The sequence below is a fragment of the Lacrimispora amygdalina genome (assembly GCF_900205965.1).
GTDB lineage: Bacteria > Bacillota > Clostridia > Lachnospirales > Lachnospiraceae > Lacrimispora > Lacrimispora amygdalina_A.
Map to the genome: position 1 here is coordinate 230,686 of NZ_OAOF01000002.1, position 203,803 is coordinate 434,488.

Consider the following 203,803-nt stretch of genomic DNA (forward strand, 5'->3'; position numbering starts at 1 on the left):
AAGCATGAGGAAATCCTGTATTTGAGGGACCATATTGAAACCCGTTTTCCGGAAACCGTCATCAACCGCAACAAACGGAAATCCCAGATATTATCCCGGCTTTCCCTTACCGGAAAAATCAGTTCCATCCCCTATTCTATCTACTATTTCTCAAGAAATCTGGAGCATGTGCTTCACAACAGCAGTAAAAATCTGACCAATGAAGAGAAAGTCAATTATGCAGACACCTTTGCAGACCGGTACTCCTTAGACCCTGCCTCTTTTCTCTCTTTCCTTTCCGGTAACGATTTTACGGTTCCCGGTGATTACAGGGATACCTGGGAGTTTATCAGCGAGGGGACGAATTCCTTAAACCGCTACAGTAATTTCCATCTTCTCTTTTCTTCTCTAACTGAAATCGGGTAGGAGGCGGTGACTAGCCGCCTTCTTCTCCAGGACCGTACGTACCAGTATCCTGGATTAAACTGATAAAATACGGTAAATCAATAAAATACCGACTCTTATCTCTCCTAAAATAGGCTTTATGATAAGAATCGGTGTTATATTATGCTCTAAAATTCTATTTTATCTACATACACTGAAGTCAACGGATATGCAAAAAACAAGTTAAGTTTTGGTGTGAAAGTTGTATTTTTATTATAATTAAAAATTATTTGCCAACTACTTTTAAGAGGAATATTCATTGAAACAAGAAACCGGCACTGTAACATCCCTTCCGCTCATATTTATGCTTCCTAAAGATACAGAACAACTTGCGACTGAATATGTGGGTCCGCCAATCAACATAATATAACTTGAGGAAGTTGATGTAATTCCCTTGATTTTAACATAATAATATCCATTTGATGAAGCGTTAAAAGGATATCCAATTGGAAATAATCGAGTTTTGGTATAAGAACCAGAAGATACCAAGTTAAGATCGGAACTATATATTTCATATTCAAATGGATTATCATTACAAGTAATATATTGTACACCAGCATTTAAGTAGACTTTATACCAATCTTCATCTGTTTTACTTGTATTCCCTTTCACTACATATTGATTTGTTCGATTTCCGCTAACAACCTGGGTTGGAGTTTCATAATTTGCTTGTATAAGTTGTGCAGTCTCCATGCTATTATTAGGTTCTGTTTCATTTACACTTTGTGCTTTAGAAATAAAACCATTTAACCACATCATACAAAACACCATAAAAACTGAAATTAATATTTTAAAGCCTTTACTTTTCCTTACCATATAACCACCCTCCACATTTTAATATAATAAGATATTTGCTTGTATTACTTAAAATAACTCACTATATAATATTATGCAGAAAAAGCCTTATATATTACCCGTTTTCATTATTACTTCTTTCTCTTTCATACTTGAGAATCCTGCTAATTCTGTTCGCCGGGTACACAAAAAACAGGCAGCAGACAGATTCATACTGTCTGCTGCCTGACTTATCACACAGCTATTTATTCTGTTACAGTCTCTTCTTTGACTGCCTTCGGCTCTTCTGCTTTTGGAGCTAAATCGCCTGGCTTCATGCTTAAGTTGATTCTGCCCATTTTGTCTACTTCCATAACTTTTACAGTAACCATATCTCCGATGTTCACTACATCTTCAACTTTAGCTACTCTCTTATCAGAAAGCTTTGAAATATGAATCATACCGTCTTTGTTTGGAGCAAGCTCTACAAAGGCACCAAAATTCATAATTCTTACTACCTTACCGGTAAAGATCTGTCCAGCTTCAATCTCAGTCACGATGCTCTTGATAATCTGAACAGCCCGGTCAATCATCTCCTGATCGGTTCCGCATACAGATACACTTCCGTCATCGGAGATATCAATCTTCACACCGGTCTCTTCGATAATCTTGTTGATTACCTTGCCCTGCTTGCCCACTACATCACCAATCTTCTGAGGATCAATGGAAATCTGGTCAATCTTAGGAGCATATTTTCCAACTTCCTTACGAGGCTCAGCAATGGCTTTTGCCATAACCTCATCAAGAATGTAAAGTCTTGCTTCTCTTGTAGTGCGGATCGCTTCTTCAATAATCGGTCTTGTTAAACCGTGAATCTTAATATCCATCTGTATCGCAGTGATTCCCTTATGGGTACCGCCTACCTTAAAGTCCATATCTCCGAAGAAATCTTCCAGACCCTGAATATCAGTTAAAACGATATAATCATCATCAGTATCTCCTGTTACCAGACCACAGGAAATACCAGCTACTGCCGACTTAATCGGCACACCTGCTGCCATTAATGACATAGAGGAGGAACAGATGCTGGCCTGAGAAGTGGAACCATTGGATTCCATGGTCTCGGAAACAGTACGGATTGCATATGGGAATTCCTCTGCTGACGGAAGAACCGGAACAAGGGCTCTTTCAGCCAGCGCACCATGACCGATCTCACGACGTCCCGGTCCTCTGGAAGGTCTTGTCTCTCCTACAGAGAAGGATGGGAAATTGTAGTGATGCATATATCTCTTGGAAGTTTCCATATCATCGATGCCGTCCAGTCTCTGGCTTTCAGATAAAGGTGCCAGAGTACAGATATTTAAAATCTGTGTCTGTCCGCGGGTGAACATAGCAGAACCATGTACTCTTGGTAGCATATCGATCTCTGCTGCCAGATGACGGATCTCGTTCATCGCACGGCCGTCCGGACGTTTATGATCCTTTAAAATCATCTTGCGGACCGTCTTTTTCTGATACTGGTAAATAGCTTCTCCAAGTACATCAAGCCACTCTTCCTTATCAGCAAAAGCTTCTTCCAGCTTCTGTGTAATATTACGGATATTCTCTTCTCTTACCTGCTTTTCGTCTGTAAAAACAGCAACTTCCATCTCTTGTGGAGTTACGATCTCTTTGATTGCTGCAAATAATTCTTCCGGAACTGCACAGCTGGTGTACCCATGCTTTGGTTTTCCGCACTCTGCAACGATGGTATCGATAAACTTAATTATCTCCTGGTTTACCTCATGTGCCTTAAAAATAGCCTCAATCATGATATCCTCAGGAACCTCATTGGCTCCGGCTTCTATCATGATTACCTTCTCTCTTGTGGAAGCAACGGTAAGAGCCATGTCTGAAACCTGCTTCTGCGCCTGAGTAGGATTAATCACCAGTTCTCCGTTAACAAGACCTGCCTGAGTGGACGCGCATGGTCCGTCAAAAGGAATATCAGAGATGCAGGTGGCAATAGCGGAACCTAACATCGCCGTTAATTCCGGACTGCAGTCCTGATCAACAGACATTACGATATTATCCAGAGTAACATCATTGCGGTAATCTTTTGGGAACAGAGGTCTCATCGGACGGTCAATCACTCGTGAGGTTAAAATCGCATTCTCAGATGCTTTTCCTTCTCTTTTGTTAAAGCCTCCCGGAATCTTGCCTACTGCGTATAATTTTTCTTCATATTCCACGCTGAGAGGGAAGAAATCAATTCCGTCTCTTGGTTTGTCGGATGCAGTTGCAGTTGCTAATACAACGGTATCTCCGTAGTGCATCAAAGCTGCACCATTCGCCTGCTTTGCCACTCTGCCCACTTCAACGGTCAGGGTTCTGCCTGCAAGCTCCATACTGAAACTCTTGTACATACTGGTATCTCCTTAAAAATTAAATTTATATTAAACAGTAGAAGATGCCGAAACTACTGATCTGCACGTAAATAAATTACGGTCCGGGCAGACAGCCGGAAACTTTCGTATCTTGCGTCTGATCCGACTACTTTACGTGTACATCAGCGGTCTCGGGGGATACTTCTACTTTTAACATCCTTTTCTTAATAGACAGATAGGGTGGAGAAGTTCTCCACCCTAAATGGTTTATTATTTTCTGATTCCTAACTTCTCGATTAAAGCACGATATCCATCCAGATCAGTTTTCTTTAAGTAATTAAGAAGTCCTCTTCTCTGTCCAACCATCATCAGAAGTCCTCTTCTGGAGTGATGATCTTTTGGATTCTGCTGAAGATGATCTGTTAATTCTGTAATTCTTTCTGTCAGAATTGCGATCTGTACTTCCGGTGAACCTGTATCGCCAGGCTTTCTGCCGTATTCAGAAATAATAGCTGCTTTCTTTTCCTTTGAAATCATGTTGATTTCCTCCTTAAATTTTAAATTCTCACCTTGTACCAAGCAATGGCTGGAGTGTCCGAAATACCGGGTACCGGCGTGTATTCATACGGATATAGTTTACCACAGGGGAAAATAGTTGTCAAATACTTCCGCGTACTTATATTGTTGCCGGATCATGAAATCTGATACCAGATACCTTAAATTTACACATCCAGTTCCCGGTTATTTTCCATATATTTTCCAAAATCCGTTTGTTTCATCTTATTGATAAGGGATCTTCGTATCTCTTCCATGTTGCTTTTTTTCAATTGTTTTCCCTCAACCAGACACTCTCCGGCTACATAAACAGCCTCTACATTGGACGGATTGGCGCTGTATACAAGTGCCGAATAAGGGTCATAAACAGGAAACATATTGGCAGAATCCGTCTCTATCAGCACCAGATCCGCCTGCTTTCCCGGTTCCAGTGAGCCTGTTATGGCGTCAAGTCCCAGAGCCTTCGCTCCCTGAATGGTTGCCATCTTAACAATGTCTCTGGCAGGAAATGCACTTCTGTCTTTCGTCTCATTTTTATGAAAATCCGCGCATAGTCTCATCTGAGTGAGAATATCTAATGTGTTTCCGCTTGCAGGGCCATCTGTGCCCAGTCCAACCGCAATTTCCCGCTTATTCATACCGCTTACAGGGGCCACCCCCTTAGCAGCTTTGGTATTGGATCCAATGCAGTGGGCAACCGCTGCACTTCGCTCTTTTAACAGATCTAAATCTTCTTCCGTCAGATGAATACAATGAGCTGCCAGTGTACCTTTCCCAAGAACCCCGATGCTGTCTAAATAGCCAACCGGAGTCAATTGTTTCTCTTTTTCCAGATATTCCATCTCATAGTCCATTTCTGCGGTATGAAGGGTGAATGGAACCTCATAGGAGGAATCAATGCGGTATGCCTCTTTTAGCACTTCACAAGAGCAGGTGGTCGTGCCGTGAGGTGCAATACAGGCTGTTATTCTGGGATGGTTTAAATATTTCTTAATAAGATCTTCCCCGTATGAAAGCGCCTCTTTCGGATCCTTAAAATCGCAGGCTCCTTCATCCATAACTGTCTGTCCGGCAATCGCACGCATCCCCATTTCATCCAAGGCTTTTGCAGCCTCTTCTTCAAAATAATACATGTCCATAGCTGTAGTGACTCCGGCCAGAAGCATTTCCCCTGCTGCATAGCGGGTGGAGAGATAAACCAGTTCCTGATCCATGGCTTTTTGCTCCATGGGAAATAGAAAGACACGCAGACGGTCCCTGCAGTCATCTCCAAGTCCCCGAAACGGAACCATTCCCATATGGGTATGAAGATTTACCATGCCCGGGATTAAAATTCCGTTTTTTCCGTCAATCAGTTTTGCATCCAGATGCCCCGCCTTCTCTTCTAAGTCCTTCATTTCACCCGCCATTGTGATCACATCATCTTCAAACATCACAAAACCGGGGCGATAGACATCCCCATTTTTATTCATGGTTACTACTGTAGCATTTACGATTACCGTTCTCACACTGATCAACCTTTTCCTTTTTCACACTCGTATTTTTCCACCAGGGGTATTCCCTGACGTTCCTTCGTATCAAACAATCCCTTGTCGCTGAGTTTCAACTCAGGAGAGACCAGAAGCGTTAAGGTTGAAACAGACATGATCACATTGCTGTTTTTATAGCCCATACCTTCCAGCTCCTTTCGTACTGCACCAAGATCTTCTGCCAGCTTATCCAGTCCCTCATCGGAGAGAATTCCGCCTGCCGCAAGATTAACAGAAGCAGTAATGGCACCCTCTCTTGCTGTTACATAGCCTCCCTGCATGTGAACGATACGGTTCTGCGCTAGAAGCATATCTTTTGGAGAATTTCCAAGAACCAGAAGATTATGGCTGTCATGGCTCCATGTAGTTGCTACTGCACCTGGCAGCTTTAATCCGTTTTCAACGAGACCGCTGGACACACTGCCATGTTTCCCATACCGTTCGTATACCACAGCAAGACACAAGCCTGCTTCCTGCCAGCAAAGGCAGTGGTCCTTGACTGGGATCCAGCGTTTCACGTGACGGATTGTGGTTCCGTACTCCTGTATCTGCATGACACAAACAAGAGCTTTGCCGTCTTTTATTTTACAGCGGTTCAGTTTGAAGTCAGATTCCAGGGCAAGACGGCATTTCACAGACTGGTAAAACTCATCAGGATATGCTGTTCTTTCTTCCCCTGTTCCATTCTCGTACCGTTTTCCGCTTTTATAAACTGCCATGGGATTAAAATGAACCAGATCCTTTAATATCACAAAATCAGCCTGCTTTCCAGGTGCAATCATCCCTCTGTCATGTAACCCCATTCTTCTGGCCCCTGTAAAGGTTGCACAATAAACCGCCTGCTCCGCAGCCATTCCCCGCTCCACTGCCAGCTTAAGAATCCGGTTTAAATGTCCGTTTACCAGATGATCCGGCATGACATCGTCAGTGACAAGTGCCACGTTCTCATAAAGCCTGTGAGTTACCACAGTATTTATGACATCGGGAGTCAGGGATTTCTCCTGAAGCTCCAGAAACATTCCCATGTCGGTTTTTTCCAGTACGGATTCCCGGGTCTGCTGGGTATGATCCGCGTCCACTCCGGCTCTGATAAAGGCAGCCAGATCCCTTCCTGTCAGGGATGGGCAATGTCCCTCTATCTTAATATCACGTCCTGCTGTCTGACACTGTTCAATGATGCGTTTTATTTTGGTATCCTGCAAAGAAATTAAATCCCGGTAGTTCATCACTTCTCCCAGGCAGATGACCCTCCCGTCTTCCAGAAGCTTAAGGACCTCTTCCTCTCCCATAACTCCGCCGGATGTCTCATAATCCGGGCCGGCCGCAGGAACACTGGAAGGAATGGCATAATAAATATCCAGATCTGTTTTTACGTCCATAAAACGCTTTATTCCAGTAATTCCAAATACATTGGCAATCTCGTGAGGATCAGCCACCACCGTTGTGACACCCCAGGGAAGAACTGCCCTGGAAAATTCTGCCGGTCCGATCATGGAGCTTTCTATATGCATATGAACATCAATCAGTCCCGGTATGATATATGTTTCCTTTGCATCTACCACAAGGTCTGCCTCATAACAGGAAGCAGGGGAAACGTCATAAAACTTTTCCCCCACTACTGCAATGTCTGCTTTTTCAAAACACTGCCTGTATGTCCGGTAGACCCATCCATTCTGAACAAGTAAGTCAACCTTCATATTCTCTTTCCTTAACTGTTAATAATACGGTTCCACTGGTCAATCCAATCACTTAAAAGAGGATTTACAAAAGAATAATCAAGAACCTTTGCATTCTCCGCAGTTTTTCCGTATGTCATACTTTTTGCATTTTCTTCTTCAACTTTAACCTGGTTGTTGGTTGGTGCTTCATTTAACGCCTTGCTGGTCTTATCCTGAAGCTCCTTACTTAAGCGGTAATTGATATAAGCATAAGCCAGATCTTTGTCCTTGCAGTTTTTGGTAATGCTTATTGTGTTAAAGTTTGCATAAGTTACATCAGGAGTTACATAAACCAGATCCGGATTTGCTTCTTTAATAGTAGGTACACCAAAATCTCCTACAATCGCAGCCTTGATCTCCCCAGAAGTAAACATATTAATTAAATCAGAAGATTTAGCATAGGTTTTAACCAGGTTTGGCTTTAATTCATCCAGTGCTTTAAAAGCGGCCTCTCCCTTGTCTGTAGTAACATCTACACCTGCGTGATCACTTGCCATGTAAACCATTGCAGGACCAAAGGTAGTTGTGATGTCTGGGATCGCTATGCTTCCCTCTAATTCTGCCTTCCAAAGATCGTCAAAGCTGGTAATTTCAAATCCAACTGCTTCAGGATCATACATAATGCCAATGCTGTTAATGGTATAGGCAACACCCTGCCCTGCATCTGCCATGGTTTTTGCTGCGCCGATTAAATCCTTGCTGTTTTCAATCTTAGATAAATCCAAAGTCTCAAACAGTCCCGCTTCTATACCTTTGGCAGTCATGGCCTGGGATAATTCGATTACATCGATGGTGCTCTGGGAATCCGCTGACAGCTTTGTATAACGCTCGTTGGTGCTTCCTGTCTCTGTTACAATCTTGCAGCCAAACTCATCTTCAAATGGTTTGTATACCTCTTCTTCCGAAATATCCTCGCTTAATCCATAAGTAGATAATACCAGTTTCTTTTCTCCGCCAGCTGTGCCCTTTTCTGCAGCAGTGGTGTCACCTGCACTTTTTGCCGTGCCGCAGCCTGACAGTAGAATGGCTGCACATAAAGATAATGCCAATACTTTTTTCATAATTAATTATCCTCTCTTTTTATCATTTGCCGGCTTTTGCAGCCGTTGTTACTTATTTACAAGAATGAGCTTCGACTCTGGAAGATACAGGCGGATCGTACTGCCCTCTTCATAGACCTCTTCTGCCGGTCTGCTTACCAGAAATTTGCCTTCCTCTGTCAGAACTTCATACTGATAGCTTTTTCCTAAGAATGTCCGTACTCCCACGGTTCCGGTAAGAACATTATGATCTTCCGTCTCTCCTGCGATCCGTATATCCTCCGGCCGGATTGTGCCGGCAAACAGATCACCATCTTTTTCGGCCTCTACCGTAAATACTGCACCGGCTTGCGTTTTATATACATTTCCCTCTACTACAATATATTTATGGTTAATATCCCTTACAGCCAGTAAGGAATTATCCATCTTGTTACTTAAGCTGTTATAATGATGGAGCAATAGGTATATCGGTTTCCTCCTTGGACTTTGCGTCCGTAATTAAGACTGATAACCAGCTCCTCATTTGCAGCGTTCGTTTTATGCAGGTTGAACTGCTGTCCTACAGTACGTTCGTGTCACACCACAGTAGATTGAATAGGTAATGAGTAAAACTGGTACTTATCCATTGCAATAATCTTTAGGAGTGACAAATTTATGAACATGAACGCAGTAGGTATCGATGTTTCCAAGGGCAAAAGCATGGTCGCTATTCTCCGCCCTTATGGCGAGATTGTTTCCCCGCCTTTTGAAATCAAACACACTTCCGGTAACATCCAATCTTTGATTAAACAGATTAAATCTATCGAAGGTGAATCCCGCATAGTTATGGAGCACACTGGTCGTTATTACGAACCATTGGCTCGTGAGCTTTCTCAGGCCGGCCTTTTTGTAACGGCCGTAAATCCTAAGCTCATTAAGGATTTCGGAGATAACTCTCTCCGAAAAGTCAAATCTGATAAAGCAGATTCTGTAAAAATTGCCCGTTATACGCTTGACAGTTGGACTAATTTGAAACAGTATAGTCTTATGGATGAAATACGCAATCAATTAAAAACTATGAACCGTCAGTTTGGGTTTTATATGAAACACAAAACAGCTATGAAGAACAACTTCATCGGGATCCTTGATCAGACCTACCCTGGTGTTAATACTTACTTTGACAGCCCTGCTCGTGATGATGGAAGCCAGAAATGGGTTGATTTTGCCACTACATACTGGCATGTGGACTGTGTTCGTAAAATGTCATTAAATGCTTTTATCAACCATTATCAGAAATGGTGTAAACGTAAGAAGTACAACTTCAGTAAAGCTAAAGCTGAAGAAATCTATGGAGCTGCAAAGGAGCTTGTTCCTGTACTTCCAAAAGATGATTTAACCAAGCTGATCCTGAGACAGGCCGCAGAACAATTAAATTCTGCATCTAAGATCGTGGAAGAACTCCGTACCTTGATGAACGAAACAGCAGCTAAACTCCCTGAATATCCTGTCGTTATGGAAATGAAAGGAGTTGGTCCATCTCTCGGGCCACAACTTATGGCTGAAATCGGAGATGTTACACGATTTACCCATAAAGGAGCTATCACCGCATTTGCCGGTGTTGATCCAGGTGTAAACGAATCTGGAACCCATGTCCAGAAGAGCGTTCCTGCTTCCAAAAGAGGCTCTTCGGTGCTACGTAAGTCATTGTTTCAAGTCATGGATGCTCTTATCAAAACAAAACCTCAGGATGATCCTGTATATATGTTTATGGATAAAAAACGTGCCCAAGGTAAACCTTACTATGTCTACATGACCGCTGGTGCTAATAAGTTTCTGCGTATCTACTACGGAAGAGTAAAAGAATATCTTATGTCCCTTCCAGAATAACCATAACCACATCCTTTCAGACCAGCGGATAACGGTGGTCTATTTGATTTACTTAAAAAATTAATCTTAAATATTTTCAATTTTCTCTTGACTTTTTATTTGCAGGCTTTATTTAATGTGAGGAAATTTTCAAATCCAATAAATCTGGCAACAAATTCCGTATCTGGTCTCTGGTAAATGTTTTCCGGAGTATCAAACTGCTCAATGACCCCCTGATTCATAACTGCTACCTTATCAGAGATGGAGAAACATTCCTCCTGATCATGGGTGACAAATAACGTGGTAATTCCCAGTTTTTTCTGAATGCGTTTGATCTCCATACGCATGTTAATCCGCAGCTTTGCATCTAAATTGCTAAGAGGCTCGTCAAGCAGCAAAAGCTTCGGCTCAATTACAAGAGCTCTGGCAAGAGCCACCCTCTGTCTCTGTCCGCCAGACATCTGCTGGGGGAAACGATGATCAAACTCCGCAAGACCGCAGACCTCTAAGATATTCCTGACTTTCCGGTCAATCTGTTCTTTATCAAGTTTTCTCATTTTTAAACCAAATGCAACATTGTCATAAACGTTCAGATGAGGAAACAGTGCATAACTCTGGAATACAATACCGAAATTTCTTTTGTGAACCGGAACCTTTGTCAAGTCTTCCCCGTCAATGGAAAACACACCGCACTCAGGCTCTATAAATCCGGCTACCACGCGGAGAGTTGTGGTTTTTCCGCACCCGCTGGGACCTAATAAAGATACCAGCTCCCCTTCCTTAACTTCCAGATTTAATCCTTTTAATACCTGCTTCTTCTTATCATAACGGACATCAATATCCTTCAGTGTCATATATGCCATTTCGCATTCCTCCTATTTTGCCAGGGCGGCTATTCCAAGCGTTTTGTCAACAATTACCATCATAAGAACTGTAACAGCCATTAACAATACGGATACTGCCGACACCGTAGGGTCATAATTATATTCAATGTAATTCATCAGAGTTGCCGGAAAGGTGGATACTCCCGGTCCGGACAAAAACATGGATACCGGTATGTTATTAAAGGAATTGATAAATGCCAGCATAAATGCGGCAGAAATTCCAGAAGTAATATTTGGAAGAACAACCCGGAAAAAAGCAGGAATCTTACCGCACCCCAGACTCCATGCCGCTTCTTCTGCGGAGAAATCAAACTGTTCCAGGCTGGACCCCACCACCCGGATCACATAAGGCAGTGTTACCATAAAATGACCTGCTAAAAGTCCCAGAAATACCGGCACTCGAAAGGACAGTACCAGAAACTGATAGAGCACAAAACCGATTACGATTCCTGGCACTATGGTAGGAGAAAGAAAAACTGATTTAATCAGACCTTTGCCTTTTAATCCTGATCTTGCCAGTGCATAGGCAGCCGGTATTCCCACCAGAAGTGCAATCACCGTAGCCAGCAGGGCAATCTCCAGACTGGTTAAGAATGAAATCCGGAATGATTTTATGGCAAATACATTTAAAAACCACTTAAATGAAAAAGATTCAATTGGAAAAGTTATGGCACTGCCTTTGCCGAAGGCGGTAACAGCAATAATGATCAGCGGCAGAATTAAAAATCCAAATACCAAAACAGCAAAAATGGTAAGCATCTTATTTTTACGCATGGTCTCCTCCTCTTTTATCAAGTCTCGCTGCCAGAGAATTAAACCCTTTAATAACAGCCATTGTTACAACAATCATAATCAGGGAAATAACAGCAGCTCCATTCCAGTCCCCTACGCTCATGGCTCTCTGATAAATAAAGGTGGAAAGGACCATATGCTTATTGCCGCCTAAGAGCTGTGGAGTTGTATAAGCGGTTAAAGTTCCGGTAAATACAAGGATTCCTCCCACAATAATTCCTGGCAGACTCATGGGGAAGATCACTTTCATGAAAGCCCGAATCCGGTCTGCACCAAGACTTAAGGCCGCTTCCATCATATCATCGCTTATATTCTCCATAACGCCTGCCACTGTCACGATCATAAGAGGCAGGAATAAATAAACCGAACCAATGATAATGGCAAAGTCTGTATACAGAAGTTTTACCGGTTTTTCCACAATACCAGCTGTTAAAAGCATCCGGTTGATCAGTCCGTTACTACCCAGAATATTAATCCATGCAAAGCTTCGGATCACCGAATTGGTCATCATGGGAAATATGGAAACGGACAGCAGGATCCCCCTCCATTTTTTGCTGCAACGGCTGATAAAATAAGCGGTGGGAACACCGAGTACCATGCAGGTCACGGTGGTCAGGCATGCAACTTTCACTGTTCTTACAAAAATCTTCCGGTAATATTCATCCTGGAAAAATTCAACATATGCGCTTAAAGGATACGCCCCTGTATGAAGGGTGGGTATCAATACTTTCAAAAGCGGAAGGAACAGACATACCGTCAGAATCACCAGCCCGGGAATTATCATTACAAAAGCACTTTGTTTCTTCATTTTAACCTCTCCATACTTTCTGCACTCCAAATGTGGCTGTTTCTTATAACTATTTATAAGTTCAACTAATTTATATCTATACATTTATTATAATTTATGATATACTGTACGTCAAATACATATAATCTATATTTTGTATGCAGTAAATCTATAATACTCATAGTAAGAAGGGAGAACGCCATGGATTTAAAAGAAGCCCGATACATTCTGGCCATCTACAGAAATAAAAGCATCAGCAAAGCTGCAGAAACACTTTTTATTTCCCAGCCATCGTTAAGCAAATATTTAAAAAATTTAGAACAGCAGCTGGGAACCCGGCTATTTGACCGGGTGGGAAGCGGTTATTTTCCCACTTATATCGGAGAACGTTATATTCATTATGCGGAAAAAATTGTGGAATACGGAATAGAATGGAATAATGAATTTGATGATATTATGCACCATAACCACGGCCGTTTAAACATTGCCCTCCCCATCATGCTGGGTAACAGTCTGATCGGTCCCACTCTGATGAAATTTCACAGTCTTTACCCTCACGTCACCGTGAATATGATGGAGGAAGTAAGTTTTGTGGCTGAGCATACCTTAACGGATCATACGGTTGACTTAACCTTTTATAATGTGCATGAATTTCCAACTGACCTAGATTATCAGATCATCGGAAAAGAGGAAATGGTTCTTGTGTTATCCGCAGACAATCCACTGTCAGAGAAAGCAATTAAAAAAGAAGGCTTTCAATATCCGTGGATAGATTTAAGCCTTCTGTCTGAGGAATCCTTTATTCTGCTTTATCCTGATCAGAACACGGGGGGAATCGCATTACGACTCTTTAAAGAATATGAGATGGAGCCAAAGATTCTTCTCCATACCCGTAACAGTGAGATGTCGATCCGCCTGGCCATGGAGGGTCTGGGCGCCGCTTTCGCACCGGAAAGCTACTATCACTATTTAAAAAGCAGAGAACCTTCCTCCTCTGTCTGCCTTTCTGTAGGAAAAACGCGAAACGATAATACTCTTATTGCTGCCTATCAGAAAAATCGGTATCTGCCCAAGTATGCCAAAGCATTTCTGGATATTCTCACAGAATATTATGAAACAGAGCACGCCGCCTGTTTTGTTAATTAAAATAAATCGCGTCCGGAGATCCGGACGCGATTTTATACGGTCATTAAAACAACACCAAATGTAATTAGTAAATCTAAAATTATGCATACAGCAGTAACACATATAGTAAAAGGAACCAGATTCTTTTTTTGTGGTGTAACAGATCTGCTGATAATAAGAGTGCTTGACAGCAGTCCAAGAAGCATTCCGATTAAACCACACAATGCATAGCCTCCTGCAATCAGAATTGCAGATAACAGATAAGACCACTTAGGTATATTTTCAAAAGGCACATAAGGTTTCTTTGAATTTAGATAGACCCCATCCACAGCCAGGTCAATTTTATTGCCAATTGCGGTAAGGTGGACTATAGTTCCATCCAGATTGATCGGAAAATCAAAAAGCCGGATAAACATGCTGTTGTTCTTCACTGGAGTTGAAACACCATCAACTACTGCCTTTCCCCTAAACACACCTGTTTTAAACGAAATCTCGTGATTAATTCCGTTTATCGTAACATTCCATTTGTTTCTCATACGTATTTTCTCCATCTGTTTATTGATTATATCAAAATAGCAGAATACTCTGCTACTTAATACCTGCCGCAATCAGCTGTAATTTCCCAGCCGTTTGTGGATCTAATTCTCCTGAATACTCAATTCCCTCCGGAGACTGGTCATAAAGAACCTTATATAAGACACACGCAGAAAGATACGTCCCTGCAGGCGATGGATGATTTCCATCTTCATCCCATAATTCAATCTCAGGAAACTGTGAAGAACACCGCATGAAAGCAATTCCTGCAGGAGCCAGCATGGCATCCAGTTCCTTTGCGATATTCATATAATGATCTGCAATTTCAGTCTGCATCTCGGCCCTTGTTTCTTTATATTTAAGACCTGGAAATAATTTTATGTTTATCCCTTCTTTAAAAGCCCATGTCATGAAAAATACCGATTCGCCCTGGGCCTGACGGACCATGGCGTCCAGGGTCCTTGCTGCGGGATACATCACATCTTCCCCCATTGTGGCAATTCCGCTTTGTTCCTGTAAAATCACATAATCCCAGGTGTAGTTCTCCAGTGCATCATACACCTGGCTTCCCACCTCGTCCTCACGATCTGCAAAATACTCCAGACGATAGGAACCTTCTGTCAGTTCATAGACTTCAGGCATATATCCCGCGCTCTGACTGAGTTGCGTAAACACAGAGGGAAGGTCATTATAATAAGTCAGACTGTTTCCCAAAAACAAGACAAAAGGCTGCTCTTTTACCGAATCTGGTTTCTTTAAATTCAGATCCTGCGTAAAATCCATAGGCTGTACTCTGTTTTTCTTAATCGCGCCGGATATCAGCAGATATCCCCCTAAAAGAATTGCTGCCAACACTCCTAAAATAACAATAACTATCTTTTTTACTGTAGATGATTTCATAATCCTACTCCTCTAATTTGTCTCTTATTTTTATCGGCATAAATGAGAAATAGAATAGCGATATTTATATTTTTGTTACTTTTTAGTAAATTTTCACAAATTTAAGTCATTTTATGTAACGTAACTTTTCTCGTAATTTACTGTTTTTTACTATTTATGAAACCAGTATAAATCACCCAGCCAACTAATGTCCCTAATGTATTCATGATCACATCATCCAATTCGCAGTTCCCTCTCTGGGTCATATACTGAACTGTTTCAATAAAAACACTTAACACACAGCCTGTTAAAATGCAAATCCGGCTGTTTCGGGCTTTCGGAAAGCATAAAGGTAATAATATCCCAAAAGGTATGAATAACATAAAATTTTCAATTACATAGACATGGGAACGCAGCGATATCCCCCAGGTACCCATCACTGCCATATTTACTTTATTCCTTGATAAGGAAGGTCTGCAAAAATAAACCGTTCTTGCAAGTACCACTAAGTATGCAACCCAGAGAAACAGACTAATGCTTTCCCTTTTATTCTTTTGTTTTTTTCCCAGACAGCACCTTATTCCTTTTAAAAAAAAATATGCCGCAATTGCTGCTCCAATCCCCGACATTAAATAAGAAAACGGCTGTTTCATATCCTCTAAAATATACGTAATCAATTATATAGGTCCTCTTTCTATAACAATTTATAGCTTCTTCCTGGCAATTCTTTCAATAGTGCCCTTAAAACGGCTGATTTTATGTTTTAATCCAACTCGTTTCCCATAGGATTTCAAAAGTTTGGCACTATACTTGGGATATCTTCTCCCCATTGCTTTTAAAGCCAGTATGGTTGTCCCCATTGTTGTGCGTCTTTCATACTGATACGACTGATAGAAAGGCAGTTCCTTTTCAAATTCAGGGTAATCCGATTTCGTCAGATATCCTGCTTTACATGCCATTAAAAATAAATCTTTTCCACTCCCGGTCCTGCAAAAGACAACATTTCTTCCCGCAGCTTCCGTAAATAACGGCTTGTTATCTTCTCCCAGATACCAGGCATCTCCGCAGCTGATATCCGCCATTTCTCCGATTCCATCAAGACAGAACCGGCACATTTTACGTATGTCCCGCCCCAGCGTATCCCTCCACGCACTTCTGTAATCCAATTGAAATGTCACACCATACCGGTCAATAGCTGTTGCGTAGCCAGGCCACCCATCGCCCCGGTACCTTAAATAAACACACCCCTCTTTCCCGCACCCCATCTTATTTAAAAGCTGGATATTGGCTTGTTCACTTGGTGCACCCGCACAAAAAAATGAAAACATATATTTGATATGATCACAGACTCTTTTATCTGTTTTTGCAAAATTGCGCAAAGCGGTCACATCGCAGGGCTTTCCTACAAATGCATATGTTTCATCTCCATTTAAATAATCATTGATATCCCCTAACGGAGCCGAAGCCGAATATCTTGAACCACAGCAAACCAGTAATTCTTCCCGCGTTCTGCTTAAGAATGTCTTCGTGCCGATTGGATTGTCCGGATCCATTTTCGTCTGTATAACTCCATCCACCATTTTATTATCCAGCAAAAATAAGCATAATGAAGTCAGAACACCTCCGCTGGAAGCCTCAAACCAGATACGTTCATCTGTTGAATGTGACAGATAGACACCGGTGCTGCGTCCCCATACACTTCCCTTTTCCAACTCCCTGCACTGCATTCCACCGGCTGGACAAACTTTATCACAAAATGTATGAAAGTCCTTATCATTGCCAACAGCGTATGAAAATCCTTTCTTATCTTTTTCCCATTGTGCTTTCTTTTGTGATATGCACAAACCACAGCCTGAACAGAATTCCCTGTACATCTCATTACTCCCGGTATAAACTGTATTTTCCTGTCTGATCAATTTCCTTCACCTCCATATAGCAGTGTCTCAAGATTATCTTTCAATAGATTTGTTTTTTCACAAGCCAGCCCATTGCACGCAATCACTTCATTTTTAAGTTCTGTATGCTTATCAATCCATTCCAGTGTTTTTTCTATTGCCGAATCAGTGTTATCCGAGCATCCATGTATGACCCTGCCATACCCCAGGCTGTCAAATAATCCTTCAAACTTTCGGCTGTAAGAAAATGGGACACAGGCTACGTTTGCAGAAAATGCCCCGATTGCTGCATGCATGCGTGCAGCAATAAAACCATCCATGCATGCAATATGAGACTTTACTTCCATAGGTGTGGTAAAATCATCGATCACCTCCAAAGCCGGAAATTCCTTTTTTAATGCATGTACTGCAATCAGATCATTATCCACATTTTGTGTTTGATAAGAAAGAACATGGGGAATTAGAAAAACCTTATATTTTTTCAGGAGACTCTTTATAACTTCCCTGCAGTATCTTTGATAATCAACGGTGAGTCCAAATTGATTGTCTCCGGTGTAACCTCCATTCCAAAGCAGACCGGAGGGATTGAATCCAATGCTTACAATATTATTGCTATGTTCCCTTTTTGTATAGGGCAGAGCAAATGCCACATCAGTAGTCAGGACCGGTTTTCTGCCGCTTATTTTAAATGTATAGTCTGCTGATAACTGGTCACGGGCATAGACCTCTTTGCAGCCACTAATGACCTTTACAGCCATATCCCTGACATCTTTATCCTTGAAAGGTCCGATTGTCTGGCTTCCAAGCACAAGTGGAATTCCCATATCAATGATTTTCTGTTTTAAAGCAGTGCGTACAAAAAAACGCCTGCGTCCATAGATATCTGTAAAACTGTCTCCCGCTGTAAAATCAAAAACAACATTGCATGTCTTTATTTCAGATGAAATCATATATTTTCCGCAAACCATTTTATAGAAACAAAATCCAATATTTAAATTCTTATAGGTATACTTTGGCAGAAATTCCCTCATACATATTTCGTAATTTCCTTTTGCTTTTAGAAATTTCTTTGCCGGAAACGTTGTTATTATTGTTATTTCTATTCTGTCTTTCTGCCTTTTTGCAATCTCATCAATTAGATTTAAAAAAGCATAGGAAAGAGCTTCACAGCCCTTATTGCCTGCATGAAACAGCAAACCTGTTATTCCAATTTTCATATGTACTACTCCCCGGCCTTTCGCTTATTTTTTTAACATCTTAACGATGTCTTTTCTTTTTATTACCATGATTACTGCAAGTGCTGCGATCAGACTGTAACGGATCATCGTGTATCTGTAAATTTCTGAGATAATTACGGAAATCAGAACCACAAAACAGGACAAACCTAAAATCCTCTTATTATCATAGACATGATGAAAACCTAAACGTCTGATACAGCAATAATGAAAAAATGCCAGCAGCCCATAGCATACCAGTGTTGTATATCCTGCAGCAAAAAATCCGAATTCTGGAATAAATATATAATTCAAAACTAAATTTAAAACTGCAACTGAGCATGTGGCTGCCATTACTGTTTTAGTTTTTTTCAAATACAATTCCAGCCTCATGTATAAAGAATAACAGGCTGTAAAAAATACTCCTGCTGCCACCGATGGAATTACATAAATTCCGCTGTGATAACTTTCAGGCGCTAAAATGCAGATAATTTCAGGTGCAAACAAAGTACATAATATGGTAAGTCCTGAAAAAAACAAAAGTACCTGATTGCCTCTGGCTTTTATTGACTGATAATTTTTCCGTTCCATCTGCTGATAGATCCATGGAGCATACGATGCATCTACCGCATTCCAGAAAATCAGCATGATACCTGCCACTGTATAAGCAACATTGTAAACTGCGGTTGCGCTTGTATTAATCAATTTGCTGATCATGATCCGGTCCGAGCTTGAAAGAACATACATGGACAAATAATGGGGGATCAGCGGAAGATTAAATTTCAATGCATATTTCCAATAAGCAAATTTTATCTTCCCCTTTGCTTTTATTATTATGGAAATGAAAAAGATAACTCCAATAACAATGGACACAGATTCAGCTGCCATTACTTTTGTTACGGCCTTATTCTGATCGGATGCCATCAGTACGCAAATGACTGATAAAACGAATGAAAGTAAGGATGCCACTATGGTAACAGCCGTAATTCCTTTATATTGATACTCAAACCGCTGTTTTCCCATCCAGTAATTATAAGCCGGGGTGAAAATAAAGTACAAAAGCATTAATGCCATAAGGCTGACAGGCATATCAAACAGAGGATTTAACCACCTGTAAAACAAAAAATAAACACCCATACATAGAAACGTACATAGATTAGCCAGGCACAGGATGGAATACGTAAACGATTCCCTGTCTTTTTTAAAGTCTATCATTCCATTATTAAAAACACCGCTGGCCATATTTAACGTTGCAATAATATAAAGCACGCTCTGCCAGGAAGTAAACGTTGAGATAATACCATATTCCGATGAGGACATGATTCTGGTAAAAACAGGTCCGCTGATCATGCTCAGGCCTTTTTGAAAAAATTTCGCAAATATCATTGCCATGGAAGATTTCGCAACCGGAGACATAGCATTCCATTTTTTTCTATATTTCATTAGATAATTCATCATTTACAGGTTCTCCTCGTTTTATAAGCTGACAATGGACAAAAAATAATGATAATATAAGAAACAACATCCGAAAATCATCTGATGCAGCAAAAGACAGACCGCTTATAAAGTAAACAAAAACTGTAGTCAATATCATGAAACCAAATGTACATTTCCCCCCTCTCCCAGTCAGGTCATTTTCCATGTTTCTCCACAGTTTTAAGATAATACTGATTAACATAAGTATATAACTGATTAAACCTGCCAAACCATACCGGTATAGATGTACCAGATATTGGTTTTCAATAGAAGTCTTAATCATGCGTTTCCCGGTTAAAGTCATGAAGGTATATTCGAACGGGCAATTCGGACCTAAACCAAATAAAATTTTGTCTTTCACTGCATCAAATATCCAGGTGTATAATAAAAACCTCTGCCCGATCCCATTTGCATTGGAACCAAAGGAATCGGAAATTTCATTCGCAGTTTCATAATCATACAATGCAACAAACATGGATATAAACTGATTTAAAAAATTATATATAACCGGGATATGAACCACCAGAAGTACAGCCGCTGCTGCTGTAATAACCTGCATAAAATGTTTTTTTATATATTGGACCATTCCTGATTTCAACAGCCAGACAAATTGCAGGAAGAATGTACATAAAATAATTGATCTGGTCAGCGTTGCAAGTATATTTAAGAATACTAATCCGTATATAACCCCATATCTTTTTTTGCGAACCTCTTCCTGCTGCATTTTCCACACAACAACAGGTAAACACAGCATCAGAAATGCACCATTATTTGTAAAATTTGTACTGGAACCATAGCTTCTGTATAATCCAAATCTGTATCTTTGATATCCGGCAGAATGCACCAGATCCCATATATTAAATCCTGTTAAACACTCAATAACTCCCAGAGCTGCGTATATCCCTAAAAAAGCCAGAAATACATTGATAAACCGATTGATATCCTGTTCTTTCTGCAATAAATTATATATAATAATCAAAACCAGGCACGTGTCAATGATATAACCAATGCCTGTAGAAAATTGCAGGTGTATAAACGAAATAATCCCGGTAATTACAAAGTAAATAATCATGGGAATGTCAATGATCGTATTGGATATGGATAGTTTGCCTTTTCTAAGTATGAGACAGAGAACTAAGACAAATAGAATAATGATCCGGTAACTAAATGCACCGAAAAAATATAACCGCCTCGGCAGAAACATTACTAAAAATGCAAATATATCGATGGTGAAATTTTTTAATAAAATTTTATTGCCCATTATAGCCATTACAATTTTCCTTTTCTTCATATGTAGTTAAAATCTTCAAATAGCTTTTCAGGGAATTGATACAATTTTTATACACAAACCCATTCTTTTTGTGGCTGCTTTTCTGTACTGAATCCGTGGCAGCATCTTCTTTGTGATATACAGTGATTTCAGGACAATAGATGGATTTCATATTATTTTTCATTAAATGCAGGAAAAGAATATCTTCTTCCATATATAGAAACGTGCTGGGATCCAGCCCCTCAAACCTTAAACTGTAATTTTCTGAAAAAACCATAAAGCAGCCGTGAATCCCCACATTTTCATGAGAAACCAGCCGTTCCTCCACAGAAAACTGCGGTATATGCTTATGGAATCTGGACATCAGCCACCGGTAGTGCTTATCAAGACCGAAGAAGTTTAACCGCAGCAGACGGTAATATCTCCGGACCGCCCGCCTGGCAGTCTGTGCCGACAGTATCTCCTTACGCAAAGGGGAAGAACAGATGCTGCCTTCACCCGTTATAATCATAGGTCCCAGAACGGCATAATCGGTTTCCTCATATTTCTTTTTTAACTTTTTATAGATCCATCTCTCAATTAGAAGAACATCATTATTCATTAAAACAAGAAATTCAGGATGGAAGTGTTGGTTTGCGTAAGAAAATCCTATATTGTTGCCCCGTGCAAATCCAACATTAACATCACTGTGAAGCAAAATAATATCAGTATCTTTTCCAAGAATCACATTTAATTCCCGAAAGGAATCGTCCGGGGAACAATTATCAACAATAATTATTTTATAATTCCCCGTATCAATATACCTGCGTATGGATGCCACACAGCTGATTGTCATATCGATTGCAGTATAGTGAAGAATCACAAAAACAATATCCATTAATTATCTCACCGCCTTAAAATCTCATGATATACCTGTTCAAATTTATCTATCTGCCGGTCTATATTATATATATCAATGGTCTGCAGTATGGAATTAAAATACTTTTTATAACGGCTGCGTTCTGCCATATGATCCATTAATCCTGCCAATTGAACGGCATTACCAGCTTCGTAAGTTTCTCCGCCATGTGTATTTTCTATAATCTCAGGCATTCCGCCGCATCGGCCCGCAATCACCGGCAAACCGTATTTATTTCCCTCTATCAGTACCCGGCCAAACGGCTCCGGCCATACAGATGGAACAATCAGGACATCGCTTTCTTTATATTTTTCCGCAAGCCTTTCATTGTCAAGCTTCCCGCAGAATACAATGCGGGGATTTTGAGCAGCACATTTTTTCACATATTCCTCCATTTCCCCATTTCCGCAGATAAAGAGCTCACAATCTTTGTACTGCATGCTTTCAAAAGCGCGGATCATATGTTCAATGCCTTTAAAATACACAAGACGTCCTGCATACATAAACTTAATGTGCGCTGATGTACGGTTTCGCTTTTCTTTCATAATTGCTTCTGTCTCATTGTGATTTATGGCCACACTGTTAAAAATGCATTTCTTTACTCCAGCACGTTTAAAACAGCCGGCTGCAAGAGAGGTATCAAGGGTATATCTGGAAGGAGCGGTAACACAGGAAACAAATTCTGTAAAGGTACGCATATAGATCCTGTGTATCAGCCGTATGAAAGGATTAGCTTTATGCCCGTACTGAACAGGAGATACAACTGCGATGTCCCTGATGGTATGAACAATGGGAATTTTATTTTCATATGCAGCTTTCCAGATCAGGTACGACATCCCATAAATGGTATTGGTATGAACAATATCCGGTTTAAATTCATTGCAGACAAATTCAAAATCTCTCCTGCACTTCACATTGCAATAGCAGAGTAACTTTTGATGAATTTTTTCAAATTTACCGACATTTTTTTTATCATAGCTAAACCGGTATAAATTAAAATCATTGGCTGTAAACCGGTATATTTTAACACCATGATGCATAGCTGTTTCAATATTCCCATCTCGTGAATCCACGCTGTAAATTCCAACCTCATGCCCTTTTTTTACAAGCCCCTCCGCCAGTAATTTAACGCTTTGCTCTGCCCCGCCCTGCATATTAGGATAATAAAATGTATTTACAATCAGAATCCTCATCGTACGTTCCTGTCCCTTCGTTTCTTTCGATACAAATGTATGAAAGGAGTCTTTCTTACAACCTTTTTGATCAGAAAAACCACTTTATATTTCATTCCATAATTTATATACTTCTTTATGATGGCTTCAAAACCAATCTGATCGTAATCGTTCCAGAATTCATCATAGAGCTGCGGTTTTTCTGTCTGCCTGCTGAGATTATGCTGGTATTTCCTGTAATCCTGGCTTTTCACCTCTTCCAATAACATTTCCTGGTTCGTACGAACCATATCTGATAAGCCCTTTACTAATTCCATCCCTTTTTCTGTATTGACCAATATAAGAGAAACGCCGTGTTTCCATGGTATTGCAGTGTTCATGGTTTCAATTCCCCAGAAATCCCCCAAAGTAATGTCACCTGGTCTGTCCATGTTAGAAAAAGGACAGGAAAAGCAGGCTTTAGCCGTGATATAACCGGTCATATGCAGACGGGAGAATACAGACAGTAAAGCCGTATTCTTTAATACCACCCCATTGTCAAAACATGCACGGGCCGGGTATGCCTTCCAGCCCTCCGGCTTATAACGAAAGGAATATTCTTTTAGTCCTGCATGAACCTTTTTTTCCATCCAGTCTTTATAATCGTCCCATACACGGGTTTTGGGTGTTCCATGACAAATCAAATCAACCGTAAAAAGCTGGTCTTTTGTAATTCCTTCCCTGTCAATATACTTTTTAAGCGCCGCAACCTGGCACGGAGTGCCGGAAAACAATACAAAACAGCCATTTTTCAATTGACTGGCAATCTCAGAGTAACAATTTTTACAGTCACTTTTCACATATTTAGAGCCTTGAAAAATACTGCATTCTTCTGCAGATGCAACACTCGTGTGCCGCACTTTCATACTGCCTGTCAGTTCAGCGCCGTAAATATATTTTTTACAGTTCTTATGTAATTCCTCAAACGCATGGCACAGCCCTATAAATGCACCGCCGGAAGTACTTCTCATCACTTGTGCATCTGTATTTTTAAATGCATATACCTGTTTTTTCATCAGTCACCACCAGCAATCATGCCATTCCTAACGCCTTTTTCAAATAATCTTTTGATTTCATTCTATTTTCCATGATAATATCGTCCACCATGTCCCAGTCTATGGCTCCCTTACTTAATATCTCTCTCACTGTCCCATTATCTTCAAGCATTCTTGATGATATATGAAGCATATTCTGCAAATCGGTTAACCGGTTCATCTGGTGTGCACCGATTTTTGGAAACAGATAAAATTTTCTGTGATACAGACAGCTGAAAATCATACAGTGGAATGAATCTGTAAATACAGCATCCGCATACCGGATCACACTGATAAAGTCAGAAGGGGACGCATCCCAGTATTTTATATCACCAAATTTTCTATCATATCGATTGATATGTTCATGATCCAGAAAAGGCATTGTTACTATTTTCAAATTGATAAAACGAGCATACATTTCGATTAATTTTCGCTGCTGCTTTGTTCCTCTTAATAAATAGACAAAAATATACCTCTCTTTAAAACGCCTGGGCGGACAGAGCTTATCCCAAACAGTGCGGTCCACCAGAAGCGTGGGATCTAAAACGGTTTCACAGTCTTTAGTTCCAAGAATGGAAGAGATCAAATTGCGTCCACTTTCCTCTCTGCAGGAGACTGCATGAAATGTATTTAAATTGTCTCTGATCATCTTTCTCTGTTCTTTTGTAACCTGGTCAATGCCGATGCTGGGTGCGTATGCAATTTTTAATTTTCCAGGCTTTACAAATGTCAGCCAGTAAATACTGTCTAAAGAAGTCAGTTCGGGATTCCAGATCTGGTCACTGCCGCAGATAAACCCATCGTAACTATCATTAGCCGAATCAATAGAATTCACCTTATACCGCTTATTGGATATCTTAAGCTTCTCATCCACAAACTTCTGTAATTCCCGGTTACGGTCCCTTAACCTTTTTGTACCAAATTTCCACACAATCCTGTGAATCGTTTTTTTGATACCAAAGTTCTTGATTTTATGGTAAAAATTATCGATAGAGGCGACTTTCCCGCTATACTGGTTCAGAATTTCATAATCAATATTGTCGAATTCATTCATTACATGTTGCAGAGCATATGCCTGCAGTACAGAACCATAGTTGTTCCTCCACCAAGTTAAACCTGCTATTTTCACGGCAACCTCCTTATGTTCCTGCATGTGAAATATCCAAATAGATATGAACTAATTGTCTTATATTTTCATTTAAATCATAGGATTTTTGTTTTAACGTCTGTATGCAAAGCTCACTATCTCTGCATCTGTTTTGTTCTCTGTTTTTTATATCCTCAATTGCATGGCACCAGGGTGACATGTTTCCTAACGGCAGATACTTAATTAATCCCATATCTGCTTCCTTTGGCACCGCATCTGAAGCAATGCATGGCAGTCCCCCGGCCTGTGCCTCTAAAAGCACCATTCCCAGCCCTTCCCACTTAGAAGGAAAAACAAAGCAGTCCATGGCATCTAACAGATTTTCCACATTCTTATGCTCGCCCAGCAGCATGACATGTTCCTCCAGTCCCAGATCTGAAATTAATTGTTCCAGATCTGGACGTAATGCTCCTTCTCCGATGCAAATCAGCTTACTATCCGGCGCATGGTCATGAAATTTCTTAAAAACTCTCACGAGGTACTCATGATTTTTCTGTTCATTAATCCGGCCTATATGCCCGATTATAAATTGATTTTCCAACCCCAGCTCTTTTCTGTATAGATTTCTTTTTAACTCATCAAAACAAAACACTTCCGTATCAATGGCATTATTTAAAACAGTATAAGATCTGCCTTTGTACAGCCAGTTCCCCGCTTCTTCACTGCAGGCAAGTCTGATTGTGCTTAATCTGTAAAACAACGGAAGCAGCAGACTGTTTAACAGAGGATTGCTGCAGGTTGTGTTATGACAATGCACAATCCGATTTTCAATCCCGCAGTTCTTTGCTAATACAAGTTCAGGCAGCATCATGGCACTGTTTCCATGAATATGAACGCAGTCAAAATGGCCGTTTTTTAAAAGCAGCTTCAATTGTTTAAAATATATCCTGGAATCAGCCCTTCTGCTGGCCAGCCTGTAATAAACAAGACCGGCTTGTTTCATTTCTTCCTCCAGTTCGGGATGAAGATCAAATACCGCATATTGGATTTCCAGCCCCGGACTGTTGATCCGAAAGCAATAATTTCGAATCACACAGGCAATACCCTGATAGGTAAATGGCGTTGTATTAATAACTAAAACCCGCAAACAGAGCCCTCCTTCTACTTTACACTTTTCAGCATTTGAACAAGCTTTCCAGGCAGAAGTGCTTTCAGTCTTTCCTTCATGCAGATTCCCACCTTTAGATTTTCAATAAATTTTTCGTCCTGGATTCTCTCATAAAAATTATCCCTTCCTGCAGGTCTGACTGTGGGATGCTTAAGGTTCCCCTGCTTTGGAAGAATTACTTCCAGATCGATATCTATTACACTTGCCTGTCCTATCACCTGCTCAAATAATTGATTCCCCTGCATAGAATTGATTAAAACGGCCGAAACACCTGCTGCCGAAGCAAAACCGGGATTACTTTTTTCCACTCCCCAGAAATCCCCCACAGTAATATCACCGACCCGGTCTATACTGGCATAGCTGCATTCATAGCAGCACTCCCTGTAACAATCTCCATTTATAAAGTGCTTTCCATATTTATCGAGAGTAAGGAGGTTTGTCTTAGTTTTGCTCTTTGTCTTTAATAGATACTGGGTACCCCATCCCCGTTTTTCTTTTGATCGGAAATTATAATACTCCAGATTCTCTCCCAGCCTTTTCTCCTGATACTTAAAATACTTTCTTAAAAATTCCGGGGAAGGGACCCCATGGCAGATCAGATCCAGAGTAAACAGATTCTCATAGGATCTGCCTCCCAGATACTGATACAACCCGGCAATCTGACAGGGCGTACCTGTAAACAGAATTAATCTTCCCTGATCCAGATCAAGCTTTGCTGATTGATAGCAGTCATTTACATCTGACTGGACATATTTTGATGACTGTAAACGATATAATTCCTCTTCCTTATCCACTTTTATGTGCCTTACTTCCAGTTGTTCCGTATAAGCACATCCATAGACACTGCCTCCCGCACCAATGACAAAACGGGCAAATAAGTCTGAAGCACCCCCGGAAGCGGATTGTAACAAATGCTTTTTATCTTTATTCTTAAGTCCTGATACCCGGATCGGTCTGCGCCCCTGAGGCTTAAAATCAAAAACCGGACATCTCCTTAAGCACAGATTGCATCCCGTGCATCGCGTCTCATCTACGCACGGATATAAAAACCCTTCCTGATCCGGCCTGAAACGTATACATGTCTGAGGGCAGGACTGTTCACAGCTTCTGCAGCCAACACACGCCTTCCCGATTTTCATTATATTATCCATGCCTGTCCTCACCATAGCAGCCGGTCTGCTTTTTCAGATAATCCAGGGTTTTCAACCGCTCCTCATTTATAATCCTATCCACTGCTGTATAATCAATTGCTTTTTCCAAAACTGTCTCAATCTCATTGGCAGCATTTGCCACCCGGTCAGAAAGTCCGGTCCTCTCAAGCAGATCACTTAGCTTTTCCTCATTTCCGTAAGAATTACCTTTACTCTTACAGATAATCGTTACAAATTTTCGTTTTGTAATCATGGAGAATATGGTTCCATGAAAGGTATCTGTAATAACAGCTTCCGCATTCTGAAAATATGCCAGCACCTCAAACGGGGAACAATCGATGAAATGATCCGCACATCTGTGTATTCCGCCAATGGAATAAACACGCAGCCCTTTCTTTTTTGCATAAGCCAAAATCCAGTCATTGATTTCTCCTGAGATTCTACCGGAATATGCGTAAAGAATCAGGTACCGTTCCTTTGTCTTTATCTGGGGAATCAGCCTGCACTCCCCTATGTAGTCGTATGCCAGAACAGGATCCAGATGATATTCCGGTTTTAAACCCGATAATTCACTTACAATCATGCCTGAGTTTTTGTCACGAACCGATATCCCATCAAACCTCTTTAAAAACCAGCCGATTTCCTGATCCTTGTGGTACTGTTTTAATTTTTCCATTGTTGTATTTCCAAAAGATGCTGCATAGGTCAATAATTTTTTTGCCCTATGGTTTTTTCCAAACAATTCTAAAGAATAACCAACATTGGGATTGGACTGAATACAATTAAAAACCTCATCACTGCCAATCACCAGTGCATCTAATTCCGGCAGGTAATTCATAACCGGTGTAATTCCAAGAATAGGAAGATACTTTCCGGCAAACTTCTTTTTATATAAAACAAACTGAATCCGATGCTTCCATGATGCATCATACTGAAATGCTTTCAACACTTTTTGGATTTTAAAAAATAAACCCGGCTTTTGAAATTGTGATTTGGCAATTAACGGTTTTTCTATGTGATAATCCACAAACTCCACGTTATGCCCCGATTTTTCCAGAAGCATCTTTAACCCGTAAGCCTGTAAAAAAGAGCCGTAATTAACAATTCTCTGCATGGATAAAATTCCTACTTTTGCCATCGTTTGGTCTCCTGGTCTTTTCGAAGCAATTCCTTAACAAGCAGTTCCATCTGTTTATTGAATGCTCCGTTATTACTCATAATACCTGCCGGTATACTGGAAATTATACTGTCATATCTTACCATCACATCTGCAAGTTCTGAGATATCATATACAGGAATGATGTTTCCGTATCTCTCCTTTACCGCTTTTGTAAACTCGACCTGATGATTGTTTACATGCTCATGGAATTCATATTGCCTCGGCACTACCACCGGAATCTTGCCGATCTGAAGCGGCATAATAAAACTGGCCGGGCCGCCATGGGTGATTACGATTCGTGCACGTTCAACATTCTTCACCATATCGTCATAAGGAAGCAGTTTATGCCATTCACAATACCGGGGTTCATAGGTGCTGTAACCTGTCTGAATGATTACATCTTCCAGAATGATCCCAATTTCTTTTAATCTGTCAATTTCTTTCAGCAGCCGGTTAAATGGCTGTTCATGTGTTCCAACCGTCGCAAAAATCATTCTTCTTCCCCCTGTAACTATTTAAAATATACTCCCCAGGTTAATTGCCTTTTTATATATTTTTTTCATCTCCTCCCACTGGACAATAAATTTATCCGTGATAGGATATACCAGTTTACCAGTTATCGTAGACTTATCAATCCGGTCATAAACCTCAATATAAATCAGCCTTGCCCCGAACAGCTTGCCTATATAGAAAAACGGAACTGCTACAGCTGCTCCCGAAGAGATGATGATATCCGGCTTTTCTTTCCGGATGGTCTGAAAGGCAAGCCGCGTATTAATGAGCAATGCTTTTAAGCTGCGGTTTGTAGGATAATAACAGGATATTATCTTTTCATCCTTTAACAGACTTTTTGCATCGTCTTTATTAAAGGTAACCCAAAACCGCTCTTTGTCCTGCCAAAATGATTTCAGCATATATAGATGAGTCAGATGACCGCCTGATGATCCCACAAGACATATTTTCATAGTTTCGTTTCTCATTTTCCCGCCTCCCGTCTGACATCAGTCTCTTCTATATAAATCTCTTGTATAAACCTTTTCCACTACATCATCCAATACAGAATCATAGCGGTTTGCAATGACTGCATTGCTCATCTTCTTAAATTTGGCCAGGTCATTTACTACCATGCTGCCAAAGAAGATGCTGCCATCTTCAAGCGTCGGCTCGTAAATCACCACTACCGCTCCTTTTGCCCGGATGCGCTTCATGACTCCCTGAATACTGCTTTGACGGAAATTATCAGAATCAGCCTTCATTGTTAACCGGAATACTCCAATCACAACCCGCCTCTCTTTCCCTGCATCAAATCCGGTATTATCTGAGTATGTATAATATCCTGCTTTCAAAAGAACCCTGTCTGCAATAAAGTCTTTCCTCGTTTTGTTTGCTTCCACAATTGCACTCATGAGATTTTGGGGTACGGAGTAGTAATTAGCCAGCAGCTGTTTCGTATCCTTGGGCAGGCAATAACCGCCGTAACCAAAGGAGGGATTATTATAGTAATTGCCGATTCTCGGATCCAGTCCTACTCCCTCTATGATGTCCCGGGTATTCAGTCCCCTCATCTCGGCATAGGTATCTAATTCATTGAAGTAACTGACTCTGAGGGCCAGATATGTATTGGCAAACAGCTTCACGGCTTCCGCTTCCGTCAAATCAGTTAAAAGTATGGGGATGTTGTCTTTGACTGCTCCCTCTGCCAGCAATCCGGCAAAGGATTCTGCCGCTTTCTTAAGTCTTTTGTCACCTTTTGGCGCACCCACAATAATCCGGGAAGGATACAGATTGTCGTAGAGTGCCCGTCCTTCTCTTAAAAACTCAGGACTGAAAATTATATTCTCACAGTTATATTTTTCTCTTATCGATTTTGTATACCCCACAGGAACTGTGGATTTAATCACCATAATTGCATCCGGATTTGTCTTTATGACCAGCTCCACTACTGATTCCACTGAACTGGTATCAAAGTAATTCTTTACCGGATCATAATTGGTGGGAGTGGAGATAATAACGAAATCAGCATCCCTGTATGCAGCAGCTGGGTCTGTTGTCGCTGTTAAATTTAAATTTCCTGCAGCCAGATATTCCTCAATCTCTTTATCTATAATCGGGGATATCCTGTTATTAATGAAAGCAACCTTTTCTTCTAAAATATCTACCGCTTTTACTTCATTGTTCTGAGCCAGTAAAATTGCATTGGATAACCCCACATACCCTGTACCGGCAACTGCTATTTTATACATCTTGTGCACCTCCATTTATCTGGTTTATTTAACTGGATAAATTTCCACCAGCCCGGTTATTCCAGAACCACCTCATTGTTTGATACAGATCTGCACTGTACTGACCTTCCTCTATCAGACGAGAGATCTGATTTCTCACCTCTTCTTTATCTTCCTGGTAGGTAACACCAAACCATTTGTCATTGGTTTTTAAAACCGCCACCTTCGCCTTTCCCCGTTTTATCAGGTCATCCATAAGTACTGGAAGTAAATACTCTTTCTTTTTTTCACCATCATTCATGCTTTTTAGGAAATCAACAAATCCCGCTTCCAGATCTGTAAAAACTCCGGGAGTCACCCCCCACATATTCATAGATACCAGATTATCAACAGATAAAATCATCTGTTTCCCGCTTTCATCCTCACCTTTGACCGTTCCGTCTGCCTGCTTCTTAATATGAAATGTTTCAGTCACAGACGACAGATTTCCTCCTTCATCCACTGTGCAGACACCTCTCGTCACCTCACCGTTGGGACTTAACGTATTGCCCAGCATGAAACCTGCCATACAAAAGCTTAAGGGTATTGACTCTTCATGGGTGACCAGATAATCGTGTATTTTAATAAAAGCCTCTTTACCGTAATAATCATCCGCATTAATTATTACAAACGGCTCCTTCAAGATTCCTTTGCACACCAATACTGCCTGTCCTGTCCCCCATGGTTTTTCTCTTCCTTCCGGCAGGAAAAACCCCTCCGGCAAATCGTCAAGTTCCTGAAAAACATATTCTACAGGTGCCAGTTTCTCAATTCTTTTGCCAATTACCTCCTTAAATTCTTTTTCAATATTTTTCCGGATAATAAAAACAATTTTATTAAAGCCGGCTTCCAAAGCATCAAAAATGGAATAATCCATAATGATTTCTCCGTTTGGTCCAACGGTTTCCAGCTGCTTGATTCCGTTTCCATACCTGCTTCCGATTCCTGCTGCCATAATTACAACTGCTGTATCTCTCATTTTTTCCCTTCTTTCCATTTATTCAGCTCCCTTGTGAAGCAAAACTACGATTACTGTCTGACAAAGTATCCGTAAATCTGACCAGATGGACCAGTTGTCAATATAGTTTAAATCCAGGCTTACTACCTCTTCAAAATCCTGAATATTGCTTCTGCCGGTCACCTGCCACAAGCCGGTAATTCCCGGTTTCAGGCTCAGCCTGCGTTTATGGTGTTCCTCATACTTCACAAATTCATCTATAGTGGGCGGTCTGGTCCCGACCAGGCTCATATCCCCTTTCAGAACGTTAAAAAACTGGGGAAACTCATCAATGCTGGTTTTTCTGATAAACTTACCTACCTTTGTAATTCTTGGGTCATCTTTTAGTTTGAACATGAGACCATTCATCTGGTTTTTGCTCATCAGTTCCTTTTTTCTTTCTTCTGCATCCATATACATGGACCGGAACTTATAAATTGAGAAGAGCCTTCCGTTTCTCCCTACCCTGGTCTGCTTAAATATGACCGGTCCAGGCGATTCCATATAGATAGCAGGCACAACGAAAATCCCCAAAATTATTGTAAAAAATATTCCGGCCGCACCGCCCAGGATATCCACAAAACGTTTCAGAAACAATTCCGTTGGTTCAAATACCCTGGCACAATAGGTAAGGACCCGTTCTCCTCCAAAATAATTAATTACCTTTTCTCTTTCACTCAGACCAAATGTATTTACAGTTACATGCGCAACAATTCCAAGTGTTTCAAGGCGGCAGATTAAATTGTTTAAGTACATCCTGCTGTTCTCCGGTATACTAATCAAAGCCTCATCCACTACCTGCTTTTTTAAAAACTCTGCAACACTATCCGGACTGATATCCATATAATTTCCATTCTCATCCTTTTTCACCAGATAGAGCTTTGTCTTTGGTTCTTCTTTAGTGTTCTGGTCCGCCTCCACAATAACTAAAGCCACAACATCGCAGTCATATGGCATTGAATTTACATACTGATTCATCACCTTTAACTCATTGCTTCTATTTGCATAAATCAGCAGCTTTTTTCGGTTTTCCGGCTTATGGTAATGGGAAATCAGTAAATATCTGCAGTAAAGTCTTCCAAGAACCATGCAAAAATAATTGAAGAAGAAAAATAACAGGTAAAAAGCCCTTGAAGACCGCCCCCCCAGCTTTGAAAGATACAAGATGAACGCCAGTACAAGGGCTATGTACATATTGATCAGAAAAATATTTTTCAGTTCATTCCACAGGGAACGTTCCATAAGAGGCTTACCGGACTGGTAAAACATGACCACAGTTAAATATGCAAAAGTTACATAAACTGCGCCATACCAGCGCCCGATTATAAATTCTGCTGACTGCAGGGAAGCAAATTTTGCAAGCATTGCCAGAACGTAGGAACATACAATGGCTGCAAAATCTATCAATACATAAAATATCCGGTTTTTACTCAGCATGTGTCCACCGTCCCATCTTCCTGGTTCCGTTCACCGACTTTCCTTTCCCCCACAAAAGCAGCAGCGCATAACTTCCAATGATAAGAAGAACTTCACATGCAAGAATATCCCAGTGGTACTCAGACTGAACCAATATCTGCTGAGGCTTTATTTTGCTGTAAATCTGAAATGCTGACCAGGCCATTACACCTATAACCACAGCTACTATGATCCAGTATCTGATCTTTCTGCCCATAAGCTCACCCTCCTTAATCAATCGTGTTATTATTCATTCTCCTGGTGTTCATCCTCGTATTTTCCGTACTTTTTGTATTTACCATAGTACCTGCCGCTCTCCATATCCACATTATTCAAAATCACTCCAAGAATACGGCATCCGCTTTTCTCCAGCTGTTTTTTTATCTTCTGTTCCACGCGGTAGCTGACTTTTCCGCTTTCAATAACAAGTACTGCACCGTCACAGTGGTTGGCGATGATGGCTCCGTCAATTAAATTCAGCATGGGAGGTGTGTCAATGATAATATAGTCATATTCTGCTCTTGCTGCCTCAATCAGCAGAGAAAACACAGGTTCCTCCAAAAGCTCTGCCGGATTAGGAGAATAAGGTCCGGAAAATATAATATTTAAGTTTTTCAAATTTGTTTCATATATAATCTCTTCTTTATTTTTCTGTCCGCTGAGAAATTGGGATAATCCATTCACCTCCTTATCTAGCTGATATCTGGAAACCATAACCGATTTTCTGATATCTGCATCAATTAAAAGAACATTCTTACCAATTTGAGCCAGAGAAGATGCCAGGGAAAAAGTCATACTGGATTTCCCTTCATTTGGAAATGCACTTTCCAGCATAATGACCTTTATATTACTGCCGCAAAATTGGATGTTGGTTCTTAAAGTCTTAATCGCTTCCTCAAAGTTATAATTTCCTTTCTTTAGATTTGCCAGGTTTACTGAATTTCTCATGTTTACTTATCCCCTTCTTCCAGAATTTTTTAGTTTTTTTGTCAGCAGAACCTTCCCGGTTAGGAACAACAGCAAGTACTGTCAGCCCCAGATAACGTTCCGCATCCTCTTCGGTACGAATGGTATCATCTATGAGTACTCCTGCTGTCAGCAACGCTAAAACAAAAAACATACCGGCTGCAGCCCCAATCATGGCATTTTTTTTGTTATCAGGTCCTGTCTTGACCGATGGTACTTCTCCTTCTTCAAAAATTTTTGGCTGCACCATTTCCATCATGTCACCAATATAATCTGATGCAGCCATTGCAATCTCATCTACGATTTTTTTTGCCTGTTCTGGATCTGTATCCTGGACTGCCAGTGTCAGTATGCGGGTGTCTGTCGGATTGGTTACACTGATTTTTTTCTTTAAATCTTTATAAGACATGTCAAGTCCCAGTGAATTTACTACCTTTTCCATTACCGGACGGCTGGTTATCATGATTTTATAGTCCTTTGTCAGCTGTGTACCAACCTGTAAATCAGCCAGTGAAGTCATTGAAGATTCCTTTGAAAGGACATAGAGCATAGCCGTAGATGTATATTGGGGCGTTAAAACATATCTGCTGTAAGCTCCTGCACCAACGCCTGATATGAAGGTTATAAGAAGAATCAGCCACAGCTTCCCCTTTAATTTGTAAAACAATTCCAATAAATCAATTTGAATTTCCTGGTTATCATCCATGTTATTTGTTCTCATTTTTACTCCTGTTATTATTCTTTTTTTTCAGTATATTCAGGGCGTAATTACCTGTCAGATTTTGATACATTTCCAGACTGCAGCTTTTTTTAATCCATACCAATGCTTTCTCTATCTCAGGTGTCCTTTCATTCATGTGATGCATATCGGTTCCCAGCATATGTATATTCCCATACCGTATCTGAAGCCTGCACCAGCGGACCTGTCTGTTAAAACGGCTTCCGGCAATGCTGCAATAATTCATCTGCATGATACATCCGGAATTGATCAGTTCTTTCACCCTTCCTTTCTCGCGCAGACAAGTGTAACGCTCCATATGGGCAAGTATGGGAATATAACGGGCTAATATTATTTTCCGAAGACTCTGGAACATTCTGGAGTAGGGAACCAAAGGCGGAAACTCGATCAACACATAATGACTCCCGCACATGGTAAGCGCCCTTCTTTCTTTCAGATCCTGCAGAATATCTTCACAATACAGAATTTCCTGTCCCAGATATACATTGAAACATTTATGTATTTTACGGGCTTCTCCCTGCAGTTTTCTGCTTAATTCCATAATCTGTTTCGGATCCTGTCCCCTTCTATAATGAGGAGTAACTATAATCTTTCGAATCCCCTGGCTATAAGCCATCTGCAGCATGGCCTTCGCCTCTTCCATATCGGCAGCCCCATCATCCAATCCGGGAAGGACATGCGCATGAATATCAATGATTTCCTGCATCTCATCACTCCTTACTGTTACAATTAATAATCAGCGCTGGTGTTAGTTACAAAAAAACTCTGTTTAAGTAACATAATGTAAATTATGTTACTTAAACAGAGTGAATTTTTTCATATTGGTAGAAAATGGTATGTTTTTAGGTAAATAAAAAAGCATGAATTTAGATTTTCATGCCTTGGCTAATACCATACCTGGTTTTATTACGATTATATACCACATATTACCAATTTTTATAAAAATTTCTAAGTTCTGTCTTGTAATTTATCAGAATATGTATTATATTATGAATGTAGTGATAATTTAATTCGGTATTACTTCACTATTGTAAACATAATTTACATTATGATCTCTAATTTTACTGTAATCATATACCAATCCCAGCTTCGATATAAGCCTCTGATGTTCCTCCCCGGTTGTTGCCGTATAAATGCGGGTGGTTTCAATGCTGGAATGGCCTAAAACTTCCGCCAGACGTAATAAATTCTTTTCCAGACGATAAAAAACAAAGGCAAATAAGTGACGCAGATTGTGAGGAAATACTTTTTTCTCATCTACATTTGCCTTACGACAGAGACCTTTCATTTTTTTCCAGATAATTGTCCGATTAATGGGAGAATTGGTTTTAGAAACAAATATTGGGCCAGCTTCTATTTTCTGTGAAACGCAATATGATTTTAATAATTTAATAAGCTGCTTCGGTATAAATATAACCCTTACTTTACCTTTATTATTGATCTGAGCATATCCGGTTTTCAGTGACTGCACAGTAATAAACTGCAGTTCACTGACTCTTATTCCAGTGCTGCATATGGTCTGCATCAAAAGACTCAGCTGAATATCCCCTGTTTCTCTTGCAGCTAGGATCAGATTCTCATATTCTTTTTTCGTCAGAAAAGTTTCTTTTTTACAAAATAATGTCTTTTGGATTTTAAACTGACGAACTTTACACTCAAACCATCCGGCATATTCCAAAAAACGATTTAAAGCAACTATCATAGAATTCGCACTTGATACCTGATAATTATTCTTTAAGAATTCCTTATATTCGATTACCTTTCTTTTCTCAATCACTTTATCTCCTGATAAGAAATTATAGAACTTCTTTAGATCCCTTTTGTATTTTTCTATTGTTAATTTTGCCTTTTCTTCCTCATATAAATAATCTTCATACTGTTTCATAAGTTCTAGTGTCAATTTTCTCTCCATGTCTTCTCCTTAGGTTGTATTAAAATTATTTTAATCTATACTATATAAACGAATCAGACAGAAATTGATAACACTTTTCCCTATAAACATTTCATAAACTCACCATTAATAAAATATAAATAATTTCTATTCTTTAGCAATTACCATAGAAAAAGCTCCCTTCTGAAAATGAATTATTTATCTAATTCAATCCCAAAAAGAAGCCTTTATTGCACTACCCAAAAACCATTATTTATTTCGCATAATTTTCAAAGTAACCGGATACTGTCTCACCAACTCCATTCCGATATACCGTAGCAGTAATAGTCAGACGATAAGTATAACCTCTTAACACGTAATATCTGCCATCAAAGATCAGTCTGTTGCCTGCTACGTTTAAGTTTTTCCACGTCTTTACAGTGGTGTAGGATCCGTTAGAATTTTTTCTGGACAATACCGCAGTACCAGTTATATTCTTCACGTCTGACCAGCCTTGTACACAGGCGCCGCAAATAGCCTTGCTTCCAGCAAAAGAAAGGTTGATATCAATAGAAGAAGTGCTGGCCCACTGAACTGACGGCTGACCGAAAGTGTTATCCGGCACATTGGAAGAGTTTGTTGAGGCAAACGCATCCCTTCCCATCAGGAAACAGGACATGACGAGACACATAATAAAGGTACTTTTTTTCAATTTTACAAACATATTTTTCCTCCTTTTTTTTATAAAATAATAACCTCTATTATATAAACGTCATAATTAAAAAATGATAACACTTTTTTGAAAAATAATTCAATTATTTTTCCATACTCCTGCCCATTCGGATTAATTCATCAGTATTTATTTTAGATGTCAATTCAAAAACAACATCCCTTGATTTCCATAGAAGTACATTGTAATTGTCATCCTTTACTGTTTTAAATAAAAATGCTGTATTACCAGAAATATCAACTTCTGTATAATTTGTATTTTCATTATCAATCAATGCCGTTCCTTCTTCCGCTTTTCTCTGCTTTAATACAATCTCTGTATCTGATTCATCGGAATATACCAGCAAAGCAGAATTTCCATAAAGTTCCTCAGATATTTTTTTATAGCCTTCCGGCAAATATGTCGGCCTGAAAATATCCATTTGCTGTTCGTCATCTGTAGAATCCTCATACTGGATTTGTGTATAATTTCCAAACTGATTAACAAAAGCATTCAGTATTACATTTCTGGTTGCTTCAACACTGAGCAGTGTGGCAGACGACAGAACAATGATTACAATAAAGCATGCTGCTGTTTTATAGTTACTTTTAATGAAAGACCTTATTTTAGTTTTGATCTTGTGTTTAGAAATTAACTTTTCAATCCGTTTGTCCATCTCCACGGACGTTGGAAATTCTTCATTTAATTCTTTATTGGAGGGCAATGCATCCATTTCATCTTTCAGTGCATCAGATATAGCTGCTTTCAGCAGCGAATCAAACAATTCTTTATTTCTATTTTCACTGGTCACTGTAAACTCCCTCCTTTTCCAATTCCTTCTTCAGAGCTTTACGTGCCCTGCTAAGGCGCATTTTAGCATTCTCCGTACTGATACCCAGTATTTTGCCTATTTCATCAAAAGAACAATCAAATTCTATTTTCAGATATAAAATATCCGAATAACTTTTTTTAAGATTACTAATACAGCATTTTATTTTATCACAGGCTTCCTTAACTGAAAAGTTATCAAAAGCCGGTTCTTCATAACTTAATCCATAATCATCTTCTTCCAATGGTACTATTTGTTTCTTCTTTCGTTTACGGAGCATATCAATCGCAACGTTTCTCACTATAATAACGACGAACCCCCTGGTTTGGTAACAGTCTACTATATTTATTTTTTCCAGATTATCAATTATTTTTATAAATGCTTCTGATACTGCATCTTCCGCAAGATGTACTTCATTTAAAATCGTGTTGGCTATGTAAAGCATTGTTCCGCTGTAAAGTTCATAAATTTCGGTTACTTTATCCCGATCCCGTTCATTTTCAAGCGTCATTATAAAAGCAAGCAACGTTTTTTCCTCCTTGGCATGTAACCATGTATTAGATCTGATATATGAAGTAAATTATACTATACTTTTTATTTTCCAGCCATACCCAAAATCAAACCGGCCCTGGGCTGAACTTCTGCTTCTTTATGGATTAGTTATTATCAAAAAAAGAGCCGATACCCGCATTCATACTTATGCGGGTTATCGTACTCTTTCAGTACTTAAATATTTATTTCAATCTATTTCATTTCATCAACAGCAGTTTTACCGGCAATCCGTCCGAAGGTAAAGATATCCGTTAATGCGTTACCGCCAAGACGGTTACCTGCATGAATACCTCCAGCTACTTCTCCGGCAGCATAAAGATGCTTAATTGGCTGGCCATTTTCGTCTAATACACGGGCGTTTGTATCGATCTTGAGTCCGCCCATGGTATGATGAACGGCTGGCTTCCTGGGGGTTGCATAGAAAGGAGCTTTCTCCACTTTCAGGCTGAATGTATCTTTATGAAACTCCGGATCAAATCCAGCATCTACATAGGAATTATACTTATTAATGGTATCAATAAGTACGGCTGGCTCCATACCGACTTTTACTGCCAGTTCTTCTAAGGTATCGGCTCTGAACAAAGTACCGGCTTCCACCTGACGGTCTAACTTTTCCTGACTTGTATTGGCCGCAGTTTTCTTAATCTCATCATCTGCAATCAGATAGAATAAACCACCCTGGTCAATAGCAGCTTTTGTTAAGACATCACGTCCTGAGAACTCATTTACAAAGCGTCTGCCTTCTTTATTAACAATTACAAAGTTTTCCGGTGGTACCTGGACTCCACTGAACAGCTCTCCCGTGTCCGGATCGGCAACAGGCATCATCTGAGTGAATCCCATACCAGTCAGCGCTGCACCTACTGTTTTACCAAGCTGGATTCCATCTCCTGTCATGGCGAAGGAATTGGTGGTTCTGATATTATCGTCAATATAACTCCAATAGGTGTTATATTCCTTTAACATCTTTGTATTAGCACCAAACCCGCCGCTTGCTAAAACAACTGCTTTGGCACGAACCGTGATCTTCTGGCCATTGACACCAGTTGCTATGACTCCTGCAATCTCACCATCCTCGATGATAAATTCCTTTACAGGACTGTCAGTAATAATCTTTCCTGAGTGCTCCTCAACATATTTTGTAAGGGCAAGAATAAATGCGGTACCATAGCTTTTAACCGGCTTATGGCCACGGCGCCAAAGTGCACCAACCGGGGCAAAGACGATGTTTTTATCATACTCAACACCAATCTCTTCCAGCCATTTTACACTTTCTAAGGCTCTGTCAGTCAGGATCTTCACCAGATCGTACTGTCCGTATATAGAATTGCCATTTAAGTCAGTTCGTTTTCCACCAAAATAAGTCTGCATTCTGTGAAGAAGGGGAGAATCAAATAAATGACCTTTTCCAGTTCCGAATTTTTCCTGGTAATCAGAAAACTCTTTTTTAAGTGCACGGAAATCATCTAAATATTCCGGATGGATCTGGCTCTCATCAGTATCCAGCAGTGACTCAATGGTATGTCTTTCTCCCGGATTTTCATCAAACTTACTCTGCCACTCAGGATCTGCCGCATTAACAGGACCGCCGGAACGTATGGTATTTCCACCTACTGCCGGATATTTTTCAAGTACAATAACACTGGAACCGTTCTGTAATGCAGTTGCAGCCGCACTGAGTCCGGCTCCGCCTCCGCCTACAACTACTACATCACAGGTATATTCTTCATCCTGTCTGTTTCTGCTGCTGGCAGGTTTTGGACGTCTCTTAAGAATATCAGGGTTAACTCCCGCAAGCTTTACTGCTTTGGCAACACCATCGATCACGCCATTGCTGGTTTCTGATGCACCAGAAAGCGCATCTACGTTCAGCGTCTGTCCTTCAATAATTTTATCCGGGATTCTTACAAATACAACATCTGCAATTCCTTCCGTTTCGCCCTTTGTGTCTATATTAATGCTTTCGATACGTTTTTCACTGAAGGATACCTTCATAGGAAGATTTCCGCTGTGACCGATTGCATTTACTTCATATTCACCTGGTGTAAAGCTGAATTCCTCTTCCTCGTTAAGCTGATTTGCAATTTTAGCAAAACGCATAAAGCGTAAGAAGCAGATTTCCAGGAAATCAATGGTTCCCTCATTACTTAAGTTCCCCGCATCATCAAATGCCTTGCTTGCATTTCCCAGTAAAAACTCATATCCTGGCATGACATTGGCATCCACTCCCGGTGCATCCAGAATCTGGCGAAGATGAAGCTGTGCACGGGAGGAACCCTGGGTTCCTAAAGATGCACCAACGATCATTACCGGTTTGCCTGCAAGGGGATGAAGATCAAAGCTCAGCCATTCAATCAGGCTTTTCAGTCCGGATGGAATGGAATGATTATATTCAGGTGTTGCCATAATAACACCGTCACACTCTGTAATCTTATCATTAAACATCTGTAGCACTGCACCGTAGGACTGATTATCTGACTGGTTAAACATGGGAACATCTGTAATCTCAAGTATTTCAATGTCTGCTTTTGATTCAAAATGTTTTTTCATAAACTGAAGGAGTTTACGATTATAAGATTTTTTTGCATTGGTTCCAACAATTGCTATAAATTTCATTGTTAATAATCCTCCTACTCTTGCCAGGTGTATTTTTTTTCTTTTTTACTAAGAGTTTTCTTTTCCAGAAGTTTCACTGTGATCTCTGTAAACAGAACAAATTCCCTGAAAATTTCATCAAGTTCTGAAAGCTTGTCTGCATAAACGAGATTACCTGCAGCATCGAATGCTCCCTGTGATTTTCCTAATAGGAACTCACTGCTTGGCATAATTCTTGCAGCAAGCTCAGGGGAATCAAGGATCTGGCGAAGATGTGCCTGTGCTCTGGAAGAACCAAGGGTACCATGAGATGCTCCTACGATTAAAACAGGCTTATCCGTAAGTGCCTGGGTTGTGTAACTAATCCATTCAAGAGCGCTCTTTAAAACAGCTGGTATGGCATGATCATACTCTGGGGTTGCGATAATTACTCCATCCGCTTTCAATATTTTATCAGATAACTCTGCTACCTTTTCCGGAACATCTGAATCCTCAGTTTCCATAAAAGCGGGTAAATCCTTAATTTCATATAGTTCTATTTCCGCTTCTCCAGCAAAATGCTTTTGCATAAACTGAAGCAGCATACGATTAGTTGACACATCAGAATTCGTGCCTACGATTGCTAAATATTTCATAGTAATCTCCTTCCTGTACATTAAGCTTTCACAGTTAAATTATGTGTTTGATATAACTTTAACATATTATGCACACATTATCTAATAGTAATTTATTGAAGTTTAATAACAAATTTGTTATAATCAAAAACAGACCTTAAAGTTTATCATTCAAAGGAAGGAACGAAATGTCAAAAATCGGCTCTCAGGAGATTCTGTATTATATAGATGCCATATTAAAATACAGCAATTATGGCAAGGCTGCTAAATCCCTTTATATCTCGCAACCATATTTAACCCAGGTCATTAAACGGGTGGAAAGCCAGTTAAACTGTGAACTGATCACCCGCAGCAAGCTGCCATACCGGTTAACCGAGCAGGGAAAGATCTATTATCAATATTTAACTTCATTGGAAAATAACTATGCAAAGCTGCTTCGGGATATATCAGATGTATCAGATATCGACCGGACAGTCATAAAGATAGGCGTTCTGCCCAGCCTGGGCACCTACCTTTTACCTCTTTTTTTACCAGATTTTCTGGACAAGCATCCAAACTGCAGAATCGAACTTACAGAAGTTTTACCTGAAAAATGTGAGAGACTCACTCAAAATAATGAATTGGATTTTTGGATTGGACAAAATTCCAGGAATATTTCACCAAATTTAAACTCAGTGAGCTGGGGCAGACACAGATACCGGGCAGTGATCCCCCGGTGCTGCGATCTTTATCAGAATGATACAGCCATTATAGAGGAAGGCTCCATTGATATAAGTAAAATATTATGTCAAAAGCTGGTTTTGACTTCCAAGGGCTCTGCTATCAGAAAACAAATCGACCAATTATTAAACGTGTATAAGGTGGAACCCAATATCATAATGGAAAGCACAGAGATAAATACCATACTAAAACTTGCCACCAGCAATATGGGACTGACCATTATACCAGAAAGTGTCTATGTGAAAGAATGCCCCTCTGAGTACAATATATATCCAATCCCCATCGATGAGTTGAGCTTAGATTATTTTATCGCATATCACAGTGAACGGACACTGACTGATATTGATAACGACTTATTAGATGCTTTCCTAACCCATGCAGAAAATGTTACAGGAGACTGAAATGACTGAAAGTACGAAAATTATATATCTGATGGGAACAAAGATCTCCCTCTATTTAAAGGCAAAAGGCGCTGATCTGCTGGTAAGCAATGCAGAAGACATGCTGATTCGCTATAATGAAATTTTTAGTGCCAATAGTGAACATTCTCAGCTTGCCTTATTAAAAAAAGCGGCTGCATTTGCTCCGCAAAAGGTGGATGAAGAGCTGTATGAACTGATAAAAATAGGAAAAGCCCATAGTCTATGCAAAAATTCATATTTAAATATCGCAATAGGTCCCTTAATCAAGTTATGGAGAATCGGTTTTGCTGAGGCACATATACCGGATAAAGAAGCAATCGGGAACGTTCTTGAGCTTTTAAAACCTGAAAATATACAGCTGGACGACGATAATAAAACTGTCTATTTCTTAAAAAAGGGCATGGAGATCGATCTTGGAGCCATAGCAAAGGGATATTTTGCTGATAAAGTGATGGAATTCTTTAAGAAAAGCGGAGCTGTCTCTGCAATGGTGGATATGGGTGGCAACGTTCTGGTTTATGGGGAATCCCCCTCCGAAGGCGGTGACTGGAAGGTCGGGATACAAAATCCGTTTTTGCCCAGAGGCAACGTGGCAGCACTTGTGAGCATAAGAGACCAATCCGTTGTAACATCAGGAATCTATGAGCGAGTGCTTGAAAAAGAAGGCAGCAGATACCACCATATCTTTAACAGCCAGACAGGCTTACCAATCGAAAATAATATTGCTTCTTTAACGATTATAGCTGACCGGTCGCTGGACTGCGATATCTATACGACTAAATTTTTTGGATTAGATGCAGCGTCAATTATCCGTAGAGTTAACACAATGAATGATCTGGGTGCCGTTGTCATCACTGTGGATGGAAAACTGGCCTGCACAGATAATCTTATAGAAAAACTTCATCCATTCAGCACATAATCAGTATAGTAAGAATGCGCGGCAATTAAGCCGCGCACTCCTTATCTGATTCCATTATTCAATTCCCACATCCATACTTCCAGACCGGAAGCCTTCTAAATCCAGAGTAATATAGGAAAATCCAAGTTTTTTTAAGTAAGATATTACAGCATCCCTGTCTTTTATAACGCATTCAAACGAAGCCTGGTCGACTTCAATCCGTACAATATCCTTGTGAAGACGAAGCCTTACATTACCGCTGAAACGATTACGGAGGAATTCTTCCCCGTCACCGATTCGTTCCAGAATATCATAATCAATTTCCGTATTATACGGCAGCCGGGTCGCCATGCAGGGAGCGGACGGTCTCTGTGCAACAGAGATTCCATATTCTCCAGCCAGGGCCTTCACCTGCGCTTTCGTAATATGAAGCTCTGCCAGAAGACTGATAATTCCCAGTTCTTTTAATGCCCTGATCCCGGGGCGGTATACATGCATATCATCCTCATTGGTCCCATCCATAATAACTGGAATTTCTCTTTCTCCCGCAAACTCCCTCAGACTCTGAAATAGCTTTTTCTTACATAAATAGCATCTGTTTACCGGATTGAAACGGATTTCCTCCTGCTCCAGTTCATCTACAGTAATTATTTTGTGAATGCCCCCCAGTTCTTTTGCTACTTTGGAAGCGATATCCAGATCACAGGAGGGATGCAGTCTGCTGTCAAAAGTAACTGCATATACTTTTTTCCCTGTCTTTTTCACCGCTTCTGCTGCCGCCTTTAACAACAGACTGGAATCAACCCCGCCGGAAAACGCAAGACAGATATCCTCCCTGGCAAATTCCGCCATCGCCAGCTCAAGTTTTGCTTTGAGATTCTGCAAATTTACATCCATGTGATCTTATCCCTCCTTTTGAAGAATACGGTAAACAGTCTGGTAATCCAGTCCGCTCTTTTTAGAGAGGTTTTTCACGCTTTCATATTCTGGATAGCTGAATTCCCTGTCTTTATATTGACAGACTTTCACCTCTGCTTCTCCCCACTGAGTCATAACCGTTCTTTTTTCACGAGGTAGAACCGTTCTCTCAGCGCGATATCTTCTGATGCCTATGGTCGTCGTCTGAATAAACAGGATTTCTTCCACGGTATCTATCTGGCTTTTTTTGCAGATAACCGAAAGCATATAGGCCGGCCGGTTCTTTTTCATATAAATGGGAGTATACCACACATCTGCAGCGCCTGCATCAAGCAGAGACTCCATAGCAAACCCAAGCGCTTCACCGGTGCTGTCATCAATATTGGATTCCAGAACCCACATCTCATCTCCTGCTGATGCTTCTTCTTCAGAAAGTATCATGGCACGCAGGACATTGGCCTGTTTAAATTCCTTTTTCCCTGCTCCCATGCCAGTCTTTAAAATCCGGCAGGATGACGGAAGTTCATCATTTGTCTTTAATGCCGCAGCAATCGCCGCTCCAGTGGGAGTAACCATCTCTCCTTCATTGTCCGTCATTCGCAGTTTTAAACCGTGTGCAGATGCGATATTGACTGTAGCGGGAACAGGAACAGGAATGACTCCATGCTGACACCGGATGCTTCCGGATCCCTCTGCCAGAGGGGAGACTATAATTTTATCCACTCCCAGATTATCTACGCAGACAGCTGTGCTGATAATATCAATAATCGAGTCAATCGCTCCAACCTCATGGAAATGTACCTCTTCCAAAGGAATACCATGTGCTTTTGCCTCCGCCTCTGCTACAATATCGAACATCTGTCTTGCCATCGATTTAACCCGTTCACCGGCATCCAGCCGGTCTATAATCTCATAGATGTCTGCAATATTTCGATGTTCGTGACTATGCTCATGATCGTGACTGTGCTTATGTTCGTGACTATGCTCATGTTCGTGAATGTGCTCATGTTCGTGACTGTGCTCATGTTCGTGAATGTGCTCATGTTCATGGCTGTGCTCATGTTCATGGCTGTGCTCATGCACCGCCTCTGTTTCCAGATGAACATCAAAATCATAAGCATCCAGTCCGCACTTTTTAGTTCTGCCAAAATGAAGATGGTATCCGCTTAACCTAAGACTCTCCAGCGTCTTTACCAGGACCTCTTTATCAGCTCCCAGGTCCAGAAGAGCTCCCACCGTCATATCACCGCTGATTCCTGAATTACATTCCAAATATAATATTTTTTTCATTTATCTTACCGCCAGTCGATTAATCTGAGTTGCAATGTATCCCGCTCCATAACCATTATCAATATTTACTACAGAAATACCATTAGCACAGGAATTGAGCATGGTTAATAATGCTGACAAACCGTGAAAGCTGGCTCCATATCCTATGGATGTAGGCACCGCAATCACCGGACAGTCCGCCATTCCTGCAATTACCGTTCCAAGTGCACCTTCCATTCCTGCTACTGCTATAATGCAGCTGGCCTGTCCAATCCGTTCCCGGTTAGATATCAGACGGTGAATACCTGCCACACCAACATCATAAATCCGGTCCACAAACGAGCCGAAGTACTCTGCAGTCTGGGCTGCTTCTTCCGCAACGGGTATGTCTGCAGTTCCTCCCGTGCAGACTGCGACACATCCCTTCCTTATCTTATCCTTTTTCTCCACCTTCAGAATCCTTGAAATGGGATCATAGGTAACTTCCGGTACAACAGCCTTTACCAGTTCAAACTGCTCTTTCGTAGCCCTGGTTCCAAATACCTCCCCATCCCGCAGAAAAAATTTTCTATATATTTCCACCAGATATTCATCTGGTTTTCCCTGGCAGAAAACAGTTTCCCCAAAGCCCGAGCGAAGTGCCCGGTGATGATCCAGTTTGGCATATCCTAAATCTTCATAAGGAAGGTCCTTTAAAATCTTTTGTGCCTCATCTACCCCCATCTCACCGGTTTTAACCAGGTTAAGCATTTCTTTTATGTCCATCCCTCTCACCTTTCCTCTGCTGCACCCAATAAACGCTTAAAACAGCTTTTTTAGTAGTATATCCCGTATATAGCCCCCGTATTTTTCCTTTGTTAAAACCACTTCATATCCCTGTCTGATTATATTGTTTTTGCTGTAGTAATTGTCCGGATGTACTGTACACATCAGATATCTGTAGCCCATTTTTCGTAAATCAGCTTCTCCCCGCTGCATCAGGGCATACTGCAGCCCATTTCCTCTGTATGCAGGAAGAATTGCAACCGATTCCATATGCGCCACTTTTTCCAACTCTGCTCCGGAAAGTTGGATATCCCTGCCTAAATTCTCTTCCTTCATTCCAGGAAAAGAGACAATGAAAATTCCAGCAGCCGTTTTATGATCCATTTCTATTGCTTTATAGCCCAGACCATGATTTGCGCATAAAATACGGGTTGTATATTCTATGTCATCCGCCACAAACCACTGCTTATCATCGATATCGTTCCAGACTCTTTCAATGATATCTGCCATAACAGCAGCATCCGTTTCATTTGCCCGCTCAATCTTGAATTCCATTCGTTCCCTTTCTGTCAGGGAAGATGTACGAAAGGAGCACCCATCCCCACCCTGACAATTTTGACCCTCCCAAGAGGAATTTCCATAGCGCCATATCCCTGTATGTAACTGTAAATTCCAGCACAAAGCAAGATCAAAATAATACAAAGCGCGATCAGCATGACCTTATTATACGTTTTTTTATCATCCATACTGCTCCTCCTACCCATTCTTTGTAAACCGGCACCGGGGATAATTGGTGCAGCCGTAAAATACACCAAACCGGCCATTCCGTTTCTTTAATAACCCACCGCACTGGGGACATGTATAAACCTCTTCCGTTCCAGTCAGCTTTCCCATCTGTTCATAACACTGCTGATTCATCCTGCAGTCATTAAGTGCCCGGTGGGCTCCCTCCGTTGAAATGTTAAAATGTGCAGAGATATCTGTAAGCCGGTGCCGGTACAACTGCGGAAGGCGTTCTCTTGCCATAAATAAGGTATCTATATAATCATTTGGTAATGAAACTCCCATCAGTTCCCCAGCTGTCCGGTATAAAAAAAGAAGATCAAACGACTGAATATTATGTCCCACCAGAACTTCTTTGCCGATAAAGGAAAGAAAATCAGGAAGAACCTCAGAAAGAAACGGCGCCTCTTTCACCATCTCATCCGTAATTCCGTTAATTTTTGTTGCTCCTGCCGGAATATGTGTGCCTGGATTAATTAACTGGTTAAACTCTTCTGTAATTACATGATGTTTCACTTTCACTGCAGATATCTCTATGATGGAGTCTTCCTGAGTATCCACTCCCGTTGTCTCCAAATCAAATACTACGTAATCTTCTATGTATTGGTTCAAACGTCTGCCTGTCAGCTCTGTTGCAGCCATAGTTTCCTCCATTTCTGTATGTTACAGGACTTTAATCCTTATATCCTTATATCCTTTGTATCATTTCTATTATATCGTCTTACGTTACGTTCATCAAGTCAAAAAAACAGCACTCCTGTTAAAAGGAATGCTGATCCGTTACATTTGTTATGAAATTAATTGTCATCCCTTTACAGCTCCAGCCATCATTCCCTGAATAAAATATTTCTGAAATGCGACAAAAAGCAGAAAAATCGGAATAACAGAAAAAACTGAGCCTACGATAAGAAGGCTGTAATTATCCCCATAAGGATTAATCAGTGTATTCAGACCCAAAGTAAGAGGATACTTCTGTGAAGACCTGATTACAAGAAGCGGCCACAAATAGTTGTTCCAGGCGTTCATTCCGTTTAATATGGCCATAGCTGAAAAGGCCGGTTTCATCAGCGGGATAATTAATCTGTAAAAAATTCCATACTCCGTGGCTCCGTCAATTCTACCTGCTTCTTTAAAGAGCCAGGGATACTGAGCAGATACTGTCGAAAAAAAAATATGGTTGAAGCATGAGCCAGGAACGGAAGGACGATGGCAGCATAATTGTCCATCAGCTTCCATGAGGATATCTGCTTATACAAAGGCAGCATAACCACTTCCAGAGGGATAGATAAGATTAAAAGCACCAGGATGAACAGGAACTTTTTCCCCTTAAAATCATAGGCAGCAAAGCCATACCCTACAAAAGAGCTGATCAGCAGGGTTCCGGATACTGTGAGTACCGTTAAAATAATGCTGTTAAAAAACCACCGCCAGTATTCATGCTGACCAAAAAACAAAAGAGTATAGTTATTAAGATTCATACCCGAAAGGTGAATCTCTAAATTCAGGCCATATTGAAGAAGATCTTCTCCAGGTTTAAAGCTGGCTATAAAAAGAACCCAGACCGGAAGAAAAATCCCTGCAGCAAGAAGGGTGAAAAACAGATAAAAAACAAATGTAACAGTGCGGTTTGTCGTATTTTTTTTCATATCAGTCCCTCCCCTCTTCAAATGTACCGGTTACCTTAAGCTGGATTAAATTAACCGCCATAACCACAAGAAGGAGAATAAAGCCTACCGCACACGCATATCCCAAGGCCCGTTTTTCCACTCCTTGTCTGTAAAGATACCCTACGATAGTCAGCCCAATGTTATTAGGTGAATTATTTCCTTTAAACAGCATATTACTCTCCAGAAACATGGAAAGACCGGCATAAATGCTGATTGTCAGCACATAGACCGTTGTGGGTTTCACAAGAGGAACTGAAATTTTAATAAACTGCTGCCAGCCGGAAGCACCATCAATGGAAGCGGCCTCATATAAATCAGAGGGTATGCTCTGCAAACCTGCCAGAAAATAAAGAATATTTACTCCGGTCCATCTCCAGCATGCCAGCAAAAGCAGAGCAAAGAAGCTGGTTCCTGCACCCTTGAGCCATTTTACCGGGCTCAATCCGAAAAATCCCAATACCTGGTTAAAAAGAGAGGTTGTGGATTCTCCAAACATCAGCCGGAAAATGGTACCTGCAACCACTACAGAGGTAAGTGCCGGTATAAAATATACTGATTTGAAAAATTCAGTTTTCTTTATCCATCTGCTGTTTAGCATGGCTGCAAAAAGCATGGGGAATGGAATCAGCAAAATCAGGGTCCCTGTCATGTATTTAAAACTGTTCCATATTGCTTTTCTGAAAATCTTATCTGTCACTAGTCTGGAATAATTATCAAACCCCACCCATTTGTTTTTTAATACATCCTCAAAGCTCAAAATCAACCCGTTGCAGACAGGAAGCATCCAGAAAATCAGCACTGTAATTACAAAAGGGCAGATGAACACATAAGGAGCTATTTTTTTTGAATAGAAGAATTTCTTCATTTTGTCCCCCTTCCGGTCATGTCACTGATACAGCGGCCGCAGGGCTGTCATTCCCTGCGGCATTGCTTTTCTTTATTTTTTAAATTCATTGTTTAAGGTTTCCTGGGAAGACTCAAGAACTTGTTTCACATCCATACCATCTTCAAAAATACTGTTCAGGGTAACCGTACATAATTCATTGTTGATGGAAGGATATTTTTCATCAGTATAAGCCCTTAAAAGTCCAATGCTGTCCTTTTTCTCTAACAGAGTATCAAAAGGATAATTGGTAAAATACTGGATAAATTTGTTATCCGGATTCTGGGTCAGAGACTTATCTGTCCATACAGCGGTATTAACGGGATCAAATCCAAGTACATTCCATACCTCACGGTTGGATTCTTCGGAAAGCTTGATGTAAGCCATAACCTCTGCAGCCAGCTGGGCATTCTTACCAGATTTAACGATCGCTGTGCCGGTTCCGCCTCCGCCAATCGTTGCTGTTTCTTTATCATCTGTATTCCATACAGGTACAGGTGCAATGGCAACCTGCTTATTTAAATCCTTCATGTAATTTATAAATCGCGACGTCTGCCAGAATGGCATGATCTGTACTGCATATTCTCCGGAATTATAAGAGGGATAAGCTTCCTCATTATCAGGCTGTCCGCCAGGAACCGGTCATATCTTCTGCGATTACACCGATGCTTCTGGTTTTCTGCATCTTCAAATTTTTTGCTACAATATTAGGCGTATAATTTAACTGTTCTGCCATTTCCAATACCAGCTTCCTGGTTTTTTCACTTGCGCCAGGTTTGTTATTTAATATATTGGAAACGGTAGCCACTGATACACCGCAGCACTTTGCAAGCTCCTTAATTGTTGCCATTATTTCCTCCAGTGATCTTTTGTATTATTAACTCAAATTTTTATTTATTTGTCAACCTATAAATGTTAAACGTTTTACAAAACCGTTTTTTCTACAATTTGGTTTCATTCATTCTTAGATATTGACATTTTTTGTATTTTTGTTACCATATTTTAGTATAGACTTAGGAGAAGGAGTTTATAAAACGATGAAAAAATTAATATATTCCTTAAGCAGCAGAGTACTAGTGTTTTTTGCAGCAGGTATGATTCTCATATTGTTCTCTTTCTCTGGTTTTATCACATCTTTTCTCCCTCCTGTCACCTTCGAAGATCTTTTAGAAGGGAAAGAAATTAAAACCGGGAGCCACATAAAAGGGGATGTGATCTATGCGCTTGACTATTTTGCATCCGATAATACTTACGAGAAAAACAGCGAAGGATTCATCATTCCCAGGAAAAATTCAGGAAATTATTATATCATTCCATTCAACAGCGGATATCTGGGGTTGAAAACTGACAGAAGCCACATTATGGCATTTGACAAGCTGACAGAGGAAACTTATTCATTTCTCAAAGGTGGTCCAAAGCCAAATTTAAAAATATTTATTGACGGTGAAATCATCCCTATGGATCGGAATCTTATTCCCTATTTTCATAGCTATTTATCTGAGGCAGGATATAGTGAAGAGGAGATAAACGCAATGGGGTCTCCTTTTCTAATACGTCCCAGAGCCTTTTTCATTAGCCGTATTTTATTCACATCAGGCATTATACTTCTTTTATTCTCAGCCGTAATCTTCAGGAAGATTTACAGACGTTTCTGCATATTAGAAGAATTTTCCAAAGATATGCCGGTAGTATGAATAAAAAGAAGATGCAGACAACGGAATCGGCTGAATTTCCGCTGCCTGCATAAAGACTTTCGTAAGATAGGTTTTAATTTAGATAAGAACTGCCGAGGAAGAATCCACAAATAAATTTGTATCACTTCTGTTACATTAACAATAGCATCTGCAGCCAGCCCTGACAATGGGGTGTGCGTCTTTTTCCATTTTCATTGCGTTTTTCGTTCTATTTACACCAGCCGGTTATAAAATTCCAAAAATAGCCTGTATTCTTTTTGAAACATCTTCTTTCTGTTATGGCTGACATACAGAATATCTCCATTGATTATTTCCACCTTTTCATCATTTACAGATCTGACATGATGCATATTTATGATATTATGACGGCTGATCCGGACAAACCACTCTTTTGGAAGTTTTCTTTCTTCTTCATTCAATCTCGCTTTTATTCGTATTCTTCCTTCTTTTAATACGAGACTTGCTTTCCTGTCATAGGATTCCAGATAATAAATCTCCCTGATCGTAAGAGCAAAAAATTTTCCATTAAAAATAGCAGAATATTTCATCTTTTCCAGATTCACCATACTCCTGATTTTCGGATATAATACGATCAAATCCGTCTTATCATCAATCAAAAAGGCTATACTCATAATTTTCCCCCCTGTAAATCTGCTTATGACAAATTGCCATTAATATATTTATAACTCAAAAGGGAACTGAAAGAAACCATGAATATTTCCAACAGAATTCTCCACACTAAAACAATGAGATTCCTAACTGCACTGAAAGGAGATAAAATATGAAATCTGAAAAAAATGAAAAAACCACAAAGTCTTCCGACCGTATCACTGCAAAAAATAATTATGATATTGATATTCAAGCCTGTTCCTCTACCGATTTAACCGGACTGATTCCTGCAGAACCGGTATCAGAAGAAGAACTGGAATCTTATCAGGATCTCTACCCTTATCTGCCAAAAGCAAAGGTAAAAGATAAAAAACAGTAATCTCACAGAAAAACCCAGACAGTTCCAAAAGATATCTGTCTGGGTTTTCCTTTTTATCTGCCTGTTTCAATAATGGCATCCACAATATCCATATAATCACTGCAGTATCGCTGATACATCGGCTTTACCGCATCCTGAAATTTCTGTTTCTCTTCCGGCGATAACTCTATTATCTGACAACCCTCTGACCGGACCTTTTTCTCTGATTCCTTCTCCCGTTCAGACCACAGCCTTCTTTCATATTCCGCTGACTCCAATGCACATTCCTTGATGATCTTCCGGTCAAATTCAGACAGCTTGTCCCAGGTCGGCTGAGAACAGAGCTGCATTTCCGGTACGCGGTTATGTTCGTCAAGCGTGTAATATTTTGCCACCTCATAGTGACTGGTAGATTCATAGGAAGGCCAGTTATTCTCTGCGCCGTCAATAGTGCCTGTCTGCAGCGCAGAATATACTTCTGCATAAGGCATGGGTGCAGGACTTGCACCCAGAGCTTCCACCATTCCAATCATCATTTCCGACTCCTGAACGCGGATCTTAAGCCCCCTTATGTCCTCCAGCTTTCTGATTGGACGTACCGAACTGTAAAAATTTCTGGCGCCTGCATCATACCAGGACAGAGGAACCAGATCAGAGCCTTCAAAGGAATTCATGAAGTCCTTTCCAATCGTCCCATCAAGCACCTGCCACATATGGTCTGCATCCCGGTAAAGATAGGGCAGCTGAAGTACATTCAGTTTCGGAACAAACTCGGACAGAGGGGAGAGAGAGATCCGCATAAAATCAATTCCCCCAAACTGCAGCTGCTCACATACAGACTTCTCATCCCCCAATATTCCACCTGCCTGGACATTAATTAAGATCCTTCCATTGGTTTTCTGACTGATCAGTTCCGCAAATTTATAAGCCCCCTGGGTGGTAGGATAATCTTCCGCCTGATTTTCTGCATAGGTAAATACAAATTCCGGGCTTTCCCACATCCCTTTTCCTGCTCCCTCCACCGCTGCTGTCCTGTCACTGGATGAACTTCCATTCTCAGCAGTCTGGTCTGGTTTTTTACAGCCGGAAAGAACTACCGCCATACCAGCAGCAAGCAACAAACCTAGTAGTTCTCTTCTCATATAGCCCCTTCCTCCTAACTTATTTCCTGTTAAAAATGCTCATACGGTATTCCGTGGGACTGATACCTGTTACCCGTTTAAATACCTTGGCAAAATAATTGGAATCATTATAACCTACAGCCTCTCCCACATCCTTTATATTCACCATAGGTTCTTTTAAAAGCTTTTTCGCAGCTTCCACTCTGCATTCTGTTAAGTATGTTGTAAAATTTTTATCAAAACACTGTTTAAATAATTTACAAAAATAGGCCTCTGAATAATTCATTACTCTGGCAACCTCCTGCATGGACAGCTCCCTGACATAATTCTCTTCCATGTAGGTTCGTATGGCTTCTGCTACCTTATGGAGTCTCACCTGTCCATCGCCTGTATTCAACTCAGCAGCAGGTTTAAAAAGAACGGGTTCTGCCGTCTCCGTCACTTCCTCTTCCTTCTCTTCCAGCTCTGCCTTATCAGCAAGACGCATTGCCTCATCCAGAACACTGATCAGTTCCTCTTTCTTACAGGGTTTTAACAGATAGTCAAGAACCCGGATTCCAATGGCTTTCTTTGCATAAGAGAAATCATCAAAAGCGGTCAGGAAAATGATACTGCACTGTTTTTTCCGGCGCCGCATCTCCTGTGCCGCTTCAATGCCGTTAATTCCCGGCATCTCTATATCAAGCACCGCAATCTGTATATCGTGTTCATCAAACAGTTCCAATGCCTCCCGGCCATTTTCCGCCTGCCAGATGTCACACTGGTCACCCAGTTCCTTTGTCAGTGTTTTATACAGTACTTTTCTTTCTATTAATTCATCATCTGCAATCAATACCCGATACATATAAGCTCCCTCTTTACAGTCTGACCGGTATGGTAAGAAGGACTGCTGTTCCATGCCCCAGTCTGCTGTATATTTGAAAATCACCATCATCGTACATACGATGAATTCTCTGGTAGATATTACCTGCTCCGATTCCTACCCTGGAAGTGGAATGAACAGCCAGTGCCTCTCTCAGTTCTTTTAAGCTCTCCTCACTCATACCTACCCCGGTATCTGCAACCGATATTATCAATTTCTGGTCCTTTTCCCATATCCTTATGCGTATGCTTCCCCCAACTTCCTTCTTTGAAATGCCGTGTACTACCGCATTCTCTACCAAAGGCTGAAGCGTAAAGGTAGGTACCATAATCCTGCTGCTGTCTGCCAGACACTGAATATCATAATGCAGTCTGCTGCCAAACCGCATCTGCTGCAGATACATATAATCACTCACGACCTGAAGCTCTTTCTTTAACAGCACCTCCGATTCAGGAGTCTTTAAGTTGTACCGGAACAAATTGCCAAGACACTCAATCATACGTTCAGTTGTACCTGCATCCTCCAGCTTCGCCATACAGGAAATCATATTCAAGGTGTTAAACAAAAAATGAGGATTAATCTGGTTTTTTAACAGCTCCAGCTTAGTGGCATCAAGCCTTTTTTCTATCTCCATTTTTTCTATCTCCTCTTTATGCAGGAGATCCGCCATTTCATTTTTCTCTTTCAGAGTGGTAATATACTGACTGGTGGCATGTTTCATCATATTGAACGCTCGGACGAGTTCTCCGATCTCATCCTGGTTGTCCACTATCACATCCTCATTGCTGAAATCATTCCCTGCTATTTTCCTTGATATACACGCCAGGCGAACCACAGGAACCACCATGTCACGGTGCATCATGCGGCTGACGTAATAGGTAGCGCTGATACTCAATACAGCCAGAATCAGGATTATTACCGGAAAACGGTACAAAATCGGAACCTTGGCATGATAAGCGTCTGTTCCTTCCCTTAACGTGCTCTGAACCAGACGCTTTCCGTAGTCCGACAGATAATCCTGCATCCGGTAAATCCGATACAGTTCATTGATATACTGGGTAATGGAAAATCCGTTTTCATCTTTACCCACAAGAAATAAATCCCGCCACTTGCTGTAGTTCTCATAACCATTCCGTATTGACCAGGTTATGGAATACCGCTCTTTTCCCACCCTGTCATAGTCAAAAGGCAGCTCAGATACACTTCGTTTCGTCCTGTTGCATGCAGATTCATACAAGGTCCTGCTCTCGTCGGAACGGTCTCTCACATAATTTTTAAACGCGGTGGCTTCCTCCTCCATAGCTGCCTGATAATCATGGCACATGGAATTATCCTCCAGAATCTGATTGAATCCATTTAACGCAAAATCCAGTATTACAATATTAAATATAATGGAAAGTGCCACGATCAGAATGACCATGGCTGCGATTGTCTTAATCTTCTGCTTTAACGTAAAAGAAAGCCACTTCTCATGCAGCCTTTTTGTCCCCCATAGTCCCACGTTCACCGCATTCCCCTCTCTTATTATACTTCCAAGCAATCCTGGGAAGTAACCAGCTTTTTTTATTATAGCAGATTTTATATATTTATGCACCTGTAGATTATCATCTTATCGGAACCCTGTTCAAAGTAAAAGAGACTGTCGTACTAATTACTTAGCATGACAGCCCCCTATTTATTGTTTGAAATTCTGTTACTTTTTAGTGAAGGCGGAACTTACTCATTAATTCCCGTAAATTCTCTGCCTGGCCAGAAAGTTCTTCACTGGCTGCAGCACTTTCCTCTGCTGTGGCAGAGTTGCTTTGAACTACGGAAGAGATCTGCTCGATTCCCACGGTTACCTGTGTCACCTTATCACTCTGCTTTTGCAGCTCATCAGCAGACTTTTCAATGGCAGTAACCATACTTCTTGTCTCCATAAGAATACCATTTAATGATTCTCCTGTGGAAGAAGCCACTCCGGTACCCTTCTCGACTGCTGAAATGGTATCAGCAACCAGGCTTGAAGTATCTTTTGCAGCATTAGCACTCTTGCCTGCCAGGTTACGCACCTCATCGGCTACCACTGCAAAACCTTTTCCTGCTTCTCCTGCCCTTGCTGCCTCAACTGCTGCATTCAGTGCAAGAATATTGGTCTGGAAGGCAATATCTTCTATCAGTTTATTAACCTTCTCAATCTCTTTGGATTTCTGACTGATCTGACCCATGGACTGCATCATAACCTGCATCTGTGCATTGCCGTCTTCCATGGCCTTACCAACCCTGCCGGCCTGAGTATTAATTCCTTCTACTGTCTTAGCTGTACTTAAAAGACTATTTGAAATTTCATTAACAGATGAGGATAATTCCTCAACAGAAGCAGCCTGTTCCACTGCACCCTGGCTTAAATTCTGCGCTCCCTGGGATACCTGGGCACTGCCCTTTGCAACCTCATCTGCAGATATATTAATTGTCTCCATGGTTTTTGAAAGCATGTCTTCTGCCTTACGTATTGCATCCTGAATCACAACATAATCGCCGTTGAAATCCATAGATTCAGTGGGACTGAAATCACCGGATGCAATCTTGTCCATAGATGCTGCAATGGTGTTGTTATACTTTCTGACGCTGGTTACATAATTGCCGATTTCCTCTGCCAGCTGACCAATCTCATCTTTTCGTTTGACAACCGGTACATCACTGGTTAAATCACCGTTTGACAGAAGCTTCATTCTGTCTGCAATTGCAGAAACCGGACCAGCAATGGACCCGGCAAACCAAAATGCCAGGAAGCAGCCTACAGCGATGGATATTATAAGAAGAATTACCATAAAAAATATTACTGTATAAATTGATTTAGTGGTCTCATTAATAGGAGCAACCACTCCAAGTGACCAGCCGTCACTGCCGTTTACCGGACTATAATAGCAGTATCTGCTTACACCCTTATATTCATATTTATCAACATCTGTTCCGCCGGAGATGATTTTCTTAAACATCTTTCCAATGGAAGAATAAGAAGCATCACTCTTTGCCTTCTCGATCATGTTATTTCGCTGCTGTACAAGATCTGCATTATTACCGGCGATTACAGTACCGGTACTGTCTAAAAGAAATGCATTGCCGGTCTTTCCAATTGAGAAATCTTTAATCAGATTGCTTAAAACAGCACCGTCATAGGTTCCAACCAGTATTCCAAAATCATAAGGTGTTGCCACTCTGATTACCAGTTCATTATTGCTGTTGTATTCTGTCGTTGAAATAGTGGTCTGTCCGTTTAATGCTTTTGTTATGTAATCCACACCTGCAAAACTGTCACCGATGTGTTCTCCGCTGGCGGTACGCGTAACAACGCCTTCCTTACTGATTACTGCCAGGTCCTTATAACCATAGAGAGTACACTGATTGTTTAAGTATTCTGTTACTACCCTGGAATTAATTGACTTCAAGCTTCCCCCCTGGGCACTTGCCTCAATACTTACTTTCATCTGGTCTATGTTCTGCACTACTAAATTGTTTACCAGCTTTCCGGTAGATTCCAGATCACTTTTTACGACATCTGTAATACCGATAAAACTTACTGAAATACTGACAATCATATTGGTCACAGATAACCCAAGAATGATTGCTATAATAAACATCAGCATCTTCATCTTCAGCGATTTCACGGACAACTTTGCCTTAATTGATGCTCCCACATTCTTTGTCTTTCCCTGACCAGTCCTTTTTGTCTTTTGGGTTTTCCGATTCCACTTCTTATCCCCCGGTGTCTTCATAGTCTTATGCTCCTTGTCTCATCAATGGTAATATAAACCATGACATTTTGTAAATGGTTTATTATATTATACGATATTTTGTAACTATTTGTCAATGTATGCATAAATTAACATTTGATTTTTAATTATCTTTATATTGACATATGTCTATATTCTTACAAAAAAAAATATCCTTCTCCTTTTTTCACGAAAGGATAAGAATATCTCTTTACAATTTAAGTTCCATAACTAACAAAAAAGAGTCTGAATCAATACCATGTAAAACACTGTCCCCGCTCCAATACTAAGCAGTGAATTTCCCTTCCATACGTGCAATAATGCAATGACACCAATGGAAAGAAGCTCCGGCAGGCCATAAGGACGGGCTATAAATGAAATCCCTCTCAAACAGTAAACCACCAGCAGGCCTATAGCTGCATATGGCAGAGTATTGCTCAGATAAGTAACATATTTTGGCGTCTTTTTCCCTGACGGAAAAAAAAGAAAAGGCAGAAACCGGGTGAATAATGTGGCAACAATCATAGCCAGAGTGATCAAAACGTAATTTATGTAATTTTGTTTCAAATCGGAACCTCCTTATCTTTTGTTTTCTGATAGCCGATTGTAATAACAGATAGAATCATAACCATGGCAGGTATAATAAAAACATCCTTACCAAAAATCAAAACACATACAACAGAAGAAAAAACACCAGTCAATGCCGCCCTTCGGTTCTTTCGGGCTTTCCACTGATCAATAAAAATCACCGTAAAAAGAGCAGTCAGTGCGAAATCCATTCCGGCAGTATCAAACCGGAGCATGGATCCTGCAGCTGCACCCAAAAGAGTCCCTGCAACCCAGTAGAGCTGGTCCAGTAAAGAAATAAAAAAATAAACCCAGTCTTCCGGAAGATGATCTGGAACCTCTTCATTGCAAAGAACCGAGAATGTCTCATCTGTTAAAGAAAATATCAGATAAGGTTTGAACCTCCCGGCTCCTTTTAACCGATCCAGCATGGATAATCCGTAAAACAAATGCCTTGCATTGAGCATTACAGACATGAATAACGCGTACCATGGATTAACCGCAGCAGTAAAAAATGAAATTCCAAGATACTGCAGGCTCCCCGCATATACGAAAATGCTCCATAAGAGCGCCCACATGATGCCAAAGCCATTCACTCTCATTAAGATTCCAAATGCTGCGCCTAGAACCAGATACCCGGCCATTACCGGCACTGTTTTCGGAAAGGCATATTGTAATGCCTCCATACGTTTATATTGTTTTTTCATTATCACATTCCTGCCATTTTTATTTGCCTTTTTCCAGCATATTTTTTATTATATTAAAGTACTAAAATCTATTTGTCAATAACAGGAGTAACTCTTATGAAATATGATTATCTATATGACCAATGCAGTCTCTGCCCCAGAAACTGTAAAGTTGACCGTCATAAGACTGTTGGATACTGTGGCTGTACCGATTCAGTCAAAGCTGCCCGGGCTGCCCTCCATCACTGGGAGGAACCCTGCATCAGCGGAAGCCGCGGAAGCGGAACCGTCTTTTTTTCCGGTTGTACCCTGCGCTGCTGTTTTTGCCAGAACCATTCCATCAGTCAGGAGAATACAGGCAGAGAGCTTAGCCCCAGTCAGCTGTCCCGCATATTTTTAAGGCTGCAGGATGAAGGAGCACATAACATTAATCTGGTAACTGCCACACAGTATGTTCCATCTGTAATCAAGGCCCTGGATATGGCAAAACCAAAGCTTGACATCCCTGTGGTCTATAACTGCGGCGGGTACGAATCCTTAGAAACGATCAAGGCCCTTTACGGATATGTGGATATCTGGCTTCCTGATCTGAAATACAAAAGCAGTGCGCTTTCAGCACGTTACAGCAGCGCACCAGATTATTTTGAACATGCCTCAGAAGCCATAAAACAGATGATTTCTCAAACCGGAGCTCCCAGTTTTGATTCTGACGGAAAATTAATGATAAAAGGTGTCATAATCCGTCATATGGTTCTGCCCGGAGCAAAGGAGGATTCCATGGCTCTTCTTGACTGGATGAAAAAGGAGCTGCCTGAAGGAATGTTTTATATCAGTCTGTTAAGCCAGTATACTCCTTTTTACAAAAGTTCTCTGTATCCGGAGATTAACAGAAGAATTACAACCTATGAATACAATAAGGTCCTGGACAAAGCAATTGAACTAGATCTTTTACAGGGATTTATGCAGGAAAAAAGCAGTGCAAGAGAAGAATATACACCTCCCTTTGATTTGGAAGGACTTGATGACTGATTCACAAATAGATAGGGATATCGATTGACTAATGCTCATCGATATCCCTATCTATTTATCTCGTCCATTGGAATTGATACCTCTTTTCCGTCATGTTTCCTTACAAGTAACTTATGTACCAACATGATCTATATAAATTTTTTTACGCTCTCCGTTGCTGCAAACCAGCTTCTATAATATATCTTTTATTTATTCATCTGAAGACGAATTACTCTATTCGTATCCACTGGTTATTCACATCGGTAGATTGTGGGGGCCTTTGTTTCATTTTTTCAAATGAAACGAGTCTGCTCTTTCTGGTGGACCGTACCTCCTTTCGTTTATTTTTCCTCTTCTTTGTAACTCTGGTTTCCCTTTGTTATGTCATTATTATAGCGTAACGCCCCTTATTTGTCAATATATTTTATTTATTTTTATAATTAAATTGATAATTGTCGAATTGTATGATTTTATTTAGATTTAATATATATTATTGCATTTGAAAACAGAATATATTTTTAACTCGATTAAAACAATAATTGTTATTTTCTGTCGAAAAAGAGAAAACGCAGAGCAATAGTAACTCCATCGCTCTGCGTTTTTCCACTATTCTTTTCTTAAACGGAACCGTTCCACTAATTCACGCATTAACTGGGCTTGTCTGGATAACTCCTGACTGGATACTGCACTTTCTTCTGCTGTTGCAGAATTATTACGAACAGCCAGTGATATCCGGTCAAGCTCCTTGGTTATCTCCTCCACAGCTTTGGCTTCTTTTCCTGCTGCAGCAGAGATCGAATCCACCGCTTCCACCGCCATTGCTGAGTCCTCTAATACCCTCATCATGGACTGAACCGTTTCATCAAGAAGACTGTTTCCATTCTCAACTGCCGTCATGGAGCTCTGAATGAGATCGGTTGTATTCTTTGCTGCCTCCGTACTTTTGGCTGCCAGATTCCTCACTTCACCTGCTACCACTGCAAAACCTTTTCCAAACTCTCCTGCTCTTGCTGCTTCAATAGCGGCATTTAAGGCCAGTATATTGGTCTGGAAAGCAATATCTTCTATCACTTTAATGATTTTTTCAATCTCTCCAGAGGATATACGGATTTCATCCATGGCCTTTGATAAGTTCTGCATGGACATATCACAATTTACCACTTCCGTTCCGGTCTGTTGAACCTGATAAGAAACTTCTCCTGCTTTTTCAGCCAGTTTCTTAATATTCCCGGAAACATGGTTGACGGATCCGGACAGCAGCTCTATGGTTTTTTCCTGAGTGTCTGCTCCATCAGCCAAAACCTTAGACCCTTCTGCTACCTGACCGGAGCTTGCTGCTACCTGTCCCGCCGACTGGTTTACCTCATACATAACCGCGTTTAAATTCAAAGTGATTTTTTTAACAGCTTCTTCCAGCTTAAAGAAATCTCCGGAAAGTCCCATATCCACATCTAAATCCAAATGGTTTTCTGCAATTTCATGAAGTGCAAGGGAAATCCGGTCAATAATGGTTTTTAAGTTGGAAGACATCCGTTCAAAAGATTGGGCTGTCTGACCGATCTCATCTCCCGATTTCACACCAGAAAAACCGCTTAAGTTTCCATCTGCAATCTGTTCCGCTGCTTCAGATAATTTATGTAAGGGTTTTAACTGCTTTGTTATAACAACAGTAATCATAAACAGAATCATGATCATCGCTGCCGCAGATATGACAGCCATCAGGGTAGCCATGCGCTCCGCCTCACGGTTCATATCCCTGGCATTGACGGCTGTAACGGAATACCAGATGGCGCCATTTAACTGAATCGGTTCAAAAAAGTAATACACTTCCCCTTTTTTGTTCCCGTCAATTACATGGAAGGCTTCTCCTGCTGCTGCACCTGCTTTTATCCCGTCTTTACATGACTGGGTGGTTACAAAATCAGAAACGTTGGTCCCGGCAAGTCCTTTTCCCGTACTTTCCGATATGATGGTTCCGGTTTCATTCAAAATAAAGGTATACATGCTCGGATAAGAAGCGGCTGTTTTCGCCTGGCTAAACCGGTCCAGTCCCACATCAACGGAAACCACACAGAGCGTCCTGCTATTGACAATTACCGGTACCGCCATGGTAATGATCATCTCACCGTTTGACTCATAAGGCTCTGTAATGACTCTTTGTCCCGTCTCAAGAGCCTTTTGATAATAGTCTTTTACGGAATAATCTTCGTAGTTACCGCTGCTGGTCACATTCCCATCCTTATCGGCATAAATACCATAGCTTCTGGCTGCTGAACTTAACCCATACTGCTCGAACAGAATACTGATTCCCTTAATATCCTCGGAATACATAATGGAAGACCGAATGGTGGAAACCATATAATCTTCAATTCTCATACCATTGGTATCCAGTGTTACTTTGTCAGATACGCGGCTTTTATAAAATGGTTCTGCCGTATTACCCGCCTTGATCCTTAAATCCAGCATCAGCTTTCGGTTGTCAGATGAATTCTCCAGATAATAAGTAATCCGGTTGGAAACCTGCTGTGCTGTATCAAAGATCTGTTGAATATCCTTTCCATTTTCTGAAGCAAGCGTTTTTAGTTCTCCGAAAGCTGACTGCTGCATTGCCCGTTTTGTCATTCTGGATGTAATACCTATTAAAATACCAAATACCACCACCAGCATGATTCCCGCCATGCATGCAATCCTGGTTGAGAGATGGGTAAACTTCACCCTGTTTTTTACCCGTATTTTTTTCTTCTTACCTAACCGTTTCCACATCTTACGTAGTCCCCCTTCCGCAGCATGTCTTTATCTCAACCAGATTATACCACATTTACACAATAATTGTAATGTTTTTTTGATATTTTTCATAACAATTAACCAATTGTGTTATTCGCTTTGGTTCTGACTGGGGTTATAACTTTTGAAATACGGTTTCATAAGGGGCAAGCGAAACCATGATACACTCCGAATCGGTCTCTACAGAAACTGTCTGGGGGCTTTTGCTGTTATTGATAATTACCAGTGTCCGGCTGTCCGGATACCATGCACTTTCCGTTTCCGGATTATCCGTTAAATATTTCTGTTTCAGGTTCATCTTCCTGCCATAGAGCATGAGATTGAGCAGCAATCTTGTATTAGAATTTGAAAACTGGAAGCTGCTTAAATAAATTCCTGCTCCATTTCCATAAGCATGATATGTGATGGTCGGCTCCGTTTCTTCTTCCCCCAGGACAATGGTTTCCTGATCCGTTAAGTACAATCCTTTTTTGCTTTTGACCTGTGCATGATCCGGTATCAGTCCAGGAACACGTTCCACCTCATATTCCATTCGTCCATGGCACACCCTCGCGCCGGTATCCTGATCCAGTCCCAATACGTTCGCCATCCGGAAAAAGGTATGGTGACCGTCACAGGCAGAAGGCTCATTGACTCCTATAAAAACACCTCCTGCGTGAACAAAACGGAGTATTTCCTCTAAGATACCATCTTCTTCCCAGGCGGATCCTCCGCTCCATGCTGTGCCGGACGCTCCTGCATTAATAAGAACATCCACATTATTAAGAGCACCATTTTTTACATCTTCAAAACTGATGAATTCCACCTGCACCGGAAGCCCGGATAAAGCCTCATTTATATGAATCAGATCGTGCATATATGTTTCATGAAAATGTCCGGATAACGTCCATGACCTTAATTTGCCCCACGCATGAACAACCGCAGCTTTTATGGTCAGAGTGTAAACCGCTCCTTTTTCATGCAATTCTTTCAACAAACGGAATTCATCAGCAATTTTTTCAATACAGCTGCAAAAATCCGGATATTCAGCTACCAGATGGAGATAACCGCCAAGACCAATCCGGTCAATCTTCTGGCGGAGAATTGCACGCCGGACTCTGTTCCAGTATTCCAGCGCATCCTTTGTGGGATTTCCTCCCGGTGCAAATGTGGGAGTTCCTTTCAGCCCCACCGGAAACAGATAAGGGTGAAGTCTTAATTCATGGGTTTCTGCCGGTACACCTGCACAAAGCCGGGCCTCATAGCCGGAAAATACGCATTTGATAATTCCATCAAAGCCAAACTCCTTAAAGCTGCTTTGATACGGCTCAAGACCAATCCAGCTGTCATCGTAAAATACACTGGCCTTTTTTCCATAGCTGTGAACCAGCTCCACCAGCTTTTTTCCATAATCCACCACAAAACGGTTTATAAACGCCATATAATCAAGCTGGCGTCTGCCGGGCGGCATGTGGGTTACATGAAACTTCCCCTGATTAATAAAATCCTCAGAAACGAGGCAGTAGCCATATTCCTCTTCAAACTCTTTAAGCGCTGCCGGGCTTACAGTAAAATCATAAGCTCCCCAGTCACTGTACAGATACCGTCTTCGTTCTCTGCTTCCCCATATCCATGTAAAATTATAAAAAAGAGAAGTAAAACGAACCACAGTTGTAAAAGGATGCTCTTCGCACCACGTCTTAAGCCAGCTGTATAAATAGTCCCTCGTTTCCTGATGCCTGGGATCCAGAGGCATCAGGTGCTCCTTTTCCCAGTGATTGGTTACATGATTGTACATGGAGATCTCTTCCCATATCCGGTATGCCAGAAAATTTACCGTATACTCATGAAAGGGTCTGGTCTCACTGATTATTACTGACTGGGTTTTGGCATCATAGTTCCAGGAAGTACGGGATATCTCCTGATTCGCCGTGCGGTCATAAACCTGCCAGTATTTTATGGATTCGGGGCTTTCATTGACCCGAAACTGGTCTTTATAAAAATCTGCCAGCAAAGGCACCGTTAAGCCTCCCTCTGTCCCTGATACAGGCTCTGTAACAAGGAAGGTCTGCTGAAGCTGCTCCGGATGGGCGTTTGCCCATTCATTGTGGTCTCTGATCAGGCAGATGGTGGAATAAATTCCGTATCCCGCGTTTGTCAGCTCATCAGACAGTACCGTTCCGTCACTGTCACGTATCATATCTGCTCCCCAACGTTTTGCAAGCCGAAGAGTGAGTTCCTCATAGCCGGATTCTCCCGGAAGAGTAAAGCTTCCTTTTTCTGTCTCTCTCATAAATGTTCTCCTTTAACTATTGATAACCGGTCATTTTCTTTTGGAGGCTCCCATACAGGCGCCTCCTTCCCTTCCGGTGGTATCACACCGGCATGGGCCAGCCCTTTCCATATAAAGTAAGCCATCTTCCATGCACCATAATCATTGGTATGTGTATAATCGGTTGGATAAAACCAGCGCCCGGAGTCCTTAAGGCCATGCTCTTTTATAAACTCCATACTGGATTCATGCAGATCCAGAACAACAACCCCCATGCTCTGTGAAATTTTTATAACCTCCCACGCATATTCTTTTAAAAGATCATTATATATTTTACCATTCTCCAGCCAGCTGTTTCTGGCCAGCGGTGTCACCAATACGGGAACGGCTCCTTTTTCCCGTATTTCTAAAATATACCGAATCAGGTTGTTCCGGTATCCCCCCTCTGCTTTTAAGTCATCAACTTTCTGGTCATTATGGCCGAACTGAAACAAACAGACATCGCCTTCACTGATTTGTTCCATGAGAATTTCGTAATGCCCCTCTGACCGGAAGCTTTCTGTGGTCAGACCGGAATGGGCATGATTGGAAACTGCATAATTACCGTTTAAAAAGACGGGAAGCATCTGACCCCAGCCTCCGTAACTCTCTACTGGATTATATGGATACTGGGCATTTTGATCTGTCACGGTAGAATCCCCGGCAAGATACAAGGTTTTTCCTTTCCATTTTTCAATATCCAGTGTTTTTAAACGGACTGAGCGGCTGATTACTGTTACTTTAACAGCCTCATCAGGGAAACGCCGGGTCTCTCCTCTTGGTATAAAATCGCTGATGAAAACAGGAAAAGATCCACTCCATTCTTCCTGTGCCTTTAAACTCCCCCGCCAGACCAGCTGTCTTCTTCCAACAAATAAAAGGACCTCTTTCTCTTCTTCCTTTGCAAAAAGGGTAATGGTCATAAGGTAATTTCCCTGGTCCCCTATATCCGCCTGAAAAGATAAGGGAATTAACATGGACTTAGTATCCACATAACAGCCATACTCATCTTGCCTTACTGTTATTTCCTGTTGAAAACCCGGGCTGGGAATGAATCCGGTATTCAGTTCCGGCAGACTGCATGAATGGGACGACTTAAGAGACTTTTCCGTAAAAAAGCCAAAACCTCCGCCGGATTTATAATACCGGGATGGTTTAACATTGATTTCCTTTCCCTTCACAGTCTCTGTCTGATAAAAAACATATTGTGTCATGAGAAGCTCCCCCTGATTTTAGAAAGGGCTGATGCCAGATCTGCAACAGCCCCATGTTCTTATTGAGCAATAAAATCTCCGGAATCGATCAGCTTCTGTTTTTCATCCAGAATTTCCTGATATCCGTTGTCTGAATATTCTTTGCAATACGCTTCATACTTTGCATCCAGTTCCTCCGGTTTGCAAGTAATCATATCCACATAAAATTCCTGCCACATGGCAGTTAAATCTGCCGCATATTCACCTGTTGATGTAACACTCTTGGTGAAAATTGGACTGATCAGTCCATACTGTTCCACTTCCTTGGCATAATCATAGGATTGTTTCACCAGATCTTCATATCCAGCGGGAGCTAACATCCTGGTATTGGCTTTCAGATTTTTCGCATCATCGCCATAATCAGTCATTTCAGTAACCAGACACCAGTAATCCTTGTTATTATTGTTAGACAGCTTGGATTCTCCTTTGAAATCCTTGACAGGTACTGCAATTTTGTCGGTATCCAATGTATAATTGGCACCTTCCACACCGTTTTGTAAATAGAAGAGATTCTCAGGCTGGGACATCCAGTTTAAAAACATCCAGACTGCTGCTCTTTGCTCTTCATCTGTTTTAGAGTTGATTCCCATTATCATTCCGTATGGAGGATATTTATAATAATACGGGTGGCTGTCTTTGGGTGACAGGGCTGCAGGACTTAAAACGGAAACTTCAGCCCCTGGATTGTTTGCCTTTAAACTGTTTATCACATCTGTGTTTGCAGAAATATAGAAGGAATAGGTACCTACATTTCCAGCAACAAAGTCAGCTTTCCATGCGGCATCATCCGCATTTAAGTAGAACTCGGGATCAAGAATTCCATCATTAAATTCCTGATTCATGGTTTTTAAGTATGCTTTCGTCGCACTCCAGGTAAGAGGTGCAACATTCAGATCCAAATAAAGATTCAATTCATTTTTGTCCGGTGAAGTGCTGATAAATGGATACTCATAGGTATAACTCTTATTCACGATCTGGGCTCCCAGCTTGCCAAGCCCGGCTTCCTTCCACGCTTTGGCTGCCTCTTGTAATTCCTCTCTGGTGGCAGGTTTCTGTTTTCCTACTTTATCCAGCCAGTCCTGTCGGATGAGTGTCACCCAGTTATAATAAATTGGATTGCGCTGTGCGAAGAAGAATGTATTTTTCCCATCCAGCTTTCCGTATTGATTGATTATTTTTTCTGCATTCTTATAATAGTCAGGTGCATAGTACTTTATTTCATCAAGGTCCAGTTCCTGCATAGCACCCTCAGAATTGTAGTTCACCGCCTGGGGCATGTCGTAATGGAAAATGATATCAGGCGCATTGCCTGCAGCAATCATCTGCATGTAATCAGCAATCTCATTCTGCCTGTTAATTGCCACATACTGGACCGTCACATTGTATTTATCTCCAAATTCTTTTTGGATCCAGCGGGTGTAATAATTATTCACCGGGTCCCAGCCTTCAAAGCCCCTGTCATAAACTGGAATCTTGATAGTTACGTTTTCCGGAAAGCCCTTGGAGTAATCCGTGTAACTTTCCCCCTCCGCTTTTGTTCCGGTTTCTGCTGCCTGACTGGTTTCTTTCTTGTTACTTTCTCCAGCAGGAGCCGATGCCTCCTTCTTTGCGCTGCATCCGGACGCCAGCCCTGCTGCCATTGCAAAAGCAGTCCCCCAGGCAGCAGCCCTTTTCCAACTCACCCTTTTCCTCATGAATATCCTCCTTCTCTTATCATTCTAATATCATCAGCCTTTCACTGCACCTATCATGGTTCCCTGTACAAAGTATCTTTGAATGAAGGGATAGACGCAGATAATGGGCAATGTTGCAAAAATAATACAGGAAGCCTTTAAGACCTCCGGATTCGTAATCTGTCCGGCTGCAATTCCCCCTTCTGCCTTAAAGGATTCGCTGGCAGCAACTACCAGATAATAAAGTTTCAGCTGAAGCGGCCGTAAATCCGCCCGCTGCTTGATATAAAACAGCGCATCGGAGTAGGCATTCCATCGTCCGACAGCATAAAACAATGAAATTGTTGCTATGATGGGTTTGGAAAGCGGTACCACGATATAACTTAATATCTTAAAATGACTGGCACCGTCTATTAAAGCGGACTCAATGAGGCTGTCTGGTATGGAAGCCTTAAAATTATTTTTCATAATCAGGAAATTATAGGCTGCAAAAGACAACGGAAGGATCATACACCACCAGGTATCCAGCATATGAAGATTGTTCATCAGTAAATAATCCGGTATGGTCCCTGCTGTAAAATACATGGTAAACATGATTAAAAAAGTCATTATCTTTCTCCCCCTAAGCTGGACCCGGCTTAAAGCATAGGCAGCACTTATGGTGAGAAATGTCCCGATTGCTGTAAACGAAACAGTTACAATTATGGAAACATATAAAGATCTTACAATGGATGAATCCTGTAAAACTTTCCTGTACGCATTAAAGTTAATATCTATTGGCACCAGAAAGACCTTATTTGCAATTACATATGCTTCCCTGCTGATGGACTTGGCAAATATATGAATAAAGGGAAGCAGACATGTCATGGATATCACAAAGATCAGGATATGAAAAAATACATCAACAACAAAATCCTTTTTTCTCGTCCTGCTCCATGACCATGGCTTTTTATACTGATTTCGGCTCATTTCCTTTCCCTCCTTAAATAAGACCATCTTCACCCAGCCGTTTTGCTATAAGATCAGCCGCTACCACAAGTGCCAGACCAATGACAGACTGGAACAGTCCCAGCGCAGTTGCTTCACTGAATTTTCCGCTCTCAATTCCCCATCGGTATACCAAAACCGGAATTGTTGTGGTATATTCAGTCGCCTTGGCATTGGCCAGAGCGTAAATTCGTTCAAAAGAGCCTCCCATCAGTTTTCCAAGATTCATGATCAGCAGTGTGACAATGGTACTTCGTATACAGGGGAGTGTTACATGAATACACTGTTTTAATCTTCCGGCACCATCCACTCTTGCCGCCTCATAAAGCTCGGAATTCACACCTGTAATTGCCGCCAGGTAAATAATGGTTCCCCAGCCCATGGACTGCCAGACTCCGATGAGTACATAGCTGATTAACCACCAGGTATTCTCCTGAAGAAACGGCACCGGACTGTGTCCTGCATTCCTGATCAGAACATTCACTACACCGCTGCTGACGGAAAACAGGGAGTATCCGATTCCTCCGACAATAACCCAGGATAGAAAATGAGGCAGATATAGCAATGTCTGCATGATACTTTTAAAATACCTGTTTTTGATTTCATTAAGAATCAGAGCTAAAATAACCGGCATGGGAAAACCAAATACCAGGTCCAGGATATTTAACAGAAGGGTATTACTAAACGCCTGACCAAAATCTCTTTTACCAAAAACCTTCCGGAAGATGGAAAGTCCTGCCCAGGAACTCCCGGCATACCCCTTAGCTACCTTATAATCCTTAAATGCAATAGTAAGCCCCTGGTATGGCAGGAATTTAAATACCAGGATAAACAGCATGGGAAGAACCATGAGCACATAAAGCTGCCAGTCCCGCTGCAAATAACGAAGGAACTGGTTCCTGTTTTTCTGTTTTCTTTGACAGCAATCTGTCCTTATATCAGATTTAACCATAATCTTCTCCATCTCCCCGATTTTCAATAACTATATTATAAAAAATGCACAATTCAGTTTCCAATCAAATCAACCTGTAAACTATGCAGTTTCAATCATTTATTATTACGGAGCATGGAAAAGTTACAGCATTTCTCCCTCATCTTTCAAGCAATCCTGCAAATTTTATTATTTTAAGGCTCTCTTTTAAATCATCTTTACAATTATTGAATTATTATTGATTGAAATAAGAATTAGTTATCATGTATAATTATAGAAGTGAAACCAGGAGGTATCAGGGATATATGCCTAAAAAGAAAAAAACTGTTATTGAATTCAGAGATTATGATTTACCCGCTCACTTTCCCGTTCTTCTACTGACTGGAGATCATTGGAGAATCTCCGATGTTCCATCCGGGCGTCTCCATATCCATAACTGCCTGGAGATCGGTGTATGCGAAACGGACTTCGGAACCATTAAATTTGAAGATACCACTTTCCCCTTTTATGCCGGAGATGTCACTGCCATATCCTGTGATATTCCCCACACCACATACAGCGCACCTGGAACCAACAGCAAATGGTCTTATTTATTTGTGGATATGGGCGAGCTTCTCCACCCATTCTTTTCTGGTACAGATCTTCATAATGTTGAACTCTTCTCCTTTTTGGAACATCATTTAAGCATGATTATGGGAAAAACAAAATATCCGGTCATTTACTCCATTGTCTCCGAAATAATAGAAGAGCTGAAAAAGCAGGAACCTGGTTATGAGCTTGCTGTCCGGGGGCTATTTCTGGCACTGGGGGCCAATCTTATGAGAACCGCTTCCTTAAAACATAAGAAAAAAGACCAGACGCCTGAAAATGCGCTGGTCATTGCACCGGCCCTGGAATTTATCCGGTATCATTATATGGAAGACTTCCCCATGGAACAGCTTGCTGCCTTATGCAGCTTAAGCCCTGCCCATTTCAGAAGGCTTTTTTCTTCTATCATGGGTAACAGCCCCTTAGAATACCTAAATACCACCCGCATCAGAAAAGCAGCGGATCTGCTCCGCATGACGGAAGAATCCGTTTTAAATATTTCCGAGCGGGTGGGATTCCACTCCATCTCAAGCTTTAACCGGCATTTCCTTTCCACCATGGGAGAAACTCCCAAAGACTGGAGAAAACAGATGTCTATTCTGAAGGATCAGTCGCTGTTTAAATACAATGGCTGGATGTATGCGGAGGTTTTGAAGAAGAAATAGCCGCCTGCTCATTATGCTTACTTTGTATCTATTACTTCCTTTGCCATAGCCTTCAGAGAATTTAATTCAACATTTTCATATGTAAACAGAAGATAATCAATTCCATTCTCGGACCAGCTTACTGATTTAAACAGCTTGCGTTCTTCCTGATCGGATCCATAGCTGATCATCAGTTTTCCTTCTTCTTCCAGTTTCTTATCTTCTTCGGAAGGCTCCTGCCCCTCCGGCAGGAATACGTACTGTGTTTCAGCAGAATTCAGTTCAACGCCCTGATAGACCTCTTTCTGGCCTGGCTGATCTCCTTCGGAAATCTCAGCCAGGTGCGCATGGCTGGACAGCGTAACCTGTGGATTTTCCCCATATTCCGCGTATGCTTCTGAATAGGTGATAACCTGATTATTATTTTCATCGACTCCCTTTACCTGTGAAATATCACCTTTTACAAATGCCATGCCATTGTTGAAATTGTCAGGTATTTTGGGAGAAACTTTCATCTGAATTTTTGATAATTCACGTAATTCCGTTATAGAATTTACAACTTTACCGCTTCCACTGACTAAACCAGTGATTTTACCTGCTGCAACTGCTGTAACTGTTCCTAAAACGGTAATAACTACAATTGCTGTAAATGCTGCTGCTAATTTATTTTTACGAAATTTCATAAGATTACTCCTTTTATTTAATTTTTTATGGATTTCTATAAGCCGCCGTTCATCGTCCATATGCGGAGTTATGGAATCCAGTTCTTTCTTTATGTAACGTTTTAAATTCTCCTCCGAGGTCCTAGCCATGGCAAATCCCCCTCTCCTTTTCCCCTTCCGAGATGTTTTCAGTTTCCAGAAGACTCTTTAACAGTTTCCTTGCCTTAAACAGTCGGGATTTCACTGTGCCTTCCATCGTTCCGGTTACCCTGGCGATTTCCTTTGTACTTAACTCATTGTAGTAATACAGAAGAATCACCGTACGGTATTTTACATCAAGCATTTTGAGCGCATCACGGATCTGTGCGGCAGTTTCAGCCTCTAAAACCGCTCCCAACGGTCCTTTCTCCCTTTCATCTTTCTCAATCCACTCTGCTTTGATGTGATCTTCCTCCTGATCCAGAATACCTTCAAAAGAAAGTTCAGACCTGCTCTTCTTCCTTTTCTCAGCCCGCCAGGCAGTTCTCACCAGAATCTGATAGAGCCACGGTTCAAATCGTTCCGGTTCTCTTAATTTATCTCTGTGAAGAAAGCATTTTACAAAGGTCTCCTGCAGGATGTCCTCACTGTCAGACCGGTTGCCAGTAATAAAATACGCCATACGGTATAGCTTTCCGGAACAGGAACGGTATAACTCGTCAAATGCAGCTTCGCTTCCGCCAAGCATGCGTTCCACCAAAGCCTTCTTTTCTTCGTTCATAACCTGTTTCCTTTCCTTTTTTAGATGCATCTATATATTAAGAGTCATTAATACCCTTAACGGTTCATTTTTTCATTATTAAATTATACTTCGGCTTGTAACTGCCCGTCAAAAGAAATATAATAGGGCTTAATAGTATAAAAAACGAAAAATCGGAGGATAGACGAATGCCGCGTATATTTTTAGTTGAAGACGATAAGGCAATTGCTAAAAACCTTATGCTTTTGCTGAAATCGGAAGGCTTTACAGTCACCCACGCATCTGCACAGGGAGAGGCTCTCGCTGCGCTTGGCAGTAATAAATTTGACCTGGCGCTCATTGATATTTCTCTGCCTGATGGAAATGGCTTTATTGTTTGCTCTGAAATTAAAGAAACCCAGGATATTCCGGTTATCTTTCTGACGGCTTCCGGAGATGAGGCCAGTGTGGTTACCGGTCTGAACATGGGTGCGGATGATTACATTACCAAACCGTTTCGTCCCCGCGAGCTGGTCGCCCGAATAGGGACCGCCCTTCGAAAAAGCGGCCGTTCCAATTCGGATTTTATAATTCAGGGACTGCATGTTGACACAGCCTCAGGCATTGTGAAAAAAAACAGCATAGAGATATTCCTTTCCGCCTTAGAATACCGCCTGCTTCTGGTGTTTATCAACAACCCGAAAAATATTATAACCAGGGGAATGCTGCTTGACGAATTGTGGGATGCTGCGGGTGAATTTGTCAATGACAATACACTGACCGTGTATATCAAACGTCTGCGCATGAAGATCGAGGATAATCCTGCAGATCCCCAGATTATTCTGACTGTCCGCGGGACAGGCTATCGGTTAGGAGGCGGATATGCTGCGGAATAGAGAGTTTCGGCAGTTTGCTGTATTGTTCTTTTTCATAGCGGCTGCTTCCATTATTATTGGATTTATAATCAACTGGAGGGCAGGAATCCTCGCCGCATGCACTGCTGCTGCATTTGGTGCAGCGTTTTATGCATTTACCAACACCCGTTATGACAACATTGCCCGGATTTCAGCTCAGATCGATCTTGTACTTCACAATGCGGATCTGCTCTATATAGGCGAATCGGACGAAGGTGAGCTTTCCATACTGCACAGCGAGATAGCAAAGATGACGCGGCGCATACGGGAACAAAACGAAGCGTTAAAAAAAGAAAAAAAGCTTCTTGCCGATTTGCTGGCGGACATCGCCCACCAGCTTCGAACCCCACTCACTTCTTTGAATCTTATTCTGTCATTGCTGGCAAATAATCCTGACGAAAACCAGAGGAAGGAATTTCTTCGGGAAATGGACGGATTGCTCCTCCGTATGGACTGGCTCATTACCACCCTGTTAAAATTATCCCGCTTAGACGCAGGCATTGTGGAATTCCAACGTGAGCAGCTGAATTTCAACGACTTAATTCATGCTGCACTCCGCCCATTTCTGATTCAAATGGAACTACACAATATTAATTATCAAATCCATGCACCAAAGGAGATTACGATACAGGGTGATATAAGCTGGCTTTCTGAAGCAGTTCAGAACATCCTCAAAAACTGCATAGAAAATACCGGAGAGAATGGGAAGCTTGAAATAAACGGTACGGATAATCCCCTCTTTACCCAACTTTCCATTCATGACAACGGTACCGGTTTTAAGCAAGAAGATTTACCCTGTCTGTTTGACAGGTTCTACCGCGGCACAGAAAATAAAACATCCGGATACGGGATCGGCCTTTCTCTCAGCAAGAAGATTATAACCGGGCATGGAGGTACAATTACTGCAAAAAACCACCCACAGGGGGGAGCCGTATTTACTATTCGTTTCCCAAAGTGACAGATCTCTCACCAAAAAGTCACACAGATGTAAGTTCAAAGTTCTATTATATGGGTAAACCATGAGAAAGGAGACTCACATAATGGAGTTCTTAAAAATTGATAATCTCTGTAAGGTCTATGGCAAGGGTGAAAACCAGGTTACCGCACTGGACCATGTATCCCTCACAATCGAAAAAGGAGGTTTCACTGCTATCATCGGTTCCTCCGGTTCCGGCAAATCCACACTGCTTCACATGATCGGGGGGGTGGACGTACCCACAAGCGGAAAGGTATTTTTAGAGGGACAGGATGTATATGCACAGAGCAATGAAAAACTGGCCATCTTCCGCAGACGTCAGGTAGGACTGATTTACCAGTTTCATAACCTCATACCGACACTGAATGTGGTGGAAAACATCACACTTCCTATCCTGATGGATAAACGGTCGGTCAATGAGGAGCGGCTGAATGAACTGCTTGTCATGCTTGGACTGCAGGACCGCAGATCTCATTTACCCAATCAGCTGTCGGGCGGCCAGCAGCAGCGTGTTTCCATAGGCCGTGCCTTGATGAACGCTCCGGCTGTCATGCTTGCCGATGAACCCACCGGCAGTCTGGACAGCCATAATGGGCATGAAATCATCAAGCTTCTGAAAGAAAGCAATAAAAAATACGGGCAGACTCTTCTGCTCGTCACCCACGACGAAAACATAGCTCTGCAGGCAGACCGCATTATCGGCATATCAGACGGTAAAGTGACGCGGGATGAGAGGCTGGTGCGGCCATGAACATATTCCATAAAGTCACCCTGCAGAGCATGAAAAAAAACCGCACACGGACAGTTGTCACAATTATAGGAGTGATACTGTCCGCAGCCATGATAACTGCAGTAGCATCCTTTGGCACCTCACTATTAAATTATCTTGTTAACAGTTCTATCGCAAAATATGGGGGGTGGCACATTGCTTTTACAGATGTGGATTCCTCTTTCGTGCAGGATCGAAGCCGCGACAAAGAGGTTAAGAATGCCGCAGCGTTTGAAAATATCGGCTATGCATCGCTTAAAGGGGCAAAAAGCCCTGATAAACCCTATCTTTTTATAGCCGGATTCAATGAGAATACCTTTCAGACACTTCCCGTAAACCTGATTTCCGGAAGGCTGCCTGAAAACAGCAGTGAGATTATTGTTCCTGCCCACGTAGCAGCAAAAGGCGGTGTTAGGTTCAAGGTGGGGGATACACTTACACTTTTGGTCGGTAACCGCATGGAGGAAAATAAAAATCTGGGTCAGCACGATCCCTATCAATCAAAAAAAGAGTCCCTTGTTCCAGAATCAGAGAGAACCTACAAGGTAGTTGGAACATGTGAAAGACCCGGATTTGAGGAACACTCCGCACCTGGATATACATTGATAACGAAAGCCGATGCCACATACCAGACGGACAGCTTCAGCCTGTTTGTCACTCTGAAAAATCCGCGCAAGGTCAGTGCTTACGCAAAAGGCATAGCCGGAACGCCAGCTTATATTCTGAATGATTATGTGCTGCGCTTTATGGGCATTTCCAACGATAAACTGTTTAACACACTTTTGTACACAGTTGGAGGAATTTTGATTGCAATCATCATGACTGGATCAATTTTTCTGATTTATAATTCATTTAACATATCGCTGAACGAACGCACACGCCAGTTCGGTATACTCTCATCAGTAGGGGCTACCGCAAAACAGCTGCGAAATTCAGTCTTGTTTGAGGGACTTATTATTGGAGCAGCCGGCATACCAATTGGTGTTGTAGCAGGTATCGGCAGTATCTGGCTTATTCTTCCTATTGTTGCCGGAAAATTAAAGAACATCCTCTACAGCACAATACCTTTAAATTTATCGGTGTCATTGTCTGCAATTGTGGGAGCGGCTGTGGTCAGCTTAATTACCATTTTAATTTCGGCCTATATTCCAGCCAGAAAAGCGGCAAACACACCTGTAATGGAAAGTATACGCCAGACCAATGAAGTCAAAACCGAAGCGAAAGCTGTAAAAACATCAAAATTCGCACAGCGTATTTACGGTTTGGAAGGGACTCTTGCATTAAAAAATTTTAAGAGAAACAAGAAGCGCTACCGCAGCATTGTTCTTTCTCTGGTTTTAAGCGTGGTTTTGTTTCTATCCGGAAGCACCTTTGGTCTGACTCTGAAACGGCTCTCTAAACAGTACATCGTGGATATTGACTATGATATTCTCTTTTCAGCCGAGGACATGGACGATAGTGAAATGTTTCCTCTTTACGACAAATTGAAATCAGCTGACGGAGTTTACGAAAGCTCATACCAGGAGGTTTTCCCGTATTCGTGCGCAGTTAATGTAAGAGATTTCTCAGACCGCTTCCGTACATTCGCTGGTTATACAGCATCTGATGAAACAGTGAATCTTCCCATGGACCTCCAGTTTATTCCAGACAGTGAATATCTTGATTTTATCAAGGAATCAGGATTGTCACCCGAAGAATATACCGGACCGGACGGAAAAATGATTGTTGTTGCCAAACAGAGGGTGAATACTAAAGATGGACCAGACGAAGTATTTGATATGTTTGCAAACCGTACCATGAATTTTAAAGCCCCATCCGCAACCAATAACAGCCTGACTATTACTTTTGTTGATACGTATCCGGTGGATCCTCCTCCAAAACAAGCTTCTAAATTGAAACAGAATCCTTACGTCTTTATGATGGTTGCGCCCTTTTCAGTAAAAGAGAGGTTTGAGACCCAGAATAGCCATGCGAATATAGGTCTGTCCTTCCGGTCAAAGAATCCCTCCCAATCAACAGCGGAAATGGAATCAATGATTCAGGCTATGGGGATTACATCAGAATATACGCTGCACAATGTATATGAGATACTGGAACAATACCATAGTATGTCCTTTGTAATTGATGTTTTTACCTATATATTTGTCATCATGATCTCGCTGATTGCTGTGGCCAATGTGTTCAATACAATTTCCACCAATATCAGGCTGCGAAGACGGGAACTGGCCATGCTCCGCTCAGTGGGTATGTCAGACCGTTCGTTCCATAAGATGATGAATTTTGAGTGCATTTTTTATGGTATGAGAACTCTGCTGATCGGACTTCCAATTGCCGGAATCCTCTCCTGGCTGATTTACGATGGGCTGGCTTCTGCAGAAAAGATGGATCATTTTGAATTTGTATTTCCCTGGGGCAGTATGGTGGTCAGTATCTTCAGTGTGCTCTTTATCGTATTCATTACCATGCTGTATGCCACACACAAGATTAAAAAAGAAGATATCATTGATGCACTTCGTGATGATATGACATAAAAAAATATCCTGATAGTTAAGCACAGCCTGTTTTTTAAGTGTCTAACTATCAGGATACCGTTTTTATTATACTGCCGATTCTTCATAATCAGGTACAGCTAACTTAATGTTTCTATGACGCTTCTATAGAGGGAGCCCTCTTCTACCTCCTCTAAAGTAAATACCTGCTCTTCCATGTTATTCTTTAAATACTCGGCTGCAGCCGTATATTTTGCATGATCAATGCAATAAGTCTGCAGACCATCTCTATAGTCCATCGTTGTCGGATCTATATCATTGTGTGATAAAACAATAAATACTTTTTCAATTCCATGCTTATACAAATGTGCTAACTGCAATTTTAAATTATCCACATCTATAGAAGGATTAACACACATCAAGGCGATATCTATATTTGCTGCTGAAAAATAAGCATCAGCAAGCTTACCAAAGTTGTATGTATTCAGACTGTTAACCTGGCCGATTGCCCCACCAATGTTTATAAGCCATGCATCTATGCCTTTATTCATCTCAGCGAGATACATATATCTATTTATAGAATAAACGATATCAGGAAATTTTAACTCTTTGGGGAAATTAAAAACATTTGTGCCGCAGAGTATCCCAATTGGATTATTGGAAACCGATTCAATCTCCAGCCCATCCTGTCTTAAGCTTTTTAATAAAGAAAATTGAATATCCGATTTGTTTAATCCACTGCACAAACTTGTGACAGCGATTACAGGTGCTTTTAATACAGATATCTCAGAAGCCTTAAACTCATTATAGTCATATAAATATTGATTATAATCCATATTTATAAAATTTCCTATGCAGATTACCTGATAATTTATGTATTTTTCTTTTATGGTTTCTGGAACTTCCAAATCAATATATGAAGAGTTTAATATTATGATTACATCAAAATCATTTTTAGGCAGACCATCTTTAAAGCTAATAAATTCACATTTTTTATGATCATAATATGCTACAATGTTTTTATGCATAAGATCTTTATTCACAAGTTCCAGTAAATTTGATGGGAACAGAACAACTCCCACCCGATTATTTAATAAGATTTCCTGGATCCCGCACTGTCTTAATTCATCACTATCATTCATATCATCGTTACCACAAAGCTTAATATTGTATTTGCGGGATAATATTTTGAATTTATCATTTAACGGCATACTACCCAGATCGTCACAAAGATAGCCGCATAATCTGGCACACGCCAGGCTAGACGAACTGAAGTCAAATTCGGTATCTTTTTCCCTGATTATAAAATCTTTCATTGGAATTGAAACAGTGGTATGATCCACCGTTTTAATTTTTTCTGTTTGCTGCTGGTCTACTTTTACGCATATTACATTGTTAAAGTCTGCAGGAAATGATATGGTGTTATTGTGTGATGCAGCTGATACCATAACAATATTATTTTGCATGGCTTTTTCACACACGTCATATAATTCCTGAGAATATGCGGTTAAACCTAAACTAATATTAATTATATCAACCTTTTCCTCAATTGATTTTTTAATACCGGAGATGATTGAAACTACCTGAATGTCACCAGACTCGTCCAATATATTTATATCAAGAATCTGTATTTGATTACTATTTGTGTTTGATACAATTTCTTTGAAACATTCTGTACCGTGGACATCACCGGGGTCCTTATACTCTTCTACTATTTTTTGTTTTACTAATGAAAAATGTCTTACCTCACATCTGTTATTGATTTCATTTTTAGATATTCCCGTATCAATCAATGCAATCTTCATTGTTATTCTCCTTATTAAGCTCAGAGCTCCAATTTAAATTAAAGAGATATTTGCCACATAATTCACCAAACCTCTGTCAGTATTTACATGATCAAGATAATAACCCAATTCTCTCTCAACATCTTTTCTGGACTTTTCACAAAATTCATTATTTATATTCAAGATATCCTTAAAGCAAATTTTGCAGAACTTGGCAGCCCAACAATATTTACATTTATCCATACTTTCTAATGTCTTATCCACAAGCCGTCTGATTTTATTAATATCGATTCCGTTGTAAACATCTCCGATTTCGAATACTTCCTGGTTCTCATCTACCTTTTCACATACAATGATTCTGCCATCAGTGGTTACGAAATTTTTTCTTACACCAGGAACACAGAATCCTCCAGGTAAAATAGTGCTGCTGCAAGCCACTCCACTAAATGAATTATAATATTTTTTCATGCCCTTCAGCATATTTTTATAGGCGAAATCATAAGTCCTTATATCAATTTTCTCGCCTTTCTTAATGTCATCATCTTTATCCCTTAAATTCATAAAATATTCAGTTGGAAAAAGATCTATCATGTTCACATTTGATTTCCATAAATTATCAACAGATTCATAAAGCTCATTGCTGGCTCCATTAAACATAACCACATTATATGTAACATTTTCTCTGAAAAATTTAGGATCCTTTTGATAGAATGCCTGAATATTATGATACACCTTCTCATAGCTTCCATTACCATTGCAGTCAACTCTGTATTTATTTTGCTGCTCTTTCGGTCCATCCAGACTAATATTAATTTTAATATCATTTTTAATGATAAAATCTGTAACTTTATCATCTAGTAAAACGGCATTTGTTGTTATATTATAAGAAGGCTTTCGAAATGGATACTTATTACTAATATAATTGATACATTCCGTTATCAGATCCAGCTTAAGTAATGGCTCGCCTCCATAAAAGCTAAGATTACACAGCTCACTTTCATGTGAATTCATCATTAGAATATCGATTGCCTTAAATGCAACTTCTTTTGACATTTCTTTCAACGAGTGATTATCATCCATATATTTAGGCATATACCCACAGTATTTACATCTTAAATTACACTGCTCTGTAAGAGCTAATGTCATATTTTTGATCCTGCTGCTATACATATTGTTTAATTCATCTTCACTATATGAATATTTTACATCGAACTTGCAGGGTTTCTTTATATCTCTGAACTCGTTATTTATCAGAAAATCAGCATACTTCTCATCATCTAAAAAATCTTCCTCAGAATTAATTGTAGCAAAGCTATTATTGAGGGCATCATAAATATACATATTGCTGCCTGAATTAATTATTTTAGATAAATACATTCTTATCATCCTCTCTCATTGGAGTTATTGACCATTTATACAGCCTACTACTAAAACAATGTGCTAATTATTATTTTGTTCTATGTAACTGTTACCGGATTACTAATAACTGTAAAAAAAGTTTACAGATACTGTCCTAAATAACCATCGCCAACTGCTGACCAAGGTTTTCCCTGACAACCACAATGGCATGCCAATGTTCTAACTGTAGAATTATTTGTTTTGTTGATCTTCTTCAAACTAACTTTCTTATTCTTCATAATATCCACAACCTTTCTTTTTTTTAGTAGTAGGCCTTATAAATAGTCAATAGCTCATTTTATCATTATTCATATTCAGCAGTTATAGAGTAGCTGTCTGCCTGAATTTTATACATATTATAAAATTCCTTCTTCAGCTTAATTAATTCCTCAAAGCTTCCTTCTTCAATAAGCATTCCCTTGTCCAATAAAATTATTTTATCTGCTAACTTAGTAATATACATCCTGTGCGATACGATAATAGAAGATTTAAGTTCACTTATTATTTTAAATGTATCAAACATTTTTACCTCTGACTTCGGATCAAGAGCTGCTGTCGGCTCATCTAAAACCAATACTGATGCATCCGAGAAAACAGCTCTGGTAATGGCTATTTTTTGCCATTGGCCTCCTGAAGGCTCTATCGCATCATTAAAAAACATCTTTCTTAAGTTTGTCTCGTATTTGTTGTCATAGTTTTCAATGAACTTATTAGCTCCAGTAATTTCTGCCGCTTTTTCGATTCCGTTTATATCTTGAATCCGGTTAATATTTCCAAATCCTATGCAATTACGAACGCTATCAGAGAATTTGACGTAATCCTGAAATAAAACACCGAAATATGACCTTAATTCATTTATGTCATATTCATTTAAATCAGTATCATCCAGTAATATTCGTCCTTCTGTCGGATTATATATTTTGAGAAGTAGTTTTGTAAAAGTTGATTTTCCGCTTCCATTCTCTCCGACCAGGCAGACGGTGTCTTTCGTGCTAAAATTCACGTTTATATCTTTAAGCGCATAGTTGTCAGAACCTGTATATTTAAAACTAACATGTTCAAACCGTATATTATGTACCGGAATGTCTTTAATTTTCAGCTTTTTATTATCCAGAACAGCTGACTCCTGCATATATTCAAATATATAGTTTATAAACATCATGCTTTTGCTATTTGATGCTATCTGATTTGATAATGCTATTAATTTTGTAACAATAGTTATAATAGCAGTTATAAACAGATAAAATTCTGAAACAGATACAGAACCCCTGATTGCATCTTTTACAAGCCAGACTCCAACCAGAATAGCACCTATCATTGAAATAAAACTAGTAAATAATGATACTATAATTTCTTTTGCCGCTATTTTGCTGTTGCCTTTCATAAAATCATCAAATAACTCTTTTCTTCTGCTTCTAAAATAGTCATATAACCGAAAGACTCTAACCTCATTTGCATACATCGGATCTGTAATCAACGACAGATAATACCATATACGCCTTGTCTGCATTGTTCTTTCACTAAAAAACCGAAACAGCATTCCCTGATATTTTCTCTTATAAAATATGATAGGCAAAATAAATATCATAATAATCAGTAAGGCCAGGAAATTAAATTTTATTATAATAACCGCATATCCAATGAGGCTGATAAAGCTTGCAACCATGCCAAACAGGCCTTCCATCAGATTCAATGGTTCAGATCCGCATTTTGTTAAAGTGTTTGAATGCAGATCCAAAAATTCAGGGTTATCTATTCTTTCTTGTTTTATGCTCTGAAATTTATCTGCCACCAGGTTCTCTATATTGTGGGATAATTTTAATCCTGTAATGGAGCAGATAATAGTTTTTACACTTTCTGTAGCAAATGAGATCACTATAAAAGCGAGCATTGAGAATAAAATAACCAATATTCTCAAATAAACAGCCGTGGATCCGTTTCCCAGATTCTGACCCAATTCGTCTAATAGTTTAGCTGTCAGATATATCGTAACTACCGGGCTGATACCGGATATAACCATAGATCCAATTGAGAGAAAAAATACACCTGATCCAGCTTTGAAAATTTCTTTAAATATAAAACCCAATTTTAAAATATAGTCTTTTATCGATTTCATCTGCTCACCTACAATGTTAAATTACAAGATATACTGTACTAAAAGTTTGATTCTCAAACGCGCCATAATTGTAACTATCATCATAGGACGGTTCCGACATGCGATGTTATTTGCTACAATATATGGCGCTGTAGAAAATCTGTGATTTACCGTTTGAAATCTTTGATACCTTCCGGAGCCTTCGGCTGATAAGACCAGTACATGCAACGGCCATTATTGGCTTTGATTATTGCATGTTCTGCCATTCTGGAAACTAATTTAAGCATTGTATCCTTTTTCATTTTCTCACCTCATTTCTTTTTCTTTTTAAAACAGAGAGCAACATCAGAAAAAATACTATGAATATGCCCCATGAGATTGAAAACGCAATTTCCGTTTCATGTAATACTACTGCTATAATAAATCCAGTAACTGCAATGGTTAACAGCACAATAATTTTCATCCGAAATTTTCTGCGCTCATCATTACTGATTGGACCATTGCCATAATCCACAGGGGATAAAATAAGTATTACCGGAAATGCGATTGCAATTAAAATTAAGGAAACTATGAATCTGTAATTTGATAAAAACTGATTTAAAAACAGCATGGATATATATAAGACCATTGTTGTAAGATAGCATTTTTTATATGTTTCGCAATGATAGCCTCCTGCGTAACTACGGATCGGACAATAGGTTAGAGCATATGCGATACTAATAATGATTTTCCCTGATAAAATGCTGATTATGGCAATTGATAAAAAAATCATGATATCATTTAGTATCAGTTCTATTCCATATGTATAATATTTCATTTTACCAATTGAAATATGCCTGTTTGCAACCAGCCTGAGACTAATCTCTTCTGCAATAAAGCTTAACACGCTTGCACCTTCTTTCCATATAACTTACATAAGTACTATACCCCCCTCCCATTCTTAAATCAATAAATGTCTACTGAATGGTAGCTATAGTCAACCGAATGGTTTAACTATTAAAAAGACAGGAAAGACATGTCTGTCTTTCCTGCCATATTGATTTAAATATTTATTTCTATGGGCAGCATCACAACCACACAAAAAATATTATTTTTTAAATAAACGTTAAATGAACCGCCATATTTTTCAGCAGATGACCGTATTGATGTTAATCCGTATCCGTGATGCAGCTTATCCTGCTTATGTGTTTCTATTCTGTTATTTACTATTCTTATACCAGATTCATAAGGATTCCTGACAACTATAGATAAATAATTTTTATAACAAAATATTTTTCCGGTAATATAGCGTTTTTCCCCTTCTATCAATTCAAGTGCTTCAATCGCATTATCGAGTATATTAGCCAGAATTGCATTTAAATCTATGGGACTGACAGATAAATGCGGAACATGATCGACATTTATATTAATATCAATGTTGTGACGTTTACAAACAGCAATTTTATAATTTAATATAGCGTCAATAATATCATTTCCACAATTAATAACGGATTTCGTTCCCTCCAGAGCTTCTGTTATTGCATTTATATAAGTAACTGTTTCATGAATATTATTCTGTTTTAATAAGCATGAAATATTAATAAGATTATTGTTGATATCATGCCTGATTTTAGTTAAATCTGATGTCGCTGACTCATAGTAAGAAAGCTGCTGTTCTAATAAATGGTTTCGTGCATTTAATTCATAATTTTTTTTCTCTTTTTCATGGTAAAAGCAAATCTCTGTTAAGAAAAATATATTTAATCCACTTATAATTATTAAACCAAGAGAAATTCCCAGAATGTATAAAGAATAGTTATTTGAGTCCTTTTGAAGAATTGGACTGATGTGCATCATAAACTGTAAAGTAACAATAAACAGAAATACAATTATATCCATGATAACCAGATATTTTTGCGGGATTTTAAATTTAATATTTTTAAAATTATAGATACATACAATATTAAAAACTATATTTAATGATTTTGCTAAAACAGAAAATGATAATGAAGATGGTGATGCCGAAACGTATAATATATTCTGAATGCTGATTCTGATAAAATAGGACGAAAAATTTCCCGCTATAATGTCACTGACAAGAAAGATATAATTAGCTACCAGAATGAGAAAGGCTTTAATTGATATTTTTCCCTTGTAAATTATTTGAGAGAGTAACAATGAAAAACAAAAATAAACAAAAAACTTATCATTAATAGATAAATCCGACATAATATGAATCACTATTGTATTTGCAATTACAGCTGCAATAATCATACATATTTTTTTCAATCCGGAAAATCTGCAAATCATAGTACTTTCTAATAACCAAAAAATCAAAGTAGATTCAGTTAATGTAAATATATAATCTAGTATACTGTTCATACTATATCATCTCCAGCAACCAACTCAGAAAATTTATCAAATATATTCTGTCTCTTTCTCCGGCTTAATGGCAATCTGATCCCATTATCCAAACGGATTTCCGTTTCATCAATAGAAAATATGTATTTTATATTTACTATACAGGTTCTATGAATATCTACAAAACTCAAGGGGATAAATTTCTTAACAATTCCAGAAAATTGACAATGATGAAGGATAAATGTTTCCCGCTTGGTAAATAGATACACCTGCCGGTTGATACATTCAAAATACATAATATCATCAAGTGGAACTTTAATTTCCATAAAACCTTCATCATATACGCTTTTATTGACCTTAAAGATTTGCATTCGGGGATTGTCCTCGTTTATCCGGTCAATGATTTGTTTAATAACTTGTGGTAAACGTGTTTCAAGCAATGTCTTTGGAAGAAAACCAATTACATCGTATTGAAATGTATTTAAAACTTCACGGGTATATGCTGTAACAAATACTAATTTAAATTTCTTATCAAGTATACGTAATTGTCTTGCAATCTCCTTTCCATCTTTTTGAGGCATATCAATATCCAGAAATATCACATCATAATAAGGCTGATATTTTGAAAAAGCTGCAATTAAATCGTCTCCTTTTTCAAACGTATAACTTTTGACTTCTACCTTTAAACGCCTGAATATATTTTCTATCTTAGGCGTAATATTGGATAAAAAAGCTTTGTCATCATCACAAAAGGCTAAATTAAGCTGCATAAAATCCCCCTATAACGAATTATACTCTTTAATCTGATTGATTTGTTGCATATTTGTTATATTATACCTTATTTTCATATATATATCAAAGTATTTGATGTCTGACTATTTTTCTCCATGGCATAAAAAAAGAATCAGAGGTGTTATCGTCTCTGATTCTTTTATAAATAGAATTATCCCTTTGCCGCTTCTTTCTTAAATATCTCCATGAATTCCTCACCCGTAATTGTCTCACGTTCCAGCAAATACTCTGCGATTTCATGCAGCTTATGAATATTGTCCTTCAGGATCCCATAAGCCTTCTTATGCTGCTGCCGTACTATGTCTATCACGGCTTCATCTATCCGTTTTGCGGTATCAGGAGAGCAGGCCAGGGTCGTATCTCCGCCCAGGTACTGGTTTGTCACTGTTTCAAGGGCGACCATGTCAAATTCATCGGTCATACCATAACGGGTAACCATTGCCCTTGCGATTCTTGTGGCCTGTTCAATGTCGTTTGATGCACCGCTTGTAACTGTCTGAAATATCAGTTCCTCTGCTGCCCTTCCTCCGGTAAAAGTAGCAATCTTATTTAATGCCGCTTCCTTTGTCAGCAGATGGCGTTCTTCTTCATCCACCTGCATGGTATATCCAAGGGCACCTGAGGTTCTGGGTATAATGGTGATTTTATGAACCGGGGCAGAGTGGGTCTGGGAAGCAGCCACCAGAGCATGCCCTACTTCGTGGTATGCAATAATTTTCTTTTCTTCCACGTTGACGGCGGAATCCTTTTTCTGATAACCGGCAAGGACCACTTCCACGCTTTCCTCCAGATCCGTCTGAGTGACTGTTTTTCTTCCCATGCGGACAGCTCTTAAGGCAGCCTCATTGATCATATTGGCCAGCTCAGCTCCGCTTGCTCCTGATGTTGCAAGTGCAATTCCATGAAAATCCACATCATCAGATAATTTTACATTCTTTCCATGTACTTTTAAAATGGCCTCACGCCCGTTTAAGTCCGGAAGTTCCACAGGAATCCGGCGGTCGAACCGGCCGGGACGCAGAAGCGCTTTGTCTAAGGAATCGGGACGGTTGGTTGCCGCCAGGATTACAACTCCTTTTTTTCCGTCAAATCCATCCATCTCAGCCAGAAGCTGATTCAGCGTCTGTTCCCGCTCATCATTTCCGGAAAATCCGGCGCCGTCCCGCTTTTTACCAATGGTATCAATCTCATCTATAAATACGATACAGGGAGCTTTATCATTAGCCTGTTTAAACAGGTCCCGGACCTTTGCAGCACCCATACCTACAAACATCTCTACAAACTCCGAACCGGAGATAGAAAAGAAGGGCACATGCGCTTCTCCTGCCACTGCTTTTGCCAGAAGGGTTTTACCTGTACCGGGAGGTCCCACAAGTAATGCTCCCTTGGGAAGAATTGCTCCGATAGAGACATATTTGTTGGGATTATGAAGAAAATCCACGATCTCCCTTAATGCGTCCTTTGCCTCTTCCTGACCAGCTACATCCCGAAACGTTTTTCCCGTTTCAGATTCCGCATATATTTTCGGATTAGATTTACCAAATGACATAGCATTTCCGCCCATACGCTTTTGCATCTGGCCGGATAAAAAGTTACCCAGAAATACAAAAATCAGAATGGGGACAATCCAGGTTAAAAGAATGGAAAGTAACGGCGACATCTCCTTTACAATGGTCTTTTCAAACTGTACATTGTGGCTGATCAGTCTTTCCATCAGCGTATCATCCGGCCAGTTTCCTGTTTTGTATACATTGTAAACCGGCTTTCCCTCCAAGTCCGTTTTTCCAGACTCGGTTTTAAACTGAATCTCCGTTTCTGTTTTGGCAACCGCCTGAACCTTTCCCTGATCCACCATCTCTAAAAAGGTGCTGTATGGAACCTCCGTCACTGTCTTTGCCTGGAGCCACGGCACTGCCATTGCATTGAATATAATCATCAATATCAATACAATCATATAATAATAAATGAATGGTTTTTTATGGTTCTTTCCTGAATTTCCATCATCTTTTAATCCCATCTGACTCCTCCTTTTTCCTTCGGATCCGGTATAGTACCGATTCTGTAAATTCGCATGCCTGGTCTAAATCTTCTTTATTGGGATGGAGCATGGCATCCTCATAGGCTGATATCATCTCCCGTATCTGAGGTGTATCAAGCTGCGCCTGCATCTGTCTGCATTTTTCCAGCACCTTTGGTCCCATCTTTCCTCCGCATAAATAACACCCCAGGTATTCATTATCTTCCGGCAGAAAAGCTGAGACCTGTTTTTCCACCTGTTTTAAATACTCTTTATTTTCAAATATCCCGCAGGTTCCGAACAAAGCAATCTTTTTGCCATGAAGATCGGAGAGGAAATCTATGACTTCTGTTGTACAGATTCCTCTGTTATTCCAGAATCCTACAAAATACGTATCAGCTTCTTCTCCATAATATTCTTCCAGATTAATAATATCCTTTGATTTTCCCGGAAGCGCTTCAAAAATCTTCATGGCTACTTTCTGAGTATTTCCGGTTTTACTTGTATACACAACTAAATAGTCCATCTATTTCGCCTCCTCTATCAATAAAATATACCAAATCAAAGCATTTATCAATAGATTCCGGTAAATGTTAATACAATTTATGGTTCTTTTAGAATTTATACCTCTTCTTTTATAACAATAAAAAAAGAGGATGAAACTGATTGTAACATCCCCATTTCATATCTGATTATAATTTAGCTGCAGCTTCCTTCATTATTCTCTTTGTCTCATCCAAATCTTCCTGGGTATGAGCAACTGATAAGAACAGAATCTCAAACTGGGAGGGCGCTGTGTAGATCCCATGCTCCAGGAGGTAATGGAAATACCGGGAATACATCTTTGTATCCGACTTGAGTGCTGACTCATAATCTACCACCGGCTGGGGGGCAAAGAATACACTGAATAAAGAGCCCGCCTGATTTACCTGTGCCTTTGGCAGAACTTCTTTTAATGTATTTACCAGGTAATCTGCTTTTTTCTCCAGACAGGAATAGAGATCAGGCTGATTCATCAGTGCTTTTATGGTCGCAGCTCCTGCCGCTGTTGCAATGGGATTGCCGGACAGAGTCCCGGCCTGATACACCCTGCCTAGGGGTGATACAACCTCCATGATCTCCTTTCGCCCGCCGTAAACACCCATGGGCATGCCTCCTCCTGCTATCTTGCCAAGAGTGGTCAGATCAGGTTTCACCTGATAATATTCCTGGGCTCCGCCAAGAGCCATGCGAAAACCTGTTATTACCTCGTCAAAAATCAGGAGAGCACCATATCTGGTTGTGATATCTCTTAAAAATTCAAGGAAGCCTGGTTTTGGTGCCACCAGCCCCATATTCGCTGCCACTGGTTCCACCACTATCGCTGCAATCTCCCCGGGATACTGTTTAAATAATTCTTCTACGGTATCTTCCTGATTGTATCCGGCTAACAGTGTATGTTTCGTGTAAGAAGCAGGCACACCGGCGCTGTCTGGCGCACTGCCTGTCAGGGCTCCTGACCCTGCCTTTACTAAAAGTCCGTCGGAATGTCCATGATAGCATCCCTTAAATTTAATGATTTTATCTCGCCCTGTAAATCCTCTTGCTGCACGAATCGCGCTCATTACCGCTTCTGTACCTGAGCTGACCATTCTCATCATCTCCATGGACGGGATACATTCTGTAATCAGTTTTCCAAGCTCCAGCTCTCTTCTGGTTGGAGCACCATACGACAATCCAGAAAGGCAGGCTTCTCTGACCGCTTCTACCACCGGTTCATATGCATGTCCCAGTATACAGGGCCCCCAGGAGTTCACATAATCAATATATTTATTACCATCCTCATCATAGATATGGGAACCTTTTGCTTTTTTTATAAAAACGGGAACTCCGCCAACGGAACCAAAGGCTCTCACCGGGCTGTTGACCCCTCCGGGGAAATGGTTTGCGGACTCTTCAAATAGTTTTTTTGACTCTTCTGTGTTCATATACATTACTCCTTTTCCCTGCACCAGTCTTTGCAGATGACTTCTGTCAGCCCTGAAATACTGTAAACCGGTGCAATTAAATCCGCTTCTCTGCCATAACGGGAGAGAGCCTTTGCGGTTATATCACCGATGCAGACTACTTTTAGATAGGCAGGTAAGGCCAGGGCCCTTTCTCTCTGAAAGAATGCATCCACACCCGAAGCGCTGGCAAAAGTTAAATAGTCAAGGTGAGCCAGGCTTTTTACTATTTGCTCCTGTTCCTTCTCTTTGAGTGCCACCTCATAAAGCACCCTGTCATCGTAGCATACCCCTGCTTCATCAAGAGCCAGATTAAGCTCCGGTGATCCGCCTGCTGACCGGGGAATGAGAAGCCGGTCCTCTTTTGTCAGCCGGGATATAAGTCCTTTTGCAAGATCCTTTACCTGATAGCGTTCCGGAATATAATCAGCATGAAAACCAAGTTTAAGCAGCTCGCTTTCCGTCCCTTTTCCTATCACTGCAAACTTTATCCTCCCCAGTGACCGCAAATCATATCCGCCCTCCAAAAGTCCGGCAAAAAATTCCCGGACTGCGTTGGCACTGGTTAAAATCAGCCAGGAATAGGTATTAAGATCTTTGTACGCTTCTATCATATCCTCACCCAAACGGCGGGATTTGATAGACAACGCCAATACACTGTCTGTTATTGCCCCGAGGGATAAAAGATCCTGGTTAAACCTGGCCGTAAAGGAATCGGTTCCGGTTATACCAATCCGGCACCCCTTAAGGGGAAGATTTATTGTAGAAGAAAAATCCAGGGCAGCCACATCTCCAGCGACAATAATAGCAGGACTTTTAATTTCCGCCTGTTTTACCTGTTCTTCAATATCTGCCAGTGTTCCACGGACCGTTCTCTGTTCCGGAAGCGTACCATTTTCAATCACTGCTGCGGGTGTGTTTTCTGGCTTTCCGTTGTTAATAAGCCCATTTACAATCAGAGAAAGATTGGAGAGACCCATTAAAAATATAAGCGTTCCGGATAACTTTGCAAAGGAACCAAAATCAGGCGGAAGCGTTCCGTTTTCAGAAAGGGTATGTCCTGTCATGACATGAAAGCTGCGGCTGACAGCCCTGTGCGTCACCGGAATTCCCGCCATGGAAAGTGCTGCCACGGCTGAGGTTACACCGGGCACCACCTCAAAGGGAATTCCCTCCTTTGAAAGTGCTGATATCTCCTCTCCCCCACGTCCAAATACAAAAGGATCTCCACCCTTTAAACGAACCACGTTTAAGCCTTCCTGTGCCAGTTTCACTAAGAGGCGGTTAATTTCCTCCTGCTTCATGGAATGGGCGCCGGCCCGCTTGCCTGCATAAATCTTTCTGCAGTGATCCGGCACCTCATCAAGGAAACAATCCGAAGCAAGAGAGTCATAAACAAGAGCATCACAGCTTTCAAGCCGTTTTAATCCTTTTTGGGTAATCAGGCCGGGATCACCGGGTCCCGCGCCTACTAAGTATACCACTCCGTTTTTCTTCATGATTTTCTCCGTTCTCTGTTAAAGTCCTTTTGCAGCCAGTTCTGCCAGACTGTCCAGTTCCTCTGTTTTCCCCTGAAGATGAATCCTTTTTATCTGGTCTTCTCTCCTGATGATTCCAAAGACTTCAATCTGTCCTTCCCTGATAATACGGGAATAAACTCCCACCGGTTCATGACAGCCTGCATTTAAAAGCTTTAATATCCTGCGTTCCAGTGTCAGACAGAGCCTCGCCTGCTTATTTTCAATTGCCCATATCTGCGGCCAGGTCTCCATCCCGATTCTGCCTTCTACAGCCAGGATTCCCTGTCCGCCGGCAGGAATCATGGTCTCGCAGTCAAAATACTGATAGGAAAAAGCTGGGTCTGCCTGAATACCCAGACGGTTTAATCCTGCTGCTGCAAGAATGATACCATCATAATCACCTTCCAAAAGCCGTTTTAAACGTGTCTGAACATTACCTCTTAAATTCTCACACCGGACCGGTATTCCCTTCCATAAGGAAGTTCCGATTTCTTCGATCTGAATTCTTCTTCTTAAGCTGGAAGTTCCGATTACAATCTCCTCTTTCCCGGTAAAATCACTGCCTTTTAAGGTAATGAGCACATCTCTTGGATCCTCACGTTCCGGAACCGCCACAATTGCTAAGCCTTCCTTTAAATCCATGGGAAGATCCTTTGCGCTGTGAACAGCCAGATCAATATCCCCCTGAAGGAGAGCATCTTCAAACTCTGTTACAAACACTCCCTTTCCGCCAAATTCCAGAAGGGGCTTGTTAAGAATCCTGTCCCCTTCTGTCTGCTTTTTCACCAGCTGCGCCGTCATACCAGGAAAGACCCTGGTCAAAGCATCTGCTACCAGCTGGGTCTGCGCCACGGCGAGTGCACTTTTTCTGGTTCCTATGCGGATTGTATCACTGTTCATGTTCCCCAAGCTTCCTTTCTATCAGTTCTATGGCCTGCTCTCTGGTAAATATTCCACCCTGACGGATTCCCTCTTTCACCATGGTCTTAAAAATCTCAGTCCTGACCGGAAGAGATGAAACCTTTTCTTTTACCAGCTCCCGATAGGAGCCAAGCTGGACAGCCAGCATACCAAATCCTGAGGGAATGGCCTGTCGGAAGCGTTTTTTTAAATACTGGGCAATGGTGGGGGAACTTCCTCCCGTGGATATTCCCACAACAATCTCTTCTTCCTTAATCAGAGCCGGAAAAATAAAACTGCATTCCTCCTGTACATCCACCACATTCACAGGAATCTTCTGCTGTCTGCAGGATACTGATATGTGCCGGTTCAGTTCTTCATCTGAAGTTGCAGCAATCACAAAATCCGCATCCTGTATGTCTGTATCCTCAAATCCCCGCTTCAATAAAGTCATGGATCCGTTACATTGTGCGGCGAGCTGTTCCATTTCAGGTATCATCTCCTTGGCAACTACGGTGATCTCTGGTCCAAAATCCTTTAGCACCAGTGCCTTTCTGTAAGCTACCATTCCACCGCCTGTAATCAGGCACTTTTTATCTGTAAGCTCTACGAAAAACGGAAAATAAGCCATTGTCACTCCTCTCTTAACCAGTCCTTTAAACCATCTATCGTACGCAGTACCACTTTTAAATCGTCGCTGGTAACATGATCCCGTATGCGGTATAAAAGGGTATCAAGGCGTTTCCCTGACAGCGCTTCCTTTAATTCATCCATCTGGGAAATATAAGGATGAAACAAAACTTCCTTTAACGCCCCATCCAGTTCTTCTTCCATAATCACTTTTGCAGAGTCCAGTTCTTTCAGTTTAATCTCCGTATTATTTTTTGATAATGTTTCAAAATAATCAATGTCATATAACGTAAGTCCGGAAAATTTCCCGATCTCCGGATCCATATCAACCGGAACCGCAACATCAATAAAAAGCCGCTTTTTCTCTGCACTCATACAGCCGGTCAGTTCTTCTCTGGTCACAGTATAGTGAGGTCCTGAAGTTGCACTTATTACCACATCCATCTCATTCATATAATTATATCGTTCTTTATAATCCACTTCTCTGATCCGGCTGCTGTCTGCCTTCAGCAGAAGATCGGAGGAATGGGTCCGCATTGTGCCGGTCACACGGATTCCCGGTTTGCTTAACAGATTCTTTGTTATGGTGCCTCCCATCTTTCCGGTCATGCCAATCACCATAACATTCTTGTATTCTCCATCTTTGCTGAAATGAAATACTTCATTTGCCACAAGGGTTGCGATGGAAAGAGGCGTCCTGGACAGTCTGGTGTCTGTTTTTATCCGTTTTGCCGCTGCCATCGCTTTTTGAAACAGCACATTCAGCTCATAATCCGCTGCTGCTGATTCTTTTGAAAACTGATAAGCCTCCCTTACCTGCCCCAGTATCTCATCTTCCCCTAATACCATGGAGTCGAATCCGCAGGTAACCTTAAACAGATGCCGTATGGCATTCTCATCGTTATAAACATTAAGGTATTTGATCAGCTCTCCCAGACGGACTCCTTTTAAATCAGCAGCCTCCCGCTGAAGCTCGCCAATGGCATATCTGGATCCTGAAACATAAATCTCACTGCGGTTACAGGTACAAAGAACCACAACCCCGGTTATGCAATCCTTTTTCATCAGACGGTATATTAGTTCTGTCTTTTCCTTCGTAGTAAAGGCAAATTTTTCTCTGATACTCACTGGAGCCTTCTTATGGCTCACACTCATACAATACATGTTCGTTCCAGCTTTCTTATCTTAACATCGTAATTAAAACCATGTTCCTATTCTACCACAACCCTATACACAGGGCAATGGAGTGTTAAAACTCCAATTGCATTTTTTCAAATGCGATGTATAATAAGTAAAAATAAATTTGAGAAGGAGAACTTGCTTATGAGAATCAGAACTGTCAGACCAGAAGACTCGGATCAACTTATAAGAATGCTGAAACAGCTGGATACAGAAACAAGCTTTATGATGTATGAACCTGGAGAACGTACTTCTACTGCAGATGAAATGAAACATAGAATTAAACATTGGGAAAGCTCTGGTTCGCTTTTTCTTCTTTTGGAACATGAGGGAGATTTAGCTGGTTTTCTTTCTGCCTCCAGGGATGCGCCTAAAAGAGTCCGTCACTGCGCCTATCTTGTCATTGGAATATTAAAGGGCTACAGAGGAATGGGATACGGAACAAAGCTTTTTGAGGAGATGGAAAAGTGGGCAAGGGAAAATGCAGTAACAAGGCTGGAACTGACCGTCGTGACTGAAAACGAACAGGCACGTCATCTGTATGAAAAGATGGGATTTGTAATTGAGGGAAAAAAAGAACGTTCCATGATTGTTGACGGAACAGCTGTTGATGAATATTGTATGGCAAAGCTGTTATAGATATTGAGGCAGAAATTCCCCTGATTCGAAAACGCTAAAAAGAAGCGCTTATCAAAATCAGGGGAATGCTTTTTTATTTAAAGCACCTTACTTAAGAACAATTTCAGCCTGTCATTCTTCGGATTCGCAAAAAATTCTCCAGGCTCATTCTCCTCCAGAAAATAACCACCATCCATAAACATAACTCTGGTAGCCACCTCTCTGGCAAATCCCATCTCATGTGTAACCACAACCATGGTCATCTTCTCATCAGCCAGTTCCCGCATAACGGTCAGAACTTCTCCTACCATCTCCGGATCCAGAGCTGAAGTCGGCTCATCAAAAAGCATCACATCCGGATTCATGCACAGAGCGCGGACTATGGCAATTCTCTGCTTCTGGCCGCCGGAGAGCTGATTGGGATAGGAATCCGCCCGGTCAGCAAGCCCTACTTTCTGAAGAAGCTTTAAGGCCTGTTCTCTGGCCTCTTTTTCACTTTTTCCCTGAAGCTTTACAGGGCCAAGCGTTAAGTTCTTTAAAATCGTCATGTGAGGGAATAAGTTGAACTGCTGGAAAACCATCCCCATTTTCTGACGGTGCTTGTCAATATTGGTTTTTTTATCTACGATATCAGTGCCTTCAAAAAGAATATGACCGCCGCTGGGTTCTTCCAGCCGGTTTAAGCAGCGAAGGAATGTGCTTTTACCAGAACCAGAGGGACCGATGACACAAACCACATCACCTTTGTATATATCAACGGAAATATCCTTAAGGACTTCCATTTCACCAAACTTCTTTCCCAGATTCTGTACCTGAATCAGAGGTTTTTCCATATTATTAATGCTCACTTCTCTGCAGCCTCCTCTCCAGTACTTTTACCAGCTGTGAAAACAGCATAACCATAACCAGATAAATGACAGCCACTGCTAACAGAGGCATGAACGCAGAATAAGTGCGGCTCTTAATGATATCTCCGCCTTTGGTTAAATCCTGCAGTCCTATGTAACCTGCAACTGAGGTTTCCTTTAAAAGCACAATAAACTCATTGGCAAGAGTAGGAACTACATTCTTAAACGCCTGGGGCATGATGATAAACCACATGGTCTGGGCATAATTAAAGCCCAGACTTCTTCCTGCTTCAAACTGTCCCTTTTCAATGCTGCTGATACCGCTTCGGAAGATTTCAGCCACGTAGGCACCGGAGTTGATGCCGAATGCTACAACCGCAGTAAATACCTGTCCCGGATCATGAAAGGAAAAGATCACAAAATACATGATCATGAGCTGAACCACGACTGGCGTTCCGCGAATTACCGTCAGATAGACGCCGCAGATCCAGTTGAGTACTTTCAGCTTATGCGTATTTTCATAGGTTGACCGTATCACTGCCACCAAAAATCCCAGCAGTATTCCGATTAATACTGCAAAAAACGTAATTTTCAGCGTATTCTGCAATCCGTCGGTAATGTATTTCCAACGGTCGTCTACGATAAAATTCTGATAGAAATCATCTCTTAGCTTTTCCCACATGGCACTCTTCCTTTTTTCTTATTCTGCTGTGATGTATTTATCCACAATCTTCTGAAGCTCACCGGAATCTTTTAATTCCTTGATTGCAGCGTTCATCTTATCTAAAAGTTCCGTATTGCCTTTCTTAACAGCAATTGCATATTCTTCTTCTGTAAAAGCTTCGTCAAGAATCTTTAAACCTGCGTTCTCTTTTACAAATACTTTCGCTGGTTCACGGTCAATTACCACAGCATCTATTTTTCCCTGGGTAAGAGCCATAACTGCTTCCATTCCCTTGTTATAACGATTGATTTCCGCATCTTTAATGTCACCTGCATAAATATCTCCGGTTGTTCCGGTCTGAACGCCGATCTTCTTTCCGTCTAAATCTGCAGGAGTCTTAATCTCGCTGCCTTCTTTTACAATAATAACCTGGGCTGCCTGTGCATAAGTATCAGTAAAGTCCACGTTTTTCTTACGGTCTTCATTTACAGTCATACCAGCTGCTGTAAAATCTGCCTTGCCGGACTGAACAGCAGGAATCAGGGAATCAAATGCCATATCCTGAATCTCCAGCTCCATGCCCATCTTATCTGCAATAGCTTTTGCTATGTCAGCATCAATTCCTACGATATCGTTATTCTCATGATATTCGTAAGGAGGGAACTCTGCGTTGGTTACCATAACCAGCTTGCCGCCTGCAGCTGAGCTTTCTGCTTCTGCTTCTGCTTCTGCTTCTGCTTTTGTTGTTTCTGTTCCTGCTTTTGTTGTTTCTGCTTCTGCTGCTTTTGTAGTCTCTGTTTTTGCAGGTGTGCCGCATGCAGTTAATACAGCTGCCATGCATAGTGCCACTGCAATTGCAATTTTATTTTTCTTCATAATAATTCCTCCTCTTATACACAAATCTGCATAATTATAAAATCAGTATCAGTTATACATTATATAGCATTTTCGGAATTAATCAAGTACTTCGGCGGAAGATTGTTCAATTGCCTTGCATGTTTTTTCCCTATCTATTATAATATAGCTGATTGTTAATCAGGGAAGAAAGGGAACCGATATGAAGGATATCCTTGTAAAAACGGCATGGCCCATGACACCGCCTGCCCCCTACTCGCTTTTTCATCTGTTTTTTGTCTCTGCAGGACTTTTTTGGGTAGTTTTACTGTCCTATTACACCACAAGAAAATTTAAAAATGACCGGATACCCCGACTTTTGTTCTTCTGCGGTATTGTACTGGCTGCCTCAGAATGCTACAAACAATTATTCTTATATTATGTGGTAAATGACCAGACATACAACTGGTGGTATTTTCCATTTCAGCTGTGTAGTCTGCCCATGTATTTCTGTCTGGTGCTGCCATTCGTGTCCGCCCCCGGCAAAAAGACGGTGCTCTACACTTTTATGCAGGACTTTAACCTTTTAGGCGGAATTATGGCTCTGGCAGAGCCCTCGGGGCTGTTTCATCCTTACTGGGTCCTGACCATCCATGGACTGATCTGGCATCTGCTGCTGATTTATATTGGTCTGGTAATTGCCTTTTCCCGCTGTTCCGATACCACTTTACGGGGATTTGCCCGCACACTTCCTTTGTTTTTTATCTGCTGTATTGTGGCTTCCGTCATCAACCGGACAGCAAAACCTTTGGGGCAGGCAGATATGTTCTACATATCTCCTTATTATCCGTCCGCCCAGATTGTCTTTCATGATATTGCGGTAAACTATGGGATTTCCATGGGGAACGCCTTCTATCTGGCAGCCACCTGCCTGGGAGGTTTTGTGTTTCATGTGATATTTGAAAAATTTCATCTTTATTCTTCCCGGCAGAATTCGTGACCGGGTATATAATTTTACATCATCAGGAGGAATGACACATGTCAGATTTAACTAGTGACAGAGCTGAGGAAGCTCTTAAAAAACACGCCAGCGGTTATAATTGTGCGCAGGCTGTTTCCTGCGTTTTCTGTGACATAACCGGTGTGGATGAAGAGACCATGTTCCGTTTTACAGAAGGCATGGGACTTGGGATGGGAGGAATGGAAGGCACATGCGGTGCCATAGGTGCTGCTGCCGTCTTATCCGGATTAAAAAACAGTACGGCCAAACTTGACAAGCCGGACTCCAAAAGAGTGTCTTATGAGGCTTCCAGATCTTGTCTTACAAGCTTTAAAGAACAGAATGGTAGTGTTGTGTGTAAGGATTTAAAAGGAATTGAGACCGGTAAAGTACTGCGTTCCTGCAATGACTGCATCACAGATGCGGTAAAAATTATTGAACAGAAACTATTTTCAGAAGAATCGGAATAAAATCCGATTCTTCTATTCTTTGATCACTCCGGTTGTAATGGAAGAAGCTTTTGCCATACATTTCACCAGTTTACCGGACAAACGGAGTGTATAAGGAAGATCAGTGCTGTAATTGTTTAAAACAATAACTGCAATGGAGCGGTCCGGATTTTCCCAGGCAGTTACATCAAGCCGGGACGTATAAGTGGTCGTAGCAATTCTGACAGCTCCCGGCTTTATAAAATGAGTAAAATGCCAATAGTATCGAAGAACATACCGTTCTTCCAGTTCTTTTGTTTCTTCGTTATAAAGGAAAGGAGCGTCACAGTAATTTCCGGTATGATTGGGACCTCCTTTTTCGTCAAGAAGAACGTTCCAGTCATAGAATCCGCTCATACCATGATTTAAATTGCCGATCATGTCATGGGCCAGCCTTCCGGCATTGACGGACTGGTCGTCCTTTCCGAATTTGGAAAACTCCAGACAGCTTTCTGATAAGATCAGCTTTTTATCCGGAAATTTCTCCTGTATCAGAGACAGGGCATCAAAATGATCTCCGCTGTACCAGTGAAACGCCACACCTGAGACCAGTTTCTCCGTCCGATCGCTCATCACCTCACAGGCACGCTCAAATGCCCGTTCCTTATTGTGATCCCATATAAGCAGCTCTATCTGGTCTAATTGGTTCTTCTTCATCTCCGGCACCAGATAATCTCTGATAAAAGTCTGTTCTTCCCCTGCTGTGTAAACACAGGAATCCCATGGCTGTACCGCTTTTGGCTCATTTTGTATGGAAAGCCTCTGTATGTGATAACCTCTGTCTGTATATTCTTTAATATACCGGCATAGATATCTTGCCCAATGGCTGTAATATTCCTTCTTTAAAGCCCCTCCCTCTTTCCGGCTATGATTTGTTTTCATATAAGCGGGAGGCGACCATGGCGAAAGCATAACCGGCAGTTTCCGTTTGCAGTAAGCTTCTGCTCTGTCTAAAAGAGGAAGCAGATACCGCTCCACATCCTGAAAACTGAAATCATGAAATTCCAGGTCTTCTTTATCATCATCTGCCGCATACATATGAGTGGAAAAATCACAGCTGTCCACAGGAATCCTGACCATATGGTAATTCATATACTCAGGGGAAAAATACTGCTCAAGAAGCATATTCTGCTGCTCCCTGCTCATTTTTGAAAAAACATAACCGGCTGCATCGGTAAATGCACCTCCAAACCCTTCCATCGTCTGATAACGCATATGGGGATAAAGATTTATCACCTCATTTTCTGTTCCGTCGTCGGGAAGAAAACGATCTTCCATTTCTTCCCTGATAAGCTTTGATGCTTTATAAGTCAGATACTGATGTATGTTCAACGGGAAACCTCCTTTTCCTACCCCTTAACTGCTCCAAGTGCCACTCCTTTTGTGATGTGACTATTTAAAATAATGTAGATGATTAAAGCCGGGGCTGCGGACAATGCCATTACTGCAAACTGAACAGCATAGTTTGAAGAATACTGCCCGGTGAACTCCAGGATGCAAAAGGGAAGCGTCTTCCATTTTTTACTGCTTAAATAGGTAATTGCCAGCATAAATTCATTCCAGTTATTTAAATAAGTCATGATTGATACCGTGACAATGGAAGATTTCATCAATGGAAAAATAATAATAGCCAAAATGCGGTATATACCACAGCCATCAATCAACGCAGCCTCTTCTAATTCCTTTGGAATAGAGCTCATAAAACTGGTAGTAAGGAAAAAGCCCTGAGGCAGTGAGAATGCCACATAAGGTATCAGCAGCGCCCATATGGTATCTGTTAAACCCAGCTTGTCATAGATCACGTAATTGGGAAGCAGAGTTGCATGGACAGGAATCATCATACCCATGACCATAAGAATCGATGCCACATGTTTCAGCTTCGCATCATATGCCAGCCGTTTGATATGGCAGCACTGTTGTAAATGCTGTAGTACTGATCTCCTATTTTCACATCACGGTAGAAGGCTTCCTTCTCTCCAAAGCAGCTGATATACGGTTCCTCCAGCAATTCTCCGGTAAGCGATCTGGAACTTGCTGCCAGAATCCGTCCTTCCTCATTAACTAAAAACACATTTCCTGTCTGGGATAAATCGATATCGGAAATTATGTCATATAAGCTTTTCTCATTCACATCAAGTGCAACATAGCCAAGAGAATCTTTATACGGAAAACCATACAGTTTTTTCATCAGGACAATATGTCCCTTACTTACTTCCCAGTACTGGTTTTCGCTCCGGATATATTCCCTGATATCCAGAGGTGGACTGATGCGTATTTTGGTATACGTATACTCTCTCCCTGAATCAGAGCGTATGCTGATCGCATTGATTTCCTGTCTGAGCAGGGCGTAGGAGGAAAGGATTTCCCTGATATTGCTGTGGAGACGGTAATAAGCCAGCCTGTCATCTGAAAGCTCCTGCTCGGATTTTAAGGAAGTTTGTATGGTATCATTACCATTGATATAGAAAGCAACATTCTCAATGTCAGTGACTGTACTGTCAATTTTAGAAAGTGTGACTGATGCAAGATTTTTTAAGTAATCATTGGTTTTAACCGCCAAAATTCTTCTTGCATAGGAAAACTCCATTATAGAAAGGAAAATAACAGGAATCAGAATCAGAGTAAGAAAAAGAAACATCAGCTTACTGTGAAAATTTTGTCTGGGATACCATTTTTTCATAACTGAGTTGTCTCCGTAAACTTTTGAAAGGGATTGACTGCCTGACTGCCTGATTTCCGGTATTCATAGGGTGTCATCCCATAGTTCTTTTTAAAAATCTGTCCGAAATACCGTTCATCTGAGATACCGATTCTGCTGCAGATCTCCCCGTTTTTCATCTTTGTTTCCGTAAGGTATTTTGCAGCGTAATACATTCGCACAGATGTAAGAATCTCAAGAAAAGTATATCCTGTCTCTTTTTTTATATAATGGCTCATGTAAACGGTTGTAAAATGAAACTCTTCAGAAAGAACCGATAAGCTTAACTCTCTGTCATAATTTTCATAAATATATTTTATGATTTTACCGATCCGCCCCTCTTCCGCCTCCAAAATCTCTTTTGCAGGCTTAACAAGAGCCGAATACCCCTGGATTTTAGATTCCAGTTCCTCCAGCTTTTGTTTGGTCTTTGCTTCCTGGTCATACTTCTCACATGCATTCTTTACACATGCAATAATTTCGCCGGGTGTGGAGGGCTTTAAGATATAGTCAAATACCCCCAGGGAAATAGCTTCTTTTGCATATTCGAATTCCCCGTATCCTGTCAGAAGAATTACTTTTGCCTCCGGATAGTTTTGCAGCGTACGTTTTGCAGCTCTATCCCGGATAACCCTGGCATACGGATGTCTGTCAGAAGAATATCGATCTCCTGGCTGTCAATCCATTCCTCTGCCTGGATTCCGTCTTTTAAAATCCCCACAACCTCAATCTCATTTTCCTTCCAGGGCAGCATGCCGAGTCCCTGTCTGATAACGGCTTCATCATCAACAATTAATAATCGGTACATCGCAATCCCCCATTGCCTGTAGTTTTACTCCTTATTATCCCCTGTTCTTTCCGTCTTTACATCTTTCAGGAACTGCTTCCATGCGTCCTCATGTGCTACAAAATATCTGGGACAATCCTTCCCAGTAGCATCATAATGCCGGATTACGTCCTTTTCTGTCAGTTTCAGTTCTCTGCACAGCCAGGCTGTCAGCTTCACTAAAGAATCATAGGTCTGGTCATTAAACTTACCGGTTTCATCCGGGTGGCAGCATTCTATGGAAATCGTATCTTTATTTTTTTCCCTGTTGGTGGCATAAGCTACCTCGTAGACCGGTATTTCCTGAAGAATCTCTCCTTGCAGTCCGATGATAAAATGACTGCTTGCAGAAATCTTTTTCTCTCCTGTCTGGTCCTTTAAGCTGGCAAAGTAATCCCTGTTCTGCTTCGCAGTCGTCCCGGGATTGGCAACATAGTGAACTACAATGCCATTAATCCGTTTCATGGTGGTTCCGGGTCTTGAATAGGGATTGACTTCAATGAAATCCTGCTCTACATAATCCGGCATGGTGATTGACTGTATATCCACATAGTTTCTGCCAAACAGAGTAATTAATACCCATATCAAGCAGGATAGCACTCCTGCCCACAGCAAAAACCGGAGACATATGTATAAGTATGCCCTTCTTTTCTTCTTTTTCTTTTGTTTATACCGGCGAAGTCTTGATCTGCGCCGGCGTTCCAGTTCATCCATTCCATCTTTTGTCTGATTATTCATGGTGAAAACTCCTGATCTGTCTTTTCTAACAGTTTACGTCTTTACACCGGAAAAAGTCAAATTATTTTCAGGATTCTATCTGGGTTCTTTCTTCCATCTTAACTGTCTCACACACGTCCTGCAAAACCACATGAAGCTTTCCCTGGGCAGATTCATCACAGAGAATGACGATCTTGTCACCTGCAAGAAATTTGGTTTCACCTCTGGGAACAAATTCAGCTTCTCCCCTGAACAGAGAGATCAGGAGACATGTTCTCGGCCACTGGATTTCAGAAACCTTTCGTCCTTCTGCAATACTTCCATGAAATATCATTCCCTCCACCAGCACTTTTTCTCCGGTAAGGGACGTATCCCTGTTGGGATTCAATCTTTTTAACAGCCGGTGGAGAAGCTGATCATAAACAGGAGCACACCGGACCATATCAGGTATCACATAGGCAATCAGAGAAACAAGGGACAGGGAAAGTAAGTGGCTAAAGCTGCCTGTCATTTCACTGATCAGAATAATACCGGTAATAGGGGCTCGGACAATCGCAGAGAAATACCCGGCCATACCCAGTATGATAAAATTGCCCAGAAGCCCATTAAGGGAATTGGTCATGAGTTCCATTCCGCTGAAGTATATGCTGCCGATGACTGCGCCAAGCACAAGAAGAGGCAGAAAAATACCGCCCGGAGCACCGGATCCAAAGCTTAGAATGGAAAATGAAAATTTCAACAGGAACAGAAGACACATTGCCCCAAATAACATCTCGCCTGAGGTCAGCACCTCTACCAGCGGATGACCACCGCCCAGTACCTGGGGATAATAAAGACCAAACACTCCCGCCAGTATAAAGGGAATCATCAACCGAAAAAACTGACTTGGAATTTTCTGATAAAGATCCTGGGTTTTTGAAAGGGAAGTATTATACAGCACACCCATCGCACCAATAATCACGCCAAATAATATTACATATCCATAACATTTAAGAGGAATCATTTCTGTAATATTAAGATTGAAAATCGGCTTTAAACCAAATACATTACGGGAAACGAAATCTGCAGTGATGGATGATGCCATTGTGGATAAGAGAATTTCCGGTGAAAAATGTTTATGTACCTCTTCCAGGGAAAACAATACACCGGCGATCGGCGCATTAAAAGCTGCAGAAAGACCTGCACTTGCACCACATGTGATTAACAGCTTTTCTTCTGTCTTAGACCTTTTTGAAATGCGGGAAAGTCCTTTTCCTGCCATGGCACCCAGCTGAATACTTGGGCCCTCCCGTCCCAGGGAAAGTCCGAAGCCAAGTGATACCAGTCCGCCTAAAAGCTTTGCAAGAAGGGTTTTCCACCAGCAGGGATCCAGTTCACCTATCATCTCCCCTTCTACCTGTGGAATTCCGCTTCCTGAAATTAAAGACTCCCATTTAAGCATAATTGTAACAAAGAGAGCACCTGCAGTGAGTACAAGAAACCAGATGACACTCATAAGCGGATTCCCCTTCACAGCATTCAACACCCATTTAAGGAGCTCATCTCCATGGCTGAGTAAGTACCGAAAGAACACAACCACTAAACCGGCTAAGGCGCCCGTTACAATTCCTTCCAATATCAATTCATAACGAAAACTTCGGTAACGGTTTATCGTTTTCTGTACCGTATGACCTTCCGTTTGCATAACGCTTTTTCCTCCTGTAAATCATTATTTTATGGTCGACTTGCACACAATATAAAATTATAGCTCCTGAATGTGCCGATTGCAAGGCAAAATCCGGAATACTTCCAAAATAAACCGGCTGCATCTTGTACTTCTGACAGGAAAAAGCCGGTTTATTTCTTTTTTGATTATTCTGTTTATGCTGCGTAGTCCACTAACTGCTCCGGTGAAAATGTTTCATTATAGCAGATGATTTCCACCTGTTTTCCGATTCCGATAATCATAACTCCCATCAGTGATTTTCCGTCGATCACCAACTGGTTGCATCTGACTTTTATTTCAAAACTGCACCGCTCCGCCTTAACTACAAATGCCACCAGTTCTTCCACAGTGGAAAATGTGTGCTTGATCTTTCTCACTCCAGACACCATCTTTCTTTTCATCGTCTCGTTCATGATTTTCACTAAATAAACCTTGTTTTTTTTCTCAATCATGTGCACATTAACTATTTATTCCTATTATTTCCACCAGGTGAGCGGTTATACCGGAAAAGTGTATTTTTTTTAAGGAAAAGACTACCCAAATTTTGAATTATCGTGTATAATTGTGTCGTTGTGTTTTCAAATGGAAGCGTATCGAAGTGGTCATAACGAGCCGCACTCGAAATGCGGTTGTCCGTAAGGGCACGTGGGTTCGAATCCCACCGCTTCCGCTATAACATCAGGACAAAATAAAGGGCAATTTTGAAGCGGCTGTGTTCTTCGTAACTGAAAAACACAGCCGCTTTAACCATAGTTTCGATAAATCCATCCTTTTGCAAACCTTCATATTATTTTAGTTTTTATCTGTACGCAGCTTCCTTAAAATTTCCAGTAGCACGGCAACAAAATATGCTTTCACCGTATTGCCAAGGATTTCTTCAATTACTCTGGGAATCCATATAACTGCAAACGGCAGTACCTTCCATGCGGTAAAGATTGTTTCACGAAGGACGATGGTATTAAGGGTGGTAACAATCAAGCCGGAACCAATCATAGCGATAAGCAGTTGGGGGATCTGCCCCTTGCTTGTATCATGATTAAGCCTTTTCGTTATGAAAAAATCAGCGGCTAACAACAGGATACCGAGAGCCGCGCATACAATCATTGCGGTCGTGACCCAAGTAATGTAGGTTTTAAGATTCCCCGATGGATCTTTTACATCAATGGTTCTTTCAATCAGCATTTTGCTGATAAGGTGCATGTTGTCTGTATTGATGTTTTCTTTTTGTACCTGATTGTAGAATTCACTATTAACGCCATCGGCAGCCAGAAACGCATGATCGAAAATACCTGCTGATAACATGAGTGCGGAAAAAATTAAAACTGCAATTCTCATTTTCTTGCTGTCTTTGTTGCGAAGGGCAGACCATAATGCGCCCCGGATAAAACCACCGGCAGCTACGACCAGTGTCATGAGAGGGATATAGGTTCCAACAGGTTTCAAAAGGTAACCCAAAAAGTCAGACAGCCCGGACACAACAGAGCCATACACAGGTCCAAATAAAAGGGATGGCATAATGGAAAAAATGCCGGAGATGCCAACGCTCATACCATTTTGTCCAAACACGGGTATGTAGAAAGAAAATGCTGTTTTCAAAACGAGTGAAATACTCAGGAATACCGCAGAGATTGTGATGCGGCGCACATATAAAGATGATTCTTTCAATTTAAACTTCTCCCTTCTTAAATAGAACATGAAATTTACACTGCTCATGATTAAAATGTTCTTTGAATGGTATTAACTCATTCAGAAAATAAAAAAGGCCCACTAATCCAAGCATCATGCCCAGACGGTCGGCTTCAAAAACGCTGTACTCCCTGTGGTTATTCCACTTCCGTCAGTTATACAGCGTATTCATGCTATCACTACTTCTTAAGATTGTCAACTCATCAAGGTTGGCTCGAATACAGCGGTATTAAAATGGATGTAGTATCGGCTGATATTTATATCACCATGCAGGATTTAACGGGGAATCGCATCGACAGCACAACCGGATTGAATAATAACTACTCCATCAATCACCCCTTTGGCGGCTCTGCATCCTGTTACTTTTCCGTTGAAAGAAGCAGAATAGTCGATTTTGAAGAGAGAATGGAGGAATCGCTGAATTGATTTTTCTCAAAACTGACATACTACCTTTGATAATAAGAAATGGAGGTCACTATGTCAGAAGCAGTTTTAGAAAAACCAAAGGATCGTGTCAGTTATCACGATTCCGTAGAAGAAATGCTGGTACGAATCAGAGATGATGGTTTATCCAGCGTATTCTCAAGATTTGACGAGCAGGAAAAGATACGGTGCAAATTTTGTCTCCAGGGCCTTAGCTGTCAGCTGTGCACTAATGGTCCCTGCCGGATTAATGAACAGAAAGGTCCTGAAAAAGGCGCCTGCGGAATCGGTCCGGATGCCATGGCTATGAGAAATCTCCTTATGAGAAATATCATGGGAGCTGCTACTTATGCACATCATGCCTATGAAGCATTTCGGACGCTGAAAGAAACAGGAAAAGGAAATACCACATTTCAGATCACTGATACGGAAAAACTGAAGTGGATGTGTGAAAAGACGGGAATTGACACCAGTCAGTCCGTCAATGAGATGGCAACCTGCCTTGCTGAGTTATTGGATCGGGAAATGAAAGTGAATCCCGATCAGCACAGTATTATGGTGGAGGCATTTGCGCCAAAAAAGAGGAAAAAAGTATGGCATGATCTAAATATTTATCCTTCCGGAATTGAACATGAGGTGCAAAACAGCATTGCCAGCTGTCTGACCAATGTGGATGGAGACTATGTCTCTCTTGCAAAAAAAGCATTGCGGCTTGGTCTGTCCACCATCTACACCGCTCAAATCGGTCTTGAAATGACCCAGGACATTTTGTTCGGCACTCCGATGCCCCATGAAGTAGATGTGGATTTAGGCATTATGGACCCGGATTATGTAAACATTGCATTTAACGGTCATCAGCCATGGATTGGTGCTGCTGCCCTTATGAAAGCCAGAACAAAAGAATTTCAGGAGCTGGCAAAGCAATGCGGTGCAAAGGGAATTCACATCGTAGGCTCGATTGAAACAGGACAGGAACTTCTCCAGAGATTTGAAATGGATGATGTTTTTGTTGGACTGATGGGCAACTGGCTGGCCATTGAACCTTTCTTAGCTACAGGAACAGTGGACGCATTTGTCATGGAGGAAAACTGCTCTCCGCCTGCCATTGATCAGTATGCAGAAAAATATCAGGTTGCCCTTGTCAGCGTCAGCACCATCATTGGTGTTCCCGGAACGGAACACGAAATGCCTTACTATCCTCAAAAAGCGGAAGAAATGGCTGAGAAATGTATTCACATTGCAATTGAGAACTTCAAAAAAAGACATGATAAAATTAAACCCATGGTACCTGGTCATGTTCAGAAAGCAATTGCCGGCTTCTCAACGGAGGCCGTACTGAATGCAATCGGAAATGACTTACAAAATCTTGTAGATGTTATTGCAAAAGGACAGCTCAAAGGAATTGTTGCTCTGGCTAACTGTTCCACCTTAAGAAACGGCCCTCAGGACTGGAATACTGTAAACCTGGCAAAACAGCTGATTAAAAGAGATATCCTGGTAGTAGCCGGGGGGTGCGGAAACCATGGTCTTGAGGTTGCAGGCATGTGTAATCTGGATGCAATTAACGAAGCCGGAAGCGGCTTAAAGGCAGTCTGCAGCGCACTGAAGATTCCTCCGGTATTAAGCTTTGGTACCTGCACTGATACAGGAAGAATCTCCATGCTGGTAACAGCTCTGGCTGACTATCTTGATGTGGATATCTCTGATCTACCCATCGCAGTCACCGCACCGGAATGGATGGAGCAGAAAGCTACCATAGACGGAGTATTTGCTGTTGCTTACGGTGCCTTCACTCATCTTTCCCCTACCCCGTTTATCACTGGCGCACCTAAGCTTGTGAAACTGCTCACAGAGGATGTGGAAAGTTTAACTGGAGGTAAAGTGGCTCTGGGAGATGATCCTGTGGAAGTGGCGGAAAAAATAGAGAGCCATATCATGAAAAAACGAAAAGGAATGGGTCTGTAATAAAAGTATATGCAACTAAGAAGGAGGGACCGTATATTTCCTCCTTCTTAGTTCACAATTGCAATAATTTTTAAAATATTAGAATTTATAGCGTTAATCTGTATCATAATCTGCTGTATTAAATATCAAAAGAACCATAGTCATTAGTAAGATCTGGAATTGGAACATACATATAATGATTGAAGCAGACGCACTTATGATATATAATAGCACGGAAGTATAATTACTACCCTTTCTACTACTGGAGAAACCTTATGAAACAGTTCCTTATATTTATTCAGAAAGAACCCGTTCTGACTGCTGCTTCCATTCTTGCTATCATTTCTGTATTCTTTGTTCCGCCGGATTCAACCTACCTAAAGTACATAGATTATAAAACCTTACTCTGTCTGTTCTGTCTTATGGCTGCAATTAAGGGAATTGAGCGGGAAGGGCTTTTAAACACAGTGTCGCTGAAGCTTTCAGCCGGTATGAAAAACAGAAAGTCTTTTATTTTTCTGCTTGTCTTTACCTGTTTTTTTGCTTCCATGTTTATGACCAATGACGTAGCGCTGATCGCCCTGGTCCCCATAACCCTGACTGCGCTCTCCCTGTGCGGGCAGGAACGTCATACCGCTCTGGTTGTGGTTTTGCAGACCATCGCCGCTAATATCGGTTCCAGCCTGACACCGATCGGAAATCCCCAGAACCTCTATCTGTTTACCAGATATGGATTTCAACTGCCTTCCTTTCTCAAAGTAACGCTCCCACTGGTATTGTTTGGGGGGCTGCTGCTTGCACTGGTGTGTTTTTTAATCCCGGCATGTCCGATCAGTCAGGTATTAACCACTGCACCGCTGATACGGAAAAAAACTGTTATCCTCTATGGCGCCATGTTCTTTCTGGCTGTTGCGGCCGTCTTAAGACTGATTCCTTAAACAGCCAAAGGCTTCTGGCTCTGCCTCTGGCTGTTATCCTATCAATCCAACTGGGATAGAAAATATGCTGCTTTTTCCTGGTCTTTCTTATAAACAAAAAGTCTGTAAAAATTCTTTACATTACCGGTTCTTCCTAAAATCGGATTTCTGCCGTTTAAGTTATTCATTGATAACCGCAAACTATTATTGGTTGTTTCTGTCATATAATAAATATCATTTTCCCGCAATTTATTTTTTACCCGGTACAGTTTTTCAAGATCCTGCGTACTGTAAATTTCTACCAGCTTTTTTTTAAACAGCATATTCTCTACCTTCCCGCTCCAATTCTATCCTGGAACTGTATACCCTTTCTTTCTATTATAACAAAAACAGCTGTCTGTTACAAGCAGGCAGCTATTCTTTAAATTTATTCTGTTTTTTTAACCGGATAGCAGATCTCTGTTACCATCTCATCCGGATTCTGTGTCTGAGCCGGGCTGACGTGATAGATACAGAACATGGGACCGTTATATACATAATTATTGTCCTTAACCCAGTTTGCAACTGCAAGATTTACATCTGTAATCTGCTCATAGCTTCCTTTGTATACCGCAGATGCAATTTCCACCTCTGGCACTGTTTTAAATATTACATGTTCTGTGTTGTCATAGGAACCCTTTACGGATATCTGAATTTCCACATCAACATCCCCCTCCTTATACCCCTGGTCATGAAATACTGCCAGAGAATACATGGGGTCGGCCATTTGCAGATTCATATTCCCGGTCTCTTCCCCAAGCCGCTTCCATAGCAGCCCTTCCTGGTCATAAGCCGGAATAATCTCCCTTACACTGGCTACATACCTTTGAGGCATTGTTTTTAAAACTACATTATAATTCATTGCCCTATCATCCTTTCTCAGCCTTTTTATGGCTGCATCAAGGAGTAATAGCCGTTGCCCGCTTTCCTCTATTTCTTCCTGTACTTCCAATCTTCTTGTTTCTAAGAACTTTGCCAGTTCCCTGGGATCATCATATTTGATTAATATCTCCCCAATCACTGCAAGACTAAACCCCATTTCCTTTAAGGCATTAATTCTGACAGCTTTCGTGAGCTGTTCCTCACTGTAATAGCGGTATCCGGTAAAGCGGTCTATACTCCTTGGTCTCAGCAGTCCGATTTCGTCGTAATGACGGAGCATACGGATACTGATTCTTGACAATTTCGAAAAATCTCCTATTTTCAGCATGCTGTTTTCCTCACATATATGTTTGTTGAGCTCATGTTTAGTATAGAGTATACCATAGTGTGAGAGTCAATTAAAATTTATTTATACATATTTTTAATTCTTTATGTCAAAACTGATTTCTATAAGAAAGGAGAGTGAATCTCAATGCTGTTAGTTACTACAGACTATATTCCAGGAAAAGAACTGACACTTTTAGGCATGGTAAAAGGAAGTACCATACAATCTAAGAATTTAGGAAGAGACATAACTCAGGGACTAAAAACGTTAGTTGGAGGGGAATTAAAGGCATATACCGAAATGATGGATGAGGCCAGAGAACTGGCAACCAGACGTATGGTGCAGGAAGGGGAGGCGATGAATGCGGAAGCCATAGTGAATATTCGTTACTCTGCTTCTTCCATTATGCAGGGTGCAGCGGAGGTTCTGGTTTACGGCACTGCTGCTGTATTTAAGTAACTGTTACTGTCAGATTAATTGGGGGATTGATATGAAAAAATTTGCAAAGAATCTGTTATTTATCTTAGGACTTATCATCCTGTTTCTTTTCTTTATCCTAATAACCTATGAATATTGTCTGCTTAAAACCAGACTTTTTCTCGTTCCGGATGTGTTTATCGCCAGCTTCCTGCTTTCCGGCATTCTGCTATTCATTCCCGGAATATTTTGTATCGCTGCTTCTTATATGCTGAAAAGAAACGAACTCAAATAAAAAACATCGTTTCCTAGAAGGAAGCGATGTTTTTCATTATAAAGGCTGATAAAGCAGGCCATCCTTTGTACTGTACCAGATCAGCAATCCATGTCCCTGCCTGGGTATCCTGACATGGAAATCCCATTCCGGATATTGTTTGATTACCTGGATACGGTCTCCTGATGCAAAGGCAAGAAATGAGATATAAACTTCTTTATTCATAGGATGTTTGCTGGAAATAAACCAGTCATCTTCTACCAACTGTACGGTAAGTTTTTCTCCTTCCTCTGCTTTTTTCAGCTCCAGCGCGGAAAGCTTTCTTTTGCAGCAGGATACTTCTGCATCTCCCGTGGAGAATGTAATACTTCCGCAGGCAGGGCAGACATAGTATTTTATCTGTTTCATATTTCCTCCTGTTATGTCATTGGGAGTCAAATCACCCTTCAGTAAATTCTGTATGTCAATTCCAAAGAGCCTGGAAAGCTCAGATATTAAAGATATATCCGGTAACCCCTTGCCTCTCTCCCATTTGGAAACGGTTTTATCACTGATATGCAGTTCTTCTGCAAGCTCTTTCTGTGTCATGCTATGCTCACTCCGAAGCTGGCGGATTAAGTCTCCTACATTACCGGCTGTCATCGGCAGCCCTCCCTTTTGTATTATGATTTAGTTTAGTATTTCCTTATCTCTGTAATTATAACTGCCTCAGGCATTTTTTTCAATCTACGCTGCGTTGAGTCAAAAAACAGCCCGGAATTAATTACCGGACTGCCTTTCTTTTCCTATCTGAAATATTGGGGAAACTGCTTTACAATGCCCTGAGCCATCATATCAGCCATTTCTAATGCACCGATCTCTGTATCTGCAAATGTGTTGATGCTGTCTTCAAAGTTCTGGGACATAGTCGAAGCAATCTGATCTTTTGTTAAATTCATGTAATCATTAAACATATTCTGCAGGTCAGAAGCAGACCAGTTAGGATTTATGGATGCCAGGAACGCAACCATCTGGCCGGCACTGTTATTCATTCTGTTTTCTGCATCGGATGCACCCTGGGTATTACCATCTCTGACCGCCACAGCGTAATCATTAATACTTGTAAGATAATTTGTTAAGAGATCTGCAAATTTCCTGGCATTCTCATCGCCATAGAATGTTTTTAAAGCCATCTGGAAATCTCCAGGATTATTCATCAGGCGGTTCCTTACATCCTCTGCATCTGATAAGTTCCAAAGTTCACTCTGAACAGCCATTCTCTGCCAGTAAACCTGCTGAAGCCACAAAAACCTGAGGTAATTATCCAGATTCTGCTCCGCTTTGCTGACCCACATATACGTAGGAGGCATTGGTTGCGGTGGCTGCTGTGGCTGGGGTTGGGGCTGAGGACGGTTTCTTGGAATGCATATTACCTGACCGACAAATAAGCTGGTAGGATTTACACCTGGATTTGCAGCCATGATTGCTTCTACCGTGGTGTTAAAACGCTGGGATAAGAGCCAGAGCGTATCTCCTGCTTCAATTGTGTAGGAGCGGGTTCCCTGCGGACAGATTGGCTGCATATTTATAGGACTGTTTTGTAAAGGCGGATCCATAGACTGAGCCCATGGCGGAAGATTCCGGAACTTAAATCCTGCAGGGATCCAGATTACCTGCCCAATCATTAAATTTCCAGGCTTGATCCCAGGGTTTAAAGCCATTATAGCCTCAACATTCGTACAATATTTTTTGGCAAGCAGCCATAGGGTATCCCCTTTCTGAATGGTATAAGCACGCAGACCTACCGGACAGCGCTTTGTACTGTCAGATACTGCCTCACTCTTTAACTTGGTTATTGACATTTGAGTGGTATTGGTTGGCGGTGTCTGGGGTTGAGTTGGCTGCATGGGCTGCATCTGCGGCTGATTTGGCTGGTTTGGCTGCATCTGCGGCCGGGATGGCTGCATGGGCTGCGTCGGCTGCATCGTCGGCTGCGTTGGCTGCATCCTTGGTTGCGCAGGCTGTGTCGGCTGCATGCTTGGCTGCGTTGGCTGCATGGGCTGCGTCGGCTGCATCTGCGGCCGCGTTGGCTGCATCTGCGGCTGCGTTGGCTGCATCTGCGGCTGCGTTGGCTGCATCTGCGGCTGCGTTGGCTGCATCTGCGGCTGTGTTGGCTGCATCTGCGGCTGCGTTGGCTGCATCTGCGGCTGCGTTGGCTGCATCGCCGGCTGCGTTGGCTGCATCTGCGGCTGCGTTGGCTGCATCTGCGGCTGCGTTGGCTGCATGCCTGGCTGCGTCTGTGTTGTTCTGTTTCCGGCTGGAATACAGATCATCTGACCAACCTGGAGATTGCCGGGATTGATACCAGGATTTGCTGCCATAATTGCTTCAACAGTGGTGTAGTGACGTCTGGATATCATCCAAAGTGTATCACCGGATTGAATCGTATAGGAAAACAATCCTTCAGAGCAAGAAGTCATCATAATACTGCCTTTCAATTAAACAATTTGTCTTATTTTATGATGAAAAAACGAAAAAAGTACCTGTCAACCTAATAAAATTTATTTTTTTTAGTCCTCTCTTTCTTTTTTCACACTTGACTTCTTCTGGCAATATAATATTGTACATGCATATTGATTCAATTACTTTGCATTGCATTTGCAATAAACTTCTGTTATTATTTTATTACAAATATTTACCATTTTTGACAATATTTTCATAGGGCAAAGGGGGTCCCACTATGACTAATGAACCTATCGATCAGGCTTTCCTGCAGCTGCCGTTGGGCTATGCCCGCTACACTATAATAGTTGACGATATTTCTAATGCAAAGGATTACATTCTTGCAGAAGCAAATGAAGCATTTTTGCGTTATCTGAATCTGAAAAAAGAGGAAGCGCTGCATAAGAGTATCTTCCTGATTCTTCAATCTGCCTCTGACCAGCGTGCCTGGTATCATCTATATAAAAATCCGGATCTTTAGACTCAGGAGCATAATTCCATCCTGACATCTGGTAATCACTCTTATAAAGTTACAGTAAGCTATCCTGATTCTAACACTCTGGTCACAATCTTTGACGAAGTAACCACTGTCATGAATGAATTTCATGCTGTCAATGAAGCAAATGAAAAGCTTGTGCGTGATATCGATATCTTTTTCAACAGCACACAGGATGGTCTGTTTCTTGTCGCATATAGAAATGGGGAATTCCGCTATATAAAGAACAATGCTGTTCACCAGCATCTGACCGGAATCACAAGCCCGCTGTTGGGTAAGACACCATTTGAATTGCTTGGCGAAAAAGTGGGGGCTGCTCTGAAAGAGGGATATGAGAAGTGCATTCTTTCCGGAGAAGCCATGATATATGAAGAGACCGTCGATTTTCCCGAAGGCACCAGAGACTGGCTTGTACGCCTTACTCCTGTAAAGGAAAATGGAACAATAGACTATATTATCGGTTCCCGACTGGATATTACCGAACTGAAGCGACTCAAAAAAGAACGAGAACAGCTGCTGGCAAATTTCAATTCCATGTTCACGGAGCATTCAGCCATAATGCTGATTATTGACGCTGCTTCCGGAAAAATACTGGATGCCAATCCTCAGGCCTGCTCTTTTTATGGTTATAGTAAAGAAGAGATTCTTCAATTAAGTATTGATGATATCAATACCATATCAAGCAGTACCGTCAAACAGCTTCGCAATCAGGCTCTTAACCAGGAGCAGCAGTATTTTCTGTTTCCCCACCGCCTAAAAAGCGGTGAGATAAAAATGGTAGATGTGTACTCCAGCCCTGTCACCTATGGAAATGATACCAGACTTTACTCCATCATTTTTGATGTTTCAGACAGGGAACAGTACAGAGATGATCTGTTCCGGGAAAAAGAGATGCTCAGCGTTACCTTAAATTCCATTGGCGATGGGGTTGTGACCACTGATCTGGAGGGAAAAGTTACCTATCTAAATCATGCAGCGGAAGAAATCACCGGATGGCGTTCTGAGGAGGCATCTGAAAAAACATTCATGGAGATTTTTGATCTGCGTAATGAAACCACAGGTAAAATCGTACCTAACCCCATCAGCGCAGTGCTGGAAACAGGTATGATAGTAGGTCTTGCAAACCATACGGTTCTGTTAAACAAAAACGGGAATTTAATTCCTATTGCAGACAGCGCAGCACCCATACGAGATGAAAACGGTCATGTATATGGAGTGGTCATGGTTTTTCGTGATGTCAGTCAGGATAAACGGCAGCAGGAGCGCATTCTCTATTTAAGCTACCATGATCCTTTGACTCAGATATTTAACCGCAGATATATGGAAGAAGAAATAAATCGTATGGATCAGACTTCCCAGCTTCCCATTGCCGTCATCATGGGAGATGTGAATGGTTTAAAAGTCATAAATGATGTGTTCGGACACAGAACCGGAGATCTGTTGCTCAAAGAGGTCGCCAAAACACTTCAGTACGCATTAAAGAACATCGGCATTGCCGGCCGTTGGGGCGGAGATGAGTTCCTGATTCTGCTGCCTCATACCGATCATAAAAAAGCCCAGGACATTATCAGCCGGCTGGAAGATGCCTTTCGAAAAAGTGACCGGCTTCCACTGGAGGTCAGTGTTGCATTGGGCTTCGACGTAAAAGAAGAAATGTCCCATTCGCTTAACCAGTCACTTCAAAAAGCGGAAGAAAAAATGTACCATAAAAAGCTTCTGGAGGGAAAAAGTTACCGAAACAGTATTATTACCACACTTCTTGCTACACTTTATGAAAAAAGTATGGAAACGGAGGAACACGCAGTACGCCTGGAAACTTACTGTATGGCAATTGCCGATAAGCTGAATCTCTCAGCCGAGGATAAAAATGAGCTGTCTCTTCTTGCCATACTTCATGATATTGGAAAAGTGGGCGTCAATATTGATACCCTGAACAAACCCGGACCTCTCAATGACGAAGAATGGAAAGAAATGATGCGCCACCCGGAAATCGGTTACCGCATTGCCCAGAACACTCCAGAACTTTCCACTGTATCGGAGTACATTCTCTCTCACCATGAACGCTGGGATGGTTCAGGATATCCCAGAGGTCTGAAAGGAACAGACATTCCCCTGCTCTGCCGGATTCTGGCAGTTGCCGATGCCTATGACGCCATGACCAATAACCGCTCTTACCGCAAAGCAATGGATTCCAAGACTGCTATGAGTGAGATTGACCGCTGCTCCGGTACCCAGTTTGATCCGTTTATCGTTCATATATTTTTAAACCTCAATCAGGTTTTTTAAGCATTATAAAAAGACGCCGATGATCACACAGCAATGATGGTCATTGATGCGTCTTTTATTTTTTAATAAAACCTGTTGACTTTTTATGTTTAATTGTATAAAATTAAATTTAGTAAAATATATAATACCAAAAGTGAGGTAGCCAGTATGAATTTATATGATATCACAGTCAGAGGCAGAAACGGAGATCTGATTTCTTTGTCCCAGTACAAAGAAAAAACACTGCTGATCGTTAATACCGCAACAGGATGTGGATTTACTCCCCAATATGAAGGATTAGAAACATTATACCGGAAATATAAGAATCAGGGTTTCGAGATCCTTGACTTCCCGTGCAACCAGTTTGGTCATCAGGCGCCTGGAACAGAGGAAGAGATCCACGAATTCTGTACCATGAACTATGAAGTTTCCTTCCCACAGTTTGCAAAGATTGAGGTGAATGGTTCAGGGGAATCCCCTTTATATTCTTATTTAAAATCACAAAAATCAGGTTTCCTTGGTTCTAAAATCAAATGGAATTTTACTAAATTCCTGGTTGACAAAGAAGGGACTGTAGTAAACAGATATGCACCTACCGACAAACCGGAGCAACTGGAAAAAGATATTCTGGCTCTTCTGGAAGGATTCACTAATCTGGCAGCAAAAAGATCTTAAAGCTTTAGAAAATCCCCCTTCGGCACCAAATGCCTCCCTTCTTAATACCATGGTAGTAAGAAAGGAGGCAAACAGTATGAGCACCTGCAGTTTTGACGGTCTGACCGGCCGTGTGGTAACTCCAGATGATCCTTTCTATCATGAGGCCAGACAAGTCTACAACCGGGCTGTCAACCGGTTTCCTCTGGCCATTGTTTACTGCCGGAACAGTTCCGACGTCAGCAATGCCGTGTTATGGGCCAGAAAACGAGGTATCTGTCTTCGGATACGAAGCGGAGGCCACAATTATGAAGGATTTTCTACAGGCAACAATGTACTTGACATTGATCTAAGTGAGTTGAATCAACTGTCTATTGATGAAGAAGGCCGCTCTTTTACAGCAGAGGGAGGCGCAAATAACAAGCAGATCTATGAATTTTTATCTTCCAGGGGATATCCCTTCCCAGGTGGGACCTGCCCTTTTGTTGGAGTAAGCGGTTATGTCATGGGGGGTGGCTGGGGGCTTTCCTGCCGTTATCTGGGACTGGGCTGCGACAGCCTTTTACGTTTCTTAATGGTTAATTCAGAAGGAAGCCTGATCACCGCAAGTCCGGAAGAAAATTCAGACTTATTCTGGGCATGCCGGGGCGGAGGCGGGGGCAACTTTGGAATCATCGTTTCCATGACATTTGCCCTTCCCAGAAAAATAGATAAAATCACTCTGGTTGAAATTATGTATCCCAGGGCGGATCAGGAAAAACAGACTTACTTTCTTTTATCCTGGCAGGATTGGCTGGAACACGCAGATCCCAGAATTACCCTTATTGCAAGGATTTATAATTCCCAGGAAGAAGGTCGTTCTATCCTTTCCAGAGGCTTTTTCTATGGTCCACCGGAAGCAGCTCTTGGAAGCATTGCCCCGCTGTTAGAACTTGGCGGGGTGAAATACCGTCTGAAATATGTAACATTTCTGGAAGCAGTTACGATAATCGGAAGCTTTTATCCTCCTTATGAAGCGTTTATATCTGCCAGCGGCTTTGTAAGCAGGGAGCTGTCCGAATGTGAATGCTTCAAGTTGACTGAGCTTATTGGCAATCGCCCTGCCGGATCCATCTACACCGGACTTTCTCTCTACGCTCTGGGGGGCAGGGTATCGGAAGTACCCGTAGATTCCACTGCTTTTTATTATAGAGATGCCAGATATATTGTCTGGCTTAACACCATTTTCCAGAACAGCAAAGGGGAGAATGCCCTGTGGCTGGCAGAACGGTTTAATTATCTGTCGTCTGTAACAACCGGCTCCTATGTCAATTTCCCATATGAGGGCCTTCCATGTTATCTGGAGGAATACTATGGCAGACATGTCTGCAGATTAAAGAAGATTAAGAAAGAATACGATCCCTGCGGTATTTTTACCTATCCGCAGGCAATCGGCGGATCCTGTAATTGTTCAAATTTATAAAAAACTCAGGAAGGACTTCACGCCTTCCTGAGTTTTTCATTTAATCCAGATGCTGTCTTGTATTACCAAGAATTTTATAGAGGAGATGATATAACTCCTTGCCTTCTTCCTGATTAATTGGAACACACTGGGTAATCTTCTCCGGTATTAAGACAGCCTTCTCTTTCAGCTGATCTCCCTTCTCAGTTAGCTCCACAATGACACTCCGCTCGTCTTTCTTATCCCTGCTCCTGGTCAAAAGACCCGCAGCCTCCATCTTCTTCAGCAGGGGAGTCAGCGTACCGCTGTCCAGATAAAGGATCTCCCCTAATTGCTTAACCGTCACTTTCTTCCTGTCCCAAAGAACCATCATAGCAATATACTGTGTATACGTTAAGTCAATCTCATCAAGAAATGGCTTATACAACCTGACAATCTCCCTGGCACATGCATAAAGCGGAAAGCATATCTGGTTCTCTATTTTTAATCTGTCATAATTCATCACGTTTCTCCGTTCTCCTGCTGAATCGAATATTTTACAGCAATTCTTTTATACTTTCTTCCACCAGCTTCATATCAGCAGTTGGCTCGAATCTTCTCACTACTTTCCCGTCCCGGTCAACCAGGAATTTTGTAAAATTCCACTTGATATCCGGTTCATTCTTATAATTGGGATTTGATTCCTGAAATTTCCCTTCCAAAACGCTGGTGAGCTTATGCTCCGGATCAAACCCTTCAAATCCTTTTTCCTTAACCAGATAATGGTACAGAGGAATCGCATTCTCACCATTCACCTCAATCTTTGAAAACTGGGGAAATGTTACACCAAATCGTCCGGTACAGAATGTATGAATCTCTTCATCATTCCCAGGGGCCTGATTGCCAAACTGGTTGCATGGAAAATCAAGGATTTCCAGTCCTTTGTCCTTATATTCTGAATAAATTGCCTGAAGATCAGTATAATGAGGAGTAAATCCGCATTCAGTTGCAGTGTTCACTATCAGAAGTACCTTTCCTTTATAATCAGATAAATTTTTATCTGCTCCGGACCTGGTTTTTACAGTAAAATCATAAACAGACATTATAATACCTCCTATATTAATTACAAATAATATCATTTTCAAGTTGCCTTCATTATAAAATAGTTCTTTTATTCTGTCAATAGTTTTGCAACATTTAATTGTTATAAATTAATTTGTTCTATTTGAATTTAGGATTGACAGGAATACATGCAAGTGCTATCATTTGTATGTACAAACAAGAGAGGTGATGTTTTGAAAAAAAATGACACACCAGAGGAACAGACCTGTTCCCTGAACAGCTGCCTGTTTTTTACGACAGTAAAGCTTTCCAGAGTTTTTGGCAAAGTTGCAGAAGATGCATTTTCTAAAACCGGACTCTCTCCCAGTCACGCTCTTTTGCTGTATCTGGTTAACCAGAAGGAAGAAATTCTGCAAAAGGAACTGGGAGAAACGTTGCTTCTGACCCCATCCACCGTTACCCGGCTGATCGAAAAGCTAGAGCGCAAAAAGCTTGTTTCCAAACGTTGTGAGGGAAAATCTGTAATTTTAAGCACCACTCCGGAAGGTATTGCACTTCAGAAAACCGTTATGGAATCCTGGAATTCGCTCCACAAAAAATACCAGGGAATTTTAACACAGGAAGAGACAGCTCTCTTTCTAAACCTCAGCAAAAAATTACTGGGGAAACTAGAAAACAATTAGGAGGATTTTTTATGCAGGAGATTTTTAACAGACGGAGTATCCGCAAATTTACCACTGATGCCGTAGAACAAGAAAAAATTGACAAGCTTCTTCGTGCCGCCATGCAGGCACCGTCAGCAGCAAACCAGCAGCCATGGGAATTTATTGTAATACAGGATAAAGAGAATTTAAAAAAGCTTTCTGAAGTATCCCCCTACGCAAAACCTGTAGCAGGATCGGCTGTCACTATTGCTCTTTTCGGGAATGAAAAGGAATTTAAAGTACCAAAGGGCTGGGAAGAAGATATGGGAGCTGCCTCACAGAATATTCTGTTAGAAGCTGTTCACTTAGGCCTTGGAGCCGTCTGGCTGGGTGTAGCTACATCGAATGAAGTTACTGATCATGTACGCAGTTTCTTTCAGCTTCCGGACCATATTAAACCATTTGGTCTGATTGCCATCGGTTATCCGGATGGACAGAAAAACGAATTTACAGAACGTTACAAAGAAGAACGTGTTCATTACGAGAAATGGTCATAGATAAAGGAGAATAAATGATTAAAGTTGTTGCTAAAAATTATATCAAAGAAGATAAAATCAATACATTCATTGAAACTGCCGTGGAACTTGTGAAAGAGACCAGAGCAAAGGATGCGGGCTGTATCCGTTATGAACTGGTTCAGGATGTAAAAGATCCCCGCATTTTAACCATGCTTGAAGAATGGGAGGATCAATCCAGCCTTGCAGCTCACGGAGGTTCTGTACATTTTAAAAAAGCCATGGAGGCCATGAAAGATCTGGTAGAAAAACCCGGAGACAGCAATTTTTATAAAACTCTTATATAGAAGAAAGGATTGATTTTATGAAACCTGTTTTTCCCGTGGAAAAAACCATCAGAGAGCGCAGCAGTGTCAGATCCTATGACCCCCGCGCGCTCTCAACAAAGGAAAAAGATCTGTTCTATGATTTTATTAAAACTTTAGATAATCCATTCTCTGTTGATGTAAACTTCCGGCTTCTGGAAAACAATGACGCATTGAAAGGAGAAAAGCTGGGTACCTATGGAGTCATTAAAGGTGCCAGAAATTTTATTGGGGCCTCTGTTCCTGATACCGATCTTGCGTTGGAGGCGCTGGGCTATTCCATGGAGCACTTAATTCTTTATGCCGTAGCCCTGGGATATGGTACGTGCTGGCTGGGCGGCACCTTTGACCGGAGCGCATTTTCTCACGCCATGCACTTAAAAGAGGGAGATTTGTTTCCGGTTATTGCCCCTCTCGGATATCCTGCTGAAAAGAAACGGCTTATGGAGTCTCTGATGCGGTGGGGCGCTAAATCAGATCAGAGAAAGGATTGGAATGAGCTTTTTTTCAAGGATAACTTCTCTGCTCCACTCTCAAAAACCGATGCAGATGATTTTGCATTTGCCCTGGAGATGACGAGACTGGCACCGTCTGCTGTGAATAAACAGCCGTGGAGAGTGGTAAAACATCAGAATGCCTACCATTTCTATGAAGCGAAGACATTAAAGGAAGGGAAGCACTCTTTTGATATCCAGAGAGTTGATGTAGGAATCGCAGCCTGCCATTTTGGTCTGGCCGCTGCAGAAAGGAAACTGCAAGGAGGGTTTAAGAAGCTGTCTGTTCCAGATATCAGCTCTCCTGCAGAAATGATATACTTATTTTCCTGGGACCTTAATTCATAAAAAATGGAGGTAAATTCATTGAACATATTAGTAGTTACTGGAAGTCCTCGAAAGAACGGGAATACGGAAATCATGGCTTCTGCTTTTGCAATTTCAGCAAAAGAGGCCGGTCATGAAGTTACAGTAAAAAACTTAAGTATTTTAAAGGTTGAACCCTGTCTGGCATGTACATACTGCTTTTCTCATGACGGTGTATGCATCCAGAATGATGACATGAACAGCATTTTAACGGATTTAGACCAGGCTGATATGCTGGTACTGGCATCCCCTGTCTACTGGTTTGATGTTTCAGCCCAGACAAAGTGCTTTATTGACCGGATGTATGCTTTCGGAAAAAAAGGGTTTCATATTAAATCCATAGCTATGCTCTTAAATTCCGCTTCTGACGGAGTTTACGATGCGGCAACTGCTCAGCTGAATTCCATTTGCGCTTATTTAAAGTGGGAAAACAAAGGAGTGCTCACAATTTCCGGTATGAATGAAAAAGGGAGCATGCTCTCATCCGAAGGGCTTAATAATGTCCGCAATTTTGCCATGAACTTGTAAACGCTTCTGCTGGTGTCACGTTTTGTGACTCTGTCACAGACATTTTTCCTTTGAGGTCCTATACTGAGAGTGTCAAAAACATAACAAACTTATTATTATTTTTATATATCAGGAGGCAGACCATGAAGAAAACTGTTATAATCGGCGGAGTCGCAGGCGGAGCCAGCTGTGCGGCCAGACTTAGAAGATTGGATGAAGAGGCTCAGATCATTATCCTGGAGCGTGGCGAATATATCTCCTATGCAAACTGCGGTCTTCCCTACCATGTGGGCGATGTAATCAAATCCAGAGATGCTCTGCTTTTACAGACTCCAGAAGCCATGAAAAAAAAGTATGGGATTGATGTCAGAGTAAAGAATGAAGTATCTGCTATTGACAGAGAGAACAAAAAAATTACAGTCCGCAAACTTGAAACAGGGGAGACCTATGAGGAATCTTACGATACTCTGGTAATTTCCACCGGCTCCTCTCCTGTCCGCCCGCCAATTAAGGGAATTGAATCCTCCCGCATTCAGACTCTTTGGACCGTTCCTGATACTGACCGGATCCGCGATATGATTAAAGAAAAAGGAATCAAAAGCGCCGCTGTGATCGGGGGAGGCTTTATCGGACTTGAGATGGCCGAAAACCTTCGTCATGCAGGTCTTTCGGTTTCTTTGATTGAAATGCAGGATCAGGTCATGGCTCCTGTAGATTATGAGATGGCACAGCTGCTTCACGAAAACATTGTTCAGAATGAGGTTTCTCTTTATCTGGGAGACGGAGTCTCCTCATTTACAGATGAAGACGATTCTGTCTCTATCACACTAAAAAGCGGTAAGATTTTAAAGGCAGAACTGGTGATACTCTCTATCGGTGTCCGCCCAAACAGTGAACTGGCTAAATCCTGCGGGCTTGCAGTCAATGAACGGGGAGGAATCATTGTTGATGATACCTTAAAAACCTCTGATCCTGATATCTATGCTGTAGGTGATGTTATTCAGGTTAATGACTTCACCTTTGATGATGCAGCCATGGTTCCTCTTGCAGGTCCTGCCAATAAGCAGGGACGCATTGCTGCAAATAACATTGCAGGCGGAACAGAAACCTATAGAAAGACTCAGGGAACCTCTGTTGCAAAAGTATTTGACTTAACTGCTGCTTCAACAGGAGCCAATGAAAAAGTCCTGATTAAGAGAGGCTTAAAAAAAGGAACTGATTATGAAAGCATCATTATTACCCAGAACTCTCATGCAGGTTATTATCCGGGTGCTGTTCCGCTTACGTTAAAGCTTCTGTTTTCTCTGGATGGGAAAACTATATACGGTGCACAGATCGTGGGCAGAGACGGTGTAGATAAGCGGATCGATACGATTGCCGTCTCCATTCGCCTTGGAGCTTCGGTAGAAGATTTAAAACATCTGGAATTTGCTTATGCTCCCCCCTTCTCTTCTGCCAAGGATCCTGTTAATATGGCAGGATTTACAGCCGAGAACCTGTTAAAAGGAAGAGCTTGCTTTGCTGCCTGGGACGTGACAGAAACGAATAAGAATGCTCAGTTTCTTGATGTCAGAGAAGATGCGGAACTGATGGCTTTCGCCCTTCCAGAAGCCGTGCATATTCCTCTTGGACAGCTGCGGAAACGGTTAAAAGAACTGGATCCCTCCAAAGAAGTGATTACCTTCTGTGCCATTGGAGTCCGTGCCTATAATGCAGCAAGAATCCTGATGCAAAATGGATTTTCCAATGTTAAGATCTACCCGGGCGGTGTCAGATTCTACCAGTCTACTCATTACCAGTATGACACCACTCCAAAAATAACCGCACCAGCCTCTTTTTCGGATAACGGACAAATGGATACCAAAGATATACCAACCTCAGCCATGCGTCTGGACTGCAGCGGTATGCAGTGTCCGGGTCCTATTATGAAAGTTTTTGAAACCATGAAGGAAATGAAGGAAGGTTCAGTCATGGAAGTCTCTGCCTCTGACCCCGGATTTGCAAGAGACATCGGAGCATGGTGCCGCCGCACAGGACACACCCTCTTATCCAATGAACGGAGAGGTGATGATTATGTAGCACTGGTTAAAAAAAGCTCCAAAGCTTCTGCTGCCCCTGTGAAAGAAGCTGCAGATGGAAAAACACTGATTGTTTTTTCCGGCGATTTGGATAAGGTTCTTGCCAGTTTCATCATTGCAAACGGAGCTGCTGCCATGGGCAGACCTGTCACCATGTTTTTCACATTCTGGGGTCTGACTGCATTAAGAAAAGAAGAAAAACAGCCAGTTAAAAAGACCATGATGGAATCTATGTTCGGAGCCATGCTCCCGAGAGGAAGCAAACGGCTGAAATTGTCTAAAATGAATATGGGCGGAATGGGTACAGCCATGATGAAAAAAATTATGAACGACAAAAACGTGGACTCTCTGGAAACGCTGATAAAAAAAGCCATGAAGGCCGGAGTTCGTATTGTTGCCTGTACCATGAGCATGGATGTAATGGGAATTCATAGGGAAGAGCTGATTGACGGAGTAGAGCTGGGCGGCGTCGGCGCTTACCTGGGAGATGCGGAAGAATCCAATGTAAACTTATTTATCTGATTCCCTTTTTTGTTGTAACGTGCTCCTGCTTTGCAGTATGATTGACATTTCTGTCAAGTAAAGATATACTAACCTTATTTGAAATGAGGTGACAGATAAAATGGCCAGACCTGTAAAACAGCGCCGTGTATGCGAATTGCCTGGAACAATGGAATTTGCCCCCTGCAGTAATGAAAATTATAATATCGTGAAGATGACCGTAGACGAATATGAGGTGATCCGCTTAATTGACCACCTTAATCTAACCCAGAGTGATTGCGCCCAGCAGATGGATGTGGCAAGAACCACCGTACAGGCGATATATGACAACGCCAGGAGTAAGATTGCAGACACCATCGTAAATGGTAAAAAACTGGTAATCCAGGGAGGCACCTATACACTGTGCTCCCAATCTGGTTCCTGCTGCGGTAAGAACTGCTCCCTCCGCCGGGGCCTGCTTGGACATTGCAGGGACCAGAGCCGGGCGGATATCTGCTGCGGTAAGAACCGTTTTTGCAGCAAATTGCTCTGAGTTTAAGCAGGCATAAAACCGGAACCAGCTGGTTCCGGTTTTATATTTGATCTTTTCCTTCACCTTTATAAAAGGCGAACCCTTTTTTATCATTCTGCTTTATGTAATACATGGCTTTATCTGCAGCACTGTATAATTCTGCATAGCTGCTTCCATCTTTAGGTGCAACCGCAATACCAATGCTTGCTGAAACCTGCATCACAATATAATCTTCCTCCATTGTGCGGTCCATCAGCTTCATAATTGACTCCGCCATATCCACAATCCGCTGGTTTTCCCAGCTGTCTGGGATAAAAATAACAAACTCATCTCCGCCTACTCTCGCAACGATTCCATCTCTGCCCACCAGTTTATCAAATGCTTTTGCCACTCTGGCCAGAACCTGGTCGCCTGCAGCATGTCCGCAGGAATCATTGATTTCCTTAAAATTATCCAGATCGATCATGAAGAATACGCCGCTGCAATGGAGTAACAATTTTCCGTCAATGATTTCTTCTCCAGACCGGTTATATACTCCTGTCAGAGGATCTTTATTGGCACGGTTAAGCAGCATCTCCTCTCTTCCCAGTTGAACGGTAATATCCTCCAGCTTGCCTACCATCCGGGGTTTGCGGTTTGCTGAACCAGGTAGAATCTTGTATTGGCAGCTAAACCATCGGTATTCCCCTGACTGACCTTTTAACCGGATTCTGCAATACCGCACCTCATCCGGCTTACTGCCCAGCAGTGCCCACCTCAGCCTGTCCCCATTCTGCCAATCTTCCGGATGCATCAAATATACGCCTCTGTTCAGCCTCACAATCCCTCTCGTCTTTAACTGCTCTAAAAACAGCTTTCTTCTGGCGTTTGATGTAAATTCTATGGTGTCGGTTTCATAATCGTATTCATAAAGAAGCGTGTCTGTAAACTGGGAGAGAACCGAATAACGTTCTGATTCCAGCTGCAGCTTCTTTTTCTGTATGTAGAACAATAAGAATATCCAAAAACAGCCAGCTATTGTCAGCAGAATCAACAAAAATGCCGTACCAAAAAACATCCCGAAAACATATTCGGAATGCAGCATGATATCAGGAGAACAAACATAGTTAACAAGACTCCAGTCATTTACTCCTACTTTCATCACTGAGATATAGTATTTTTTCCGGTATCCGGAAAGTAAGGCAGTGAAAGAATCTTCTTTTTCAATCCGTGTTTTTATGGCAGCCCCATACTGATTTACAATACCATTCATTATGTCGGAGGTAAACAGATTCCCGGTACCCTTGATGTGATTATTGCTGGAGTAAACAATACTGCCATCCGGCTCAATGATGAACGAATGAATCCTTTTGAAAGGTGTATGACCGCCCGCTTCCTCACCTAACTTCTTCATCTGATATGCCGAAAATAAAACACCTTTCACAGTACCATTCTTTTGCAGGGGCTGAGCTGCTGAAAATATGTAACCGGTTCCGTCTTCCGGTGAGTCCTGTATATCCAGTATAAGCATTTTCCCATCTAATACTTGTTTGTAAATCTCCCTTTTTTCTTCTCCGGATATTGTTTCTTTCCAATTGCTGCATGAGACATAATCCAAGTGATAATCCGGATTATCCCGCTCCAACTCTGCCAGATAGTGATTCATCCATTGACCCTCCGGTGACAGGCCCGCCGCATCCATCATAAATTCCAGGCTTATCCCCAAATTTTTCGCATCACCGGCCATCTCTAAGATCTGATCTTTCTGCACATCTGTATAGGATGTAAGGCTTGAATCAATCAACTGATTGAATTCCTGATTCAGCTTTTTCTGCTGACTGGACAAGAAAATAAAAGCAAGGATCATCAAAATAAGAACACTGAACATGCCCACGATCACTGATGCAATCCTGGAGTCTCTTCTGTCGTTCATATAAGTGATCTCCGTTCCAAAAACATTTTCCGAAAAAAGCCAGTGGAATTAATCCAGCTGGCTTTTCTCAATTCTATATTCATTATATCTCTGCATGAACGGTTTTACAATATCTTTCAGACTTCAATTCCTCTTAATTTTATATAATCCTTAATAAGTCTGGCTGTCTGCTCCAGATCAATCCGGCTGGTATTAATTATAAGATCATAGTTGTTCCAGTCTTCCCAGTTTTCCCCGGTATAGTAACGGTAATATTCTTTCCGCTCTTTGTTAATCTTTTTTACCCTTTTTGCAGCTTCTTTCTCATCTATCTTATCCACTTCCATGGTTCTCTGGATCAGTGTGGGCGTATCAGCATAGACAAAGATTTTCACAAGTCCCGGTACCTTTTCCTCATCCCGGTCTAATATATAATTCGCACATCTTCCGGCGATGATACAGGATTCTTCATTTGCAAGTTCTTTTATGACCTGAGACTGAAACCGGAATAAATTCTCTGGTTTTACAATATCGGCGTCGGTAGAGGGCTTACCCAGCTGAGGCTTTAATCCGCTGACAATCCGGTATAGCAGATTATTGCCGGCCTTTTCATCTGCAAGGCGGAAAAAAACTTCTCCAACCGCACTCTGCTCCGATGTGATTGTCAGAATCTCCTCATCATAAAAATGAATTCCCAGTTCCTCTGCAAGAGCTTTTCCTACAATACGTCCGCCGCTGCCGTACTGCCTTCCTATGGTGATGACCAGATTGCTTTTTTCTTTCATATGCCTGCCTCCTTTTCCCCTGTATTTATATAAGGGATTCCTTACATCTATTGTACTCTATTATAGCAGGATTTACAATTATTATTGCTTCGCAACTGTATTAAAACAGATGGAACCGTAAGGTCTGATGCTCATGCGGTAAGCATTGCCTTCTCCCAACGCATCTTCCATATAGGTGATGAATTCATCTGTAATCTCATTGGGAAGCACTGCCATGATAACGCCGGCAAATCCACCACCATGAACTCTGCATGCGCCCTGCTTTTTCCTGGCAATAAACAGTTCCGTAAGTGCCAGAGCAACCGTAATTCCCTGCTCCTGATAGCTGGTATTGGTAAAGCAGTTCTGCAGCCATTTCCAGGAAGAATTCCCGGAAGCTGTAATATTAGAAAGGAATTCATCAAATCTTCCTTCCTTTAACGCAGCTACTTCAGCGTCCACCCGCTTATTTTCCTCAAAGAAATGAAGTGCACGAAGTACCGAACGGTCTCCTGCAAACTCCCGCACCTCATTTAACTGTCCGATCACATCTTCTTCGGATATATCCGCACAGACTTCTTTTCCAAAAAACTCTGCCACCTTTTTCATCTCAGCAGGTACTGAAGAATAATCCGCACTTAAATCCGCATGTCCCTTTCCTGTATTTACGATAATCAGGCTGTGATTCTGGGATGCGAAATCAAAATCAATCTGTTCTACAACCGGCTGGGAAGGATTCTTAAAATCAATGGTGATCAGACCGCCCACCGCACATGCCATCTGGTCAAGCAGACCGGAAGCCTTGTCCCAATAGACATTTTCTGCAAATCTTCCAATATGGGCATAAGCCACTGTATCCATTCGGCTATCATTAAAAAATGTATTCAATATGGAACAGAGCAGCATCTCAAATGACGCAGATGAGCTGACACCTGCGGCACTGATTACATTGCTTGTGATATAGGCATTAAACCCGCCGATCTCATACCCATTTTCAACAAAGCCCTGTAAAAGCCCTTTCACTAAATCAATGGTGCCGGCCTTTTTATCGCTGGGGGATAAATCAGTCAGATCAATGGTAAAGCTCTGGTTGTAAGTCACACTGACAATATTTACGATACTGCTGTTGTTCTTTGCAGCCACGCCCACGCAATCTAAATTAATACTCCCTGCCAGGACTTTGCCGTGGTTGTGGTCGGTATGATTACCGCTGATTTCCGTCCGCCCCGGTGAAGTGAACAAAAGCACGTCCTCTTCCGGAAAATGCTTTTTAAAGTCGTTTATCAGATTCTGATACCGGATTACATTCTCTCCTGCGGCCTTCCTGCCATATAGAGCAGTCATCAGCTTTCCTGCCTTTTCGGATTCCAAAAAACGGATTGTTTCATCTGTTCTCATGCTGCAAATTCTCCTTTTCCCCATTCATTGGCAACAAACGCCATTGTCTCGAGTATAACATAAGTGCTAAAGTTTTCACAATATAATATTTTACGAAAACCTATAAAATAATTTGACTTCCCTCTCCCCCTCTTCTATAATGGTACAATCAAAACATTGGAGGTCCATATGCTCTGGAATGACAAGCCTTATCACTCTCTGGATTACGAACTGAAAATGCAATATGGGCAGAAAGTATATAAGCTTGCCCTTGATGGAGGCATGACGTGCCCCAACCGGGATGGAACACTTGGGAATCGTGGCTGTATCTTCTGCAGCAGCGGCGGCTCCGGGGAATTTGCAGAGTCCAGAACACTTCATTCTTCTGTTGCAGAACAGATTCAGTCAGCCAAAAAAAGGATTGCTTCTAAGATGAATACAAAAGGCGGACTTTATATCGCTTATTTTCAATCCTATACTAATACTTACGCCCCTGCCGCGTATTTACGGGAACTGTTTACGCAGGCTGTTTCTGAACCTGATATTGTTGTCCTTTCCATTGCCACCAGACCGGACTGCCTTCCTCCTGATATCCTCCTCCTGTTAAAGGAGTTAAACCAGATAAAACCGGTCTGGGTGGAACTGGGACTTCAGACCATTCATGAATCAACAGCATCATTTATACGGAGAGGTTACAGCCTGTCCACATTTCACCAGGCTTACCAATGTTTAAAAGAAGCGGGAATTACGGTAATTGCCCATGTGATTTTAGGGCTTCCGGGAGAATCAAAAGATATGATTTTAGAAACAGTACGCTACCTGGGACATCTGGGAGATCATGGCGTAGACGGCATTAAGCTGCAGCTTCTTCACATTCTGGAAGGAACAGACCTGGCAGATCTTTATAAGAAAGGCGCTGTACCGGTATTCACTCTAGGTGAATATACGGATCTGGTCATTGACTGCATCGCTTCACTGCCTCCTGGCGTTGTCATACACCGTTTGAGCGGAGACGGTCCCAAAAAGCTCCTTCTTGCCCCCTTATGGAGCGCAAACAAACGGCTGGTACTGAATACACTGTCAAAGCGATTGAAAGAACGAGGCATCTGCCAGGGTGACAGATACCTCGTCTGAATTAATTACTGTTATTATGTATCACACCATTGTCATCGACGGTGATACCAAATGAGAGATTCTGATAATACCGATAAAAATCGGCGGCTTCCTCCGGTTTTGCCAGTGTTCTTGTAAAACCGGCACTGGAGGTACCCGGAACCAGGGAAAGCGTTGTGGTCTTGTCATCAAAATTCACCTCTGCTCTCATAAGTGCCGTTTTGGGAATACTGCTTCCGAATATAAAATTACCAAGACTGTAACAGATTGGTTTTCCTTTATAATACTCCACTCCCTGGAGAACATGAGGGTGGCTTCCCACCACCAGGTCTGCACCTGCATCAATGATCTGCTGCCCCAGCTGCCGCTGATAATTCTTTGGTTTCTCTTCCCGTTCTACGCCCCAGTGTACATAGACTACCAGATAATCACACAAATCTCTGGCTTCTTTGATCTCCTTAAGAAGGACAGCGGGATCGTAGCCGCTTACCATACCGGGCTTTTTGCTGTTCGCCACCCAGTCCGGATCAGGATAAACTCTCGAAGCTGCGAGAAAACCAAAGGTCCTTCCATTCACCTCTATTGTTTCCAGCTTTTTTGCCCGGTTCATGTCCGGTCCTGCACCCACATAGCGTATTCCAGCTCCATCTAACGCTGTGCAGGTATCAAGCAGCGCATCCGTACCATAATCCAGTGTATGATTGTTGGCAATCGTTACAATATCAACTCCGATCTCATTCATCATGGATACCCGGTCAGGATCTAAGCGGAATGTAAACTGCTTGTCCGGTGCCGCCGTTCCCCTGCTGCTGAATGGAAATTCCTGATTGGCCATAAAGATATCTGCCTTGCTGATTTCCCTCCGCATCCCTTCATCAAGCACTCCATTAATACCGCCGTTTTTATCATATGCTGTCGTAACATGAGTAGATAGTAATATATCCCCTGCAAAAATCAGATGAACCACTGGATCCGGTTCCCTGGCTGTGGTTGATTCTTTGGTTTCTTCCGTCACAGTCAAAATCTCCTGGCTGCTGCTTTCTTCCACAGAGGACTTTGCCGGCTCCCCGTTCAAAGAAGCCAGACTATCCCCGCTTACTGCCTCTTCGCCTTTCTGATTCTCTTTCCATTCCGTTCCTCCGATCCACCCTGCCAGCAATACAAACAGCAATATGGGAAGGATGATCAGAAATTTCATATAAGCATTTGTCTTCTTCATTCTATCCTCCTAATTGTTAATAATTTACACATATATTTGACCGAATCATAACTTTTTCCACAATTACTGATGTTTTTTCCCCATATATGACTCAGCATCTCACTTTTCCACCGTTTATCTGTGGATATTTCATAACATTTCTCTTATATATTTTCTGGTAATAATTCCCGTTTTTACATCTTACACTGGTTCCAGGATTTTGTCAAATAAAGTGGGAGCTGTAAAATACGTCAGAAGACAGCAAAAAAGCCTGGTCCGCAGAGTGAAAACTAACTTCCTGTTCCCTGCAAAACCGGCTTTTCCTTCCTGTATATGCCTTTAACATAACTGACTTAAAGAGTCATGATAATCCCGCCGTCATTGGCATAAACCGTTGCCACACCTGCTGTTTCCGTTATGATAACGTCCTTAAATATTCCTCTTTTCAGCATCTCCTGCTTTACAAACTCCGCTCTGTCCGGATTGTTGCAGTGAGCGATGGCCAATACCTTGTTCCTGGTGTCCCCAGCTTCCTTCATGGCAAGGTCCGTCATACGCACCAGTGCTTTATTAATTCCTCTGGCCTGGTCCAGCTTGATAATCACTCCGGATTGAGCTCCCATGACTGGCTTAATATTTAAAGCTGTAGCAAAGAAGGCCTGCAGACCGGTAAGACGTCCGTTCTTTCTTAATGTATCAAGACTTTCCAGAACAAAGTAGGTCTTCATATCCTTAATGAAGGCTCTCACCTTATCTTCAATCTCTTCAAACGGCAGCGAGGCCTGGCAGAGGGACTGAACAAAAAGAGCGATATTAAGCTGGCCGGATGATGCAGAATCAGAGCCAAGTACCGCAATCTTCTTACTGTCTTTTCCATGTTCCTCTTCATACAGCTTCTTACCTAACACGGCACTGTTATAGCTTCCGCTTAAATGCTCCGATAAAGTGATAACAAAAATCTCCTCTTCCTCACATTCAAATGCCTCTTTATATAATTCAGGAGACGGACATGCTGTTTTCGGAGATTCACTGCTGCTTTTTACCAGTTCCAGAAAACGCTTCTGGTCAAATGTCTCATCATCAATAATCTGTGTATTACCAACCTGTAAAATTAACGGAATGATCTGAAAGTGGGGATCTTTTTTCAGATCCGGCGTCAGGTCTGTACAGCTGTCCCCAATAATTTTATAGCTCATATCTAAATTTCCTCCTGGTACGAAACTTATCATGTAGTATTCATTACTATATATTATAGAGAAACAGAGTTCGTCTGTCAATAGAATTCCCATGAAAAAAGATGGATGCCAAAAACAGCCGCCTTCTTTTTGAAGACCTGCTGTTTTTGGCATCCGTCTTTTTATCTGCTGTATAAATTTTATTCTTCTGCCATGATTAACATCAGCTCATTGCTTCTTGCTATAAAGCCTGTCATGCGTTCCGGTGTCAGAGAACCATGGCTTAATGCCGCAAGGTCATAAAGCTGCTCACAAATAGCATTGGTATGAGCACCATCTTTATGGTTTAACACATACTGAACCAGCTTGTTGTTATAATTAAGTACCAGTGTTTCTCCACCTGCACCAAACATGGAAGCATCCATTCCTGGCATGGTATACATCTTCATCATTTCCTGCATACGGCGTGATTCTTCAGAAACTGTAATCATGGAAGATACCGCATCGTTCTTTAACTTCTCAACCTTTACCTCTAAATTTTCTTTATTTAATGCTTTACGGAAAAGCTCTGTCAATGCTTCCACATCAGACTTCATGGCTTCCTTGCCTTCTTCCGTAACTTCTTCTTTAAAGATATCGGATAAGTCGGAGTTAATGCACAAAAACTTAACATTTTCATTCTTCTGCTCTAAATATCCCACAAATGGATTATCGATATTCTCCGTTAAATAAACTGCATCCAGACCAGCTTCTTTAAACAGGTTGATATACTGGCTCTGTTCTTTTTCATTGGTAATGTAAAATACCCGGTTTTCATGCTTTTCCTTGTTCTCTTCCAGACAGTCAGCCAGTGTTAAAAACTTGCCTTCCAGGTTCTTAAAGAGAATGGAATCATTGATCTTCTCTGCAAATTTTTCATCTTTTAAACAGCCGAATTTAATGAATGGATGAATGTCTGACCAGTATTTTTCATAATTCTCACGATCTGTCTTAAACATACCGGTCAGCTTATCCGCTACTTTTTTCGTGATATAATCTGAGATTTTCTTAACAAATCCGTCATTCTGCAGTGCACTTCTTGATACGTTTAAAGGAAGATCAGGACAGTCAATCACACCCTTTAAGAGCATTAAGAATTCCGGTATCACTTCCTTGATGTTATCTGCAATAAATACCTGATTGTTATACAGCTTAATCGTTCCATCCAGACTGTCATAGTTTAAATTCAGTTTTGGGAAATAGAGAATTCCCTTTAAATTAAACGGATAATCCATGTTTAAATGAATCCAGAATAAAGGCTCTTTATAATCATGGAATACCTTACGGTAAAAGTCCTTGTAATCTTCTTCTGAACATTCATTGGGGTGTTTATTCCAGAGAGGATTGGTGTCATTCACTGTCACCGGTCGTTTTTTAATCTTATATTTTTCTTTGGCAGGAGATACTTCCACGGTTTCTTTTTCACCGTTCTCCTTCTCTACTTCTTCTGTCTTTGCTTCCTCAACGATGGTCTCTACCACAGTATCTTTATCAGTCAGTTCTTCCTTTTCGATAGTCTCAAACTGAGGTTCTGCAGTTAAGTTGGTTAAATAAATCGCAACCGGCATAAAGGAGCAATACTTCTCTAAAACTTCCCTTGCTCTGTATTCATTGCAAAATTCCAGGCAGTCTTCATTGAGATAAAGCTTAATGGTGGTACCAAATCCCTCTTTCTCTCCTTCTGCCATCTCATACTCTGTACCGCCGTCAGACTCCCAGTGTACCGGTACGGATCCTTCTTTGTAGGACCGGGTATCAATTGTCACCTTATCTGCAACCATGAAGGCAGAATAAAAGCCAAGTCCGAAATGTCCTATAATCTGATCCTCATTGGTCTTGTCCTTATACTTTTCAAGAAAATCCTTTGCTCCGGAGAACGCGATCTGGTTAATGTATTCATCAACTTCTTCCATGGTCATACCAATACCGTTATCGATAAAAGTGATAGTCTTTTCATTGGAATCGGTGATTACTTCAATCTTAAACTCCAGATCATCCGGTTTCTGCCATTCTCCCATAACATCCAGCTTTTTCAGCTTTGTGATGGCATCGCAGCCGTTGGATACCAGCTCACGGTAGAAAATATCATGATCTGAGTACAACCATTTTTTTATAATCGGAAAAATGTTTTCGCTGTTAATCGTTAAGCTTCCTGTTTTTGCCATATCAGAACACTCCTTCATCTCTTTTTCTATTTATATTCCATTCTCATCCTGGAATTTTCACAAATCATTCCTCAAAGAGTATTTTAATACGGAGAAATGGAAATGTCAATAGAAAATCAGCACTCAAACGGTTTGAGTGCTGATAATGTTATTCCTCCAGATAAACAATCTGGTTTTGTTTTAAAAACGCTTTTACTTCCTGGTCCCATTCCTGATCCAGTGTCTTATCCATGGTAAAAACAGAGACAGAACTTCCAGTCACACAGGTCAGCCTGTCGTCTTCATATCTGATATTCATATAGAGCCCCTTTACCTCACTGGTGTGAAGGGAGATCTGCCTTTCTGAAAGAAATCGCTCCGTATCCTCTTTTGGCAGCTGCATGACTATCTTAAAACTTTTTGGCAGCCGTTTCCCTTTTATTAAAGAGAAACAGAAGGGCTTCATCATGGCCCAGGTGGATAACTCTCCTAAGTTCAGCGCTTCCTTCTCATCCTCCGTATAATAGCCAGACCGTATGGCTCCGTCGATGGTAAATGTATTAAAAGTTGTAATGGAAGCTTCTTTTATAAGAAAGCGGTCAAAGACTTCCCCTACAAACAGCTTGGACGTAAAGGGCTTCATCTCTTCTATATTCAATGCAATCATGGTCTCATTCTCCCCATCCGTTTATTCTCCGTTAACTATACAACGGAAACTCTTCCCATGTCAACGCAGATTTCAGACTCCCTCCGGTATTCCAAACCACCGCCTTCTATGTTATAATAGTTCCATGGGTTTCTGACAGGAACCAACAGGAAATGAGAAAAGAGGATAATGATATGAATGATTTCAAACAGCTGGAAGAACTGATTGCCGCATCCGTTTCTCCCTATCACTGTATTCTGGCGGCTGCCGGCCGGCTTAGTGCAGGCGGATTTAAAGAACTTCCTTTAGCAGAGCCCTGGGAATTAAAACAGGGCGGCTCCTACTATATAAACGCATTTGACTCCACCTTAATTGCTTTTACAGTAGGAAGTTCACTGACAGACGTCCCACAACTGAAGCTGGCAGCGTCTCATACCGACTGGCCCTGCTTGAAGGTTAAGCCCTCTCCGGAAGTAACCTCTCTGGGATACGGTAAATTAAACGTTGAGGTCTATGGGGGACCTCTTTTAAATACCTGGCTGGACCGTCCTTTATCCATGGCTGGCAAGGTCAGCGTAACAGGTGATTCCCTTATGAAGCCCCGGACTATCTACATCGATTTTTCCCGTCCGGTTCTAACGGTTCCCAATCTTGCCATTCACATGAACCGCAATGCCAATGAAGGATTCCCCATAAATGCCCAGGTGGATATGCTGCCACTGATTACACGCATCACTGATGAACTGAACAAAGAAAGCTTTTTCATCGATGCACTGGCAAAAGAAGCAGGCGTTAAGAAAGAAGACATCCTGGATTACGAAATCTACATATACAATTATGAATCAGGAACCACCCTTGGCCTTGAAAATGAATTTTACTCCGCACCCAGACTTGATAACATCACTTCCGTTTCTGCATGCTTAAGCGGCATTCTTTCAGATACACACAGCCAGGGAATCCATGCCATTGCCCTGTATGATAATGAAGAGATCGGAAGCCGTACAAAGCAGGGAGCAGCCTCTGCATTAACGGAACATATTCTGGAAAAGGTTTACGCAGCCCTTGGATATACCAGAACCGATTTTTTAAATGCTTTGTTAAGCGGATTTCTTCTCTCCATGGATGTGGCTCATGCCATTCACCCAAACCACGGAGAAAAATGTGATATTAAAAACCAGATTATGATGGGAGACGGTGTGGCAATTAAGCTGGCGGCAAGCCAGGCCTATGCAACCGATGCATACTGCACCGGCGTGATCGAAGGCATCTGCCGTGCAGCCGACATTCCTTACAAGAAGTTTTCAAACCGTTCCGACGTAAAGGGAGGGTCTACATTAGGCAGCATCTCTTCTGCCCTGCTGACCATGCGCACAGTCGATGTGGGTGTCCCCATGCTTGCCATGCATTCAGCCAGAGAGCTTATGGGTGTGAAAGACCAGGAAGCACTGGTAAGACTGGCAGAAGCATTCTTTAAAGCTTAAAAGTTTATGAAACACTTTAACCCCCAGATTTCCATTCTCTATGACAGAAATCTGGGGGTTAAAAATTTTCTATTAATCCTGAGTCATGCTGTAGCTCATAGTTTGCCGGCTATTTTGCTTTTTGCCAGTTCGTAATCATCTTTTGAAACATAGACGATATATTGATCAGCACTACCAACAAATAAATTACCAAACATGCCACGTCGACTCCCAGTACTTCCCCATTGATTATTATGGTTGAATACTTTGGATTCGTACTTTATTTTGTACGAATCCAATATATTTAGTACTTTTCTTAACATATCCATATCCAGGCATACGATAAGTTCTTGTTTTTTTAACAAATTTTATCACCTTCCCAATAACAATCTCCTTTTTACGGAAGCTGCCCCATAGTCTCCGGCAGTACCTCTCTGCTGGATTCCAATGTTTCAGGAGAAGTTCTGCTTCCCTGAACGTACCGGTAACCAAACCATCCTCCTGCAGTCAGAACAACCAAAAGGAGAAAGAAAAATAAAAACATGGTTGCCCTCATAAATAATTCCTGTCCGCCATTTCCCCTCCGCCTGCGGCTGCGCTTATTCCTCCCACTGCGAATCTCTTCCTGCTTCATTGGTGGCTTACTCTTCCTTCCTTATCTCTCAATCTGGAAAATGTTTTTTATAGATTTCAAAAAAATCTGTGGTTTTTGAATTATCATCTTTGGAGAATTTAAGATCTTTCCAGAGGTCATTGCTGAATGTAACAGGATTGTCCTTTTTAAACTGAGCATAGATCTGGTCAAATGCTTCTTTTTTCCGGCTTGTATACAAACCAGCCTTCCGCTCCTGAGTGGCGGCCGCATCATAGTCATTGACACACCTTATAATATAGTATTTACCCTCATTTTCTACTAGCGGGCTTATTTCACCAGCAGCAAGACCAAATGCTGCATCCTCCAATGCCCCAGGCGTTTCTCCTCTTCCGATTTTACGCTCTATGGCAGCATCTTCTGAATATTCTTTGGCTAACGCCGAAAAATGAGCTCCCTGCTCTTTGGTTTTTAACAGAACTTCTTCCGCCGTGGTTTTATCTGACATCACAATCTCTTCCACCTCAATTACCTTAGCTTCACTATCGCTGATCTCAAGATTCATATCCATGGTAAGTTCCACAACTACTTTATTGGACAGACAGTACTCTTCATACATGGTTCTCACATCAGACTGATTCACTCCCATATAAGCGATATCATCGGGAGTCAGAGAAGCATAATACTCCTCGGCCGCTTTGCGTATCTCTTCCTTCTCAGCACTTGTCAGAGTCACACCTTTCCTTTGTGCAAGAAGATTCATCATCTTCATTTCCTGAAGAAACTCCCTCACCTGGTCCATAAGATAAGCTTCAAAGGTCTGGCCGCCAGGAATACTAACGCCCCAGATCTGGCTGGTATAAAGCTGTTGATATTTGTTTCTCTCTGTAGTCAGTATAATCATGGACTGGGGCAGAGAGTATAGCTTGGTATCCTTGATTTCCGAAACAAGGGGAATCTCCGTCTTACATCCGGTAAGTATGGCGGAAACTGCCGCCGCGATTAAAAGGAGTCTTCCCCAGTATCTGCGCAGGTTGTTCATACGCACCCCTCTTTCCTATATAAGCAGTTTCAATATCTTTAATACGCCCTGATTTAAATTGGTATCCGTCTGAAAGCGGGCCGCTTGTTTTACTTCTTTTCTGGCATTACCCACAGCGAAGCTGTAGTATGCCTGGTTCAACATCTCAATATCATTCAGCTGGTCGCCAAACGCCATGGTTTCCTCCGGTTTAATAGAAAGACTTTCCTGAAGGATCTTTACTGCCTCACCTTTATTGACACCAGGTCTCATACAGTCCATCCACATATCTCCGGAAATAGTAATCTTAAGCCTCTCCGCGTACTTCTCTCTTAACTGTCTGGTATAAACTTCCACATCTGTTTTCCGGTACACACTGATCTTGATAAATTCTGACTGAACCTTTGTTAAATCCTCCACCGTTTCAACACGGAATTTGTAGTCGTTAACCATCCAGTCAAGGAATTCTCTGTCTTTCGTCTCTAAGTATACCACATCAGGACCACTGAGCATAACTTCAAGCCCTTCCATAGTCCTTACATCTTCCACCATCTCCATGACAGTGTTGCGTTCAATTGGATTTAAAAACAGATTTCTGCCGTGACAGCCTATGTAAGCGCCGTTATCAGAAAGATAGAATATTTTTTCTTTTACCGGATCAAAAATGGATTCAATACTGGCCCACTGCCTTCCGCTTGCAGCAGCGAACTGAATTCCCTTTGCCCTTAATTTCCGTATCACCTCATGAAGCTCATCCGGTACGTCATAACCACCGTCCGTCACCAGAGTTCCGTCAATATCCGATGCAATCAGTTTTATCATGCTTTCCCCTCCTGCTCACACATCTGCTTAAGTTCCTGATAAACACGCCCTACAGGCAATCCTACTACATTATTGTAATCTCCGTCAATCCCTTTGATAAAAGCAGCAAACCGCCCCTGAATGCCATAAGCACCTGCTTTATCCATGGGTTCCTCACTCTCCGCATAGAAACGGATCTCTTCCTGTGTCATCGGATATACATGAACATCTGTCTGTTCTGCGAAAGACCGGGTGATGTTTTCCTTCTCTTTGCAAAAAATCAGAGTTACTCCTGTAAATACCTGATGGGTTTTCCCCTGAAAAGACTGGATCATCTCAAAGGCTTCTTCATGGCTGCCCGGTTTTCCTAAAATCTTACCGTCTGCCGCAACGACCGTATCAGCTCCGATGACAATGGTACCCGGAAGCTGTTTTATTGCCACATCCTCTGCTTTCTGCCGGGACAGTTCAATTACTGCCTCCCGGGGAATGGTGGTTGTTATCTTCTCATCAATTCCGCTGGGCTCTATCACTGGCCTCAATCCAACCTGGTTTAAAAGTTCTTTTCTCCTGGGTGATGCCGAAGCAAGCACAAGTTTTCTGTCACTTAACATTGGTACCCTCTCTTCTTTAAAACTACTGCTGTTTGAAATTGCAAACAGGCGGGACCCATAACGAATCCCGCCATTCTTTAATATACTTTCAGCCGTCCCACTAAGGACGTTTCATCTTCTTCACAATCCGCTTTCAGCTGCATTCTCATGGTATATACAAAATCAGTTGCATAAAATATTAAGAGAAACAGACCTGTAAAACGTTGAAAATTTTCAGGAATCAAACCTGCCGCCTGATTCACAAAGCCATTTAGAAAACGGAAATAAAAAATTCCCAGAAATCCCCATGCAATGCTGCTCTCCAGACATATAATACCCTTGTAGTTAAACCGCTTCCTGCTGTAATCCCACCAGAATGATCCAAACAGCTTAATCATCATATAAGCCGTGACCAGCTCCATGAAAGTTGCCATCACCATCGAGGCGAAATACAGACGTAGCGGACTGTCAATAAAAGGGCTGAGTAACATCGTAGCTCCCACAGAGCCGAATCCATATATGATACAGAACGGTCCGTGTCCAAATCCCCGATTAAAGACCGGTCTTTTATTTTCATAACTAAGAACTGCGCATTCAAGAAGATAACCCAGAAAGCTGAATAGGAAAAAACAGTTTATCCTATGATAAATTGACATATCCAATTTGCCTCCAAAATTAACAATTTTTTAACTTGTTAAAGTATAATATGGATATCTAAAGAAATCAAGGGTTATTTTCTTACGATTCCCCGAAATTTTTCTTTGTTATTAATAATATTGTGCCAGGAATACCGCAAGTAAGATACCAAGTATGGCTCCTGCTGCTACCTGCAGTGGTGTATGTCCCACATATTCTTTTAATTTTTCCTGTAAAATCTCACCATTCAGCTTCAGAGGATTTTCTAACAATATGCTGTTTAGCAGCTTTGCCTGCTTTCCTGTTTCTCTCCTTACTCCCATGGCATCATACATCACAATCATGGAAAGTACAAAACTGATAGCAAACTCAAAAGAACCGACGCCATAACGGTAACTGGCGGCGGTCGTTAATGCACAAACCGTAGAGGAATGGGAGCTTGGCATGCCGCCAGATCCCACAAGCCTCTCCGGGTTAAAATTCTTACTAAGAGCCAGGTCAATCAGAGTCTTTAATACCTGTGCCACCAGCCAGCCGGTAACAGCAGTCACTAAAACCTGATTTTCCAGAATCACTTCCCAAAATTTCATGGTTTCCTCCATCTTATGCCGCACTTTTTCTGCCAAAACCGTATAATACCCAACGTTTTATCCTTGCGGTGGTTTCCACGAAACCACATAATTTATCCGCATAAATAATCACCATTCCGCCTTTCGTTCTGGGTGGAACAGGTGTAAGCGGCCACATATGCCGCAGAATCATGTTCTTCTCATTCTCCGTTAAATCGAAATGCTTTTCTGCATTCTTTAATGCAATTCTCGGGTGAGTAAAACCATGGAAACGTTCCCCGGTTTCTCTGGCACGCGTGTGCCAGTCATATAGAAAGAAATCATGAAGAAGACCTGCTCTGGCAGCTTCTCTGTATTCCCAGCCTAATTTTCTGCATATGCTATAGCTTAAATAGGAAACCTTAATACAATGAGCCTTGCAGGTAGTGTCTCCATGCTGCATATAGTTATCCATGGACTGGAACAGCTCGTGGTCTAAGATATCCTTGACACAGGCAATATATTCCGAATCCATATTATAATCTTTCCGCTCTACCCATGAGGAATCCTCTGCCCACTTAAGAGCTTCCTTCTCCTCCTCAGGGGTTAAATACATATTTTTCATGGTTATTTAGTCGCTTCCTTCTTAATAATGTACACCAGCTTAACAGCCAGTCAGCCAGTCATAAAGCTCCTGATACTTCATCGCTGAAGTTTTCCAGGAGTAATCCTTAGACATAGCCCGGTCGATGATCTTGTTCCACTCACGTCTCTTATCATAATATATGCGCTGTGCATATCGGACAGTGCCAAGCATCTCATGAGCATTATAGTTGGAGAAGGAAAAACCCGTCCCCTTACTCTCATACTCATTATAGGGCTCTACCGTATCTTTTAAACCTCCGGTCTCCCTTACAATGGGAACTGTGCCATATCTTAAGGCCATCAGCTGGCTTAAACCGCAGGGTTCAAACAAAGATGGCATCAAAAACGCATCACAGGCGGCATAAATCTTATGAGACATTGCTTCCGAATAATAAATATTTGCTGATACCTTATCCGGATACTTCCATGCATAATGGCGGAACATATTCTCATACCGTTCTTCACCGGTACCAAGAATAACCAGCTGGATATCATCCTGACACAACTCATCCATCACACACTGGACTAAGTCCAGTCCCTTCTGGTCAGTCAGTCTGGAAACGATTCCAATCATAAACTTCCCTGCATCCTGAATCAGGGAAAGCTCTTTTTGCAGAGCAGTTTTATTCTTTTCCTTTTCCTTGCGGAAATTCCGTAAATTATAATTCTCTACAATATACGAATCTGTCTCAGGGTCAAATTCGTCATAATCAATTCCGTTTACAATCCCTCTTAAGCTGCATTCCCTTGCCCGCATCAGTCCGTCAAGACCTTCTCCATAGAAAGGCATCTTTATCTCCTGTGCATAGGTCTCGCTGACTGTAGTAATGGCATCTGCATATACGATACCGCCTTTTAACAGATTTCCATCCTTATAGGCTTCCAGCTTATCCGGAGTGAAATAGTAATCAGGCAGGCAGGTCAGCGCCTGTATGGTTTTTACATCCCAGACTCCCTGAAATTTTAAATTGTGAATGGTAATCACCGATTTCATACTGCGAAAGAATTCTCCTTCACGAAACCGGTCTTTTAACAGAACAGGAATCAGGCCGGTCTGCCAGTCATGGCAGTGTACTACATCCGGCTGAAATCCGATTACGGGAAGAGAAGATAAGGCGGCCCGTGAAAAAAAGCAGAACTTTTCCAGATCCTGATACCATTCCCCATAAGGCTTTGCACCCTGGTAATAACCTTCGTTATCGATAAAATAGAAGGTAATACCGTCCCAGACACACTGAAGAATCCCCACATATCTGCTTTGTCCCAGATAATCCATATAAAAATGATCCACATACGTCATCTGGTTTCTTAATTCTTCGTTAATACAAAGATATTTGGGTATCATAACTCTCACATCATAATATTCCTGATCAAAGCACTTGGGAAGGGATCCCACTACATCTGCAAGACCTCCGGTTTTTACAAAAGGTACTGCCTCCGATGCAACGAACAAAATCTTCTTCATCCAAAAACCTCCCTTATCTTTTCCCTTCCGGGCATTGTCTGTTATGCTATAGTATACTGCATTTTCAGAAAATAAGGAAGTATCTTTCCCTAAAGATTTATGAAAGTTTTTTGTAATCCAGCCTTATTTTATCAGCAATGAGTGCAATAAACTCAGAATTTGTAGGTTTTCCTTTTCCTGTGCTCACGGTATATCCGAACAGATCATTGATGGTATCCATCTTTCCTCTGCTCCATGCCACTTCTATGGCATGACGGATAGCCCGTTCCACACGGCTTGGTGTCGTCTGATGTTTCTTTGCAATGGAAGGGTAAAGGATCTTCGTGACAGAAGTAAGCATCTCCTGATCCTGTACCGATATAACGATTGCATCCCTTAAATACTGATATCCTTTAATATGTGCAGGAATTCCGATTTCATGAAGCATTTGTGTAACATCATTTTCTAAATTCTGCTCCATGTACTCCGTTTTATTGACATAAGGCTTCACCTTTTTCATGCCCTGAAGACTTGGTACTTTCGTCTTTCTCTGCCCCACTCTTCGTACCTTATCGACGATAATTTCCTTATTGAACGGCTTCATTATGTAATAATTCGCCCCCATCCGGAATGCATCTTCTGTAATATTTTCACTTCCTGCGGCGGTTACCATAATAAATGAGGGAATCTTAGACACAGCACCGTTTCCTCTTACCCGCTCCATAACTGTTATTCCGTCCATTCTCGGCATAATCACATCCAATAAGACAACATCCGGATTTGTTTTGAGGATCATGTTATAGGCGTCTTCGCCGTTATCCGCTCTTCCTACTACATGAAAATCCTCCTCTCCTTCCAGTATATCATTCAGCAGATTTAAGGTCTGCAGGTTATCATCTGCAATAGCGATACTGATTTCTGACATATTGATACTCTCCTCCTGATTCTTCAAAATAAATGAAAACTAGTGTATAGCCATTATAATCTTGCCCCAGCTCATGCCGCAACGTGATTCTATCGCATAATTCGACAAGAAAAACGTTTAATTTATCGAATATGGGATTCTGGTCCTACAGTCCCACTGTCGAATGAAGAAAAGGTCTTATACGGTCTGAATTCATGTTTTCCCCCCTTTTTTTACCGGTGTTGAAAATTGAAACTACTTGTCGTCAAAAAAACGTTAAACACGCCGTAACTAACTCTTATACTACCACATTACAAATAGGTTGAAAAGCCTTTCATAAGGATTTGACCTATTTTAAATACGTTCTTTTTAAGCATTTTGTTAAGAAAAAAAATATTATACTTTTTTTTATAATAAAAAATCCACAATTACTCTTGCTCCTTTTAAAATAAATGATTATAATTGTTACTGAATAAAAAAAATCAGGGGGAAATACATATGAAAGAACAAAACGATTTTAAGCCTTATGTACCGGCTGAAAAAATCACTCCGGAATTTACAGTAACCTCTATTGCTCTGGGCATCATACTGGCCGTGGTCTTCGGTGCCGCCAATGCTTATCTGGGTCTCCGGGTTGGTATGACCATCTCTGCTTCTATCCCCGCCGCCGTCATCTCCATGGGTGTGATCCGGGTAATTTTGAAGAAAAACTCGATTCTGGAAAGCAACATCGTTCAAACCGTTGGTTCTGCAGGCGAATCCCTGGCTGCAGGGGCTATCTTCACGCTTCCTGCTCTTTTTTTATGGGCTGCTGAAGGAAAAATGGAAACACCTGGTATTCTTGAAATCACCCTTATCGCTCTGATCGGCGGTATTCTGGGTATCCTTTTCATGGTACCTTTAAGAAACGCGCTGATTGTAAAAGAACACGGAGTTCTTCCTTATCCGGAAGGGACTGCCTGCGCAGAAGTTCTCCTTGCAGGTGAAGAGGGCGGTGCCAATGCCTCTACGGTGTTTGCAGGAATGGGATTTGCCGCTGTCTTTAAATTCATCATTGATGGACTGAAACTGGTTCCAGGAGAAGTGTCCTTCCGCGTGAAAGGCTATGCGGGTGAGCTGGGAACACAGATCTATCCTGCAGTTATGAGTGTTGGATATATCTGCGGTCCGAGAATCTCCTCTTACATGTTTGCCGGAGGTGTTATCAGCTGGCTGGTGTTTATCCCGGCAATCGTCCTCTTCGGAGCAGATTTAACCCTTTATCCCGGTACTGTTCCCATTGGTGAGATGTTCGCAAACGGAGGAGCAGGCGCCATCTGGGGAACCTACATCCGTTATATTGGTGCCGGTGCCCTTGCTGCCGGTGGAATTATAAGCCTGGTAAAATCTCTGCCGTTAATTATCCGCACCTTCGCAGATGCCATGAAAGGACTTGGCCAGAGCGGTTCGGGCAGCGGTCTTCGTACACAGCAGGACTTAAGCTTTAAGATAATTCTGGGCGGAGTTGGACTTCTCACTATCCTCGTCTGGCTGATCCCGACCATTCCGGTAAGCCTGATCGGTGCTATTATCGTAGTTATTTTTGGATTCTTCTTTGCTACCGTGTCCTCGAGAATGGTAGGATTGGTAGGAAGCAGCAATAACCCTGTTTCCGGTATGGCGATTGCAACGCTTCTGATCGCTACCATCGTATTAAAAGCTACCGGTGACGGCGGAATACATGGAATGAAGGGTGCAATTGCCATTGGCTCCATTATCTGTATCGTGGCTGCCATAGCTGGTGATACGTCACAGGATTTAAAAACCGGCTATCTGTTAGGAGCAACTCCGAAAAAACAGCAGATCGGTGAATTAATCGGAGTTGTCGCTGCTGCATTTGCAATCGGTGGGGTTTTATATCTGTTAAACGCAGCATTGGGCTTTGGATCTGAACAGCTGGGTGCACCACAGGCCATGCTGATGAAGATGATTATTGAAGGTGTTATGGATAATAATCTTCCATGGGCATTGGTATTTATGGGTGTTTTCTTAGCCGTTGCAGTGGAAATCCTGGGAATTCCGGTTCTCCCCTTTGCAATTGGTGTATATCTTCCTGTCCAGTTAAATGCATGCATTATGGTGGGTGGTCTGGTACGCCTTTATTTTGACAGAATGAAAAAAGAAAAAAAGGAAAAAGAACAGCTGATCAGCGATGGAATGCTTTACTGTTCCGGAATGATTGCAGGAGAAGGTCTGGTAGGTATTCTGCTTGCACTTTTGGCAGTTTTCGGTCTGGACAAGGCCCTGAATTTATCCGCAAAACTGAGTCTTCCTTCCCCTGTCCTGGATTTTAGCAGCCTTATTCTGTTTGCTCTGATTATCATAAGTCTTCTTAAATTTACGATTTGGAAGAAAGTGAAAAAATGAGTCATCTAAACAAAAAAAGCGGAAATTATCTGGACCAGATTCCAGTACGTGCAGAACAGGTACTATGGTCTGTAGAGGAAAACGGTCTGGTTACTCTGGATGTAGAAAACAAAGGATTCTTTCACAGGATTGCGCAGAAATTTTTTCACAAACCGAAAATCAGCCATATTCATCTGGATCCAATGGGAAGCTTTGTCTGGTGCCTGATAGATGGAGAACGTGATATATTCAGTCTCTCCGCTTCTGTTAAGGAACGGTTTGGAGAGGAAGCCTCTCCTTTATATGAACGCCTTTCCAAGTACTTCCAGGTCCTGCACAGTTATGGTTTCATCCTATTTAAAAATGAAATATAATTAAATACAGAGAAAAGAAAAGGACGGCACCGTAAGGTTACTTACGATTCTGTCCTTTTCTTTCCCGGCATTCTCTGTCAATGATTAACCATGTTTTCGATAAAGATACCATAGCCTCTTGTAGAATCCTGAATAAATACATGGGTAACGGCTCCTATCAGCTTTCCATCCTGAATAATAGGACTTCCCGACATACCCTGAACAATTCCCCCCGTTAATGCCAGAAGATCGGGGTCCGTAACTTTTATTACCATACCCTTGCTTTTGTGGGTTGTGGAGTAATCAACCCGTTGGATCTCTATTTCATAATCACGCACTTTTCCGGAAACATCACTTCGGATATACGCTTTCCCCTTCTCTACATCCTGTCTGTAACCGATGGGAAGCGCATCCTGGGATATACTTTGTTTAAACCGTTCATTTACTGTACCAAAAATTCCTTCTTCCGTATTGGCTTTAATCGTTCCTAAGTTGGATCCCGGACCGTAATAGATAATTCCGCTCATTACACCGGGTTTTCCAAAAGTACCCTTTTCAATACCCAAAATTGCAGTTTCATACAAAGACCCTTCCGTGATCTGAACAACATTTCCCGTATCACTGTCACTGATTCCATGGCCCAGTGCTCCGAACTGTCCGTTCATATCCACGTAGGTCATGGTGCCGATACCCTGGGTATCGTCACGAACCCAGACTCCCAGCTTATAAGATCCATCCTCCGTTTCTATGGGGTTCATCTTAACATCAATGTTCTCATTACCTCTTCTTACTTTTAGTACAGCTTCAGAACCGCCTGTTTTGTTGAGTTCATTCATCAGTGTTTCTTTGTCACTCAGAGGAATGCCATTGATTGCTTCCAGATAATCTCCGGATTGTAAAACGCCAAAAGCTGGTTCTACAACCATTCCATCTTTTTTTGTTACATCACCAGTACCAATTACCATGACTCCGTTTGATTTGAGATAAATTCCCACCGGAGTTCCACAAGGAATGGCATATTTGGTATCTACTACATTTACCTGAATATCTTTTAACTGTATCCAGCCAAACAGCTTTAAACCCAGCTTATAGCTTCCCAGATTCTTAGAATAGAGGGAAAACGGCTGATTCACCTGTAAGTGGATTTTATCCGAAGGAATATTGGAACCGTTTCCAAGAACCACTTCCTCGCTGTCGGAATGCAGCGTCACATCAAAAGGCATGGAGAAATGAAACTGTTCTTCTTCTGCTGCAACGATGTTCAATTTGTCCGGAATGACCCGTTTCATATAAAACCACGTAAATCCGATACAAAAGATCAGGCTGATCCAGAACGCCCTTACAATTAGCTTATGAATTTTCTTTTTTGCCATCTCACATACCTCCTTAGAAGAATAAAGGAGACAATTTTTTGACTCCTTTCATAGTATGTGAGAATTCGTTAAAAACACTCTGTCATATTTTAGTTGAATTCATTTAATTCTGGTGTTGGAACCAGTGATCAGTTTTTCAACTTTTTTTTTGCAGCAAGACGCTTCATCTCTCTGGCGTTTTCTTTTACAGCATCTGTAATCTCCGCTCCTCCAAGCAGTCTTGCAAGTTCTTCCACCATTTCCTCCTCTTGCAATGCCCGGATTCCAGTGGTTGTTTTTCCAGCATCTGCCGATTTTTTAATTTCATAATGAGCATCTGCCATTGCAGCAATCTGAGGCAGATGAGTAATACAGATTACCTGATGACTTCCTGCAATATAAGAAAGCTTTTCTGAAACCTTCTGTGCCGTTCTGCCGCTGATACCAGTATCAATTTCATCAAAAATCAGGGTTGGTATCTCATCGGAATCAGCAAGAACGGTTTTCACCGCCAGCATAATTCTTGACATCTCACCGCCGGATGCTACGGATTTTAAGGGTTTCAAGGCCTCTCCGGGATTAGCGGAAATCATAAATTCTGCTTCATCAAACCCATTTGCCGTATAATGATCCATTCGTTCAAACTCCATGTCAAAATTTACATCAATAAAATTTAAATCATGTAAGCCTTCTTTTATTTTAGCAGTCAGTTCCTTGGCTGTTTCTTTTCTCATATAGGATAATTGTCCGCATAAACCTTCCAGTTTATCCTCGGTTTTAAGGATCTCTTTTTCGGTCTGCTGTTTTAAACGATCATAATCTTCCAGTTCACCCAGTCTTTTTTTCTTTTCTTCCAGATTTTTGAAAATCAGATCTGCACCTTTTCCATATTTTGCTTCCAGATTATGGATTAAATCAAGACGGGACTCTATGGTCTGGTAATCCTCCTCATCAAATGATAATTCCTCCAGATAAGATGAAATTTCATGATTGATATCGCTTAAGATGGAATCCACATCAAAAAGCTGGTCTCTGATGGAAAGCAGCCGTTCGTCATAAACTGCCGCTGATTCCACCTCTTTTAATGCCCGCCCTGTCACATCGGAATTCACCGCATCATAAGCCAGAGAAAGGCTTTCTATAATTTTTTTCCCATGAAGAAACAGACGGTACTTAGAAGAAAGTGCCTCCTCTTCTCCGTCTATTAAACCGGCATTCTCGATCTCTTCTATCTCATAGCGGATAAAGTCCATCTCCCGGAGTCTGGTATCCTCATCAAGCTGAAACGACGCCAGCCGTTCCTTCAGCCGGACATATTCCCGGTAAGTCTCTGCAATATTCATTTTTAGCTCATGGGACTTTTTATCCTGGTAACGATCCAGGATCTCAAGATGTGCTGATTTGTAGAGTAAAGACTGATGTTCATGCTGTCCATGAATATCGATCAGAAGGCCGGTGATTTCCCGCAGTTTTCCTGAAGTAACCGTTTCGTCGTTAATTTTGCTTAAGCTCTTTGATGGCATGATCTTCTTGGAAATAATAACGATACCATCCTGATCCGGATACACATCCTTTTCTTTTAACAGCTGAATCTTTCTGGGATCACTGACGGTAAAAATCAGCTCTATGTAGGCATATTCCGCACCGTTTCTGATCATATCCTTTGGAACCTTGCCTCCCAGGGCAATAGTTACCGAGCCGATAATAATGGATTTTCCGGCACCTGTCTCACCTGTTAATACATTCAGTCCCTCTTTAAACTCCACATCGGCTTTTTCAATTAAAGCTAAATTCTTTACGTGTAATTCTGAAAGCATGGTTTGCCTCCTTTATCCCGTAACAAGTTTTTTCAGTTTATCCATCATCAATATGGTATCATCAACAGTCCTGATGGCGCACATAATGGTATCGTCTCCTGCGATGCAGCCTACCATTTCACTGAAATGAAGGGCATCAAGCGCTGCGGCAACTGCCATTGCCATTCCTGATACGGTCTTAATCACCAGTATATTCTGTGCCATATCCATGGATAAATACCCATCCCTTAAGATCCGGATGTATTTATCACTGAATGATCCCTGGTTTTGAAGCACCATATAGCGCTGCTTGCCGGATTCCGACTGCACCTTTGTCAGTTTTAACTCACGGATATCTCTGGATACGGTTGCCTGTGTTACTGCAAATCCTGCCTGATTCAAATAATCCGCCAGTTCCTCCTGGGTTTCGATCTCATATTTTCCGATCAATTCTACAATCTTACTGTGTCTCTCCAGTTTCATCGTGTCACCTCCTTAGATACCTGCCATTTTGTTCCGAAGATTATCCAAAAATGATAAGTTCTTTAATTTAACTAAAATAGTTTTTATTTCAGCACGTTTTAATTCTATTATGTCCCCCGGCAAGAGCCGCACCGCTGAATCTCCGTCGAACACCGCCGCCTGGCTTATGCCTTCCGGACCCATAATGTCAATTCTGATCCTGTCTTCGGCTGACAGCACAATGCTCCTGGCATTTAAGGCATGGGAACAGATGGGCGTAAGTACGAGCATCTGGGAATCGGGCGCGATAATCGGACCGCCTGCAGATAAATTGTAGGCAGTAGAACCTGTGGGGGTTGCTGCAATAAGCCCGTCTGCTCTGTACTCCGTTAAGAATTCTCCGTTTACAAACACCTTAAACTGAAGCATCTTTAAGTATTCGCCTCTTGTTATGACAATTTCATTCAGAGCGATATCCCGGTAAATCTCTTTCCCGTTGCGGAATGCATTTCCGCTTAACATCATGCGCTCTTCCAGTTTATAGTCATCGTTATAAAGGGCCAGAAGGGCCGATTCCATATCTTCGGTCCTGGATACCTGGGTCAGATATCCCAAAGTCCCCCTGTTGATCCCCAGAATGGGCAGATTGCGTCCGGACAAGTCTCTGGCCGCCTGTATCAGTGTTCCATCTCCCCCCAGAGTAATCACGCATTCCGTAGCTTCCGGCACCATGGCTGAATCGGTATAATGCTTCTCTGACTTCCATTCAACCTTTTCTCCACCGCCAATCAGACAGACTGCTCCCCTGGAAGTAAGAAATTCACGGACTTGCTCTGCGGTCTCCCTGGCTCCCTTTTTATCCGGATTCATGATTACATAAAAATATTTCATACTAAGACTCCTTATTTGCCTTCGCTTAAGTCTTTGTGCGCCTCTTCCACCACTTTTTCAGGATCTACACTGGTATCCGGAAAGCGTTCCCCTTCCGGATGATTCTTTAGATGGAGCAGATATTCAATATTCCCTTCCGGTCCCTTGATGGGAGAGAACTCCAGATGCAGGATTTCAAACCCAATACTGATTCCGTAGCCGATCACGGACCGGATCACTTCCAGATGAACGGACTTTTCCCTTACCACACCTTTTTTCCCCACCTTTTCTCGGCCGGCTTCAAACTGAGGCTTAATCAGGCAGACGATTTCCCCGTCTTTGGTGAGAAGATTCTTTACTGGTAAAAGCACCTTGGTTAGAGAAATAAACGATACATCAATGGAGGAAAATTCGATGCGGTCCTCTATATCCTCAGACGTTACATATCGGATATTCGTCTTTTCCATACAAACTACCCGGTCATCGTTACGAAGCTTCCATGCAAGCTGCCCGTGGCCAACATCCACCGCATATACCTTCACCGCACCGTTTTGAAGCATACAGTCCGTAAATCCTCCGGTAGAGGATCCTACATCCATGCAGATCTTCCCTTCCAGTGTGACATCGAAGTGAGTCATGGCTTTTTCCAGCTTCAGCCCGCCCCTGCTTACATATCTTAGTGTACTGCCTCTCACTTCAATCAGCGCAGCCTCATCAAACATGGAACCTGCCTTGTCCTCTTTATCCCCGTCCACGTATACAATTCCGGACATGATAATGGCTTTCGCCTTTTCCCTGGACTGGGCATGTCCATGTTTTACTAATAGCACATCCAAACGTTCTTTCATTTCACTTCATCTTATCCTTCCATTCCCTGTTCTGGCGTTCCACATCCAGATAATCCTTCTTCATACGCCAGATTATGGAGTCACTGTCAATTCCCAGTCCCTTCCGCAGCAGAGAAACGTTACCATGCTCCACATACGCATCCGGCAGCGCGATGTTTAACACCTTAACGGCTGGATAGTGTTCGTGAATGTACCCGTTAATCAGGCTGCCGTACCCGCCCTGGAGCACATTCTCTTCCATGGTCACAATCAGCCAGTGGTCCGCTGCCAGGCGATCAATCAGTTTTTTATCGAAGGGCTTGATAAAACGTCCGTTTGCAAGGGTGCAGTTCCAGCCTTCCGCCTTCAGCTTCTGCCTTACATGCTCGCCTGTGCTTACCATACTACCGACTGCCAGAAGTGCGATATCTGTTTCCTCATAGATCATCTCGCCTTTTCCATATTCAATGGGTGCTTTAAAATCTCCCAGCCCCTGATAGGCTTCTCCTCTTGGATAACGCACCGCGATGGGACTGTCAAGGGAAAAGGCAAATTCCAGCCCTTTCTCCAGCTCCCAGTCATTCTTTGGGGCAAAAATGCTCATGTTGGGAATAGCACTTAAAAAAGAAAGATCAAAGATTCCCTGATGGGTCTCTCCGTCACTTCCTACCAGTCCCGCCCGGTCAACTGCAAATACCACCGGAAGGTTCTGAATGCATACATCATGAAGCACCTGGTCAAACCCTCTCTGCAAAAAAGAGGAATAAACAGCCACTACCGGCTTTAAGCCGCCTGCTGCCATTCCTGCCGCTGAAGTCACCGCATGCTCTTCTGCAATCCCAACATCGAAAAAGCGGTCCGGATACAGGCTGGAAAACCGTTTTAATCCGGTTCCATCCGGCATCGCAGCAGTAACCGCCACTATTTTCTTATCGTCTTTTGCCAGACTGCAGATGGTCTTTGAAAATACATCTGTATAGTTTAAATTTTTCTTATCTTTCTTCGGTTTTCCGGTAAGAATATCAAAGGGCTCCACGCCATGAAACTTAGATGGGTACTTTTCTGCCGGGGCATATCCCTTTCCCTTTTTGGTAATCACATGAACCAGTACCGTGTGATCCAGATTCTTGGCTTCTTTTAAGGTTCTCGTTAAAGCCTTGACATCATGACCGTCAACCGGTCCTAAATAGGTGATTCCCATATTTTCAAACAGCATACCCGGAATCAAAAGCTGTTTGATTCCGTTTTTTGTCCTGCTGATCTTATCAATGAGCTGCTCACCGATAACCGGAATTCTGGACAGCGTATTGGTAACGTGCTTTTTTAAATCCAGATAACCGTTCCCAGTCCGTATGCTGTTTAAATAGGTGGACATACCACCTACATTCTCGGATATGGACATATTGTTATCATTCAGGATAATGACAAAGTTTTTCTTCATCTGAGCCGCATTATTTAACGCCTCATATGCCATCCCTCCTGTAAGGGAACCGTCTCCGATGACAGAAACCACAAAATGCTCTTTCCCCAGTACGTCTCTTGCCTGGGCAAGTCCCAGTCCTGCTGAAATAGAAGTGGAACTGTGACCGGTATCAAAGGCATCACAGGGACTTTCCTTACGCTTTGGAAAACCGCTCATGCCGCCGTACTGGCGCAGCTCGTCAAAATCCATTCTTCTTCCGCTTAAAATCTTATGGGTATAGGACTGATGCCCTACATCCCAGACGATCTTGTCCATGGGAAGATCAAAAGCCAGATAAATGGCCATGGTAAGTTCCACCACTCCCAGATTAGAGGCCAGATGACCGCCTGTAGTACTTATTTTTTCTATTAGAAAATCACGGATTTCCTGACTTAAAAGCGTCAGCTCCTGTGGGGAGAATTTCTTAATATCGTCAGGTCCGTTAATCAATTCCAGTATCATAGTTTTTCAGATCCTTTATTTTTCCCGGTAAACCAGCATCCGGATCAGTTCTTCCAGAAAGCCGTTCTCTCCCGGCAGCTTTTGAAGGCAGGCAACTGCTTCTTCTGAAATCCTCTCCACAGCCTTCTTCGCCTGTTCCATACCCTCCAATGTTACATAGGTGGTCTTGTGATTTTTTTCATCACTGAATACCGGTTTTCCTAAAACCTGGGCATTGCTGGTGACATCTAATATATCATCCTGTATCTGAAATGCCATACCAATTTTTGATGCCATCTCTTCCACTTCTTTTAAATCGTCTTCCCCGGCTCCAGCCAGCATCGCACCAATCATCATGGAGGCTTCTAAAAGCGCACCTGTTTTTAACCGGTAAATGAAATCCAGTTTATCACACGGAATCGGCTTTCCAGACAGCTCCACGTCAACGGTCTGGCCGCCTATCATTCCGAAAATCCCTGTTTTTTGGGCAAGAATTCCCATAGCCCTGGCTACCCTGTCCGGCCTGTCCGAACATTGAAGTGCTTTTGCTGCTGTCTCCATAGAGTAGATTAAAAGTCCGTCACCTGCAAGCACTGCCATATCATATCCAAATTTTACCCATGCAGTGGGAAGTCCTCTGCGAAGGGTGTCGTTATCCATACAGGGTAAATCGTCATGGATCAGGGAAGAGGTATGGATCATCTCTATGGCTGCCATAAAGGGTTCAATCTCTTTTCCTGTTCCTCCAAAAAGGCGGTACGTCTCCTGCATCAGCATGGGACGCAGTCTTTTCCCTCCTGCACGCATACTATAGTCCATCGCCTCGAGAACGGTACTCTGATGCCCTTCTACAGCTGGAAGGTAGCATTCCACAATCTTCCAGACATCTTTCGTGCGTATGGACAGTTCATCATGAAAGTTCATGTTCTTCACCGTTTTCCTCCAGCACAATTATCTTTTTTTCAACTTTATCTATTTTATCATTGCAGGACTTGACAAGCTTCATACCTGTCTCATAATACTCAAAAGATTCCTCTAAGGAGCTTTCCTGGCTTTCCAGCTTTTTAACCAGCTCCTCTAAATCCTTTAATGTCTCTTCAATGGTTCTTTCTTTTTTTACTGCCATAAGCCTGTTTCTCCTTATTTATCTGCCTCTGACACTTCCTTTGGTTCCACTGCTGTTACTTCGGCTTCTATCGTTCCGTCCATCAGTGTGAGATGAAGAAGATCTCCGTTCTCTGCCTGCATAACAGAATCGATCCGGCGGTTTTGTGAATCCGTAATAAAAGCATATCCGCCGCCTATTTTTGTAAGCGGTGAACAGGCATGAAGACGTCCTGCCAGTAATTCCAGCCTGTGCCTGTCTCTTAACCTCTGCTTTTCCATAAGCTGGCTCATAACAAGAGCCGATTCGTCTAAGTGTCTTCTCTCCGATTCAATCCGGCGATGAATCAGGCTGTTTAATTTCTCCTCCAGATCATGAAGACGCTGTCTCCGCTCACGAATTCCCCGCCTGGGATCAAAATACTTTAACTTTAAGCTATACTGGTCAGCATAAAAGCGGCAGCGTTCCAGCTTCCGCTCCAACATGGTTCTTAAGGTATACCGGATGCTGTCCGTCTGTTCTTTAAACTGTTTATAATCGAATACTGCAAGTTCTGCCGCCGCGGATGGGGTGGGCGCCCGCATGTCCGCGACATAATCTGCTATGGTCACGTCAGTTTCATGACCAACCGCTGAAATTACAGGTACCGAGCAGTTAAATATCGCTCTGGCAACCACTTCTTCATTAAATGCCCACAGATCCTCGATCGATCCGCCGCCTCTTCCCACAATGAGAACATCAAGTCCCATCTGGTCCAGAGCTTCAATACCTTTTACAATGCTTTCTGCAGCACCTTTGCCCTGTACAAGTGCCGGATAAAGATACAGCTGTACAAAGGGGTTCCGCCTGGCAGATATATTCATAATATCCCGGATTGCTGCGCCTGTGGGGGCAGTCACTACTCCCACGCGGTCTGCATATCTGGGGATTTCTTTTTTATATTCCGGGGAAAACATCCCCATTTCCTCCAGTTCCGTACGAAGCTTCAGAAAACGTTCAAATAAATCTCCCATTCCCTCTTTCGTAATCTCCTGGGCATAAAGCTGATATCTTCCGTCCCTTTCATAGACTTCAACGCTCCCCTTTGCGACAATCTGCTGTCCCTCTTCCAGATGAAAGGAAAGACCTTTCCTGGATCCGGCAAACATGACTGCCGAAATAGAAGAGGCTTTATCTTTTAAGGTAAAATATATATGACCGGAAGTATGATATTTGCAGTTGGACACTTCCCCTTTGATGGAAATCCGGTTCAGTGCAAAATCCTGGGCAAACATATTTTTAATATAAGCATTGATCTGGGTTACGGAATAAGCACCTGCCATAATTACACCAGCTTTGCCAGAACTCCGTTAATAAAAGCCGGAGCTTCGTTGCCGCCGTATTTCTTAGCCAGTTCCACCGCCTCGTTGATGGCTACCTTTTCTGGCACATCCTGATCAAATAATATCTCATAAAGAGCCAGACGAAGAATGGTAAGCTCTGCTCTTCCCATACGTCTTGTCTTCCAGCCTTCTGCCACTTCATTTATTTTTTCATCCAGTTCCGGAATTTTATCCATGACTGCCTCTGTCTTTTCTTTTAAATAAGCAGAATTCTCTTCACTCATTTCCACGTCATGGACAATCTCTTCTATCCCTTCCGTATTGAAATCATCCTCTTTTGGTTCCTCAAAATATTGATTAAGCTGCCAAAGCTTCTCCTCTGCGGGGTGAAAATCAGCGCAGAAAAGCATCTTGAAGCAGTGTTCACGCATTTTACTTCTGGTCATTTACCATGGTCCTCCTATTGGTGATTTTGCTGGACGTTTGGAATTATTATACCTTAACAGGGTTTTTTATACAATAGAAACTTTTATGTGCCTGTATGGGATGTTTAATTATAGACAGCAAACTGGTTCTTCCCTTTTCCTTTCGCCTGGTATAGTGCCTGGTCCGCTCGTTTTAAGATCGCATCGTAATCGGATTCATCCTCTTCAATCAAAGTGATTCCAATGCTGGCATGGACCTTTCCTGATAAACGGAAGGCATTGATGATACGCTGTGCAATGGCTTCCGGTTGTTTCCTGCCTCTCATTCCATACAGCCAGATGCAGAATTCGTCTCCTCCGAAGCGGACGATTACATCCTCTTGTCTTGTGCAGGAATTTAAAATCTGGCCTGCCTGTACAAGAACCAGATCACCTTTATGATGACCGAAGGTATCGTTTATTTTCTTAAAATCATCGATGTCAAGGAACATACATGCATAAAAGCGGTTTTTTCCCCCGGCTTTCAGTCCATGCTCCACAAGTTTTTTTGCTGTTTCTCTTGTGTAAACACCGGTAAGATAATCCTTCTGGAGACGCTTTTCTTCTTTTTTCCTGATATGAAGTATCCCCAGAACCAGTAATAACCCGCAAACTAAAAGGAAGGTCGATCCTACAATAAATTTTGCAGAAAGTTCCTTGATCTGATGAAAGGTATTCTCATATCCCTCTGTCTCAACAAAGGTAGCCATAAACCAGTCATTGATTCCCATCGGCTGATAGTAAAGAAGGCGCCTGTAATCATTCTCATAATAAGTAATATAACCGGACTGATGGCTGTTAATTCCATTTTTCATCTCTTCAAGAGTCTGGCCCGGTCCAAATTCTCTGGTTTCAAGCATTTCAAAAAGAGAAATCTGATTCTCACACGCATCACATGTGATCAGAATCTCTCCGTCTTTCTGAAATATCATATTGGCTCCGTAACGGCTTAACTGCGTATCGCTTAAATATTTCTTCAGTTTATCGGCAGACACTTCCAGGCATGCTGCGCCCTTCACTGCACCGTCCCTGATTATGGGAACAGAAAGAACGATACTGTCCCGGCCGTTAAAGCTTCCTTTCAACAGACCGGATACATTCTTTTCACCATCCAGCGCTTTTTTTAAATAGTCACGAGAGGAAATATCCTGAGTTTCATAGTTCCCAAAATAAAGAGTTCCCGACGCATCAGCAACCCCGAACCTGGAATCTTCTTTTTCGTATTCCTGCACCTGCTCCCACCACTGCTCTCTGCCTGTTCCATCCGGCAGCTCGCAATAACTCGCAAACAATTCCAGCCATTCGAATTTGGTCTGCATCATGGTTTCAATATAATTCAGTGCTTTATCATTCTCCTGCTTTAAATCTCTATGGGTCTGCAGAAACAGACTCCGTTCCACTTCATGAAAATAATAGAAATTTAAAACGCAGATGCCGATAATCACTGTCATTACAAGACTTACCAGGATCAGCAAATTCGTCGGATAGTTCCCCCCGTTTCTACGTTTTATCATATAAAAAAACACCTGTCCTTAAGAATCTCCCGATTCACAATATGGTCCATTATAAATCCTGTCCTGATTCATTACAAGGATAATTTTATTTTTCGGCAAAAAAACAGCGGGGAGAACCGGACCTCTGTCCGGTTCTCCCCGCTGTTAACGTAAACTTTATTTGTTTTCTTCCAGTGCTACTCCGGCAATACGGATATTCACATCAAGAACAGAAAGACCAGTCATATTCTCTATGGCATTCTGCACCTTTTCCTGTACTTTTTCACTGACAGAAGGTATACTGTAACCATATTTGATGTTTAAGGACAAATCTACGGAAACGTGTTCCTCCGTCAGTTCCACCTTAACACCTTTGGATAAATTTTTCATGCCAAGCTTCGCCACCAGTTCGTTGGTGATGTTGCCTGCCATGGAATCTACTCCGTCCACTTCTGTCGCAGCAAGACCTGCGATGATCGCCACAACGTCATCTGCAATCTGTACTTCACCGATTTTATCTTTTTCATATACTTTATGAGTATTTCTGTTCTCCAATTCAGCCACTTCGATTCCCTCCTTATCGTATTTCTGGGTTCTGGAATCATTATAGCAAAATTGTCAGCTGTTTGCAAAGGCTTTTTACTCCTCCAGTTTCATCAGAGTAATGACAATACTCTCTGCTCCAACCTCTGTTTTTCTCTTCACGATATCTTCAATCTGGGCACGCTGTGGATCTGTAATGCTGGCTGCATTAACGACTACATCCACTTTTCCGTTTGAAATGCTGACTACCGGATCAGCAAACCCTTTTGCGAGCAGAAGCGTCTCTGCTGCATTCTCTTTTTCAGCAATTGCGGTCATGTCAATCATTTCCTGAATTGCCTGCTGTTTTGCAGCCTCTTCAATATTCGGATTGTTGATTAAATTCATCAGTGTTTCTTTGTTTCTTGCTCTTACCTGTTCTCTGTTTAACTGCACGTTTGATATGTAATCTGCTACGTTCATGCCGCTGGTTAAAACAGCCTCTCCAGGATTGTCAAGACCTGTATCTGCTGCCTGGGTTTCTCCCTCTGCAAGACTGGCTGCTGTCTCATTCTCTGCAGCTACCTGTGTGCTATCGGCTGTTTCATTCTCTGCGCTGCCTGCAGATTCTGCTGCTGCCAGTTTGTCAATATCTTCGGCATCCTGATCCAGACTGGCGATATCCTTACTGGAATCGCTGCCATTTAATGCCTGGTTCTCCGCCAAAATGTCTTCTTCGGAAATATCAGTCATACCAGCTTCATAAGCATCGGTTTGGGAGGCTGCTTCCTGCTTTCCGGCATAATTTAAATATCCGGCGGCAGCAATCATGACTGCCAGAGTTGTAATGATAATCTGGTTTCTTCGAAACAGTTTCTTCATATCCATTTTCTTTGGGGTTTTCGGGACTTTGGGTTCATTGCTTGTTTTCCAACTTTTCATACCTGACACTCCTTTTTATTCCACCCTCTTTAATACTTTTATTTTATGTGGGGGCAGGTTAAATAATGCTTCCATGGCACTGGAAATTTCAGCTTTTACCGTAGGACTGCCTCCGCCCTGGGCACTGATGATAATTCCTTCTATTTCCGGACGTATTTCTTTCTCCACAATGGGAGCCGTATTTTCTCCCTGACCGGTAAGAATGGTACTCTCCTTTAATTCCGCACTTGTAATCTTTCTGGTTCCTCCGGATGTATCATTTTCTTCCGTAGAGGAACTGGAATTGTCTTTATCCACTCTTAAGACCTTTTCCTCTGAAGATTTTAATACAATCATCACTTCCACCTGACCGACACCGTCCACGGTTTTTAGAATTTTCTTCACCCTGGCTTCCAGCTCTTCTTCATAGGTCCGCTGAGCGGAAACGGAAACGGCAGCATCTCCGTCTGCAGGCTGTGTCACAATTCCCTGCTGTAAAGTGGTCTGCTGCTTATTTTCTTTTTGTGCAGTCTTTTCCACTTTCTTTGCAATTCCCGGACCTGACGGAAATGTAAGGATCAGGATTATCATTCCAACCGCCAGCAGGATCAGCCATTTATCCTTACCCATCTTCCATTTGAATTTCAATATCCTGTTCCTCCAAACCATAATATTCCGCAATCCTCCTTCTAAGACCAGAAAGACTGGAATTTTCTTTCTGCTCTTCATTTTTTTCGTCTTTTATACTTTTTTCGTTACTTTGATCCGATTCTTTTACTGTTATTTTAATATTTTTTACATCCTCTATTTTCTTAACCGGATCCAGATTGCTGCCAACAGAAGCTGCCTCCTCTGCCTCCATTTCTTGCTTACCGGAGGTAACCACAAGGGAAACCTTCACCACATGGCCGAAACGATCACTGGACTGATCACTGTTGATTTCTGCACTGGTCTCTACGCAGGAAAACCCAGCTGTTTCAGCCATCGTCTCCAGATCTGTTCCCACCGCTTTCTCGTAACCGGAAATCATGCGCTTCAGCCTGGTTTCCTCCATTTTAGAAACTTTCCCTGACAATTCACCGGCTTCCTTTTTCAGACTGATGGCTTCGAACGAATAGGCCAGTTTGTCATCCAGTCTTAATCCTCCTGTAACTGGCTTTAACACAAGAAGAATGAGCACCATTCCGGCAAAGAATTTTATATATTTTTCATATTTTTTATTTGGCAGCAGATTTTCTGCCACAGTAATAAAAATCAGATAATAAGTAATGTTTCTGATCCATTCATATAATTGTTCCATGCCGCTCACCCTGTATAATAGGTAACATTGGTTGAGGCACACACAAGTGCTATGGTAACGATAAATAAAATCATTCCTGATACAGCAACAGACAACAGCATCTTGTGTCCCTTTGCCATATCAGAGATACAGGAAATGATCCGCTTGTCGCATACCGGCTGCAAAAGGGCTGCCACACATTGATAAAACAACATTAAGATAACAAGCTTTAAGATGGGAACAATGGTAAGAACAAGCAGAATCAGGATACCGGCTGCTCCGATGGTATTCTTAATCAGTACGCCGGAACCCAGCACCATCTGGGCCACCGAGCTGACGCCCTGTCCAATACCTGGAATTGCACCCACCAGCTTTTGAAAAACACCAGTCTTTAAGGAATCTATATAAGGAAGTACCATGGACTGAATCAGATGAAAGCCCAGCACCACTCCAATCAGGGTTTTTAAGCTCCAGGAAACTACCTGTTCCAGCAGCTCCGTCAGCTTGGAAAGCATGTCTTCCTTTGCGATATGTCCTGCCATGACCAAAAGGGCATACACCCGGATCAGTGCCAGCAGTACAGAACCTAAGAGCCACTGTGCTGCAGATAAAACCACCAGGGTAAACTCATAGGATGCCACTGCCGTTGCACTGCTTCCCGCAAATGCTGCCGCCAGAAAATACGCAGGCATCAGCACCTTCATAAATCCCAGTATCTGCCCCACCACATCACTGACTATGGTAATGCTGGTAAAGAAGCTGGCTGCCAGATATGTAAACAATAATAAATAGGTAACAAAAAATCCGGTTTCTGAAATCTGGCTGCCGGTAAATACGCTGGAAAAGTTAGAAAAAACCGCCCCAATGATGCCCAGCACAAGAATCTGTCCCATCATATGCCCACTGGTTTCAATCTCGCCTATCAGCATTTCTTTTAAAGCACTTCCGGTCTGGCTTAAAACTTCATTCAGTTTTCCATCCATGAGACTTTTCATCAAATCCTGAAAGGAAAGATTCAGCCCCTGATTTCCATTTCTCTTATCCAGAAATTTCTGGATATCACTTAAATCATACTGGTCCAGATCAAGTTCCTGGGTAACCTCTGTCTCCTTATCTTTGGTCTGAGGCTCTGCCCCCCAGGTAAGGCTGCAGGGAAGAAGAAAACACAAAAGAAACACAAGAAACAGAAACCTCCTTTTCATGGTTCTTCCTCCTGTCATGATAAAAATACCTGCAATGTCTCAATCAGTGCCAGAAGAATTGGCATACTGACTGCCAGTACGGAGAGCTTTCCAAAAACTTCAATCTGGGTCCCTACCGCGCCGTATCCCGCATCTTTACAGATTCCGGAAGCAAACTCCGCTATGTAGGTAATCCCGATCATCTTTACCAGAGTGGCCAGATAGACGCTGTTGATTTTTATATAGGACTGGATTTCTTTCATGGTATCAAGGATTGTGGTAAGCTTCCCAACCCCATAAAAAAAGATAAAAAACCCTGCCGCAAGGACCAGAAAGGTTCCGTATTCCCCCTTCATTCCTTTTAAGGAAACTGCCAGCAGTACTGACACAATCCCCACAACAGCTATGGATACAACCGTCATATTCTCACCTACAATGCAAATAAATTTTTTATGGATTCAAACAGCTGATAGATGTAAGGTACCAGCCAGAACAGCACAAGAATGAGCCCTGCCAGGCTTGTTAAGAATGCCTGTTCTTCCCGCCCGCTGTGTTTTAATACCTGACAGATGACGGAAACCAGGATTCCCACTGCTGCAATTTTAAATATCAAACTGACTCCCATGCTATCCTCCTTAATACATGACTATGGTCAGGAATAAACCGCCCATAATGCCAAGACTTGTATATAACCGGCTTTTTTCCTGCTTATGATTTCTTAAATATCCGATTGTCAGATCCAGTTGCTCCAGATAAAGGAGGATTGTCCTTTCCTGCATTCCGGTATCTAAATATCCCAGATGCTCACCCAGACCCTTTAAATTCTGCTTATCCTCGCCGGAAAGGCACACCGCTTTGGGAAGCCCGTCAATCTCCTCCTGCCAGATTCCGTAAAAGCTTTCACCTCTCTGCCCCATTAACCGTTCTGAAACCTTTAAAAACAAGTCTCCCATCTGCCCCCCTGCCTTCCTGCCTGTCCGCTCAAAAGCTTCGGCAAGGGGAGAATTGGCATAGACGATCTCTCCTTTTAAAAGAAAAACCATTTTTCTTAAATGCTCCACTGTCTTTAAATGCTCATTCCACTGAGCCGCCATATAAAAACCAAGACCGGAGCAGGATATAATTACAAGGGCTGCCCCTGTCAGTCTCAACCATGTATTAACCATATGCCCTGCTCTCCTGCTTATCCGGCCGGTATCCGGTCTGGTATATATTTGCCTTATAAAGCTGTGTTCCCCTGGAATCAAAGATCTGGTCAATATTTCCAATTCTTCCTAAATTGTTTAAAACGATATACCGTTCAAAAATCTGTTCTTCCAAAAGGGTTCTTAGCACCGGCTTCTGCTTTAAATCCTCTATGGAACTGCCGTGTACGGTTGCAATCAGCTTGCATCCGCAGTTCATCACATACTCTATGGCGTCTAAATCCTCCCTGCTTCCCACTTCATCCACTGCAATCACTCTGGGAGACATGGTGCGGATTAACATCATCATCCCCTTTGCCTTGGGGCAGCAGTCTAAAATATCGGTGCGGATTCCCAGATCATTCTGTGGTGCCCCCTGATAACAGGCTCCTATCTCAGACCGTTCATCTACCACCCCCACGTTCATTCCTTCAAACTCCCCGGAGCCATCTGATATCTGACGGATCAGATCTCGAAGCAGCGTGGTCTTTCCGCACCTGGGAGGGGAGATAATAAGCGTATGGCATACTTCCCTGTGATTTTTATAAATGAAAGGCAGTATGGGTGAAGCACAGCCTTTCACCTGATGGGACAGACGGATATTCATAAAAGATATGTATTTCATGGTTTTTATGCCAGACTCATCAAGGATTGTCTTGCCAGCAATACCAATCCTGTGTCCCCCCTGTACCGTAAGGAAGCCCTGCTTTAGTTCCTCTTCAAATGCATACAAAGAGTAATTGCTCATGTATTCCATGGTTTCCTTCAATTCGTTTTTTGAGATTATATATGCATCTTCCAGCCTCTTACTGATCTCCCCTGATCTGGTTAAATAGGACTCCTCGTTTTTGTATACCATTATAAGAGGGGCCGCCACGCGGAGCCTTATTTCCTGGACTTCGTCAAAGCTTAAGACCACCTTATTTAAGATTTCTCTTATGTTTTTCGAAAACAGATTGATCAGCTCGTCTTTTCTCTCCACTCTCATCCCTCCTCTTACCTCAATATATGAAAAGTGGGACAAATTATGACTTAAAAAAAGTCCGCTCTTTGCGGCGAAATACTGACGCAAAAAACGGACTTCTTATGAAATTTGTAATTCTAAATGTTTTCTCTCAGTTTAAATGCCTCCACTGCCTGTTTGAGTGACTGGGCCAAAGAATCCAGTTCTTCACTGGATGCAGAGCTTTCCTCGGAGGTGGCCGCGTTATTCTGCACTACTGTGGATACCTGGGATAATCCCTGATTTATTTCCTCCATTGCCTGCACCTGCTCCTTTGATGCCACAGCAATTTCCTGAATAATTTCATCTACCAGACCTGCTTTTTCTTCCACTACTTTTAAAATATGGGCAGACTGGTCTGCCAGCTTTCCTCCCTCTGCTACCGTAGTTACAGAATGACCGATTAAGTCCGCCGTCTGCTTTGCTGCCTCCGCGGATTTTGCCGCTAAATTACGTACTTCATCCGCAACTACCGCAAACCCTTTTCCTGCCTCTCCTGCCCGGGCCGATTCCACGGCAGCGTTTAAAGCCAGGATGTTGGTTTGAAATGCAATGTCCTCGATTACTTTTGTAATGTTTTTAATCTTCTCTGATGCCGCACCGATTTCTATCATGGAGCAGTCCAGTTTATCCATATATTCATTTCCTTCCCTGACTCCTGATACAGCTTCCTTTACAAATCTGGCTGCATTTTCAACCCGTTTTTCATTTTCCTCTGCCTGACTGGATACCGTTGAGACAGAAGCGTTTAATTCCTCCACCGTAGCAGCCTGTTCCGTTGCACCGGTAGCAAGGGACTGGGAAGCGCCGGATATCTGCTTTGCCCCTTCTGCTACCTGATCGGAAGACACACGGATGTTTCCTAAAACAGAATTCAGATTTAAAATAATTCCTCTTAAGGAATCCTTTATCTGCACAAAATCTCCTTTGTAATCCTGGTTTACGCTGACCGTGCAGTCCCCTTTTTCCAGACTGGAGAGTATGACTGCAATTTCATTGATATAATTGTTTAAAATTGATATTGTACCTGTAAATGATCTGGAAAGCGTCTCCAGTTCATTGCCTGTATTGATCTGGGGAACGGGCGAATGAAGATCTCCTTCTTCCAGAAGGCGGATTCTGTTAACCAGAGTTAAAATAGGCTCAACAATAGGTTTTGCAATACGGAAGGCAATAACAAATGACAGGAGGATCATAATCAGAGTGATGATCATGGTGCTAAAGATGGAGGTGCGAAAGCTTGACATCATCTCCGATTCCTTTGTCACCACACCAATGGACCAGCCATCCGTGCCCTTTATGGGAGTATAACCAGTGGTCATATTTACCCCTTTGAAATTAACGGTCTGGATTCCTGTCTTTCCTTCTATCATATCCTTCATCTCATCGGATGTTCCCTGATAGTTCTTATCTGTTTTTGCTATTTCGATGTAGTTTGTCTGATCATTCACCCGGTCTCTGTTTTTATGGGCGATAATCTTTCCCTCTTTATCAATAATAAATCCATAGCCGGACTCCCCAACCGCTACACCATCAATCATAGTGCTGAAGGTATCGGAATCCAGAGTTGCGATGACGATTCCGTTATAATTTTTGCTCTTTGCCTTTGCAGATACAATCAGTACGGTTTTACCGGTTACTTTGCTCACAATTGTGGAGGAAATATATGTATTGCCTGCAATAGACTGCTTAAAATACTCCCGTTCACTGACCTCCCCTCCATCGCTGGTTTTCCCGTCAGCACCTGCGATGGAAAGTGTTGCAAAACCGTTGTCTTTTGCAATCTGAGAAAGTAACTGGGTTCTCTGATCCGTACTTAAGGATGGATCTGTAATCTCCGCATTCTGTGCAATAAATTCAATCCTGGTTCTGTAGACATCAATGGAATTCTCCACTGACTGGCTATAGGCAGTGGCACATTCCGTCAGACGAAGCTCAATATTTTTCTTGGCATCCCGGTAAAACATCAGGCCGTTAATCACCCCGTAGACTGCTGATATGGAAACTGCCATACCGATAATCCCAAAAAGAAGCCTCCTGTTAATTGACTTGTTCTTGTTTGTAATTTTTCCGCCGATTGAGTTCTTTTGTTTCAATGTTTTTTTGTTTTCTTTTTCCATCATATTGCCCCTTCTTATTTATTCTTTTGAGTAATCACCATCCCGCCAGCCAATCAGTACATTGATCAAAGTGGGAATTATGAGTGTAAATAAATTAATATAGGATACCAGTGTAAGCCCTTTGGAAACAAGGCTGGTAAGCCCTACCTGAGAAACGCCCCAGGTCATTATAATATAGAACAAAGTGAGCAAAGCGCCTCTTTTGTTTCTCTTTGCTGCTGCAGTCTCCGGATTTTCTCCTGTCTTTTTCTGATACCAGTTGAGCACACGGTCGTTAAAGCCCTGAGCATAATTGATGGCCGTGGAGATTGTGGCAAAAAAGATGGAGATGGTAATGAGCGTCAGTAAAACCGCCTTAATCCGCTCTCCCCCAAAGCCGTTTTGCACCACCAGAATGGTATATACCGCCTTTCCAGATTTCCAGCCTTCTAACACCTCAGAATAATTGGAAGCTAAATTAGCCACTGTCATCTCAAGAAAGATCCAGTTCAATATAACAGAAAGGACCACTGCCCAGCGCAAAGTGCTTTTGTTTTTAAAAATCTGTGCGTGGTTCACATAGGCCCCGAAGCCGCCAAGATTCTGTCCGGAAAATATGTAGGCCCAGCAAAGGGCAGTCAGAAGGTAGCTCAAAAAGCTTCCGGCTCCTGATGCAATTCCCTTATTCAAGGAATCTCCCATTACTCCCAGCTCGCTTGCCAGCCTGCCGCAGGTGATATTATAAAACAGGTTGGGAACATGGATTGCCAGTAAAGTGACAAAAATTACTGCGCTCATAAAAACCGCATTTTTTCTTACCAGCCCAGCTCCCTTCATGCAGAGAACAAACATGATGATGCCAACGGCAAAGGTGGTAAGCAGATAAGGCATACCCGTCAACTCTGCCAGCGCTGATCCGGAGGAGGAGTAGGCAAGAGCCATACAAACAATCAAAAGCCAGTTAAAGTTAAATTCGTACACAATCTGCATGGGTTTTGCAAGCTTGCCTCCCATAAAACGGGAACCGTATTTTTTCAGAAACACCCCATAGTCAAAGGTCTTGAAATCCATGGCAAATTTCATAAAAAAATAAATAATAAAGCAGTTGATTGCCGCTACCACAAGCGGCATGAACAGGCAGAAATAAGACTGTGTTACTTTTGGGAGCATTCCGTAAAATCCCGTATTCAAGAAAAAATAGGACCAGGGTGTGGAGCCAGCGGCAAATCCTCCTCCACATTGGGAACTCAATGCGATGGAGACAAATATAATTACCGTTTTCCAGTCTACCGCACTGGTTTGATTTCTGTTACCTGCTCTTCCGGTGCTCATGATGCCATCCTCCTTCTCATTATGACGAACCAGCCTCTCTTAAAACCGCAAGTCGAACTGTGTCGTTTTTTTAACAATATAGTCATATTATAAGTCATGCATGAAATAACATCCAATCGATCCATCCTATATGTAACTGCCGATTGATAGTTTTTAACCATATATTTATTTACTGCTTGTATCCTGCCGGAAAAGTATGATATATTGCAGAAAGTACTAAAATGCTTTCATATTTTAAGAAGGAGGAAGACCAAATGCGGGAAGAAATTATGGAAGGAATCAGGCGTCACATCCTCCCTTTAAGCGGAGTAGAGAATGCCAATCTTTTAGAAGTCTGGCCCGGACACTCAAAGATTTCCTTAGATATTACAGACAGTGCCCTGAATTTGTATGGAAATCTCCATGGAGGCTTTATCTTTACACTTTGTGATATTACAGCGGGAATGGCTGCTTATGCTTACGAATACGCCAATGTCACACAGCATGGGAACATCGATTTTTTAAAGGGGATCAGCTCCGGTCAGATATTCGTAGAGGCAAATGCCATTCACAAAGGAAGCCGTTCCGTGGTAAACAGAGTGGAAGTCACATCTTCAGAAGGTACGCTTCTGGCAGCCGGTACCTTTACCATGTACTTACTTTCGGCTCTTTAGGCATAAAAAAAACGTATGAGGTTCTATCCTCAATACGTTTTCTTTCTATTGGTTTAAAATTCTCCGCACCGACTGAACCGGTTGGAAATCCACATTGGTTATTTTGATCCCATCTTCAGGACCGCTGGCATGAATTAAGATCCCTGTAAATAAGACTGCAATCAATGTTTTCTTATGCATGGTTTCTCCTCCTGTAAATTTTAGAGTCCCATATCTTTCACGTCTTCTGACAGAAATCTGTGGTATGTTCCATGATTATCGTGGAATTTAATGAAATAACGGTAAGAATCCCTGGCCGCATCTTCGAAATACAAAATATAATCGCATTCTTCCCCGTCACAGCTTTGGCAGATATATCTGCCGTCTGAATATTTTGAAAATACATTTTTAATATCTTTCAGCTGTACACCAGGTTTTTCGATAATCTCAATAAATTCTCTTAAAAACCCACTCTTCTCTTCCTGTTCCCAGACGTAGCGTGCCCCTTCAGGTGGAATGAGAAAACAGAACCGCTCCTGACTTTTGGTGATTTTTATTTCTCCCAGCCGGTCTTTTACATAAGCTTTGAATTCTTTCAGTGCTGTTTTTATTTCATCATTCGAATCTCCTGCTTTCAGGATATTCAACAATGCTTTTTCAGGATAATAAAACCGGATTACTTCGTTTTCATATCCCAGTTTCATCTGTACTTCCATGATTGAATTAATGAGCATACGCTCCAGAGCAGCATACTGCATGTCCGCTCTCCTTTCCATTCTTTACGGCACATTATTCGTGAAGCCGCCGTATGATTTTAAAAATAATCCCCCCCTCAGTAACGAATGGCTGGGAATGGGAAAAGAATACAATTCCTTCTGTAGGTGCAAGAATCTGGCTTATAATCTCTCCCTCATAAGGATCCAGGATATCTGCCAGAATCTCCCCCCTGCTCACTTCCCTGCCAGGCTTTACGTGAGGGCGGTAAATTCCGGCACAGTCTGTCCTGACACTTGATAAATCGCTTTCTTGAAGTACGGTTGCAATATAGCCGCTGTGACTGGTGTAACGCACCATCCCCATACGGGTTAAAAACCGCAGCACAGAAGCCACTGCTATACGGGCAGAGGGTTCATCAATCTGATCCGTTCCGCTGGTATAGATGGAGAATGCGCTGGTATTCTTTAACTGCCAGTTGTAATTCAGTGTAGCCTTATCAAATGGCTTGGCATCCCGAACCACCACATAGGGAAGTCCGAAGAGATTTGCAAGGCTTGGATTCTGAAATCCGGTATCCATCATACGCACATGGGGGACGAAATTGCCGGGTATATAAAAACTGGTAAACTGGATTCCATAGCTGTATTCTTTCACTGCGTCAAAAATGCCTGACGCAATCCTCTTTGTGGTTTCTCCGCTTCCGTCTCCCGGATACATGCGGTTGATGTCCGAATCGTCAGTCGGCCAGAACCGTTTTCCAACATTGAGGGAAGCTGTATTTACAGTAGGGATGACCATGATCTCATTGCCTTTAATAATGGCTCCCCGCTCTTCTAATTCCTTTAGCTGTCTGATCAGCTGGGAACAGATATAGAGCTGCTGCACCTCATTGCCTCTGCATGCGCCAACAATACATGCCGACTTTTCCCCTTTGCCGAAATGATATCCGTATAAATTCATATCGTCCCTGTAAAGATTCTTCAGGGTAAAAATGGTCTCTTTCCTCATACCTGCTCACCTCCCAGCACCCGCGCCAGCAGAGATCCTGCCGATACCACCGGATATTCCCTGAGGGTAAATACCAGTCCGTCTATGGGGGAAACCACTTCTTCCAGAATCGTTCCGGACAGGGGATTTAAGATCTGTCCGATTGGCTGGCTTTCTTTCACTGTACCAAGATGCTCCACCAGAGGCATAAATATACCCGGGCTTTCCGCATGTAAAAGCCCCAGTTTCCGGTTAAAGGAAATCATGGGTTCTTTGGGAATAATGGTTTCTCCAGTCCAGATTCCCAGTTCCTTCATCAGGCAGAGAATTCCTTGCGCAAGCTGCTTTCCATAGCGTTTCGTGATCCGCATCCCCACTCCCATTTCAACAACAAAGGTAGGGACTCCTATGCTGTTTAACCCATGAGACAGGGTGGAATCCAGCACTACCGCATTCTTATAAATCCAGACCAGATCCACATTCATCAGCTTTGCATAACCAATCAGCTGGTCCGCATAGGCTTCACTCATACGGATCTGGGGAATCTCTCTCAGAAAGATATTGCTGGCATGTAAATCCACACAGAAATCAGATCCGGAGATGTCATCCATGATCTGGGAGGCAATATGTTCCGATACAGCCCCCTCTTCATCTCCTGGAAAAATCCGGTTCATATCTATATCATACCCGGGCAGACCTCTTGTAATCGAATCAATTCCAAGAGGATTGAGTGCCGGGTAAATATCCACAATCCCTGTTAAATGTTCTCTGTTTTCCCTGATAATACGGTTAATCTCATAACATACAAACTGGCCCTCCAGCTCGTCCCCATGAACTCCGGTGACAATACTGAGCCGCTTCTCTTTACCGGTTACTGTCTCTGGCTCTAATCTGTTCTTATATATGTTCCAGCTTTCTCCTACAGGCAGACCTACGGATGCAACTGTTTTAATCATACTTCTCATCACCCTTGTTCTTATACTTTATTACATTATAAGAATAAATCAGCATGGTTCAAACGTCAAGCAATTCCTGCCTGATGGCTTCCTCCTTTTTTATCTGAATCAACATTCCATCCACGATTTTTGCCCCTGGCAAAAGAACCTCCTGTCCGGATGTTACCAACCCGCTGTCAAACCATTTTTTAATCCGGCTCCTGGAAACAGAAAGCTCACCAGCAAGCAGGGCATCTGCCCTCAGCTTCAGTCCCGATGGATTTTTTATCTGTATCTCCATATACGCGGTCTCATTAACCGGTGTTACGGTTTCCGTCTCAATGATATGATATCCGGCTTTTATTTCCGCGATTTCCGCTTTGTTTTTTATAAACAGTTCCCTGTCACTTCCATAGCTGGCCGCCAGTGCCGGACTGTTGCTTAAAAATCCTTCATATTCCGCTTTATTTATGATCTCTGGATTTGTTCGTTCTACAATAGTCATATTCCAGGAAGTGTCACAATGACTGCAGCGGTAGATCAGCCATACATCAAGCAGTTTTCCATTGGCGTTTACCCTGAATTTCCCGCTGTTTTCAAATTGCCTTTTTCCTTTGCATTTGGGGCATCTTCTTAAGACAGCTGGCAGCTGATCGGGGACAATCAGCCACAGTTTCCGTAAATTACGTTTCATATCTTCCTCCATATTATTGTCTTTACGGATAACTCTACTATGAACTGCGCCGTCTTCCCACCTCACTTTCATTTATGAAACAAAAAAAAGACAGCGCATCATTATTCATGACACACCGCCTGTATTCTTTTCTTTTCCTGGAGTATAATTCTTTGTATACTTTTCTCTGACAGATAATAACGCTCCGCCAGAATCTTTACACAAAATCCGGAAACATAATCTTTATAAATGGAACGGTCCCGGCGTTTCCGCTCTTCTCTGGCTCCGGTTCCTTCTCCCCAGGTTCTTTTATTTTCCTGTTTTCTGGGGATGTAGACATATTCCCCGTCAATATAATTCTGAATCAGTTCCACCAGCTCTTCTGGCAGAATTTCATTGGCTCTCTGATAGCGCATCGCTGCCTCCTAAACATTTTTCTGTCCGGATTAGCAAAGGCTATACAATTACTTATCATTTCACTGCATAACCCGTGCTATGCAGTCTTTGAGGGTTCCATCATAAAATAACCCGCCTCCTTTTCAACACTCGTTTACCCGCTGTATCACCAGTATTCTACCACAGAATTGCGTAAAATGTCACCTCATACTTAATACTGAATTAAAAATGATCCCACGTTAACTTTTTACAACTATGCCTAAATATTTCGCCAGTTCCGCAGCCTGATACAAATCCACCACCGCACCCTTAAGTTCCCTGCATTCATCAGACAGCACCAGACTATGTATGGTGCTGCTGGTAAAATCCATTCCCTTCAGCATGGTTTTAAAAAAACTGGCATTGTTTAAATTCACCTGGTTCCATACAATATCCTTCGTGCGGCACTGGGTAAGAAAGCTCCCCTCCAGTTCGGAGGCGGAAAATTGAATATGCTCCATTTTGGAGCCGTCAAAATTAGCATAGCGGAAATTACAGTCGGAAATTCTGGTATGAAGCATGGTGCTGCCGCTAAACCGGGTCCCCACTCCCTTGGAAGATTTAAATTCCGTCCGGTTCAAGTAACAGTCTTCCAGACCGCAGTTGGAAAAATCGCAGGAACGGAAAATAACATCTGTAAATTCCCCTTTTTCAAAGGAACAGTCCTGAAACAGGCAGTTTTCAAAAATAACTGCGGAAAACTGCATCCGGGAGATATCCTCCCCAGTCATACGGATGTTCTGTATCAATGCATCCCGGACCTCTTCTTCCTTTTCTATTTTACTGTATAATTCCCTGGTATCTGTAAGTATCAGTTCTTCTTCCCCGGAAAGAATCGGCGCAAGCAGCTTCTCTTTCATTCATCCATGCTCCTTTTTACTATTCTTCCTTTTATTATGCCACACAGCTTCTGTCCGGACAACCAGAATAAACCAAAGTTTAAAATTTATACATAGGCACTGGCTATCAATGAATGAAAAAAAGCCGAACAGAGCCGATTGGATTTTTACAGATACAGCGCTTATAATAAAAACAGCAAGATTGTTAAAAAAATATTTATTTAATACCAGGAGGAAGGTACTATGAGTAAATTATCCAAAGAAGAATTTCAGTCCTATTTAATGCAGATCCGAAAGCTGGCGGAAGGACCGTTAGAAGAGATCCAAAAGGAAGTAGAGGTCACCAATAAATTCCCAAAAGAATTTTATGATCTGTCAATTAAAAATGATTTATACCGCTGCGCACTTCCGGTTGAATACGGCGGCTACGGTCTGTCCGAACTTGAGATCTTACAGGTCCAGGAAGAATTCTCCAGAGGACCGGGCGGAATGAGAATGCATCTTCATTATGCAATGGACTTAAACTGGAGAATTCTTGATGATTACGGCAGCAAGGAACTGAAAGACGAATACATGAACAAGTTCCAGGATAAATCCGTATTTACCTGTTTTGCACTGACTGAGGCAACCGGCGGTACTGGTGCTGATTTACATACCATGGCAGTAAAAGACGGCGATTCCTATGTGTTAAACGGAGAAAAAACTTTAATCTCCCATACAGACTGCTGTGAATTTGCTTATGTAATCGCAGTTACCAATCCTGATTCCCAAAAGGATGACAGACTTTCCGCATTCTTCGTTCCAATGGATGCTCCCGGATTTGAAGTAATCAACATGCCTCATATGATGGGCTGCCGCGGAGCCGGACACGGGGAACTGAAATTTACAGACTGCAAGATTGACAAAAAATATTTATTAGGCAAAGAAGGCCAGGGCCTTGAAATCGCCATGCATTCCTTATCTGTATCACGTGCCCATATCGCAGCAAGCAACTTGGGTATGGCCCAGAGAATGCTGGAACTTTCCTTGCAGTATGCAAATGACCGTGTAACCTTTGGAAAACCAATCGGAACCCGTCAGGCTATCCGCTGCAAAATTGCTGATATGTCCATGATGGTTCATGCACTGCGCTGCATGGTTTACGATTTTGCGAAATCCTATGAAGAGAATCCAACCGGCGAGTACATTGAAGAGAAAGCAGCAATGTGCAAGCTGTACAGCATTGATACTACCAGAAAGGTCAGCGATGAGATGTTAGAGATCTTCGGCGGAGTCGGCTACTTTGAAGACTGCAAATACGGTCCAGTAGAACGCCTCTACCGTGACTGCCGCGCAATGTGGCTGGAAGAAGGCGCTCCTACGGTTCAGCGTATTACCATTTCCAGAAATACCATCAAGCATGGTGCAAAAATGGAATACATCATCTAACAGGAATTTACCTTGGGGTCATCCGGTTCCGTATGGGCCTGATGACCCCGGGCTTTTATAAAGGAGGATCAGCATGAAACCTTTAGAGGGAGTAAAAGTAGTAGATTTAACCACATATCTTGCAGCCCCTACCACAGTCCGCGTTCTCGGGGAATGGGGCGCCGACTGCATCAAGATCGAGTCCGCCAAGGGTGATCCTGCAAGAACACAGGGCGCAGTATTTAACATGCCCTACGAAGATGATGAAAACCTGGCATTTGATGTTGCCAACATGAACAAACGCTTTATCACCCTGGATTTGAAATCGGAGAAGGGGCTGGAAATCGCATACAAACTCATTGGAGAAGCCGATGTCTTTGTCACCAACACCAGAACAAAGTCTTTAACAAAACTGGGTCTTGACTATGAGACGTTAAGCAAACGTTTCCCAAAGCTGGTTTTTGCCCAGGTCTTAGGCTATGGGGAGAACGGTCCGGAAAAAGATTCTGCCGGTTTTGACGTTACCTGCTTCATGGCCAGAGGCGGCGTGTTCGGGACTACCGTGAACAAAGGCGATGCTCCCATGATCCCCACCAACGGCTTTGGCGACTTTCAGGTTTCCTTAAGTCTTGCTTCCGGAATCTGTGCTGCACTTTATGCCCGGGAAAAATCAGGAAAAGGCGATAAAATCACTGTCTCCCTCCATCATGCCGCAGTTTACGCATTGAGCACGGGAGTGATTTCTGCCCAGTACGGCAATCAATATCCAAAAAGCAGAAAAGAAGTTCCCAATCCATTTAATAACGTATACCGCACCAGCGACCAGAAATGGGTGGTAATCTGCTGTCCGGAGTATGACCGTGACTATGAGAAAATTATGACACTGTTAGGAAGAACGGACATGGTAGGAAACTCCCGTTACATGAGATGTGCAGACGTAAATGCAGGCCATTTAAACCATGAGGTCATTGATGTTCTTGATGACGCCATTGGCAAAATCACAAGAAAAGATTTGATGAGCATGTTTAAAGCCAACGATTTGGCCTGCGAAGCTGCCTATGAACCGCTTGATATGTACGAGGATGAACAGGTGTGGGCCAATCACATTATTGCAAAGATCCCATATCCCTCCGGTGAACGCTACCTTCCCACTAACCCGGTAAACTTTGGTTCTGTCGGAGAACCGGAGTATCGGATCGGCGGCTCCCAGGGTGCTCATACGGTTGATATCCTGAATCATCTGGGATACAGCCAGAGTGAAATCGGTGAGATTCTTGCCTCCGGCGCAGCCACTGGGGAAACAAAGCTGAAAAAATAACCACGATAGAATGGAAAGGTGAGATGACATGAGTTTACTATACACCGAAGAACAAAAAGAGCTTCTTGCTCTCGTAAGAGAAATGGCTGAAAACGAAATCAAGCCTTACGTAAAAGAAGCAGATGAAAAGGGCGAATGTCCCATAGAACTCTTTAAATGGGGTTTCGATATGGGACTTCACATGCTGGAAATTCCCGAGGAATACGGCGGAACCGGCTTAAGCTATGAAACCACTGCCATGATATTTGAAGAGCTGGCAAAAGTTGATGCAGGCTATGCCATTACCTTTGTAACCACCTTTGTTGCCTTAAGAAACGTAATTCTTGCTGGAACCAAAGAGCAGGGACAGTATTTTGCTGATAAAATCAGACCTGGATCATTTGCAGGATTTGCCTTAACGGAACCCAATGCAGGCTCTGATCCCGCTGCCATGCGTTCCACCGCAGTCTTAGATGGCGATGAATACATTTTAAACGGAACAAAGACCTTTATTACAAACGGAGCTCTTTCTGATGTATTTGTAGGATTTTTCAAGACCAGCCCGGCTGCCGGACATAAGGGGATTTCCGCCTTTATTATCGATGCGGATGCACCTGGGGTTACCGTTGGCGCCCATGAGAACAAGATGGGACTTCGTCTTTCCAATACCACTGATTTAATTTTTGAAAATGTGCGGGTAAAAGCTTCTGCTATGGTTGGACCGGAAGGCTCCGGCTTTAAGCTGGCTTTAAATGCACTGAACTTGTCCCGTGCATTTGTAGCAACCCTGGCAGTGGGAATTATGCAGAGAGCCCTTGATGAATCCGTAAAATATGCCAAAGAACGCAAACAGTTCGGGACTCCTTTAATAAAGTTCCAGATGGTTCAGGCACTGCTTGCGGATATGGCAATTAAGGTTGAGGCCTCCCGGTGTCTGGTTAATAACACCATGCGCATGATGGACCAGGGAATCATGGTTCAGAAGGAAGGCTCCATCTGCAAAACCTTTGTCTCCGACTGTGCACAGGAGGTTACCTCCAATGCAGTACAGATCTTCGGCGGATACGGATACAGCAAAGAATATCCGGTAGAAAAGCTGATGAGAGACTGCAAAGTGTTCCAGATTTTTGAAGGCGCCAACCAGATCCAGCGTATGACCATTGCAAATGTGCTGGATAAGGAATACAGATAGGAGGACATAACAGGATGAATATCGTTGTTTGCATCAAGCAGGTTCCGGATACAACAGAAATTAAAATCGATCCGGTAAAAAACACCCTGATCCGTACAGGTGTACCAAGTATTATGAATCCATTTGACAAAAATGCCTTAGAAACAGGGCTTACTTTAAAGGACCGCTACGGCGGAAAAGTAACTGTAATCTCCATGGGGCCGCCTCAGGCGAAGGCTGTATTAAGAGAAGCTCTTTCCATGGGTGCTGATGAGGCTTATCTGGTAACAGACCGTGCATTTGGCGGTTCTGATACCTATGCCACCAGCTATATCCTGTCACAAGCCATTAAAAAGCTTGGTGACTTCGATGTGATTTTGGGCGGAAAGCAGGCCATCGACGGGGATACGGGACAGACTGCCCCCAGTATTGCAGAACACCTTGGTGCTGCAAGGCTTACTTATATTCTGGATTTAAAAGCAGACGGGGATAAGGTAATTGCCAGACGGCAGGTGGAGGAAGGGATCGAAGTGATCGAGGCCCGCTTCCCCATTCTTTGTACTGCAACAAAGGAAAGCAATAAACCCAGATATGCTACCATAAAGAGAAAAATCGCCTCTTTAAAAGCAGAGATACCAGAAATCACCCTGGCTGATTTACCAGATGCGGATGTGTCAAAAATGGGACTCAAAGGCTCTCCCACCAAGGTAAAAGCTACTTTCACACCAAAACGGACCGCCTGCGGCGTGACCATAGAGGGGAATACTCCCGGTGAAATTGCTAACGCACTGATCGGCAAACTGGCCGACGGGAAAATACTGTAAAAGGAGGCCGAATAAAATGAGTTTTGAAGCATGGAAGGATGTTTGGGTATTTGTTGAATGTTTTAAAGACCAGCCAAAAAGCGTGGGACTGGAACTTTTAGGTCAGGGCAGAAAACTGGCAGAAGGGTTAAAACAGGATCTTTGTGCAGTAGTAATCGGAAAAGATACCAAAGAGGCCGTTAAAGCCGCCGGAGAATATGGTGCAGATAAAATTTATGTGGTTGAGGGAGCGGAATACGAAGATTACTCTGCCGATGCCTATGGAAATGTATTTTTAAAATTATGTAAAAAGTATCAGCCCAATACGATCTTAGTTGGTGCAACAGTAAACGGCAGAGATTTGGGATCCAAAATCGCCGTAAGCCTGCGCACCGGTCTGACTGCAGACTGTACCGCCCTCAGCGTTGATGAGGAAACCGGCAATGTTGTCTGGGAGCGCCCTGCTTTCGGAGGCAATTTATATGCCCAGATTCTTTGCAGCGAAACCAGACCTCAGATGGGTACCTGCAGACCGGGAGCATTTAAAAAACCGGAAAAGAATCCGGACAATAAACCGGTTGTGATCCGGGAAGAAATCTCCACGCCGGCTCAGGAGATCCGGACTAAGGTAATTGATTTTATCAAAGCATGTGAAGACAATGACTTACGGCTTGATGAGGCTGAAATTATCGTTTCCGGCGGCCGGGGTATGAAATCTGCTGAGAACTTTTCTGTATTAAAGGAATTGGCTGATGCACTTTGCGGTACCGTAGGCTGTTCCCGCGCTGCTGTTGACGCCGGCTGGATGCCTCAGACCAAACAGGTTGGCCAGACAGGCGCTACGGTTTCCCCAAAAATATATTTTGCCTGCGGCATCTCAGGAGCAGTGCAGCATGTAGCCGGAATGAGTGAGTCAGGAACCATTATTGCCATTAATAAAGATGAAACCGCTCCTATTTTCGAGTTTGCGGACTATTGCATCGTGGGCGATTTATTTGAAGTGGTTCCTGCTCTTATCAAAGAGCTGAAGGCGAGGCAGCAGGGATAACCTTATCATACCTCTGCTCTTCATTTCCAAGGAGAAGGGTTATGCTTGAAGAAATAAAAATAAATCCTGATTTAAAACTTCAGTATTTGCAGAATGGATACTGGTCGGACCGTACACTCGCTGACTGCTTCCATGAGTCAGTCAGAAAATATCCGGACCGGGAATATGTAGTTGATGACAGAGGATGCCGATATACATACAGGCAGATGGATGAGGCCGCTTCCAAAGTGGCGGCCTTTCTCCATTCTCAGGGAATCGGCCCCGGTGATGTGGTTTCTTATCAGATTCCTATCTGGAGCGAATTCGCAGTGATTACCATTGCCTGCTTTAAGGCAGGTGCCGCTGCCCATCCGATTGCCATGTCTTACGAGGAAAAGGAACTGGTCCGCTGCTTAAATTTAACCCAGGCGAAAGCTTACTTTGCTCCCACTTGCTTTCACAAGACCGATTATGAGGAAATGATTCAATCAGCACTTCCTCATATTAACAGCCTTCGTGCAGTGATTTTGCTGGATCAGAACAGGGAGATAAAAAGCAACTGTTATAACTGGAAGAATATTCTCCATGATTACGAACCATTAAGGGCCTCGGAATGTGCCCGGCAGACCGGACAGGATATTGCCGCCATTCTTGGAACCTCCGGCACTACCTGCGGCTCAAAGGGGGTGATTTTAACTCATGATAACATCCGTTACAGTGAGGAAACCTTTAACCGGGAGCTTGGAATATCAATGGACGATATCATGTTTATGCCTGCTCCTCTCAATCATGCAACCGGCTTTCACCATGGGATTATCGCTCCTATGCTCACAGGTGCGAAGGTGGTTTTACAGCAGAAATACTGCTGTCGGGAAGCTATTGATTTAATGAACCTGGAGGCCTGTACTTATTCCATGGGTGCCACTCCTTTTATCTATGATATTTTAAGGGATTTAGATACCAACGGAGGTGCTATCCCCTCTCTTAAATTCTATTTATGCGGCGGTGCACCTGTTCCGGGCTATATGGTACAAAAAGCCTGGAATTATGGGATTCTCCTATGTGAGGTGTATGGTTCTACGGAGAGTGTTCCCCATGTTTTTGTCAGACCCTGTGACGCATTAAGGCTTAATGGAACTACTTCAGGGAAACCGCTGGAAGGAGTTGAAATCCGTGTGGTGGATGAAAACGGTGCAGATGTTCCCTATGGTACTGCAGGAGAAGAATTGTCAAGAGGTCCCAATGTATTTGTGGGATATTTAAAAAACCGCGGTATTACCGATGAAGTCCTTGACGATGACGGCTGGTTTCACAGCGGAGATCTCTGCGTTATGGATGAAGATGGAAACATACGGATTATCGGAAGAAAGAAAGATATGATCGTCCGTGGCGGGGAAAATTTAAATTCCAATGAAATCAATGATAATTTAGAAGGCTGTCCCGGAATTCTGGACCATACCGTCATTGGTATGCCTGACGAACGTCTGGGGGAACGGATCTGCGCTTTTGTGGTTGTTGCAAAAGGGTTTGAAAACCTGTCTCTGACAGATGTAATCGACTATCTAAAAGAGCACCGCATATCCAAACGCTTCTGGCCGGAGCGTCTGGAAATAATTAAACGAATTCCCCACACAGGCAGCGGAAAAGTTAAAAAATATCTGCTGCGGGAAGAGCTGTTAAAACGGATGAAAGGGTGACAGGCTATGACTCAACAAACATTCGGACCAAGAAGATGCCGTGACACAAGAAAACCCCCCGCTAACCAGTGTCCGGAGGTATCCTTTTACCGATGCGAAACATGCGGCGGACTGTTTCCTGCCATTGCTATTCCTTCCCCTGGTGAAACGGAGATTTTATGCTGCGGCTCAAAAGCGGTCCATTTAATACCGAAATCAGCGGACCTGGTAAACGATAAAATTCACTTAAGCTATCGAATCACCGGCGGCTACAATGACAACGCCGTGGAAGTATTCTGGGACGCATCAAAGCCGGAATATATGCCGGAGTGGATGTATTTAAAAACGTTTACCGGGGGGTATTTAAAATATTTACCTAAGACAAAGCGTCCTCCTCTTGTTTTTTCCCTGGCAGACACCGATGCCTTTGCCTATTGCGATGAAGACCCATGCCTGGAATGCGTCTTCCGCTGTAAACGTGGTTTTGTAATCTATTCCTATTCCAGGGAAACAGGGCTGACTGCAATACCGCTTGATAAAATGACGGCGCAGTGGCAGTCCGGTGCAAATGAGAAAGCTTAAACCAGAGTTTTCACTATTTAATTATTGGAGGGAACATTATGTTAGCTACAATTGGTCTTATTATTGCCATTGCACTTTTAGTTGTAATGATTATCAAGGGCATCGATATGATAACAGCGACGGTGATCACGGCAGCTATTATTCTGGTCACCAGCGGGCTGGATCTTAAGGAAGGGTTTCTGACCACATTTTCCGGCGGTGCCGGCGGCTTTGTAGCCTCCTGGTTTCTGATTCTGGGGCTTGGCGGGGTCTTTGGCCAGCTTGTATTAGAAACAGGTCTTGCAACAAAAATCGCCCAGACACTGACGAAAAAGCTGGGAACGAAAATGGTAGGTCTGGTCATCCTGATCTGTACTTTTTTCATCACTCTGCTTGGTATTAACGGTTATATTATGGTATTTGTCCTTTATCCAATTGCCGATAACCTTTTATATGAAAATAAAATGGACCGGCGGGTGCTTCCGTTCCTGCTTTTAGGCGGCGGCGCTTCTGCCAATGGTTTTGCCTATTCCTTAGACATCTGCAATGTACTGCCAAGTAAGTATTTAAATACTTCCCTTGGATCAGCGCCCCTTCTTTCCTTTGTATTTACCGCGATCCTTGCCATTTCTTATTTCCTGTATTTTAATTACGCTCAAAAGCAGAGTCTGAAAAACAACTCGCCGGAACAGCTTCTTGCCATGTATAAGACACAGCAGACAGCCGTTTCCGAAGAGGAACTGCCCGGAATCTTCATGTCCGTTCTTCCTTTTGTTCTGGTTTTAGGCTGTGTAGTTGCAACCTCCGGCTGGGGAACTTCCCCGAGCATTATGTTTTCTCTGGTAATTGGTATTCTGTTAATTATCTGCACCCAGTTAAAACGGATAAAGAACATGAAAACTTCCATTAAAACCGGAAGCAGCTCCGGCTTAAACTCCATGCTTACGGTTGCTGCAGTTATGGGACTTTCCAAAGTTCTAGGCGCTTCTCCTGCATTCCAGCAGCTGCAGCAGGCAGTACTTGCCATGAATATGCCCGCATATCTGAAAGCATTTTTGGGCACAACGGTACTGACCGGACTGACCGGTTCCGCAATTTCAGGTGAAACCATCTTCATGGAGAGCTTTGGAAAAGCATTTATTGATATGGGAGTCAATGTCGCTGCTCTTCACCGCATTGTAACAGAATCTGCCCTGATTCTAAATAAACTGCCCAACTCCTCCGTTGCAATTCTCACCATGTCCATCTGCGGATGCAGCTTAAAGGAAAGCTATAAACATATTATTTTAGGTACCATGATCCCTGCTTTTATTGCCGGACTGGTAATTGCGCTTATGGCGACTGCAGGTATTGTATAACCTGGTGGGGACCGGTCGTCTATGAGAAAGAAACAGCGGTATGCGCTTATGGCAGCATACCGCTGTTTCTTTCTATATGAATCTTAAAATATGTTTAATCCTTTTTATGAGTGTTTAAGAACGTCTGAAAAAACTGAAGAAATCCATCTTCTACCGCAACCGTATCAAGTTCATTTTTATTCAGATCATAATAATACTTACTAGTTTTTATATCAACAGACAGACTATCTAATGGAAACCCTGCTCCATCCTGTCTGCCCGGTTACGGCAGATTCATCTCATGCGCCACAATGAAATCTGCAAATGCTTCCACAGAGGAGGAAACGAAATTCTTTCTGCTGAATGTCATATAAATCAGGCGGGTATCCTTTGGTACATCTGACAGAGGAATCAGTACCAAGTTATCAAATTGTTTTAAAAAGGGAGTGCGGGCAACGATAGCTGCCAGATTTGTCTCTGATATCACACCTCCGATGGAAATTTCATCGTCATAAGAAAACGTTGCCTCCACCTCATGCTGCTGCAGAAGATTTCGGACTACCTTTCCGATAGGTATGCAATCACGATATGTAGTAAGATTATAATTCTTTAATTCGCTTAAACATAATTCTTTTCTTCCTGCAAGGGGATGGGCGTCGTTAACAATCAAAACCAGCTCCTGTGTCATAATGGGAACAAATAAAAGGTCAGGTTCATCTTCCACCATAGAACAAAAACCCAAGTCGTATTTTTTAGCTGCTACCCCATGAGCGACTTCAATAGACATCCCCTGGAATATGTTGAATTTCGCCTGAGGATTCTTTTTCATGTAATTTTGAATTGCTGTCGGAAGAAAATCACCTAATAAAGTGGGGATACAGCCTACATCAATGGTACCACCCAGCTGGCCAGAATGCATCTTCATGGTGGCGATTCCCCGTTCCAGTTCGTTTAGCGCCTGGGATACATGGATATAAAATTCTTCTCCGTATTTTGTCAGTGTTACATTGCGTCCTTTTTTCTGAAACAAGGATATTCCAAGCTCACTTTCCAGTGAAGCGATCGAGTCACTTAACGAGGGCTGAGCGATGTAAAGTTCTTTTGCGGCTTTCGTATAATGCTGTAATTCTGCTAATTTTATGAAATAATATAACTGCGGCAAATTCATACTGGTCCCCCTATATTTTATTTTAAATCCAATAGCTTTATCTATATATATTATACAAAAAACGGCAAGATTTGACAACTGTTTATGTGAATTATATTCAGTATTTTTACACTTTTTAAATAATAATTACTTTTTTTCAAGCACACAGCTTTTATCTTCAGATATTACACTGACAGGAGGAAATTCACTGTTTACCGTTAATACAGCCGCATTCTGACCGGACTCTGACTTACTCTCACCAACATGTCTTTGATCTTCTGAAAGGCTGCCTTTGTAATCCCTGATATCTTCACTATATCTTAAATTTTATGTCTTGTATAAAGAAAATATTAAATGATGTTATATTGCCCCTTTAAAAAACAGTCGCACCAGGAACTTGATATAATTATATTATTGTTATGGAGTAAAAAAAGTCCATTATACGGTGAAAAGATCAGGAATAGTAATTGTTTAAAATATGAACGCTCCATACCAGAATTCTATTTGGAATATAAATCAAGAAAGCATAACTGAAATAATTAACTATATAAAAAACATAGAGAATAGTACGTCATTTACTAATTAAACCAACTATTAGAAAAGGAGTGTAAGCCATGACCCAAAAAATATTGTTCGTTTTTATCATTATTTTGTTGTTATTAACAGGATGTAGCAATGAAAAAAAGGGGAAATACTTTAAAGGAATTGTTTCAGAAGTCGCTGATACTTACTTTATAGTAATTCCAAATGAAGGTGAACCCATAAAAGACATGGGCGATAAAGTTTGGGTCCCTAAAAAAGTAGTATCTGCAGATGGGATACCAGATATTTCTGTTGACGATAAAATACAGGTGATATATAAAGATGCAGAGAAGTTTGGCGATGGAATAAAACTAGATGTAGTTTTTGCAATTTATAAAGATTGAGATTGAGTAAGCCTGTTTCAATTTTCCGACTTGAATAAACTCCTTGTGAATATGCGTATACCAGAATTTTAAACATCAGCTTGGGTTCGTCGGCAGGATTTCTCCCTTCGCGGGAGTACGCCCAATACAGACCGCTATAGTCTAATTACTCCAATATGTGGCTTAGCAACGCTCACTGGAATCCCCTTTCGTACGAAATGAGCAAGTGAGCGTATTTGTTTCTACATACCCGTTATATAATACTCTGTTATTTCTATTTATGATAAGGTTCCCCATTCATAATCCGGTAACTCCGGTAAATCTGCTCCAATAAAATCACCCTCATTAACTGATGGGGAAATGTCATGTTAGAAAAACTCAGTTTATAATCCGCCCTCTTTAAGACAGCATCCGCCAGACCAAGGGAACCTCCGATGATAAATACAATCTGGCTTACTCCGCCGACTCCAAGTGCTGCTATTTTTTCCGACAATTTCACCGAATCCGGCGTATCTCCGTCAATGGCAAGAGCGACCACATAGGCCCCTTCCTTTATAGAGAGAAGAATTCTCTCACCTTCCTTCTCCTTGATCTGTCGTTCCACCGTCTCGCTGGCATGATCGGGCGTCTTCTCATCCGCCACCTGAATTATCTCCAGTTTACAGTAACGGCTCAATCGTTTGCTGTATTCCGCTATGGCGTCGGTATAAAATTTTTCCTTTATTTTCCCAACAGTCACCAACGTGATTTTCATTCGTATCTCCTATCCATTCAGTTCTTTTTTCATCATGGCAATTAAAAAGCCAGTGATATCTCTTGCAGACTTCTTCTGCCCTGTCTTCACTTTCCGGACAACTTTTCCTTCTGGTTTTATATTAATATGGTAGATAACCCGCAGGAATTCTTCCGCTTCCTCCCAGGCTTCCCGGCTCTCCGGTATTAAATCCAGTCCCATCTGAAATACATGAAACATCCCTTCAAAGACAGATATCCGGCATTTCACTCCTGCCTTTTTCAGCTTATCTCCAACCAGAAGGGTATCGCTTAACAAAACCTCATAGTTTCCTACCTGCATGAGCACGGGAGGAAAGCCGCTGAAATCTCCGAATAACGGGGAGATATATGGTTCCATCGGATCTGCTTCTCCGATATAGGAGGAATCGTAAAGCATGTTGTGGGTGGAGTTGCCAAAAAGCGGATCCAGCTCATAATTAGACTGATAGCTTTCCCCGCTGTTTGTTAAATCCGTCCAGGCAGACATGGTAAGAAAGCCTCCTGGAAGAGGCAGGTGATTATCTTTTAAATAAAGGCCCAGAGCAAGACCTAAACCTCCTCCAGCCGAATCTCCAGCTATCACAATATTTCCAGGGGCATATCCTTTCTCCTGTAACAGCCACTGGTAAGCAGACACCGCATCCTGCAATGCAGCCGGATAGGGATTTTCCGGAGCCACCCGGTAATCAGGAGTCAGAACATCCCCTCCATAGCTGATTTTAGAATACCGGACTGCAAACTTCCGATAAATATTTTTCACGGGACCGATATAACCGCCTCCGTGAAGCTGTAAAATCACGCGGCCTGTGACCACTCCGACAGGTCTTAAATACTCCATTTTTAAATTATTTTTTTCTATAATCTCATATTCATATCCAGTAGGACAAACCCAGGCAGGTTCAACCGGATTCTTTCTAAGTTCTCCGCTTTGAATTGGCTGCTTAAAAGAAGTTTCCATCACATTCTGCATCATATCCCTGACCAGATTTCCCATCACACTCACCTTTTTTCTTCTCATGTGCGATACCTCCTTTCAGACTGCATATTCTATATATGAAACCGCCGAATCAGCTCATTCTTTACTCTCCGGTCACCCAATACGATGGTTACAGCAAGAATTATCACAGTCAGCACTACTGTCACAAAAGACATCAGAGGTCTGTTAATCAGCCCTGCTGCCCATAGGATCAGTGGAATAAAACTAAAAACAGTTACCGCAATCTGATACATAAAATAGCTCTGCCAGTTCATTCTGTTAACAAGAATCAAAAATACCACTGCCAGATCTGCAAACAGGATGGTACTGGGTATTCCATAGTTCACAGACCAGCCGCTATATCCCATTTCATAATCAATAAACACCCATACTATCTCTGCTGCTATGGTCTGCATGACAACCTTCCCCGCCAGATTGGAATGACGCATAAAGGAATACCTGACTGTCATGACAAAATAAGCTATTAAAACAATTGCGATCACAGACCAGATGGAACCAGAGTACGTCGCATAATTGATTATGCCAAGAACTACCGCTGCACAGATCATAATTCCGTAAAATACATTAACAAGCTTTTTCAGCCGTTCCTTATCATAACGGATCTGGGGATACTGTCCTCTGTCATCTCTCTGGTCCGGCACTCCATTGCTTTCAAGTTCTACCGGAATCCCCTCCTTCTTTAAAAAACCGAAAAAAGAATCCGGAAGCCTTGTATCCTGAAAAACAGAACTGAAGGTGATGATCAGCTCATCCTCATAAGAACAGACTGCACATTTCATTGGCTGTCTTCGGGATACACCGATCATCATGGTGAAACGTTCAATTTCTTTTGCATACTCTTCATCAATTTCAATCGGACCGATGTTTGACAGTGTCATGGTATAAGCATCACTATTTTTCCAGAAAATCAGATTCAGAACAAGCCATTTTATCACAAGAGGGGTAATGCGCAGATACCATTTCTTTTCATTGGAAACATTATAGGAAATCGTTTCCTCCATCTTCTCTTTTGTGATTTTTTCATCCATCTGGGTGCTGACTGCCTTTAAGATATCCTCAAAGGTATGATTCTCCCCAGAAGAAAAAAATTCCACAAGAGTTACTGCAAAAAAATTAGCCATTGTCTCTGAACCGAAAAAATTCCTTAGATTAATGGGAATGCTGATGGCGATAGATTCCTCAGACGGCTGTTTCTTTAAGTATTCCTGATAAACAGACCAGATCAGGGCAGCTGTTAAAAAACGGGTGATACTCACACCGTATCGCTTACTCACTGTCTTCATCTCTTTCAGACCGACATAACCATGAAGAATATTCTCCTCATCAAGAGGAAGATATTCACCAGTCACATGATAGGCTTTTGCAGAACTGTATTTCTGTTTTTTAATCTTCTTATAGTGGCGTATATAGCTGTCCTCAACATTCATGGAAACATCGGAAGATATTTTCTGAGGCGCCATGTGACCGGTTCTTGAATCCCTTACCAGATCAAGGTAGCGGTAAACCAGTGCCTTTAAGAAATTAACGGCCCCCAGTCCGTCTGTAACAGCATGAAATACCTCCAGATTGATCCGACTGCCAAAATATGTGACACGGAATAAATAAAGCTGATTGCTGTGGGGATCTATATATTTACAGGGATAGGTTGTCTCCCGTTCAATAACCGGCATCCGGCTGTTGTGTTCAAAATAATACCAGAAAAAGCCTCTTCTCAGTTTCACGGAAAATCCTTCAAACTGAGGCAGAACTTCCTCTAACGCTCTCTGCAGCGTTCCAGGCACCACTTCGCTTTTCAGCTGGGCGCTGATCCGGAACACATTACTTAAATTTTCATCGGCTATGACAGGAAAAATTTTTGCCGTATTATCAAGCCTTCTCCATCGTTCCCCCTGCGGGCTTTTTTTCATTGTGTCAGCACTCCTTAATTTAAGAAAAGGCGGATCTCTCCGGTCTCCCGGCAGAAATCCTCCTTTTTTTCACTAGACGCGGAAATAATATCCCACGCCCCACTTGGTATGCACATATTTGGGATCACTGGGGCTGGGCTCAATCTTCTCCCTCAGACGTCTGACATGAACATCCACCGTACGGACATCGCCCGTATCCATAGCTTTGTTCCCCCATACATAAGTTAGCAGCTGCTCTCTGCTGTAAACCTTGCTGGGATTACAGGTTAAAAGCTCCAGAAGATCAAATTCCTTAGCTGTTAAATTGATCTCCTTGTCTGCGATAAAGACCCGTCTGGCATCCCGGTCCAGCTTTAAATCACCGGCTGTTACCAGATGGCTGTCTTCCTTCCGGTCCCGTCTTGCCTTCTTGGCGTTCCTGCGCATAATTGCCTTAATTCTGGCTTTAACCTCCAGAATATTAAAGGGCTTTGTAATATAATCATCGGCTCCGTACTCCAGCCCAAGAATCTTATCTATATCATTGCCCTTAGCTGTCAGCATAATGATTGGCATCTCAGAAAACTCCCTGATCGCCTGACAGACTTCGTATCCGTCAAATTTGGGAAGCATGACATCCAAAAGCACTACATCATATTCCTTCTGCTTTGCCAGATTGATGGCTTCCTCTCCGTCATAGGCACAGTCCACTTCCATACCGTCCTGCTCCAGACTGAATCTCATTCCCTTTACAATTAATTTTTCATCGTCTACTACTAAAACACTTGCCATTTTGCACCTCTGTCTTCTATATTAAACCGTAATATCGTCTTTTATCTTCTGAAAGGCTGCCTCCTTAATCCCTGATATCTTCATGATGTCTTCAATCTTCTGAAATCCACCGTGGCTTTCCCGGTAACGTATGATGTCATCCGCCTTAGCTTCCCCCACGCCTCTTAACGTCATCAGTTCTTCTTTCCCCGCTGTGTTAAGATTCACCTTATGACTGCCTTCCGGTAAATTTCCCAAAACAGATGTTCCCTGATCCAGATGCCTTCTGGCTTCCTCCTGATCCGGCACCTGAATCTTCATCCCGTCTTTGACCTGTTCTGCCATGTTTAACGTATCGGCAGCTGCATTCTCCGTAAAACCTCCGGCCTCCGCGACAGCCTGAAAAACACGGCTTCCCTCCTCCAGCTCATAGACTCCTGGAGAAACCACCTCTCCGCATATATGTACATAGCAAATACGTGACGGTACTTCCGGCACTTCCGGTGATTCCTGGGAATCCGAAGCCGGAGTTCCCTCTGCTGAGGTAACAGGCGGCTCCTGAATGGAAACAATTGCTTTTTCTTCCCGGTATTTATGATTTCTGTTTAAGCCATAGCAGATGCTGCATAGTAATACACACAAAGCTATGACTGCGATCTTAATCCTATGATAGTTCATGGAATCCTCCCTTTACAAAATTTTGCAAAAAAGGATTCCATCCTCAGCCCTTGTACCTATTCTACCTAAAGAAATAAGTAAATACAAGCACTATTTCCAAATTAGTTAAAGATTATAATGCCGATGATGGCCACAACGGCTCCAATTAGTTTTTTCCATTCAAAGCCCACTTTTTCCACACCGAACAATCCGAATACCTCCACTGCATAAGCGACTATAATCTGGGATACCACTATTACCAGAGCAGCTTTTGCAGGTCCTAAGGTTCCCATGCTTTTTACAACTGTATACGTAATAAATGCGCCGATGATGCCCCCGATCAGCAGATATTTGGGATGAACCGAAAGCAGGGCTGAAATGTCGTCCCGTCCTGAGAAATACCACAAAACCAAACAGGTTAAAAATGCGGTCAGCTGAACCCAGCCGGTGGATACCCACATGCTCGTCTGTTTGGAAACTCCCGTATTTAATACCCCCTGTATGCTCATGAGTGCTCCTGAAATCAGAGCTATGATAAAACCTGTCATAACACAACCTCCGCATCTGTATTTTAATTGAAAAAATGCTATGATGCACTGCTTTACTAGGTTGTGCTTAATTTACTTTTTTATACTTATTTTACAGTTTCAAATAACTTGACAAGAGCTTTCATTTCGGTTATACTCACTGCGAAATGAAAAAATTATGACACGCTGGGGGAGCCTTGGGCTGAGATTGGTATATACCTGACCCTTACTACTTGAACCGGACAATGCCGGCGGAAGGAAGCAATAGTAGTAGTAATCCCCTCCTGTGCATACGAAGGAGGTTTTTTTATGTCATTTTTTCTAAACTATTCTCAGGATTCCGGAGAATACATCTTAAAACCAGCCGGATACGGTCTGGTAATTGTCATGCTTTTCGTAATTCTTTTGGGACTTCATCTGCTCACAGGCAAATCCCTGCCTAACAGACAGCTGAAAACCCGGCAGATGGTAACCTGCGCAGGAGCAATGGCCCTGGCCTTGGTGACTTCGTTCATAAAATTTGCCTCACTCCCGTTCGGTGGCTCCATCACACTGTTTTCCATGCTGTTTATCTGCCTTATCGGCTATATCTACGGCGTTAAGGCCGGGATCATGACAGGTGTTGCATACGGAATTCTTCAGTTTATTATGGGACCTTATATCTATGCCCCCGTTCAGGTACTCTTAGACTATCCGATTGCATTTGGATGCCTGGGACTTTCAGGATTGTTTCATAACAAAAAGAATGGACTGATTCCTGGTTATATCGTTGGTGTTTTAGGCAGATACCTCTGCCATGTTATTTCCGGTTACATATTCTTTGCTTCTTATGCACCGGAAGGCATGAATCCTCTTTTATATACCTTCGGATATAACGCTACCTATATTGTGCCTGAGATGGTTGTAACTATTGTAATACTATATCTGCCCCCGGTCATCGAAGCTATCAGCCAGATGAAGCGTCAGGCAGTGAATGGTTAAATATCAAACGGGTTGTTTACACTCCCAATAAATTAAATTTTGTAGCGAGGCAGTTTTTGACTGCTTCGCTATTTTTAACTCCACGGTAAATATCCGCTCATCCATAATCTCAACGTTTTTCCTGAATCAAAGAAGTTCATGTATGTCCTTTGTCTCATGATCCTCATACTTGATCACATTCCCCTCCCAGGTTCTGAATTTTATGTATCCAGGACCTCTGGAAATAATATAGTTGGGGAATATTGGCGTCTTCCCCTGCCCCTTCGGCGCATTGACAATAAACGTAGGTATGGCCAGACCGGAAGTATATCCCCTTAAATATTCCATAATCTCAATTCCATCCTCGATTGACGTATTAAAATGCGTGGTTCCCTGTACGTGTTTTGCGTGGAAAATATAATAGGGCCTTACCCTGCATTTTAATAATTCATGATTGAGTGCGCGCATCACAAATTTATCATTGTTAACACCATTTAAGAGAACCGCCTGATTTCCAAGGACGATTCCGGCATCTGCAAGCCGCTCACAGGCTGCCTTTGATTCGTTTGTGATTTCCATGGGATGATTGAAATGAGTGTTTAAATATATGGGGTGATATTTTTTCAACATGGCACAGAGCTCTTTCGTGATTCGCTGGGGCATCGTCACCGGTATTCTGGTTCCAAGCCTTATGTAATCTACATGAGGTATCTCTTTTAACCGACTGATGATCCATTCCAGCTGTTCGTCAGACAGGGTCAGTGCATCTCCCCCTGTTATCAAAACATCTCTGATCTCCTCATTCTCTTTTATGTATTGGATTGATTCTATAATCTTATCACGGGAACGATGCACATCCTGTTCCCCAATATTGCGCCGCCTCTGGCAGTGTCTGCAGTACATGGCACATTCATTGGTTACGTTAATAATCAGCCGGTCCGGATACCTCCTGGTAATACATCCGGCAGGGTTGGTGTATTCTTCCGCCATAGGATCTAAATCCATGCAGGAATCTTCCAGTTCCTTATGGTTTGGAATACTCATAAGGCGTATAGGATCAAATCTGTTATCCGGATCTGCCAGACTTAAGTAATACGGAGAAATAGCCCATCGAAATTTTCTCCCCACTTCCTCAATCAGCTGCTTTTCCTTTTCATTTATCGGAAGAATCCGGCTTAAACTCTCCACATCGGTAATTCTGTTCTTCAGCTGCCATCTGTAGTCGTTCCAGTCTTCTTCGGCGGCTGAATAAATATGAAGGATTCTGTTTTTCCGTTCTCTTAACACATGATCTTTGCTGATACCAGTCGGAATCGATTTCCTTGCCTCAAGAAAATCTTCAATTCTCCCCTTTAATTCTTCTGCCCGCTGCAGCGATATTTGACGTTTTTTTTCTTTTTCCATGCATTATTCTCCTTTTGCTCCAAAAGAAGCAACTTCATTATACCAAACAAGTTGTTTGTTCGTCAACAGGAATTGTACGCATAAAAAAACAAAAAGAAGCCAGCGGCTGACTGGCTGACCTCTCTTAATTAACAGATTCTGGGAAGACCTTCTCCATAAAGAAGATCAATGGATCGCAACCCTTTTAGCCTGGTTTTCATTACAACACCGTCTCCCTCGCGTATTGTTCCAATTATTCTGGCGTTAGCACCATATTTACTGCATTGCACTGCCTTTAATGCTTTTTGTGCCTGATTGTCAGGGACAACAACAATCATCTTTCCTTCATTTGCCATATAGAGAGGATCCAGCCCTAATATGCCGCAGAGGCCTTTCACTTCTTTACTGACTGGCAGATCTTCCTCCCATATCTCTATTCTGCATGAGGACTGATCTGCTGCTTCGTTTAAAACCGTGGCCAGTCCGCCCCTGGTTACATCCCTCATGCAGTGCACCCGGATTTTGCTGTCCAATAAATTTTGAACGATTGAGGTCAGCGGCGCACAGTCGCTGGAAATCTGATTTTCTATTCCCATACGGTGGGAAAGGATTGCTGCATGATGTTCTCCTAAGTTACCTGACAGAATGACAGCATCCCCTGGTTTGCATCCTGATATACTGATACCTCCTTTCTTTACTTCACCAATTCCGGAAGTATTAATATAAACACCGCCGTTACCTTCCACCACCTTCGTGTCTCCTGCAACAATCTTTACTCCTGCCTCTTTGGCTGCCAAAGCCATGGTATGGGCAATTTTATCAATGGTTTCCAGTTCCGTGCCTTCTTCAATAATAAAGCCCGCAGTGAGATATCTGGGAATGGCGCCCATCATGGACAGATCATTGACAGTCCCGCACACAGCCAGTTTTCCTATGTTTCCCCCCCTAAAAAACAACGGATTAACAACAAAGGAATCGGTTGTATAAGCGATCTTTCCCTCAAGAGATACCACAGCTGCATCTTCAAGCCTGTTTAACGTTTTATTATGAAAATGTTTTAGAAACACACGATTAATCAAATCACCGGTCTGTTTACCTCCGCTGCCGTAAGACATATCAATTTTCATAATCTATGTATGACTCCTTTCCACTGTACTGATACCAGATCCCGCAGGCTCCCTCTGATGATACCATACAGGGACCAACTGCATGTAGCGGCGTACAGACCGTTTTAAACAGAGGGCATTCTCCAGGTGTTTTCCGTCCCAGAATAATGTCCGTACATTTGCAGCCTTCGGGCATCTCCTCACGTTCCTCATGAATGCAGCTGCCTCCGTCATAGATCTCATATTCCTTCTTTAATTTTAAGGCGGAATTTTTTATAATGCCTATTCCCCGCCAAAAATCATCTCGCTGTTCAAAATACTGCTGCAGCAAGGCACGGGCTTTCTCATTTCCCTTTTCTTTCACTGCTCCGGCATACATATTTTTCACTTTATATTGCCCGGACTTTAACTGATGCATAATTTCATAAACAGCTGCCAGAATCTGCTCTCCTTCAAAACCTGCAATAACAAAAGGCTTCCGATATGTTTCTGCCAGTTCCCGGTAGCTTTCAGCCCCTGTTATCACACTAACGTGACCTGGGCTTAAGAATGCATCTATATTCTTTTCTTTTTCACAGATATAGGAGAGAGCCGGGACAATTGTTTTTATTGAAGTAAAAAGTTTTAGATTTGTGATCTTCTTTTGCTGCATCTCATTAAGCATCAGGGCATAGATGGGGGCCGTTGTTTCAAAACCCACAGCAGCAAACAGATACTGGATATTTTCATGTTCCTGAGCTTCCTTTAATGCCATGAAAGGAGAATAAAGAACTTTTATGTTTCCTCCTATTGCCTTTGCCTCTGTTAAAGACATGCTGCTGCCTTTTACCTTCATCATATCACCGAAGGTCAGGACACAATGATCCTTTTTTAATGAAAAATCCGTCAGACGGTCAATATAGGAGGCTGGGGTAACACAAACCGGACATCCGGGACCGGAAATCAGCTGGATACTGGGAGAAATCATACTTCTGATACCATTTTTAAATATGCTGGAAGTATGAGTTCCGCACACCTCCATGATTTTTACCGGTTTCCCGTCATACGTTTTCAGTTCATCTATCACTTCCTGAATCTTCATATCTGACCTCCTGAAGCTCTGATAACAGGCTTAATATATCATGGGCAGTATCCCCGTTTATCACTTCTATGGCACAGCCCGCGTGGATCAGAACATAATCCCCGATCTGTGCATCCACAAGCTTTATATTCACATCAATCATATTATCCATTACATTTACACTGGCATAGCTTTCCCGTATATCCAAAACTTTTCCTGGTATTGCAACACACATGGACTTCACTCCTTTCTTTGGGTCAGATATCACCTGTCTTTAAATACTCTCTCCCTAAGTATGTCTGTCCAAGGCTCAGTCCTCCGTCACCGGGAGGAACAAGACGGTTTATGTATACACGAAAGTCTTTCTCCTTCAGCAGGGTAATTGTCTGCTGTGTAAGTAAGGTATTTTGAAATACGCCTCCGCTTAATGCAACATCGCTGGTATGATAACGGCTTCTCAGCCTTTCACAGATCCCGGCTATCCCTTCTGCTGCTGCATAATGAAAACTCAGTGCCAGTGCTCTCCGTTTTTCCCTGTCTTTGCATCTTACTGCCGTTTCAAAAAATGGATAGGGATCCAGTTCCAGAACCTCCTTTTTTTCTGTTATGAGAAATGGCAGGGAAGGTGGAGTAATATGTAAGCGTCTGACAAGCTCTGCTTCTTTCTCAAGCAGAATGGCACACTCTCCTTCATACCGGTTTTCGTGGGCAATCTGCAGAACAGAGGCGGCTGCATCAAAGAGCCGGCCCATACTGGAAGTGAGAACCGTATTGATTCTGTGGTCCAGTGCAGCTGTTATTACCCTGCATCTGTCTTCCGGAAAGTATTTCTCCAGACCTGTATGATGCAGATAACAGACAGCGGTCTTTTTCCCATCCCGCATGGACCCATCACCTCCCAGAATGGGAAACGGGCGCAGATGTGCCGCCCGCACAAACTCTTTTCCTTCACAGATCAGGAATTCTCCTCCCCATATGCTCCCATCGGTTCCATAACCGGTTCCGTCAAATGCTACGCCTATCACAGGACCATTTAATCCATGCTCCGCCATGACAGAGGCAATATGGGCTTGGTGGTGCTGTACGCTTATAACCGGAAGCGAAAGACTCCGGGCGAAGCTGGAAGAGTGGTAATTGGGGTGTAGATCACAAACCGCAAGCCCCGGTGTGATATGTAACAGGCGGCATAGATCCCGATAGGATTTTTTATATTCCTCCATCACACTGCACGCTTCTAAATCTCCAAAATACTGGGATACCACTGCACGCTCTCCCCGGCTGAGGCAAAATGCCGCTTTTAAATCACCTCCGGCGGCAAAGATGTCTGCTGATGAGACTGTTTCTTTCAAAATGACAGGATAGGGAACATATCCTCTGCTTCTTCTGATGAGCTGGGGACGTCCTGCCACAATCTTTGTTACGGAATCATCTACAGACCTCAATATTTTTCTTTGATTATATAATACGCCATTCAGATTGTTATCACGACAGGACAGCATGCTGTCATCTTCGCGTATGACTGGCTGACCGGACACATTGGCACTTGTCATAATAAGGGGACCAAGCTGTGCGGTAAGCAGATACTGCAGAGGGGTATAAGGAAGAAAGGCGCCGCAGCAGTTGCTGCCTTTATTGGCAGACGGAGCCATGGAATCCTCACGCATGTGAAGCAGTACAATGGGTCTGGATTTAGATTTCAGCAATGTCTCCTCTTCCGGTGAAACATCACAGAATTTCCTGATATCAGAAACAGTATGAAACATCACGGCGAAGGGCTTTTCTTCCCGTCCTTTTAATCTGCGCAGACGGTCTACGGTCTGCTCAAGAAATGGGGAACAGGAAAGATGATAGCCGCCGATTCCCTTAACAGCGACAATTCCACCTGCTGCCAGAACCATTATGGCTTTTTTCAATGCCTCACGGTCGGAAAGCTCGTCTCTTTCCGGATTCCGGTTATCCTGGTAGAGAAGATAGGGACCGCAGTCATTGCAGGAAATTGTCTGCGCATGGAACCGCCTGCTGTAAGGGGAAGTGTATTCCATCTGACAGGCCGTGCACATGGGGAATTCCTTCATGGCAGTATTTACCCGGTCATAAGGCATTGCTTCTATTATTGTATATCTGGGACCGCAGGACATACAGCTGATAAAGGGATTCCCAAATCTTCTGTCAGAATGATCGGAAAGCTCTCTTAAGCATTCCGGGCAGACCGGCAAGTCAACCGGGATCATGGAGACTTCATCCGCCTGGCCACTGGGTACAATGACAAACTCATCCATGATGCTGACCGGATGCTCTTCCACTTTCATGTTTAAAATCTCATACCTCTGCTCCCTGTTTTCTTTTAATTCCCATACAAACTGGTCCACTGCAGTTTTTGGCGCCTGTGCCATTATTTCCACATCTCCGCCCACGTTACGGACCCAGCCTTTGATCCCCATTTTTTTAGCTGAACGGTATACAAGGGGCCGGAATCCAACCCCCTGTACGATTCCGCAGACCTTTATCTTTACTGCTGTTTCAGTTATCTTTTCATTTTCCATACCGCTTCTGTTTTTTCTGCCTTTCATAAAATCAGGCTGGTATCGCGGCAAATCCTGTTTTGTGGACTATCTGCCGCGATTCGATACCCTACATCCATAATACGCTTAATGGACAAACAATATCCCAGTTCATTTATAAAAGGTATGATAATCTCATCTGTCCACTGCCATTTCGCTTTTCAGCCTTTCGATAAATTCACTCATTTCCATCTGTTCCAAATCCTTACTATCACTTTTTCTAACTGAAACTGTCCCACTTTCCATCTCTTTTTGTCCAACTACAACCATATACGGGACTTTGTCTAATTGTGCTTCACGAATCTTGTAACCTATTTTCTCATTTCTGGAATCAATTTCACAACGGATCCCATTTTTTTTCAATGCATGCATCACTTCTTCACCATAGGAGAAAAAACGGTCGGAAATTGGCAGCACTTTAACCTGAACAGGAGCCAGCCACAGTGGAAACTTACCTGCGTAATGCTCTATTAAAATTCCGATAAATCTCTCTATCGACCCGAAAACAACTCTGTGGATCATAATGGGTCTATGGCGTTCCCCGTCAGCACCTATATACTCTGCCCCAAATCTAAGGGGTAATTGAAAATCCAGCTGAATGGATCCGCACTGCCATGTTCTTCCCATTGAATCTTCTAAATGAAAATCTATTTTGGGTCCGTAGAATGCACCATCACCTTCGTTTATCACATATTCTTTTCCGGTCAATTCCAATGCCTTTTTTAAGCTCTCCGTTGCCACTTCCCAATCTTCATCACTGCCGATGCTGTTTTCAGGTCTGGTAGATAACTCCACATTGTAATTAAATCCAAATTTTATATACATTTCATCAATGATACGAATTACATTCATTATTTCTTCCGTGATCTGCTCCTGTGTCATAAAAATATGAGCATCATCCTGTGTAAAACTGCGTGCCCTCATTAAACCATGCAGTACACCTGATTTTTCATAGCGATGAACCAGTCCAAGTTCTCCTATTCTGATTGGCAAATCACGGTAGGAATGGGGCTGCTGCTTATATACAAGCATACCGCCCGGGCAGTTCATTGGTTTTATGGCATAATCCATATCCTCAATCACTGTAGTATACATATTTTCACGATAATGATCCCAGTGTCCTGATGTCTGCCACAGATCCCGATTTAAAATAATGGGAGTTGATATTTCACAATACCCCTCTCTCTCATGAATCTCTCTCCAATAATTAATGAGTAAATTTTTTAAAATCATTCCTTTGGGAAGAAAAAACGGGAAGCCAGGTCCTTCCTCCATTAACGCAAATAAGCCTAGTTCCTTACCTAGTTTTCTATGATCTCTTCTTTTGATTTCTTCCTGTAATTTAAGATATTCTTCCAGCTGATTGACTTTGGGAAATGCAACACCATATATTCTTGTGAGCATTTTATTTTTTTCATTCCCCTTCCAATAAGCACCTGCTATTGTTGTCAATTGAACGGCTTTTATTAAGTTTGCATTAGAAATATAAGGTCCTGTGCACAAATCTGAATATTCCCCCAGCTCATAGCAGATGACTTTTTCCTCTGCAGGCATATCATTAATCAGCATGATTTTATATGATTCATTCTTCTCCGACATCAATGACATTGCGTCATCCCTGCTGAACTCAACTCTGCGTGCTATCAAATTCTCTTTTATCACTTTTTTCATTTCATTTTCGATAGATTTTAAATGAGAATCTGAAAAAATAAAATCAAATTCGAAATCATAATAAAATCCATCTTTTGTCGCCGACCCAATTGCACATTTTGCAGATGGATAAATACGTTTAACTGCCTGTGCCAGAACATGGGAAGCTGTGTGCCAAAAAGCCTCACTACCGAGTTCCTCTTCAAATTTACATTCTGTTACTGATCCGTCTTTCATTCTTACCTTCATTTCTTATGTTCTCCTTTCGAAATATGCCATTATGACATTTAATAAATTACAACATAAGAAAAGCACCCTAAAATCAATGGCAATTTAGCCATTAATTTAAGGGTGCAAAAAATACGAATGCACGGTTCCACCTTAACTTTTCACTTCAGATTCTAACAAATCCTATACTTTAACGCAGTCATACGGTAACACTTACTCAATTCAGCATTACAGCTCTGGAATGGTTTTCATCTATCTTCCTGCATGAAAAACTTTCACCAAATGTTTTTCTCTCTGTATGATTCCAATAGATTACTTTTTTCCGTCTTTGCTTTTCTTATGTTATTACAATTATTATAACAAAACATATACTGTTGTCAATGGGTAATTAGCGGTTCCTTATGTGCAATTCTCAAATACTGGTTCAATATGCTCTATAATAAGAGCTATCCTGTCCTTAGCTTCCGGCATAAAAAAAGAAGCGATAGAAACGACTATTTTTTTGTTTGTATTGATGTAAATTACGTTTCCTCCGTCTCCTAATGCAGCGTATGTATGCTTTTTATCATCAATGACCCACCACAGGTAACCATAGGATAACTCGCTCCACCGGCTATGTTCCTTTGTACTTTCCTCTATCCACTCGGCTGGAATAATTTGTTTTCCATTACACTTACCGCCATCTAGATATAGTTGTCCTATTTTTGTCATTTCTTCTGCCGTCAGGAAAAGTCCCCAGCTTGCCGTGTTTATTCCTTGCGGGTCAACAACCCAGCCACTGGTGTTTCTATCATTCATTACGGTAATATGCTCTTCTTTATTACGCAGCACCACATTGTGCGTAACATGAATCCCCAGTGGTGAGAATAAATGTTTCTCAGCAAATTCAAGTACGGACTGCCCTGTCGCACTAACAAGATTTGGATTGCTATTGTCTTCTGTTCGTCTTCCTGTTGCTTTTTCAGAAAAATGTCGCATATAGGCCAGTTTTTCATATTCCTCAAGTCGCACAATCGCAACCATTTATAAATTCCTGAACTGGTAAATACTCGCATTATTTTGCTTCAAAAGTAGAGATGAACCATGGGGTCGAAAATGAAGCAGGTTAAAGAATCGGGGTCGGATTATTGCCTTGGGGTCGTAACCGGGGTCACATTAGCAAGGAAAGCCCATTTACACAAATGAGTTAAGGGGTTATGAACGACATTATTTAAACCATAACCAGAGAACCAAGAAATAAGCAGCCCGTGAATCCTTTTGATCTATGCATTTCAAACAGCTTCTTAAAACATAATTTAAGACTGAGTATAAAATTGATGAAATCTCTTTTTATCAGACTCGCTTTTTTGAGCTTGGCACATCCATTGAAAAAAATCTACCTCTAAGGGGCTGTAATTAAAGATTTCAGACTGTCAAGGGGTTTTGAAAGGTGTTGTTGAACATCTATAATCTATTATTTTTTTCACTACTTTTGAAACCATAATCCCATCACGACTATTAATTTTCGAGCAAACAGAGATATCTCACTATTTAGAGTTTTGGAATATCTCTGTTTGTATACTTATACTTTGTACTCTGATTTTTAAATATCTATTCTCCCTAAGCTTTTATCCGCTTCAACTTGTAATTGAATGGTTTTTTTTCCCATGTATTTTTTGGCAATTTCCAAGATAACTCTATCGTTACCCAATACTTCAAGCACAGTAACAGAGAAGGTATTTAACAAATGTTCATCATCACTATGAGAAACTTCTTCGAAGTAATCAAAGATACGCTTTAATAATTGGGTATTAGTTTCTTCAATTAATAACTTAAGCACTTTTGGCATAAAGACATCTTCAATTATAACTGTTTCCAAAATTTCACCATTATCTTCAATGGACTTCTCGTAATCATCTTTTGATGAAGGGATGAAATCCAGCATAACATTTAAAAATTCTTCTGATTTCTTGTTCATACTTATGACTCCTTTATTTAAATAGATCAATTGCATTGCTTAAGTCACTTCTTAATGCATCAAGGATATCTAAATCGTTGAGCCCCAACTTCCCTGACTTGGCTAAATTGTTCAATTGAGTTAGCCTTTGTTGTGCTTTTGCTAAATGTGTCGATGAACCCTCCAAAAATTCTTGTGTTAGTATACTGGCAGTCCCGCCATCACCAACTTTTGCACCTGGTCTATAAAGCTCATTAACTATTCTTCCTAAGTCTGAATTCTGTATCTTTGATAATAACTTATCTCGAGTGGAACCAGTGATTTCGGGCATTTTATCTAAAAGTCCACTAACTTCACTACTACCTACACGTCCACCCGCCCCCTCAGGTGGAGTACTGAGGTATTCGACGAACGGTGAAAATATTTATTCGATTAAAAAAATTGAACAAAATCGCTATCGCGATGGCTGTTCAAAATTCCTTTTATTCTCCACCCACCTCAAAAATAAATATGGCAGATTTTGAATTTTTCGTGTATTGTTAAGCTACC

Annotated in this window: 208 protein-coding genes, 1 tRNA gene, 1 pseudogene, 2 riboswitches and 1 other annotated feature (1 of these 213 cut by a window edge); of the genes and pseudogenes, 49 read left to right on the plus strand and 161 right to left on the minus strand. The window is 42.0% G+C overall.

Annotated features, from left to right (window positions below):
• Window positions 1-405, plus strand: partial view of a hypothetical protein gene (locus CRO04_RS03795; protein ID WP_097002899.1) — the 3' portion only. The gene continues 297 nt to the left of window position 1, outside the view; only the last 405 of its 702 coding nucleotides appear in the window; its start codon lies off the left edge, out of view; the stop codon is at window positions 403-405.
• A gap of 261 nt (window positions 406-666) precedes the next feature.
• Here CRO04_RS03795 and CRO04_RS03800 read toward each other — a convergent pair whose 3' ends face one another.
• The 7 genes from CRO04_RS03800 to CRO04_RS03830 all read right to left on the minus strand — a co-directional run bounded on the left by CRO04_RS03800 (window position 667) and on the right by CRO04_RS03830 (window position 8,831).
• The gene (locus tag CRO04_RS03800) at window positions 667-1,239 is read right to left on the minus strand and encodes a hypothetical protein (protein WP_097002900.1); all 573 of its coding nucleotides are present in this window, start codon (window positions 1,237-1,239) and stop codon (window positions 667-669) included.
• Window positions 1,240-1,463: 224 nt separating this feature from the next.
• Complete coding sequence (locus CRO04_RS03805) at window positions 1,464-3,602, minus strand: polyribonucleotide nucleotidyltransferase (RefSeq protein ID WP_097002901.1); 2,139 nt, start codon at window positions 3,600-3,602, stop codon at window positions 1,464-1,466.
• A gap of 231 nt (window positions 3,603-3,833) precedes the next feature.
• Complete coding sequence (gene rpsO, locus CRO04_RS03810) at window positions 3,834-4,100, minus strand: 30S ribosomal protein S15 (protein WP_097002902.1); 267 nt, start codon at window positions 4,098-4,100, stop codon at window positions 3,834-3,836.
• 185 nt (window positions 4,101-4,285) lie between these two features.
• A complete protein-coding gene (locus CRO04_RS03815; protein WP_097003095.1) occupies window positions 4,286-5,626 on the minus strand; it encodes an amidohydrolase in 1,341 nt (446 codons plus the stop codon).
• A gap of 5 nt (window positions 5,627-5,631) precedes the next feature.
• Window positions 5,632-7,344 (minus strand): adenine deaminase C-terminal domain-containing protein, encoded by a 1,713-nt coding sequence (locus tag CRO04_RS03820; protein WP_097002903.1) that lies wholly within the window; start codon window positions 7,342-7,344, stop codon window positions 5,632-5,634.
• A gap of 11 nt (window positions 7,345-7,355) precedes the next feature.
• The gene (locus CRO04_RS03825) at window positions 7,356-8,426 is read right to left on the minus strand and encodes an ABC transporter substrate-binding protein (protein WP_097002904.1); all 1,071 of its coding nucleotides are present in this window, start codon (window positions 8,424-8,426) and stop codon (window positions 7,356-7,358) included.
• A 48-nt stretch (window positions 8,427-8,474) separates the two neighbouring features.
• Window positions 8,475-8,831, minus strand: a complete 357-nt coding sequence (locus tag CRO04_RS03830) for a TOBE domain-containing protein (protein WP_097003096.1) — start codon at window positions 8,829-8,831, stop codon at window positions 8,475-8,477.
• A gap of 234 nt (window positions 8,832-9,065) precedes the next feature.
• Here CRO04_RS03830 and CRO04_RS03835 point away from each other — a divergent pair, with 234 nt between their 5' ends.
• Window positions 9,066-10,271, plus strand: a complete 1,206-nt coding sequence (locus CRO04_RS03835; RefSeq protein WP_207654397.1) for an IS110 family transposase — start codon at window positions 9,066-9,068, stop codon at window positions 10,269-10,271.
• Between the two features lie 95 nt (window positions 10,272-10,366).
• Here the strand turns inward: CRO04_RS03835 and CRO04_RS03840 are convergent, their stop codons facing one another.
• Genes CRO04_RS03840 through CRO04_RS03850 form a run of 3 tightly spaced genes read right to left on the minus strand, consistent with a single transcriptional unit; the run spans window position 10,367 to window position 12,734 of the window.
• Window positions 10,367-11,113: an ABC transporter ATP-binding protein gene (locus tag CRO04_RS03840; RefSeq protein WP_330400770.1), complete on the minus strand. Its 747-nt coding sequence runs from the start codon at window positions 11,111-11,113 to the stop codon at window positions 10,367-10,369.
• Window positions 11,114-11,125: 12 nt separating this feature from the next.
• Window positions 11,126-11,908, minus strand: a complete 783-nt coding sequence (locus CRO04_RS03845) for an ABC transporter permease (RefSeq protein ID WP_097002906.1) — start codon at window positions 11,906-11,908, stop codon at window positions 11,126-11,128.
• Window positions 11,901-12,734, minus strand: coding sequence for an ABC transporter permease (locus tag CRO04_RS03850; protein ID WP_097002907.1), 834 nt, complete (start codon window positions 12,732-12,734; stop codon window positions 11,901-11,903). The genes CRO04_RS03845 and CRO04_RS03850 overlap by 8 nt, the downstream gene beginning before the upstream one ends.
• 180 nt (window positions 12,735-12,914) lie before the next feature.
• Here CRO04_RS03850 and CRO04_RS03855 point away from each other — a divergent pair, with 180 nt between their 5' ends.
• Window positions 12,915-13,859: a LysR family transcriptional regulator gene (locus CRO04_RS03855; protein ID WP_097002908.1), complete on the plus strand. Its 945-nt coding sequence runs from the start codon at window positions 12,915-12,917 to the stop codon at window positions 13,857-13,859.
• Window positions 13,860-13,891: 32 nt separating this feature from the next.
• Here CRO04_RS03855 and CRO04_RS03860 read toward each other — a convergent pair whose 3' ends face one another.
• The 29 genes from CRO04_RS03860 to CRO04_RS04000 all read right to left on the minus strand — a co-directional run bounded on the left by CRO04_RS03860 (window position 13,892) and on the right by CRO04_RS04000 (window position 42,422).
• Window positions 13,892-14,374 carry a hypothetical protein gene (locus tag CRO04_RS03860; RefSeq protein WP_097002909.1) on the minus strand — a complete coding sequence of 161 codons (483 nt, stop codon included), beginning with the start codon at window positions 14,372-14,374 and terminating at the stop codon, window positions 13,892-13,894.
• A 52-nt stretch (window positions 14,375-14,426) separates the two neighbouring features.
• A complete protein-coding gene (locus CRO04_RS03865; RefSeq protein WP_097002910.1) occupies window positions 14,427-15,272 on the minus strand; it encodes a DUF4886 domain-containing protein in 846 nt (281 codons plus the stop codon).
• A 137-nt stretch (window positions 15,273-15,409) separates the two neighbouring features.
• The gene (locus tag CRO04_RS03870; protein WP_097002911.1) at window positions 15,410-15,928 is read right to left on the minus strand and encodes a VanZ family protein; all 519 of its coding nucleotides are present in this window, start codon (window positions 15,926-15,928) and stop codon (window positions 15,410-15,412) included.
• 27 nt (window positions 15,929-15,955) lie between these two features.
• Window positions 15,956-17,167 carry a Coenzyme F420 hydrogenase/dehydrogenase, beta subunit C-terminal domain gene (locus CRO04_RS03875; RefSeq protein ID WP_097002912.1) on the minus strand — a complete coding sequence of 404 codons (1,212 nt, stop codon included), beginning with the start codon at window positions 17,165-17,167 and terminating at the stop codon, window positions 15,956-15,958.
• A complete protein-coding gene (locus CRO04_RS03880) occupies window positions 17,164-18,363 on the minus strand; it encodes a polysaccharide pyruvyl transferase family protein (protein WP_097002913.1) in 1,200 nt (399 codons plus the stop codon). Before CRO04_RS03880 ends, CRO04_RS03875 begins: the two co-directional genes overlap by 4 nt.
• Window positions 18,364-18,387: 24 nt before the next feature.
• Complete coding sequence (locus CRO04_RS03885) at window positions 18,388-19,818, minus strand: lipopolysaccharide biosynthesis protein (RefSeq protein WP_097002914.1); 1,431 nt, start codon at window positions 19,816-19,818, stop codon at window positions 18,388-18,390.
• Window positions 19,793-21,106, minus strand: coding sequence for an O-antigen ligase family protein (locus tag CRO04_RS03890; protein WP_097002915.1), 1,314 nt, complete (start codon window positions 21,104-21,106; stop codon window positions 19,793-19,795). The genes CRO04_RS03885 and CRO04_RS03890 overlap by 26 nt, the downstream gene beginning before the upstream one ends.
• Window positions 21,087-21,983: a glycosyltransferase gene (locus CRO04_RS03895; protein ID WP_097002916.1), complete on the minus strand. Its 897-nt coding sequence runs from the start codon at window positions 21,981-21,983 to the stop codon at window positions 21,087-21,089. The genes CRO04_RS03890 and CRO04_RS03895 overlap by 20 nt, the downstream gene beginning before the upstream one ends.
• A gap of 8 nt (window positions 21,984-21,991) precedes the next feature.
• Window positions 21,992-23,197 carry a glycosyltransferase family 4 protein gene (locus tag CRO04_RS03900; protein WP_097002917.1) on the minus strand — a complete coding sequence of 402 codons (1,206 nt, stop codon included), beginning with the start codon at window positions 23,195-23,197 and terminating at the stop codon, window positions 21,992-21,994.
• Complete coding sequence (locus tag CRO04_RS03905; RefSeq protein WP_097002918.1) at window positions 23,194-24,231, minus strand: Coenzyme F420 hydrogenase/dehydrogenase, beta subunit C-terminal domain; 1,038 nt, start codon at window positions 24,229-24,231, stop codon at window positions 23,194-23,196. Before CRO04_RS03905 ends, CRO04_RS03900 begins: the two co-directional genes overlap by 4 nt.
• 16 nt (window positions 24,232-24,247) lie before the next feature.
• Window positions 24,248-25,378, minus strand: coding sequence for a polysaccharide pyruvyl transferase family protein (locus CRO04_RS03910; protein ID WP_166432461.1), 1,131 nt, complete (start codon window positions 25,376-25,378; stop codon window positions 24,248-24,250).
• A gap of 10 nt (window positions 25,379-25,388) precedes the next feature.
• The gene (locus CRO04_RS03915; protein WP_097002920.1) at window positions 25,389-26,483 is read right to left on the minus strand and encodes a glycosyltransferase; all 1,095 of its coding nucleotides are present in this window, start codon (window positions 26,481-26,483) and stop codon (window positions 25,389-25,391) included.
• Window positions 26,484-26,497: 14 nt separating this feature from the next.
• The gene (locus CRO04_RS03920; RefSeq protein ID WP_166432462.1) at window positions 26,498-27,655 is read right to left on the minus strand and encodes a Coenzyme F420 hydrogenase/dehydrogenase, beta subunit C-terminal domain; all 1,158 of its coding nucleotides are present in this window, start codon (window positions 27,653-27,655) and stop codon (window positions 26,498-26,500) included.
• Window positions 27,648-28,793 (minus strand): polysaccharide pyruvyl transferase family protein, encoded by a 1,146-nt coding sequence (locus CRO04_RS03925; RefSeq protein ID WP_097002922.1) that lies wholly within the window; start codon window positions 28,791-28,793, stop codon window positions 27,648-27,650. Before CRO04_RS03925 ends, CRO04_RS03920 begins: the two co-directional genes overlap by 8 nt.
• Window positions 28,781-29,308, minus strand: coding sequence for a glycosyltransferase (locus tag CRO04_RS03930; protein WP_097002923.1), 528 nt, complete (start codon window positions 29,306-29,308; stop codon window positions 28,781-28,783). Before CRO04_RS03930 ends, CRO04_RS03925 begins: the two co-directional genes overlap by 13 nt.
• Window positions 29,309-29,329: 21 nt before the next feature.
• Window positions 29,330-29,779 (minus strand): PssD/Cps14F family polysaccharide biosynthesis glycosyltransferase, encoded by a 450-nt coding sequence (gene pssD, locus CRO04_RS03935; RefSeq protein ID WP_097003097.1) that lies wholly within the window; start codon window positions 29,777-29,779, stop codon window positions 29,330-29,332.
• Between the two features lie 36 nt (window positions 29,780-29,815).
• Entirely contained in the window at window positions 29,816-31,057 is a 1,242-nt protein-coding gene (locus CRO04_RS03940; RefSeq protein WP_097002924.1) for a nucleotide sugar dehydrogenase, read from the minus strand.
• A 28-nt stretch (window positions 31,058-31,085) separates the two neighbouring features.
• On the minus strand, window positions 31,086-32,054 hold the full coding sequence (locus CRO04_RS03945; protein ID WP_097003098.1) for a nucleotidyltransferase family protein: 969 nt from the start codon (window positions 32,052-32,054) through the stop codon (window positions 31,086-31,088).
• A gap of 18 nt (window positions 32,055-32,072) precedes the next feature.
• The gene (locus CRO04_RS03950; protein WP_097002925.1) at window positions 32,073-33,509 is read right to left on the minus strand and encodes a sugar transferase; all 1,437 of its coding nucleotides are present in this window, start codon (window positions 33,507-33,509) and stop codon (window positions 32,073-32,075) included.
• Entirely contained in the window at window positions 33,499-33,744 is a 246-nt protein-coding gene (locus CRO04_RS03955) for a hypothetical protein (RefSeq protein ID WP_097002926.1), read from the minus strand. Before CRO04_RS03955 ends, CRO04_RS03950 begins: the two co-directional genes overlap by 11 nt.
• Before the next feature lie 29 nt (window positions 33,745-33,773).
• Window positions 33,774-34,475, minus strand: a complete 702-nt coding sequence (locus CRO04_RS03960) for a CpsD/CapB family tyrosine-protein kinase (RefSeq protein WP_097002927.1) — start codon at window positions 34,473-34,475, stop codon at window positions 33,774-33,776.
• Window positions 34,429-35,214, minus strand: coding sequence for a YveK family protein (locus CRO04_RS03965; RefSeq protein ID WP_097002928.1), 786 nt, complete (start codon window positions 35,212-35,214; stop codon window positions 34,429-34,431). Before CRO04_RS03965 ends, CRO04_RS03960 begins: the two co-directional genes overlap by 47 nt.
• Window positions 35,201-35,938: a CpsB/CapC family capsule biosynthesis tyrosine phosphatase gene (locus CRO04_RS03970; protein WP_097002929.1), complete on the minus strand. Its 738-nt coding sequence runs from the start codon at window positions 35,936-35,938 to the stop codon at window positions 35,201-35,203. Before CRO04_RS03970 ends, CRO04_RS03965 begins: the two co-directional genes overlap by 14 nt.
• Before the next feature lie 300 nt (window positions 35,939-36,238).
• Window positions 36,239-37,144, minus strand: a complete 906-nt coding sequence (locus tag CRO04_RS03975) for a tyrosine-type recombinase/integrase (protein WP_097002930.1) — start codon at window positions 37,142-37,144, stop codon at window positions 36,239-36,241.
• A gap of 232 nt (window positions 37,145-37,376) precedes the next feature.
• Window positions 37,377-37,826, minus strand: a complete 450-nt coding sequence (locus CRO04_RS03980) for a hypothetical protein (protein WP_097002931.1) — start codon at window positions 37,824-37,826, stop codon at window positions 37,377-37,379.
• A gap of 91 nt (window positions 37,827-37,917) precedes the next feature.
• Window positions 37,918-38,622, minus strand: coding sequence for a DUF4367 domain-containing protein (locus CRO04_RS03985; RefSeq protein ID WP_097002932.1), 705 nt, complete (start codon window positions 38,620-38,622; stop codon window positions 37,918-37,920).
• On the minus strand, window positions 38,612-39,166 hold the full coding sequence (locus CRO04_RS03990; RefSeq protein WP_097002933.1) for an RNA polymerase sigma factor: 555 nt from the start codon (window positions 39,164-39,166) through the stop codon (window positions 38,612-38,614). Before CRO04_RS03990 ends, CRO04_RS03985 begins: the two co-directional genes overlap by 11 nt.
• Window positions 39,167-39,384: 218 nt before the next feature.
• Window positions 39,385-41,808 carry a flavocytochrome c gene (locus CRO04_RS03995; RefSeq protein WP_097002934.1) on the minus strand — a complete coding sequence of 808 codons (2,424 nt, stop codon included), beginning with the start codon at window positions 41,806-41,808 and terminating at the stop codon, window positions 39,385-39,387.
• 14 nt (window positions 41,809-41,822) lie between these two features.
• Window positions 41,823-42,422 carry an NADPH-dependent FMN reductase gene (locus tag CRO04_RS04000; protein ID WP_097002935.1) on the minus strand — a complete coding sequence of 200 codons (600 nt, stop codon included), beginning with the start codon at window positions 42,420-42,422 and terminating at the stop codon, window positions 41,823-41,825.
• 167 nt (window positions 42,423-42,589) lie between these two features.
• On the opposite strand from CRO04_RS04000, the gene CRO04_RS04005 reads away from it, so the two are divergent.
• Window positions 42,590-43,522: a LysR family transcriptional regulator gene (locus tag CRO04_RS04005; RefSeq protein ID WP_097002936.1), complete on the plus strand. Its 933-nt coding sequence runs from the start codon at window positions 42,590-42,592 to the stop codon at window positions 43,520-43,522.
• 1 nt (window position 43,523) lies between these two features.
• On the plus strand, window positions 43,524-44,462 hold the full coding sequence (locus CRO04_RS04010; RefSeq protein WP_097002937.1) for an FAD:protein FMN transferase: 939 nt from the start codon (window positions 43,524-43,526) through the stop codon (window positions 44,460-44,462).
• Between the two features lie 54 nt (window positions 44,463-44,516).
• Here the strand turns inward: CRO04_RS04010 and larE are convergent, their stop codons facing one another.
• The 11 genes from larE to CRO04_RS04055 all read right to left on the minus strand — a co-directional run bounded on the left by larE (window position 44,517) and on the right by CRO04_RS04055 (window position 51,576).
• On the minus strand, window positions 44,517-45,338 hold the full coding sequence (larE, locus tag CRO04_RS04015; RefSeq protein WP_097002938.1) for an ATP-dependent sacrificial sulfur transferase LarE: 822 nt from the start codon (window positions 45,336-45,338) through the stop codon (window positions 44,517-44,519).
• Between the two features lie 6 nt (window positions 45,339-45,344).
• Complete coding sequence (gene larC / locus CRO04_RS04020) at window positions 45,345-46,649, minus strand: nickel pincer cofactor biosynthesis protein LarC (RefSeq protein WP_097002939.1); 1,305 nt, start codon at window positions 46,647-46,649, stop codon at window positions 45,345-45,347.
• Window positions 46,650-47,393: a nickel pincer cofactor biosynthesis protein LarB gene (gene larB, locus CRO04_RS04025; RefSeq protein WP_097002940.1), complete on the minus strand. Its 744-nt coding sequence runs from the start codon at window positions 47,391-47,393 to the stop codon at window positions 46,650-46,652.
• A 36-nt stretch (window positions 47,394-47,429) separates the two neighbouring features.
• A complete protein-coding gene (locus CRO04_RS04030; protein ID WP_097002941.1) occupies window positions 47,430-47,948 on the minus strand; it encodes a GNAT family N-acetyltransferase in 519 nt (172 codons plus the stop codon).
• 14 nt (window positions 47,949-47,962) lie between these two features.
• Window positions 47,963-48,139 (minus strand): hypothetical protein, encoded by a 177-nt coding sequence (locus CRO04_RS26100; RefSeq protein WP_166432453.1) that lies wholly within the window; start codon window positions 48,137-48,139, stop codon window positions 47,963-47,965.
• Between the two features lie 10 nt (window positions 48,140-48,149).
• The gene (locus CRO04_RS04035) at window positions 48,150-48,818 is read right to left on the minus strand and encodes an exonuclease domain-containing protein (protein WP_097002942.1); all 669 of its coding nucleotides are present in this window, start codon (window positions 48,816-48,818) and stop codon (window positions 48,150-48,152) included.
• Between the two features lie 162 nt (window positions 48,819-48,980).
• Window positions 48,981-49,349, minus strand: a complete 369-nt coding sequence (locus CRO04_RS27250) for a carbohydrate ABC transporter permease (protein ID WP_334293611.1) — start codon at window positions 49,347-49,349, stop codon at window positions 48,981-48,983.
• The gene (locus tag CRO04_RS04040; RefSeq protein ID WP_330400773.1) at window positions 49,253-49,822 is read right to left on the minus strand and encodes a hypothetical protein; all 570 of its coding nucleotides are present in this window, start codon (window positions 49,820-49,822) and stop codon (window positions 49,253-49,255) included. Before CRO04_RS04040 ends, CRO04_RS27250 begins: the two co-directional genes overlap by 97 nt.
• A 1-nt stretch (window position 49,823) precedes the next feature.
• Window positions 49,824-50,708, minus strand: a complete 885-nt coding sequence (locus CRO04_RS04045; protein ID WP_097002943.1) for a carbohydrate ABC transporter permease — start codon at window positions 50,706-50,708, stop codon at window positions 49,824-49,826.
• Window positions 50,709-50,780: 72 nt separating this feature from the next.
• A complete protein-coding gene (locus tag CRO04_RS04050; RefSeq protein ID WP_141400939.1) occupies window positions 50,781-51,293 on the minus strand; it encodes an extracellular solute-binding protein in 513 nt (170 codons plus the stop codon).
• Window positions 51,294-51,345: 52 nt separating this feature from the next.
• Entirely contained in the window at window positions 51,346-51,576 is a 231-nt protein-coding gene (locus CRO04_RS04055) for a LacI family DNA-binding transcriptional regulator (protein ID WP_242974327.1), read from the minus strand.
• 187 nt (window positions 51,577-51,763) lie between these two features.
• On the opposite strand from CRO04_RS04055, the gene CRO04_RS04060 reads away from it, so the two are divergent.
• Window positions 51,764-52,420: a DUF6709 family protein gene (locus CRO04_RS04060; RefSeq protein WP_097002944.1), complete on the plus strand. Its 657-nt coding sequence runs from the start codon at window positions 51,764-51,766 to the stop codon at window positions 52,418-52,420.
• Window positions 52,421-52,632: 212 nt separating this feature from the next.
• Here CRO04_RS04060 and CRO04_RS04065 read toward each other — a convergent pair whose 3' ends face one another.
• Window positions 52,633-53,052, minus strand: a complete 420-nt coding sequence (locus tag CRO04_RS04065; protein ID WP_097002945.1) for a LytTR family DNA-binding domain-containing protein — start codon at window positions 53,050-53,052, stop codon at window positions 52,633-52,635.
• A gap of 149 nt (window positions 53,053-53,201) precedes the next feature.
• On the opposite strand from CRO04_RS04065, the gene CRO04_RS04070 reads away from it, so the two are divergent.
• Window positions 53,202-53,408 carry a hypothetical protein gene (locus tag CRO04_RS04070; protein WP_097002946.1) on the plus strand — a complete coding sequence of 69 codons (207 nt, stop codon included), beginning with the start codon at window positions 53,202-53,204 and terminating at the stop codon, window positions 53,406-53,408.
• Between the two features lie 53 nt (window positions 53,409-53,461).
• Here the strand turns inward: CRO04_RS04070 and CRO04_RS04075 are convergent, their stop codons facing one another.
• From CRO04_RS04075 to CRO04_RS04100, 6 genes are all read right to left on the minus strand, one after another.
• A complete protein-coding gene (locus CRO04_RS04075; protein WP_097002947.1) occupies window positions 53,462-54,529 on the minus strand; it encodes a TRAP transporter substrate-binding protein in 1,068 nt (355 codons plus the stop codon).
• A 19-nt stretch (window positions 54,530-54,548) separates the two neighbouring features.
• Window positions 54,549-55,352 (minus strand): response regulator transcription factor, encoded by an 804-nt coding sequence (locus tag CRO04_RS04080; protein ID WP_097002948.1) that lies wholly within the window; start codon window positions 55,350-55,352, stop codon window positions 54,549-54,551.
• 13 nt (window positions 55,353-55,365) lie between these two features.
• Window positions 55,366-56,877, minus strand: coding sequence for a sensor histidine kinase (locus CRO04_RS04085; RefSeq protein WP_242974328.1), 1,512 nt, complete (start codon window positions 56,875-56,877; stop codon window positions 55,366-55,368).
• A 193-nt stretch (window positions 56,878-57,070) separates the two neighbouring features.
• Window positions 57,071-59,125 (minus strand): methyl-accepting chemotaxis protein, encoded by a 2,055-nt coding sequence (locus CRO04_RS04090; protein ID WP_097002949.1) that lies wholly within the window; start codon window positions 59,123-59,125, stop codon window positions 57,071-57,073.
• Between the two features lie 228 nt (window positions 59,126-59,353).
• The gene (locus CRO04_RS04095) at window positions 59,354-59,689 is read right to left on the minus strand and encodes a branched-chain amino acid transporter permease (RefSeq protein WP_097002950.1); all 336 of its coding nucleotides are present in this window, start codon (window positions 59,687-59,689) and stop codon (window positions 59,354-59,356) included.
• Complete coding sequence (locus tag CRO04_RS04100; RefSeq protein ID WP_097002951.1) at window positions 59,686-60,396, minus strand: AzlC family ABC transporter permease; 711 nt, start codon at window positions 60,394-60,396, stop codon at window positions 59,686-59,688. The genes CRO04_RS04095 and CRO04_RS04100 overlap by 4 nt, the downstream gene beginning before the upstream one ends.
• Window positions 60,397-60,492: 96 nt before the next feature.
• On the opposite strand from CRO04_RS04100, the gene CRO04_RS04105 reads away from it, so the two are divergent.
• Entirely contained in the window at window positions 60,493-61,404 is a 912-nt protein-coding gene (locus tag CRO04_RS04105; protein WP_097002952.1) for a radical SAM protein, read from the plus strand.
• A gap of 585 nt (window positions 61,405-61,989) precedes the next feature.
• Here the strand turns inward: CRO04_RS04105 and CRO04_RS04110 are convergent.
• The 6 genes from CRO04_RS04110 to CRO04_RS04135 all read right to left on the minus strand — a co-directional run bounded on the left by CRO04_RS04110 (window position 61,990) and on the right by CRO04_RS04135 (window position 71,322).
• On the minus strand, window positions 61,990-64,146 hold the full coding sequence (locus tag CRO04_RS04110; protein WP_097002953.1) for a methyl-accepting chemotaxis protein: 2,157 nt from the start codon (window positions 64,144-64,146) through the stop codon (window positions 61,990-61,992).
• A gap of 136 nt (window positions 64,147-64,282) precedes the next feature.
• Entirely contained in the window at window positions 64,283-66,439 is a 2,157-nt protein-coding gene (gene gnpA / locus CRO04_RS04115) for a 1,3-beta-galactosyl-N-acetylhexosamine phosphorylase (RefSeq protein WP_097002954.1), read from the minus strand.
• Window positions 66,436-67,671, minus strand: coding sequence for a rhamnogalacturonan acetylesterase (locus CRO04_RS04120; protein WP_097002955.1), 1,236 nt, complete (start codon window positions 67,669-67,671; stop codon window positions 66,436-66,438). Before CRO04_RS04120 ends, gnpA begins: the two co-directional genes overlap by 4 nt.
• A gap of 59 nt (window positions 67,672-67,730) precedes the next feature.
• Window positions 67,731-69,404, minus strand: a complete 1,674-nt coding sequence (locus CRO04_RS04125) for an extracellular solute-binding protein (RefSeq protein WP_097002956.1) — start codon at window positions 69,402-69,404, stop codon at window positions 67,731-67,733.
• A 33-nt stretch (window positions 69,405-69,437) separates the two neighbouring features.
• On the minus strand, window positions 69,438-70,352 hold the full coding sequence (locus tag CRO04_RS04130; RefSeq protein WP_097002957.1) for a carbohydrate ABC transporter permease: 915 nt from the start codon (window positions 70,350-70,352) through the stop codon (window positions 69,438-69,440).
• A 13-nt stretch (window positions 70,353-70,365) separates the two neighbouring features.
• Complete coding sequence (locus CRO04_RS04135; protein WP_097002958.1) at window positions 70,366-71,322, minus strand: ABC transporter permease; 957 nt, start codon at window positions 71,320-71,322, stop codon at window positions 70,366-70,368.
• A gap of 284 nt (window positions 71,323-71,606) precedes the next feature.
• Between CRO04_RS04135 and CRO04_RS04140 the strand changes: the two genes are divergently transcribed.
• The gene (locus tag CRO04_RS04140) at window positions 71,607-72,554 is read left to right on the plus strand and encodes a helix-turn-helix transcriptional regulator (RefSeq protein ID WP_097002959.1); all 948 of its coding nucleotides are present in this window, start codon (window positions 71,607-71,609) and stop codon (window positions 72,552-72,554) included.
• A 17-nt stretch (window positions 72,555-72,571) separates the two neighbouring features.
• Here the strand turns inward: CRO04_RS04140 and CRO04_RS04145 are convergent, their stop codons facing one another.
• The gene (locus CRO04_RS04145; protein ID WP_097002960.1) at window positions 72,572-73,345 is read right to left on the minus strand and encodes a hypothetical protein; all 774 of its coding nucleotides are present in this window, start codon (window positions 73,343-73,345) and stop codon (window positions 72,572-72,574) included.
• Window positions 73,338-73,955 (minus strand): RNA polymerase sigma factor, encoded by a 618-nt coding sequence (locus tag CRO04_RS04150; protein WP_097002961.1) that lies wholly within the window; start codon window positions 73,953-73,955, stop codon window positions 73,338-73,340. Before CRO04_RS04150 ends, CRO04_RS04145 begins: the two co-directional genes overlap by 8 nt.
• A gap of 167 nt (window positions 73,956-74,122) precedes the next feature.
• Here CRO04_RS04150 and CRO04_RS04155 point away from each other — a divergent pair, with 167 nt between their 5' ends.
• The 4 genes from CRO04_RS04155 (at window position 74,123) to CRO04_RS04170 (ending at window position 79,103) form a co-directional block, all read left to right on the plus strand.
• Window positions 74,123-74,809 (plus strand): response regulator transcription factor, encoded by a 687-nt coding sequence (locus tag CRO04_RS04155; protein ID WP_097002962.1) that lies wholly within the window; start codon window positions 74,123-74,125, stop codon window positions 74,807-74,809.
• Window positions 74,796-75,785, plus strand: coding sequence for a sensor histidine kinase (locus CRO04_RS04160; RefSeq protein WP_097002963.1), 990 nt, complete (start codon window positions 74,796-74,798; stop codon window positions 75,783-75,785). Before CRO04_RS04155 ends, CRO04_RS04160 begins: the two co-directional genes overlap by 14 nt.
• Before the next feature lie 82 nt (window positions 75,786-75,867).
• Window positions 75,868-76,554 carry an ABC transporter ATP-binding protein gene (locus CRO04_RS04165; RefSeq protein ID WP_097002964.1) on the plus strand — a complete coding sequence of 229 codons (687 nt, stop codon included), beginning with the start codon at window positions 75,868-75,870 and terminating at the stop codon, window positions 76,552-76,554.
• The gene (locus CRO04_RS04170; protein WP_097002965.1) at window positions 76,551-79,103 is read left to right on the plus strand and encodes an ABC transporter permease; all 2,553 of its coding nucleotides are present in this window, start codon (window positions 76,551-76,553) and stop codon (window positions 79,101-79,103) included. Before CRO04_RS04165 ends, CRO04_RS04170 begins: the two co-directional genes overlap by 4 nt.
• A 98-nt stretch (window positions 79,104-79,201) precedes the next feature.
• Here CRO04_RS04170 and CRO04_RS04175 read toward each other — a convergent pair whose 3' ends face one another.
• The 15 genes from CRO04_RS04175 to hemA form a co-directional block, all read right to left on the minus strand.
• Window positions 79,202-80,866, minus strand: a complete 1,665-nt coding sequence (locus tag CRO04_RS04175; protein WP_097002966.1) for a S8 family serine peptidase — start codon at window positions 80,864-80,866, stop codon at window positions 79,202-79,204.
• 33 nt (window positions 80,867-80,899) lie between these two features.
• A complete protein-coding gene (locus CRO04_RS04180) occupies window positions 80,900-82,222 on the minus strand; it encodes a lachnocin radical SAM maturase (RefSeq protein ID WP_097002967.1) in 1,323 nt (440 codons plus the stop codon).
• 122 nt (window positions 82,223-82,344) lie between these two features.
• Window positions 82,345-82,482 carry a lachnocin family radical SAM-modified peptide gene (locus tag CRO04_RS27385; protein ID WP_207654391.1) on the minus strand — a complete coding sequence of 46 codons (138 nt, stop codon included), beginning with the start codon at window positions 82,480-82,482 and terminating at the stop codon, window positions 82,345-82,347.
• Between the two features lie 65 nt (window positions 82,483-82,547).
• On the minus strand, window positions 82,548-84,359 hold the full coding sequence (locus CRO04_RS04185) for an ABC transporter ATP-binding protein (RefSeq protein WP_097002968.1): 1,812 nt from the start codon (window positions 84,357-84,359) through the stop codon (window positions 82,548-82,550).
• A gap of 146 nt (window positions 84,360-84,505) precedes the next feature.
• The gene (locus CRO04_RS04190) at window positions 84,506-84,640 is read right to left on the minus strand and encodes a cyclic lactone autoinducer peptide (RefSeq protein WP_097002969.1); all 135 of its coding nucleotides are present in this window, start codon (window positions 84,638-84,640) and stop codon (window positions 84,506-84,508) included.
• Window positions 84,637-85,224, minus strand: a complete 588-nt coding sequence (locus tag CRO04_RS04195; protein WP_166432463.1) for an accessory gene regulator ArgB-like protein — start codon at window positions 85,222-85,224, stop codon at window positions 84,637-84,639. The genes CRO04_RS04190 and CRO04_RS04195 overlap by 4 nt, the downstream gene beginning before the upstream one ends.
• A gap of 155 nt (window positions 85,225-85,379) precedes the next feature.
• On the minus strand, window positions 85,380-86,699 hold the full coding sequence (locus CRO04_RS04200) for a sensor histidine kinase (RefSeq protein ID WP_097002971.1): 1,320 nt from the start codon (window positions 86,697-86,699) through the stop codon (window positions 85,380-85,382).
• Window positions 86,696-87,448, minus strand: coding sequence for a LytR/AlgR family response regulator transcription factor (locus CRO04_RS04205; RefSeq protein WP_097002972.1), 753 nt, complete (start codon window positions 87,446-87,448; stop codon window positions 86,696-86,698). Before CRO04_RS04205 ends, CRO04_RS04200 begins: the two co-directional genes overlap by 4 nt.
• A gap of 173 nt (window positions 87,449-87,621) precedes the next feature.
• Complete coding sequence (gene ftsH / locus CRO04_RS04210; RefSeq protein ID WP_097002973.1) at window positions 87,622-89,487, minus strand: ATP-dependent zinc metalloprotease FtsH; 1,866 nt, start codon at window positions 89,485-89,487, stop codon at window positions 87,622-87,624.
• Complete coding sequence (gene bilS, locus CRO04_RS04215; RefSeq protein ID WP_097002974.1) at window positions 89,471-90,013, minus strand: flavodoxin family protein BilS; 543 nt, start codon at window positions 90,011-90,013, stop codon at window positions 89,471-89,473. The genes ftsH and bilS overlap by 17 nt, the downstream gene beginning before the upstream one ends.
• A 166-nt stretch (window positions 90,014-90,179) precedes the next feature.
• Complete coding sequence (gene hemL, locus CRO04_RS04220) at window positions 90,180-91,454, minus strand: glutamate-1-semialdehyde 2,1-aminomutase (RefSeq protein ID WP_097002975.1); 1,275 nt, start codon at window positions 91,452-91,454, stop codon at window positions 90,180-90,182.
• Between the two features lie 5 nt (window positions 91,455-91,459).
• Window positions 91,460-92,971 carry a uroporphyrinogen-III C-methyltransferase gene (cobA, locus tag CRO04_RS04225; protein ID WP_097002976.1) on the minus strand — a complete coding sequence of 504 codons (1,512 nt, stop codon included), beginning with the start codon at window positions 92,969-92,971 and terminating at the stop codon, window positions 91,460-91,462.
• Between the two features lie 18 nt (window positions 92,972-92,989).
• Window positions 92,990-93,892 carry a hydroxymethylbilane synthase gene (gene hemC, locus CRO04_RS04230; RefSeq protein WP_097002977.1) on the minus strand — a complete coding sequence of 301 codons (903 nt, stop codon included), beginning with the start codon at window positions 93,890-93,892 and terminating at the stop codon, window positions 92,990-92,992.
• Window positions 93,882-94,523, minus strand: coding sequence for a precorrin-2 dehydrogenase/sirohydrochlorin ferrochelatase family protein (locus tag CRO04_RS04235; RefSeq protein ID WP_097002978.1), 642 nt, complete (start codon window positions 94,521-94,523; stop codon window positions 93,882-93,884). Before CRO04_RS04235 ends, hemC begins: the two co-directional genes overlap by 11 nt.
• Window positions 94,524-94,525: 2 nt before the next feature.
• Entirely contained in the window at window positions 94,526-95,686 is a 1,161-nt protein-coding gene (gene hemA / locus CRO04_RS04240; protein WP_097002979.1) for a glutamyl-tRNA reductase, read from the minus strand.
• Between the two features lie 159 nt (window positions 95,687-95,845).
• Between hemA and CRO04_RS04245 the strand changes: the two genes are divergently transcribed.
• Entirely contained in the window at window positions 95,846-96,340 is a 495-nt protein-coding gene (locus CRO04_RS04245) for a GNAT family N-acetyltransferase (protein WP_097002980.1), read from the plus strand.
• Between the two features lie 77 nt (window positions 96,341-96,417).
• Here the strand turns inward: CRO04_RS04245 and CRO04_RS04250 are convergent, their stop codons facing one another.
• The 3 genes from CRO04_RS04250 to CRO04_RS04260 are packed head-to-tail and all read right to left on the minus strand — an operon-like array spanning window position 96,418 to window position 98,707.
• Window positions 96,418-97,152, minus strand: a complete 735-nt coding sequence (locus CRO04_RS04250; protein ID WP_097003100.1) for an amino acid ABC transporter ATP-binding protein — start codon at window positions 97,150-97,152, stop codon at window positions 96,418-96,420.
• A gap of 4 nt (window positions 97,153-97,156) precedes the next feature.
• Window positions 97,157-97,849, minus strand: coding sequence for an amino acid ABC transporter permease (locus CRO04_RS04255; protein WP_097002981.1), 693 nt, complete (start codon window positions 97,847-97,849; stop codon window positions 97,157-97,159).
• A gap of 18 nt (window positions 97,850-97,867) precedes the next feature.
• A complete protein-coding gene (locus tag CRO04_RS04260; protein ID WP_097002982.1) occupies window positions 97,868-98,707 on the minus strand; it encodes a basic amino acid ABC transporter substrate-binding protein in 840 nt (279 codons plus the stop codon).
• A 181-nt stretch (window positions 98,708-98,888) separates the two neighbouring features.
• On the opposite strand from CRO04_RS04260, the gene CRO04_RS04265 reads away from it, so the two are divergent.
• On the plus strand, window positions 98,889-99,665 hold the full coding sequence (locus tag CRO04_RS04265; protein ID WP_097002983.1) for a YwaF family protein: 777 nt from the start codon (window positions 98,889-98,891) through the stop codon (window positions 99,663-99,665).
• 38 nt (window positions 99,666-99,703) lie between these two features.
• Window positions 99,704-100,135, plus strand: a complete 432-nt coding sequence (locus CRO04_RS04270; RefSeq protein ID WP_097002984.1) for a C-GCAxxG-C-C family protein — start codon at window positions 99,704-99,706, stop codon at window positions 100,133-100,135.
• Window positions 100,136-100,147: 12 nt separating this feature from the next.
• On the opposite strand, the gene CRO04_RS04275 is transcribed toward CRO04_RS04270, so the two are convergent.
• The 8 genes from CRO04_RS04275 to CRO04_RS04315 all read right to left on the minus strand — a co-directional run bounded on the left by CRO04_RS04275 (window position 100,148) and on the right by CRO04_RS04315 (window position 106,512).
• Complete coding sequence (locus CRO04_RS04275; RefSeq protein ID WP_242974330.1) at window positions 100,148-101,485, minus strand: glycoside hydrolase family 30 protein; 1,338 nt, start codon at window positions 101,483-101,485, stop codon at window positions 100,148-100,150.
• A gap of 17 nt (window positions 101,486-101,502) precedes the next feature.
• On the minus strand, window positions 101,503-102,021 hold the full coding sequence (locus CRO04_RS04280; protein WP_330400775.1) for a carbohydrate ABC transporter permease: 519 nt from the start codon (window positions 102,019-102,021) through the stop codon (window positions 101,503-101,505).
• Window positions 102,022-102,026: 5 nt separating this feature from the next.
• Window positions 102,027-102,833, minus strand: coding sequence for a cache domain-containing protein (locus CRO04_RS04285; RefSeq protein WP_097002985.1), 807 nt, complete (start codon window positions 102,831-102,833; stop codon window positions 102,027-102,029).
• Window positions 102,830-103,204, minus strand: coding sequence for a helix-turn-helix domain-containing protein (locus tag CRO04_RS04290; protein ID WP_097002986.1), 375 nt, complete (start codon window positions 103,202-103,204; stop codon window positions 102,830-102,832). The genes CRO04_RS04285 and CRO04_RS04290 overlap by 4 nt, the downstream gene beginning before the upstream one ends.
• A 221-nt stretch (window positions 103,205-103,425) precedes the next feature.
• Window positions 103,426-103,659 (minus strand): response regulator, encoded by a 234-nt coding sequence (locus CRO04_RS04300; RefSeq protein ID WP_097002987.1) that lies wholly within the window; start codon window positions 103,657-103,659, stop codon window positions 103,426-103,428.
• Window positions 103,660-103,683: 24 nt separating this feature from the next.
• A complete protein-coding gene (locus CRO04_RS04305; protein WP_097002988.1) occupies window positions 103,684-104,415 on the minus strand; it encodes an N-acetylmuramoyl-L-alanine amidase family protein in 732 nt (243 codons plus the stop codon).
• A 67-nt stretch (window positions 104,416-104,482) separates the two neighbouring features.
• The gene (locus tag CRO04_RS04310; protein ID WP_097002989.1) at window positions 104,483-106,078 is read right to left on the minus strand and encodes a ClC family H(+)/Cl(-) exchange transporter; all 1,596 of its coding nucleotides are present in this window, start codon (window positions 106,076-106,078) and stop codon (window positions 104,483-104,485) included.
• Between the two features lie 176 nt (window positions 106,079-106,254).
• Window positions 106,255-106,512, minus strand: a complete 258-nt coding sequence (locus CRO04_RS04315) for an HPr family phosphocarrier protein (RefSeq protein WP_242974331.1) — start codon at window positions 106,510-106,512, stop codon at window positions 106,255-106,257.
• A gap of 171 nt (window positions 106,513-106,683) precedes the next feature.
• Between CRO04_RS04315 and CRO04_RS04320 the strand changes: the two genes are divergently transcribed.
• Window positions 106,684-106,769, plus strand: a tRNA-Ser gene (locus CRO04_RS04320).
• Window positions 106,770-106,891: 122 nt separating this feature from the next.
• Here the strand turns inward: CRO04_RS04320 and CRO04_RS04325 are convergent.
• Window positions 106,892-107,764 carry an ECF transporter S component gene (locus CRO04_RS04325; RefSeq protein WP_097003103.1) on the minus strand — a complete coding sequence of 291 codons (873 nt, stop codon included), beginning with the start codon at window positions 107,762-107,764 and terminating at the stop codon, window positions 106,892-106,894.
• A gap of 111 nt (window positions 107,765-107,875) precedes the next feature.
• A riboswitch (ZMP/ZTP riboswitch) is annotated at window positions 107,876-107,954 on the minus strand.
• Between the two features lie 65 nt (window positions 107,955-108,019).
• On the opposite strand from CRO04_RS04325, the gene CRO04_RS04330 reads away from it, so the two are divergent.
• The 3 genes from CRO04_RS04330 (at window position 108,020) to CRO04_RS04340 (ending at window position 111,090) form a co-directional block, all read left to right on the plus strand.
• Complete coding sequence (locus CRO04_RS04330; protein WP_097002990.1) at window positions 108,020-108,211, plus strand: hypothetical protein; 192 nt, start codon at window positions 108,020-108,022, stop codon at window positions 108,209-108,211.
• Window positions 108,212-108,262: 51 nt separating this feature from the next.
• The gene (cooS, locus tag CRO04_RS04335; RefSeq protein ID WP_097002991.1) at window positions 108,263-110,173 is read left to right on the plus strand and encodes an anaerobic carbon-monoxide dehydrogenase catalytic subunit; all 1,911 of its coding nucleotides are present in this window, start codon (window positions 108,263-108,265) and stop codon (window positions 110,171-110,173) included.
• A 254-nt stretch (window positions 110,174-110,427) separates the two neighbouring features.
• Window positions 110,428-111,090 carry an SLC13 family permease gene (locus CRO04_RS04340; protein WP_097002992.1) on the plus strand — a complete coding sequence of 221 codons (663 nt, stop codon included), beginning with the start codon at window positions 110,428-110,430 and terminating at the stop codon, window positions 111,088-111,090.
• Window positions 111,091-111,131: 41 nt separating this feature from the next.
• Here CRO04_RS04340 and CRO04_RS04345 read toward each other — a convergent pair whose 3' ends face one another.
• Window positions 111,132-111,392 carry a hypothetical protein gene (locus CRO04_RS04345; protein WP_097002993.1) on the minus strand — a complete coding sequence of 87 codons (261 nt, stop codon included), beginning with the start codon at window positions 111,390-111,392 and terminating at the stop codon, window positions 111,132-111,134.
• A 104-nt stretch (window positions 111,393-111,496) separates the two neighbouring features.
• Window positions 111,497-112,318, minus strand: a complete 822-nt coding sequence (locus CRO04_RS04350; RefSeq protein ID WP_097002994.1) for a MerR family transcriptional regulator — start codon at window positions 112,316-112,318, stop codon at window positions 111,497-111,499.
• A gap of 144 nt (window positions 112,319-112,462) precedes the next feature.
• Between CRO04_RS04350 and CRO04_RS04355 the strand changes: the two genes are divergently transcribed.
• Together CRO04_RS04355 and CRO04_RS04360 are read left to right on the plus strand one after the other, a co-directional pair.
• A complete protein-coding gene (locus tag CRO04_RS04355) occupies window positions 112,463-112,774 on the plus strand; it encodes a YbjQ family protein (RefSeq protein WP_097002995.1) in 312 nt (103 codons plus the stop codon).
• A gap of 31 nt (window positions 112,775-112,805) precedes the next feature.
• Entirely contained in the window at window positions 112,806-113,027 is a 222-nt protein-coding gene (locus CRO04_RS04360) for a hypothetical protein (protein ID WP_097002996.1), read from the plus strand.
• A gap of 36 nt (window positions 113,028-113,063) precedes the next feature.
• On the opposite strand, the gene CRO04_RS04365 is transcribed toward CRO04_RS04360, so the two are convergent.
• Together CRO04_RS04365 and CRO04_RS04370 are read right to left on the minus strand one after the other, a co-directional pair.
• Window positions 113,064-113,648, minus strand: a complete 585-nt coding sequence (locus tag CRO04_RS04365; RefSeq protein WP_097002997.1) for a helix-turn-helix domain-containing protein — start codon at window positions 113,646-113,648, stop codon at window positions 113,064-113,066.
• Between the two features lie 143 nt (window positions 113,649-113,791).
• A complete protein-coding gene (locus tag CRO04_RS04370) occupies window positions 113,792-114,970 on the minus strand; it encodes a LysM peptidoglycan-binding domain-containing protein (protein WP_207654401.1) in 1,179 nt (392 codons plus the stop codon).
• On the opposite strand from CRO04_RS04370, the gene CRO04_RS26105 reads away from it, so the two are divergent.
• The 5 genes from CRO04_RS26105 to CRO04_RS04395 all read left to right on the plus strand — a co-directional run bounded on the left by CRO04_RS26105 (window position 114,951) and on the right by CRO04_RS04395 (window position 120,364).
• A complete protein-coding gene (locus CRO04_RS26105) occupies window positions 114,951-115,322 on the plus strand; it encodes a hypothetical protein (RefSeq protein ID WP_166432454.1) in 372 nt (123 codons plus the stop codon). The two genes, CRO04_RS04370 and CRO04_RS26105, sit on opposite strands and share 20 nt — an antisense overlap.
• Before the next feature lie 403 nt (window positions 115,323-115,725).
• Window positions 115,726-115,968, plus strand: a complete 243-nt coding sequence (locus CRO04_RS26730) for a hypothetical protein (protein WP_242974332.1) — start codon at window positions 115,726-115,728, stop codon at window positions 115,966-115,968.
• Window positions 115,969-116,079: 111 nt separating this feature from the next.
• Window positions 116,080-118,269, plus strand: a complete 2,190-nt coding sequence (locus CRO04_RS04385; protein WP_242974333.1) for a PAS domain S-box protein — start codon at window positions 116,080-116,082, stop codon at window positions 118,267-118,269.
• Window positions 118,270-118,416: 147 nt separating this feature from the next.
• The gene (locus CRO04_RS04390; RefSeq protein ID WP_097002998.1) at window positions 118,417-118,923 is read left to right on the plus strand and encodes a glutathione peroxidase; all 507 of its coding nucleotides are present in this window, start codon (window positions 118,417-118,419) and stop codon (window positions 118,921-118,923) included.
• A 76-nt stretch (window positions 118,924-118,999) separates the two neighbouring features.
• Entirely contained in the window at window positions 119,000-120,364 is a 1,365-nt protein-coding gene (locus CRO04_RS04395; RefSeq protein WP_097002999.1) for an FAD-dependent oxidoreductase, read from the plus strand.
• 40 nt (window positions 120,365-120,404) lie between these two features.
• Here CRO04_RS04395 and CRO04_RS04400 read toward each other — a convergent pair whose 3' ends face one another.
• Both CRO04_RS04400 and CRO04_RS04405 read right to left on the minus strand, forming a co-directional pair.
• A complete protein-coding gene (locus CRO04_RS04400) occupies window positions 120,405-120,845 on the minus strand; it encodes a MarR family winged helix-turn-helix transcriptional regulator (protein WP_166432464.1) in 441 nt (146 codons plus the stop codon).
• Between the two features lie 34 nt (window positions 120,846-120,879).
• Window positions 120,880-121,425: a glutathione peroxidase gene (locus CRO04_RS04405; RefSeq protein WP_097003001.1), complete on the minus strand. Its 546-nt coding sequence runs from the start codon at window positions 121,423-121,425 to the stop codon at window positions 120,880-120,882.
• A 192-nt stretch (window positions 121,426-121,617) separates the two neighbouring features.
• Between CRO04_RS04405 and CRO04_RS04410 the strand changes: the two genes are divergently transcribed.
• The 7 genes from CRO04_RS04410 to CRO04_RS04440 all read left to right on the plus strand — a co-directional run bounded on the left by CRO04_RS04410 (window position 121,618) and on the right by CRO04_RS04440 (window position 127,386).
• Window positions 121,618-122,067, plus strand: a complete 450-nt coding sequence (locus CRO04_RS04410) for a MarR family winged helix-turn-helix transcriptional regulator (RefSeq protein WP_166432465.1) — start codon at window positions 121,618-121,620, stop codon at window positions 122,065-122,067.
• Between the two features lie 11 nt (window positions 122,068-122,078).
• Window positions 122,079-122,585 carry a nitroreductase family protein gene (locus tag CRO04_RS04415; protein WP_097003003.1) on the plus strand — a complete coding sequence of 169 codons (507 nt, stop codon included), beginning with the start codon at window positions 122,079-122,081 and terminating at the stop codon, window positions 122,583-122,585.
• 14 nt (window positions 122,586-122,599) lie between these two features.
• Entirely contained in the window at window positions 122,600-122,890 is a 291-nt protein-coding gene (locus CRO04_RS04420; RefSeq protein ID WP_097003004.1) for a putative quinol monooxygenase, read from the plus strand.
• Between the two features lie 17 nt (window positions 122,891-122,907).
• Window positions 122,908-123,750, plus strand: coding sequence for a nitroreductase family protein (locus CRO04_RS04425; protein ID WP_097003005.1), 843 nt, complete (start codon window positions 122,908-122,910; stop codon window positions 123,748-123,750).
• A gap of 18 nt (window positions 123,751-123,768) precedes the next feature.
• On the plus strand, window positions 123,769-124,296 hold the full coding sequence (locus CRO04_RS04430) for a flavodoxin family protein (RefSeq protein WP_097003006.1): 528 nt from the start codon (window positions 123,769-123,771) through the stop codon (window positions 124,294-124,296).
• A 122-nt stretch (window positions 124,297-124,418) separates the two neighbouring features.
• The gene (locus tag CRO04_RS04435; RefSeq protein ID WP_097003007.1) at window positions 124,419-126,875 is read left to right on the plus strand and encodes an FAD-dependent oxidoreductase; all 2,457 of its coding nucleotides are present in this window, start codon (window positions 124,419-124,421) and stop codon (window positions 126,873-126,875) included.
• A 100-nt stretch (window positions 126,876-126,975) separates the two neighbouring features.
• Window positions 126,976-127,386 (plus strand): DUF134 domain-containing protein, encoded by a 411-nt coding sequence (locus tag CRO04_RS04440; protein WP_097003008.1) that lies wholly within the window; start codon window positions 126,976-126,978, stop codon window positions 127,384-127,386.
• A gap of 40 nt (window positions 127,387-127,426) precedes the next feature.
• Here the strand turns inward: CRO04_RS04440 and CRO04_RS04445 are convergent, their stop codons facing one another.
• From CRO04_RS04445 to CRO04_RS04455, 3 genes are all read right to left on the minus strand, one after another.
• Complete coding sequence (locus tag CRO04_RS04445) at window positions 127,427-129,277, minus strand: diguanylate cyclase domain-containing protein (RefSeq protein WP_097003009.1); 1,851 nt, start codon at window positions 129,275-129,277, stop codon at window positions 127,427-127,429.
• Between the two features lie 116 nt (window positions 129,278-129,393).
• A complete protein-coding gene (locus CRO04_RS04450; RefSeq protein ID WP_097003010.1) occupies window positions 129,394-130,041 on the minus strand; it encodes an AAA family ATPase in 648 nt (215 codons plus the stop codon).
• Between the two features lie 81 nt (window positions 130,042-130,122).
• On the minus strand, window positions 130,123-131,418 hold the full coding sequence (locus CRO04_RS04455) for a galactokinase (RefSeq protein ID WP_097003011.1): 1,296 nt from the start codon (window positions 131,416-131,418) through the stop codon (window positions 130,123-130,125).
• 168 nt (window positions 131,419-131,586) lie between these two features.
• On the opposite strand from CRO04_RS04455, the gene CRO04_RS04460 reads away from it, so the two are divergent.
• Window positions 131,587-132,531, plus strand: coding sequence for a TIGR01212 family radical SAM protein (locus CRO04_RS04460; RefSeq protein ID WP_097003012.1), 945 nt, complete (start codon window positions 131,587-131,589; stop codon window positions 132,529-132,531).
• A gap of 1 nt (window position 132,532) precedes the next feature.
• On the opposite strand, the gene CRO04_RS04465 is transcribed toward CRO04_RS04460, so the two are convergent.
• The 4 genes from CRO04_RS04465 to CRO04_RS04480 form a co-directional block, all read right to left on the minus strand.
• The gene (locus CRO04_RS04465; protein ID WP_097003013.1) at window positions 132,533-133,729 is read right to left on the minus strand and encodes a CapA family protein; all 1,197 of its coding nucleotides are present in this window, start codon (window positions 133,727-133,729) and stop codon (window positions 132,533-132,535) included.
• 332 nt (window positions 133,730-134,061) lie between these two features.
• Window positions 134,062-134,904: a DegV family protein gene (locus CRO04_RS04470; protein WP_097003014.1), complete on the minus strand. Its 843-nt coding sequence runs from the start codon at window positions 134,902-134,904 to the stop codon at window positions 134,062-134,064.
• Between the two features lie 179 nt (window positions 134,905-135,083).
• Window positions 135,084-137,087, minus strand: a complete 2,004-nt coding sequence (gene htpG, locus CRO04_RS04475; RefSeq protein ID WP_097003015.1) for a molecular chaperone HtpG — start codon at window positions 137,085-137,087, stop codon at window positions 135,084-135,086.
• 148 nt (window positions 137,088-137,235) lie between these two features.
• A complete protein-coding gene (locus CRO04_RS04480) occupies window positions 137,236-137,733 on the minus strand; it encodes a DUF5721 family protein (RefSeq protein ID WP_097003016.1) in 498 nt (165 codons plus the stop codon).
• Between the two features lie 173 nt (window positions 137,734-137,906).
• Between CRO04_RS04480 and CRO04_RS04485 the strand changes: the two genes are divergently transcribed.
• Entirely contained in the window at window positions 137,907-139,193 is a 1,287-nt protein-coding gene (locus CRO04_RS04485; RefSeq protein WP_207654392.1) for a M18 family aminopeptidase, read from the plus strand.
• A gap of 95 nt (window positions 139,194-139,288) precedes the next feature.
• Here CRO04_RS04485 and CRO04_RS04490 read toward each other — a convergent pair whose 3' ends face one another.
• The 10 genes from CRO04_RS04490 to spo0A all read right to left on the minus strand — a co-directional run bounded on the left by CRO04_RS04490 (window position 139,289) and on the right by spo0A (window position 146,377).
• Window positions 139,289-139,537, minus strand: coding sequence for a hypothetical protein (locus tag CRO04_RS04490; protein WP_097003018.1), 249 nt, complete (start codon window positions 139,535-139,537; stop codon window positions 139,289-139,291).
• Between the two features lie 32 nt (window positions 139,538-139,569).
• The gene (locus CRO04_RS04495; RefSeq protein ID WP_097003019.1) at window positions 139,570-139,806 is read right to left on the minus strand and encodes a hypothetical protein; all 237 of its coding nucleotides are present in this window, start codon (window positions 139,804-139,806) and stop codon (window positions 139,570-139,572) included.
• A gap of 28 nt (window positions 139,807-139,834) precedes the next feature.
• Window positions 139,835-140,806, minus strand: a complete 972-nt coding sequence (locus CRO04_RS04500; protein ID WP_097003020.1) for a peptidylprolyl isomerase — start codon at window positions 140,804-140,806, stop codon at window positions 139,835-139,837.
• A 15-nt stretch (window positions 140,807-140,821) separates the two neighbouring features.
• A complete protein-coding gene (locus tag CRO04_RS04505; protein WP_097003021.1) occupies window positions 140,822-141,607 on the minus strand; it encodes an HAD family hydrolase in 786 nt (261 codons plus the stop codon).
• The gene (locus tag CRO04_RS04510) at window positions 141,604-142,200 is read right to left on the minus strand and encodes a Maf family protein (protein ID WP_097003022.1); all 597 of its coding nucleotides are present in this window, start codon (window positions 142,198-142,200) and stop codon (window positions 141,604-141,606) included. The genes CRO04_RS04505 and CRO04_RS04510 overlap by 4 nt, the downstream gene beginning before the upstream one ends.
• A 77-nt stretch (window positions 142,201-142,277) precedes the next feature.
• Entirely contained in the window at window positions 142,278-142,835 is a 558-nt protein-coding gene (locus CRO04_RS04515) for a putative ABC transporter permease (protein ID WP_097003023.1), read from the minus strand.
• A 111-nt stretch (window positions 142,836-142,946) separates the two neighbouring features.
• Window positions 142,947-143,405 carry a divergent PAP2 family protein gene (locus CRO04_RS04520; RefSeq protein ID WP_097003024.1) on the minus strand — a complete coding sequence of 153 codons (459 nt, stop codon included), beginning with the start codon at window positions 143,403-143,405 and terminating at the stop codon, window positions 142,947-142,949.
• Between the two features lie 13 nt (window positions 143,406-143,418).
• Window positions 143,419-143,898 (minus strand): HD domain-containing protein, encoded by a 480-nt coding sequence (locus tag CRO04_RS04525; RefSeq protein WP_207654400.1) that lies wholly within the window; start codon window positions 143,896-143,898, stop codon window positions 143,419-143,421.
• 129 nt (window positions 143,899-144,027) lie between these two features.
• Window positions 144,028-145,473 carry a glycogen synthase GlgA gene (glgA, locus tag CRO04_RS04530; protein ID WP_097003026.1) on the minus strand — a complete coding sequence of 482 codons (1,446 nt, stop codon included), beginning with the start codon at window positions 145,471-145,473 and terminating at the stop codon, window positions 144,028-144,030.
• 97 nt (window positions 145,474-145,570) lie between these two features.
• On the minus strand, window positions 145,571-146,377 hold the full coding sequence (gene spo0A, locus CRO04_RS04535) for a sporulation transcription factor Spo0A (RefSeq protein WP_097003027.1): 807 nt from the start codon (window positions 146,375-146,377) through the stop codon (window positions 145,571-145,573).
• A 477-nt stretch (window positions 146,378-146,854) separates the two neighbouring features.
• Here spo0A and CRO04_RS04540 point away from each other — a divergent pair, with 477 nt between their 5' ends.
• Together CRO04_RS04540 and CRO04_RS04545 are read left to right on the plus strand one after the other, a co-directional pair.
• On the plus strand, window positions 146,855-148,762 hold the full coding sequence (locus CRO04_RS04540) for an OPT family oligopeptide transporter (protein WP_097003028.1): 1,908 nt from the start codon (window positions 146,855-146,857) through the stop codon (window positions 148,760-148,762).
• Window positions 148,759-149,115, plus strand: a complete 357-nt coding sequence (locus CRO04_RS04545) for a PqqD family protein (RefSeq protein ID WP_097003029.1) — start codon at window positions 148,759-148,761, stop codon at window positions 149,113-149,115. Before CRO04_RS04540 ends, CRO04_RS04545 begins: the two co-directional genes overlap by 4 nt.
• Window positions 149,116-149,192: 77 nt before the next feature.
• Here the strand turns inward: CRO04_RS04545 and spoIVB are convergent, their stop codons facing one another.
• The 22 genes from spoIVB to CRO04_RS26735 all read right to left on the minus strand — a co-directional run bounded on the left by spoIVB (window position 149,193) and on the right by CRO04_RS26735 (window position 170,209).
• A complete protein-coding gene (gene spoIVB / locus CRO04_RS04550; RefSeq protein ID WP_097003030.1) occupies window positions 149,193-150,467 on the minus strand; it encodes a SpoIVB peptidase in 1,275 nt (424 codons plus the stop codon).
• Between the two features lie 128 nt (window positions 150,468-150,595).
• Window positions 150,596-152,263 carry a DNA repair protein RecN gene (gene recN, locus CRO04_RS04555; protein ID WP_097003031.1) on the minus strand — a complete coding sequence of 556 codons (1,668 nt, stop codon included), beginning with the start codon at window positions 152,261-152,263 and terminating at the stop codon, window positions 150,596-150,598.
• A gap of 12 nt (window positions 152,264-152,275) precedes the next feature.
• Window positions 152,276-152,725, minus strand: coding sequence for an arginine repressor (argR, locus tag CRO04_RS04560; RefSeq protein ID WP_097003032.1), 450 nt, complete (start codon window positions 152,723-152,725; stop codon window positions 152,276-152,278).
• A gap of 12 nt (window positions 152,726-152,737) precedes the next feature.
• Window positions 152,738-153,595, minus strand: coding sequence for an NAD(+)/NADH kinase (locus tag CRO04_RS04565; protein WP_097003033.1), 858 nt, complete (start codon window positions 153,593-153,595; stop codon window positions 152,738-152,740).
• Between the two features lie 11 nt (window positions 153,596-153,606).
• On the minus strand, window positions 153,607-154,422 hold the full coding sequence (locus CRO04_RS04570; RefSeq protein ID WP_097003034.1) for a TlyA family RNA methyltransferase: 816 nt from the start codon (window positions 154,420-154,422) through the stop codon (window positions 153,607-153,609).
• A gap of 1 nt (window position 154,423) precedes the next feature.
• Window positions 154,424-156,325, minus strand: a complete 1,902-nt coding sequence (gene dxs, locus CRO04_RS04575) for a 1-deoxy-D-xylulose-5-phosphate synthase (RefSeq protein ID WP_097003035.1) — start codon at window positions 156,323-156,325, stop codon at window positions 154,424-154,426.
• A gap of 15 nt (window positions 156,326-156,340) precedes the next feature.
• Window positions 156,341-157,228 (minus strand): polyprenyl synthetase family protein, encoded by an 888-nt coding sequence (locus CRO04_RS04580; protein WP_097003036.1) that lies wholly within the window; start codon window positions 157,226-157,228, stop codon window positions 156,341-156,343.
• A complete protein-coding gene (gene xseB / locus CRO04_RS04585; RefSeq protein ID WP_097003037.1) occupies window positions 157,215-157,430 on the minus strand; it encodes an exodeoxyribonuclease VII small subunit in 216 nt (71 codons plus the stop codon). The genes CRO04_RS04580 and xseB overlap by 14 nt, the downstream gene beginning before the upstream one ends.
• Before the next feature lie 14 nt (window positions 157,431-157,444).
• Window positions 157,445-158,731: an exodeoxyribonuclease VII large subunit gene (gene xseA / locus CRO04_RS04590; protein ID WP_097003038.1), complete on the minus strand. Its 1,287-nt coding sequence runs from the start codon at window positions 158,729-158,731 to the stop codon at window positions 157,445-157,447.
• Between the two features lie 2 nt (window positions 158,732-158,733).
• A complete protein-coding gene (gene nusB / locus CRO04_RS04595; protein ID WP_097003039.1) occupies window positions 158,734-159,177 on the minus strand; it encodes a transcription antitermination factor NusB in 444 nt (147 codons plus the stop codon).
• Between the two features lie 104 nt (window positions 159,178-159,281).
• Window positions 159,282-160,709 (minus strand): sensor domain-containing diguanylate cyclase, encoded by a 1,428-nt coding sequence (locus CRO04_RS04600; RefSeq protein ID WP_097003040.1) that lies wholly within the window; start codon window positions 160,707-160,709, stop codon window positions 159,282-159,284.
• A 156-nt stretch (window positions 160,710-160,865) separates the two neighbouring features.
• On the minus strand, window positions 160,866-161,252 hold the full coding sequence (locus CRO04_RS04605; RefSeq protein WP_097003041.1) for an Asp23/Gls24 family envelope stress response protein: 387 nt from the start codon (window positions 161,250-161,252) through the stop codon (window positions 160,866-160,868).
• Window positions 161,253-161,327: 75 nt separating this feature from the next.
• Entirely contained in the window at window positions 161,328-162,152 is an 825-nt protein-coding gene (locus tag CRO04_RS04610; RefSeq protein ID WP_207654393.1) for a SpoIIIAH-like family protein, read from the minus strand.
• A 15-nt stretch (window positions 162,153-162,167) separates the two neighbouring features.
• Window positions 162,168-162,800: a stage III sporulation protein AG gene (locus CRO04_RS04615; RefSeq protein WP_097003042.1), complete on the minus strand. Its 633-nt coding sequence runs from the start codon at window positions 162,798-162,800 to the stop codon at window positions 162,168-162,170.
• The gene (locus CRO04_RS04620) at window positions 162,754-163,431 is read right to left on the minus strand and encodes a stage III sporulation protein AF (RefSeq protein ID WP_242974334.1); all 678 of its coding nucleotides are present in this window, start codon (window positions 163,429-163,431) and stop codon (window positions 162,754-162,756) included. The genes CRO04_RS04615 and CRO04_RS04620 overlap by 47 nt, the downstream gene beginning before the upstream one ends.
• 5 nt (window positions 163,432-163,436) lie before the next feature.
• Complete coding sequence (locus CRO04_RS04625) at window positions 163,437-164,612, minus strand: stage III sporulation protein AE (RefSeq protein WP_097003044.1); 1,176 nt, start codon at window positions 164,610-164,612, stop codon at window positions 163,437-163,439.
• Window positions 164,613-164,626: 14 nt separating this feature from the next.
• Window positions 164,627-165,013, minus strand: a complete 387-nt coding sequence (gene spoIIIAD / locus CRO04_RS04630; protein ID WP_097003045.1) for a stage III sporulation protein AD — start codon at window positions 165,011-165,013, stop codon at window positions 164,627-164,629.
• Between the two features lie 8 nt (window positions 165,014-165,021).
• The gene (gene spoIIIAC / locus CRO04_RS04635) at window positions 165,022-165,216 is read right to left on the minus strand and encodes a stage III sporulation protein AC (protein WP_097003046.1); all 195 of its coding nucleotides are present in this window, start codon (window positions 165,214-165,216) and stop codon (window positions 165,022-165,024) included.
• Between the two features lie 10 nt (window positions 165,217-165,226).
• Window positions 165,227-165,757, minus strand: a complete 531-nt coding sequence (locus tag CRO04_RS04640; RefSeq protein WP_097003047.1) for a stage III sporulation protein AB — start codon at window positions 165,755-165,757, stop codon at window positions 165,227-165,229.
• Window positions 165,750-166,757 carry a stage III sporulation protein AA gene (gene spoIIIAA, locus CRO04_RS04645; RefSeq protein ID WP_242974335.1) on the minus strand — a complete coding sequence of 336 codons (1,008 nt, stop codon included), beginning with the start codon at window positions 166,755-166,757 and terminating at the stop codon, window positions 165,750-165,752. Before spoIIIAA ends, CRO04_RS04640 begins: the two co-directional genes overlap by 8 nt.
• A gap of 119 nt (window positions 166,758-166,876) precedes the next feature.
• A complete protein-coding gene (locus CRO04_RS04650; protein ID WP_097003049.1) occupies window positions 166,877-168,901 on the minus strand; it encodes a methyl-accepting chemotaxis protein in 2,025 nt (674 codons plus the stop codon).
• Window positions 168,902-168,916: 15 nt separating this feature from the next.
• A complete protein-coding gene (locus CRO04_RS26735) occupies window positions 168,917-170,209 on the minus strand; it encodes a hypothetical protein (protein ID WP_242974336.1) in 1,293 nt (430 codons plus the stop codon).
• Between the two features lie 254 nt (window positions 170,210-170,463).
• On the opposite strand from CRO04_RS26735, the gene CRO04_RS04660 reads away from it, so the two are divergent.
• The gene (locus CRO04_RS04660) at window positions 170,464-170,862 is read left to right on the plus strand and encodes a PaaI family thioesterase (protein WP_097003050.1); all 399 of its coding nucleotides are present in this window, start codon (window positions 170,464-170,466) and stop codon (window positions 170,860-170,862) included.
• Between the two features lie 45 nt (window positions 170,863-170,907).
• Here CRO04_RS04660 and CRO04_RS27005 read toward each other — a convergent pair whose 3' ends face one another.
• From CRO04_RS27005 to CRO04_RS04690, 7 genes are all read right to left on the minus strand, one after another.
• Complete coding sequence (locus CRO04_RS27005) at window positions 170,908-171,042, minus strand: hypothetical protein (protein ID WP_278321352.1); 135 nt, start codon at window positions 171,040-171,042, stop codon at window positions 170,908-170,910.
• Window positions 171,043-171,062: 20 nt separating this feature from the next.
• Window positions 171,063-171,599: a DUF3877 family protein gene (locus CRO04_RS04665; RefSeq protein WP_166432466.1), complete on the minus strand. Its 537-nt coding sequence runs from the start codon at window positions 171,597-171,599 to the stop codon at window positions 171,063-171,065.
• A 31-nt stretch (window positions 171,600-171,630) separates the two neighbouring features.
• Window positions 171,631-172,566, minus strand: coding sequence for a M14 family metallopeptidase (locus tag CRO04_RS04670; RefSeq protein ID WP_097003052.1), 936 nt, complete (start codon window positions 172,564-172,566; stop codon window positions 171,631-171,633).
• The gene (locus tag CRO04_RS04675) at window positions 172,563-173,501 is read right to left on the minus strand and encodes a M14 family metallopeptidase (protein ID WP_097003053.1); all 939 of its coding nucleotides are present in this window, start codon (window positions 173,499-173,501) and stop codon (window positions 172,563-172,565) included. The genes CRO04_RS04670 and CRO04_RS04675 overlap by 4 nt, the downstream gene beginning before the upstream one ends.
• A gap of 58 nt (window positions 173,502-173,559) precedes the next feature.
• On the minus strand, window positions 173,560-174,174 hold the full coding sequence (locus tag CRO04_RS04680) for a DUF1062 domain-containing protein (RefSeq protein WP_166432467.1): 615 nt from the start codon (window positions 174,172-174,174) through the stop codon (window positions 173,560-173,562).
• 101 nt (window positions 174,175-174,275) lie between these two features.
• Window positions 174,276-174,569, minus strand: coding sequence for a CD3324 family protein (locus CRO04_RS04685; protein ID WP_097003055.1), 294 nt, complete (start codon window positions 174,567-174,569; stop codon window positions 174,276-174,278).
• A 219-nt stretch (window positions 174,570-174,788) separates the two neighbouring features.
• Entirely contained in the window at window positions 174,789-175,448 is a 660-nt protein-coding gene (locus CRO04_RS04690) for a pentapeptide repeat-containing protein (protein WP_097003056.1), read from the minus strand.
• Between the two features lie 222 nt (window positions 175,449-175,670).
• Between CRO04_RS04690 and CRO04_RS04695 the strand changes: the two genes are divergently transcribed.
• The 8 genes from CRO04_RS04695 to CRO04_RS04730 all read left to right on the plus strand — a co-directional run bounded on the left by CRO04_RS04695 (window position 175,671) and on the right by CRO04_RS04730 (window position 184,727).
• A complete protein-coding gene (locus CRO04_RS04695) occupies window positions 175,671-176,855 on the plus strand; it encodes an acyl-CoA dehydrogenase family protein (RefSeq protein ID WP_097003057.1) in 1,185 nt (394 codons plus the stop codon).
• Between the two features lie 73 nt (window positions 176,856-176,928).
• Window positions 176,929-178,152, plus strand: coding sequence for a CaiB/BaiF CoA transferase family protein (locus CRO04_RS04700; RefSeq protein WP_097003058.1), 1,224 nt, complete (start codon window positions 176,929-176,931; stop codon window positions 178,150-178,152).
• A gap of 28 nt (window positions 178,153-178,180) precedes the next feature.
• Window positions 178,181-179,323, plus strand: a complete 1,143-nt coding sequence (locus CRO04_RS04705) for an acyl-CoA dehydrogenase family protein (protein WP_097003059.1) — start codon at window positions 178,181-178,183, stop codon at window positions 179,321-179,323.
• A 14-nt stretch (window positions 179,324-179,337) separates the two neighbouring features.
• Window positions 179,338-180,126 carry an electron transfer flavoprotein subunit beta/FixA family protein gene (locus CRO04_RS04710; protein WP_097003060.1) on the plus strand — a complete coding sequence of 263 codons (789 nt, stop codon included), beginning with the start codon at window positions 179,338-179,340 and terminating at the stop codon, window positions 180,124-180,126.
• A gap of 16 nt (window positions 180,127-180,142) precedes the next feature.
• A complete protein-coding gene (locus CRO04_RS04715; protein ID WP_097003061.1) occupies window positions 180,143-181,153 on the plus strand; it encodes an electron transfer flavoprotein subunit alpha/FixB family protein in 1,011 nt (336 codons plus the stop codon).
• A 41-nt stretch (window positions 181,154-181,194) separates the two neighbouring features.
• Entirely contained in the window at window positions 181,195-182,829 is a 1,635-nt protein-coding gene (fadK, locus tag CRO04_RS04720) for a medium-chain fatty-acid--CoA ligase (RefSeq protein WP_097003062.1), read from the plus strand.
• A 6-nt stretch (window positions 182,830-182,835) separates the two neighbouring features.
• Complete coding sequence (locus CRO04_RS04725) at window positions 182,836-183,390, plus strand: hypothetical protein (RefSeq protein WP_097003063.1); 555 nt, start codon at window positions 182,836-182,838, stop codon at window positions 183,388-183,390.
• 38 nt (window positions 183,391-183,428) lie between these two features.
• Window positions 183,429-184,727: a GntP family permease gene (locus CRO04_RS04730; protein WP_097003064.1), complete on the plus strand. Its 1,299-nt coding sequence runs from the start codon at window positions 183,429-183,431 to the stop codon at window positions 184,725-184,727.
• Between the two features lie 262 nt (window positions 184,728-184,989).
• Here CRO04_RS04730 and CRO04_RS04735 read toward each other — a convergent pair whose 3' ends face one another.
• Window positions 184,990-185,874, minus strand: coding sequence for a LysR family transcriptional regulator (locus CRO04_RS04735; RefSeq protein WP_097003065.1), 885 nt, complete (start codon window positions 185,872-185,874; stop codon window positions 184,990-184,992).
• 593 nt (window positions 185,875-186,467) lie between these two features.
• Here CRO04_RS04735 and CRO04_RS26110 point away from each other — a divergent pair.
• On the plus strand, window positions 186,468-186,779 hold the full coding sequence (locus tag CRO04_RS26110; protein WP_166432468.1) for a hypothetical protein: 312 nt from the start codon (window positions 186,468-186,470) through the stop codon (window positions 186,777-186,779).
• Window positions 186,780-186,792: 13 nt separating this feature from the next.
• Here CRO04_RS26110 and CRO04_RS27255 read toward each other — a convergent pair.
• The 7 genes and pseudogenes from CRO04_RS27255 to CRO04_RS04770 all read right to left on the minus strand — a co-directional run.
• Window positions 186,793-186,948: pseudogene (locus tag CRO04_RS27255) on the minus strand (transposase); the annotation flags it as partial.
• Between the two features lie 84 nt (window positions 186,949-187,032).
• Window positions 187,033-187,512 carry a 23S rRNA (pseudouridine(1915)-N(3))-methyltransferase RlmH gene (gene rlmH, locus CRO04_RS04745; RefSeq protein WP_097003067.1) on the minus strand — a complete coding sequence of 160 codons (480 nt, stop codon included), beginning with the start codon at window positions 187,510-187,512 and terminating at the stop codon, window positions 187,033-187,035.
• Window positions 187,513-187,521: 9 nt separating this feature from the next.
• Window positions 187,522-188,550: an alpha/beta hydrolase gene (locus CRO04_RS04750; RefSeq protein ID WP_097003068.1), complete on the minus strand. Its 1,029-nt coding sequence runs from the start codon at window positions 188,548-188,550 to the stop codon at window positions 187,522-187,524.
• A gap of 29 nt (window positions 188,551-188,579) precedes the next feature.
• Window positions 188,580-190,436, minus strand: coding sequence for a DUF6320 domain-containing protein (locus tag CRO04_RS04755; protein ID WP_097003069.1), 1,857 nt, complete (start codon window positions 190,434-190,436; stop codon window positions 188,580-188,582).
• A 72-nt stretch (window positions 190,437-190,508) separates the two neighbouring features.
• The gene (locus CRO04_RS04760; RefSeq protein ID WP_097003070.1) at window positions 190,509-191,207 is read right to left on the minus strand and encodes a response regulator transcription factor; all 699 of its coding nucleotides are present in this window, start codon (window positions 191,205-191,207) and stop codon (window positions 190,509-190,511) included.
• Between the two features lie 21 nt (window positions 191,208-191,228).
• Window positions 191,229-191,864 (minus strand): helix-hairpin-helix domain-containing protein, encoded by a 636-nt coding sequence (locus tag CRO04_RS04765; protein ID WP_097003071.1) that lies wholly within the window; start codon window positions 191,862-191,864, stop codon window positions 191,229-191,231.
• A 101-nt stretch (window positions 191,865-191,965) separates the two neighbouring features.
• Window positions 191,966-192,391 (minus strand): DMT family transporter, encoded by a 426-nt coding sequence (locus CRO04_RS04770; RefSeq protein ID WP_097003072.1) that lies wholly within the window; start codon window positions 192,389-192,391, stop codon window positions 191,966-191,968.
• Window positions 192,392-192,548: 157 nt separating this feature from the next.
• A riboswitch (TPP riboswitch) is annotated at window positions 192,549-192,647 on the plus strand.
• Between the two features lie 32 nt (window positions 192,648-192,679).
• On the opposite strand from CRO04_RS04770, the gene thiT reads away from it, so the two are divergent.
• A complete protein-coding gene (gene thiT / locus CRO04_RS04775; RefSeq protein ID WP_097003073.1) occupies window positions 192,680-193,351 on the plus strand; it encodes an energy-coupled thiamine transporter ThiT in 672 nt (223 codons plus the stop codon).
• Window positions 193,352-193,477: 126 nt separating this feature from the next.
• On the opposite strand, the gene eam is transcribed toward thiT, so the two are convergent.
• From eam to CRO04_RS04820, 9 genes are all read right to left on the minus strand, one after another.
• A complete protein-coding gene (gene eam, locus CRO04_RS04780) occupies window positions 193,478-194,734 on the minus strand; it encodes a glutamate 2,3-aminomutase (RefSeq protein WP_097003074.1) in 1,257 nt (418 codons plus the stop codon).
• Window positions 194,735-194,862: 128 nt separating this feature from the next.
• Window positions 194,863-195,840 (minus strand): hydrogenase expression/formation protein HypE, encoded by a 978-nt coding sequence (gene hypE, locus CRO04_RS04785; RefSeq protein WP_097003075.1) that lies wholly within the window; start codon window positions 195,838-195,840, stop codon window positions 194,863-194,865.
• On the minus strand, window positions 195,830-196,900 hold the full coding sequence (gene hypD / locus CRO04_RS04790; protein WP_097003076.1) for a hydrogenase formation protein HypD: 1,071 nt from the start codon (window positions 196,898-196,900) through the stop codon (window positions 195,830-195,832). The genes hypE and hypD overlap by 11 nt, the downstream gene beginning before the upstream one ends.
• Window positions 196,875-197,114, minus strand: coding sequence for a HypC/HybG/HupF family hydrogenase formation chaperone (locus CRO04_RS04795; protein WP_097003077.1), 240 nt, complete (start codon window positions 197,112-197,114; stop codon window positions 196,875-196,877). The genes hypD and CRO04_RS04795 overlap by 26 nt, the downstream gene beginning before the upstream one ends.
• A 22-nt stretch (window positions 197,115-197,136) precedes the next feature.
• A complete protein-coding gene (gene hypF, locus CRO04_RS04800; protein WP_242974337.1) occupies window positions 197,137-199,449 on the minus strand; it encodes a carbamoyltransferase HypF in 2,313 nt (770 codons plus the stop codon).
• Between the two features lie 126 nt (window positions 199,450-199,575).
• The gene (thrS, locus tag CRO04_RS04805) at window positions 199,576-201,339 is read right to left on the minus strand and encodes a threonine--tRNA ligase (protein WP_097003078.1); all 1,764 of its coding nucleotides are present in this window, start codon (window positions 201,337-201,339) and stop codon (window positions 199,576-199,578) included.
• Between the two features lie 95 nt (window positions 201,340-201,434).
• Window positions 201,435-201,656 (minus strand) — a binding site (T-box leader).
• Window positions 201,657-201,717: 61 nt separating this feature from the next.
• Entirely contained in the window at window positions 201,718-202,341 is a 624-nt protein-coding gene (locus CRO04_RS04810; protein ID WP_097003079.1) for a serine hydrolase domain-containing protein, read from the minus strand.
• Between the two features lie 559 nt (window positions 202,342-202,900).
• Window positions 202,901-203,275, minus strand: a complete 375-nt coding sequence (locus CRO04_RS04815) for a DUF7674 family protein (protein WP_097003080.1) — start codon at window positions 203,273-203,275, stop codon at window positions 202,901-202,903.
• 13 nt (window positions 203,276-203,288) lie between these two features.
• A complete protein-coding gene (locus tag CRO04_RS04820; RefSeq protein ID WP_207654395.1) occupies window positions 203,289-203,585 on the minus strand; it encodes a hypothetical protein in 297 nt (98 codons plus the stop codon).
• Window positions 203,586-203,803: the final 218 nt, after the last annotated feature.

What these genes read in the sequence shown, in the direction of transcription:
- pssD (WP_097003097.1), bottom strand. Translation starts at nt 29,779, where the DNA reads ATGAAAATATGTCTTGTGGGATCATCAGGCGGTCATCTGACTCATCTA.
- CRO04_RS04250 (WP_097003100.1), bottom strand. Translation starts at nt 97,152, where the DNA reads ATGGAAAAACCTCTGATTCAGGTACAGAATCTGGGAAAGAAGTTTGGT.
- CRO04_RS04395 (WP_097002999.1), top strand. Translation starts at nt 119,000, where the DNA reads ATGAGCACCTGCAGTTTTGACGGTCTGACCGGCCGTGTGGTAACTCCA.
- CRO04_RS04155 (WP_097002962.1), top strand. Translation starts at nt 74,123, where the DNA reads ATGCCGCGTATATTTTTAGTTGAAGACGATAAGGCAATTGCTAAAAAC.
- CRO04_RS26730 (WP_242974332.1), top strand. Translation starts at nt 115,726, where the DNA reads ATGACTAATGAACCTATCGATCAGGCTTTCCTGCAGCTGCCGTTGGGC.
- CRO04_RS03980 (WP_097002931.1), bottom strand. Translation starts at nt 37,826, where the DNA reads ATGTTTGTAAAATTGAAAAAAAGTACCTTTATTATGTGTCTCGTCATG.
- CRO04_RS04350 (WP_097002994.1), bottom strand. Translation starts at nt 112,318, where the DNA reads ATGCTGAAAATAGGAGATTTTTCGAAATTGTCAAGAATCAGTATCCGT.
- CRO04_RS04580 (WP_097003036.1), bottom strand. Translation starts at nt 157,228, where the DNA reads ATGAACTTTCATGATGAACTGTCCATACGCACGAAAGATGTCTGGAAG.
- cobA (WP_097002976.1), bottom strand. Translation starts at nt 92,971, where the DNA reads ATGAAGAAAAACGGAGTGGTATACTTAGTAGGCGCGGGACCCGGTGAT.
- spo0A (WP_097003027.1), bottom strand. Translation starts at nt 146,377, where the DNA reads ATGTCAGAAATCAGTATCGCTATTGCAGATGATAACCTGCAGACCTTA.
- CRO04_RS04065 (WP_097002945.1), bottom strand. Translation starts at nt 53,052, where the DNA reads ATGAGTATAGCCTTTTTGATTGATGATAAGACGGATTTGATCGTATTA.
- CRO04_RS04355 (WP_097002995.1), top strand. Translation starts at nt 112,463, where the DNA reads ATGCTGTTAGTTACTACAGACTATATTCCAGGAAAAGAACTGACACTT.
- CRO04_RS04405 (WP_097003001.1), bottom strand. Translation starts at nt 121,425, where the DNA reads ATGTCTGTTTATGATTTTACTGTAAAAACCAGGTCCGGAGCAGATAAA.
- CRO04_RS03860 (WP_097002909.1), bottom strand. Translation starts at nt 14,374, where the DNA reads ATGAGAAACAAATGGAATGTTACGATAAACGGAATTAATCACGAGATT.
- CRO04_RS27385 (WP_207654391.1), bottom strand. Translation starts at nt 82,482, where the DNA reads ATGAAGAATAAGAAAGTTAGTTTGAAGAAGATCAACAAAACAAATAAT.
- CRO04_RS26100 (WP_166432453.1), bottom strand. Translation starts at nt 48,139, where the DNA reads ATGGATGATAAAAAAACGTATAATAAGGTCATGCTGATCGCGCTTTGT.
- CRO04_RS03850 (WP_097002907.1), bottom strand. Translation starts at nt 12,734, where the DNA reads ATGAAGAAACAAAGTGCTTTTGTAATGATAATTCCCGGGCTGGTGATT.
- recN (WP_097003031.1), bottom strand. Translation starts at nt 152,263, where the DNA reads ATGCTTTCAGAATTACACGTAAAGAATTTAGCTTTAATTGAAAAAGCC.
- CRO04_RS04610 (WP_207654393.1), bottom strand. Translation starts at nt 162,152, where the DNA reads ATGAAAAGTTGGAAAACAAGCAATGAACCCAAAGTCCCGAAAACCCCA.
- CRO04_RS03830 (WP_097003096.1), bottom strand. Translation starts at nt 8,831, where the DNA reads ATGGATAATTCCTTACTGGCTGTAAGGGATATTAACCATAAATATATT.
- CRO04_RS04425 (WP_097003005.1), top strand. Translation starts at nt 122,908, where the DNA reads ATGAAACCTGTTTTTCCCGTGGAAAAAACCATCAGAGAGCGCAGCAGT.
- larE (WP_097002938.1), bottom strand. Translation starts at nt 45,338, where the DNA reads ATGGATGTAAATTTGCAGAATCTCAAAGCAAAACTTGAGCTGGCGATG.
- CRO04_RS04615 (WP_097003042.1), bottom strand. Translation starts at nt 162,800, where the DNA reads ATGGTTTGGAGGAACAGGATATTGAAATTCAAATGGAAGATGGGTAAG.
- CRO04_RS04455 (WP_097003011.1), bottom strand. Translation starts at nt 131,418, where the DNA reads ATGAGAACAGATGAAACAATCCGTTTTTTGGAATCCGAAAAGGCAGGA.
- CRO04_RS04050 (WP_141400939.1), bottom strand. Translation starts at nt 51,293, where the DNA reads ATGCCATTCTGGCAGACGTCGCGATTTATAAATTACATGAAGGATTTA.
- CRO04_RS04765 (WP_097003071.1), bottom strand. Translation starts at nt 191,864, where the DNA reads ATGAACTATCATAGGATTAAGATCGCAGTCATAGCTTTGTGTGTATTA.
- CRO04_RS04170 (WP_097002965.1), top strand. Translation starts at nt 76,551, where the DNA reads ATGAACATATTCCATAAAGTCACCCTGCAGAGCATGAAAAAAAACCGC.
- CRO04_RS03800 (WP_097002900.1), bottom strand. Translation starts at nt 1,239, where the DNA reads ATGGTAAGGAAAAGTAAAGGCTTTAAAATATTAATTTCAGTTTTTATG.
- htpG (WP_097003015.1), bottom strand. Translation starts at nt 137,087, where the DNA reads ATGGCAAAAACAGGAAGCTTAACGATTAACAGCGAAAACATTTTTCCG.
- CRO04_RS04665 (WP_166432466.1), bottom strand. Translation starts at nt 171,599, where the DNA reads ATGCAGTATGCTGCTCTGGAGCGTATGCTCATTAATTCAATCATGGAA.
- CRO04_RS04060 (WP_097002944.1), top strand. Translation starts at nt 51,764, where the DNA reads ATGAAAAAATTAATATATTCCTTAAGCAGCAGAGTACTAGTGTTTTTT.
- CRO04_RS04675 (WP_097003053.1), bottom strand. Translation starts at nt 173,501, where the DNA reads ATGATTAAAACAGTTGCATCCGTAGGTCTGCCTGTAGGAGAAAGCTGG.
- dxs (WP_097003035.1), bottom strand. Translation starts at nt 156,325, where the DNA reads ATGATACTGGAATTGATTAACGGACCTGACGATATTAAGAAATTCTCC.
- xseB (WP_097003037.1), bottom strand. Translation starts at nt 157,430, where the DNA reads ATGGCAGTAAAAAAAGAAAGAACCATTGAAGAGACATTAAAGGATTTA.
- CRO04_RS04815 (WP_097003080.1), bottom strand. Translation starts at nt 203,275, where the DNA reads ATGAACAAGAAATCAGAAGAATTTTTAAATGTTATGCTGGATTTCATC.
- CRO04_RS04795 (WP_097003077.1), bottom strand. Translation starts at nt 197,114, where the DNA reads ATGTGTGTTGCAATACCAGGAAAAGTTTTGGATATACGGGAAAGCTAT.
- CRO04_RS03930 (WP_097002923.1), bottom strand. Translation starts at nt 29,308, where the DNA reads ATGATTTTTGCGACGGTTGGAACACATGAACAGCCATTTAACCGGCTG.
- eam (WP_097003074.1), bottom strand. Translation starts at nt 194,734, where the DNA reads ATGGAAAAAGAAAAAAAACGTCAAATATCGCTGCAGCGGGCAGAAGAA.
- gnpA (WP_097002954.1), bottom strand. Translation starts at nt 66,439, where the DNA reads ATGAGAGAGACAGAAAAAGGAAGCTTTACTCTTCCGGGAGAATCCGGC.
- CRO04_RS04330 (WP_097002990.1), top strand. Translation starts at nt 108,020, where the DNA reads ATGGATGTAGTATCGGCTGATATTTATATCACCATGCAGGATTTAACG.
- CRO04_RS04440 (WP_097003008.1), top strand. Translation starts at nt 126,976, where the DNA reads ATGGCCAGACCTGTAAAACAGCGCCGTGTATGCGAATTGCCTGGAACA.
- CRO04_RS03905 (WP_097002918.1), bottom strand. Translation starts at nt 24,231, where the DNA reads ATGAAAAAACAGGTATATGCATTTAAAAATACAGATGCACAAGTGATG.
- fadK (WP_097003062.1), top strand. Translation starts at nt 181,195, where the DNA reads ATGCTTGAAGAAATAAAAATAAATCCTGATTTAAAACTTCAGTATTTG.
- CRO04_RS04160 (WP_097002963.1), top strand. Translation starts at nt 74,796, where the DNA reads ATGCTGCGGAATAGAGAGTTTCGGCAGTTTGCTGTATTGTTCTTTTTC.
- hemA (WP_097002979.1), bottom strand. Translation starts at nt 95,686, where the DNA reads ATGTATTGTATGAGTGTGAGCCATAAGAAGGCTCCAGTGAGTATCAGA.
- cooS (WP_097002991.1), top strand. Translation starts at nt 108,263, where the DNA reads ATGTCAGAAGCAGTTTTAGAAAAACCAAAGGATCGTGTCAGTTATCAC.
- CRO04_RS04495 (WP_097003019.1), bottom strand. Translation starts at nt 139,806, where the DNA reads ATGAAGCAGGAAGAGATTCGCAGTGGGAGGAATAAGCGCAGCCGCAGG.
- CRO04_RS03955 (WP_097002926.1), bottom strand. Translation starts at nt 33,744, where the DNA reads ATGGGCAGAAAGATCAGATACTGGATCATAGTAGCTGTGGTTATAGGT.
- CRO04_RS03965 (WP_097002928.1), bottom strand. Translation starts at nt 35,214, where the DNA reads ATGAGAACAAATAACATGGATGATAACCAGGAAATTCAAATTGATTTA.
- CRO04_RS04730 (WP_097003064.1), top strand. Translation starts at nt 183,429, where the DNA reads ATGTTAGCTACAATTGGTCTTATTATTGCCATTGCACTTTTAGTTGTA.
- CRO04_RS03895 (WP_097002916.1), bottom strand. Translation starts at nt 21,983, where the DNA reads ATGGATATTGTTTTTGTGATTCTTCACTATACTGCAATCGATATGACA.
- CRO04_RS04090 (WP_097002949.1), bottom strand. Translation starts at nt 59,125, where the DNA reads ATGAAGACACCGGGGGATAAGAAGTGGAATCGGAAAACCCAAAAGACA.
- CRO04_RS03865 (WP_097002910.1), bottom strand. Translation starts at nt 15,272, where the DNA reads ATGAAATCATCTACAGTAAAAAAGATAGTTATTGTTATTTTAGGAGTG.
- CRO04_RS03945 (WP_097003098.1), bottom strand. Translation starts at nt 32,054, where the DNA reads ATGAGAGATACAGCAGTTGTAATTATGGCAGCAGGAATCGGAAGCAGG.
- CRO04_RS04770 (WP_097003072.1), bottom strand. Translation starts at nt 192,391, where the DNA reads ATGACAGGTTTTATCATAGCTCTGATTTCAGGAGCACTCATGAGCATA.
- CRO04_RS04075 (WP_097002947.1), bottom strand. Translation starts at nt 54,529, where the DNA reads ATGAGAAGAGAACTACTAGGTTTGTTGCTTGCTGCTGGTATGGCGGTA.
- argR (WP_097003032.1), bottom strand. Translation starts at nt 152,725, where the DNA reads ATGAAACTGGAGAGACACAGTAAGATTGTAGAATTGATCGGAAAATAT.
- xseA (WP_097003038.1), bottom strand. Translation starts at nt 158,731, where the DNA reads ATGGCAGGTGCTTATTCCGTAACCCAGATCAATGCTTATATTAAAAAT.
- CRO04_RS03925 (WP_097002922.1), bottom strand. Translation starts at nt 28,793, where the DNA reads ATGGCAAAAGTAGGAATTTTATCCATGCAGAGAATTGTTAATTACGGC.
- CRO04_RS03940 (WP_097002924.1), bottom strand. Translation starts at nt 31,057, where the DNA reads ATGTATAAAATAGCAGTTGCCGGTACAGGGTATGTGGGGTTATCCAAT.
- CRO04_RS26110 (WP_166432468.1), top strand. Translation starts at nt 186,468, where the DNA reads ATGACCCAAAAAATATTGTTCGTTTTTATCATTATTTTGTTGTTATTA.
- CRO04_RS04285 (WP_097002985.1), bottom strand. Translation starts at nt 102,833, where the DNA reads ATGAAAAAATGGTATCCCAGACAAAATTTTCACAGTAAGCTGATGTTT.
- larB (WP_097002940.1), bottom strand. Translation starts at nt 47,393, where the DNA reads ATGGACATAAAAGAAATGCTTAACCTGGTTAAAACCGGTGAGATGGGG.
- CRO04_RS04735 (WP_097003065.1), bottom strand. Translation starts at nt 185,874, where the DNA reads ATGAATTTGCCGCAGTTATATTATTTCATAAAATTAGCAGAATTACAG.
- hemL (WP_097002975.1), bottom strand. Translation starts at nt 91,454, where the DNA reads ATGAACACAGAAGAGTCAAAAAAACTATTTGAAGAGTCCGCAAACCAT.
- CRO04_RS04145 (WP_097002960.1), bottom strand. Translation starts at nt 73,345, where the DNA reads ATGGCTAGGACCTCGGAGGAGAATTTAAAACGTTACATAAAGAAAGAA.
- CRO04_RS04265 (WP_097002983.1), top strand. Translation starts at nt 98,889, where the DNA reads ATGAAGGATATCCTTGTAAAAACGGCATGGCCCATGACACCGCCTGCC.
- CRO04_RS04150 (WP_097002961.1), bottom strand. Translation starts at nt 73,955, where the DNA reads ATGAACGAAGAAAAGAAGGCTTTGGTGGAACGCATGCTTGGCGGAAGC.
- CRO04_RS04200 (WP_097002971.1), bottom strand. Translation starts at nt 86,699, where the DNA reads ATGAACAGTATACTAGATTATATATTTACATTAACTGAATCTACTTTG.
- CRO04_RS04165 (WP_097002964.1), top strand. Translation starts at nt 75,868, where the DNA reads ATGGAGTTCTTAAAAATTGATAATCTCTGTAAGGTCTATGGCAAGGGT.
- CRO04_RS04000 (WP_097002935.1), bottom strand. Translation starts at nt 42,422, where the DNA reads ATGAAATATTTAGCAATCGTAGGCACGAATTCTGATGTGTCAACTAAT.
- CRO04_RS03825 (WP_097002904.1), bottom strand. Translation starts at nt 8,426, where the DNA reads ATGAAAAAAGTATTGGCATTATCTTTATGTGCAGCCATTCTACTGTCA.
- CRO04_RS04030 (WP_097002941.1), bottom strand. Translation starts at nt 47,948, where the DNA reads ATGGAATTCAAGATTGAGCGGGCAAATGAAACGGATGCTGCTGTTATG.
- CRO04_RS04300 (WP_097002987.1), bottom strand. Translation starts at nt 103,659, where the DNA reads ATGTACCGATTATTAATTGTTGATGATGAAGCCGTTATCAGACAGGGA.
- CRO04_RS03840 (WP_330400770.1), bottom strand. Translation starts at nt 11,113, where the DNA reads ATGGCATATATGACACTGAAGGATATTGATGTCCGTTATGATAAGAAG.
- CRO04_RS04820 (WP_207654395.1), bottom strand. Translation starts at nt 203,585, where the DNA reads ATGCCCGAAATCACTGGTTCCACTCGAGATAAGTTATTATCAAAGATA.
- CRO04_RS03845 (WP_097002906.1), bottom strand. Translation starts at nt 11,908, where the DNA reads ATGCGTAAAAATAAGATGCTTACCATTTTTGCTGTTTTGGTATTTGGA.
- hypF (WP_242974337.1), bottom strand. Translation starts at nt 199,449, where the DNA reads ATGAAAGGCAGAAAAAACAGAAGCGGTATGGAAAATGAAAAGATAACT.
- CRO04_RS04055 (WP_242974327.1), bottom strand. Translation starts at nt 51,576, where the DNA reads ATGGCAACAATTAAGGAGCTTGCAAAGTGCTGCGGTGTATCAGTGGCT.
- CRO04_RS04545 (WP_097003029.1), top strand. Translation starts at nt 148,759, where the DNA reads ATGAGTCATCTAAACAAAAAAAGCGGAAATTATCTGGACCAGATTCCA.
- CRO04_RS04310 (WP_097002989.1), bottom strand. Translation starts at nt 106,078, where the DNA reads ATGCAAACGGAAGGTCATACGGTACAGAAAACGATAAACCGTTACCGA.
- CRO04_RS04245 (WP_097002980.1), top strand. Translation starts at nt 95,846, where the DNA reads ATGAGAATCAGAACTGTCAGACCAGAAGACTCGGATCAACTTATAAGA.
- CRO04_RS04080 (WP_097002948.1), bottom strand. Translation starts at nt 55,352, where the DNA reads ATGTATCGGGTATTGATTGCAGATGATGAATTAATAGAAAGAAAAGTA.
- CRO04_RS04135 (WP_097002958.1), bottom strand. Translation starts at nt 71,322, where the DNA reads ATGGTTAAATCTGATATAAGGACAGATTGCTGTCAAAGAAAACAGAAA.
- hemC (WP_097002977.1), bottom strand. Translation starts at nt 93,892, where the DNA reads ATGAACAGTGATACAATCCGCATAGGAACCAGAAAAAGTGCACTCGCC.
- CRO04_RS04255 (WP_097002981.1), bottom strand. Translation starts at nt 97,849, where the DNA reads ATGTGGGAAAAGCTAAGAGATGATTTCTATCAGAATTTTATCGTAGAC.
- CRO04_RS03950 (WP_097002925.1), bottom strand. Translation starts at nt 33,509, where the DNA reads ATGCTGAGTAAAAACCGGATATTTTATGTATTGATAGATTTTGCAGCC.
- CRO04_RS04185 (WP_097002968.1), bottom strand. Translation starts at nt 84,359, where the DNA reads ATGAAATCGATAAAAGACTATATTTTAAAATTGGGTTTTATATTTAAA.
- CRO04_RS04005 (WP_097002936.1), top strand. Translation starts at nt 42,590, where the DNA reads ATGTCAAAAATCGGCTCTCAGGAGATTCTGTATTATATAGATGCCATA.
- CRO04_RS04640 (WP_097003047.1), bottom strand. Translation starts at nt 165,757, where the DNA reads ATGGTTAATACATGGTTGAGACTGACAGGGGCAGCCCTTGTAATTATA.
- CRO04_RS04700 (WP_097003058.1), top strand. Translation starts at nt 176,929, where the DNA reads ATGAAACCTTTAGAGGGAGTAAAAGTAGTAGATTTAACCACATATCTT.
- CRO04_RS04175 (WP_097002966.1), bottom strand. Translation starts at nt 80,866, where the DNA reads ATGAAGATTGCATTGATTGATACGGGAATATCTAAAAATGAAATCAAT.
- CRO04_RS04695 (WP_097003057.1), top strand. Translation starts at nt 175,671, where the DNA reads ATGAGTAAATTATCCAAAGAAGAATTTCAGTCCTATTTAATGCAGATC.
- CRO04_RS04570 (WP_097003034.1), bottom strand. Translation starts at nt 154,422, where the DNA reads ATGAAAGAACGTTTGGATGTGCTATTAGTAAAACATGGACATGCCCAG.
- CRO04_RS04010 (WP_097002937.1), top strand. Translation starts at nt 43,524, where the DNA reads ATGACTGAAAGTACGAAAATTATATATCTGATGGGAACAAAGATCTCC.
- CRO04_RS04540 (WP_097003028.1), top strand. Translation starts at nt 146,855, where the DNA reads ATGAAAGAACAAAACGATTTTAAGCCTTATGTACCGGCTGAAAAAATC.
- CRO04_RS03835 (WP_207654397.1), top strand. Translation starts at nt 9,066, where the DNA reads ATGAACGCAGTAGGTATCGATGTTTCCAAGGGCAAAAGCATGGTCGCT.
- CRO04_RS04600 (WP_097003040.1), bottom strand. Translation starts at nt 160,709, where the DNA reads ATGATAAAACGTAGAAACGGGGGGAACTATCCGACGAATTTGCTGATC.
- CRO04_RS04515 (WP_097003023.1), bottom strand. Translation starts at nt 142,835, where the DNA reads ATGTCAATTTATCATAGGATAAACTGTTTTTTCCTATTCAGCTTTCTG.
- CRO04_RS04305 (WP_097002988.1), bottom strand. Translation starts at nt 104,415, where the DNA reads ATGAATAATCAGACAAAAGATGGAATGGATGAACTGGAACGCCGGCGC.
- CRO04_RS04400 (WP_166432464.1), bottom strand. Translation starts at nt 120,845, where the DNA reads ATGAATTATGACAGATTAAAAATAGAGAACCAGATATGCTTTCCGCTT.
- CRO04_RS04460 (WP_097003012.1), top strand. Translation starts at nt 131,587, where the DNA reads ATGCTCTGGAATGACAAGCCTTATCACTCTCTGGATTACGAACTGAAA.
- glgA (WP_097003026.1), bottom strand. Translation starts at nt 145,473, where the DNA reads ATGAAGAAGATTTTGTTCGTTGCATCGGAGGCAGTACCTTTTGTAAAA.
- CRO04_RS04450 (WP_097003010.1), bottom strand. Translation starts at nt 130,041, where the DNA reads ATGAAAGAAAAAAGCAATCTGGTCATCACCATAGGAAGGCAGTACGGC.
- hypE (WP_097003075.1), bottom strand. Translation starts at nt 195,840, where the DNA reads ATGAAAATTGATATGTCTTACGGCAGCGGAGGTAAACAGACCGGTGAT.
- CRO04_RS04390 (WP_097002998.1), top strand. Translation starts at nt 118,417, where the DNA reads ATGAATTTATATGATATCACAGTCAGAGGCAGAAACGGAGATCTGATT.
- CRO04_RS04445 (WP_097003009.1), bottom strand. Translation starts at nt 129,277, where the DNA reads ATGAACGACAGAAGAGACTCCAGGATTGCATCAGTGATCGTGGGCATG.
- CRO04_RS04750 (WP_097003068.1), bottom strand. Translation starts at nt 188,550, where the DNA reads ATGAGAAGAAAAAAGGTGAGTGTGATGGGAAATCTGGTCAGGGATATG.
- CRO04_RS04190 (WP_097002969.1), bottom strand. Translation starts at nt 84,640, where the DNA reads ATGAAAAAGGATACAATGCTTAAATTAGTTTCCAGAATGGCAGAACAT.
- CRO04_RS04465 (WP_097003013.1), bottom strand. Translation starts at nt 133,729, where the DNA reads ATGAAGAAGACAAATGCTTATATGAAATTTCTGATCATCCTTCCCATA.
- CRO04_RS04480 (WP_097003016.1), bottom strand. Translation starts at nt 137,733, where the DNA reads ATGATTGCATTGAATATAGAAGAGATGAAGCCCTTTACGTCCAAGCTG.
- CRO04_RS04235 (WP_097002978.1), bottom strand. Translation starts at nt 94,523, where the DNA reads ATGGCTTATTTTCCGTTTTTCGTAGAGCTTACAGATAAAAAGTGCCTG.
- CRO04_RS04520 (WP_097003024.1), bottom strand. Translation starts at nt 143,405, where the DNA reads ATGAAATTTTGGGAAGTGATTCTGGAAAATCAGGTTTTAGTGACTGCT.
- spoIIIAC (WP_097003046.1), bottom strand. Translation starts at nt 165,216, where the DNA reads ATGGGAGTCAGTTTGATATTTAAAATTGCAGCAGTGGGAATCCTGGTT.
- CRO04_RS04705 (WP_097003059.1), top strand. Translation starts at nt 178,181, where the DNA reads ATGAGTTTACTATACACCGAAGAACAAAAAGAGCTTCTTGCTCTCGTA.
- CRO04_RS04725 (WP_097003063.1), top strand. Translation starts at nt 182,836, where the DNA reads ATGACTCAACAAACATTCGGACCAAGAAGATGCCGTGACACAAGAAAA.
- CRO04_RS03995 (WP_097002934.1), bottom strand. Translation starts at nt 41,808, where the DNA reads ATGAAATTTATAGCAATTGTTGGAACCAATGCAAAAAAATCTTATAAT.
- hypD (WP_097003076.1), bottom strand. Translation starts at nt 196,900, where the DNA reads ATGAAGATTCAGGAAGTGATAGATGAACTGAAAACGTATGACGGGAAA.
- CRO04_RS04710 (WP_097003060.1), top strand. Translation starts at nt 179,338, where the DNA reads ATGAATATCGTTGTTTGCATCAAGCAGGTTCCGGATACAACAGAAATT.
- CRO04_RS04100 (WP_097002951.1), bottom strand. Translation starts at nt 60,396, where the DNA reads ATGAAAAAACAATATAAACGTATGGAGGCATTACAATATGCCTTTCCG.
- CRO04_RS04360 (WP_097002996.1), top strand. Translation starts at nt 112,806, where the DNA reads ATGAAAAAATTTGCAAAGAATCTGTTATTTATCTTAGGACTTATCATC.
- rlmH (WP_097003067.1), bottom strand. Translation starts at nt 187,512, where the DNA reads ATGAAAATCACGTTGGTGACTGTTGGGAAAATAAAGGAAAAATTTTAT.
- CRO04_RS04140 (WP_097002959.1), top strand. Translation starts at nt 71,607, where the DNA reads ATGCCTAAAAAGAAAAAAACTGTTATTGAATTCAGAGATTATGATTTA.
- CRO04_RS04525 (WP_207654400.1), bottom strand. Translation starts at nt 143,898, where the DNA reads ATGGATTCGGAATATATTGCCTGTGTCAAGGATATCTTAGACCACGAG.
- CRO04_RS04760 (WP_097003070.1), bottom strand. Translation starts at nt 191,207, where the DNA reads ATGGCAAGTGTTTTAGTAGTAGACGATGAAAAATTAATTGTAAAGGGA.
- CRO04_RS04035 (WP_097002942.1), bottom strand. Translation starts at nt 48,818, where the DNA reads ATGGCTGCAACAGAGCTGACAGGCAGACGTTTGAACCAATACATAGAA.
- CRO04_RS04370 (WP_207654401.1), bottom strand. Translation starts at nt 114,970, where the DNA reads ATGCAGCCGACGCAGCCCATGCAGCCATCCCGGCCGCAGATGCAGCCA.
- CRO04_RS04365 (WP_097002997.1), bottom strand. Translation starts at nt 113,648, where the DNA reads ATGACAGCCGGTAATGTAGGAGACTTAATCCGCCAGCTTCGGAGTGAG.
- rpsO (WP_097002902.1), bottom strand. Translation starts at nt 4,100, where the DNA reads ATGATTTCAAAGGAAAAGAAAGCAGCTATTATTTCTGAATACGGCAGA.
- CRO04_RS03880 (WP_097002913.1), bottom strand. Translation starts at nt 18,363, where the DNA reads ATGAAAATTGGAATAACAGGTTTGCTGTTTCATGCAGGCAATAAGGGC.
- spoIIIAD (WP_097003045.1), bottom strand. Translation starts at nt 165,013, where the DNA reads ATGACGGTTGTATCCATAGCTGTTGTGGGGATTGTGTCAGTACTGCTG.
- CRO04_RS04345 (WP_097002993.1), bottom strand. Translation starts at nt 111,392, where the DNA reads ATGCTGTTTAAAAAAAAGCTGGTAGAAATTTACAGTACGCAGGATCTT.
- CRO04_RS04180 (WP_097002967.1), bottom strand. Translation starts at nt 82,222, where the DNA reads ATGTATTTATCTAAAATAATTAATTCAGGCAGCAATATGTATATTTAT.
- CRO04_RS27005 (WP_278321352.1), bottom strand. Translation starts at nt 171,042, where the DNA reads ATGCATAAGAAAACATTGATTGCAGTCTTATTTACAGGGATCTTAATT.
- CRO04_RS04270 (WP_097002984.1), top strand. Translation starts at nt 99,704, where the DNA reads ATGTCAGATTTAACTAGTGACAGAGCTGAGGAAGCTCTTAAAAAACAC.
- CRO04_RS04650 (WP_097003049.1), bottom strand. Translation starts at nt 168,901, where the DNA reads ATGATGGAAAAAGAAAACAAAAAAACATTGAAACAAAAGAACTCAATC.
- CRO04_RS04680 (WP_166432467.1), bottom strand. Translation starts at nt 174,174, where the DNA reads ATGAAACGTAATTTACGGAAACTGTGGCTGATTGTCCCCGATCAGCTG.
- CRO04_RS04715 (WP_097003061.1), top strand. Translation starts at nt 180,143, where the DNA reads ATGAGTTTTGAAGCATGGAAGGATGTTTGGGTATTTGTTGAATGTTTT.
- CRO04_RS04685 (WP_097003055.1), bottom strand. Translation starts at nt 174,569, where the DNA reads ATGCGCTATCAGAGAGCCAATGAAATTCTGCCAGAAGAGCTGGTGGAA.
- CRO04_RS04125 (WP_097002956.1), bottom strand. Translation starts at nt 69,404, where the DNA reads ATGAGGAAAAGGGTGAGTTGGAAAAGGGCTGCTGCCTGGGGGACTGCT.
- CRO04_RS04435 (WP_097003007.1), top strand. Translation starts at nt 124,419, where the DNA reads ATGAAGAAAACTGTTATAATCGGCGGAGTCGCAGGCGGAGCCAGCTGT.
- CRO04_RS04755 (WP_097003069.1), bottom strand. Translation starts at nt 190,436, where the DNA reads ATGAAAAAAAGCCCGCAGGGGGAACGATGGAGAAGGCTTGATAATACG.
- thiT (WP_097003073.1), top strand. Translation starts at nt 192,680, where the DNA reads ATGTCATTTTTTCTAAACTATTCTCAGGATTCCGGAGAATACATCTTA.
- CRO04_RS04105 (WP_097002952.1), top strand. Translation starts at nt 60,493, where the DNA reads ATGAAATATGATTATCTATATGACCAATGCAGTCTCTGCCCCAGAAAC.
- CRO04_RS04385 (WP_242974333.1), top strand. Translation starts at nt 116,080, where the DNA reads ATGAATGAATTTCATGCTGTCAATGAAGCAAATGAAAAGCTTGTGCGT.
- CRO04_RS04205 (WP_097002972.1), bottom strand. Translation starts at nt 87,448, where the DNA reads ATGCAGCTTAATTTAGCCTTTTGTGATGATGACAAAGCTTTTTTATCC.
- CRO04_RS04130 (WP_097002957.1), bottom strand. Translation starts at nt 70,352, where the DNA reads ATGAGCCGAAATCAGTATAAAAAGCCATGGTCATGGAGCAGGACGAGA.
- CRO04_RS04260 (WP_097002982.1), bottom strand. Translation starts at nt 98,707, where the DNA reads ATGAAGAAAAATAAAATTGCAATTGCAGTGGCACTATGCATGGCAGCT.
- thrS (WP_097003078.1), bottom strand. Translation starts at nt 201,339, where the DNA reads ATGAAGGTAAGAATGAAAGACGGATCAGTAACAGAATGTAAATTTGAA.
- CRO04_RS03900 (WP_097002917.1), bottom strand. Translation starts at nt 23,197, where the DNA reads ATGAGGATTCTGATTGTAAATACATTTTATTATCCTAATATGCAGGGC.
- CRO04_RS04670 (WP_097003052.1), bottom strand. Translation starts at nt 172,566, where the DNA reads ATGAGGAAAGAGACCATTTTTACCCTGAAGAATCTTTACAGGGACGAT.
- CRO04_RS04420 (WP_097003004.1), top strand. Translation starts at nt 122,600, where the DNA reads ATGATTAAAGTTGTTGCTAAAAATTATATCAAAGAAGATAAAATCAAT.
- CRO04_RS04040 (WP_330400773.1), bottom strand. Translation starts at nt 49,822, where the DNA reads ATGAAAAAAAATACGACAAACCGCACTGTTACATTTGTTTTTTATCTG.
- CRO04_RS04810 (WP_097003079.1), bottom strand. Translation starts at nt 202,341, where the DNA reads ATGGTTGCGATTGTGCGACTTGAGGAATATGAAAAACTGGCCTATATG.
- CRO04_RS04315 (WP_242974331.1), bottom strand. Translation starts at nt 106,512, where the DNA reads ATGAACGAGACGATGAAAAGAAAGATGGTGTCTGGAGTGAGAAAGATC.
- CRO04_RS04660 (WP_097003050.1), top strand. Translation starts at nt 170,464, where the DNA reads ATGCGGGAAGAAATTATGGAAGGAATCAGGCGTCACATCCTCCCTTTA.
- CRO04_RS04340 (WP_097002992.1), top strand. Translation starts at nt 110,428, where the DNA reads ATGAAACAGTTCCTTATATTTATTCAGAAAGAACCCGTTCTGACTGCT.
- CRO04_RS03970 (WP_097002929.1), bottom strand. Translation starts at nt 35,938, where the DNA reads ATGCAGGAAATCATTGATATTCATGCGCATGTCCTTCCCGGATTGGAT.
- CRO04_RS04505 (WP_097003021.1), bottom strand. Translation starts at nt 141,607, where the DNA reads ATGATAAAACTGATTGCATCGGATATTGACGGAACTCTGGTGACGGAC.
- CRO04_RS26105 (WP_166432454.1), top strand. Translation starts at nt 114,951, where the DNA reads ATGGGCTGCGTCGGCTGCATCGTCGGCTGCGTTGGCTGCATCCTTGGT.
- spoIVB (WP_097003030.1), bottom strand. Translation starts at nt 150,467, where the DNA reads ATGGCAAAAAAGAAAATTCATAAGCTAATTGTAAGGGCGTTCTGGATC.
- CRO04_RS03805 (WP_097002901.1), bottom strand. Translation starts at nt 3,602, where the DNA reads ATGTACAAGAGTTTCAGTATGGAGCTTGCAGGCAGAACCCTGACCGTT.
- CRO04_RS03855 (WP_097002908.1), top strand. Translation starts at nt 12,915, where the DNA reads ATGGATTTAAAAGAAGCCCGATACATTCTGGCCATCTACAGAAATAAA.
- CRO04_RS04690 (WP_097003056.1), bottom strand. Translation starts at nt 175,448, where the DNA reads ATGAAAGAGAAGCTGCTTGCGCCGATTCTTTCCGGGGAAGAAGAACTG.
- CRO04_RS04120 (WP_097002955.1), bottom strand. Translation starts at nt 67,671, where the DNA reads ATGACACAATATGTTTTTTATCAGACAGAGACTGTGAAGGGAAAGGAA.
- CRO04_RS04110 (WP_097002953.1), bottom strand. Translation starts at nt 64,146, where the DNA reads ATGTGGAAACGGTTAGGTAAGAAGAAAAAAATACGGGTAAAAAACAGG.
- CRO04_RS04510 (WP_097003022.1), bottom strand. Translation starts at nt 142,200, where the DNA reads ATGTTAAGTGACAGAAAACTTGTGCTTGCTTCGGCATCACCCAGGAGA.
- CRO04_RS04620 (WP_242974334.1), bottom strand. Translation starts at nt 163,431, where the DNA reads ATGGAACAATTATATGAATGGATCAGAAACATTACTTATTATCTGATT.
- CRO04_RS03890 (WP_097002915.1), bottom strand. Translation starts at nt 21,106, where the DNA reads ATGGCTATAATGGGCAATAAAATTTTATTAAAAAATTTCACCATCGAT.
- CRO04_RS04415 (WP_097003003.1), top strand. Translation starts at nt 122,079, where the DNA reads ATGCAGGAGATTTTTAACAGACGGAGTATCCGCAAATTTACCACTGAT.
- CRO04_RS26735 (WP_242974336.1), bottom strand. Translation starts at nt 170,209, where the DNA reads ATGAGCACCGGAAGAGCAGGTAACAGAAATCAAACCAGTGCGGTAGAC.
- bilS (WP_097002974.1), bottom strand. Translation starts at nt 90,013, where the DNA reads ATGGACTATTTAGTTGTGTATACAAGTAAAACCGGAAATACTCAGAAA.
- CRO04_RS03960 (WP_097002927.1), bottom strand. Translation starts at nt 34,475, where the DNA reads ATGAGAAATTCAGTAAACCTGGCAAATCTAAAGAAAGGAAATTATAAC.
- CRO04_RS03820 (WP_097002903.1), bottom strand. Translation starts at nt 7,344, where the DNA reads ATGAAGGTTGACTTACTTGTTCAGAATGGATGGGTCTACCGGACATAC.
- CRO04_RS04485 (WP_207654392.1), top strand. Translation starts at nt 137,907, where the DNA reads ATGAATGATTTCAAACAGCTGGAAGAACTGATTGCCGCATCCGTTTCT.
- larC (WP_097002939.1), bottom strand. Translation starts at nt 46,649, where the DNA reads ATGAAAAAAATATTATATTTGGAATGTAATTCAGGAATCAGCGGTGAT.
- CRO04_RS04045 (WP_097002943.1), bottom strand. Translation starts at nt 50,708, where the DNA reads ATGAAGAAATTCTTCTATTCAAAAAAAATAGCTCCTTATGTGTTCATC.
- CRO04_RS03975 (WP_097002930.1), bottom strand. Translation starts at nt 37,144, where the DNA reads ATGGAGAGAAAATTGACACTAGAACTTATGAAACAGTATGAAGATTAT.
- CRO04_RS04500 (WP_097003020.1), bottom strand. Translation starts at nt 140,806, where the DNA reads ATGAACAACCTGCGCAGATACTGGGGAAGACTCCTTTTAATCGCGGCG.
- CRO04_RS03920 (WP_166432462.1), bottom strand. Translation starts at nt 27,655, where the DNA reads ATGGATAATATAATGAAAATCGGGAAGGCGTGTGTTGGCTGCAGAAGC.
- CRO04_RS04070 (WP_097002946.1), top strand. Translation starts at nt 53,202, where the DNA reads ATGAAATCTGAAAAAAATGAAAAAACCACAAAGTCTTCCGACCGTATC.
- CRO04_RS04625 (WP_097003044.1), bottom strand. Translation starts at nt 164,612, where the DNA reads ATGAAAAGGAGGTTTCTGTTTCTTGTGTTTCTTTTGTGTTTTCTTCTT.
- CRO04_RS04470 (WP_097003014.1), bottom strand. Translation starts at nt 134,904, where the DNA reads ATGAGCTATAAAATTATTGGGGACAGCTGTACAGACCTGACGCCGGAT.
- nusB (WP_097003039.1), bottom strand. Translation starts at nt 159,177, where the DNA reads ATGACCAGAAGTAAAATGCGTGAACACTGCTTCAAGATGCTTTTCTGC.
- ftsH (WP_097002973.1), bottom strand. Translation starts at nt 89,487, where the DNA reads ATGGGATTAAAAGATGATGGAAATTCAGGAAAGAACCATAAAAAACCA.
- CRO04_RS04565 (WP_097003033.1), bottom strand. Translation starts at nt 153,595, where the DNA reads ATGAAATATTTTTATGTAATCATGAATCCGGATAAAAAGGGAGCCAGG.
- CRO04_RS03885 (WP_097002914.1), bottom strand. Translation starts at nt 19,818, where the DNA reads ATGATGAATTATCTAATGAAATATAGAAAAAAATGGAATGCTATGTCT.